Raw genomic sequence first — 226,585 nt, 5'->3', positions numbered from 1 at the left:
TTGTTCTCGCCCGCCGCCGTTTTAAGCGCATTGAGCGAGCGTGCATCCACGGCCAGCGCGTTGTTGGCCGCCAAAGAGGCAGTACTTGGCAAGGACAGGCTCATATCACCTCCAGCTCCGCATCCAGCGCGCCTGCAGCCTTGATGGCCTGCAAGATTGCCAGCAAATCCTGGGGCGTGGCGCCCAGAGAGTTCAGCGCCCGTACCACGTCCGTCAACTGGGGCGAATTGGGCATGTGAATCACCTGTCCCGGCTCGTTCTTGACCGAAATATCGGACCGCTGCGCCACCACTGTCTGGCCTTGCGAGAACGGCCCCGGCTGGCTGATCACCGGCGTGGTGCTGATGGTGATGGACAGATTTCCGTGGGCAATGGCGCAAGCTCCCAGCGTGACGGCCTGGTTGAGCACGATGGAACCGGTGCGCGCATTGATGACCACCTTGGCCGCGGGCTTGGCGGTCTCGATCGGCATCTCCTGAATCTCGGCAATCATGCGCACGCGCGAGCCTGGGTCCGTGGGCGCATTCACCTGCACCGTACGCCCATCCATGGCCGTGGCCGTACCACTGCCCATGCGCTGATTGATGGCGCGAACCATCTTGTCGGCGGTCTGGAAATCCGTGGTGTTCAAGCCCAGCGTGATGGTGTTGCCTTCGTTGATGGGCGTGGGCACAGCCCGCTCCACCTGCGCACCCTGGGGCACGCGGCCCGCGCTCAAGTGGTTGACCTGCACCTTGGAGCCGCCGGCGGACGCACCTGCACCGGCGACCACCACATTGCCCTGGGCCAGGGCATAAATTTCACCATCTGCGCCGCGCAGCGGCGTGGCCACCAGGGTGCCACCCCTGAGGGACTTGGCATTGCCCATGGAGGACACATTGATGTCTATGCCCTGCCCCGGTTGGGCAAAGGCCGGCAGCTCGGCCGTCACAATGACGGCGGCCACATTCTTGAGCTGCAGCTGCGCCGCATTGCCCGTGGCCGGCAGCGAGATGCCCATTTGTTCCAGGTAATTGGCCAGCGCCTGCTTGGTGTAAGGCATTTGCGTGGTCTGATCGCCCGTGCCGTCCAGGCCCACCACCAGGCCATAGCCCGTCAGCTGATTGCTGCGCACGCCCTGAATGGCCGCAACCTCTTTGATGCGTGTGGCCTCGACGGGCAAGGCCAGCAGCGTTGCGCCGGCGGCTACGACGGCCCACAGGCCGGTGCGTGCTGCGGGGCGCAGTGTCAGGAGCGTGGACAGTACTTTCATACTGCCCATTCTCGGAAGAATCAGAACGGCGTAACGTTCAAAAAGAACCGTGACAACCAGCCAATTGACTGGGCTTCTCCGGCCTGGCCGCGGCTGCGCGATTCCACGCGCAAATTGGCCACTTGCGTGGACGCAATCGTGCTGCCGGGGCGCAGCGAACGCGGATCGACCGAGCCGGTAAAGCGCAGCACATCCACGTTCTGGTTCACACCAATCTGCTTTTCGCCGGCAATCACCAGATGGCCGTTGGGCAGCACATCGACCACCGTGGTGGCAATGGAGCCGGTAAAGGTATTGCTGCTGGAGGTGGAGCCCGAGCCTTTGAAGTCGTTTTTGCTTCCGACACCGAGCGTCAAAGCTTCCGCGAGCACTTTCTCGGCTCCGCCTTTGAGCAACGGCAAGCTGTTGATGCCGGTACTCATATCATTGTTGCGCCCCACTTTGGAGTCGGTACTCTGGCTGGCAGAAACACGCTCCACAATGGTCACCGTCACCGTGTCGCCCACCATGCGCGCGCGCTGATCCTCGAAGGCCGGGCGGTAGCGGCTGGCATTGAACAGACTGCCCGACGGCGCCTGCGCTACAGACTCGCGCGGCTGCAAAACCGGCGGTGCGGTAGCAGGCATGTCCACCGGCGGCGGCGGGTTGAGCGAGACGCAGCCGGAAACCATCAAGGCCGCAGCAATGGCGGCCGCTGTGGCACAAGGAGAAACAATGGTTTTGAACATAGCGTCAAGTCCTTGGCAGACCAACCGCAGCGGGCTGCGGCATTCTCTGCCTCTGGCGTGCGCAATGCACGCTATCAAAAACAAAGCATCTAGCGCTCACCCAATATTGAACTCAATGAAAAACTCATCGACATTTCAATGAAATAGAGCGCTTGCAGCTTCTCAATACCTAGTGAAAATCAGAGCTGCGCCAGCTTGGCCAGCATCTGATCGGAAGTCTGTATGGCCTTGGAATTCATTTCGTAGGCACGCTGGGTCTGGATCATGGTCACCAGCTCCTGCACCACATTCACATTCGAGGCCTCCAGATAGCCTTGCTGAATGGCGCCCAACCCGTTGGTGCCTGGCGTGCCCTGCTGGGGCTGGCCCGAGGCCGCCGTCTCGACGTAGAGATTCTGGCCGCGCGGCTCCAGGCCGGCGGCGTTGATGAACTGGCTCATCGCAATATTGCCCACCTGCTGCGGCGCAGTCTGGCCGGGCATGGTGGCGCTGACCACGCCGTCGGCGCTGATAGACACGGCGGTCGCGCCATTGGGGATGGTGATGCCATTGGCCACGGGCAGACCGCTGGAGGTCACCAGCTGGCCTTGCGCATTGACCTGAAACGAGCCGTCACGGGTATAGGCCATGGTGCCGTCGGGCATGTTGACTTCGAAAAAGCCGTTGCCGTTGATGGCCACATCCAGCGCATTGTTGGACTGCTGCAGACTGCCCTGCAGAAAATTGCGCGTGGTAGCCACGGTACGCACGCCCAGACCCAGGTGCAGACCGGTAGGCAGTTGGTTTTGTTCGGTGGTCTGCGATCCCACCTGGCGCAGGTTCTGGTAGATCAGATCCTCAAACACCGCATTGGCGCGCTTGTAGCCGGTGGTGGAGACGTTGGCCAGATTGTGCGAGATGACGTCCAGCTGGGTTTGCTGGGCTTCCATGCCGGTCTTGGCAATGAACAGCGAATTGATCATGACGTATTCCTTGGGCTATCAGCCATTCAAGCTCAGCAGCTGGCTGGCAGATTTATCGTTGGTTTCGGCGGTCTGCAGCAGCTTCATCTGCTGCTCAAACTGGCGCGAGGCGGCAATCATTCCCACCATGGTCTCCACGCTGTTGACGTTCGAACCTTCAATCGAGCCCGACAGCAGGCGCGCCGTCTCGTCATTGGGCAGAGCATCGCCTTGCGCCGCACGGAACAGGCCGTCGTCGCCGCGCACCAAAGGCGCATCCTCGGGCGGCGTGGCCAGCTTGACTCTGGCCACGGCCACGGGCAGCTGATTGCCGGTCTTGGCCGTCAGCGTGCCGTCGGAGCCCAGCGTGATGGAGGACTCGGGTGGAATATCGATGGGGGCTCCGCCGTCCGACAGAACGGCCATGCCATTGCTGTTGACCAACTGGCCCTGGGGCGAGACTTCAAACACGCCGTTGCGGGTATAGGCTTCCTGCCCGTCCGTTCCCTGCACGGCAAACCAGGCACGGCCCATGGCCATGGCATCCAGCGCGCGGCCGGTGCGCTGGGCGGGGCCCGCAGCCTCCACATAGCCCGAAGTCGCTTCCAGCGCAAACACGCGCGTGCCCGAGCCGCCACCTTGCACCGGCACGGAGCGAAACGCCGACATCTCGGCGCGAAAGCCATTGGTACTCGCATTGGCCAGGTTATGCGCCAGCACGGCCTGGCGCTGTGCAGCGGCATTAGCCCCCGTCATCGAGGTGTAAATCATGCGATCCATGCTGGCTTCCTTTGCTCGAATCAATCATTCGTGTGGTGCTCTGCCACTCGAAACCCACGCGCCCCAAAGCAGGGCTGCCCCCGCAGCGAGGACGTCGCCCCCTTTCAGGGGAAAGGCGCAAAGCGCCTTAGAGGCTTACTTCAGATTCACCAAGGTGGAGAACACCTGGTCCTGCGTCTTGATGGCCTGGGCACTGGACTGGTAGGCGCGCTGCGCAGTCATCATGTTGACCAGCTCGGCCGTCAGATCCACGTTCGAGTCTTCCAGCGCACCGGACTGCAGCGTACCCATCGTGCCCGTCTTGGGCAGGCCGTTGATGGCCAGACCCGAGTCGGCAGTCTCCACCCACTTGTTGCCTCCCGTGGCGGCCAGGCCCTGGGGATTGCTGAACGAGGCCAGGGTGAGCATGCCTTCCGCACGCGACACGCCGTTCGAGTAGGAGGCCACAATGGAGCCGTCACCGCTGATATTGATGCCCGTCATGACACCGGCCGTATAGCCATCCTGCGTGAGGTCGGAGACAGCGAACTTGGTACCGAACTGGGTAACCCCCGAGAAATCGATGTTCACGCCGGTGATGGAACCGGGCGTGGGCGAATTGGGGTTGTTGGTCGGGATGGAAGCGTTGGCGACCGGGCTGCCGCTGAGCAGCTTGCCCGAGGCATCGAACACCAGGGTGGTGAGTTTGTTGGCGACCACAGGAGGGGTGGCGGTCGGATCATCCAGACCGTCATACACATCCCAGCTATTGGAACCGTTTTTCTCGAAATACATGGACATGGGCGCGCCTATGCCCTGGCTGTCGTAGACGGTCAGCGAGGTGCCGTAGGTGGCTCGCGGCGTGGCGGGAACCGGCGGCGTCGCGTTCGGGTCGCCGACGGCGTCATGGGCGCGGGCGTCAAGGTTCAGATCAATCTCCACCTTGGCGGTGGCCCGGGCGGGAATCGACTGACCCGAAGGGAAGTTCATGGGAACCGCTTGTATGCCGGTCTGCACCTTGCCGGTGGCCGGGTCCACCGGGTAGCCCATGACCTGGTCGCGGCCAACGGTGACCAGATTGCCGAGTTTGTCGAGATGGAAGTTGCCGGCACGGCTATAGGCCGCGCTGCCATCGGGCTGTCGCAGCACGAAAAAGCCGTCGCCATTGATGGCCACATCCAGATTGTTGCCGGTGACGTTGATATTGCCTTGCTGGAACTGCTGGCTCACCGAGCCGACGTTCACGCCGATGCCTACGGTCTGACCGCTGGCCGAACCGGCGGCACTGGCCATGGCTTCGGCGAACTCCGTGCGCGAGCTCTTGAAACCGGCGGTTCCAGAGTTGGCGATGTTGTGGCCGATCACGTCCAGATTCTTGGCTGCGGCGTTCAGGCCCGACAGGGCTTGTTGGAAGCTCATGGTGTTCTCCTGCGGAACGTTGATATCGAAAACTCAGTACACGGCCTTGACGGCGGAGTGGGCCAGGCTGCTGCCGTCATCCAGCTCCAGCATCAGCTGGCCGTTGCTGGAACTGGCCGCAATCACGGCGTGGGGTGACAGCGAGGTGGCAGCCACGGCGCTCGCGCCGTTGGTGGCCTGCACCACATAGCGCAGCTGCGAAGCATCGCCGGTGTATTTGTCCTTGCCGTCCCAGGTGAAGTAGTTGCGCCCGGCCGTGCCCTGGCCCAGCTCAATCGTGTCCACCAGCTCGCCGCTGGCCGTGGTGATCTGCACCTTGACGTTGGCCGCAGAGCCGGCGAGGTCAAACGCAGCGGTATGCGTGCCGTCAGCAGCCACGCCCAGGGTGTTGCCCTCGGTCAGCACCGTGCGGCCAATCATGGACGTGCCCTGCAGCACCTGCATGGCCATGAACTGGCTGGACATGGAGGCCATGGTCTGGTTGAGCTGCTGAATCCCCGTCACCGTGTTGATCTGCGCCATCTGCGAAGTCATCTGGGCGTTGTCCATGGGGTTCATGGGATCCTGATTGTTCAGCTGCGCCACCAGCAGCTTGAGAAAGCGGTCCTGCGCCTCATTGGGATCGGTGCCTGCGGTCTTGCTGTTGCTGCCGGTTTTTGCCGTGGCGGCGTCCACGTTGCCTGCGCCGTAAATCATGTGTTGGCTCCCGGGCTTACTGGCCCATCTGCAGGGTCTTGAGCAGCAGCGTCTTGGCCGTGTTCATGACTTCCACATTGTTCTGATAAGAGCGCGAGGCCGAGATCATGTTGACCATCTCGTCCACGGCGCTCACGTTGGAATGGGTCACATAGCCGTCGGCGCCGGCCATGGGGTTGGCCGGGTCGTGGATGCGACGGCCCGGCGTGTTGTCTTCATTGATGGCATTCACGCGCACGCCGGCACTGCCGTCGGCGCCCATGGGCACGGTCTGAAACACCACCTGACGCGCCTTGTAGGCACTGCCATCGGGACCGGCCACGGCATCGACGTTGGCCAGATTGGAGGCCACCACGTTCAGGCGCTGCGACTGGGCGCTGACCGCGCTGCCCGAGATATTGAAGATGGAGAACATGGACATATGACGATTCCTTTGGGCGCAGCGCTTACTGGCCCTGAATGGCGCTGAGCATGGTCTTGGCCTGGCCGTTGATGAAGCGCAGCGTGGCCTCGTAGCGCACGGAGTTATCCACAAAGTTGGCGCGCTCGCGGTCCAGATCCACGGTGTTGTTGTCTATGGCAGGCTGGGTCTGCACGGCATAGCCCATGCCTTGAGCGGCATCAGCACCGGGCAAGGGCATGTGGCCGGCTGCCCTGGCACCGGCCATGGCCAGGGTCGAGGGACCGCCGGTGGCCGTCAGCAAGGCCTGGCGAAAATTGAAATCGCGGGCCACATAACCAGGCGTATCGGCATTGGCGATATTGCTGGCAATGGTGCGCTGGCGTTCGGCCCGCAGCAGCAGCGCCTGGCTCTGGAAGTCCAGCCGTTCGGTCAGTTTGTTCAGCATCGCAGCCTCGCTTGGGTGAATTCGGGTGGCGCACTCCATGGCACGGACTGCGGCATGCGCTGATTATGAAAATCACACCCAAAAGCTAAAGCGCGAAGAAAGCGGGATTGGCTGCGTACTTCGGTGCATTGCAGACCGGCGTACCGCCCTATATTTGCAACCACGATCTGCCGCAGAGTGCGTGCAGATCACCCACTTCACACCATGCTTGTGCCACCTTCCTTGATTGCTTCATCTGCTCTTGCCCTACGGCGCTGCGCCGTGGTCGGCGTGGCCGCCCTGCTGGCACAGAGCGCATGGGCACAGCAAGACGGCACCAGCCAGCTGCTGCAGATCGGTCAGCGTTTTCTGGACCAGGCCCTGCAGCAGGACACGGACAAGCCCGCCGGCAATATGCCGCTGCGCATGCAGGTGCAGACCGGCCAGCTGGATTCCCGCCTGCGTCTGGCTGCCTGCTCCCGGGTGGAACCCTATCTGCCTGCTGGCAGCCGCCTGTGGGGTCGCACCCGCCTGGGACTGCGCTGCCTGGAAGGCGCTGTGCACTGGAATGTGTTTCTCCCCATCACCGTACACGCCTACGGCCCGGCCTGGGTGGTGCAAACCGGCATTCCCGCCGGCAAGATGCTGACGGCAGAGGACGCGGTTCAGGCCGAAGTGGACTGGGCCGAAGACAGCGCTCCCGTCTATGCCAATGCCCAGGACTGGGTTGGCCAGGTCGCAGCCCGCACATTGAACGCCGGCCAGGCCCTGCGCCAGAACATGTTGCGCCCGCCCAACCTGTTCACCGCAGGCTCGCCGGTGCAGGTCATGGTCAACGGCGGCGGTTTCACGATTTCCTCCTCGGGCAAGGCCATGTCGGCCGCAGGCCAGGGGCAGCAAGTCAGGGTTCGCATGGATAATGGCCGCCTGGTGACTGGCACCGTCAATGCCAACGGCGTCGTTGTCGTCCAATAGCGCAAACCCGGCCCCATACCCCGAGTCCATGCAAAAAATATCTCAAGTTCTGCGCACATTGGTCGAAACCACGGCTACAACGCCCTACGCCGCCAGGGCGATTGGAGAACCACTATGAAAATAGGAAACAAGCCGGAGCTGCCCCAGACAGGTGCTGCAGCCCAGGCCGCCAAGCAGGCCCCAAAGTCTGCGACCACTGTTGCTGCCGAAGAATCCACCCGGGGTTTGCCAGAGCGCGCCGCCGGTGTGCCCGTGTCTTTCTCCTCCTCGGCCCGCGCCCTGGATACTCAAAGCCGCGCCAATACCGACTTTGACGCCGACCGCGTCAAGGCCATGCGCGAAGCCATTGCCAACGGCAGCTTCCGCGTCAACGCCGAAGCCGTGGCCAACAAGCTGCTGGCCAATACCGAAGAATTCCTGGTTCACGCCCGCGGCTGAACCTCTGACAAGCAGGCCCTCCCATGACTTTGCAAGAAATGCTCGATTCGCTGGACGCGGTGGTTCAGATGGTGTCGGCGTCCATGCAAGCCCAGGACCCTGCGGCACTGGAGCAATCGAGCACCCGCATGCGCGATGCCATGGTGGCTTTCTCCCAGCTGGTGCGCCGCTTTGGCCCCGACGACTGGACACCCGAGCTGCGCGAACGCGCCGCCCGCCTGGGTGAAGCCCTGAATCTGCTGCGCGATCAGACCGCCCGCATGAACGTGCTCGCCCAGCGCCGTGCCCAGGCCCTCGTGCCCATGGGCGACGATGCCACCTATGAGCGCAGCCTAGGCAACAAGCCCTCCTCCGGCCAGGGCCGGGCGCGGATTTATCACGCGGCCAGCTGATTTTTTCTTTATTGCTTTGAAGCCTCGCTTTGCGGGGTTTTGTTTTTTATAGCTATCGGCGCTTGCCCATTAATGGGCGGAGCCGGATTTCATACATTTTTTCATCTTTGAGGCCGGGTCTCGCCCCGGCAGGCGACCTACTTTCTAGCGCGCTAGAAAGTAGGCAAAGAGCGCTTTCCCTGATGTCTGCGTCCCTGCGCTTCGCTACGGGCAAACCTGTGTCACGCAATCCAGCCTGCGGGGCCGTCCAACTCGCTTTGCGTTGCGCGCGCCGCTCGAACAAACGGCGGCCAATCAGAGCACAAGGCATTGGCACTCTGCGGTGCCAATGCCCGCAGCCTGGACCGCGTGCCGCAGGCGCAGCCAAAAGGGAAGGGACGGCCGGCGAGATTTATGACGTAATCGGCCTATAGCCCAATTACCAAAAGCGTTGGCAGCTATCAAAAGCACAAAAAAGCCAGCCCGCTATTTGCCCCCTTGTGCCCACGCCTGCGGCGGCAGCCTCTTGTTGCGCGCGGCTGCACCGTAGAGTGCAGCCGCTTCGTGCTCTGACTTGCGGCCGTTTGTCTGAACGGAGTGCCGCAGGCACGCAGTGAGTTGGGCCGCACAGCCACAAGAGGTTGACGGCGCAGGTTGCTCCGTAGCGCAGCGAAGGGGTCGTGGGCAGTAGGGTCGCCTTTTCTTTGGTTCCTTTCTTTTGGAGAAGCAAAAGAAAGGAGCTGCGCTGCCGGGCGCATATCCCGGCCCCTGCCCTTCAAGCGGAACCCCCCATAAACAAGGCCAGCCCCCCTCTTATCCACGCATTGAAAACTCCGGTCCTGCGCAAAATCACGGCACCCTATCCGTCATTGCGCCATGGAATCGAGTCAAGACAAAAACCTGCCGGCTACCGAACGCAAGCTGCAAAAAACGCGTGCGGACGGCCAGGGTGCGCGTTCGCGGGATTTGTCGCATCTGGCCATTCTGGGCATGGGCGCACTGCTGATGTTCATGGGTACCCGGCCGCTGATGCAGCATATGCAAGAGGCCATGGCCCGGCAGCTGGTCTTCAATGCGGCCAGCGCCAAGACGCCGGCACTGATGCTGGAGCGCTTTCAATCCATGCTGGGCCTGGGTTTGACGATTTCCGTGATTTTTGCTGCCGTCACCACCGGTGCTTCGGTGCTGGCCGGTGTGGCTGCAGGCGGCTGGATCTTCAGTCTCAAGCCGATTCAACCCCAGTTCAACCGCCTCAACCCGCTGTCCGGCCTCAAGAACCTGTTTTCCAAGCAACAGCTGACCAACGTGGTCAAGATGGTGTTCATGACGGCCGTGCTGAGCTTTGTGGCCTGGAAGTTCATGAGCGGCCGCATTGCCGAGATTGTGGCCGTCTCCTCCCAGCCCTCGCCCATGGCGCTGTCCATGGTGGGTTCCTGGCTGACTTCGGGCACGGCCTTGCTGCTGGTGGTGGTGCTGCTGGTGGCCGTGATCGACGTGCCGCTGCAGGCCGTGCTGTTCAAGTCGCGCCTGAAGATGAGCCACGAGGAAGTCAAGCAGGAGCACAAGGAATCCGAAGGCAATCCTCAGATCAAGAGCAAGCTGCGCCAGAAACAGCGCGAGATTGCCGACCGGGCCAGCGTCTCCGCCGTGCCGCGTGCCGATTTTGTGGTGACCAACCCCACCCATTATGCCGTGGCCCTGCGCTATGACGATGCCAGCATGGCCGCGCCCCAGGTGATTGCCAAGGGCACGGACCTGGTGGCTCTGAAGATCCGCGAAGTGGCGGGCGCACACCAGATTCCGGTGCTCGAATCGCCCATGCTGGCGCGGGCGCTGTATGCCCATGCCGATCTGGATCGGGCCATTCCTGCCGCGCTCTATACCGCCGTGGCCCAGGTGCTGGCCTATGTGTATCGCCTGAAAGCCGCGCTGCGCGGCGAAGGCCCGGCGCCCGGCGAACTGGGCGAGCCCGTGGTGCCGGTGGAGCTGGACCCGCTACACGGCCGCAACACCCCCGAGACAGCGGCCCAGGAACCGACAGCCGCTCAGGCGCCAGAAGGTAAATCCCGATGAATTCCAACCCGCTACAAGCCCTGCCGCAGTGGCTGGGCAGCAATGCAAAGACCTTGCAAGGCCTGACCACGCCGCTGCTGGTGGTGGCCATTCTCGGCCTGATGGTGCTGCCCGTGCCGCCGTGGATGCTGGACACCTTCTTCACCCTGAACATCGCCGTAGCGCTGATGGTGATGATGGTAGCGGCCTACATGATCCGGCCACTGGACTTTGCTGCCTTTCCTTCGGTGCTGCTGCTGACCACGCTGATGCGCCTGTCGCTGAACGTGGCCTCCACCCGCGTGGTGCTGCTGGAAGGCCATACCGGCCCCGGTGCGGCCGGCGCCGTGATCGAGGCCTTCGGCCACTTTCTGATTGGCGGCAACTTTGCCGTGGGTCTGATCGTGTTTGCGATTCTGGTGGTCATCAACTTTGTGGTGATCACCAAGGGTGCCGAGCGCATTGCCGAAGTCTCGGCCCGCTTCACGCTGGACGCCATGCCCGGCAAGCAGATGGCCGTGGATGCCGACCTGAACGCCGGCCTGATCGACGAAAAAGAAGCCAAGCGTCGCCGCGCCGAAGTCAGTGAGGAAGCGAACTTCTTCGGCTCCATGGACGGTGCCAGCAAGTTTGTGCGCGGCGATGCGATTGCCGGCATCTTGATTCTGGTCATCAACATCATCGGCGGCTTTGCCATCGGCATGGCCCAGCACGGCCTGTCGGCCAGCCAGGCGGCCGACAGCTACATTCTGCTGGCCGTGGGCGATGCGCTGGTGGCGCAGATTCCGGGTCTGCTGATTTCCGTGGCTTCCGCCATGGTGATCTCGCGTGTGGGCAAGGACGCCGACATGGGCCGCCAGATCGTGCAGCAGCTGTTCCTGTCGCCCAAGGTGCTGGGCATCACGGCCGGCATTTTGCTGCTGATCGGCGTGATTCCCGGCATGCCGCATCTGGTGTTTCTGAGCATGGGCGGCCTGATGGCCTGGGGTGCCTGGGCGCTGCACAAAAAGCAGCTGGCCCAGCAAGCCGCTGCCACAGCAGCCCCTACCCCGGCACCGCAGAGCGCACAAAACGACGGCGAAGCCAGCTGGGATGATTTGCAGCCGGTGGACCTGCTGGGGCTGGAGCTGGGCTATCGCCTGATCTCTCTGGTGGACAAGAACCGTCAGGGCGATCTGCTGACCCGTATCAAAGGCGTGCGCCGCAAGTTTGCCCAGGAAGTGGGCTTTCTGCCCCCTGCCGTCCATGTGCGCGACAACCTGGAACTCAAGCCCAGCGCCTACCGCATCACCTTGCGCGGCGTGATGGTGGGCGAGGGCGAAGCCTTCCCCGGCATGTTTCTGGCCATCAACCCCGGCGGCATCACCACGCCGCTGATTGGCACGGCCACCACCGACCCGGCCTTCGGTCTGCCCGCCCACTGGATAGACGAGAGGCAGAAGGAAGCCGCACAAATGGCTGGTTTTACCGTCGTTGATTCGGAAACCGTGATGGCCACCCATTTGTCACACTTGATGCAAGTGCAGGCGGCCAAGCTGCTCTCGCGTACCGAGACCCAGCAACTGGTCGAGCATGTGGCCAAGCAGGCTCCCAAACTCATAGAAGAAGTCATCCCGAAAATGGTGCCCATCACAACGTTCCAGAAAGTGCTCCAGCTGCTGCTGGAGGACTCTGTGCACATTCGTGATATCCGCACCATCATCGAAAGCCTGGCCGAAAACGCCAGCACCACCGCCGATCCTGCCGAGCTGGCCCGCCGCGTGCGCATTGCGCTGGCACCGGCCATCGTGCAGCAGATCTACGGCCCCACCCGCGAGCTCAATGTGATTGCCATCGAGCCCGGTCTGGAGCGCCTGCTGGTGCAAGCGCTATCGAACCCGGCTTCGCCCTCGCTGGACCCGGGCGTGGCCGAGATCCTCACCCAAAAAGCCGTGGACGTGGTCAATCAGCAGGAAGAGCTGGGCCTGCCCGCCTGCCTGCTGGTGCCCGACGCCATTCGCAACTCCATCGCCAAGCTGCTGCGCCGTGTGGCGCCACGTCTGCAGGTGCTCTCGCACAGCGAGATTCCCGAGACGCACACCATACGCATAGGCCCGATTCTTAAAGGTGCATCCGCATGAACATCAAACGCTTCTACGCCCCCACCTCGCGCGAGGCCCTGGCCAAGGCGCGCATGGCTTTTGGCGAAGGCACCCTCATCCTGTCCAACCGTCAGACCCCCGAGGGCGTGGAAGTCATGGCCACGGCCGAGGACGATGTGCAGCCCACGGATGCCGGCTCGCCACTGCGCGCGGCCATCGAGCGCCGCGCCATCGACGAGCCTAGAGATTTTCGTAGCAAGCAGCGCTTTACCGATCAGGACTTCGCTCCTGTTTCATCGCAAAAGTCGGCGCTTGCAGCTACTGCTTCATCTGCCTCACCATCCTCCAGCGCAACCACGGCCGCCCCTGCCAAGCCGGCCATGAGCACGCTGGAGCATGTGCTGGCCCGCCAGGCGGCCAAGGAGGCCGCGCCGGAGCAGGCCTCAACACAGGCTTCCGTGCAGGACGACGTGGAACAGCTGTCCATGAGCACGCTGTCGTTTCAGGACTATGTGCGCGAGCGCATGCTGCGCCGCCGCCACGAAGCCTCGCTGAGCGCCGACGAGCCTTTGCCCACGTTTGCCCAGCGCACCCGGGCCCAGAACGAGGCCGCGCGCCCCGCGCAATTTTCCGCCTCCCGGCCCGCCCAGCCCAGCGCTGCCGCCCCGATTGCACGCCACAATCCGCTGCGATCCGAGCCCATCGTGGTCAAGCCAAGCACAGCGACAGCTGCCGTGGCCGCCTCGGCCAGCCCGCAGGGTTTGATGCAAGAGATGCAGTCCATGAAGGACTTGCTCGAAGAACGCTTCAACACCCTGACCTGGCTGGGCCAGACCCGCCAGAACCCGATTCAGTCCAGCCTGATGCACAAGCTCATCTGCGCCGGCTACTCGCCCGTGCTGTCGCGCGCGCTAATCGAAAAACTGCCCGAGACCCTCTCGGCTGGCGATGCCCTGCGCTGGCTGATGCAGGTGCTGGAACGCAATCTGCGCACCGATGCCGCCCAGGACGCTCTGTATGACAGAGGCGGCGTCTACGCGCTGGTGGGTGCTACCGGCGTGGGCAAGACCACGACCACGGCCAAGCTGGCCGCCCTGTGCGCCGCGCGCCACGGCGCCGCCTCCGTGGGCCTGATCACGCTGGACACTTACCGCATCGGCGGCCACGAACAGCTGCGCAGCTATGCACGCATGCTGGGCATGGTGGCCCACCAGGCCCATGACAAGGCCGCCCTGCAAGACCTGCTGGGTCTGCTGCAGAACAAGAAAATCGTGCTGATCGACACCACGGGCGTGGCCCCGCGCGATCCGCGCAAGGACGAGATCATCGATGTGCTGGACATTGAAGGCGTGCAGCAGCTGCTGGCTGTCAATGCCGCCGCCCAGGGCGATGCCCAGGATGATGTGATTCGCGCCTTCAAGGCCCGCGGCTCGCAGCATGCCATCCTGACCAAGGTCGACGAAGCCGTGAAGATCGGCCCTTCGGTGGACTCGCTGATCCGCCACCAGATGCAGCTGTGCGGCGTGACCAACGGCCAGCGCGTGCCTGAAGACTGGGAGCGCGCCAATTCACAGGCTTTGGCTTCGGCCTCCATGCGTGCCACCGCGCCATCGGCCTTCGACCCCGAGGCCCTCGATCTGGACTTCTTCTTTACCCCCGCCGCTCCCCAGACAGCCGAGGCGGCTCCATCTGCCGAGCCCACGGAAACAGACCAAGCGGCCCAAGCAGCCCCAGTGGCGCAATCCACCGAGCTGGCCGAGACCGCCCATGCTTGAGTCTTACTCCCCTCCTCACCAGGGCATGGGTCTACATCTGCATGGCAGCCCCGGCGACTCGGGCCTGCGCATCATGGCCATGCTGCACCATGCGGCCGCCAGCCAGGCCGAACATTCCCTGCTCTGGCCGCTGTGCGCCCAGCTGCAGCGCCTGGGCCAGTCCGTGCTGGTCATCGACGGCAGCCAGAGCGAATCGGCACGCACGCCTGGCCTGGCCCAGTTGCTGAGCCAGACCGCCTGGCAAGCCGCCACCGAGCTGCGCAGCCTGGCCGAACGCAATACCGAAAGCCGCCGCGTGGCAACCCTGCCCGCCAGACTGGGCTTGGCCAGACTGCGCCAGTCGGCGCAGGACAGCGGCCTGGCACCGCTGTCCGCCTTGCAGCGCTATGTGCGCGGCTACTCCACCGTGCTGATCTACGCCAGTGCCGAGGCCTTGACCCCGCTGCTGGGCGAGCAAAGCCTGCAGCCGCTGCTGGTGCTGCCCCCCGATACCGAGCACCTGATCGAAAGCTACCGACAGATCAAGCATCTGGCCGTGTTTGCCGATACCCATTGCACCCTGGCCGCGCTGGAAGGCTCGGCCCCGCCCGAAGGCCCGCAGCGCTATGACTGGAGCCGCAAGCAAAGCAGCCACCAAAGCGCCGCACAGGATTCGCAAACTCGCTTGCAGCGACTGGATGCGCTGCTACAGTGTTCGCAGCGCCATCTGGGCGATGCACCAGTGCTGCTGCGCATGCGCTGGCGCCAGGTCAGCGATTTGCATCAGCTGACCCTGCATATGCTCAAAACCGCCTGCATATTGCCCATGCATGAGCATGGCCTGCAAGCCGTACCGGGTGCAGATGCCGCTGCGCTGCCCTCGTTAGCCTGGAGTCACTGAAAGCCATGTACACCGCCAAAGGCCAACTCGACCGCGACGCGCTGATTCGTCAGCATGCGCCGCTCGTGCGTCGGATTGCCCTGCACATGATCGCCAAACTGCCGCCCAATGTGGAGCTGGATGATTTGATCCAGGTCGGCATGATCGGGCTGGCTGAAGCGCTGTCGCGCTTCGAGAGCGAGCAAGGCGTGCAATTCGAGACTTTTGCCAGTCAGCGCATCCGCGGCTCCATGCTGGACGAGCTGCGCGAAGGCGACTGGATGAGCCGCAGCTCGCGCAAAAGCCAGAAGGATATAGAGCAGGCCATGAACCGGCTGGAGCAGCGCCTGGGCCGCTCGCCGCTGGAGTCCGAAATTGCCGGCGAGCTGGGCATGGACCTGGACGATTACCAGTCCCTGCTGGGCAAGGTGCGCGGCACGCAGCTGGTGTATCTGGAAGACATAGGCGGCGGCGATGATGCGGGCGACGATTACCTCGACCGCCATGTGGCCGATGCCGGTGCCGATCCGTTTTCGCTGCTGCGCGACCAGCGCCTGCGCCTGGCCCTGGTCGATGCCATCAAGGCCCTGCCCGAGCGCGAGCAACATGTAATGGGCATGTATTACGAGCACGACATGAACCTCAAGGAAATCGCTGCCGTGCTGGGCGTGACCGAGTCCCGCGTCTGCCAGCTGCACAGCCAGGCGATTGCGCGCTTGCGGACCAAGATGCGGGCTCACTGAGGGTTCACCCCCTGAGCGGCTTTGCCGCTTCCCCCTCTCTCGCTGCGCGGGAAGGGGACGACGCCGGTGCGGCGGGGCGGCCCTTGCACGGCGTCTCTGGCTTGGCTCGTGCCAGTTTTGGCAAAGCTCTCATTCTTCGATCTCAGCCCTTTTATCTATTGCGCAAGTAGCTATCAGTTTTGATAGCTCAAGCAGCGTCCTGCATTTGCTTTACCGCTGTTTCAAACACGCGCCAGAAGGCGGCATCCTGGGTAGTGGCAAAGTTGATGCGCATGCAGGTATTGGCGCCCCGGCTGGCGTGGAACATGGCGCCGGGGGCGATGAGATAGCCTTCGTCCAGCAGGCGCTGGGCCAGGGTTTCGGTGTCCACGCCGGTGTCCACCCAGCCGAACATGCCTGCGGGCTCGGCCACAAAGCGGCAACCGGCTTGCTGGGCCAGGGCCACGCTGCGGCTGCGGGCCTGGCCCAGATGCTGGCGCAGGCGCTCGGCATGGCGGCGCAGCTGGCCTTGCTCCATGCACAAGGCCATGGCCTGCTCCATCAGCGTGGGGGTGGAGAGCGTGGACAGCAGCTTGGTATCCAGCAGCCGCTCCACCAGCTCGGGCGGAGCCGCCAGATAACCTATGCGCCAGTTGGGCACCAGCACCTTGGCAAAACCGCTGATATAGATGCTGCGCTGCAAACGGTCTAGCGCCGTCACGCGCGGCGCGTGGTCGGGGGCGATGTGGCAGTAAGTGTCGTCCTCCACCACATAAAAGCCGTGGCGCTGCGCCATCTGCAGCACCTCATGGGCGCTGGCCGCACTGAGGCTGTAGCCCGTGGGGTTGTGCAGCACGCTGACGCTGACATAGAGCTTGGGGGCCATGGTCTCGCAATAGCGCTGCATCACGGCCAGATCCGGCCCTTCCGGCCCGCGCGGCACGGGCAGCACGCGCATGCCCATGGCGGCCAGACGCGCGTATTCCACGGCCCAGCCCGGCTCTTCCACCATCACCGGATCGCCGGGCTGCAGCAGAGCACGGCTGACAATGTCCAGAGCCTGGGTCGCCCCCATGGTGGTGATGATTTGCGCCGGTGATGCCGCAATGCCCAGCCGCTGCATGCGCCGGGCCAGCGCCTCGCGCAAGCTGCTGTCGCCCATGGGTTCGCCATAGCGCACCATGGATTCACGCAGCCCCTGGCCGCTGCTGACCTTGCGCACGGCAGCGGCCAGAAAGCCCACATCCAGCCATTCGGCGGGCAGCACGCCCGCGCCGGGCTGGGGCTTGCCGGCCACGCTTTCCACAAACATGCCGCGTATCAGCATGGAGGCATTGATGCGTGCACCGGGCGTCAGGCCCGCAGGCATTTGCGTCGCTGCGGATTTCATAGCTATCTGCGCTTGACCGTCCTGCAGCAGGGGCAGATTCTGCACAAAATCCCGCACAAAAAAACCGCGCTGCGGCCGCGCTTCCACCAGGCCCTGGGCCTGGAGCAAGTCATAGGCGGCGACCACGGTATAGGCGCTCACATTCTGCTGGCGCGCGCATTCGCGCACCGAAGGCAGACGGGTGCCGGCAGGCAGGAGCCGCATGCGTATGCGCTCGGCCAGACGCTCGGCCAGCTGCTGGGTCAGGGTCAGCGAGCCTTGGCGGGACAGGGAGGTGGACATAGGAAAAGCAGAAACCGAAACTGTGCCGATTCAAACACCAATACAGCTGGCATCATTGTGAGACTGTCTGTATAGGAACTGTAATGGTCTCAAGCGTATATTGAAGCCATCAACCCTTCTTGGCCGTCCTGTACACAGGGCTTCGGCCACGCGCACCGGCTGCACCGGCCGATGTGCACAAAAAAGTCGCAATGGCCCACCCGCCCACACAGGCAAACCGGGCGCGACAAAATAAGCCTTATATTGCTGGCGCACAGAGGCCGCAGCCACCGCTGCAGTCCCTGTGGCAAAAGAGCCTGTGGCTCCCGCCAACACATGCCTTACCCGGGCATGAGACCGCACACCAGCCGGCCCCCGCAGGGCTGGCAATCAAAAGATCGAGTACTGTTATGACGACATGGACGCTGGCAGAACGTGCTGCCAAAATGAATTCCTCCGCGATCCGCGAGATCCTGAAGCTGACGGATCGCCCCGGCATCATCAGCATGGCAGGCGGTCTGCCCTCCCCCAAGGCCTTCCCGCTGGACGCGTTCACCGCAGCCTGCCAGTCCGTCATGGAGCGCGATGGCGCCGCAGCCCTGCAATACTCCACCACCGAAGGCTTTGCGCCTTTGCGCCAGGCGATTGCCGACTTTCTGCCCTGGGAAGTGAACCCCGAGCAAATTCTGATCACCACCGGCAGCCAGCAGGCGCTGGATCTGATCGGCAAGGTGTTTCTGGACAAGGGCAGCCGTCTGCTGGTGGAAAAGCCCACCTACCTGGGCGCGCTGCAGGCCTTCACCCCCATGGAGCCTGTGGCCGTGGGCGTGGACAGCGATGACGAAGGCATGCTGATCGAAGACTTTGCCCGTCAGGTGGGTAACGGCGCCGACAAGGCCCGTGTTGCCTATGTGCTGCCCAACTTCCAGAACCCCACCGGCCGCACCATGAGCGAAGCGCGCCGCCAGGCACTGGTGGAAAAGGCCAAGGAATTAAACATCCCCCTGGTGGAAGACAACCCCTACGGCGACCTCTGGTACGAGCAGGAACCGGCCCTGCCGCTGGCTGCGCGCAACCCCGAGGGCGTGATCTACATGGGTTCCTTCTCCAAGGTGCTGGCCCCCGGTCTGCGCATTGGCTTCATCGTGGCTCCGGCCTCGGTCTACGGCAAGCTGACACAGGCCAAGCAGGCCGCCGATCTGCACACCCCCAGCTTCAACCAGCGCGTGGTGGCCGAGGTGATCAAGGACGGCTTCCTGGACCGCCATGTACCCACCATCCGCGCCATGTACAAGGTGCAGCGCGATGCCATGTTGAACGCTCTGGAGCGTGAAATGGCCGGCCTGGGCGTGAGCTGGACTCGTCCCGTGGGCGGCATGTTCCTGTGGCTGCAACTGCCTGAAGGCATGGACGCCCAGCAGCTGCTGGGCGGCGCCGTGGAGCGCGGCATGGCCTTTGTGCCCGGCGCGCCTTTCTATGCGGGCGAGCCACAGAACAACACGCTGCGCCTGTCCTATGTGACGGTGACCGCCGAGCAGATCGACAAGGGCATTGCGGCTCTGGCCGAAGCCATTAAAGCTTATGCATAACACCCCCTGAGCCGCTACGCGGCTTCCCCCTCTCTGCTTCGCGGAGGGGGACGATGCCCTCGCTGCGGGGCGGCCCTTGCTTGGCATCTCTGACATGCGATGGCAGGCAAGTGAGCTATCCAAAACCGGCGCGCAGGCAATTGCATCCTGCTGCGCCGGTTTTGCTTTTTGCCGACAATCCCTGCCCATGCCTGCCTCAGCCCCTCTCTCTCGCCCCTATATGACCGTGGATGTGTTCACGCAAACCGCCTTGCGTGGCAATCCCGTCGCCGTGGTGCTGGGGGCCGATGGTCTGAGCGATGCGCAAATGCAGGCTTTTGCCTGCTGGACCAATCTGTCCGAAACCACGTTTGTGCTGCAGCCCACAGCCGAAGGTCTGGCCGCCGGGGCCGACTACCAGTTGCGCATCTTCACGCCTGCGGGCGAGCTGGCCTTTGCCGGCCACCCCACGCTGGGCAGCTGCCATGCCTGGCTGGCTCTGGGCGGCGTGCCGCGCAATGCCGATCAGGTGCTGCAGCAATGCAAAAAAGGGCTGGTAGCCATTACCGCCAATATGCAAGGCGCTCTGTTTTTTGAGGCGCCAAGCCTGGACTCGCACGAGGTGAGCGAAGCCGAACTCGGCCCGGTGCTGAAGGCCCTGGGGCTGGAGCGCGAGCAGTTGCTGGCGGCCCGCCATCTGTACAACGGCTCGCCCTGGCTGGGCTTGCTGCTGGATCATCCGGACACGGTGCTGGGCGTGGAGCCCGACTTTGCGGCACTGCAACAGCTGGGCGCCAAGGCCGGTCTGGCCGCGCTGTGCGAACCCGAGGAGCAAGCGCCGCTGATTGGCCGCTCCAGCCGCGAGGCCCGAGCCTTTGCCAAGCAGCAGGCCGAGGCAGAGAAAGCACCTGCATCCACACTGCAACCACGCCTGGAAGTCAGGGCCCTGATCGGCGAGACCGCCAGCGAAGACCCGGTCACCGGCAGCCTGAACGCCGCGTTGGCCCAATGGCTGACAGGCGAGGGCTTGCTGCAGACGCCTTACATCGCCGCCCAGGGCGTTTGCGTGGGCCGCGACGGCCAAGTCCATGTGCAGACCGGCGCCAACAGCCAGCTCTGGGTGGGCGGCCACACCCTGACCCTGGTCAGCGGTCAGGTCTTGCTGTAATCCAACGCAAACCGGCTCAAGCGTGGGGCGTCATGGCGCAGATCTGATCGGCCATGGTTTCGGCCTCCTGCGCGTTGTGGGTGACCAGCACCGCCGTCTGCCCTGCTGCACGCAGGATTTCGCGTACCTCGCGGGTCAGGCGCTCGCGCGTGGTGGCATCCAGATTGGAAAACGGCTCGTCGAGCAGCAACAGGGCCGGCGACGGTGCCAGCGCTCTGGCCAGCGCAATGCGCTGCTGCTGACCGCCCGACAACTCATGCGGGAACTTTCTGCCTGTAGCGGCCAGGCCCACCATGTCCAGCATCTGCTGTACACGCTGCCCGCGCTCGGCCGCCCCCATGCGGCGCAGGCCAAAGCCCACGTTCTGCGCGGCCGTCAGATGCGGAAACAGGCCGTACTCCTGAAACATCATGCCCACATGGCGCTGCTCGGGCGACAGATGCACCTGGGGGCCTGAGAGCAACACCTCGCCCAGATGCACGCTGCCGGCGCGCACCGGTTCGAACCCGGCAATGGCGCGCAGCACCGAGGTCTTGCCGCAGCCCGAGGGCCCCAGCAGGCTGGCGATATGACCGGCGGGCACCTGCAGATCAAAGCCCTGCACCACGGTGTGCAGCCCTTTTGGCGTTTCATAGGCCAGATGCAGTTGCGCGATGCGAAGAGAGGCAGTCATTCAAATACTTCAAAATCAATAGCTTAAAGCGCATGCAAATCATGGGCTTCAGGCATTTTTAATCCAATTCCTGGCGCAGGCTAGAAAGCTGGCTGCGGGCCAGCAGGATCACCGGCACCAGACCGGCCAGCACAATGCCCAGGGCCGCAATCGCACCTTCTTCATAGGTACCGCGCGCGGCCTCGGCATACAGCCAGGTGGCCAGGGTGTCAAAGTCTGCCGGGCGCAGCAAGAGGGTGGCGGGCAGCTCCTTCATCGCATCGACAAACACCAGCATGGCGCTGGTGGCAATCGCAGGGCGCAGCAGCGGCAGATGTACACGGCGCAGCGTGCCCAGGCTGCTTTCGCCCAGCAGGCGCGAGGCCTGCTCCAGCGTGGGCGGAATGCGGGACAGTCCGGCCTCAATCCCCCCCACAGGCATGACCAGAAAGCGGATCACGCAAGCGGCGACCAGCACCGTGCCCAACCCCATCAGCGGCAGGCCGGCCATGCCGAACAGCTGGGCAAAACCGGCATCCAGCGCCAGCGCGGGCGTCAGCAGACCAATGGCCAGCACCGTGCCCGGCACGGCATAGCCGAGAGCCGCCAGTTGCGCCGGCCAGCGCCTGGGCGCGCGGGTGCTGATGCCGCTGCGGGTAGCCCAGGCAACGACCAAGCCGGCAGCCACGGCCAGCGCCGTCACGCCCAATGCCAGCCCCAATGTGTTGTACAGACTGGCCCAGAGCCCGGCCGAAATGCCTGTGCCTTGCGACAGGCGCTTGAAGCTTTCCCATCCCAGATAGGCCGCCGGCGCGGCAAAGCCGATCAACACCGGCAGACCGGTCGCCAGCGTGGCCAGCCAGGCCCAGCCGCCCCGCAGGCGGCGCGGAGCAATCGCGCGCATGCGCTGGGCCGAGCCAAAGCGCTGGCGGCTGCGGCCTCTGCGCTCCAGCCAGACCAAGGCCACCACCATCACCAGCATGGAGCAGGCAATCTGGGCCGCCCCCGCCAGATCCGAGCGCGTGATCCAGGTGGTGTAGACCGATACGGTCAGCGTGTGCACGCCCAGAAATTCGGAGGCCCCGATGTCGTTGAGCGCCTCCAGCAGCGCCAGGCTCAGGCCCACGGCCAGCGCGGGCCGCGCCATGGGCAGGGCCACGCGCCAGAAGGCGCCAAAGCGCGTCTCTCCCAGGGTGCGCGCCGCTTCCATCAGATGGGCCGGCTGGGTCATGAACATGGCCCGCGCCGTCATATACACATAGGGATAGAGCGTGAAGCCCAGCACAAAGATCGCGCCGCCCATGGAGCGCAGATCGGGCAGGCGCCACTGGCGCGGACTGTCATAGCCCAGCAGCCAGCGCAGCGCGCCCTGCACCGGGCCTATGGGGTGCAGCAAATCCAGATAGGCAAAGGCCACGATATAGGCCGGCATGGCCAGCGGCAGCAGCAGTGCCCACAGCAGAAAACGCCGCCCGGGAAAATCGCAGGCCGTCACCAGCCAAGCACAACCCGTACCCACCACCAGCACCACCAGACCCACGCCCGCCAGCAACAAACCCGTGTTCAACGCCGCATCGGGCAGCACATAGCGCAGCAGATGCTGCCAGTGGGCGAAATCCGCCCCCAGCGCCAGCCAGGCCAGCGATGCAATGGGCGCAAGCACCCCCAGCGCAATCAACCAGCTTGCACCCTGCCACACCGGCCCCACGGGCCGCAGCCCTGAACGAAGAAAAGAAAACATCAACAACTAAATCACGCCAAGACCAACGACCCAGAAACAGGTATGCCCCATCGAAGGGGCAGCGCAAGGGACACAACGCTTGATCAAGCATGCCCCCAATCAGGGATGCCAAGCAAGGGCCGCCCCGCAGCGATGGCATCGTCCCCCTCCCCTAGCGCAAAGCGCGTAGAGAGAGGGGGAAGCGGCACAGCCGCTCAGGGGGTGTATTTACTTGTCGAACCCGACTTTATCCACCAGCGCACTGGCCTGCTTGCGGTGTTTGGCAATCTCGGTCAGCGGCAGCGGGTCGATCTTGATCTCGCCAATGCTCTGGGCCACCACGGGGTCCAGTGCCACGCCCTTGCGCACAGGGTGTTCGTAATTGGCCTGGGCATAGAGGTTTTGTGCAGGCTCGGAGACCAGAAACTCCAGCAGCTTCACGGCGCTGGCGCGGTGGGGCGCATGCTTGGCCACGGAGGCGCCGCTGATATTGACGTGGGTGCCGCTCTTGGGGTCGGTAAACGTGGGCTTGACAACCTTGATGGCATCGCCCCACTTGCGGGCGTCCGTGCCTTCCTTGGCGGCCTTCATATGGCCCACGTAATAGGTGTTGGCCAGGCCCACATCGCAGATGCCGCCCAGAATATCGCGTGCCACATCGCGGTCGCCGCCGGTGGCCTTGCGTGCCAGATTGGCCTTGACGCCCTTGAGCCATTGCTCGGTCTTGGCTTCCCCGTCATGGGCAATCATGGCCGCGATCAAGGCCGTGTTGTAAGGGTGCTGACCGGCGCGCGAGCAGACCTTGCCCTTGAACTTGGGGCTGGCCAGGTCTTCATAGCGAAAAGCACCGATCTTCAGGTCTTTTTCCGCATACAGCACACGGGCACGCATGGACAGCGAGAACCACTGGCCGCCGGCATCGCGCAGCTGGGCGGGAATGGCCGATTCCAGTGCCGCAGACTTGACCGGCTGGGTCACGCCGCCATCGACCAGATCCAGCAGATTGCCGATGTCCACCGTCATCAGCAGGTCGGCGGGAGAGCGCTCGCCCTCGGCCTTGACGCGTTCCAGCAGACCGTCCTTCACAAACACGGTTTTCACGCCGATCTGGGTCTGGGCCGTGAAAGCGGCCAGCAGCGGCTGAATCAAAGCCGGTTCACGCGTGGTGTAGAGCGTGAGCTCTTCCTGCGCAGCATGGGCATACAGGGCTGGGGCGCACAGGCTGGCAACGGCGGCCAGTGCGGTCAAGGGGCGTCGGAACATTCAGGTCTCCCAGAAAAATGAATCGTCGGTGGGCAAAAAAAAACACGCCCGCCCCGGAACCTGCACACGACGCCTTCCGCGAGGAAGGGCGTGCGCAGGCTCTCAAGATGGAGCGTGTTGTTATGTTTTTTGCGAATAGCTCTCAATCATCTTAACCTGCCGCCGTCAGGCGGCTGCGCGCAATCCGGAAAAGCCGTGCGGCAATACCCCTAAGCCCGCTGTCGCCCAAGCGCCAGCTGGTCGCCCGCATGACAGCGCGGCCCGGCGGCGGCACAACACAATCCGCCCCATGGGAACCCTCTATCTTGTGCGCCACGGCCAGGCCTCGTTTGGTGCGGATGACTACGATCAGCTCAGTGAGCGCGGGCACGCCCAATCCGTGCGCCTGGGCCAATACTGGCGCGAACGAGGACAGAAATTCGATGCGGTCTACACCGGAACGCTCAAACGCCACCAGCAAACGCTGCAAGGCATTGTTCAGGGCCTGGGCGGGCTGGATCTGCCCGTGCAGGCAGCCCCGGGGCTCAACGAATACGACAGCGAAGCCCTGTTGCGCGCCATTCACCCCGCCCCTTTGCCCAAGGCCGATACGCCCGAGCTGTACCGCCAGCACTTTCGCCTGCTCTGCGATGCGCTGGCCCAGTGGATGGGCGGCACCATCAGCCCGCAAGGCATGCCGGACTGGAATGGGTTCGCCGACGGCGTACACGCCGTTCTGGAGCAAATCCGCCACCAGCATGCCGGGCGCAATGTGCTGCTGGTCAGCAGCGGCGGCCCCATCTCCACGGCCGTGGGCCAGGTGCTGGGCACCTCGCCCGAGGTGACGATTGCACTCAATATGCGGCTGCGCAATAGCGCGGTGACGGAGTTCAGCATCAGCCCCAAGCGCCTGATGCTGCAGACCTTCAACACGCTCAACCACCTAGACACCGACGAACACCGTAGCTGGATCACCAGCGCCTGAGCCGCCAGCCTTAGATGCCGCGCATGCAGGTCTAAGTGCGCTTTGACTCAGCTATTACCGGCGGGCATAGCTGACAGAACAGCGACGCACTATGGGAGAAGAGCGACTCCAGCGACACTGTGGCGTATCAAATTTTGAGACTGCCGAGACCAGCATGCAAAGACGCACTTTTACCCAGACCCTGATCAGTACCGCTGCGGGGGCCGCTTTGCTGGCAGGTTTTGCCGCCCACGCCCAGGGACTGTCCAACCGCCCCATACGCATCGTCGTGCCTTTTGGCGCCGGTGGCGTGGCCGATGTGACGGCCCGCGTGGTGGCGCAGCAGCTGTCCACCCAGCTGGGCCAGCCCGTGGTGATAGACAACAAGCCCAGCGCCGGCGGCATTGTGGCGGCCGATACCGTGGCCAAATCCGCCCCGGACGGCCACACGCTGTTTCTCATGTCCAACGGCAGCGCCGTAACGGTCAATCTGTTCAGCAATCTGCCCTTCGACATGGTCAAGGACCTGACCCCGATTTCCACCTTGGGCTACTTTGATATTGGTGTGATCACCGACGCCCAATCGCCGTTCAAGAACCTGGGCGAGCTGGTCAGCTACGCCAAGACCCATCCCGGCAAGCTCAATCTGGGCAGCATCAATGTGGGCAGTACCCAGCATCTGGCGGCCGAGCTGTTCAAGACCACGGCCGGTATCGACGTGCAGATCGTGCCCTTCAACGGCACGCCGGCCGTGGTGACGGCTCTGCGCGGCAAGCAGATCGATGCGGCCGTGGAAATTCTCACGCCCATCATGGGCCAGATCAATGCCAAGGCCGTGAACCTGCTGGCCGTGACGGGCGATAAGCGCTCGCCCCTGCTGCCCAAGGTGCCCACGGCCCAGGAGTCCGGCGTGAAAGGCTTTGTGGCCTCCTCCTGGAATGCTCTGGCAGCCCCCAGCAAGACTCCGGCCGAGGTGATTGCCCGCCTGAACAAGGAAATCAACGCCGCCGTCAACCACCCCGAGGTCACCAAGAAGCTGCGCGATCTGAACGTGCAAGCCCAGGCCAGCACGCCCGAGCAGACCGCAAAGCTGCTGCAGTCGGAAATCAAGCGCTGGGGCGATGTGATCACGGCGGCCAAAATTCCGAAGCAGTAAGCGCCCCCTGAGGCGCTACGCGCCTTCCCCCTCTCTCGCTTTGCTTCGCAATGCGGGAGGAGGACAACGCCTTCGCCGCGAGGCGGCGGGGCCGCCTAGGCTCTTGCTCAGCGTCTCTGAGTTAGATTGCGCCAGTTTTAGAGCGGTTTGGGTTGATTCTCTACGGTACTCAAGGGCAAGTCATGAATTTCGCCCAGCAGCCTGACCAGGCCCTCGGCCGATGAAGCGACCATGGCCGCGCCGCGCTCTGCCGTTGCGGCAGCGGAGTTGCCTACGGCTCCGGCGGGGTTGTAGTCCTCGATCGCCCAGCCCAGCTTGGCGCTGCGCCCATTGCCGATGAAGTGATATTTTCCGGCACGCACTTCCGACGTGGAAGCAAAGTTCTGCGCCCGCTCCATATGCACGGTCTCGGGTGCCAGATGCAGCATCATCGATGTTTCCACCTCGCCGCCATGGATGCCGAAGCGGTGTTCATGGGCGCAAAACTGCTGATTGGCCGCATCGTCCACCAGACCGAACCAGCTGGCGCTATAGACCAGCAGCCCATGCTGCATCCGCAGCTCGCGGGCCACGATATCCATCACGCTGACCTGGCCGCCATGGCCGTTGAGCAGCAGCAGCTTTTTGATGCCGGAGCGCGCCACGCAGGCGCCCAGCTCGGTCCACAACGCAATCAGCGTGGCGGGCGAGAGCGTCAGCGTGCCGGCATAGCTTGTGTGCTCCACCGACAGGCCTATGTTTTGCGGCGGCAGAAACAGCACCGGCAGATCGGCGGGCAGCAGCGGCAGGGCCTCGGCCATCACGCCTTCGATCAGCCTGGCATCCACATTGAGCGGCAGATGCGGCCCATGCTGCTCCACCGCGCCCACGGGCAGCACGGCCACGGTGCTGGCAGCCAGGCCGCTGGTCTGGGCCTGGGCAAAGTCATGGGCCGAGACCTCGGCCAAGAAGCGTGAAGGCCAAAAGGACTGGGGCGTACTAGAAGAAGCGGCAGATGCATTCATGCCGCCATCGTAGCGGCCCCCGGCTCAGGTGTCGGCACAGGCGTTGCCGTCCGTACCGCCTGGCCCCAGAATCAGCCCATGCCAGCACCCGCCAAACCTTCCACCAAATCACCCACCCGAGACCTGACCCAGGGCCCCATCGCCAGCACGCTGATGGTGTTCTCCCTGCCGATTCTGGCGGGCAATGTGCTGCAGTCGCTCAATGGATCGGTCAATGCCGTCTGGGTGGGCGGCCATCTGGGAGAAGCCGCCCTGACCGCCACGGCCAATGCCAACAATGTGATGTTTGCGCTGATTGGCGCGGTATTCGGCATCAGCATGGCCAGCAATATTCTGGTGGCCCAGGCCATGGGGGCCAAGAAGCTCGGCCAGGCCAAGCGCGTGCTGGGCAGCAGTGCCACGTTTTTCGGCTTTGTCTCGCTGCTGATCGCCCTGCTGGGCGTGCCGCTATCGCGCAAGCTCATGCAGTGGATGGGCACGCCCGAGGAGGCTCTGCATCTGGCCGAGGCCTATCTGCAGATCATTTTCATGGCCATTCCTCTGCTGTTCATGTTCACCTTCGTCACCGCCGTGCTGCGTGGGGCGGGGGACACCAAAACCCCGTTCTGGTTCTTGCTGATCGTGGTGGCGCTGGACATGGCACTCAACCCGCTGTTCATCTTCGGCTGGGGGCCGGTGCCGGCCCTGGGCATCAAGGGCTCTGCCGTGGCCACGCTGATTGCCAACGGCCTGAGTTTTGCGGCCCTGCTGATCTGGCTGCGCACCCGCCGCCACCCGCTGTGGATTGGGCGGCGCCAGCTAGGCCTGTTCAAGCCGGATCTGGCCATCATCCGCACCCTCATCACCAAGGGCCTGCCCATGGGTGTGCAGCTGGTGATGATTTCCATGGCCATGATCGCCATGATTTCCATGGTCAACGCCTATGGCGTCACCACCGCCTCGGCCTATAGCGCCGCCCTGCAGCTGTGGACCTATGTGCAAATGCCGGCCATGGCCATTGGCGCGGCCTGTTCCACCATGGCCGCCCAGAACGTGGGCGCAGGCCTGTGGAAGCGGGTGGACGCAACAGCCCGCGCCGGCATGCTGGTCAATGTGCTGCTGACCGGCGGCCTGATCGCCCTCATCGTGCTGCTGGACCGCTTTGTGCTGGGCTGGTTTCTGCCCCTGGGCAGCCCTTCGCTGGAGGTGGCCCGCCATCTCAACCATATCGCCATAGGCTCGTTCCTGTTCTTTGGCGTCACCTTTGTGCTCTCGGGCGTGGTGCGTTCCACAGGGGCGGTCATGCCGCCGCTGATCATTCTGGCCATCGCCATGTGGGGCATACGCGTGCCGGTGGCCAAGGGCCTGCAAGGTGCACTGGGCGCGGATGCCATCTGGTGGAGCTTTCCCATCAGCTCGCTGGCTTCGGTGCTGATGATCCTGGCCTATTACCGCTGGGGCAACTGGCGCAAGGCACGCATGCTGCCGGCTGCTGTCGCCAAAGCCGAGGAGCAAACCCCGGAGCAGGAAGATGCCGAGGCCGCCACCCCGGTGGACAGCAATGCCTTGCTGGCGCAATCGGGGCCTTGCGAGCGCATTGCAATGCCCGCCGAAGTGGCCGGCCTGCCCCCCTGCCCCGTGGCCACCCAGGCAGCCGCTGCAGAGGCAACGGCAAGCGACAGGAGCCAATAGCCAATAGCCAATAGCCAATAGCCAATAGCCAATAGCCACGACGATCGCCGCTTTGGCCACCGCCGCAGGCCCGGCCCGGCCTAATCACCTGCGGGCACGGCGCGACGACTAAGGAACCAAAATGCAGGCCTGCGCTCCTATATAACGCCATGCACTCCCTCTTCCCTCATCGCCGCCTAGCGGACTCTGCGCTGCTCCTGTGGCTGTCAGTCTTTTTTTTGATAGCTGCCAGCGCTTTATCCACAAGCGCCAGAGCTGAAATTGTTCTTAAAAACAGCCATCTCTCCGCCGCTGTCGCCGGCGCCGCATCGCCCGTGGTGCAGACGCCGCGCGTGCGCGCCGAGCTGGTGGCCCAGGTGCCGGATGGAATTACCGCCGGCCAGACCTTCTGGCTGGGACTGAAGATAGAGCACCAGCCCGACTGGCACACCTACTGGAAGAACGCTGGCGATTCCGGCCTGCCTACGGAGCTGCAGTGGCAGCTGCCCGCAGGCCTTACGGCCGGCGCCATTGACTGGCCCACACCCCATGCGCTGCGTGTAGGCCCTCTGGTCAACTACGGCTATGAAGACATGGTGCTGCTGCCCGTGCCGGTCAAGGTTGCCGATGACTTCAAGGCCCCGGCCTCGGGCATGGTGGAGGTGCAACTCAATGCCAGCTGGCTGGTATGCCGCGTGGAGTGCATTCCGGAGAGCGGCAGTTTTCAGCTGCCCATCGCCGTGCAAGGCAGTACCGCCACCCACGGCGATGCGTTTGTCAAAGCCCAGCTGGCCCAGCCCCGGCTGCTGAAGCCGGCCGGCCAGGCCCAGGTCCAGCCCGACGCGAAAAGCCCGGATTCCGGCAATGCGCTGCGTGATGACCGCATCAAGCTGCGCGTTCCCGGCCTGCCTGCCAACCTGCAAGGCCAGACACTGGAGTTCTACCCCGAAAGCAGCGACACCTTCAAACATGCGGCCGAGTCCGGTAAGGACTGGACGCAGCGCTGGGACGGCGATGTCTGGGTGGCCGAGAATCTGCCTCTGTCCGATATGCGTGGCGACACGCCCCAGCAGCTGGCGGTGGTGCTGGCCCTGGCGCCCGAAAAGCGCGCCGCAGCTCAAAATCAAGGCCAGCCTGTGGCCTGGCGCAGCGAGCTGGCCGTCGCAGGCCAATGGACGCCAGCCACGCTGGCAACCGTCTCTCCGGCGCTGGCCGCCGCTCTGGAAGCCAACAAGAGCGCGGCCCAACCGGCCACCACAGCCGGTAGTTCGACCAGCAGCTCGTCCGGGCTGTGGGCCGCCCTGCTCGGCGGCCTGATTGGCGGGCTGATCCTCAACCTCATGCCTTGCGTGTTCCCGGTACTGGCCATCAAGGTACTTGGCTTTGCAGGCCACGGCCAAAATCGCCGCGCACAGCGCCTGGGCGGCATGGCCTATGCCCTGGGCGTGGTTCTGTCCTTTATGGCGCTGGGCGCCCTGCTACTGGGCCTGCGCGCTGCCGGCCAGCAACTGGGCTGGGGCTTTCAGCTGCAGTCACCGGTGGTCGTGGCGCTGCTGGCAAGCCTGTTTACCCTGCTGGGCCTGAATCTGGCGGGCCTGTTCGAGTTTGGTCGCATGCTGCCCAGCAGCTGGGCCAGCGCCCAGGCGCGCAACCCCGTGGTGGATTCCTTTTTGTCCGGCGTGCTGGCCGTGGCCATTGCATCGCCCTGCACCGCCCCCTTCATGGGCGCCTCGCTGGGCTTTGCGATTGATATGCCGCCCACCCAGGCCTTGATGGTGTTTGCCGCCCTGGGTGTGGGCATGGCCCTGCCCTATGTGCTGGCCAGTTTTGTGCCCGCCGTCGTGGGCTGGCTGCCCCGCCCCGGCGCTTGGATGGAGACCTTCCGCCGGGCCATGGCCTTTCCCATGTTTGCCACGGTGATCTGGCTGGTCTGGGTGCTGGGGCATCAAAGCGGCATGGACGCGGCCGCAGCCTTGCTGGCCCTGCTGCTGGCGCTGGCCGCGCTGATCTGGGCTCTCAACCTCAGCGGCCAAAGCCGCGTCGCACTGGGCATCGCCGCCCTGCTGTTGAGCGCTGTCATTGCCTACCAGGCCGTGCCGCTGATCACCACGCAAGCACCGGCAGCCAGCGAGCAGGCTCAGGCGGGCGAACGCTGGCAGCCCTGGTCTGCCGACAAGCTGCAAGCCTTGCAAGCCGCCGGCCAGCCGGTGTTTGTGGATTTCACCGCCGCATGGTGCGTAACCTGCCAGGTCAACAAGCGCACCACGCTGAACAATGCTGAAGTGCTGGCCGCTTTCGATGCCCGCAAGGTGCAATTGCTGCGCGCCGACTGGACGCGGCAGGACCCGGCCATCACCCAGGCTTTGCAAGCTCTGGGCCGCAGCGGCGTGCCGGTCTATGTGCTGTACGCCCCTGGAAAAACGCCCCTGGTGATGACCGAGCTGCTGAGCAAGAGCGAGGTGCTGGATGCGCTGAAAAGCCTGTAGTCCGCCGCAACCACCCAGCCCCAGGGAGCGATTCATCGCTCCCTTTTTTCATGCAGGCCGCGCCCCACCCTATGGCGCAGCCACGGCAAAAGTCCTAGACTGAAACGGCTCCAGGGGCCTTTCCACGGAGCAGAGTTGTGCAGCTGCCGCATCCTGTGCAAAGAGCGCAGCTGTACACCTCCATCCCAGCCAGGAGGTGAATCATGCATGCGCTTCATCTACATCCCTCGCCACGCAACCGCAGTCTGCTGATGGCACTGGTTCTGGCCAGTCTGGCGGTGGCCGGTCTGGTTCTGCCCTTTGTCTGGGATGCGCTGGCGGCCATCAACGAGCTGCCCAAAATGCTTTGGCTACAACATGCGCTGGCGCAAGTGCCTATTGCCAGCTGGCTGATGATGTTTGTCTGGGGAGCGGCCGTTCCGGCTGTGCTTCTGCTGGGCATGCACAAGGCACCGGCCTTCAGACTGAGCTGCGCGCTGACCATTGCCGCACTGATGCTGATTGCTGTCACCTGGTATGTGCACATGCCGGCATCCAGCCAATGCATGGCCATGTACAGCAAAGCCGAATGGGCCTGCACGCTGCTGCGCTGGGGCTATAGCCTGAGTCTGGGCTTGGCCACAGCCGCCTATGTGTTCACCATGCTGGCCATGGGCTTCTCGGCCCTGGGTCTGCTGGCCGAAAACCTGGAAGAGCCCAAGGCCCACACCTGACACAACAAGCCCATCTTGCGCGCATGCGCATGGGCTAGTCCAAACGCTCAATGCAAAGAGCGGGTGTTTTGCACCCGCTCTTTTTTGTTCACTGACTACATTCGCCCGTGGCTGGGACAGCGCTTATTTCTTGAACGATTTTTCTGCGGCGTTGGCCAGGTCGGCCACCTTGGCTTCGGCCTTACCCGTGGCTTTTTCCAGCTTGCCTTCCACTTCCAGCTTGGTGTTGCCGGTCAGCTTGCCTGCAGCCTCTTTGATCGCTCCCTTGGCCTGATCCACACGACCGGTGATCTGTTCCTTCTTCATAAGCCACTCCTTTGCTTCGATAAACAAGCCGTCAGATCCGCATCTGAGCCGGCCAGTCACCTCACTGTGCCCTGCTTTGGGCCAGCCTCTCGTCGGAGCCCAAGGCCCAGGCCGGTCATCAGCTGCGACCTGGTCGGGTAGGAGAACAGAGCTTGAAAATCATCAAAATCAATAGCTTAAAGTCATTGAATTCAAAGGCAGGAGCAGCATTTTTTGCATGAATCAAAATGCAAGCACCAGCGGTATGCGGCGGGAAAGCAGCAGGAAATGCGCCTTAACTACGGCGGCCAAACAGGCGCCGGTAGCGCGATGGCAGATCCTGCATGCGCATCATGATGGGCAGATCGGCGGTGTTGAAATCGCTATCCCAGGCCGGAGCCCCCAGCACCTTGGCGCCCGTGCGCAAATAGCCCTGAATCAGCGCCGGAGGTTCTACCTTGAGGGCGCTGGCAGAGACATCGCTGGCATGGGCCAGCTGCTCCGGCAAGGCCACGCGCGGCTGCACCTGAAACTGCGCTTCGGCCAGATGCGTCTGGCGCAGCTGCTGCCAGATGCGTGCCGGCCCTTCGCCGTGGGCCAGACCCGGGTACTGCATGGGAATGCTGGCGCAGCCCACCATGGTTTCCAGCTGATTGCCCTGCATGAATTCGGCCAGAGCACCCCACAGGGCCAGAATGACGCCGCCCTGGCGATGCTCGGCATGAACACAGCTGCGACCCAGCTCCACCATATTCGGGCGCAGGGCATCGATGGCTGCAAGCTCAAACTCCTGATCGCTGTACAAGCCGCCGGCTCGAATCGCCTGGGTGGGAGTGAGTAAACGATAAGTGCCTATCACCTTGCCCTGCACTTCGTCGCAGACCATCAGGTGTTCGCAGAAATCATCAAAGACATCGATGTCGTGACCGGCCAGCGGTGTCTGCAGCAGCGCGCCCATTTCTTCGGCAAACACCTGGTAGCGCAGACGCTGGACCTGGCGCACTTCATCCTGGTGTCTGGCCCAGCGCACATTCAGTCGCAAGGGCGCTGCTGGCGGCGCGGTTTGAGAGGAAAGCGGAGCAAGTGGCGACTGGGGCGCTCTGATGACCTGAGGGTTCAGCGCTTCAAATACGTCAGGATGCCTCATATCTGCTTTCCTCTCTGTGTTGGACGCAGTTGGCGGCCTGCCTGTGCCACACGGTATGCCTGCGTGTCGCTATTGTGGAAAACACAGATGAAGCGCTTGCGACAATTGCATGACGATTGCATGACAGACATGAAAAAAGCAGCTGCGAACAGCTGCTTTCGAGGCGGCCTGCAAGCCCGGACTCAGGCGACAGCCTGCGCCTTGTTGCCCATACCCAGATAGGTATCGATGATGCGTCTATCGTTGAGCAAGTCCCGTGCAGAGCCCGTGAGCGCCACCGCCCCCATCTCCAGCACATAGGCGCGATCGGCCACCTTGAGTGCCGCTCTGGCGTTTTGCTCCACCAGCAGCACGGAGACACCATGGTTGCGCAGGCTGGCCACCACTTGCAACACCTCACGCACGATCAAGGGTGCCAGGCCCAGAGAAGGCTCATCAAGCATGAGCAGACGCGGCTTGGCCATCAGCGCCCGGCCTATGGCCAGCATCTGCCGCTCGCCGCCCGAGAGCGTGGAAGCCATTTGCACCCGCCTTTCCTTGAGGCGCGGGAAGATGGCAAACACCTCTTCCATGCGCTGGCTCTGATCGCGCTGGCCTTTGCGCCAAAGCGAAAAGCCGCCCAGCAGCAGATTGTCTTCCACCGACATTTCGCCAAACAGCTCGCGCTTTTCCGGCACCAGACTGACACCGCGCGCCACCATGGCCTCCACCGATGGGCGTGCAATGCGCGCCTCGTCAAAGCAGACTTCCCCCTTGGAGGGCAGCAAACCCATGGCCGCAGACAGCAGCGTGGTCTTTCCCGCTCCATTGGGGCCGATGACGGTGACGATTTCCCCGGCGCGCACGTCCAGATCCACCTGATGGATCGCCTCCACCGGGCCGTAGGAGACGCTGAGGCCGCGCAGCTGCAACAGATTCTTTTCACTCATGCGGCACTCTCCTCATCATCGCCACCACCCAGATAGGCATCGAGCACCCGCTGATTGGACTGAATCTCGGCAGGCGATCCGGCAGCGATCACGGTACCGAACTCCAGCACGGTGATGCGGTCGGCCAGATTCATCACAAACTCCATATCGTGCTCCACCACCAGAATGCCTAGCCCCTGGGCCCGCAGCTGACGCAGCAAATCGGCCAGCGCCTGCTTTTCCAGGTGGCGCAAGCCGGCGGCCGGCTCATCGAGCAGCAGCGCGGCCGGCTGGCCGGCCAGGGCACGGGCAATTTCCACAATCCGCTGCTGACCCAGAGCCAGAGACGCCGCAGGCAGATGGGCAAACGCCGCCAGGCCGCAGCGCTCTATCTGCTGGCGGGCTTCGTCCAGCAGAGCGGCTTCTTCGGCCCTGTCCATGCGCAGCATGGAGGCCAGCCAGCCTTTGTGTGCGCGCTGATGCGCGCCCAGGGCCACGTTCTCCAGCACGCTGCGCTGCCCCTGCAGGCGCACATGCTGGAAGGTACGTCCCAGGCCCAGCGCCGCAAAAGCACGCGATGGCGCATGGCCCATGGTCTTGCCCATGAGCTGCACCTGGCCTTCGGTGGCCGAATCCACGCCCGAGATCATGTTGAAGAAGGTGCTCTTGCCCGCACCGTTAGGGCCGATCAAGGCATGGACTTCACCGGCCTTGAGCGTCATGGACACGTCGTTGTTCGCCACCAGACCGCCAAAGCGCTTGGTCACATGCTCTGCAGCCAGCAGCACCGTACCGGCAGGCGGCAACGCATGCTGATCCAGCGGCTTGACGGCAGCGGGCAGCGCCGCTTGCGGCTGGTAGACCCAGCGCGAGGCCATGCGCTGCAGCGTAGGCCACAGCCCTTCGGCAAAGCGCTGCAGCACCAGCACCATCAACAGGCCGAAAACAATGACTTCAAAGTTGCCGTTGGTGCCCAGCAGCGCGGGCAGTATGTCCTGCAGCTTTTCCTTGAGCAAGGTGATGACCGTTGCACCCAGCACCGCGCCCCAGAGATGGCCGGCACCACCGACCACGGCCATGAACAGGTATTCAATGCCGATATTGAGGTTGAAGGGCGCGGGACTCACAAAGCGCTGCATGTGCGCATAAAGCCAGCCCGACAGCGTGGCCAGCAAAGCCGCCAGCACAAACAGTTTGACCCGGTGGCGCGCGGTGTGGATGCCCATGGATTCCGCCATGATCTGCCCGCCCTTGAGCGAGCGGATGGCGCGGCCCTCACGCGAATCGAGCAGGTTGTGCAGCAGCCACAAGGCCAGCAGCAGCACGATCCAGATCACCACGCCCATGGCGCGCGGCGACTCCAGCGACAGGCTGCCGAACTTGATGGCCGGAACGCTGGTGATGCCCGTCTGGCCGCCCAGAAATTCCATATTGCCGAACAGGTAGTACAGACTCAGGCCCCAGGCAATCGTGCACAGCGGCAGGTAATGCCCTTGCAGCTTGACCGTGACCGCGCCCAGAAACCAGGCCACCACAAACGTGATGAGCAAACCCAGCAGCAAGCCCACCCAGGGCAGACCGTTGGTTCCGACCAGAGCACCCAGCGCCTGGGTGGCCACGGGCGAGGTGCCCACCCAGGCCGTGGCATAAGCGCCTATGCCCACAAAAGCGGCCTGACCAAACGAGGTCATGCCGCCCACGCCGGTGAGCATGACCAGACCAGCTGCCACGATGGAATACAAGCCGATATAGCTCAGTATCACCACCGTGAAATCAGGCAAAAAGCCCCAGGACACGGCCAGCAGAGCGACGGCCATCAGCGTCAGCGCACGGGTGCTGACGAAGCCACGGCGCGCGGGCGCTGCCGCAGGCTCGGCCGGTTTGGCCTGCGCTGTTTGAGAGGTGAGGGGCGCGCTCATTCTTCTTCCTCCACATGGTGACTGCTGCGTGAACGCCACCACAGCACGGGAATGATCAGAGTGAACACCAGAACTTCCTTGTATGCGCTGGCCCAGAATGAAGAGAAAGCTTCCAGCAGCCCCACCAGCAAAGCCCCGGCCAGGGCCAGCGGGTAGCTGGCCAGGCCCGCCACAATGGCGGCCACAAAGCCTTTGAGGCCCATGAGAAAGCCGGTGTCGTAATACACGGTGGTGATGGGGGCGATCAGCAGACCGGAGACCGCACCAATCAAGGCGGCCAGCGCAAAACTGACATCACCCGCCAGACCGGCGGGAATGCCCATCAGACGCGCGCCCACGCGGTTGATGGCTGTGGCGCGCAAGGCCTTGCCCACCATGGAGCGGCCAAAGAACACAAACAGCGCCAGCACCAGGCAGATGGCCGTGCCGACCACCACCAGCGACTGGCCGGAGATACCTATATCGCCGAGCTGAAACTGCGCCTCGGAAAACGCCGGAGTGCGAGAACCTTCAGCACCAAAGAAAACCAGGCCCAGCCCCACCAGAACGCCGTGCATTGCTACGGAAACAATGAGCAGGCTCAGCACCGTGGCGTTGGCCAGAGGGCGGTAGACCAGGCGATACATCAGCGGCCCCATGGGCGTGATGATGGCCAGCGTGGTGATGGCTTGCAAAATCAGCGACGAAGGGCGCAGTCCCCAGGCCAGGGCCAAGGCCACACAGGGCGCAACCACCGTCCAGAAAATCGAGGCCGACCAGCTCACTTCGCGACCTGCACGGGCCCGCAGGATATCCAGCACCAGCACCATGGCAGCCAGCGCCACCAGCAGCCACAAGGTGGTCGGCAAACGCCCGGTCTGCATCATGGCCAGGGTCAGCGCGCCAAATGACACGAACTCTCCCTGGGGAATGAAGATGACGCGGGTTACGGAGAAAACAAGCACCAGAGCCACAGCCAGCAGCCCATAGATGGCGCCGTTGACTATACCGTCCTGCCCGAGCAGCAAGGCAATCTGCAAATCCATATTCGACACTTTCGCGAAAGCAGCCTGCAGCCGGCCCTGCCCCGACGCGCCGGCCATGCGCCAGCGACTTCAGGACAGTGCCGGTGTTTCAGGCGGAATCAAGCTCAGGGCTGGTATTTCCAGCTGCCGTTTTCGATCTTCACCATGACCACGCCATGCTGTATGCCCAGGTGATCGGTAGGTGACATGCTGAAAACGCCATGGGCGCCGGCCACATCCTTGGTGCTCTCCAGCGCATCACGCAAAGCGGTACGGAACTCCACGGTTCCCGGTTGCGCCTTCTTCAGCGCGGCAGGGACGGCGGCTTCCAGCACCTTGCCGGCATCCCAGGCATGGGCGCCAAAGGTGGCTGCCGAGCCCTTGCCGTACTTGGCCTCGTAAGCATCCACATAGGCAACGGCAGACTTCTTCACCGGATGGGTATCGGGCAGCTGATGGGCTACCAGCACCGGGCCGGCGGGCAGCAGCGTGTTCTCCACATCCTTGCCGCCTACACGCAGAAAGTCGGCATTCGCCACGCCATGGGTCTGGTAGTACTTGCCTTTGTAACCACGCTCCTTGAGCGTTTTCTCTGGCAGAGCTGCAGGTGTGCCCGAGCCCGCAACCAGCACCGCATCGGGCTTGGCGGCCATGATCTTCAAGGCCTGGCCGGTGACCGAGGTGTCGCTGCGCGAAAACGCCTCGGTGGCCACCAGCTTCATGCCCTTGGCTTCGGCAGCTTTCTTGAATTCCTGCAGCCAGCCTTCACCATAGGCATCGTTGAAGCCTATGAAGCCAATGGTCTTGATGCCGCTCTTGCCCATGTGATCGGCAATGGCGCCGGCCATCATGCTGTCGTTTTGCGGCGTCTTGAAGACCCATTTCTTCTTGTCGTCCATGGGCGAGATGATGCGGGCCGAAGCGCCCAGCGTCACCATGGGCGTCTTGCCTTCGGCCACCACGTCGATCATGGCCAGGGAGTTGGGCGTGGTGCTGGAGCCGATGATGATGTCGGCCTTGCTTTCGCTGATCAGCTTGCGCGTATTGGCCACGGCCGCCGTGGTGTCCGAGGCGTCATCCAGAATGATGTAGTTGACCTTCTGCCCGCCCATGGTCTGGGGCATGAGAGCCACGCTGTTTTTCTCCGGAATGCCCAGCGATGCCGCAGGGCCGGTCGCCGAAACCACCACCCCCACGGTGATGTCGGCCTGAGCCGTGCCCCATACGGTTGCCAATGCCGCCGCCAGCAGGCCCAGTTTGGTAAAGCGCTTCATGTCTGTCTCCTCGATTAGTTGTTCACACAAAAATCACTCTCGCCACTCCATCGGGAATCAGACCGCGTCCTATCAACTGGCCGTTCCCGCTTTTAAAGTGTTTGCATCTGGCGCACTCAAGGCGATGAAATTTACCTTGACAACTACTTTTGCACCAGCTTTTTTTCGACCTCCGTGGCTGGGGTTTGTACGGCATGGATTCCCCCCATGAACAAGTCCGCAACGACGGGGGCGATGCCGGTATGGTCCAGCGCTCCACCGGGTTTGAGCCAGGTGAACATCCAGTTCATCATGCCAAACAGCAGCATGGTCAAGGCCTTGGAAATCCCGGCCTGATCGGCATCGGGCCGTATCTGGGCCACGGTCTCGCTAAAGCCCGCCACCACAGCGCGCTCCTTGTCCAGCACCCGCTGCTGATCTTCGCTTTCAAGAAACCGCACATCCTCGGTCAGCACCCGGTGCGCCTCCTTGGCATGGGCGTACTCCTGCACAAAGCGCTCGATCAGCGTGCGCAAGCGCAGCTCGGCGGGCAAATCCTGCTGCTGCACCTCCTGCACCAGGGCATGCAGACGCGAAACATGGCCGTCGCAGATCTCCAGCAGCAGCGCATATTTATCCTGGAAGTAGTGGTAGATGCTGGGCTTGGACATGCCGCAGGCCTGGGCCACCTCATTCATGCTGGTGGCCGGGTAGCCGCGCTGGGCAAACAGCTCGGCTGCGCGCTGCAAAATCATGGTGCGCTGATCGTCGTATCCGGGGGCGCGGCCTCTAGCCATGGACTGCCCCGTGTTTGTTGTTTTTCATTGATTCTGCGCTGTACTGCTTGATTGACAAGCGCCTACCGCTCATCAAACGATAGCGTAACCGATGCACTGAGAGGGCGGCACTGGCAGGTCAGCACAAAGCCCGCCGCCACCTCGGCAGCGTTGAGGGCGAAATTGCGTTCCATGCGTACCTCGCCTTGCGTGCACTTGGCGCGGCAGGTGCCGCACACGCCCGAGGTGCAGGAAAAAGGCACTTCCAGACCTGCCGCTTCGGCCGCCTGCAGCAGGCTGGCATGCTGCTCCTTGAAGGGGAAATTGCGCGTCAAACCATCGCGAATCAAGGTGATCTGCGCGCTGTGCGCATCCAGGCTGCGGCCGGCCTGTTGGGCGGCAGCAGAGCCCGCCGCCGGCAGCACGCCAAAGCGCTCGATATGGATATGCGCCTGCTCCACGCCAGCCGCCAGCAAGGCGGATTCGGCTTCGTCATTCATCTGATACGGACCGCAGACAAAGGCTTCGCTGACTTGCTGCGCCGGCACCACAGTGGCCAGAAATTGCGCAATCTTGTCGCGGTTCATCAGCCCCATGTTCAGCGGCGCATCGGTGTCCTCGGCCGAGAACACATGGTGCAGCACCAGCCGCGTCAGATAGCGGTTCTTCAGGTCTTCCAGCTCCTCCTTGAACATGGTGGACTGCACGCTGCGATTGCCGTAGATCAGCGTGAAGCGGCTGCCGGGCTCGCGCGCCAGCACCGTCTTCATGATGGACAAAATCGGCGTGATGCCGCTGCCGCCGGCAATGCCCAGGTAATGACGCTGCGCAGCCGCATCAATCGGCACAAAAAACCGGCCTTTCGGCGGCATGACCTGAATCTGGTCGCCGGCCTTGAGGTGTTCGTTGACCCAGTTGGAGAACACGCCGCCGCCCACGCGCCGCACGCCCACACGCAGCTCCTGGTCGTCCACGCCGGCGCAGATCGAATACGAGCGCCGCAGATCCTGCCCCTCGATTTCGGTGCGCAGCGTGAGGTACTGGCCTTGCGTGAAGACAAACTGCGTGCGCAAGGCATCCGGCACCTCGAAACAAACGATGGCGGCTTCGGCCGTATCGGCCTGCACGGAGCGCACGGTCAGCGGGTAGAACAAGGTGCTCATGGCGGACTCAGATCGGTTTGAAATATTCGAAAGGCTCGCTGCAGCTCAGGCAGCGGTACAGTGCCTTGCAGGCCGTGGAGCCATAGGCGGAAAGCCGCTCGGTCTGCGCACTGCCGCAGCGCGGGCAGGCCACACCGGCTTGAGCCTGGCCACGCTGCTGCTGGTATTGCGCACGCGGCACAAAGCGCAAGGTGATGGATTCATGGGGCTGCACCTGGCCCGGCGGCGCAATACCGTAGGCGCGCAGCTTGGCGCGGCCTTCGGGCGTGATCCAGTCCGTAGTCCAGGCCGGTGCGCGCTGCAGCCTTGTCTGCACCGGGCCCAGACCGGCACAGCGCAGGCCGTCGATCACGCTCTGCTCTATCATTTCCGTAGCCGGGCACCCCGAATAGGTGGGCGTCAACGCCACTTCCAGCACCTCACCCACCTCCTCTACCGAGCGCACCATGCCCAGGTCGCAGAGCGTGACCGCCGGCACCTCCGGATCGGGAATCTGCGCCAGCACGGCCCAGGCCCGGGCCACGCGCGTCAGGTCTGCGGGATGAGCAAGAGTCGCGTTCATCACCACACCCCGCCCGGATAGGCGCGCTGCAGATGCTGCATCTGCGCCAGCATGAAGCCCATGTGCTCGCTGTGACTGCCATGCTTGCCGCTGCTGACGAAGGCGCTGTCCTTGGGCACTACGAGCATTGCCGCATCCAGCACCGCCTGCATCTGCGCCAGCCACGGTTTTTGCAAAGCGCTCCAACGGGGGCCCAGACCGGTTTTTTCGGCATGCAGATCCACGGCATCGCCGCTGAACAGTTCGGGCGTGTAAAGCCATAGCGTATCCACCGCCTGCTGGGCACGGCGATGCGATTCCTCGGTGCCATCACCCAGGCGCACCAGCCAGTCGGCCGCATGCTCCTGGTGATAGCGTGCCTCTTTGACGGCCTGACCTGCAATGGCTGCCAGCTCGCCATCGCCGGACTGCAGCAGCTCGCTCCACAGCAGCAGCAGCCAGGTGGAAACCATGGTGTTGCGCACCACGGTATAGGCAAAGTCGCCGCGCGGCAGCTCCACCAGCGTGGGGTTGTAGTAGTGGCGCTCCTCGCGCAAAAAAGCCAGCTGGTCTTCGTCATGACCCGAAGCCTTGCCCGCCAGCGTCAGCACGGCGCGGGCCTGGCCGACCAGGTCCAGCGCCATGTTGGACAGCGCTATGTCCTCCTCCAGAACCGGCGCGTGACCGCACCACTCGGCCAGGCGCTGCGCCAGGATGAGGCAGGTATCGCCCAGGCGCAGCAGGTATTGCTGCGCCAGATCCTCCTGCAATGCGATGCTGTGTTGCATGGCTGCGCCCTCTTACATGTGGTTGACCGCCTGGGGCAGCTGGTAGAACGATGGGTGGCGGTACACCTTGTCCTGCGCGGGATCGAAATACATCTCCTTGTCGCCGGGATCGCTGGCCACAATCTGTTCGGACTTCACCACCCAGATGCTGGTGCCTTCCTGGCGACGGGTGTAGACATCGCGCGCCATCTGTATGGCCATGGCGGCATCGCAGGCGTGCAGACTGCCGCAGTGCTTGTGATCCAGCCCGGCCTTGCTGCGGATAAAGACCTCCCACAGCGGCCATTCCTTTTTGTCTTGAACGGTGTTCATCACGGACCTCGATTCTCTGGCTTCAAATAGCGTGTTTGCGCGGCATCTGCGCCTGCTTTTCGGCATGGGCCAGGGCGGCTTCGCGCACCCAGGCACCGTCGTCCCAGGCCTTGACGCGGGCGGTCAGGCGCTCGCGGTTGCAGGGGCCATCGCCTCCCACCACACGCCAGAACTCGCTCCAGTCAATCGTGCCAAAGTCGTAGTGCTGGCGCTCTGCGTTCCAGCGCAGCTCGGGGTCGGGAAAGCTCACACCCAGCACGGCGGCCTGCTCTTGCGAGGCATCGACAAACTTCTGGCGCAAATCGTCATTGCTGATGCGCTTGATGCCCCAACGCATGGACTGGGCCGAATTGGGCGACTGGTCATCGGGCGGGCCGAACATCATCAGCGTGGGCCACCACCAGCGGTTGACCGCGTCCTGCACCATGTCGCGCTGGGCCTGCGTGCCCTGCTTCATCATGGTCAGCAGGCTGTCAAAGCCCTGGCGCTGGTGAAAACTTTCCTCGCGGCAGATTCGCACCATGGCACGTGCATAAGGCGCATAGGAGCAGCGGCAGATGGGCACCTGGTTCATGATGGCCGCGCCATCGACCAGCCACCCGATCACGCCCACATCGGCCCAGCTCAGCGTGGGGTAGTTGAAGATGGAGCTGTACTTGGCCTTGCCGGTGTGCAGCGCATCCACCATCTGGTCACGGCTGGTGCCCAGGGTTTCGGCGGCGGCATAGAGGTAGAGGCCGTGGCCGCCTTCATCCTGCACCTTGGCCAGCAAAATGGCTTTGCGCTTGAGCGTGGGCGCACGCGTGATCCAGTTGCCTTCGGGCAGCATGCCGACAATCTCCGAATGCGCGTGCTGGCTGATCTGGCGCAGCAGCGTCTTGCGGTAATGCTCGGGCATCCAGTCCTTGGCTTCTATGAAGTCGCCGGCGTCAATGCGGGCATCAAAGCGCTCCTGCAGCTGCAGCTCCTCGGCGCTGCGCAGCACGGGCTTGTCGGCCTGGCCTTCCTTGGCCATCAAATCCAGGGCTTGGGTGTACATGGCGTACTCCTTTGATTAGCGCGGGCGCTTGTCGATCACGCGGCGGGCCTTGCCCACCAGAGTGCGTTCTATGGAATCGGCGCCCAGCACCTCCACCGCCGTGCTGATGCCGATCAAGGTCTTGATGCGCTGCTGCACCCAGTCGGCCAGTTGCTGCGCCTGAGCTTGCGTGCCGGGCTGCAGCTCGCAGCGCACGGCCATCTGGTCTAGATTGCCGTCGCGCGTCACCACGATCTGGTACTGGCCCGAGAGCTGCTGGTTTTGCAGCACGATCTCTTCGATCTGCGTGGGAAAGACGTTCACGCCGCGGATGATGAGCATGTCGTCCGAACGGCCCACGATCTTGCCCATGCGCTTGAACGAACGGGCCGTGGGCGGCAGCAAACGCGTCAGGTCCCGCGTGCGGTAACGGATGATGGGCATGGCCTCTTTGGACAAGGAGGTAAACACCAGCTCGCCTTCGCTGCCGTCGGGCAGCACTTGGCCGGTGTCGGGGTCTATGACCTCAGCGTAGAAATGATCCTCCCAGATCACCGGGCCGTCCTTGGTTTCTACACACTCGCTGGCCACGCCCGGGCCCATCACCTCCGACAGGCCGTAGATGTCGACCGCGTCCAGCCCGCCCTTGCTTTCCAGTTCGTGGCGCATGGCTTCTGTCCAGGGCTCGGCGCCAAAGATGCCGGTGCGCAAGGAGCTGGCGCGCGGGTCCTTGCCCTGGCGCTGCATCTCCTCGAGGATGACCTGCATATAGGAGGGCGTGACCATGATGATGTCGGGCTTGAAGTCCTCAATCAGCTGCACCTGCTTTTCGGTCTGCCCACCCGACATGGGAATCGCCGTGCAACCGGCACGCTCCACGCCGTAGTGCGCGCCCAGACCGCCCGTGAACAGCCCGTAGCCGTAGGCGATATGCACCATGTCCCCGGGCCGGCCGCCGGCCGCGCGAATGGAACGGGCCACCAGATCGGCCCAGACATTGATGTCGTTCTGGGTATAACCCACCACCGTGGGCTTGCCCGTGGTGCCGCTGGAGGCATGGACCCGCGCCACCTGCTTACGCGGCACGGCAAACATGCCGAAGGGGTAGTTGTCGCGCAAGTCCTTCTTGGTGGTGAAGGGAAACCTGGCAATGTCCTGCAGGCTTTTCAGATCGGCCGGGTGCACGCCTGCCGCATCAAAGGCCTGGCGGTAATGCGGCACATGGTCGTAAGCGTGTTGCAGCGACCAGCGCAGACGCTGCAGCTGCAGCGCCTCAATTTCATCGCGGCTGGCGGTTTCTATGGCTTCGCGTGCATTCATGCTGCTCACCTCTTCAAGCTTGAACAGGCACGGTAGGCCTGCCCTTCATGCAGTAGGAGCGACCACGAAACAACGCAATCGCCTCGCCCTTCTGGTTGCGAATCGTCACGTCATACACGCCGGTACGCCCGGCCTGCGAGACCTCGGTCGCCTGCGCCACCAGCACATCGCCGGGCCGGCCCGGAGCCACAAAATCCACGGCCAGTCCCGAGGCCACCGTCATCTCGTTGTAGGAGTTGCAGGCATAGGCAAACGCCGTATCTCCCAGCGTGGTGATAAAGCCGCCGTGGCAGATATCGAAGCCGTTGAGCATGTCGTCCCGCACGGCCATTTCAATCGTGGCCTGACCCGGGGCGATATGGGTGATGCGCATGGCCAGCCCCTGCGCGGCGCGGTCGCGGGCCAACATGCCGTCGCGCACATGTTCTGCGGTTTGTTGAGGATTCATATCGTCCTGCTTTCAACGATCGCTGAACACCGGCGCGCGCTTGGCCATGAAGGCGGCCACGCCTTCGAGGTAGTCTGGGGCGCTGCCCAGGGCTTTTTGCTCGGCGGCCTCCAGCGCCAGCGAGGCACCAAAGTCCAGATGCTGCGCCGCATCAATCGCCTTGCGCGTCGCCACCAAGGCCTTGGTTGGCATGGCTGCCACCTTGTCGGCCATGGCCGCCACAGCCAGCTCGAAGCCGGCATCGGGCAGGCTGCGCCAGATCAGGCCCATTTGCTCGGCCTCACCGGCCGAGAGCTTGTCGCCCAGCAACGCCAGCCCCAGAGCGCGTTGACGTCCCACCAGACGCGGCAGCAGCCAGGTGCCGCCGCTATCGGGCAACAGGCCGATACGGGTGAAGGCCTGGATAAAGCTGGCCGACTCCGCCGCCACTACCAGATCGCAGCACAGCGCAATATTCGCTCCCGCCCCGGCCGCCACGCCGTTGACGGCCGCAATCACCGGCACGGGCATGCTGCGCAGCAGCTCACACAAGGGGCGGTAATGGCGCTCGATCAAGACGCTCAAGTCCGTGGGCGGCTGGCCTGGGGCAGCAGGTGCGGCATCCGCATCGGCCAGATCCTGACCGGCACAAAAACCGCGTCCAGCACCCGTCAGCACTACGCAACGCACTCCTGAATCTGCAGCAGCCTGTTGCAGCGCCGCCAGCAGTTCCTCATGCATGGCTCCGGTAAAGCTATTGAGAGCCTGGGGTCGGTTGAGCCACAAGGTGCGCACGGCACCACGGTTCAGCACCAGGACAAGAGGTTCCGACATGCTCACTCCTCTGCTAGCAAGACTGGCTTGCGGCAGATCAGAAACAAAATCTACCGCTTGGTCGGCAAATAGTAATTTGAGCTAGCGCAAGCAGTGCCCGAACAAACCCGTACTACGCCAAGCAGCAGCGACTGAGGCAGCCAAGGGCAAACCCCGGCAAAGCCTTGTGCGGCCTGAAGCCTTGGCGTCTCTTGCGGCTTTTGGTAGTCCTTTGCAACCTATTGGTTCCATCACCTGCTCGGGAATGCATGCACCTGGCGGGCCGGAGTGGGCGACAATCCCCCCATGAGTTTCGCTCCCCTGACCAATGACACCTTCCTGCGCGCCTGCCGTCGCCAGGCCACTGACTACACGCCGCTGTGGCTGATGCGCCAGGCGGGCCGTTACCTGCCCGAGTACAAAGCCACCCGCGCCCAGGCCGGCAGCTTCATGGGTCTGGCCACCAATGTGGACTACGCCACCGAGGTCACGCTGCAGCCGCTGGAACGCTTCCCGCTCGATGCCGCCATCCTGTTCTCCGACATCCTGACCGTGCCCGACGCCATGGGCCTGGGCCTGTCGTTTGCCGAAGGCGAAGGCCCGCGTTTCGCCAAGAATGTGCGCGACGAAGCGGCAGTCGCCGCGCTGGCCGTGCCGGATATGGACAAGCTGCGCTATGTGTTCGATGCCGTCACCAGCATCCGCAAGGCGCTGAACGGCCGTGTGCCCTTGATCGGTTTCTCCGGCAGCCCCTGGACGCTGGCCTGCTACATGGTGGAAGGCAAGGGCAGCGACGACTACCGCCAGGTCAAGAGCCTGATGTACAGCCGCCCCGACCTGATGCACCGCATTCTGGAAATCAATGCCGACAGCGTGGCCGCCTACCTGAATGCCCAGATCGATGCCGGTGCCCAGGCCGTGATGATTTTTGACAGCTGGGGCGGCGTGCTGGCCGACGGCATGTTCCAGCAGTTCAGCCTGGCCTACACCAAGCGCGTGCTGGCCCAGCTCAAGCGCACCGGTGTGGACGGCACAGACGTGCCCCGCATCGTCTTCACCAAGGGCGGCGGCATCTGGCTGCAGGACATGAACACGCTGGACTGCGAAGTCCTGGGTCTGGACTGGACGGCCAACCTGGGCAAGGCCCGCGCCATCGTGGGCGGTGAAGTCGGCGGCCCCGGCAAGGCCTTGCAGGGCAATATCGACCCCAATGTGCTGTTTGCTCCCCCCGAGCAGGTGGCCGCCCAGGCCCGTGCCGTGCTGGACAGCTTTGGCAAGCCCCACACCGACAAGACCACCACCGGCCCCACCCACATCTTCAACCTGGGTCACGGCATCAGCCAGTTCACCCCACCCGAACATGTGGCGGCCCTGGTCGAAGCCGTGCACAGCCATTCGCGCGCCATGCGTGCTGCGGGCTAAGCTCTCGGTGCTCAACAAAAAGGACCTTCGGGTCCTTTTTGCTTATGGGCCATGTCGGAGCCTTGCCACATGCTCTTGAAGCTCGGACGGCTGTGGCGCAGATTGAGTTCAGCAGCAACCAAAGGGTAAACCCTTGAAAACAGCAGAGTTATCCACAGATTGGGCTTTTGATGCGCCACCGCCTTGCCGCTGTGCGCCATGACGCTATGTTTTTAGCGAAATATGGCGCGTATTGACGCATTTATCGACATTTAGGTCCTGGGAGCTACGCGCTTGACAGCGACCGCCATGCTGATTTATGCACAAGCGCGCTCAGGCAGCAATCTAGCGGCTTCCGGCGGATTTTATGGAAACCCATCACACACAATAAAACGCAAGTCATTGATTTTCATAGAGTAAATCTAAATAACGTTTCAAGAATGTGAGCACAAAAATCAATCGCCAGCAGCCGATGACGGCGATCCGGCGCAGTTTCCCCACAAAGTTATCCACACAAATCCCGTGAACCGCCACCGGCGCCACCAACCAGCGCCTCGCGTATGCTTGGGCCGCCCTCGGATCGTTTCGCCTGCCCATGCCCCATATCTCCCATGTCGCCGTTCAGACCCCCGCCCATAGCGCGGTGGGCGAGCTGCTCAGCTACACCTGTGACGAGGTGCTGCCACCAGGCACGTTGGTGCGCGTACCTCTGGGCAGGCGGGAGCTGCTGGGCGTGGTCTGGGATACGCCGACCGCGCCGGCAGACATTCCCCCTGGCGTGGAGTTGCGCAGCATTGCCTGCGTGCTGCCCGGCATTGCCCCCCTGAGCCGGGGCTGGCGGCGGCTGGTAGGCTTTGCCGCTCACTACTATCAACGCAGCGTGGGCGAGATTGCCGTGACGGCTCTGCCGCCCCAGCTGCGCGATATGACGGCCGAGCAGCTGACCCGGCGCCTGGCGCCGCCCAAGCCCGCCAAGACCAAGCGCAGCAAAAGCAAGAAGGCCCAGGCCGAGGAAAACTTCGAGGACGCAGCAGCCGCCATCGCCGTAGCGGCGCCGCCCCCCACTACGCCTTTGGTAGCACTGAGCGCAGAACAGGCCTCGGTATTTGCGCAAATCGAGCAAAATCCCGGCCCATTTCTGCTTTACGGCAGCACCGGCAGCGGCAAGACCGAGGTCTATCTGCGTGCCGTGCAGGCCGTGCTGGATGCCAACCCCGACGCACAGGCCCTGGTGATGGTGCCTGAGATCAATCTGACGCCCCAGTTGCAAGAGCGCTTTGTTGCGCGCTTCACGCCGCAGTACGGCCAGGAGGCGGTGGTCAGCATGCACAGCGGCATGACCAATCCTCAGCGTCTGAAAAGCTGGCTGGCCGCCCACACCGGCCGCGCCCGCATTGTGCTGGGCACGCGTATGTCTATCTTTGCCAGCCTGCCGGGCCTGAAACTGATCGTGGTCGACGAGGAGCATGACGCCAGCTACAAGCAGCAGGAAGGCGCCCGCTACTCGGCCCGCGATCTGGCCCTATGGCGCGGGCGCGATACCGGCTCCAAAGTCATTCTGGGCAGCGCCACGCCCTCGCTGGAGAGCTGGTATGCCAGCGAGGCCGAGGTGGGCCGCTACCAGCGGCTGGAGATGCCCAGCCGCATTGGCGCAGCGGCTCTGCCTCGGGTGCGGGTGGTGGATATGACCCAGCAGCCCAAACGCATCGTGTTCTCGCCGCCGCTGATAGACGCCATCACCGACCGCGTCAAGCGCGGCGAGCAAAGCCTGATCCTGCTCAACCGGCGCGGCTTTGCCCCCGTGCTGTTTTGCGCCGATTGCAACTGGAAAAGCGACTGCCCCCATTGCAGCGCCCACCAGGTGTTCCACAAGGGCGATCGCACGCTGCGCTGCCACCACTGCGGCTTTACCCAGCGCGTGCCTTTTGCCTGCCCCAGCTGCGGCAATCCCGACATCCTGCCGTTGGGCAAGGGCACGGAGCAGCTGCAGGAGGAGCTGGAGCGGCTGCTGCGCAATGTGCAGCGCCCCGACGGCGACCCGGCCCGTGTGGCCCGCATCGATGCCGACACCACCAAGGCCAAGGGCAGTCTGGAAGAGCAACTGGCCGCCATGCATGCCGGAGACATCGACGTGCTGGTGGGCACGCAGATGGTGGCCAAGGGCCACGACTTTAGACGCATCACCCTGGTGGCTGCCGTGCAGCCCGACAGCGCTTTGTATTCGAGTGACTACCGTGCGCCGGAGCGCCTGTTCTGCCTGCTGATGCAGGCCGCAGGCCGGGCCGGGCGCGACGCCCTGTATGTGAAGGCCCAGGGCAGCGCGCCGGAGATGTGGATTCAGACCCATGACGCGCAACACGCCGTCTATGCAGCCCTCAAGCGGCACGACTACCCGGCCTTTGCCAAGCAGCAGTTGCAGGAGCGGCTGGACGCGGGCATGCCACCCTATGCCTTCCAGGCCATAGTCCGCGCCGATGCGCGGACCCAGGAAGCCGCCCAGGCCTTTTTGAGTGCGGCAACCCAGGTCGCCAAAGACGCCGGTCTGCCCTATCTGGACGAAGTCTTCATCTACCCGCCCATCCCCATGGCGGTGCAGCGCGTGGCCAATGTGGAGCGCGCCCAGATGCTGCTGGAAGCCACGAACCGCAGCGCCCTGCTGCGCTTTTTGAACAGCTGGCAGCAGTATCTGCACTGGTTGCGCGGCCTGCCCGATCACAAAGGCCTTGTTCGCTGGCTGGTCGATGTGGATCCGCTGAGCATCTGAAGCTGTGTGCCAGCTCAGAAATTTGAGTCTTTTAGGCCTCAAGCCTTTATGTATCAAGCACATGCAGCTATCAAATAAACCCTAATTTCTTTTCATGCCCGGCGCCATCGGGATTTGCGCGATTGTGCATCCCGGCATGGCTATTGCATGGTGCGAGGGGCTGCTCCACGAGAGCAGGCACTTTCAACCCTCGGAGCACTCTTACATGCACAAGCGTATTCTTCGTCGCACCCTGCTGGCCGCCAGCCTGGCCGTTTCCGGCTTGCTTTCCCTGCCCGGCGCCGCACTGGCCCAGGATGCATCGGCCACTGCCGCCAAGAGCGCCACGGCCCAGACGGCCAAGCCCAATGTGGTGGTGCTGGCCACCGGCGGCACCATTGCGGGTGCGGGCGCCTCCACCGTCAACAGCGCCACCTACACGGCCGCCAAAGTACCGGTGGACAAGCTGCTGGCCGGCCTGCCCGAGCTGGCCCAGGTGGCCAATGTGCGCGGCGAGCAAGTGTTCCAGATCGCTTCCGAGAGCTTCACCAATGACAATCTGCTGACCCTGGCCAAGCGCGTCTCGCAGCTGTCCAAGCAGGCCGATGTGGACGGCATCGTCGTCACCCACGGCACGGACACGCTGGCCGAGACCGCCTACTTTCTGAGCCTGACCGTGCACACCGACAAGCCCATCGCCGTGGTCGGCAGCATGCGCCCCGGCACGGCCTTGTCGGCCGACGGTGCGCTGAACCTGGTCAACGCCGTCAGCGTTGCCGGCTCCAAGGATGCCAAGGGCAAGGGCGTGCTCGTCACCATGAATGACGAGATCAACACCGCCCGCGATGTGAACAAGGACATCAACATCCAAACCGGCGCCTTCAAGAGCCAGTGGGGCCCGCTGGGCATGGTGGTGGAAGGCAAGAACTACTGGTTCCGCGCCCCCGTCAAACGCCACACCAACCAGTCCGAATTCAATATCGACAGCATTGACAAGCTGCCCCAGGTGGACATCGTCTACGCCTACGGCAGCGTGCAGCCCACGGCCGTGAATGCGCTGGTGGATGCCGGCGCCAAGGCCATCGTCCATGCCGGAACCGGCAATGGCTCGGTGGCCGACCGCATGGTCAAGCCGCTGCAGGACGCCCGCGCTAAGGGCACGCTCATCGTGCGTGCTTCACGCGTGCCTTACGGCTTTGTTCTGCGCAATGCCGAGCAGCCCGATGACAAGTACGACTGGGTCGTAGCCCACGATATGCGCCCCGAAAAAGCCCGCATTCTGACCATGCTGGCGCTGACCAAGGGTGCTAGCACGGCCGAACTGCAGCGGATGTTCTGGGAGTATTGATCCACCCCTGAGCCGCTAGCGCGGCTTCCCCTCAAGGGGACGGCAGCCTTTGCCGCGAGGCGGCGGGGCCGCCTAGGCTCTTGCTGGCTGCCTCTTTGCTGGGACATGCTTGGTTTCAAGTTGATGATCAAAACAGCGGCTTGCGCAGGTGGTACTTGCGCAAGCCGCTATTGTTTTTGCTAGGCCATCAAGGCCACGGCTGCCGAGAAGGTCAGAAAGGCCAGGCTGGTCGAGACCAGAATGATTCTGGCCACGCGGCCGCTGTGGGCGCCGTAACGCTCGGTGAGCAGCGAGACATTGCTGGCCGATGGCAGCGCCGCCAGCAGCACCAGCACTACCAGGGCGTTTTGCGTCAACGGCAGGCCCAGGGCCATGGCAGCCTTGCCCACGGCAAACACCAGCAGCGGATGAACCATGAGCTTGGCCAGGGCTATGGGCATATAGTCGCGCGCGGCCACGCGTTCGTGGCTGTTGCGCTGCGAGCGGGCCAGCACGGCACCGATGGTGAACAGCGCCACCGGAGAGGCCGCTCCCGCCAGCATGGCCACGGTTTGATCGACCGGGCCCGGCAGGACCCAGCCCATGGCCGAGGCCATGCCTCCCAGCGCAATCGACCAGGGCATGGGATTGGCCAGCATGCCTTTGAACGCATTGCGCAGCGCCGGCCACAGCCCGCCCGCCAGATCCAGCCGCGACAGCCCTATGCACAGCGAGGTGGTGAGAATCATGTCTATGGCCATGGTCACAATCACCGGGCCGGCGCTCTGGGCACCCAGCAGCGCCACCAGCATGGGCACGCCCATGAAACCGGTATTGGGGAAAGCAGCCACCAGCGCGCCAAAGGCCGCATCGTTCCAGCCCATGCGTCGGCGGGTCAGCATCACCGTAGCTCCCACCATGAGCAGGCCGCACAGCAGATAGACCACCGTCACGTTCACATCCAGCAGCTGCGCTATCGGCGTCTGTGCGCCAAAGCGGTACAGCATGCAGGGCAGCGCAAAGTACAGCACAAAAGCATTCAGCCCCGGAATCGCCGCCAGCGGCAGAACACCGCGCCAGGTGGCGATAAAGCCGCAGGCCACCAGGGCAAAGAAGGGGAAGGTGATGAGTAGAACGGACAGCACCCGCAAATTCTGACAGGGCTGCCGCCATGCAAGCGCAGCCATGGCTGTGAAATTTTTGAAACCGGAAAGCATCGCCCCCAGACGCAAACCAAAGGTTCTTTTCGCAACAGCAAGTCAGGCCCGCTTGACTGCCGCCTGAAAATGTTTCCGTTTGATAGTGTCCGGATATCACCGCCCCGGGCGGTCATCCGCTGTCATTGGCAGTCATCAGGCCTCGGCCCTGACACAGTTTGTCAAAACCACCCCGCCGAGCATGAACAGACCAAGGCTGTATGCTCCCAGCTCCCCTATTTTTATGAGTTCCTCTGCTACATGTCCGCAGGTCTAAACCTCGCTCAGCTTCAAGCCGTGCATTACACAGAAGGCCCATGCCTGGTGCTGGCCGGTGCCGGCTCGGGCAAAACGCGGGTGATCACGCAAAAGATTGCGCGTCTGATTGAAACAGGCATGGCTCCCAAACGTATTGCAGCCATCACCTTTACCAACAAGGCGGCAGCAGAAATGCGCGAACGTGCGACCGGGCTGATAGGCCGCAAGGCCAAGGAAGTGCTGATCTGCACCTTCCACGCCCTGGGCGTGCGCATGGTGCGTGAAGACGGCCATGCGCTAGGCCTCAAGCCCCAGTTCAGCATTCTGGACACCGATGACGTGACCGGCATCTTGAAGGATTGCGCCGGCGGCACCACCGATGCGGCCACGGCCCGCCAATGGCAGTGGACCATCAGCGGCTGGAAGAACGCCGGCTGGGACAGCCGCAAGGCCTTGGCCATGGCCCAGGACGACAACGAGCGCACGATTGCCCTCATCATGCAGCGCTATGAAGAACGGCTCACGGCCTACCAGAGCGTGGACTTCGACGACCTTATCGGCATGCCCATGCGACTGCTGCGCGGCCACCCCGAGGTGCGCGAGAAATGGCAGCGTCTGCTGGGCCATGTGCTGGTCGACGAATATCAGGACACCAATGCCACGCAGTACGAGCTGCTCAAGATGCTGGTCGGCGAGCGCGGCCACTTCACTGCCGTGGGCGATGACGACCAGTCCATCTACGGCTGGCGCGGGGCCACGCTGGACAACCTCAAAAAACTGCCCCTCGACTACCCCGAGCTCAAGCTCATCAAGCTGGAGCAAAACTACCGCTCCACCAGCGCTATTTTGCGGGCGGCCAACAATGTGATCGGCCCCAACCCCAAGCTGTTTCCCAAGACCTTGTTCTCCGAGCTGGGCGAAGGCGAACCGGTGCGCATCGTGGATTGCGACACCGAAGAGCATGAAGCCGAGCGCGCCGTGGCCCGCATTCAAGGCCTGCGTGCCGGCAGCAACCCCCAGCCGGCCTGGAAAGACATGGCGATTCTTTACCGCGCCAACCACCAGGCCAAGCCCTTCGAGAAGGCGCTGCGCAAGGCCAATATCCCCTACAAGGTTTCGGGCGGCACCTCGTTTTTCGACCGCGCCGAAATCAAGGATTTGTGCGCCTGGTTTCGCCTGTGGATCAACAACGACGACGACCCGGCTTTTCTGCGCGCCATCGGCACGCCCAAGCGCGGCATAGGCCATACCACGCTGGGCAAGCTGGGCGAGTTCTCGGGCGCGCACAAGCTGTCCATGTTCGGCTCGCTGTTCAATTCCATGCTGGAAGATGCGCTTCCCAAGAAGGCCTTCGAAAGCCTGCTGGAGTTTGGCCGCTACATCAATGACCTGGAATACCGCGCCCGCCATACGCTGGGCGCGCAGGATTCGCGCAGCTTTCTCGTGGACTGGCTTAAGGAGATCGGCTACGAGCAGTATCTGTACGACAGCGAGGACAGCGAAACCGTGGCTGCCGCGCGCTGGAGCAATGTGCTGGAGTTCTGCGACTGGATGGCCCAGCGCGCCGGCGGCGCCATCGAAGATGCGGCCGGCACCACCACGCAGACCGAGGTGAAAAGCCTGCTCGAGGTTTCGCAGAATATTGCCCTGCTCTCCACCATCAGCGAGCGCGAAAAAGAGCAGGACATGGTGGTGCTCTCCACGCTTCACGCCTCCAAGGGTCTGGAATGGCCGCATGTCATCCTGGTCGGCGTGACCGAGGGCATGCTGCCCTTCAAGCTCGATGATGACAACGGCCGCCAGCTGCAGGTCAGCGACGAAACCGCCGCCCGTCTGCAGGAAGAGCGTCGCCTCATGTATGTGGGCATCACCCGTGCCCAGCGCACCCTGGCCGTGAGCTGGACCAAGCGCCGCAAGAAAGGGCGCGAAATGGTGGCCTGCCAGCCCAGCCGCTTCATCAAGGAGATGGGGCTGGACTCCTCCACCGCCAAGGAAGACCCGCGCGAGAAACTGCGCAAGCTGCGTGAGGAATTTGCCGCGCGCAAAGCCCCCACCGCCACCGGCCCGACAACCGGGCCGGCCCATTGATCCGATTGACATGACCCAGCACAAGCTCAAAAAAGCTCTGCTTTTCATAGCTGCAAGCGCTTTCCTATCAAGCACTTTCGCCCAAATCACTTCTGAACCCTCTGCCGCTTGCAACACCGACTCCGTCATGACGGACAAGCAGTTGCAAGGCCAATGGCAGGGCACGATCTCCGGCCGCGATGAGGCCGTTCGTATCGTGCTGGACCCCCATCCTGAATGGAAGGGCAATGTCAAAGGCACGATAGAACGCCCCGGCAGCCGCTATCCCATGGTGGGCGATGTGAATCAGGGCAGCATCACACTGGAGGAAAGCGCGGACGGCGTGCACATCACCGGCACCTGGCTGGGCCAGGCGGTGAGCGACAGCTGTGCCCACGAAATCCAGGGTGAATTCCAGGCCGGAGAAGACGGACCCCGCCAGACTTTTGTCCTGCGCAAAAGCCAGCCATAACGCCAGCCACAACTCCAACTCTGAACCACCGCAAAACCACCCACATTCTTTTCACTTTTTTGCAGCCATCTTGACCATGTACCCCTTTGTTCCAAACGCGCGCCTGAAACCACTGCCACAAGCAGGCACAGCCGCCGCCATTGCGAGCGCATTGGCGGCCTGTGGCTGGATGCTACCGGCCCAAGCGGCCGAGACCGCACCTCTGCCGCCCGAAGCCTGGCGCCAATGTGCGGCCGCCACCGACAACCAGGCCCGCCTGGCCTGTTTCGATGCCTGGGCCCAAGCCCAGCAGCCGCTGAGCGCACCACCGGCCAGCAAGCGGTCGGCACCGACGCCCGCAGCTTCCGCAACTGCGGCTGACACAAGCGCTTCTGCCACCGCAGCGGCTGCCGCAGCAACGACCGATGCAGCAGCGGCTGCCTCAGCAACGGCTGCCGTAGCGCCGATGGCCTTAGCCACAGCCGGCGACGGCCAGGGTCTGACGCTTCCCGTCACGCCGACCAATGGCGGCTGCCGCGATCCCCGCTACAGCGAACTCTCGCGCTACTACGAGCTGGAGCCTGGCTCGGACTGCGGCACTTTCAGCTTCCGCGGCTACCGCCCCATGAGCGTCTCGGTGGTCGTAGGCGATAACGTCAACCAGCAGCCTTATTCACCCTCTCGCGGCTCGCCCAGCAGCTCCCAGCCCTATCAGGAGCATGAGATGCGGCTGCAGCTGTCGGCACGCACCAAGATTGCGTCGGGCCTGCTGACCGGCCCCACCTCCAGCGGCAAGGATTCGCTGTGGTTTGGCTATACGCAGCAGTCCTACTGGCAGCTGTTCAACGGCGATATCTCGCGCCCCTTCCGCACCACCGACCATGAACCCGAGATGTTCTACGTCTACCCCAGCGACGCGCAGCTGCCCTTCGGCTGGCGCTGGCGCTACTCGGGCGTGGGTATTGCTCACCAATCCAACGGCCAGAGCAATCCGATTTCGCGCAGCTGGAACCGCTGGTATCTGATGACCGGTGCCGAACTGGGTAACCGCTGGCAGCTGCATCTGAAGGCCTGGCAGCGCCTGAGCGAGAGCGCTCTGGAAGACGACAACCCCCATATCCAGGACTACATAGGTCGCGGTGAAATCAAGCTGGGCTGGAACGTCAACGAGCAGAACTATCTGGGCTTTACCGCACGTGGTTCGGTGGGCAAAGGCAAGGGCTCGGGCCGCGTCGAATGGCTGCGCACCCTGGGCGAAGGCTGGAATGGCGGCAAGAGCAATCTGCGCCTGCATGTCCAGCTGTTCAGCGGCTATGGCGACAGCCTGATCGACTACAACAACAAGCGCACCACGTTCAGTGTGGGCCTGAGTCTGCTGGATTTCTGAGACCGCAGACCCGCAACACAAAAGGCGCCACTGGCGCCTTTTGTGTTTTGCATGCGGCTCGCGTTTTTCGGAGCTTTCTCAGGCATTTTCTGCCTTGAGCCCAGATCCATCAAACGCTACAAGCTACACAATCAATAGCAATCTCATTCAGGCACCACGGCCGTCACCTCGATCTCCACCTTGGCCCGGTCTTCAATCAGCGCCGCCACCTGCACTGCCGTCATCGCCACGCTGAACGAGCCGATCAGATCGCGGTAAGCCCGGCCGATCTCGGCCTGCTGGGCCAGATAGTCTTGCTTGTCGGTGATGTACCAGGTCATGCGCACAATGTGCTCGGGCTTGGCGCCGCCGGCGGCCAGCACCGCCACAATGTTTTGCAGCGCCTGGCGTACCTGGCCGGCCAGTTCGTCGGTGTGGAACACGCCATCACCATCCCAGCCAATCATTCCGGCCACAAAAATCTGGCGGCCTTGCACCGAGACGCCGTTGGCATAACCCTTGGGCCGGGGCCAGCCCGGTGGCAGCAGTACTTGCATGTTTGCTTCCTTTTCAATGTGAAGACGATTGCATCCACTGCTCCATGGCAGTGCGGATATGAGAGGGAACGCTGAGCGCCTGATGGGTTTGCAGATCGGTGAACACCAGCACCTTCTGCGCCGAGACGCGTAGCTGGCCGTCGGGCCCCAGGCAGTCGAGCGCCAAAGTCAGCGAGCGCGTTCCCAGCTTGGCCACAGACAGCCCCAGGCTCACCACCTCGCCCATGCGGGTGATGGCACGAAAATCACACTCCAGATGCACGATGGGCAGACCAATACGATCCGTCGCCAGCATCTGCGCATAAGGCACTTGCAGCGCCTGGTTGAACCAGTCTTCCACCAGGCCGTTGAACAGCACCAGATACTGCGGAAAGAAAATGATGCCGGCCGGATCGCAGTGCGCAAAGCGAATCGGCACTTGCGTCACAAAGCGCGGCAAGGCGGCGACAGACTCAGACATGCAGGGCTCCAGAAATCAGACAAATATCGCGTTGAGCGCACACTGTATATTCGCAACCAGCTATTACAAGCATAGCAATCACGGCTGATGCAATCTGAAGCGCTGCAGCTTGCCCGTGGGCGTGCGCGGCAGCTGGGAGACGAACTGCACGGCGCGCGGATATTTGTAGGGTGCCACCGTGTTTTTCACAAAATCCTGCAGCGTCTTGGCCATGGCCTCGTCGCCCACATGGCCGGCACGCAGCACCACAAAAGCCTTGACGATCTGGCCGCGCTCGGCATCGGCGACGCCGATCACCGCGCATTCGGCCACGGCCGCATGCGCCATCAACGCTTCTTCCACCTCGGGCGCGGCGATGTTGTAGCCGGCCGAGATGATCATGTCGTCGGTGCGCGCCTGATAGACAAAATAGCCGTCGGCATCCATCAGATAGGCATCGCCGGTCAGGTTCCAGCCATGGCTGACATACTTGGTCTGGCGGCTGTCGTTCAGATAGCGGCAGCCCGTAGGGCCTTGCACGGCCAGCTTGCCCACCGTCCCCGGCGGCACCTCCTGGCCCGCGTCATCCACCACCTTGGCTTGGTAGCCGGGCACGGCCTTGCCGGTAGCTCCGGGCCTGGCCTCTTCCTCGCGGTGCGAGATGAAGATGTGCAGCATCTCGGTAGAGCCTATGCCATCAATGATCTCGATGCCGGTGGCATCTTTCCATAGCGCACGCGTGGAGGCAGTCAAGGCCTCGCCGGCCGAGACGCATTTGCGCAGCCGGGTCTGGCGCATGCGCTCGCCTTGCTGGGCCATGACGCGGTAAGAGGTGGGCGCGGTGAACACCACGGTCGCGCCAAACTGCTCTATGCCGTCGACCAGCTGCGGCGGCCCGGCTTTCTCCAGCAACGCCATGCTGGCACCGATGGCCATGGGAAACAGCACCTGTCCGCCCAGCCCGAAGGTGAATGCCATCGGCGGGCTGCCTATGAACACATCGTCGGCATTGGCACGCAAGGTGTGCTGCGGCCAGCAGGCACAGACGGCCATCACATCGCGGTGGAAATGCATGGTGGCCTTGGGAACGCCGGTGGTGCCCGAAGTAAAGCCCAGCAGACAGGTATCGGTTGCTGCCGTATCCACGGTCTCGAACTGGCCGGATGCTCCATCCATCAGAGCTTCCAGCCCCTGCAGGCCATCGCCGCTCTTGGCATTGAAGAACTGCACCACCTTCAGGGTCTGGCATTGCTGCTGGGCGCCCAGCACTTCGGCGCGCAATGCCTCGTCGCACAGCGCATGGCTGACCTGCGCAATATCGACGATGGTAGACAGCTCCTTGGCACGCAGCAGCGGCATGGCCGCCACGGCAATACCGCCGGCCTTGATGACGCCAAACCAGCAAGCCACCATCATGGGATTGTTGGGCGCACACAGCAGCACGCGGTTGCCCGCCACCAAGCCCAGCTGCTGCGTGAGCACATTCGCAATCCGGTTGGCCTTGTCCTGCAGATCGGCATAGGTCCAGCGAACACCTGCGGCCTGAATGCACAGGCGCTCGCCCCGCCCTTCGGCCACATGTCTGTCCAGCAGCTGCGCCGCACAGTTCAGCCGCTCGGGGAACTGCAGCTCGGGCAGCTCAAAAATAAAGTCCGGCTGCAGCTGCGGCGGCGGCAGATTGTCGGCAGCAAAAGTGTCGATATGCGCGGTGTACGACATGGTTCCAAACCTCTTGAACAAAAACCCGGTCTTGCGTTGGATGGTCTTGCGCTTTTAGCTATGACTTTTGATAAGGTCGCGGCCGATGATGAGCTGCTGCACCTCGGTCGCGCCTTCATAGATGCGCAGGGCGCGGATCTCGCGGTACAGACGCTCCACGGGCTGATCGCTGACCACTCCCAGGCCACCCCAGATCTGCACGGCGGCATCGATGACTTGCTGCGCGTTTTCCGTTGCCGTCATCTTTGCCATGGCCGCCTCGCGCGTCACGTTCTGCCCCTGGTCGCGCTGCCAGGCTGCGCGGTAGGTCAGCAGGGCAGCGCTGTCTATCAAGGTGGCCATTTGCGCAAGCTTGGCCTGGGTGAGCTGAAAGTCGGCCAGCACGCCGCCAAACATCTTGCGCGTGGTGGCGCGCTGCAGTGCTTCGTCGAGTGCCCGGCGCGCAAAGCCCAGTGCGGCAGCGGCCACCGAGGTGCGGAACACGTCCAGCGTGCGCATGGCCACCTTGAAGCCCTCGGCCGCAGCGCCCACGCGCTGCGTGACCGGAATGCGGCAGTTGGTGAAGCGCAGCCGCGCCAGCGGGTGCGGAGCGATCACATTGATGCGCTCGGCAATCTCAAAACCCGGCGTGCCCGCGTCCACAATCAAGGCCGAGATGCCGCGCGAGCCCGGCGCCTCGCCGGTGCGCACAAAGACCACGTAGAAATCAGCAATACCCCCGTTGGAGATCCAGGTCTTCTCGCCGTTGAGCACATAGTGATCGCCGTCCAGCCGCGCCTCGCAGCTCATGGCCGCCACATCCGAGCCGGCGTCGGGCTCGGACAGGGCAAAAGCCGAGATCGCTTCACCGGCAGCCACCCGGCTCAGATAGCGCTGCTTTTGCGCGGGTGTGCCGGCCAGGCTGATCGCACCCGAGCCCAGGCCCTGCATGGCAAAGGCAAAGTCCGCCAGGCCGTTGTGTCGTGCCAGGGTTTCGCGAATCAGGCAGATGGCGCGGGTATCGATCTGCGCGCCGGAACCGCCGTTTTCCGCCCCGGCCACGGCATGGCGCAGCCAGCCGCCCTGGCCCAGGGCCTTCACCAAGTGGCGGCAATCGCCATCGTTGTCATCGCTGTGGATATGCGCCACGTTCTGCGCGGCCCAGGCATCGAGCTCGGTGGCCAGCTGGGCGTGTTTTTTGTCAAAGAAAGGCCATTGCAGATAGCTGGTGTCCGCCATATCAGTTCCCCTTGAATTGAGGTTTTTGCTTGGCGACGAAGGCATGGTAGGCACGCGAGAAGTCTTCGGTCAGCATGCAGATGGCCTGCGCCTGCGCCTCGGCTTCAATCGCCTGCTCTATCGTCATCGCCCATTCCTGGTGCAGCATGGTCTTGGTGATGCCGTTGGCAAAGCTGGGACCGGCGGCCAGATCGGCGGCCAGCTTCTGCGCCTCGGCCAGCACCGCCTCGGGCTCGCACAGGCGGTTGAAAAAGCCCCAACGCTCGCCCTCCTCGCCTCCCAGGCTGCGGCCGGTGTAGAGCAGCTCGCTGGCCCGACCCTGACCGATGATGCGCGGCAGGAAAGCGCAAGCGCCCATGTCGCAGCCGGCCAGGCCCACGCGGTTGAACAGAAATGCCGTCTTGCTGCGCGCCGTGCCCAGGCGCATGTCGGAGGCCATGGCCATGATGGCACCGGCACCGGCGCAGACACCGTCCACCGCCGCGATGATGGGCTGGGGGCAGGCGCGCATGGTCTTGACCAGCTCGCCCGTCATGCGGGTGAACATCAGCAGCTCAGGAGCCTTGAGCGCTACCAGCGGCCCAATGATTTCATGCACGTCGCCGCCCGAGCAGAAGTTGCCGCCATCGCCCACGATGACCACGGCCTTCACGTCCTGCGCCCATTTGAGTTGATGGAACAGATCACGCAGCTCGGCATAGGATTCGAAGGTCAGCGGGTTCTTGCGCTCCGGCCGGTTCAAGGTGATGGTGGCCACCTGGTCTTTGACCTGCCACAGAAAATGCCTGGCCTGGTAATCGGCCAGATGCAGCTGATTGCCGGCGCACAGCGCGGGATCAATGGAGTAGTCGCTCATAGTCATTCCTTGTGTTCACATCACTTCGCCACCGGCAACGGCAACGGCCTGCCCGGTCACCGCACCCGCGCCCTGGCCGCACAGCCACAGCACGGCGTCGGCCACTTGCTGCGGCTGCACCAGACGGCCCTGGGGATTGTTTTTGACAAACTCGGCCATGGCCTGCTCCGGCGTGCGGCCGGTCTTGGCCACCACGCGCTCAATGCTGGTGGTGACGATTTCGGTCTCTGTGTAGCCGGGGCAGACGGCGTTGACGGTGATGCCCTTCTGGGCAAATTCCAGTGCCAGCGATCGCGTCAGTCCGATCACGCCATGCTTGGCCGCGCAGTAGGCAGCCACATAGGCATAGCCGGTCAGCCCCGCCGTGCTGGCCACGTTGACGATGCGGCCGTAACCGGCCTGGGCCATGGCGGGCAACACCTGCTGAATGCATAGCATGGTTCCCGTCAGGTTGACGGCCAGCATCTGCTGCCAATGCTGGTCATCCATTTTCAGAAATGGACTGCTCAAAGCCTGGCCGGCGTTGTTCACCAAAATATGGATAGCACCCTGCGCAGCAACAGCCTGCGCAAAAGCGGTTTGCACCTCATCGGCCTTGGCAATATCGGCCAGCACCATGTGGCAACGGCCTGGGTGTTCATCCACCAGTTGCTGCAAGGGCTGGGGCCGCCGACCCAGCACCGTCACCTTGGCACCGCGTGCCAACAGCTGGCGTGCAATCGCCTCGCCAATGCCCTGGCCCGCACCGGTCACCAGCGCATGTTGATCATTCAGATCACCTGTCATTCAGTTCTCCATAGCAATACGCGCTACCCATGCCGCATGAAACTTGCGCAACCCAAGCCATGACAGCCGAGCAAGGGCAGAGTCCCCCTCCCTCGCAAAGCGAGTAGAGAGGGGGAAGGCGCGAAGCGACTCAGGGGGTGCTTCATTTCAAGGCTTTTTCGCGCTCGAACAGGCTTTCCATCTGGCGCTTGCCCTGGTAGATCTGCTTGGGCCATTCAATCGGCGTGTAGCCAATCTTGGCGGCTTCGGTCAAGGTCCAGTTCGGGTTGGCCAAATGGGGACGGGCCACGGCGCACAGGTCGGCACGGCCGGCGGCAATGATGGAATTGGCGTGATCGGCCTCGCTGATCGCACCCACGGCAATGGTCGCGATGCCCGCCTCCTGACGCACGCGGTCGGCAAACGGAGTCTGGAACATGCGGCCGAAGGTGGGCTTTTCCCGCTTGCTGACCTGGCCCGAAGACACGTCGATCAAATCGGCGCCGGCCGCCTTGAAGGCCTTGGCAATCTCCACCGCGTCATCGGCCGTGGTGCCGCCTGCCACCCAGTCGGTGGCCGAGATGCGCACCGACATGGGCTTGTCCTCGGGCCAGACGGCGCGCATGGCCGTGAAAACTTCGAGCGGATAGCGCAACCGGTTCTGCAGACTGCCGCCATACTCGTCATCACGCTGATTGGTCAGCGGCGAGATGAAGCCCGACAACAGGTAGCCGTGCGCGCAGTGCAGCTCCAGCCAGTCCACACCGATCTCGACCGCCATACGTGCCGCCTGCACAAACTGGGCCTTCACCTCATCCATGTCGGCACGCGTCATGGCTTTGGAAATCTGGCTCACGCCCTCCAGGTACTGCTGCGGCGAGGCCGACATGATGGGCCAGTTGCCTTCGGGCAAAGGCAGGTCCGTGCCGTCCCAGGCCAGGCGGGTCGAAGCCTTGGCGCCGGCGTGGCCGATCTGCATGGCGAACTTGGCATCGGTGTATTGATGAATCCAGTCGCTGATGCGCTTCCAGGCCTGCTTTTGCGCCTGGTTATAGGTGCCGGGGCAGCCGGGGGTGATGCGGCCTTCGGGGCTTACACAAGCCATCTCGGCAAACACCAGACCGGCGCCCCCCATGGCACGGGCGCCCAGGTGCATCAGGTGGTAGTCGCCCGGCACGCCGTCCACGGCAGAGTACTGCGCCATGGGCGAGACCACGATGCGGTTCTTGAGCGTGAGCCCGCGCACGGTATAGGGCAGGAACATGGGAGGAGGCGCTTTGCCTGCCACCGTCACGCCGTTTTTCTCGGCAAGCCATTGCTCGTAACCGCCCAGCCACTGGGCATCGCGCAGGCGCAGATTTTCATGGCTGATGCGCTGGCTGCGGGTGAGCATGGAATACATGAACTGCTCGGGCTCCAGCTGGTCGCAATAGCGCTTGCCGCAGACCTCAAACCATTCCATGGCGTTCCAGGCCGCGTTCTGTATGCGCAGCGTCTCCACGCGGCGCACTTCCTGGTAGGCGGCCAGGACCTCGGGGAGGTGCTCCTTGCCATCGCCCGCCAGCTTGAACTGGCGCGCCAGCTCGATCGCATCCTCGATGGCCAGCTTGGTGCCCGAGCCAATCGCAAAGTGCGCCGTGTGCACGGCATCGCCCATCAGCACCACATGGCTGCCCTGGGTGTTTTGCAGCCACCACTGGTCGCAGACCACGCGGTTGAAGTTGATCCAGGCCGAGCCGCGCAAATGGCGCGCGTTGGTCATGAGCTTTTCGCCCTGCAGATTGTCGGCAAAGATCTTTTCGCAAAAATCAATCGACTGCTGCTGATCGGCAGTGTCCAGACCGCTGGCCTTCCAGGTCTCTTCGGTGGTCTCGACGATGAAGGTCGATGTCTGGTCGTCAAACTTGTAGATATGGGCCTGAAACCAGCCGTGCTCGGTGCGCACGAAGTCAAAGGTGAAAGCCTCGTATACCTTGTGGGTGCCCAGCCAGATGAAGCGGTTGGGCCGCACCACGATGTCGGGTTTGAACACTTCCTGGTACTGGGTGCGGATACGCGAATTCACGCCGTCGCAGGCCACGATGAGATCGGCATCGGGGTAATCGGCATCCGATTGCACATCGGTCTCGAACACCAGCTTTACGTCCAGCTCTTCGCAACGCGCCTGCAGAATATTGAGCAAGTGCTTGCGGCCTATGCCCACAAAGCCATGACCGCCAGAGCGCAGGGTGCGACCCTTGAACAACAGCTCGATGTCGTCCCAGTGGTTGAAGGCCTTTTCCACCTGCGTGGCGGTGACGGGGTCCCACTCGCGCATATTGTCCATGGTGGCATCCGAGAACACCACGCCCCAGCCAAAGGTGTCGTAAGGCTTGTTGCGCTCGACCACGGTGATGTCGTGCGCGGGGTTCATCTGCTTCATCAGCAGTGCGAAGTACAAGCCGGCGGGACCGCCACCGACGCAGACGATTTTCATGGCTGATTTCCGGGTGAAGAAAAATTACTTTATATCTAAATTATTCACCCATGAATATTTCACTAAAATCCGAGATAACCCTGAACACCTAAACGCCGTGCAGCGGCACGATGTGAAACCATGGCCACCAAGAAAACTCTGCCCACTGTTGCCACACCGGATGTACCGGGCCGCGAAGCGGGTCTGTCGCATGACGACCACCAGGCCGTGCGCCTGTGGCTGCGCCTGCTCACCTGCAGCACGCAGATTGAACAGGTGATACGCAGCAATCTGCGCACCCAGTTCGCCACCACGCTGCCGCGCTTTGATTACCTGGCCCAGCTCAGCCGCTTTCCCCAGGGGCTGCGCATGAAGACGCTGTCGGAGTATCTGATGGTGACCGGCGGCAATGTGACGGGGTTGACGGATCAGCTGGTCGCCGAAGGCTGGGTGGAACGCGTGGCCGACGACGAAGACCGTCGTTCCATGATCGTGCGACTGACGCGCCGTGGCAAAAAGCAGTTCGCCGCCATGGCCACTGCCCATGAGCAGTGGCTGGAGCAGCTGCTGGCGCCGCTGGGCCTGAAAAGCTCGCGCGAGCTTTATGAGCAACTGGGAAAACTGAGGCTGATACTGGCGGGAAACCAGGCGTCTTGAGCCACAGCGGGGCGAGAAAAAGCACTCTCGCGGTTTTCGTGGAGAATGACTTGCACGACGCTTCAAGGGGCACCGCTCATGGATTTGCAACATCTGCAATATCGGCTCAAGGCTGGGTACTACTACCTCTACGACATGCGCGAGGTGCCCAATGCCGTCACGGGCGAGCGGCGTTTCAAGCTCAAAACCGAGCTGGTAGCGATTGCTTTTGACCTGATCACCGGCCAGGTACACCAGCACGGCCACCCCACACGCATACACAGCTGGGCCCTGGGGATTCGCCGCAAGCTGCGCGCCGCCGGCCACTGGGAGATGGCAGACAGACTGATCGTGGTCTCCGGCCCCTTGCCCGAGCACGAGATCAATCAATGCCTGCGTGTGCGGGGCTATTGCCGCTGGATGTTTAGACGCCTGGCCAACCTGCCCCACGGCAAGTTTGGCAACCAGGCACGTCACAGCCGTCAGCAGCGCGACGCAGGCCGCCAGCGGCAGGCGGCCTGATTTCCATCAAAAAGGCCTAAACCCCTTTATCAAAAAGCGCTGAAAGCTATCAAATCAGGAGCATCAGGAGTCGTCATCCGCACTGTCCATGGTTTCAGGCGCGTCCGGTAGTTTCACAATCGTCACCGGCAGACGGCTGTGGCGCGCCACCTCTCTGGAGACCGAGCCGATCAGAATGCTGGAGAGCCCGCCCTGCCCCGTGGCACCGACGATGATCTGATCGCACTCGTTGCTATCGGCGATGTCGATCAAGGTATTGCCTGCTTCGCCCAGACTGATCTCCACTTCATAGGATGCACCGGCTGCCTTGAGCAGATCCTGTGCCGAGGCAATCAAGTCCATGCCCGCATCGATGCTGGCGTTGGCGATAAGGTCGGAGTCCGTGGTTGCCAGCTCCAGCAGCGATGCCTCTTTTTGCACATGGGCAATCACGAAATGGGCTTTCAGCCCCTGCTCATACAGCTTGATGCCGTGGCGTACGGCCTCCAGCGAAGCATCCGATCCATCGACGGCAATCATGATCTTGTGCATATCAACCTCCGTGTGTGAGCATGAGAGCAGTGTAGGCGTTCGAGGAAAAAACAGGCAGTGGATACAGGGCAAGCCCGGGCCTTTGCAGCAACGCTTTCTCGCATCTGGGAAAATGGCGGGCTATGCTGCAGTTTGACCTCCTCAAGACCGACCCGACCAGCCACGCCCGCCGTGGTGCGCTCACGCTCAACCACGGCGTGGTGCAGACCCCCATCTTCATGCCCGTGGGCACCTATGGCACCGTCAAGGGGGTGATGCCGCGCAGCCTGGAGGAAATGGGCGCGCAGATCATTCTGGGCAATACCTTCCACCTGTGGATGCGCCCCGGCCTGGACATCATGAAGTCCTTTGGCGGCCTGCACGGTTTCGAGAAGTGGAACAAGCCGATTCTCACGGACTCGGGCGGCTTCCAGGTCTGGTCGCTGGGTGCCATGCGCAAGATCACCGAGGAAGGCGTGCACTTCCAAAGCCCCGTCAACGGCGACAAGCTGTTCATGTCGCCCGAAGTCAGCATGCAGATCCAGACCGTGCTGAACTCCGACATCGTCATGCAGCTGGACGAATGCACGCCCTACGAGACCAACGGCAAGAAGACCACCGAAGCCGAGGCGCGTAAATCCATGGAGATGAGCCGCCGCTGGGCCAAGCGCTCCAAGGACGAGTTCGAGCGCCTGGAAAACCCCAACGCCCTGTTCGGCATCGTGCAAGGCGGCATGTTCCTCAATCTGCGCGAAGAATCGCTGCAGGGCCTGCTGGAGATGGACTTCCCCGGCTATGCGGTCGGCGGCGTTTCCGTGGGCGAGCCCAAGGACGAGATGCTGGAGATCATGGCCCACACGCCGCATCTGCTGCCCGCCCACAAGCCCCGCTACCTGATGGGCGTGGGCACGCCCGAAGATCTGGTGCAAGGCGTGGCCGACGGTGTGGACATGTTTGACTGCGTGATGCCCACCCGCAATGCGCGCAACGGCACCATCTTTACCCGCTACGGCGACCTGAAGCTGCGCAACGCCCGCCACAAGGTGGACCACCAGCCCATCGATACCACCTGCACCTGTCACGCCTGCGCGGGCAGCAGCGGCGTGAGCTGGGACGATGGCGGCCGCGACGGCTTCAGCCGCGCCTATCTGCACCATCTGGACCGCTGTGGCGAAATGTTGGGCCCCATGCTGACCACCATCCACAATCTGCACTACTACCTGAACCTGATGCAGGAAGTGCGCAACGCCCTGGATGCCGGCACGTTTGAGCAGTTCCGCGCCCAATTCAAGGCAGACAGAGCCCGCGGCGTCTGATCAAGACTGCTCTACCAAAAAGCCAGAACCCGGTTCTGGCTTTTTTTGCGCCTTGCAAGGCCTTGGCAATCGGAAAACAGCGGTCGATAGCACGCTCAGTGGTTCGAGCCAGCCACCACGATCTGGTCATAACCGCTGGCATGGCCGTGCTGCAACGCGGCCTCGGCGCGCTCGAACATCTGCTCGGCCGTCTCGCCGCTGCGGTACTCGGCCACGGCCATGGTCAGCGTCAGCCCCTGCTTGGCCGCCGCGTTGAGGCTGCGCGCCTCGCCCCACTGCCCATGGCGCATGCTGTCGCGAATACGATGCAGGACCGCAATCGCATGCATGGCGTTGGTGTCCTCCAGTACCAGCAAAAAAGCATTGTGGTGATAGCGCCCCACATGATCCAGGGCACGCAGCTGGGTGATGAGCAGGCCGCTGAGCATCAGCTGCAGCTTGTCGTTCAATGAGGGACGGTTGGGCTGTTCTGCCACAGGGGACTTGGCTATCCACGGGTCCAGTTCCAGCAGTACCACGCAAAACGGCTCCACCTTGCGAGCATGGCGTTCACGCAATAGGTTGATCGCGTCTAGCGAGCGGGCAAAGTTATCCACACCGGTCAGCGCATCGGTACCTGCCGCCGCCCCCTGCTCGCGCAACTGCTGCTGCAGGCGCAGCCGGTCTTCATCCAGCGAACGGCACTGCTGCTCAAGCGCCAGCATCTGCAGCTTCTGCAACCGCAACTGTCTATGAAGTTGCTGCACGGCCCCCATTGCCAGCACCGCGTGCAGCAGCACGGGCAACAACAGCGCCGCCAGTTGCAAACCGTCGTGCAAAAGCGCAGGCGCAGCCAGGAAAAACATCTGCAGTGCCGCCCCCACCACCAACAGCAAGCCGCTGATCAAGGCCAGCAGCGCGCCGGTGCGACTCAGTCTCAAGCCCTGGCCCCAGAGCATCAAGGCACCGCCAGACAGACCTATGGATAGCGCCAGCCAGACCAGCTCAGGTTGCAGTATCAGCAAGGCGGTGGCGGCCAGGGTCTGCAGTGCGCCCCAGCCCAGAAGCCGCCATCGGGGCGGTGAAAGCAAAATCCATCCCAGACCCATGGCCAGCCACAGCCCCATGAGCCAGCCCAAGTCGACCCAGCCCCAGTGCCCCGTCAAAACAGCTGCGACCAACAAAGCGCCTGAGCCGGCAAACCCGGCCAGCGCCAGCGCGTAAGCCCAATGGTCCACCAACAGCCGTCCAGGCTCATGCGGCCGTGCGGGCAGGGAGTTAGTCCGTAAGGGTTCTGTGGTGATCACCATGGTGGGCATGCTGGTCAAACGTTAAAGACGTCTGCCAATGATGTCACAGGCCCAGATTTGCGCACATCCGAATTTTTGCGCCCCCATAAAACCATAGCAGCCTGCGAAGGGCTGCTATGGGCTGGCGCTTAAGGGCTGCCGTGCTGCGGCGGCGGCTCTGGCGTTAGGGCCGCGCTTGCAGGCTCTTCATCCTGCCTGGGCAGCAGCTTGCGAGCCGGCACACCACAAGCATGGCAAAAACGGCTGAAGGCGCTCTTGCGGGTATTGCAGTGGCCGCAGTGATCGAACAGGCCAATGCCGCAATGCGGGCAGAAGTCGATCTCGGTGTTCTTGAGATCCACCGGCCGCTCGCAGCCCGCGCACACGCTTTTGGCCAGGCGCTCCAGCGCCACGTCATAGCTGAGTTCTTCGCGGCGCTTGTTCTCGGGCAGGGCTTCCTGCAGCTTCTGCTTTTCCAGATAGCGGTTGAGCGCCACGATGGCATAGCGCCCCAACAGCACCGTGACCACAATGCCCACGATGTAGCGCACATAGCCGCCATAGTCCGGCAGATAAGGCACCAGCTCCACAAAAAAGGCGAACAGGGCAAAGAAGATGAAGCCCCAGACAAACGGCCACCAGGTGCTCTTGCGCTTTTTGGCAAACAGCCAGCCCGCAGCCACCAGCAAAGGCAGGGTCAGAGCCAGGCGATAGAGGAAGACGCGCAGCTCGATGGCGCGCATGGCCGACTGCCACTGCGGATACGCGGCATCGCGCAGCTGGCTCATTTCGCTTTGCGCATTGGAGAGCGCTTGCGAGGCCTCCAGATGCGTCTGCTCCTGCTTTTCCAGCTCCTGGCGCGTCCGGTTCTCGGACTGTTTGAGCGCATCCAACGCCTTGGAACGGGCGATCAGTTCCGTATCCTGCTCGGGGCGCTCGGTGGCGCGGCGCGTGGCCACCCAGTTATCGAAGGTTTCGCGGGCCGATTGGTAGCGCGCGCGCTCGGCCTCAAACCGCAGCTGGGCCTTGTCCCGCGCCATGTCCGCCAGATTGGCCTGTGCCTGCGCCTGCTCGATCTGGGCACGCACGCGCTGGGCATCGGCCTCGGGGATGAAGGCCTCCACTTCCAGGGGGCGCTCCACCTGGGGCAAATTGCCCACGACCAGACTGCCCAGCCCGATCAGGAAGAACGCAAAAGCCGCCGCCACCAGCCACAGGCCACGGCGAAACCATTTTTCGGGCAATCGCAAGGATTTACTCATGACGTTTTACTCCTTGATTGATAGCTACAAACGTTAAACTCATATGGACTTCAAGCCCATTTTCTTAAAGATCATTGCACCGTGCGCACGGGAGCCGCCAGCTGGGCGCGCTGCAGCCACTGGGTGACGGAATCCACGGTCACCGTCTCGATGCGGCTGGCATAGCGCTTGTCATTGGGGTGATCGTCGAAAGCGATATTGGCCGCCGTCATGCGTCCGCCCAGACGCGAAAAAGCCCGGATGATGAGAGTGCTGGGCTCATAACCCCTGGCCTGCAGCCAGGTCTGCGCCTGGGCCCGGTTCTGGATGGCGGCAGGCTCCATGGCGGCGGCCAGCGTTTCCGTAGCCCACTGGTTGGACTGCTGGTACTTCAAACCCCAGGCATAGCTGATCATGCTGTAAGGCTCGCTTTGCAGGCGCAGCACCGTGGGCGCCGTCAGAAACTTCAGCAGCGCCTGCTGCACCGCCGGAGTGGGCACCTGGATCACGGCCTCATAGCGCCACAGATCGTCGAGGAAAAACTCGCCCAGGCCCTGGCGATAGACATGGCCGCCGGCCGTGCCGCATTCATTGAGCTTGTGGGCCACGCGCCACGGACCTTCGGCCGATTTGTAAGCCCAGCCGTAGTGGGAATATTGGAGCTCGTACTTGCTCAAATCCTGGCCCTGGCGCGCCAAGAGCACCACCTGGGTGCCGTTCTTCTTGAACTCGGCGTCCAGCGCCTGTGAGGTACGCAGGGCCAGATTCAGGCCCTTGGCCATGACATCGGCCGTCAGCGGCTTGTTCTCGCAGCTGCGGCCCGCCTGGGCCGAACCCGCCCAGGCAAGCAAAGCGGTGCCCAGCGCCAGCACCAGGGCTCGGGCAATGGGAGTGGATAAGGTACGCGCAGGCGCAACCGCCTGTACAACGCCGGTGTTTTGCATGAGTGGCTCCATGAGATTACAGACGTTCGTTGTGCATCAAGGCCTTGCCGATCTCGTTGGGTATGAAGGCCAGCACCTTGCCCGCAGCGGAAAGAATCACGCCTGCACCGATCACGCTGGTCTGCACCACCGTGCCCACACCGACCGACAAGGCGCCTGCGGCCTGGCCTGAGACCTTTACCACGGCCGAAGCGCCATCTGCCACATTTTTCAGCACATAGCTCACGCCATCTGCCGTGGACTCCACCGCTGCCACCACGACGGATGCACCGGCAACAGAAAGAAACAAGGGAATTGCCACAACGTCCTCCGATGCGCCTCCAGAAGCTGCACCAATCACCGAGGCCACGGGCAAGGCCGACAGCACCAGAGAGGCTTCGCTCTGGGCGTGGGCGACACCGCCGCCCAGCAAGGCACAGGCCATGCCCAGGGCACACAGACTGTTGCGAAGAGGACGGGTGATGGCTGAGGCGTTGATCACAAAATGCTCCTGGTTATAGAAATGAATGCCGCAACACTTTCGGCTGCGGTGAAATGAATCATCTGCGCGATGGACTCGCCAGAAGCCTGGTTTGTCACAATCGGCGTTATACAGGCCTTGGGGTATTGAATATCGATACTTTCAACCGCCTGCATGTCTCCGCTGGAGCACACAGGTGTGACCTGTCCGGCATCTTGCCCCGAACCCGCGCCCACAACCTTTAAAAATCATGAGGCACATCATTCGGACCATCCCTCGCCGCCGCACACCGTGGCGAACGCCGCTTGCCGCCGCACTGGCCGCCTTCACGCTGCAAGCCGGTCTGGCGCAAAGCCCCAGCCCCGCGCCCTTCTCGAAAATGGCTGCGGGTGCGCTGCCCGCGCCCTGGCACTTCGCTAGCCTGCCCAACAAGACGCCTACCGAGTTCGGCATCGTCCAGCTCAATGGCGAGAACGTGCTGCGCGTGAGCACCAAGGATGCCTACGGCAACATGGTTCATCCCCTGCACCAGCAGGGCAGCGCAGCCATGCAGCTGCAGTGGCGCTGGCGCGTGGACGAGCTTGTCGGCAAGGCCGATATCCGAAGCCGCTCGGGCGACGATGCGGCGCTCAAGCTCTGCGTGTCTTTCGACTTCGACCGCTCCCAGCTGGGTTTTGGTGAACGCACCAAGCTGCGCCTGGGCAAGATCAGCACCGGCGAAGACATTCCAGCCGAGACGCTGTGCTACCTCTGGGACAACAAGCAGCCCGTGGGCACGCAGCTGCACAACGCGTTTACCCACCGCATGCGCTTCATCGTGCTGCAAAGCGGTAGCGCCCATCAGGGCCAGTGGATGACGGAGCAGCGCAATCTGGCCGCCGACTACGCCCAGGCCTTTGGCGACGAATCCAGCGCCATGCCCGAGCTGATTGGTATCACCGTCTCTGCCGACTCGGACAACACCCACGGCAGCGGTCTGGCCTATATGGGTGATATCCGCCTGCAGCCCTGAATCAGTTCTGCATCAGCTGCGCCACGCGCTGCTGCAGCAGGCCTGGCGTGGCCTCGCCGGATGGCACGGCCGGGCCGGCCTGCAGGCTCACCCGGTTGAGCCAGCCCCGGCGCAGCGGCTTGACCATGGCCACGTTCTTGCCACCGCGCACTTCGATGCGGCTGAAATACGAGCCCCAGAGATTGCCCAGCGCCATGGGCACCACGGGCACTTGCAGCCCGTCAGCATGGGCCTGCTCCAGAATTTTCATGATGCCGGCCTTGAAAGGCTGGAGCTGACCATCGGAGGTGATGCCGCCTTCGGGGAAGATGGCCAGCAGATCGCCTTCACGCAGCACCTGGGCGGCGCTGGCAAATGCGGCCTGATACACGGCCGGATCTTCCTTTTGCGAGGCCACAGGAATCGCCTTGGCCAGGCGGAACAGCCAGCCCAGCACCGGCGTCTTGAAGATGCGGTGATCCATGACGAAGTGGATGGGACGCGGGCTGGCTGCCATCAGCAAAATGGCATCCACAAAGCTCACGTGATTGCAGACCAGCACCGCAGGGCCGTCGTGGGGGATGTTCTCCTCGCCACGCACCTTGAAGCGGTAGACAAAGTGGGTGATGATCCAGGCCACAAAGCGCAGCAGATACTCGGGCACCAGCAGGAACACATACAGCGCCACCAGCGCATTGGCGATGCCGGTGATCAGAAACACCTGCGGAATGCTGCAACCTGCCGCCAGCAAGGCGCCGGCCAGCACGGCCGAGGCAATCATGAACAGCGCATTCAGAATATTGTTGGCCGCAATGATGCGCGCCCGGTGTGTGGGCTGGCTGCGCATCTGGATCAGCGCATACATGGGCACGCTGTAGATGCCGGCAGACAGGGCCAGCATGCCCAGATCGAACATCACGCGCCAGTGCTGGTGCTGGGCAAAAAAGGCGCCCACACCCATCAGCTCGGAGGCCGGCAGGGAACGCGTGGCAAAGAACAGATCGATGGCAAACACGCTCATGCCTATGGCGCCCAGCGGCACCAGGCCGATTTCCACCTGGCGGCGGCTGAACACCTCGCACAACAGCGAGCCAATGCCAATGCCCACCGAGAAGATCACCAGCAGCAGCGAAGCCACATGTTCGTCGCCATGCAGCACTTCCTTGGCGAAACTGGGGAACTGGGACAGAAACACCGCGCCGAAGAACCACATCCAGCTGATGCCCAGCAGCGAGCGAAACACCACGGGCTGCTCATGCGCCAGCTTGAGGTTGCGCCAGGTTTCGGTGAAGGGATTCCAGTTGATGACCAGATCCGGATCGGTCGCCGGCGCATGGGGAATGAACTGCGCGCAGATGCGGCCCAGCACCGCGATAGACACGCAGGCAATCGCCACCTGGGTATGACCAACCTGGGGCACGGCAACCAGCAGACCGCCAGCCACCTGGCCCAGCAAAATGGCCACGAACGTGCCCATTTCCACCATGCCGTTGCCGCCGGTCAGCTCTCTGTCGTTGAGCACCTGGGGCAGATAGGCAAACTTGACGGGACCAAACAGCGTGGAATGCAGCCCCATCAGGAACACGCACAGCAGCAGCACCGGCACATGGGCGTTGATAAAGCCCCATGCGGCAATCAGCATGATGGCGATTTCCAGATTCTTGACCAGGCGGAACATGCGGGTCTTGTCCCACTTGTCCGTGAGCTGCCCCGAGGTGGCCGAGAACAGCAGATAGGGCAGTGTGAACAGTGCGCCAATCACCAGCCCGGCCAGCGAAGGCGGCAGCCAGGAGACGCTGAGCTGGTAAGTCACCATCACCGTGAAGGCGAACTTGAACAGATTGTCATTGCCGGCTCCGGCAAACTGCGTCCAGAAAAACGGCGCAAAGCGCCGCTGACCCAGCAGTGCAAACTGGTTGGGATGGGCGGCAGGCGCCGTCTGTTCGGTCTGCGTTGAATTCATGAATCTCTCCCGGAAGCAGTGCGGCTCATTGTGCCTTTTAAGCTTTCATCAGCCATGGATATTGCGCGAGCCGCTATGAATTTGATTGCCTGGCGTGGAGCGCTTGCAACACCGGCAAGGCCGCAGCCGCCGCCACCCAGTGCTTGAGGCTGTGGCCGGAAATCCAGCCGCCCGTGAGTTCGAACACATCCAGATCGGACAACTCCAGCAGCTTGGCCAGCCCATACCAGGCGATGACCCAGCCCAGACTCAGCGGCATGGCGTTTTTGCGCACAGCCACAAAAGCCAGCAACAGCACCAGCAACATGCCGCCGCCTTGCAGCAGCGCCCAGGGCAGCAGATTGCCCGAATGGCTCCATACGCCCATGCTGAGCCCCGCCGCCACCAGAGTGGCAATAGCGGTCAGCCAGGCACTGCCGTCATCCAGCCGGGTTTGCACCGCAAGCCCCAGCAGGCCGGCAAACGCCACGCCCATGGCCATGCGGTCCCAGAACAGGCCGGCATCCGTGGGTGCCAGGTGGTATGCGGCGGAGGCCAGGGCCGTGCAGGCCAGGCCGACAAAGAACAGCGCGCACATGGCCCGTGCCGTGCCGCTGATCTGCCAGCCGTGCTTGAGCAGCTGCCTGCCGCCCGCCAGTGTGGCCAGCGCAAAGCCCAGATTGCTCAGCACATCGCCGGCATACGCCAGGCCCAGCCAGCTGCGCTGATCGGCAAACGCGTGATAGTGCTCAGGCTGGGCCACGGCGGGTAGAAGCAGAGCCAAAACCAGCAACAGCAGCATGCCCCCGTAAAGCGCCAGCGCTCGCTCCCAGAATCCTTGGCGGCGAGGCTGCAAAACAGCCGTCAGCACCGGCAAGACAGGCTGCAGACGACGAAGCGGACTGGAAAAGTGCGTGCGCATGATGACTGCTCTTGGGCAATGAAGATGGGGCGAGTATCCAAAAGCAGCGCTCTAAAAGCATCGATCCACTACACTTGGCTAGCCAGATAACACCATTGGTACACGATTAAGATACCTATCACCATGAGCACGACTGCAGACCTCATCACCGCCCTCAAGAAGGAACTCAAGGCCGCGCAGATGACTTATGCCGATCTGGCCAAGTCCATAGGCATGGCGGAATCCAGCGTCAAGCGCATGCTGGCCAAGGGCGATATGCCCCTGACCCGCATCGATGAGATCTGCCGCGCCCTGCACCTGGACTTTGCCGATCTGGCACGCAGCGTGGCCGACAGCCGCCCGCTGCTGCAGCAGATCTCGCGCGAGCAGGAAGTCTCGGTGGTAGCCGACCGCAAGCTGCTGCTCACCGCCATCTGCGTGCTCAGCCAGTGGACGCTGGAGCAAATCGTCACCACCTACCGCATCTCGGAAACCGAGGGCATCGGCTATCTGGCCCAGCTGGACCGCATAGGCATCATCGAGCTGCGCCCCGGCAATCGCTACAAGCTGCGCCTGGCCAAGACTTTTCGCTGGCAGACCAATGGGCCGGTCATGGATTTCTTCCGCGAAAACGCAGTGCTGGATTATTTTGGCGGCCACTTTTCCGATGAGGACGAGACCATGCTGCTGGTCCATGGCTCGATTGCCCCGCATCTGGCACCCAGCTTTGTGGAGCGCATTCAGCGCATAGGCCAGGATTTCTCGCAGCAACATCTTCAGGACCAGCGCCTGGCACCCAGCAAGACCGAGGGCTACACCCTGGTGCTGGGCATGCGCAAATGGGAGCTGCCGGCCTTTGCCAGCTTGCGGCGCTGAACGAATACCGCAGAACTACCAAAAACATAGCTGCTTGCGCTTATCGGTGAAGGGCTTGAAGCCAATTGAGCCCCATTCTTTCGATTGGCAACCAATCTTCACCAAGCAGATACACAAGATTGCAAGACTTCGCGTCGCAGCAACCCCCGCTTGACGCAAGCCCATCAGCATGGAGTTCATGGGATGCCAAAGGCCGCAAGGCTGGCAACCCGCTCACTGAACAGGAGACCTCCATGCTGAACATTCGCTTCACATTGCAAACCGCCCTGAGCACCGCCGCACTGGCCATGCTGGGCTTTGGCGGCACCGCCCAGGCCCAGACGGGCTACGGCTACGGTCCCGGCTACCATCCCGCAGCTCAACAGGGTGCTTCGATCAATGTGCAGTTCAACGCACCTCCGGCGCCGCGCCGTGAAGCGGTTCCTTCACCGCGCCGCGGCTATGTCTGGGCACCGGGCTACTGGGAGCCACGTGGCCACCGCCATGTCTGGCGCACCGGTCACTGGGTCAAAGCCCGCCCCGGTTATGTGTATCGCCAACCGGGCTGGCAGCAAAACGGCAACCGCTGGAATTACAACGCCAGCCGCTGGGATCGCGACGGCGACGGCGTGCCCAACCGCTACGACCAGCGCCCCGGCAACCCCTACCGCCATTGACGCCAGCCGCTGAGCAGTATTCAATCGCTGCGTCCGCCGGCCATTTTTTCCGCCCTCAAACCAGCGGACCTTCAAGCCCTGCATTTGCAAAAATGCAGGGCTTTTTCTGAGCCATGCCAAAAGACCTTGCTGCGCCATATGCAATATAAGCATATAGAAAGCGGTTCTTAAGTTAGATACACAATTGGCAGATTCATTGTTCCATCGGACTGCGTCACTCCCATGCGCCTGCTCACCCGCTCTTTTTCCGGATCCCGCGCCCTCGCTGCTTCGGCCTCAGCGCTGACTCTGGCATTGCTGTCTCACACCAGCCATGCGGCCGAAACTGCGGCCCAGTACCCGCACCAGCCCATCACCCTGATCATGGGCTTTAACGCAGGTTCGGGCGTGGATGTGGTCGGCCGTCTGGTGCAGGAGCCCCTGAGCCAGAAGCTGGGCCAACCCATCATCATCGACTACAAGAGCGGCGCGGCAGGCAATATCGGCAGCGAGCATGTGGCCCGCGCCAAGCCCGATGGCTACACCCTGTACTTCGGCACCGCCGCCACGCACGGCAGCAATGCCGCCCTGTACAAAAAGCTGCCTTTCGATGTGGAAGCCGACTTTGTGCCGGTGGCACCGCTGATCGATGTCGCCAACGTGCTGACCATCAATCCCAATGTGATCAACGTCAAGAACCTCAAGGAGTTCGTGGACGAGGTCAAGGCCCATCCCGGCAAGTACAACTTTGCCTCCACCGGCAACGGCGCAGGCACCCATATGGCGTTTGCCGAGTTCAACTCGCGCCTGGGTCTGGACATGGTGCATGTGCCTTACAAGGGCGGCCCCGAAGCCATCACCTCCGTGGTGCGCGGCGAGACCTGCTGCATCATGAACCAGGTGCAGACCGTGCTGCCCCATTACAAAGCCAACAAGGTGCGCCTGCTGGGTGTGACCACCGCCAAGCCGGTGGAAGCCGTGAAGGAAGTGCCCACCATCGCCTCCAGCGGCCTGCCCGGCACCAAGGGCTTTGACAGCTCGATCTGGTTCGGCATTTTTGCACCCAAGGGCACGCCACCCGCCATCGTCAGCAAGCTCAACAAGGCAGTGCGCGAAGTGCAGCAGCAGCCCGAAATCCGCGAACGCTTTGTCTCGCAAGGCAATAGCCTGCGCGAAGAATCGCCCGAACAATTCAAGAAGACCGTGCACAGCGATCGCATCAAATGGGCCAAGGTGGTCAAGGATGCCAACATCAGCATTGATTAAGATCGGCATACTGAGTTAGTTTGCGCGCCTGCAGCCTCTCGGCTGTAGGCGCTTTTTTGGGTTTTTCTATGTCAATTTCTGCTTCTACGGCCTCCCAGCCTTTGGGCCTGGCCGCTCTGGAAGAACGCCTGCGTGACGATCTGCTCACCCTGGGCTGGCCTGCCAAGGCCTGGATTCCCTCCTTCACCCGCAACGACCAGCCCGTGCATGACGTCATCGTCATCGGTGCCGGTCAGGCAGGCCTTGCGCTGAGCATGGCACTCAAGCAGGTGGGTATCACGCCCGTGCTACTGGACAAATCCCCGCTGGACCTGGAAGGCCCCTGGGCCACCACGGCACGCATGGAGACCCTGCGCTCGCCCAAGGAGCTGACAGGTCCGGCCATGGGCATTGCTTCTCTGACCTTCCGCGCCTGGTTCATTGCCCAGTTCGGCCTGCAAGCCTGGACGGCGCTGGACAAGATCCCCCGTCTGCAGTGGATGGACTATCTGCGCTGGTACCGCCGCGTCACGCAAGCCGATGTGCGCAACAGCCATGAAGTGCTGGCCGTGCGCCCCCAGGCCGATGGCGTGGTGGAAGTCGATGTCAGGGCAGACGCTCAAATCCGCACCTGGCAGACCCGGCGCCTGGTGCTGGCCACGGGCCGCGACGGCCTGGGCGGGGCTCAGCTACCTGCCTTTGTGCAAGGCGTGGACCGGAGATTCTGGGCCCACTCCTCTGACGAAATGGACTACGCCACACTGGCCGGCAAGCATGTGGGCGTGGTGGGCGCCGGAGCCTCGGCCATGGACAGCGCGGCTACCGCGCTGGAAAACGCCGCCGCCAGCGTGGACATGCTGGTGCGTCGCAAAGAGCTGCCGCGCATCAACAAATCCAAGGGTTCGGGCGTTCCCGGCCTGACCCACGGCCAGTATCTGCTGGCAGACGAATGGAAATGGCGCATACGCCACTACATCAACGCCCAGCAGGTGCCGCCGCCCCATGGCAGCACGCTGCGGGTGTCGCGCCATGCCAATGCTTTTTTCAACTTTGGCTGTGCCGTGCAAAGCGTGGAACAGGCGGGCGACAAGCTGCATGTCAGCACGCCTGGCGGCGTGTTTGTGCTGGACTTTCTGATCATATCCACCGGCTTTGCCATTGACTGGAGCCTGCGACCGGAATTTTCCGACATCGCCCCCCACGTCAAGCTGTGGAATACGCGCTTCACACCCGAAGCGGGCGACGAAGATGCCGAGCTGTCGGCCTCGCCCGATCTGGGCCCGCTGTTCGAGTTTCAGGAAAACACTCCGGGCCAGCAGCCAGGGCTGGATCACATCCACTGCTTTTGCTACCCCGCAGCGCTTTCGCATGGAACCGTCTCCGGCGACATTCCCGCCATCAGCGACGGAGCACGCAAGCTGGCGCAAGGTCTGGCCTCGCTGTTTTACCGCGACGATATCGCCCAGCACTTTGCCCAGCTGCAGTCCTATGCCGAGCCCGAACTGGACGGCACGGAATGGACGCCAGCCAGCCCGGCCGAGCGCGTGCAGGCGCTGAGCCAATCCCAACGCATTTAAGCCACAAGATTCGAGAGACAAGACATGAGCGACACGATTGACCGCCTGGCAGGCCTTGGCAACAACTCCCCCACCTTCACCACCCGCCATGAGCGCGAAAAAGTGGCCGTGGCCACGCAGGCTTGCGAAGACCTGCTGCTGGGCAACACGCTGGCCGGCTCGCTGACCCAGGCCGAACGCCTGGTGCTGGCCGCCGAGCAAGCCCGTGTGAGCGGCGTGGCCGCACTGGAGGCCGAGTACCGCAGCCGCGCCCAGGCGCTGGACTGCGCCCTCGCACCCGAGCTGCAGGCCATTCTCGATACGGCAGGCGTGCAGACCGGCAATGCCCGCATGGATGCCATGCTGCACTTTGTCCGTGCGCTGGCGCTCAACCCTGCAGAGAGCGATCAGCAGGCGCTGCTGGCCATTCCCGCCGCCGGCCTCTCGGTGGACGACACCGTGCTGCTGGCCCAGCTGATTGGCTTTGTGGCCTATCAGGCCCGGCTGCTGGTGGGCGTAAAGGCCATGGCCGAGATGGGCGGCCAGGCCGATGCGCCGGCCGCAGAGCCTGCAGCCGCCGCCGCTTTTGTGCACCCGGCCAATCTGCCGGCCCCGGGCGAGCCGCTGCGCCGCAACGGCTTTACCAGCGAAACCCTGGACTGGAAGGCCTGGCTGCCGGTGCTCGACCCCGCAACGGCCACGCCCGAGCAGCAAAAAGTGCTGGAAGTCAGCCACCCCAAGGCCAAGAGCATGGACTTTTACCTGCTGCTGGGCCGCCAGCCCGAGGTGCTGATGGAGCGCTCGCAGGCCTTCAACGCCATCATGTATGCGCCCGGCGGCCTCTCGCGCGCCGAGCGTGAAGTGGCGGCCACGGCCGTATCGCGCTCCAACCACTGCGTGTACTGTGCCTCGGTCCATGCCCAGCGCTTTGAGCAACTGGCCAAACGCAACGATGTGATGGCCCAGATGTTCGACGACCCCGATACCGCCGGCACCAATGCCCGCGAACGCGCCATCATTCAGTCTTCCCTGGCCTTGACCCGCAGCCCTGGCAGCTTTGGCAAGCAGAACCTGCAGCCGCTGCGCGATGCAGGCCTGTCGGATCTGGAAATTCTGGACATGCTGCACTCCGCCGCCCTGTTTGGCTGGGCCAACCGCCTGATGCTGAATCTGGGCGTGGAAATCTATCCACAGGCCAGCTAAGGTTGGCAAGCATGAAAAAAGCGAGGCTGGCCCTCGCTTTTTTATTGCTATTTATTCAGAAGCAGCTGTCCATTGATGAAACAGGGCTTGGTCGCTATTCCACGGTATCAACTTCGGTAAACACCGTCAGCACCCCTGCCAGATGATGCAGCCGGCCATCCATGATTTCGGCATCGCCCATCAGCCCGATCAGCGGCACCGAGCCCAGCGCATGGCGCAGGATCTGGAGCTCGGCATCGGGCCCGCCAAACAGCTCGCTGCCGCGGCCTTTGCAGCTGACATAAATCGCGCCGCGAATCTTCTGCGCCGCCGCTTCCGGCACGGAGGGCGAGTCACCCTCGGCAAAATCCGGCTGCAAGGCATCCTTGAGCGCCGCCGCCATCTGCATCAGCTCCTGCCGCGCCGCACTGGGCTGACGCTGACAGAAGATCACCGCGCTGTCCGCCTCTACTGCCGCCGACAGGGCCACGCCATGGCGCATGGGGTCCAGCCCCACCAGGTTCAGCACCTGGGCTTCGTCGGTCAGCACGCCGCGCTCCAGACCATGGCCGGGCTGCGCAATCGCGGCCTGGGTCTGGCGCAAGGCCTTGAGCGCAAAATCCCAACCGCTGTGCCCGGCATCGCTGTCTTTTTCCTGCTGCAGATCCAGCAGGCGCAGCAGCTTGGGCAAAGCCGGCTCGCCATCGAGGCTCAGCAGCACGGGGCCTTGGGCGGCCGTGATTTCCATCTCCTCGCCCAGCGGCGTGCAGCCCTGGGCCAGACGGGAGAGGCAGGCCACCTCGGCAGAGAAAGCCACACCCGAGAAGCCACCTCGGAACACGCCCACCGCCGCACCGGTGCGCAGCGCCGGCAGATCGTCGCTGCGGCAGGCGAACTGCACGCCCTGGGCCTGCGCACCGCCCAGCGCACCAAAGAGATGGCCGGATGCCGTGCGCTCGGCCAGCTCCTGCAGCAGCTCGGCCAGTTCAGGCTGACCGGAATCGGTATGCACCAGGGCAGTCTGGGCCTCAAACCCGGCTTCGGTGCCGCCCAGGGCCAACGGCGCCACGCCGGAATACACGCGGTAATGGGCTGCAGGCACATCCAGCAGCATCACTGCCAGGCCGTTGTCGTCCAGGTATTCATGCTCCATGGCCAGCACGCCGGCGGCAGAGCAGCCCACCCAGTCCGTGACCTGTGGCAAAGACTGGGCCAGCAGCGCCAGCATCTCTTGCGCATGGCGGGCAAAGCCATGCGAGGCATAGATCAGCCCCAGCTGAGGCCGCTTGGCGCATTGCTTGCGCAGCATCTGGATGCGCAGCTGCTGCACCACCTCCTGTACCGCTTCACGCCATTGAGGGTGGCTGGCATGTCCTACAGGAAACAACGACATGGGGACCTCCTTTTCTGGACAGGTCTGGCGCTGTCGCGCTCAGGCCATGCCATCTACAGGCTGGCAGCGTTTAAGCGCGCGGGCTGCTTTTCTTGGCCGCTGCCTTTTTGGCTGCCGGTTTGGCCGTCGCCTTCACGGCGGGCTTGGCTGTGGATTTGGCTGCGGCTTTCTTGGCCGCGGCCGCGCGTGGTGTGCCGGCCTTGTCTTCAGCGGGCTGAGGCGGGGTCTTGTCGGCTGCAAACGCACCGGCTTGCTGCATGACCTTCTCCATGGAAGCCTTGGCGAAATCGCTGGCCATATCGGAGGCACGCTGTGCTGCGGCCACGGTCTGGGCCGGCACCGGTTCTGCCATGGCCTTGGCGGCAATCTGCTGAAACTGCTGGGTCAGCGCGCCCCACCATTGCATGGCCTGGCCCATGGCGGCCTGGGCCTGCTGTTGCGGGTTGGCTGCAGACTCGGATTCTGCCGCCTGGGGTTCCTGCTGCGGTTCGGGCTCGGGGGCAGGAGCCGGGGAAGGCGCTGCGGCTGGCTGCGGTGCAGGCTCAGCGGCCTTGCCCTCGCCCGTCATGGGCCAGGCACCAAAACCTTTCTGGGCGGCCTCGGCAGCGGCGGCCGTGGCCGAAGCCACGCCGGGGAACTGGAAAGACTTGGCCAGATCACCCATGCTCACGTTCATGCCCTGCAAGGTGGAGAGCGTCATGCGCTGCACCTCCAGCGCCTGAATCGTGGCCGACAGCGCCTTGCCGTTTTGCTCCAGCCAGAACTGCACGGTTTTGAGCTCGGCAATGCGCTTTTCCACTTCTTCCACACTGACCGTGGGTGCCACCCACTGCGATATGCGCCCCATGGGATTGTTGGCGGAACCAGCGTTTTGCGCCAGATTCTGCAAAAACTCGAAACCGGGAATGAACTTGCCGAAACCAAACGGGGATGTGTCGCTCATGGATGCCTCTCGCAGGAAAATTGCACGTTGAATAGAGCTTAACCCAGAGCTCCCACTCGCCGCACGCAGGCATTGCGGCCCAGCTCCGTGCTTTCCCCGAAAAACAGGTCCTGGAGGCTCAAGCCAAGACCTGTGCGCTTTCAATGCTGGTGGCCGCCGTGGCCCGCGTGATCCATGGCCGGCGCTGCGCCCTTGGGCGGCACCATGCTCACCGGCACTTGCAGCGTCAAGCGCGAAACAGCGCCCTTGCCGTCCTTGAACACCAGGGTGATGGGCACTTGCGAGTCCTTGACCAGCGGCGCCTTGAGCTGCTGCAGCATCAGGTGGTAGCCGCCGGGCTTGAGCTCCACCGTCTTGCCAGCAGGCAAAGGCAGAGCCTCGACGGCACGCATGCGCATCACATCGTTTTCCATCTTCATCTCATGCACCTCGGCCACGGCGGCGGCCGGAGTTTCCACGCCGATCAGCGTCAGCGGCTCTTTGGCCGTCAGGCGCATAAAAGCTCCCGAACCCTGCTGACCCGGCACGCTGGCGCGGGCCCAGGCACCTTCGGCCTTGACATGGGCCGCATCGGAGTGCGCCAGGGCCGCTGCGGAAAACATGGCAGAGCCAAGAGCGAGAGCAGCGCTGAATTTGCGCAGATTCATGTGATTTTCTCCATTCAAGACATTGAGCGTCAAAACCGGCTTGCTGCAGCAAAAATGCGTTCCGGCCCAAGATATTCAAGCGCAGAACGCTCTTGTTTCAAGAGCAACAAGCCGATGCAGCAGGCGATGGCGGCGCAGGCAAACCCAGGGCCGCATCTCGATTCATTGTAGAAGCCGCGCTATCCAATCGGTGACGCAGGGTTCTCGCAGCCTGCGACTAATATGCGGGCACGCGGCCACAACTCTCACCCCGGCGGCGGCAGATATTTCACAACCCTAGGAGACAACAGCATGATCACTTTGTGCGGATTCTCGGCCAGCAACTACTACAACAAAGTCAAACTGGCCCTGATGGAAAAGCGCATCGCTTTCGAAGAAGAAAATGCCTGGCTGGGCGAGACCAATCCGGCCGAATCGCCTCTGGGAAAAGTGCCTTATCTGCGCACCCGCCACGGAGCCATCAGCGAATCCGACGCCATCATCGAGTATGTGGAAACGCTGTCCAGCGAAGTGCCGCTGCTGCCCGCCGATGCCTTTGCCGCCGCCAAGGTGCGCGAGCTGTGCGTGTATCTGAATCTGCACCTGGAGCTGGTGGCGCGCAATCTCTACCCCCAGGCTTTCTTTGGCGGCAAGGTCAGCGACAGCACACGCGACCGCACGCTGGAGCAGCTGGAAAAAAACGTGGCCGCCTTTGCCAAGCTGGCCCGCTTTGATACGCCCTTCATCGCCGGTGAGCAGTTCACCCTGGCCGACTGCAGCGCCATCGTCCACCTGCCGCTGATCAGCGGCGCCAGCAAGATCGTCTGCGGCAAGGACGTGCTGGCCGATTTGCCGACACGCGACTACCTGGCCCGCATGGGCGAGCGCCCCACGGTGCAAAAGCTCAACGCCGACCGCAAGACCAATACCGCCGAGCTGATGGCACGCATCCAGGCCAAGGCCAGCCGCTAAAGCCCAGGTGACGGACTTTGGCCGGCAGCAGGCCTGGGTGGTGCTATCTTAGGCAGCACTATGCAAAGCCTGTTTCACCTTGCCTACCACGTGACCGATCTGGATGAGGCGCGCCGCTTTTATGGCGGCGTGCTCGGCTGCCGCGAGGGCCGCTCCACAGATTCCTGGGTTGATTTCGACTTCTTCGGCCACCAGATCTCTCTGCATCTAGGCCCGCCTTTTGCCGTGGCCAACACCGGCAAGGTGGGCAACCATATGGTGCCCATGCCCCACCTGGGCGTCATCCTGCTCAAGCCCGACTGGCTGGCCCTGGCCGAGCGCCTGAAAGCCGCCAACACCCAGTTCGTGCTGGAGCCCCAGGTGCGCTTTGAAGGCGAGCCCGGCGAGCAATGGACCATGTTTTTCTACGACCCCAGCGGCAACCCCATCGAGGTCAAAGGCTTTGCCAACTGGGAAGCCGTTTACGAGCATTAAACAAGCCTGTAGCGCTTGTCAATCAAGCGCTTTTTGCTCCAAAAATCGCAGCAGACCACTGGAGCGCTGCGTGGGGCTGGCAATGGCCGAGGCCAGCAGCCCCGGCACTTCGGCCCAGAGCGAGAACGCCTCGCGGGCCCGCGTGATGCCGGTGTAGACCAGCTCGCGATTGAGCACGCTGCCGCCCTGTGCGGACAGCACCAGCGCCGTGTGCTCGAACTCCGAGCCCTGGCTTTTGTGCACCGTCATGGCAAACGCGGTGTCCACATGGGCCAGCCGCGCGGTGCTCACATGGTGCAAAGTATCGCCTTGCAAGAAATACACGCGCAACCGCGCCGGATCGGCAAAGCTGGGCAAGGCCATGCCTATATCGCCGTTGAAAACGCCCAGCGCCGCATCATTGCGGCTGACCATCACCGGGCGGCCCATATACCACTCGCCCTCCTTGCGGATCACGCCCAGGGCCTGCAACTGGGCTTCCACGGCACGGTTGAGGCCGGCCACACCCCAGTCGCCTTCACGCACGGCGCACAACAGGCGAAAGCGGTCAAAAGACTGCAGCACCTCCATCACCCAGGCCTGATGTGCCGGCTCACTCTGTGGTCGGCTTTCGCGCCACAGACCCAGACTTTGCGCATAAGCGGCATAGCTGGCCTGGCTTCCACGGCCTTGCACGGCAGCGCTGGAGACTTCCGACACCTCGCCTCCTTGTCTGGCCCACAGCACGGCCGAGCGCCCCAGGCGCGTGTGCTCCTCGAGCAAGGCCAGGGCCTGGCGTGCCTCGCCCTGGTTCACAGCTTGCGCCAGCTGGCCTATGGGGCCGCCAAAGCGCCGGCTTTTGCGCAGCATCACGGTGTGCTGGGCCAACGGCAGTGCCGCCTGGGCGGCCACAAAACCGGCAGGAATCTCCAAGCCCGTCACGCGCCGGGCATAGGCCACGGTATCGGGCAGATAGCAACCAGCCGGCGCATCGCGGCACAGATCGCCAAGCACGGCACCGGCCTCCACCGAGGCCAGCTGGTCCTTGTCACCCAGCAGAATCAGGCGCGCCGTGGGCGGCAAGGCCTGGAGCAGCGCCGACATCATCTCCAGATGGATCATGGAAGCCTCATCCACGATCAGCACGTCCACATCCAGCGGCTTGCCGGCATGGTGGCCCCAATGGCGGGTATCGGGCCGCGCGCCCAGCAGCGAGTGCAGCGTGCGGGCGCCGCCCATGCGCTGCACCAAGGCCTGCAGATCCAGCTCGCCCTGCACCACGGGGTTCAGGTCCAGCAGTGCTGTATCAATCGACTGCTTGAGCCGCGCCGCCGCCTTGCCCGTGGGCGCGGCCAGCGCCACGCGCAGCTGCTGCGCATCGGGTGCGGTGGCAAACAGCAAGGCCAGCAGGCGCGCCGCGGTATAGGTCTTGCCCGTGCCCGGCCCGCCGGTGATGACGGACAGCTGGCCGCGCAAGGCCAGCGCACAGGCCAGCTTCTGCCAATCCAGATCGGCCGCCTCGGCAGAGCTGGTTGGGCTGGCAGGACTGGCAGAAGCGGCAAACAACCGGTCCAGCCAGAGGCGCACCTTGGCTTCATCCACGCCAGCCTCATCCACGGCCGTGCGGCTGACAATATGCGCAGCCACGCTGCGTTCATAGTCCCAGTAGCGGCGCAGATAAAGCAGCGGAGCTTCGCCGCCCAGCAGCACCAGGGGCTGACCTTGATCGGCATCGCGGCCCAGCACGCGCACCACGGGGCTGCGCTGCAAGGCGGCCAGCCAGTCGGTAAGGCTGGCGGGCAGCTGCGCCCATAGCACTTCCTGCGCGGCCAAGGCCTCCTTGGGCCAGGCCAGCACGTTATTGGGGCTGCGCACCAGCTCTGCCAGCGGCAGGCAGCTGTGACCGCGCCCCTCCATCTGCGCCAGCACGGCGGCGGCCATCAGCAAGGCTGGCTGCGCCGCCGCATCCTGGCTCCACAGAAAATGCGCCAGGGCGCTATCAATTCTGCGCAGCAAGCCCGCATCGCTCAAGCGCTGCAAGGCAGTCAGCATGTGCTGCACGCTCAGCTCAGGCGCGGCAAACAAATCCTGGGTGTGCACATCCAAGTGGCGTTTGCTTTTCATGCCTCGCCCTCCTTCTCCTGCAGCAAGGCGTCCAGCCCATCCAGCAGCGCCAGCATGTCGTCGCTGCAGCCCTGCACATGCATGCCTTGCGTCTCGCCATCGATACCGCGCAAAAAGTAGTACAGCGCCCCTCCCAACTGCTGTGCGGGCTCGTAAGCCTGGCCCAGGCGGCTGCGCAGCAGACGGTGCAAGGCCAGCAGGTACAAAGCGGCCTGCACGTCATAGCGGTGGGCCAGCATGGCATGGGCCAAGGCCTGGGGCGTGTAGGCGCCGGCATCCTGGCCCAGATGGTTGGTCTTGTAATCCAGCACCCAGTAGCGCCCCTGGTGGCTGAACACCAGATCGGCAAAACCCATCAGCATGCCGTGCAGCTCGCGCTGCGGCAGCGCCGGGCGCGACAGACCGGGCAGGATGTACTGGCGGCACAGCGCATCGATGCGCGGAGCCGAAAGCTGGTGGGCCGGCAGCCAGAACTCCATCTCGGCCAGCAAGGCCTGGCCCTGGGCCAGTTGCACCAGACTGGTCTGCAGCGGCGGCAGCGGCTGGTGCACCACGGCGCGCAACCAGCGCAGCACGTCCAGCGCCTGATCCTTGCGGCCCGCGCGCTCGCAGCGGCGCAGCAGGCGGCCCTCCAGCGCGCTGAACTCGCCCTCTTCACTAGCGGCCTGCGGCAGGTCAAAGCCCTCGCCCATCAGCCATTCCAGCTGGTCGTGCAGAAAATTGCCCACCACGGGGCCGCGCATGAAACGGTGCCAGACGGCAGCCACGGGCGCGACCTGCATGGGCAGGCCTGGCAGCAAAGCGTCCGGCAAGGTGTTGGCAGATGCGTTGTCGGCGGCGTCCAGCATTGCCGTCTGCACCTCATCGTCGGCCGGATGCAGGGACACCACGGGCAGCACCGGCACGCTGGGAGCGGCCATGGCCCGCGTCAGCGAGGTGAAGCTGCCAATGCCCCAGCGTCGGTCAAATTCCGCCGCGTACTGGGGCGCGGCCAGCAGCGCCGGCGCGGCCTCTGGCGACTGCCAAAGCTGCAGCTCGGGCAGCTGCGCCGGCAGATCCAGCACCGCAATCTGTGCGCAGCCATCGGCCAAGGCGCCCAGTTGCTGACGCCAGCCGGGCAGGGATTGCGCCTCATCGCCGGCCAGCAGATAGCCGGCCGAGCCTTTCTCATTCACGCAGGCCTTGCCATTGCCGCGCTTCATGGGCGCCATGCCCATCCACAGCGCGTGGCGCGGGCGAGTGAGTGCCACATAGAACAGCCGCAAATCCTCACGCAGCCGCTCGCGGTCGGCCTGCGCCAGCTGCTCGTCGTCATAGTCCAGCACCAGTTCGCGCGCCGGGCCGGCTTCGCCCTGCACGGGCAGCGACAGATAGGCCGTGCCGCGCCGCTCCATGAGCCTGAAGCTGCCGGCAAACGGCAGGCAGACCACGGGATACTCCAAGCCCTTGCTTTTGTGCACCGTCACCACCTTGACCAGATCGGCATCGGATTCCAGTCGCACGATCTGCGCCTCGCCGCCGCTGCCTGGCTGCTCGATCTGCGTGGCCAGCCAGCGGATCAAGGCTTGTTCGCCCTCCAGCTGGGCGCTGGCAGTTTGCAGCAACTCGGCCAGGTGCAGATAGTTGGTCAGCCGCCGCTCGCCCCCCAGCTCGGCCAGCCAGCGCGCAGGCAGCTGGAAGCGGTATAGCGTCTGGCGCAGCATGGCCAGCACGCCGTGGCGCAGCCACAGGCTGTGCAACTCGCGCAGTTGCTCGCTTTGGGCATCAAAGGCCTCTTCATCGGCGGCCAGCCAGGCCAGTTCGTCCAGCGTCAGGCTCATCAAACGGGTGGCCAGACCCGCGCGCGCTGCCATTGCATCCAGCGGCGCGGCCACGGCGCGCAGCCAGTACAGCAGGTCTTGCGCCTCGTCGCTGGCAAACACCGAATCCTGATCCGACAGATACACCGAAGCCACCGAACGCTGGGCCAAAGCACGGCGCACGGCGGCAGCCTCCTTGCCGGTACGCACCAGCACGGCAATATCGGCGGGCCGCAGGCGCTGCAGCGGCTTGCCCGGCTGCGCAAAACCCGTGGCCTCATCCATCAGCCACTGCACGATCCGGTCGGCACAATGCTCGGCAAACCGGCGACGAATCACCTCGTTGCTCAGCGGCTCATCGCTCACGGAGCCATCCCAGGCCACGGTCAGCGCGGCCATGGGCTGGGCCCCGGTCATCAGCACCTCGGCGCGGCCGTTGGCAACCACAGCTTCAAATGGCAGAGGATTCTCGGCGCGGCTCTGGCGGAACATGAAAGCGCCTTCGCCGGGCCGCTTTTCTGCCTCGGCAAACCAGTGATTGACGGCAGCCACCAGAGCCTGGGTGGAGCGGAAATTGGTGCCCAGCACATAGTGCCGGCCCTCGGTGGCTTGGCGCGCCTGCAGATAGCTGTAAATGTCGGCACCGCGAAACCCGTAAATCGACTGCTTGGGATCGCCGATCAGCAGCAAAGCACTTTCCGAGTCGTTGTCGGCCGTGCGGTAAATCTGCTCAAACAGACGGTATTGCAGCGGCGAAGTGTCCTGAAACTCGTCAATCAGCGCCACCGGGTACTGGGCCAGAATGCTAGCCCTGAGCGCCGCGCCGTTCTCGCCAGCCAGCGCGCCATCCAGCCGCTGCAGCATATCGGCAAAACCGAAGGTGCCGGCTTGGCGCTTGAGCCATTGCAGACGTTGTCGCACCTGGGCCGCCGCATGCAGGCGCAGCACCACGGCCATGCTGGGAATCCGGGCCAGCTGGCCCAACAGCTGCTGCAGCTGGGCAAATTCCGTGGGCAGCAGCAAATCCATGGTCGAGCCTTTGAAGGCCTCGGCCATGCCCTCGGGGCTCAGGCGCTTGCGCGCGGCATCCGTCAACTCCAAGGTGCTGTTCAAAGGGTCAGCGGCCCAGGCCGCAATCTGCGCCAGCCAGCCCGTGTAGCGCCCCGGCTGCAGCTTGCGCTTGTCCCATAGGGCACCGTTGCCGTCCAGCTGCGCATCCAGCCAGGTCTGCAAGCGCTGGGCCTTGTCCGCCCAACCCTCGGCCAGGGCTTGCAAGGCCTGGCACCGCTGTTGCCGGGCTTGCGCCACGCATTCGGCCAGCGAGCCGGCTCCGGCCTCGGCCGGCACCGCCTCGCGCTGCAGTGACTGCATATCGCCCACCAGCGCCCCCACATGGGGCCAGACCTCAAGCACCTGCTCCAGCAGTTCGCCAGACAGGGGGTAGCACTGCTGGCGCCAATAGTCCTGGGCCGCTTCGATCTGGCGCTGGCTTTCATCGGCTTCCAGCGTCTCGTCAAACAGGTTGCCGCTGTCGAAAGCATGCTCGCGCAGCATGCGCTGGCACCAGGCGTCTATGGTGTGAATGGCCGCGTCGTCCATGCATTGCGCGGCCATGTCCAGCCGCCATGCAGCGGCTGCGCGCAGCGGGCCTTCGGGATAGACCGCGCGCAGATCGCGCAGGAACACATCGTGCTCCTCAGGCTCTTGCTCGCCGCGAAAGCATTTGACGGCATTCACCAGGCGATCGCGAATCCGGTCCGACAGCTCGCGCGTGGCGGCCCGGGTAAAGGTCATGACCAGGATATCGGGCGGCATCAGCGGCCGGTTGAAGCCCTGCTCGCCGCCATGGCCCAACACCAGGCGCAGATACAGGGCGGCAATCGTCCAGGTCTTGCCCGTGCCCGCGCTGGCCTCGATCAGGCGCGAGCCCCAGAGCGGAAACTGAAACGCATCAAGAATATGGCTGGCCGCCTGGGTCATGGGATTCATCTCTTGTGGCCTGCTCATGCCTGCCCCTGGTTCAGTTCGGGCAAGGCCTCGGTACGCAGGTACTGGCTTTTCCATTCCAGCAGGGGGGTGTAAGCCGTCTTGGCCAGGTCTTGAAACTGGCCGCTGGCCAGCAAGTCGTCCCAGCTGGCATAGCAACGCGCCCAGCTGGCATCCATGCATTCACCGTCCAGCACATGGCTGCCCTCATAGGCCGCCGTGGCGGCGCGCAGATCGTCAGCGGCAGCGGCCATGGCCGTGCGCAACGGCAGGGGCAAGGGCGCGCTCTGGCCTTGCCGCCACAAAGCCATCAAGGACAGCAGCGCCGATTGCGCTTGGCGCTGCTCCATGGGCAAGGCCCAGAGCACGGTATCGCGCGCCACCACACAGCCCAGGGCCTGTGCGCCCGTGGCAGACAGGGCCAGGCTGCGCACATAGATGGACAGCAGCTTGTCCGCACGCGGCTGGCGCTCCTTGTCCAGCAGGCTGCGCGGGTCCATGGCAAACCAGCTCAGCTGAAATTCATGAGCACCATCGCCCTCACCCACCGTGTCGGCGTCGCTGCGCTGACGCAGGCCGTCCACCCAATCATCGAGCAGCAAGTCATTTTCTTGTAGCAACAAGCGCATTCTGGATGCCGGCTGCGGCCATTCTTTCATCAGATTTTGCCAAGCCACCAGCGAGGGTGTGACCTGGGCTTGCAAGACCTGGGCTTCGCGTGCGCCCAGACCCGCCAGCGGCAGCACGCCCGCGCGCGCCAGGCGTTGCACCTGTTGCTGCACCTGCCGCGAGACATCTGCATCCGCAAAATCTCCGGCATGTACCAGCTGCGTGACCACGTCTTGCTGCAGCTGCTGCACCAGGCTGTATGCGGTCAGGCCGTCGACCTGGAACAGCTCGTCGTCTTCTATGACCTCCTCATCCGGCTCGAAGCGCACCAGCAGTCGGTTGCGCAGAAAAGCTCGGGCGGGGTGGCGCAGAAAATCCGTCAACCGCGCCAGCGTGAGCGGGGTGCTGGCATCCAGCACAAAGGGCACAGCCTGGGAGGCGACGGCTGCAGCTTGCGCCGCGTGCGCCGCATGCCACTCGCGGGCATAGGTGCGCACAGCGGAATCGGCCTCGAAATAGCGGCGGCTAAAGGGTTGCAGCGGATGCTGATGCGTGCGCTGCGCCAGCAGCTTGCCGCCCTCCTCGCCCTGCCAGGCCTGCTCCAGATAGTCACGCAGCTGCGAAACCAGCACGGACGGCGGCTGCTCGCTGTTGTCGCGCACATGGCGCCCGGCCCAGCTGATGTAGAGCATGCGCCGCGCAGACAGCAGAGCATCGAGCATGAGCTGGCGGTCGTCATCACGCCGGGCCCGGTCGCCGGGACGCGATTGCTTTGGCAAAGCCATCAGATCGAAATCGGAACGGCTGGCACGACGCGGATAGTCGCCATCATTCATGCCCAGCAGGCACACCACCTCAAACGGAATCGCCCGCATGGGCATGAGGGTGCAGAAGGTGACGCCACCGGCGCGAAAGCGCTGGTTCAAGGCAGGTTCCGACAAGGCCTGCAGCCAGGCCTCCTGGGCGACTTCCAGCACCAGCTCGGCATGAAAATCGGCCTGCTCACAGGCTCTTTGCCAGTGGACCAGGGCCACATCCAGCGCGGCCAGCAAAGCCTGATCCTCATCGCTGCGGCTGACAAAAAAATCGTCCAGCAGGGCGCGAAAACGCTCTGCCCACTGCGCAGGCGCTGCAGGCACATTGGCGGTTTTCCACCATTGCAACAGGCGCTGCAGCAAGCTGGCCAGGCTGCCGGCCAGTTCGGCGCTGAGACCGCCGACCTCGTCGTAGGGCTCAATTCCGGCGAAAGCCTGGACCTGCGTCTCGGCGCTGCCGCCGCTGGCATAGCCCAGCAACATGCGCTGCAAACCAAACCAGGCGCTATTGGGGTCGCCGCAGGCCTGCAAGCCCAGCTGCGAACGCTGGGCTTCGTTGAGGCCCCAGCGTATGCCAGCCCCCGCCATCCAGCGGGTGAGCTGCGGCAGCTCATCGGCATCCAGCCCCACGCGGGCGGCCACGGCAGGCACATCCAGCAGATCGCATAGCTCGCTCAGCCGGCAGCGCTGCTGCGGTAGCTTGAGCAGCCATTGCAGCGCCGTGATCAGCGGGCTGCTGGCACGCGCACCCACGTCGGCAATATCGAAAGGGATGTAGCGCGCGTCATGGCGCCCATATTGGCCGAACACGGCACGGATGGAGGGCGCTGCCTCTTCGATCGCCGGCAGCATGACCACCACGTCGCGCGGTGCCAGTCTAGCCTGCTCACCCTGCGCGGGCTGAGCCAGCATGTGCAGCAATTCATCGTGCAACACTTCCAGCTCACGCACCAGGCCATGGGCCTTGTGGAAAACGATGGAGCGATCTGCTGCGGGAATCTGCAGGCGCGGATGCTCGGCCAGCGGCACCAGATCGCGTATGCGCTGCTGCACCTGGGTGAGCAAGGGCGCCTGCGCCAGATCATGGGCGTCGGCTTCGTCATACACATCCACACGCGGCCAGCTCCATTGCGCAGCCACCTCGTCCGTGGTGTCAAAGCTGTCGAGCTGGCGCACATAGTCGCGGCTTTGCCGACCCCAGGCTGCCAGCAGCGGATGGGCATGGGCGTGCATGGCCTCCAGCGGTATGCGCGCCAGATCCTGCCCCGCGCGGTGCGGGTGACGACGGCGCTCCTGGCGCAGCAGCTCACGCCCGTCAATCGCATCGGCCCAGTGAAAACGGCAGGGGTTGGGCACGGCAATCAGCACCTGGCTGTGCTGGGCAATACCGCTGAGAAACTGCATCAGAGACAGCGGCATCTGGCTCATGCCGAAAACCACCACCCGGCGGGCCAGCGGACTGACCGGCGGCTGACCGGACTGCAGCGCAGCCAGCACGCGCGCCAGCAAGGCCGGGCGTGTGGCTTCGCGCTCTAGCTCATCAAGCTCAGCCAGTACCGTGCGCCACAGGCTGGGCTGCCACAGCTGGCCTTCGGGGACAGGCACATCGGGGCGCCCGGGATTGCGCAGCACATCCTGCACCTGGGCCCAGGCATCCAGCCAATCGGCCCGGTAAATCTGGTATTGGTCAAACAGGTCGGCCAGGCGCTCGGCCAGCTGCAGCAGACGCTGAGGTTCCCCAGGTCGCAGAAAGCTGGCAATCGGTGCGAATTCAGGCTGCTCCAGGCATTGAGGCAGGATGCGCATCAGGCGCCAGATCATGGGCGTTTCATCCAGCGGCGATTCACGCGGCACCTTGTCCGCACCCAGAATCTGGCGATAGCTGCGCCAGACAAAACGCGCGGGCAGCTCGACCCGGGCGGCGGCGCACACGCCTTGGGCCGCGGCCATGCGCATCTTGAACCACTCGGCCATGCCGTTGCTCTGCACCAGCACGATCTCGGGCTCCAGCACCTCCAGCGGATGCGCGGCCAACCAGGCCAGCACCGTATCGGCCAGCGCTTCGGTCTGATTTCCATGCAGGGCAATCAGCCCCGGCTGCCATTGTGTCGTCACGTAAGCCCTCCCAGTGCCCTGCCTGCGCCTTGTACGCCGGCAGCATGGCCAACAGCGAGCTTACCGCGTCTTGCCTGCCCCGAAGACAGCACGCCGAGCGCCCACAAAAGCCCAGGGCCCGGGCCTCGAGGCAATGAGAAAAGCCCCAGTACTTTGCAGTACTGGGGCTTTGAATTTGGTGGCCTGGGACGGAATCGAACCGCCGACACAAGGATTTTCAATCCTCTGCTCTACCGACTGAGCTACCGGGCCTTTTTCATTCAGCGTTGATGTTTGCCGAAGCCATGATTATATGCATACTTTCGCCTTCGCATCTTGCCTGGTCATCCGGCGATGAAGTCGCCGTTAGAAATCAGGCCTGAATGCAAAAATCCCCAGTACTTTGCAGCACTGGGGATTTGAATTTGGTGGCCTGGGACGGAATCGAACCGCCGACACAAGGATTTTCAATCCTCTGCTCTACCGACTGAGCTACCGGGCCTTTTCTTTATGCTCTCGCATACCGAAGCCACGATTATATGCATACTTTTCGACCTCAAATCGAAATACGCAAATTTTCTGAAAATTATCCGCGGCGATTGCGTCCGAGGTCCACGCCCAGTTGTCGCAGCTTGCGGTACAAGTGGGTGCGCTCCAGTCCCGTCTTCTCGGCCACACGCGTCATGGAGCCGCCTTCGCGGGCCAGGTGAAATTCGAAATAGGCTTTTTCAAAGCCATCACGGGCTTCACGCAGCGGGCGATCCAGGTCAAAGCCCTGGTGGGCATGCGGCAGATTGTCTTCCGTTGCCTGAGCCGAGACGCTGGTGGCCAGCGCCGGCGCGATACCGTCATTGCTGGCCGCTGTGGATTCAGCCGCCTGGCTGGTCGAGCTGCGGGCCAGGCCCTGCTCCACCGCCTTGAGCAGCTTTTGCATGGTGATGGGTTTTTCCAGAAAGGACAGCGCACCGATGCGCGTGGCTTCCACAGCCGTCTCTATCGTGGCATGGCCGCTCATCATGATGACGGGCATGGTCAGCTGTCCGGCCGTTGCCCATTCCTTGAGCAGCGTGACGCCATCCGTATCCGGCATCCATATATCCAGCAACACGAGGTCATAGGCGTTAGAGGCACGCGCGATGCGCGCCTGATTGGCGTTCTCCGCCACGTCCACACTATGACCTTCGTCGTTGAGGATTTCCGACAACAAATCCCGGATCCCCAGTTCGTCGTCGACCACCAGTATGTTTGCCATGTGTCTAAAGCCTATTGCTATGCGGTGTGCGAGGCGGCATCAGGCCACGTCGCACGGTCATCAGGTGCAAATGATAGCGAGACTCGTGCACCTTGCACTATCCCGTCTTCCTCTCGATTACCCAGGTCAACCCGGGCATGGTGCTCGTCGGCAATTTTTTTAACCACAGCCAGACCCAGTCCCGTGCCACGCGATTTGGTTGTGACGTAGGGCTCAAACGCCCGCTGCAGTATGTTGGCAGCAAATCCCGTGCCACTGTCGCTGATGCTCAGCCTTACCCGTTGCGTTGAATCAAGCCAGCGAGTTTCAATGGTGACGGGGCCTGGAGTCTGCCCGGTTTCCTGAGCCTTTTGCATCGTCGCGTCCTGCGCATTTTGCAAAAGATTGTGGATGACCTGTCGCAACTGCTGGCTGTCACCACGAATGGGAGGGCATTGCTCGTCCAACATGGCGTCTACGCGCACCGTCGCATTTTCCTCGCCATAGAGCTGAAGCACCTCGGTCACCAGAGTGTTCAAGTCTAACGCCTGCAGATTGGCGGCCGGCAAACGCGCATATTCGCGGAACTCGTCCACCAGCCGCTTCATGGCGGCCACCTGATCCACAATGGTTTTGACAGATTTGGCCAGCAGGGCCTGCTCCGTTGGCTGCAGCTTGTCGGTCAGCTTCATCGCCATGCGCTCGGCAGACAGCTGAATCGGGGTCAGCGGATTCTTGATCTCATGCGCCACCCGTCGCGCCACCTCGCCCCAAGCCTGTGCACGCTGGGCAGACACAATCTCGGAGATATCGTCAAACACCAGCAGGCGCTGGGCATCCGGCAGCTCTGCACCACGCATGACCAGGCTCGTCGTGTTGTGCACCACGTCGCCGTCACCGCCATCGAGCTCGAACACCAGTTGCCAGCGGTCGCGCCCCTGGGCGGCGTTGGGATCGCCAAGGAACAGGGCAAACTGCTCCTGCACCACACGGGCAAAGTCCTGCAGCCCCGACACATCGCGCAAGCGCTTGCCCTGGAACACCGCCATGGGTGCACGCAAGATGCGGGTCGCACCCGGGTTGCTGAGCACGATGCGTCCCTGGTCATCAAGCACGATGACACCCGAGGTCAGATTATCCAGAATGGTTTGCAGATTGGCGCGGGCGGAATCGAGCTGCAGCAGATTGCGGTTGGCATCCGAGCGGGCATCGGCCAGTTGCTGGGTCATCACCGCAAACGAGCGGGTCAGCCCGCCGATTTCATCCTTGTTCTGCAAGGCAGGCTTGGGCCGCAGATCGCCTCTTGCCACATCGCGCATGCCCTGGGCCAGTAAAAGCAAGGGCTTGGCCAGCTGATTGCCCAGCACCACAGCCAGCACCACGGCACCAAACACGGCCAGGAACAAGGCCAGCGTGAGCGTGCCTATATACATGCGCTGCAGGCCGCCACGGGCCAGGGCGCGCTCCTGGTACTCCCGGTTCGCCTCCTGCACAGCCAGGGCATTGGTCACCAGACTGGACGGCAACGGGATGGTGGCTTGCAGATAGCGCGGCTCTTCCAGCAGATTGACGGAAGGATTGGGCACCAGCACCAGGGTTCGCACGCGGGCGTTGGCGGCGGCCTTTTCTGAAGGGCCTTCGGTTTCGTCATCCAGCCCTTCGATGCTGGCAATCGTTCGTTGCTCTCGCAGAGTGCGCAGCTCCTGCGTGCTGGGGCGCTCCGGCTGCAGATCGAATTGGGATTTACCGACGCTGGCAATGGCCCGGCCCGAGGCGTTCCAGAGCACGGCATCCGTGGCACCAATCTGATCCCGTATGCGCTCCAGCACCAGCGCCGCACCGGTATCGGACACCGTGGACAGCTGAGCTCCTGCCGTGCGGGTGTTATTGGCCATGTCGTTGGCCACCGTCTCCAGCGTGGCGCTGGCCAGGCTCACCCCGGCGGACAGCGCACCTTCCACCTTGACATCAAACCAGCTCTCGATGGAGCGGGAAACAAACTGATAGGACACCACATAAATCAGCAAGCCCGGCACCAGGCCCACTAGGGTGAAAATGCCTGCCAGCTTGAGCAGCAGCCGGCTGCCGAAACGACCACGGCGCAAGCGCAGGGCAAGACGTATGCCGCCCCACAGCAAAATGAACAGCAACAGGCCTGCGGCCACCACATTGGCGGCAAACAGCCAGTTGTAATTTCTCTCGTAAGCCAAGCGGTTATTCGTGGCCAAAGTGAGCAAAAACAGCAGCATCACACCGACAACAGCCATCAACGCCACGCCCGTACCCACGGCCAAGCGGGTGGCGCGGGACCAGCGCGTGGTGGACGGCAGCGAGCCTTCGGAATCCAGATGCTTGAAATCAGCCATCAGGGCTCCAGTATCTGTGTGCGCGAGAGTTGCAAATTCCAGCCCGAACGGCCCAGAGCACCAATTTGCAAAGGCCTTGGCAAGGCCGATAAATCTACTCTGAAGCGCAGTTGCACCGAGACACCGGAGGTGCCATTGAGCTGCCCCGGCTCCATGATTTTCCAGCGCGAAATGCGCTGAATGGCGGCCAGCGCATCTTCCAGCTGCTCATAGGTCTGGCCCAGAACCAGCCCACCGGAGGAACTGGTGAAAGAGTTATTGGAGATATGCAGACGCCAGCGGCGCGTCAGCGGCTGGTGAGTAAGACGGTAATAGCGCGTGGCCGTGCCCAGTTGCTGGTCGGACCAGTACCAGCGCTCGCGCTGCACCTGGGCTTCGGCGGCAAAGTAAATGGGGATGCCTTGACGCAAGGCATCATCGACCTGCATGGGCAAGTCAAACTGCAAATTGGCAGACAGAAACAGGCCTTCGTCACTGCGCTCGACCTTCATGGAGCTGATATCGGCCGGTACCGTGTCCGCCCAGCTTTTCATCAGCATGCCGGAAGCCACCAGACACAGCATGCAGGCCAGCAGCGTGCGCCACCAAGCCTGCGCGAAAGTGTCAGCGCGTTTTTTCCAGCAGTGCGTAATAAAAGCCGTCGTGGTCACCTAAAGCATTGTCAGTCAGCCTATCCGCTTTTTCCGGTTTGCCAGGAATTAAATGCCCTGCCGCAGGCAAGCTGAGCGCCGTAGTGTTGCGTGCAAGAAACGCTTGCACCTGGGCCTCACCCTCGGCCTTGAAGACCGAGCAGGTGCAGTAAACCATGCGCCCGCCGGGTTGCAGCAAGGGCCACAAGGTATCGAGAAGACGGGATTGAATCTCCCCCAGCTGGGCAATATCGGTTTCGCGGCGCAGCCAGCGTGCATCGGGCTGGCGCCGCACAATGCCCGAAGCCGAGCAAGGCGCATCCAGCAAAATGGCATCGAACAGCTCGCCATCGCACTGCGATTCAAACCATTGATCCGGTGCCGAGGCATCCGCCACCAATACCTGGGCCTTGAGGCCAAGGCGACCCAACGTATCGTCAATGCGATGCGCACGCTCGGCATCGATCTCCAGCGCCGTCACCTGCAGCGAGCCAGGTTGTGCATATTCCAGCAAATGCGCGGTCTTGCCGCCGGGTGCAGCGCAGGCATCGAGCACGCGCAGCGGGCGGCCTGCTACCGGTGCCAGGCCCTTGAGCAGCAAGGGAGCGGCCAGTTGCGCGGCAGCATCCTGCACGGAAGCCCAGCCTTCGGCGAAATGCGGCAGCTCGTTCACCGGCGCGGCATGCTCCAGCTGCAAACCCATATCCGCCACCCATGAAGCTCTCAAATCAATAGCTTCAAGCGCTTTCAGATACTGGGCTTGAGTGCATTTTTGCTGATTAACACGCAAGGTCATGGGCGGCTGCGCATTGTTGGCCGTCAAAATGGTTTGCCAATCCTGGGGGTGGTCTTTTTTCAGACGTTCTATCCACCAGGCAGGATGGTTCCAGACGGCCACCGGGCTCGCTTGCGTGGCCACCACCAGCGCATCGCGCTCGCGCAAGAAACGGCGCAAACAGGCGTTGATAAAACCCGACTGAGCACGTGCCGCACCGCGCTTGGCCGCTTCAACGGCCTGATTGACCAGGGTAAACGGAGGATACGGTGCCTGTTCATCCGTCCAGGCCAGGGCCAGGGCGGTACACAGCAAGGCACTGACCTTCGGGGCTGGAGCGCGCGGGGCCAGCTGCTTTTGCAGCGCTTGCGCACGACCCAGATTGCGCAGCACTTGGAACAACAAAGCCTGGACACCGGGGCGCAAGCGCTGCGGCACCTGTGCCAGCACCGTTTTGCTCGACTGCCCACCCAAGATGCCATGCAGGGCCTGGGCCACGGCATCCAGTTGCTGCCACAGCGCAGGCGCATGGTGCTGATCTGCTGTGGGCTGCTTTTTCTCGGGCTTTTGATTCATGGACGACAGGCCTTGGAGCCAAGGCAGATTTAAATAATTCTTCAAAAGAAAAACGCTCCCGTCTGCGGCAGGCAGAGCGGGAGCGCACAGCTGAGCTCAATCCAGGGCGGTTGCCCACCCTGGATCTGGCTGCAGCTTACTCGGCAGAAGCGTCGCTGGAAGCTTCGTCGGCGGTCACGCCAGCCAGTTCAGCCGCTTCGGCATCGGCGATGGCACGGCGCTCGGCGTCGTCCATTTCGTCCTTGGCCTTGCGTGCCTGGTGGTAGGCCAGACCGGTACCGGCAGGGATCAGACGACCCACGATCACGTTTTCCTTCAGGCCACGCAGCTCGTCGCGCTTGCCCATGATGGCAGCCTCGGTCAGCACGCGGGTTGTTTCCTGGAAGGAAGCAGCCGAGATGAAGGAGTCGGTCGACAGCGAAGCCTTGGTAATACCCAGCAGCACGTTGGAGTACGTTGCTGGAATCTTGCCTTGCTTTTGCATGTCCTCGTTGGTGTTGAGCACTTCCGAGCGTTCGACCTGCTCACCCTGGATGTAGGTGGTCTCGCCTGGGTTCTCGATCACAACGCGGCGCAGCATCTGGCGAACGATCACCTCGATGTGCTTGTCGTTGATCTTCACGCCTTGCAAGCGGTACACGTCCTGCACTTCGTCAACGATGTAACGCGCCAGTTCTTCGATACCCAGCAAACGCAGGATGTCTTGAGGATCGGCTGGGCCGTCCACAATCGATTCGCCCTTGTTCACCACCTGGCCTTCGTGGACCAGAATGTTGCGCTCCTTAGGTACCAGCTCTTCAGAGACCTTACCTTCCAGATCAGTGATCTGCAGGCGGATCTTGCCCTTGGTTTCCTTACCGAAGGACACGGTACCGGTCATCTCGGCCAGAGTACCCTTGTCCTTAGGCGTACGGGCTTCGAACAGCTCGGCCACACGTGGCAGACCACCGGTAATGTCTCGGGTCTTCTGACCTTCAACGGGGATACGGGCCAGCACTTCGCCGGGGCCCACTTCCTGGCCGTCACGCACCTGAATCAGCGCGCCAACCTGGAAGCCAATCGTCACCGAGTGATCGGTACCGGGGATCTTGACTTCCTGGTTGTTGGCATCAATCAGCTTGACCTGAGGACGAACCACCTTGGCAGAGCCGCGGCGCTTAGGATCGATCACCACCAGAGTGGACAGACCGGTCACTTCGTCGACCTGCTTGGCAACTGTCAAGCCTTCTTCCACATTCTCGAAATTCACCCGACCGGCGTATTCCGTAATGATGGGGCGAGTCAGCGGATCCCAGTTAGCCAGGATCTTGCCAGCCTTGATGGCTTCATCGGGCTTGACCGTCAGCACAGCACCGTAAGGCACTTTGTGACGCTCACGCTCGCGACCGTTTTCAGCAATCACGATTTCGCCGGAGCGCGAAATCACGACCAGCTCACCCTTGGTGTTGCTCACATAGCGCATCGTGCTATTGAAGCCGATGGAACCGTTGGACTTGGCTTCCACGCTAGACGCGATGGCTGCACGCGAAGCCGCACCACCGATGTGGAACGTACGCATGGTCAGCTGAGTACCGGGTTCACCGATGGACTGGGCTGCAATCACGCCCACGGCTTCGCCGAGGTTGATCATGCCGCCACGACCCAAGTCGCGGCCATAGCAGGTTGCGCACAGACCAAAGCGGGTTTCGCAGGTCAGGGCCGTACGGACCTTGATCTCGTCCACGCCTTGAGCTTCCAGCTCTTCGATGTTGTCTTCGTCCAGCAGCGTGCCTGCGGCCATCAACACTGCGCGTGTTTCGGGGTGCAGAACGTCTTCAGCGACGGAACGGCCCAGCACGCGGTCGCGCAGGGATTCGATCACTTCACCGCCTTCGACGATGGCGCGCATCAGGTAGCCATTGAACGTACCGCAGTCTTGTTCGTTCACGACCAAGTCTTGCGTCACGTCCACCAGACGACGAGTCAGGTAACCGGAGTTAGCTGTCTTCAACGCCGTGTCGGCCAGACCCTTACGGGCACCGTGGGTCGAGATGAAGTACTGCAACACATTGAGGCCTTCGCGGAAGTTCGCGGTAATAGGCGTCTCAATAATGGAACCGTCAGGCTTGGCCATCAGACCACGCATACCGGCCAGCTGACGAATCTGGGCTGCAGAGCCACGAGCGCCGGAGTCGGCCATCATGTAAATGGCGTTGAAAGACTCTTGCTCCACCACGTTGCCGTGGCGGTCGGTGGTCTTTTCAACCTTCAGCTGGTCCATCATCACCTTGGACACGTCGTCGCCGGCCTTGCCCCAGATGTCCACCACCTTGTTGTAGCGCTCACCGGAGGTCACCAGACCCGAGACGTACTGCTGTTCGATTTCCTTCACTTCGCCTTCGGCGCGGGCCAGGATCTCGGCCTTTTGCGGAGGCACCAGCATGTCGTCGATCGACACGGAGAAACCAGCGTGAGTCGACAGACGGAAGCCGTTTTGCAGCAACTTGTCGGCGAACACCACGGTAGCCTTCAGGCCGCAGCGACGGAAGGACGCGTTGATCAGCTTGGAGATTTCCTTCTTCTTCAGTGCCTTGTTCATGTTGGTGAACGCCAGGCCCTTGGGAAGAATCTCGGACAGCAGAGCACGACCCACGGTGGTTTCAACCAACGAAGTCACAGGCTCGAATTCGCCAGTTTCCTTGTTCTTGTTCCACTCGGTCAGGCGCACGCTGATCTTGGCATGCAGTTCGGTTTCGTTGGCATCGAGTGCGCGCTGCACTTCAGCCAGGTCGGCAAACACCATGCCTTCGCCCTTGCCGTTGATCATCTCACGCGTGGCGTGATACAGACCCAGCACCACGTCCTGAGAAGGAACGATGGAAGGCTCGCCCGAAGCAGGGAACAGCACGTTGTTGGAGGCCAGCATCAGCGTACGGGCTTCCATCTGCGCTTCCACAGACAGGGGCACGTGAACAGCCATCTGGTCACCGTCGAAGTCGGCGTTGAACGCAGCGCAAACCAGCGGGTGCAGTTGCAGTGCCTTGCCTTCGATCAAGATGGGCTCGAAAGCCTGGATACCCAAACGGTGCAGCGTAGGCGCACGGTTGAGCATGATGGGGTGTTCCTTGATGACTTCTTCAAGAATGTCCCACACCACGGGTGTGCCGGCTTCCACTTCCTTCTTGGCAGCCTTGATGGTCGTGGCAATGCCGCGCTGCTCGAGCTGCGCAAAGATGAAGGGCTTGAACAATTCCAGCGCCATCAGCTTGGGCAGACCGCACTGGTGCAGCTTGAGGTAAGGACCCACGGTAATCACGGAACGACCGGAGTAGTCCACGCGCTTGCCCAGCAAGTTCTGACGGAAACGACCGCTCTTACCCTTGATCATGTCGGCCAGGGACTTCAGGGCACGCTTGTTGGCGCCTGTCATGGCCTTGCCGCGACGACCGTTGTCCAGCAAGCTGTCCACGGCTTCTTGCAGCATGCGCTTTTCGTTGCGCGCAATGATTTCGGGAGCCTTCAGCTCCAGCAGACGACGCAGACGCGAGTTACGGTTGATAACGCGGCGGTACAGGTCGTTCAGGTCGGAGGTCGCAAAGCGGCCGCCGTCCAGAGGCACCAGAGGACGCAGATCCGGAGGCAGCACAGGCAGCACTTCCATCACCATCCAACCGGGACGAATGCCGGACTTCTTGAATGCTTCCAGCAGCTTCAGACGCTTGGCGTTCTTCTTGACCTTGACTTCGGAGCCGGTCAGATCGCCGCGCAGACGCTCGATCTCGACGTCGATATCAATGCCTTCCAGCAGGTCCTTGATACCTTCAGCACCCATCTTGGCGGTGAATTCGTCGTAGCCGTATTCGATGCACTTAGCGTCGTAATCGTCTTCGGTCATGATGCTGAACTTCTTCAGCGGAGTCATGCCGGGATCGGTCACCACATAGGCTTCAAAGTACAGCACGCGCTCGATGTCACGCAGCGTCATGTCCAGCACCAGGCCCAGACGCGATGGCAGGGACTTCAGGAACCAGATGTGGGCGCAAGGCGCAGCTAGGTCGATGTGACCCATGCGTTCACGACGCACCTTGGTCTGTGTGACTTCAACGCCGCACTTCTCGCAGATCACGCCGCGGTGCTTCAAACGCTTGTACTTGCCGCACAGGCATTCATAGTCCTTGATCGGGCCAAAGATCTTGGCGCAGAACAGACCATCACGCTCGGGCTTGAAGGTACGGTAGTTGATCGTCTCAGGCTTCTTCACTTCACCGAAAGACCACGAACGGATCTTTTCGGGCGAGGCCAGGCCGATCTTGATGGCATCGAAATGCTCATCAGGCGTAAATTGCTTGAACAGGTCGAGTAGCGATTTCATAGACTCTTTCCTTTTCAATTAAGAACGTTCGAGTTCAATGTCCAGGCCCAGGGAACGGATTTCCTTGACCAGCACGTTGAACGACTCGGGCATGCCTGCCTCGATGGAATGCTCACCCTTGACGATGGATTCGTACACCTTGGTACGGCCCACCACGTCATCGGACTTCACAGTCAACATTTCCTGCAGCACGTAGGCGGCGCCGTAAGCTTCCAGCGCCCACACTTCCATTTCACCGAAACGCTGACCACCGAACTGAGCCTTACCGCCCAGAGGTTGTTGCGTCACCAGCGAGTACGGACCGGTGGAACGGGCGTGCATCTTGTCGTCAACCAAGTGGTGCAGCTTCAGGTAGTGCATGTAGCCGATGGTGGTGGGACGCTCGAAGCGGTCACCGGTACGGCCGTCATACAGGTAAGCCTGTGTGCGGGTCTCGGTCAGGCCCTTACGTTCCTTCAGGTCATCGGGATATGCCAGCTTCAGCATGTCCTTGATTTCCTGCTCGGAAGCACCGTCGAACACGGGAGTGGCAAACGGCACGCCCGTGGTCAAGGTCTGGGCCATGGCCAGAACTTCGTTGTCGTCCAGCTGGGCCAGGTCTTCCTTGCGGCCGCGGCTGTTGTACACCTCTTCCAGGAAGGCGCGCACTTCAGCAGCACGGGCTTCTTCCTGGAGCATGTTGCCGATGCGCTGGCCCAGACCCTTGCCGGCCCAGCCCAAGTGCACTTCCAGCACCTGACCGATATTCATACGCGAAGGCACGCCCAACGGGTTCAGCACAATGTCGGCAGTGGAGCCATCAGCCATGTAAGGCATGTCTTCCACAGGCACGATCTTGGAGACCACACCCTTGTTACCGTGACGGCCGGCCATCTTGTCACCAGGCTGCAGACGACGCTTGACAGCCAGGTAGACCTTGACCATCTTCAGCACGCCAGCAGGCAACTCGTCGCCTTGCGTGAGCTTCTTGCGCTTTTCTTCAAAAGCCAGGTCGAAGTTGTGACGCTGCTGCTCGATGGAGTTTTTGATGGACTCCAGTTGGGCAGCCACATCGTCTTCCGCCGGACGAATGTCGAACCAGTGGAACTTCTCCACGCCGTCCAGATACGCCTTGTCGATCTTGGCGCCCTTGGACAGCTTTTGTGGACCGCCATTGGCCACGCGGCCGGTCAGCAGCTTCTCGATACGGTCGAACGCATCGGCTTCCACAATACGCAGCTGGTCGTTCAGATCCAGACGGAAGCGCTTGAGCTCATCATCAATAATCTGTTGAGCACGCTTGTCGCGCTGGATGCCTTCACGCGTGAACACTTGCACGTCGATCACGGTGCCTTGCGAGCCCTGATCCACACGCAGCGAGGTGTCCTTCACGTCCGAAGCCTTCTCACCGAAGATAGCGCGCAGCAGCTTTTCTTCAGGAGTCAGAGTCGTTTCACCCTTGGGGGTGACCTTGCCCACCAGCACATCGCCGGGTTGCACTTCAGCGCCCACGTAGATGATGCCGGACTCGTCCAGACGGTTCAGTTGCTGCTCCGACAGGTTCGGAATGTCGCGCGTGATTTCCTCTGGGCCAAGCTTGGTATCGCGAGCCATGACCACGAGTTCTTCGATGTGGATCGAGGTGTAGCGGTCTTCAGCCACCACGCGCTCGTTGATCAAGATCGAATCTTCGAAGTTGTAGCCGTTCCAGGGCATGAAAGCGATCAGCATGTTCTGACCGATGGCGATTTCGCCCAGATCGGTAGAAGCGCCGTCCGCCAGCACATCACCCTTGGCCAACTTGTCACCGCGCTTGACGATGGGGCGTTGGTGGATGTTGGTGTTCTGGTTGGAACGCTGATACTTGATGAGGTTGTAGATGTCCACACCCACTTCACCAGCCACGGCTTCGTCGTCGTTCACGCGGATCACGATGCGGGTTGCATCCACGTAATCCACGATACCGCCGCGAGTTGCCGTCACCACGGTGCCGGAGTCCACAGCGGCCACGCGCTCGATGCCGGTGCCGACCATGGGCTTTTCAGGACGCAGCACAGGCACGGCCTGACGCGACATGTTGGCACCCATCAATGCGCGGTTCGCGTCATCGTGTTCCAGGAACGGAATCAGGGAAGCAGCCACCGACACGATCTGCGCAGGCGACACGTCCATGTACTGCACGCGCTCAGCGGACAGCAGGGTCGATTCACCGTTTTCACGGGCCGACACCAGGTCACCCGTCAGACGGCCTTCGGCATCCAGCTCGGCATTGGCCTGAGCGATCACGTACTTGCCTTCTTCGATGGCAGACAGGTAATCGATCTGGTTGGTCACCTTGCCATCCACCACGCGGCGGTAAGGCGTTTCGATGAAGCCGTACTCATTCAGGCGGGCGTACAGGGCCAGCGAGTTGATCAGACCAATGTTTGGACCTTCAGGCGTTTCGATAGGGCAGACGCGACCGTAGTGGGTCACGTGCACGTCACGCACTTCAAAGCCGGCACGTTCGCGAGTCAAACCGCCCGGGCCAAGAGCCGAAACACGGCGCTTGTGGGTGATTTCGGCCAGAGGGTTGGTCTGGTCCATGAACTGCGACAGCTGCGATGCACCGAAGAACTCCTTCAGGGCCGCAGAGATGGGCTTGGAGTTGATCAGATCGTGAGGCATCAGAGGCTCTTGCTCAGCCTGACCCAGACGTTCCTTCACAGCCTTTTCGATACGTGCCAGACCGGTGCGGTACTGGTTTTCGGCCAGTTCACCCACGCAGCGCACGCGACGGTTGCCCAGGTGGTCGATATCGTCGACTTCACCCTTGCCATTGCGCAGATCCACCAAAATCTTGACCACGGCCAGGATGTCTTCGTTGGACAGCACCATGGGGCCGGTTGCGCCATCGCGACCGACCTTGGCATTGAACTTCATACGACCCACGCGCGACAGATCGTACGTATCGGGGTTGTAGAACAGGCGCTGGAACAGCGCTTGCACAGCGTCCTCGGTAGGAGGCTCGCCGGGACGCATCATGCGGTAGATGGCAACGCGGGCGGCAAATTCGTCCACGGTTTCATCGGTACGCAGGGTCTGCGAGATGTAAGCGCCTTGATCCAGCTCATTGGTGTACAGGCATTGCAGATCTTGCACGCCGGCACTGCGCAGCTTCTTGAGCAAAGCTTCGGTCAACTCTTCGTTGGCCTTGGCAATGATTTCACCGGTGTCGGGATCAACAATGTTCTTGGCGACAACGCGGCCGATCAGGAAGTCTTCAGGCACGCTGACGTACTTGGTACCCGATTGCTCCATCTCACGAGTATGACGGGCGGTGACGCGCTTGTCCTTGGCCACAACGACCTTGCCAGCCTTGTCGGTGATGTCGAAACGGGCAATTTCACCCTTCAGACGATCAGCCACGAACTCCATCTGGGCGCCACTGTCCATCAGACGGAAATTGTCGTTGACGAAGAAGTTGGCCAGGATGGTTTCAGGCGTCAGACCGATGGCCTTCAGCAGAATCGTCACAGGCATCTTGCGGCGACGGTCCACACGGAAGAACAGCAGGTCCTTGGGGTCGAACTCGAAGTCCAGCCAGGAACCGCGGTAAGGGATGATGCGTGCCGAGAACAGCAGCTTACCCGAGCTATGGGTCTTGCCCTTGTCGTGTTCAAAGAACACGCCAGGCGAACGGTGCAGCTGAGACACGATCACGCGCTCGGTACCGTTGACGATGAAAGAACCCTTTTCGGTCATCAGGGGCACTTCGCCCATGTAGACCTCTTGTTCCTTCACTTCCTTGACCACCTTGGACTGAGCCGTGGATGACTCACGGTCATAGATGATCAACTGCACCTTGGCACGCACGGCCGAGGCGAAGGTCAGACCACGGGTCTGACATTCACGAACGTCAAAAGCAGGTTTGGCGAGGTTGTACTCGACAAACTTCATTTCAACGAATCCGTTGTGGGAGACGATGGGGAATGCGGAATTGAAAGCCGCTTGCAGGCCATCAATGGTACGTTTTTTGGGGGCTACATCTGCCTGCAAGAATGCGGTATAGGCATCTTTTTGCATCTGCAGCAGATAAGGCACTTCGAGCACGCTTTCGCGGCTCCCGAAGCTTTTGCGAATTCGCTTGCGTTCGGTGTAAGAATAGGCCATGAGATCTCCGGGCAAAGACATGAGTCCTGGGTCTGCGACGACTGCCCCACAGAGGATTCACTCTGCGGGCTTGGCGGTTGGCCACTACCAACCATGGCTGACGGTGATGCGTTGCACATCACCCGAACCAAGGCATCTTCTGCTGTCGGATTGTCAGAAGACACTAAAAAGCAGACTCCCCGGGAAACCTGCTTTTTGGTGTGTTCTTTTCAGCGCATTTCACAAGCGCCAAAGGCTGGAGACCCTGAAAAGAGTCTCCAGCCCTTGATTTCACTGAATTACTTCAGTTCAGCCTTAGCACCGGCTTCGATCAGCTTCTTCACAGCAGCTTCAGCGTCAGCCTTGGCAACGGCTTCCTTGACGTTCTTAGGAGCGCCATCAACCAGGTCCTTAGCTTCCTTCAGACCCAGGCCAGTGATTTCACGCACAGCCTTAATCACGGAAACCTTGTTCGCGCCGGCTTCAGTCAGCACAACGTTGAACTCGGTCTTTTCTTCCACAGCGGCGGCAGCAGCGCCACCAGCAGCGGGAGCAGCCATAGCGGCAGCGGACACGCCAAACTTTTCTTCAATTGCCTTGACCAGGTCGTTCAGTTCCAGAACAGTCATGCTGTCCAGGGCGGTCAAGAATGCGTCTTTATCGAATGCCATGTTATTTCCTAACAAATTTGTTGGTTTGTGCCGCGCAATTAAGCGGCAGCTGCTTCAGCTTCAGCTTCAGCTGCAGGTTCTGCGCCTTCGCTCTTCTTTGCCGCCAGGGCGCCCAGCACAACGGCTGTACGCGACATTGGGGACATAAGCAAGCCACACACTTGTGCCAGCAAGATTTCCTTGGAGGGAATGCTAGCCAGTTGCTTCACGCCGTTAACGTCCAGGGCCTTGCCCGAAAACGCGCCACCGCGAATCACCAACTTATCGTTGGTCTTCGCGAAGTCGGCCACCACCTTAGCGGCAGCCACTGCGTCTTCAGAGAAGCCATAGATCAGCGGACCAGTCATCTGGTCAGCCACCACGTCAAACTGGCCGCCAGCCACAGCACGGCGGGCCAGGGTGTTCTTCAACACGCTCAAGCTCACGCCCTTGCTGCGTGCATCAGCGCGCAGTTTGGTCATGTCGGCGACCGTGATGCCACGGTATTCCGCGATCACAAGCGTTTGAGCTTTAGCGGCGAGGCTGGTCACTTCGTTGATGACCGCTTCTTTCTCACTGCGATTAAGACTCAAGGTCTACTCCTTAAATGCGCACTCAGGGCTAGCCCCTCATGCGCGCTCTTGTTGCAGCGACCAACTGTTTTGGAAAAAATCCATCTGCAGCGGGATCGCCATCTGCGTTGGCCATCACGATTAAGTGATCTGAATCACACCAACGGTCTTGGATGACCTGATAGAGCAACAACCCCATCAGCCCACCACACCAGATGAGCAGATGCTCATCTGACGATTTCTAGCAATTACGCCGAGATGGATTGCGTGTCGACGCGAACGCCCACACCCATAGTCGACGAAACAGCAACCTTGCGCAGGTACAGGCCCTTGCTGGAAGCAGGCTTGGCCTTGTTCAGTGCTTCGATCAGAGCAGCCAGGTTACCCTGCAGCTTTTCGGTGTCGAAGGAGCGACGGCCAATAGTGCCGTGAACAATACCGGCCTTGTCGACGCGGAACTGCACTTGACCAGCCTTGGCGTTCTTCACAGCCGTAGCGACGTCAGGAGTCACGGTGCCAACCTTGGGGTTAGGCATCAGACCACGTGGACCCAGGATCTGGCCCAACTGACCCACAACGCGCATAGCGTCAGGAGCAGCGATCACCACGTCGAAGGGCATGTCGCCAGCCTTCACCATGGCAGCCAGGTCGTCCATACCAACCACGTCAGCGCCGGCAGCCTTGGCTTCTTCAGCCTTGGCACCTTGTGCGAACACGGCCACGCGAGCAACCTTGCCAGTACCGTGAGGCAGAACCACGGCGCCACGCACCACTTGGTCCGACTTCTTGGCATCCACACCCAGCTGAACGGCCACGTCGATGGATTCATCGAACTTGGCGGTAGCTGCGTCCTTCACCAGGGCGATAGCATCGGTCAGAGCGTACAGCTTGTTGCTGTCAACTTTGCCTTGGAGAGCTTTTTGCTTCTTGGTCAACTTGGCCATTTACACACCCTCCACGATCACGCCCATCGAACGGGCAGAACCAGCCAGCGTACGCACAGCGGCGTCAACGTCAGCGGCGTTCATGTCCTTCAACTTGGTCTTGGCGATTTCTTCCAGCTGAGCGCGGGAAATCTTGCCGACCTTAGTCTTCAGGGGGTTCGAAGAGCCCTTGTCGAGCTTGATCGCCTTCTTGATCAGCACGGTTGCGGGAGGAGTCTTGATGACAAAAGTGAAGCTCTTGTCAGCAAATGCCGTGATAACCACGGGCAAAGGCAGGCCGGGCTCGACACCTTGGGTCTGGGCGTTGAACGCCTTGCAGAATTCCATGATGTTGAGGCCGCGCTGACCCAGCGCAGGACCGATTGGAGGGGAAGGATTGGCCTTACCAGCTGGCACTTGCAGCTTGATGAAGCCGACGATTTTCTTCGCCATTGAATGCTCCTAACGGGTATAACGCCACGCACATCCAAACTGGATGCAGGCAGCTCCCCGAAGTTAAGACTCTACAAAAAAGCTCCGCATCGAGTCAAAAAAATGCGAAGCCTTATATTCTAAGTTGGAACTTAAGTTTTCTCAACCTGAGCGAACTCTAATTCCACAGGCGTTGCACGGCCAAAAATAGTGACCGAGACGCGCAGACGATTCTTTTCGTAGTTGACTTCTTCAACGGAGCCGTTGAAATCGGTGAAAGGACCTTCCTTCACACGAACCAACTCACCCACCATGAATTCAACCTTGTGGCGGGGCTTCTCAGTACCCTCTTGCATCTGCTCGACGATCTTGCGCACCTCTTCTTCAGAAATGGGCGCAGGTCGATTCTTGGCACCACCCACAAAGCCAGTCACCTTGCTGGTGTGCTTGACCAAGTGCCAGGTGTCGTCTTCCATCACCATTTCGACGAACACATAGCCGGGAAACAGGCGACGCTCTGTCGTGCGTCGTTGTCCATTGCGCATCTCTACCACTTCCTCGGAAGGAACCAGAATGCGGCCAAATTTGGACTGCATGCCCGAACGTGCGATACGTTCTGCAATATTGCGCTCAACAGCTTTTTCCATGCCCGAATAAGCATGGACGATATACCAGCGCAGATCAGGATTGGCCGGTGCAGCTGCACCGCCGTTCACATCTGCTTCAACAGCGTCTGCCATTACTTCCTCCAGCCCAAAATCAGGTCATACAAGACCCATTCCAAGGTCTTGTCCGTGAACCACAAGAACAAAGCCATGACCACCACAAAGCCAAAGACGTAAAGCGTCATTTGGAAAGTTTCCTTGCGGGTCGGCCACACGACCTTCTTGACTTCACGCCAGGCATCTCGCGCAAAACCAGTAAACCGCTTGCCTGGCTCCGAGACCAGGAACACTCCAGCAGCGATGACCAAACCGAGGATCAGCGCTGCCCATTGTGCCACCGGGCCTTGCTTGCTCAACAGATAGAAGCCGGCAATAGAAGCAACAACTAAAGCCGCAACTGCGGCTAATTTTGCTTTGTCAGCAACGGAGCTGACTGTTTCAACCTGAGTAGTGGCCATATTTCATTTCAAATGCGCAAAACTTGCACAATTTCAAGACGGCAAAGCCCGCCAAAGGCGGGCTCTCGTTGATTCCACCATTATAAGGTGGCAGGGGCAGTAGGAATCGAACCTACAACCTTCGGTTTTGGAGACCGACGCTCTGCCAATTGAGCTATACCCCTAAAAACCAATCAATTAAGCAATAACCTTGGCAACCACGCCAGCACCCACGGTACGGCCACCTTCGCGGATAGCGAAGCGCAGACCTTCTTCCATGGCGATGGGGTTGATCAGCTTCACAGTGATCGACACGTTGTCACCAGGCATAACCATTTCCTTGCCTTCTGGCAGCTCGATGGAGCCGGTCACGTCAGTTGTACGGAAGTAGAACTGAGGACGGTAGTTGTTGAAGAAAGGAGTGTGGCGGCCGCCTTCGTCCTTGGACAACACATACACTTCAGCAGTGAAGTGAGTGTGGGGCTTGATCGAGCCGGGCTTGCACAGCACTTGGCCACGTTCCACGTCTTCACGCTTGGTGCCGCGCAGCAGCAGACCCACGTTGTCACCAGCTTGACCTTGGTCCAGCAGCTTGCGGAACATTTCCACGCCGGTCACGGTCGTCTTGACGGTGTCCTTGATACCGACGATTTCGATTTCTTCGCCGACCTTGACGATACCGCGTTCGATACGGCCAGTCACCACGGTGCCACGACCGGAGATCGAGAACACGTCTTCCACGGGCATCAGGAAAGCTCCATCGATAGCGCGATCAGGTGTAGGAATGTAAGTGTCCAGAGCTTCAGCCAGCTTCAGGATGGCGGGCTCGCCCTTGTCGGATTGGTCACCTTCCAGGGCCAGCTTAGCGGAGCCGCGGATGATGGGGGTGTCGTCGCCGGGGAAGTCGTACTTGGACAGCAGCTCGCGCACTTCCATTTCGACCAGTTCCAGCAGTTCTTCGTCGTCCACCATGTCAGCCTTGTTCAGGAAGACGATGATGTAAGGCACGCCAACTTGACGCGACAGCAGGATGTGTTCGCGAGTTTGGGGCATGGGGCCGTCAGCGGCCGAGCACACCAAGATAGCGCCGTCCATTTGAGCAGCGCCGGTAATCATGTTCTTCACATAGTCAGCGTGACCGGGGCAGTCAACGTGAGCGTAGTGGCGATTAGCGGTTTCGTACTCAACGTGCGAAGTGTTGATCGTGATACCACGGGCCTTTTCTTCAGGCGCGTTGTCGATCTGGGAGTAATCCTTGGCTTCGCCGCCGAAGTGCTTGGACAGCACAGTGGCGATAGCGGCCGTCAGAGTTGTCTTACCATGATCCACGTGACCAATGGTACCCACGTTGACGTGGGGCTTGGTGCGCGAAAATTTTTCTTTTGCCATTTTTCCGACTCCGAAAAAAATCTATATCACTGCAACAGGGATCTCGGCGCTACCCTATCAAAGCGAGCGCACCAGAAATGGTGCCCATGGCGGGAATCGGACCCGCGACCTCTCCCTTACCAAGGGAGTGCTCTACCACTGAGCCACATGGGCAACGAAGTCACAACCAGCAACTTCAAAAATCTTTGCTCACAAACTGGAGCGGGAGACGGGAATCGAACCCGCGTCATTAGCTTGGAAGGCTAGGGTTCTACCATTGAACTACTCCCGCACAGATTGACTGCACGCGACTGCTATCTCTAGCAATCTTCTCTTCCAAACCATTGCTGGTGGAGGGGACAGGATTCGAACCTGTGTACGCGTTAGCGGGCAGATTTACAGTCTGCTGCCTTTAACCACTCGGCCACCCCTCCGAAGAGACTTGAATTGTAGCACCGTTTTTTCAGCTCAAAAAAAATATGGAATTTTTTTTGATTTTTGCTGATCGACGATGTTGGCGCGGCTGGCGGGGATCGAACCCACGACCCTTGGCTTCGGAGGCCAATACTCTATCCACTGAGCTACAGCCGCGAATCCGTTATCACGCTTGCGCAGCCAACAACAATTCAACAGCCGCCATTATGCACGGCAAATACAGCACAAATTACAAACTCAGCTGAAATCCCAATCCAGTCAAGTACACATCCACCGACATGCGCCCAACAGGCGCCAGCGCAAAGTGACCTTCATTCAGAACCCAACCATGAATGAGCCCGACAAACAGCGAATGCAAACCCAATGCAGCATCCGCCGGCGAGATCGATAGCTTCACAGAATGCTCCTGTGCCGCAAGCGCAAGATCCTGGGCGAATTTCTCTTGCGAACAGCGGGCACTTTCTATGTGCTGCCCCCGCAGCTCGGCCAACTCCCCTACGTACTCCATCTTGAACAGCGCGGTGTCGAAGACCTTGCGCTTGCGCTCATCTTCATCCATGCTCTCAAAGACCATCTGAATGGAATGGCGGATACGCTGCAGAGGCTCCATCTCGCCATATTTGTCATCACAGATCTCATCAAACGGCATGCATATACGGCTGAGCATGGAACCAAAGACATCCATCTTGTCTTTGAAGTGCCAATACACCGCCCCACGCGTAGCCCCTGCGCGTTGCGCCACATCCCCTAGAGATGTGCGAGACACCCCTTTTTCGAAAAAAACCTCTTCCGCAGCATCCAACAACCTGGTGCGCGTTTCATCGGCCTCGGCCTTGGTTCTACGTGCCATTTCCAATCCTTATCGCCACTCATCCGTAGCAATTCTGCGCAAGAAGACCCCGCCAAAGAAGGCCTTTCACACGAATCTCTTAATTATACATTTATGGATGTATGTATAATTCATACACCATCATTAGTAGGGAAGTCCACTCGGATTCCCCCTTATTCGAGCGCGACGCTCTCACGTCGCGCTCTTTCACGTTTTCAAAGTCAACCGGAAGGACGTTCATGCATCACATGTATGAAACACACCAGGCCCCCGAGAAACAGTCCAAGCCTGCCGCGCAGTACAAGCGCTCGATGGTTATCGGCCTGAGCCTGATCGCAGCCTTGGGACTTGCTGCCTGCAGTGACAAGCAAGAAGATGCCCAAAAAGCACAGGCCGCAGCACAAGCGCAGCCACCGGAAGTGGGTGTTATCACGGTAGAGCTGCAGGCAGTTCCGCTGGTGTCCGATCTGCCTGGCCGCCTGGAAGCTTCGCGCGTGGCTCAGGTGCGAGCACGGGCTGCTGGTATTGTGCAAAAACGTCTGTTCCAGGAAGGCTCTGACGTCAAAGCGGGACAAGTCCTGTTCCAGATCGACAACACGCCTTATCGCGCCAATCTGCAAAGCGCTCAGGCCACTTTGGCTCAAGCCGAAGCCAACCTGGCTCAGGCCGCGGCTACTGCCCGCCGCTACAAGCCATTGGTAGAAGCGAATGCTATCAGCAAGCAGGAATACGACACGGCTATCGCCAATGAAAAGGCAGCGCGCGCGCAAGTGGCCGCAGGCAATGCTGCAGTGACCAACGCCAACGTCAATCTGGGCTATGCCAGCGTGACCGCCCCCATCTCCGGTCGCATCGGTCGCGCACTGGTCACGGAAGGTGCGCTGGTCGGTCAAGGCGAAGCCACGCAACTGGCCACCATCCAGCAGATCAATCCGCTGTATGTGAACCTCACGCAATCGTCGTCTGAAATCATGCGCATGCGCGAAGCGCTCAGTTCTGGCAAGTTAGCAAAGGTAGGCGAAAACGCGGCCAAGGCCATCGTCTATTTGGACGATGGTCAGCAATATGCGCATCCGGGCAAGCTGCTGTTTACCGATCTGACGGTGGACCCTACAACGGGCCAGGTCAGCATTCGCGCAGAACTGCCAAACCCCCAAGGTCTGCTGCTGCCCGGCACTTATGTGCGGGTACGTCTGGAGCAGGCCCAGGTGGACAACGCCGCCCTGATTCCTCAGCAAGCCGTGACGCGTAACGAGAAGGGCAATTTCGTGATGATCGTCGCTGACGACGGAACGGTGGCACCTCGCCCCGTGCAGATCAGCCAGTCCAAAGGCTCTGACTGGATCGTCACTTCGGGCCTGAAGGCCGGTGAAAAGGTGTTGGTGGACGGCATCATCAAGGTTGGCATGGGTGCCAAGAAGGTAACGCCTGTGCCATGGAAGGGCGATGCCAAAGCGCCAGCGGCACCGGCAGCCAATGGCGCCGAAAAACAGGCGGCACCTGCCGCTGGAGCTGAGGCGGCCGATAGCGCACCAGCCCAGAAGTAACCAGGGCGAACTGCTATGTCAAAGTTCTTTATTCATCGCCCTATTTTTGCCTGGGTGATCGCGATTTTCGTGATTCTTGCAGGTATCGTGGCCATCACCAAGCTGCCGATTTCGCAGTTCCCGACGGTCGCGCCGCCCACCATTTCGGTGACCGCGACCTATCCCGGTGCAACAGCGCAAACCATGACGGATTCGGTGCTGCAGCTCATCGAACGCGAGATGAACGGCGCCACCGGTCTGATGTACATGGAAACCAGCGCCTCGGCCACCGGCCAAGGCACGCTGACCGTGACATTCGAGCCCGGCACCAACCAGGATCTGGCCCAGGTGGACGTGCAAAACCGTCTGGCACGGGTGCAGTCCCGCCTGCCGCAAATTGTGCAGGCGCTGGGCGTTCGAGTCGAAAAGTCCATGAGCAACTTCCTGATGATTCTGGCTTTCCAGTCAGACACAGGGGAAACCTCGCGCGACGATATTGCCGACTACGTCAACCGCAACGTCCTGCCTGAAGTACAGCGCCTTGAAGGCGTAGGCAAGGCCCAGCTGTTTGCTTCCGGACGTGCCATGCGCATCTGGGTCGATCCGGCCAAGCTGCAGGGTTTCAATATGTCGATTGCGCAGATCAACTCTGCCATCGCAGCCCAGAACCAGCAGATCTCCGGCGGCTCGCTGGGCAACACGCCCAGCCTGCCCGGCACGACCATGAATGCCACCATCGTGGTGCCTGGTCAGCTGACAACACCCGAGGAGTTTTCCAATGTGGTGCTGCGCTCCAATCCCGACGGCTCCACCGTACGCATCAAGGATATTGGCCGTGTCGAACTGGGCACGGAAAGCTATGGCTTTGAGTCTCGCCTGAACGGCAAGCCCGCAGTCGCCATGGCGGTACAGTTGACGGCAACCGCCAACGCCATGGCAACCGCCAAGCTGGTGTACGCCAAGATGGCGGAAATTGAGCCTTTCCTGCCCGCCGGCGTGAAGTGGTCCTCGCCTTACGACACCTCAAAGTTCGTCAAGATCTCCATTGAAAAAGTGGTGCACACGCTGATCGAAGCCATCGTGCTGGTGTTCATCGTGATGCTGATCTTCCTGCAGAACATCCGCTACACGCTGATTCCAACCATCGTGGTGCCTATCGCGCTGCTGGGCACTTTTGCCGTGATGCTGGTGTCCGGTCTGACCATCAATATTCTGGCCATGTTCGCCATGGTGCTGGTGATCGGTATCGTGGTGGACGATGCCATCGTGGTGGTGGAAAACGTCGAACGCATCATGTCCGAAGAGGGGCTGCCGCCCAAGGAAGCCACGATCAAGGCCATGGGCCAGATCCAAGGCGCCGTGGTCGGTATCACCGTGATTCTGGTGACCGTGTTCCTGCCATTGGCGCTGTTTAGCGGCGCAACGGGCGCGATCTACCGCCAGTTCTCGCTGGTGATGGCAATTTCCATCTTCTTCTCCGGCTTCTTTGCGCTGACGCTGACGCCTGCACTGTGCGCCACCATGCTCAAGCCTATTCCCAAGGGCCATGCGCATGACAAGAAGACCGGTTTGCTGGGCCCGTTCTACAACTGGTTCAACCGCAAGTTTGAGGCTGGAACCCACCGCTACTCCGGCGCGCTGTCCTTCGTCGTCAAGCGCTCGGTGCAAGCCACCATCGTGTATGCGCTGGTGATTGCAGGCGCGGCCTTCATCTTCCTGAAGCTGCCTTCCTCCTTCCTGCCCACGGAAGACCAGGGCTATGTGATCTCCCTGACCCAGTTGCCTCCCGGCGCCACACTGGAGCGCACCAGCAAAACCATGGGTGAGCTGGAAAAGTTTGCGCTCGCGCAACCCGAAACTGCAGACATCGTGAGCATTCTGGGCTTCAGCTTTGCGGGCCAGGGCCAGAACGTCGGTCTGTCATTCACCACCTTCAAGGATTGGTCTGAACGCACCGCCAAGGGCTCGGATGCCAAATCTTTCGCGGGCCGCGCCATGGGAGCCATGATGCAGCTGCGAGACGGTTTCATCTTTACCCTGGTGCCTCCATCCATCCCCGAACTGGGCAATAGCGACGGCTTTACCTTCCGTCTGCAAGACCGCTCCGCCAAGGGACACGCAGCCTTGCTGGCCGCGCGCAACGACTTGGTGGCCAAGGCCAATCAGAGTGCTGTGCTGACCGGCGTGCGCTTTGACGGCGTGGACGATGCGCCTCAGTGGCAGGTGGATATCAACCGTGATGCCGTGTACGCCCAGAAGGTGAACATGTCGGACATCGCCACCACGCTGTCCACAGCGCTGGGTTCGGCCAACTCCACCGACTTCCCGAACCAGGGCTATATGCAGCGCGTGACCATCCAGGCCGAAGCCGCTCGCCGCATGCAGCCAGAGGACGTGATGCGCCTGACCGTACCCAACGCGGATGGCAAGCTGGTGGAGCTCTCTTCCCTGGTCACCACCAAGTGGGTCAGCGGCCCCATGCAGATGTCGCGCTACAACGGCTACCCGTCCATGAGCATTACCGGCCAGGCCAAGCCCGGCTATACCAGCGGTCAGGCCATGGAGGAAATGCAGAAACTGGCCACCCAGCTGCCTGAAGGCTTTGGCTATGAATGGACAGGCCAGTCTCTGGACGAAAAGAAGGCGGGCTCATCGGCAGCATTGCTGTACGTGTTCTCCCTGCTGGCCGTCTTCCTGTGTCTGGCTGCACTGTACGAAAGCTGGAGCATTCCGCTGTCCGTGATGCTAGTCGTGCCATTGGGCGTGTTCGGTGCCGTGGCCGGCGTGATGATGCGCAGCATGCCCAACGACATCTACTTCCAGGTGGCGCTGATCACGGTGATTGGTCTGTCGGCCAAGAATGCCATCTTGATTGTGGAGTTCGCCAAGGATCTGCATGCACAGGGCAAGAGCGTGCTGGAGTCGGCACTGGAGGCCGGTCACCTGCGCTTCCGCCCCATTTTGATGACCTCTTTGGCCTTCATTCTGGGCGTGGTGCCGCTGTATATCGCCTCCGGCGCCAGTGCTGCCAGCCAGCAAGCCATCGGTACCGGCGTGTTCTGGGGCATGGTGATCGGTACGCCTTTGTCCGTGTTCCTGGTGCCGGTGTTCTTTATCTCAGTGTTCAAGCTGTTCGGTAAGAAATCCAAGCCAGACAACCACACCACTTCCCCGGCAGCAACTTCTGCAGCACAGGGAGGCTCGCATGATGAATAAGACTTTGCTACCCGTGGCACTGGCTGGCGTACTGCTGGTCAGCGGCTGCTCCTTCATTCCCACGCTGGATAGACCCGCTGCGCCTGTGGCCGAGCACTTTCCTGCCGCCAACGAGCAAGCCGGTGCTGTGGCTGCTGCCGATACCCCCTGGCAGCAGTTCTTCACCGACCCTCGATTGCAGCAGGTCATCAACCTGGCGCTAGAGAACAACCGCGATCTGCGCGTGGCCGTGCTCAATATCGAGAAAGCCCGCGCCCAGTATCAGATTCAGCGTGCAGCCCAGTTTCCCGAATTCGGTGTCGCAGGTACCGGCAGCCGTCAGCCCAATACGGCAACCGGCAACTACGCGAACACCTACATGGCAGGCCTGTCCATGCCGAGCTGGGAGATCGATTTCTGGGGCCGCATCGGCAGTTTGAAAGAACAGGCTCTGGCGCAGTACCTGGCTACCGAGGAAGGCCGAAAAGCCGCTCAGATCAGCCTGATTGCCAATGTCGCCAACACCTGGCTGGGCTTGCAGGCCGACGAAGAGCTGATGACCATCTCGCGCCGCACCTTGGGCACGCGTGAGCAATCCATCAAGCTGACCAAGCTGCGCCTGGATGCAGGCGTGGCTTCCGAGCTGGACTTCCGCCAGGCCCAGTCGCTGACCGAGAATGCCCGCGCCACCCTGGCCCAGCAAACCCGCCAGCGCGCCCTGGATGTGAATGCGCTGACGCTGCTGGTGGGCCAGACCCTGCCCGCCGATCTGCTCAACGGCATGCAGGACAAGAAGCTGGCCGACCTGCCGGCGCTTGCCGATGTGCCCTCGGGTCTGCCTTCCGATCTGTTGTTGCGTCGCCCCGACGTGCGCCAGGCGGAACAGTCCATGATTGCGGCCAATGCCAATATTGGTGCAGCACGCGCAGCGTTCTTCCCCAATATCTCCTTGACTGCAGCCGCGGGCTTTGCCAGCAGCGATGTGTCTGACCTCTTCAAGTCCGACTCGGCAATGTTCAGCATTGCACCCTCGCTGTACCTGCCCATCTTCAACGCGGGCCGCAACCGCGCCAATCTCGAATCGGCGCAAGCCGGCCAGAAGATTGCTGTGGCCCAGTATGAAAAAGCCATTCAGTCGGCTTTCCGGGAAGTCTCCGATGCACTGGTAGGCCGCCAGACACTGCAGGACCAGCTTGACGCCCAGTCGCGCCAGTTGGATGCCGAGTCGGTACGCTACAAGCTGTCTGACCTGCGCTACACCAACGGCGTGGCCAGCTATCTGGATCTGCTCGATGCGCAGCGCTCGCTGTTCGCACTGGAGCAATCCGTGGTGCAGGTACGACTGGCACAGCTGCAAAACCAGGTCAATCTGTACAAGGTTCTGGGCGGCGGCTGGAGCGAGCCCTCCAGCGCAGCGCAGTAAACCCACGTTGCTGCAGCTCACCAAGGCGCCCTTGTGGCGCCTTTTTCACATCTGGCCGCTGCGGTTTGATCCAACGCAACTCCTTTATGCACCCGGCGTCAACCCGTATCGTCGTGCACTGACTTTCGATAACCCCACTCCTATAATGTTTTGCTAACACCTTCCCCACGACGACAGAGGACTTCATGAGCGAACAACCCCACGAAGAAGCCCATACCGGCCCCATCAAAAACCCCAAGCATCTGCTCCTGGCCGTCTTCTTCTCTTTTGTGGTTCCCGTGTTCGTGATCATCGGTCTGGTCAAGTTCGTCACCTCTGCCGAGACCACCGGAGCCGGCGTAGGCCACGCCGAACTGTCCAAGGCCCAGCGCCTGCAAAAAGTGGGCTCTGTGGAACTGCGCGATGCCAACCGCCCTCTGCGTGCCGGCGAAGAGGTTTACAAAGGCCAGTGCGCAGCCTGTCACGCCACCGGCGCTGCCGGTGCACCCAAGTTTGAAGATGCTGCCGCCTGGGGTCCGCGCCTCAAGCAAGGGCTTGAAGCGCTGGTCCACTCCGCCTTGGCCGGCAAAAGCGCCATGGCCGCCCAGGGTGGTGGCGAATTCAACGACATAGAAATTGCGCGCGGCGTGGTCTACATGGCCAATGCGGCGGGCGGCAAGTTTGCCGAACCTCAGGCGGCCGGCGAAGCCGCCCCTGCTGCCGAGGCAGCGCCGGTCACGGCAACCGCTCCTGCAGCCGCTCCGGTCGCTGCGGCCCCCGTCGCTGAAGCGGTAGCCGCCGCAGCCCCTCAAGCGGCCGGCAATGTGGGCAAGGATCTGTATGACAAGACTTGCGTCACCTGCCATAGCAGCGGCATTGCAGGCGCACCCAAGTTTGGCGACAAAGCCTCCTGGGCGCCGTTCATCGCCCAAGGCATGGACACCATGGTGGCCAAGGCCACCAAGGGTGTGAACGCCATGCCACCCAAAGGCGGCTCCACCGCCTCGGATGCCGATTTCAAGGCCGCCATTCAGTACATGGTGGACGCCGCCAAATAAGCAGCGCCTCCCAGACAAGACCAAGCCGGCAATCGCGCAGTGCCGGCTTTTTTATGGGAAATGACAGTCAAACAAGGCTGCAGCCCTTTCCCATCAAGCGCTAGCAGCTATCAAAACAGGGGTCTCAAGCTTGCGCCGGCTGCGGGCTGGGCACAAAGCCGAAGCGGGCCGGCAGTTGCGCCGCTTGCACAACCTGAGGTTCTGCCAGCCAGCCACGCTCCATGGCCGTGGCCGCATCCACCATGTCCTGGGTATGCACCAGACCCAGACCCTGGGGCAAGCCCAGGTACAGATGGCCTTGCTCATCCATCAGCACCTGCTCGATATCGGCGGCCTGCAGCACCTGGCCGGTATGGCTGCGCAGCTGCAGCCCCTGGTCGGTGCAGTGCAAACGCCAGATCCAGGGCGTGGCTTCCAGCTCCACATAAACGCGCTGCGGGCCATTCTGAAAAAACCAGCGGCCGTCGTCCTGCGCCAGATCGGCCATGTAGTTGCGGCCTATAAAGTCCATCAGCTTTTCATGCTGTACCAGCGAACCTCGGGCACCACTCACGCCGCTGGCAAATGCGCCACAGGCCTGGGCCTGCTCATCGCGCAGCCACCACTGGCCGCGCGCGTCCAGACCCAGCCAGCCATAGCAGGCGGGCACATTCGGCCATTTGGCCATGGCCTGCTTCACGATATCGTCCATGGGTGTCTCTACTCCTTGCCGGTTGTCTGATCTGTTAACTGCTGCTCCAGCCAGTCTGCCACGGCTTGGGGCATGGCCAGCACATGGCCCGGCCAGCGACCGCTGGCAAAACCCACATGGCCGCCATGCAAGGGCCGCCACAGATGTATGCATTCACTTACTTCGGACTCTGCGGGCAGACTGTTTTCGGGCACAAAAGGATCGTTGCGCGCATTGAGCAGCAGCATGGGCAGGCGCACCTGCTTGAGCAGTGGCTTGGCCGAAGCGCGGCACCAGTAATCCTCGGCATCCTTGAAGCCATGTACCGGGGCGGTGAACACATCATCAAAGGCCCGCAAATCCCTGGCGCGCAGCAAAGCACTTTTATCGAACAGGCCGGGCGACAGCTCCCACTTGCCCAGCGCCTTGGGCACCAGGGTACGCAAAAACATGCGGGTATAGAGCCAGCGATTTAAGCCCTTGCCCAGGCGGTTGCCACCGGCAGTCAGATCCAAGGGCGCACAGACCACGGCTGCAGCACGGACCCAGTCTTTGGCCCGCTCCTGCTGCAAGGCGGCCCAGCAAGCCAGCGCATTGCCGCCCAGCGAGACGCCCATGGCCAGCACCTCACCCGCAGCGCGCTGCTTCATGCCGGCCAGAATCCAGGCTATCTCGTCCGCATCCCCTGAGTGATAGGCACGCGGCAGGCGATTGGGCTCGCCGCTGCAGCCCCTGAAATGCGGCACGGCCAGCTGCCAGCCCTTGGCGGCGCACACCTGGGCCATGGCTTGCGGGTAGTGGCTGGAAGACGAGCCCTCCAGCCCATGAAACAGCACCAGCAAAGGCGCAGCGCGAGCTGCCGGCACGGCCAAAAAATCTACATCGACAAAATCGCCATCGGGCGTCTCCCAGCGCTCACGCCGCCAGGGCAAGACAGCTTGCGCGCCCAGGCTGCGCCGCGCCACCAGCGCCGACCAGATAGTTTGCAGGTGACCGCCGGGCAGCCACCAGGGAGCGCGAAAATTTTGCATCAGCCCCTGTCCAGCCAGGCCTTGAGCTCTGGCTGCAAGGCATTTTTCTGTGCCGAACGCCATACCAGCTCCGGTGGCGCCACATGAATGCCGGCGGGCGCCTGGTTCAGGGCGGCCTCTACCAGCCTGGCCACATGCACGGCGCGCACGGGCCGCTCATTGCTCGGCACCATATAGCTCCAGGCGGAGAACAGCATTTGCGCCACGCTCTGCAAGAAATCAGCGGGCGCGGGCCGGGCCGCTGCCATGGCCGAACGCACAAAGATCAGCCGCTCGAACCCCAGTGCCGCCACCTCATGCTCATCCAGATTGGCCAGCCCGTGCTTGACGGCCTCGGGCAAGCGCCCCATTTCATGGGGCAGCACCACGGCCAAGCTCTTGACGCCGCAGCCGTGCATCCACCGCGCCACGCCGCCCAGCTGTTGCGGCTGAGGCGTCCACAGCGCACGCTCGCGTTGGTAGAAGGCACGCGGCGGCTCAAACATGATCACCCCCACATCGGCCGCCACTTGTGGCCACCGACTCAGCTCATTGCCCAGCACCTGCAGCAGCTGCATGCCGCGCACCGCCTCTATATAGGGCGACTGGGCCAGCACCTGCACTTGCGCATAGCTTTGCCCGCCCACCAGGCGGTTGAGCACTTCATTGCCCAGCGAGCCCGTGGCGCCGGCCAGCAGCATGCGCGGCCCGGCAGGCATTGCAGCCGTGGGGCGTGAGGCGGCGCGCAAAGCATCCATGGGAGAGACAGCGGTCATGACGGCAATGCTAGCGTGTTCAAGGCCGGCCTTGGGCGCGCGGTCGGCCCAGCGCCTCATGCCAGGCCATATGCTATTGTTTACTCTCTTTTATCGTGAATGGATGAACCCATGAAACGCTGGCTGCTCTTGTTCGCAACAATGGTGTCGCTGCTCACCCTGCACGGTTGCGGCTACAACGATTTCCAGCGTCTGGATGAAAAATCCAAGGCCGCCTGGAGCGAGGTGCTCAACCAGTACCAGCGCCGCGCAGACCTGGTGCCCAACATCGTGGCCACGGTCAAGGGCGAAGCCAGCTTCGAACAGGACACGCTGACCAAGGTGATCGAGGCCCGCTCCAAAGCCACCTCCATCCAGGCCACGCCCGAGCTGATTAACAACCCCGAAGCTTTCAACAAATTCCAGCAGGCACAAGGCGAGCTGTCCAGCGCCCTCTCGCGCCTGATGGTGGTCTCCGAGCGCTATCCGCAGCTGCAGGCCAACCAGGGCTTCCGCGATTTGCGCGTGACGCTGGAAGGCACGGAAAACCGCATCACCGTGGCCCGCAACGAATACATAGGCACGGTGCAGGCCTATAACGTGCTGGCACGCAGCTTCCCGAGCAATCTGACCGCCAAGGTGTTCGGCTACGCCGTCAAGCCCAATTTCACGGTGCAAAACGAAGCCGAAATCTCCAGCCCGCCCAAGGTGGACTTCTCCGCACCTGCGGCACCGGCTGGCAGCAAGTAACTGCCCGTCCATAGGCAAACCCTGTGTCAAACATGCCTATGACGCGCTTGTGGCATACGCTGGCGGCTATTGTTTTTGCATGGCTGTGGCTGCTGCCCAGTCACGCACAAACCAGTCAGCCCCCCGGCACCCAGCTGCAGCCCGTACCCGCGCTTACGGCCCGGGTGCTGGATCAGACCCAGACACTGAGCGAAAGCGAGCAGCAATCGCTGAGCCAAAAGCTCAAGGCGCTGGAGGACAGCACGGGCGCACAGGTGGTGGTGCTCATGGTCCCCACCACGGCACCGGAAGACATTGCCGCCTACGCCTGGCGCGTGGCCAGTAGCTGGAAGATCGGCCGCATGGACATAGGTGACGGCGCCCTCATCCTGGTGGCCAAGAACGACAGACGCATGCGCATCGAGGTGGCGCGCAAGCTGGAAGGGGCAATTCCCGACCTGCAGGCCAGCCGCATCATCGACAACGCCATGAAGCCGAAATTCCGCGCCAACGACTACGCGGGCGGTCTCTCGGATGCGATTGACCAGATGGCCATGCTGATTCGCGGCGAGAAGCTGCCGGCTCCCGAGCCACGGCCCTCCTCCTCGTCGAGCACGCCGTTCAGCGACTATGCGGAATTCCTGCTGCCTTTGCTGTTCTTTGGCTTTCCCATAGGCATTGCCGTTGCGCGCGCCATCTTTGGGCGCTTTCTCGGATCGCTGGTGGTGGGTGGCGTGGCCGGTCTGGCCGCCTATTTTTTCACCACCAGCTTGCTGATTGCCGGTTTTGCCGCCTTTCTGGGCCTGATCTTCACCCTGCTCTCCAACCTCTCGCGCGGTGGAGGCGGTGGCGGGCCTTACATCAGCAGCGGCGGCGGTGGTGGCAGCTGGAGCTCAGGCAGCGGCGGCGGTGGCGGTTTCAGCTCGGGTGGCGGCGGCAGCTTTGGTGGCGGCGGCGCCTCGGGGGATTGGTGAGATGAGCACTATTTTTCATCGCCTGGCAAGACTGGTACGCCATCGCTGGGCCGAGCGGCAACTCAATCAGGCCCTGCCGGTTGCTGTGCTGGCAGAGCTGGAACAGCTGATTGCCCAAAGCGAGCTGCGCCACACCGGCCAGGTGCGCATCTGCGTGGAGGCGGGCCTGCCCTGGAGCTATATCTGGGGCCATGCCACGCCACGCCAGCGCGCCCTCTCGCTTTTCAGCAAGCTGCGCGTCTGGGATACGGAACACAACAACGGCGTGCTGATTTATTTGCTGATGGCCGACCATGCCATCGAAATCGTGGCCGACCGGGCTCTGCACCGCACCATGGGCCAGGAGCAGTGGCAAACGCTGATCAGCGATATGCGCTCGGCCTTCCAGGGCGGCCACTACGCCGTGGGCCTGCGAGGCGCGCTGGAGCGCGTGAGCCGCCAACTCGAAGAACGCTTTCCCCGCCTGCCGGGCAAGCGCGACACCACGCATGACGAGCTACCCGATATGCCGGTGGTCGAACGCCATTTACCTGGCCGCTGAACCATCAGTATCGATAGCATCTTGCGCTTGATTTATCAGCGCCTCAGCCTTATTCAGCTAGATTTTCCGGCGCAAATTCAGCCCAGCAGATGGCGTCCGTAAGGCGAGCACAGCCACAGCACGGCCGCCACATTGATCAGCACTACCAGCCAGAACAAGGCCTGAAAGCGGGCCTTGCTGGATTTGTGCCGCAGCCATTGTTGGGCCAGCACCGCGCCTGGCCAGCCACAGGCCAGGGCCAGGGTCTGCAAGGTTTTTTCCGGCGTGCGCCAGCGGCCTTGCTGCGCCGCCCATTTGTCCTGCCAGTAAGCCATGAAGGTCAGCAGACTCATGCCGCCATAGGCCAGCCAGATCAGGCGCGGAACACCCCATTGCACAGCGGCAAACAGCATCAGCCCCAGCCAGAGCAGCAAAGCACCATAGCTCCAGCGGCTGGGTATGCGCAAGGTGCCCGCAGCTGCGGCTTGGCGCGGGCTGTGGCGTTCCGCGGAGCGCTGTGCACGCTGACGAGACGGGGATGGGTTGGCGAAAGTGCTGCGACTGCCTGCGCGAGCGGCCGATGCATTCAAGCGCCAGACCACCTTTTGCGCCCGCTTTTTGCCAGCATCCATTCCCACGCCAAACTGCAGACGCTGGCCTGTTTGCGGGCGCTGGTCGGCCGGCGGACGCGGCTCAAAAGCGCTGATGTGCACAAAGACGCGCTCGCCGCCCTCATCGGCCTCTATCCAGCCAAAGCCGCGCTCGTCATTCCATTGCGCCAAGGTTCCGCTGTAGCGCATGCCACGCACTCCGTTTGTTCAAAGCGCCGGATTGTCGCAAATCAACGACCCGCTGCCAATCCAGCCACCGTCTTCGGCGGCTTGCGCCACAATTCGTGGTTTGCTCCGAACACCGGCCGACTGTGATAGCGTCGTGGCGGCAACGATTTACCGACGAAAGCACCAACATGAAGAAATCTCTGTTCTCTCTCGCCATCATCGGCTCGGCTCTGGCACTGAGCGCTTGCTCGTCCATCAGCCCCCGGGGCGCTGCAACGCCCGAGGAATACGACTACGCTTTGAGCTGCAAGCTCAAGGTCGATGATCCCAAGAAGTGCGAAGCCCAGATCCGCAATCTGTGCCCCGCTCCCGCCAAGGCCGTGACGCACAAGTCACGCACGGTCGACCCTATCGACAATTCCGTGGTCTATGTGTACCAGGCCAGCTGCAACTGAGCGGCCAAACCGCTAAAGCCAAGGGCTTGAAGGAAAAACACCTTCAAGCCCTTTTCTTTTATGCATCAGCGGCTATTTAATCAATAGCAGCACAGGCATAAAAAAAGCCACCAGAGCTGGTGGCTTTTTGGCGTCCGCACAAAGCCGGGCCTTGTGCGAAAGCAATCAACGCTTTTGGCGGAACTTGCGCAGAGCAGCGATCTGAGCCGCCATGACGGCCAGCTCGGACTGGGCCTTGGCCAGGTCCAGCTCGCTCTTGGCGTTCTTCAGGGCTTCCTCGGCAGCAGCCTTGGCCTTTTGCGCCTTTTCATCGTCCAGATCCTTGCCGCGGATGGCGGTGTCGGACAGCACGGTCACGCAGTTGGGTTGCACTTCCAGAATGCCGCCGGCAACGAAGACAAACTCTTCCTTGCCATCGGGCATCTCGATGCGAACCGAACCCGGCTTGATGCGGGTGATCAGCGGTGTGTGGCGGGGATAAATGCCCAACTCGCCCGCTTCACCGGGCAAAGCGACAAAGCGCGCTTCACCGGAGAAGATGGACTCTTCGGCACTGACCACATCAACGTGGATGGTGTTCATCTTGGCTCCTTGGAAAAGGTGGGAATCTGGGCTTCAGGTGTACAGGCAGGAGGCGCTTGCGCACCTCTTGCCCGTGGTTCACCTTAGGCGGCCAGCTTCTTGGCCTTCTCGAAGGCTTCGTCGATGGTACCAACCATGTAGAAGGCCTGCTCGGGCAGGTGGTCGGCTTCGCCGGCGCAGATCATCTTGAAACCACGGATGGTTTCGGCCAGAGCCACGTACTTGCCAGGAGCGCCAGTGAACACTTCGGCCACGTGGAAAGGCTGCGACAGGAAACGCTGGATCTTGCGAGCGCGGGACACGGTGAGCTTGTCTTCAGGAGCCAGCTCGTCCATACCCAGAATCGCGATGATGTCGCGCAGTTCCTTGTAGCGCTGCAGCGTGCCCTGCACTTGGCGGGCCACGGTGTAGTGCTCTTCGCCCACCACTTGGGGGTCCAGTTGGCGGCTGGTGGAGTCCAGAGGATCCACAGCGGGGTAGATACCCAGCGAAGCGATGTCACGGGACAGCACGACGGTGGAGTCCAAGTGAGCAAACGTCGTAGCAGGCGAAGGATCGGTCAAGTCATCGGCAGGCACGTAAACGGCTTGGATGGAAGTGATCGAACCGACCTTGGTGGACGTAATACGCTCTTGCAGCTTGCCCATTTCTTCAGCCAGAGTAGGCTGGTAGCCCACGGCGGAAGGCATACGGCCCAGCAGAGCGGACACTTCTGTACCGGCCAGTGTGTAGCGGTAGATGTTGTCCACGAAGAACAGAACGTCCTTGCCTTCGTCACGGAAAGCTTCGGCCATGGTCAGGCCGGTCAGCGCAACGCGCAGACGGTTTCCTGGGGGCTCGTTCATCTGACCGTACACCATGGCGACCTTGGAGTCGCCCAGCGACTCTTGGTTCACCACGCCGGCGTCCGACATTTCGTGATAGAAGTCGTTACCTTCACGGGTACGCTCGCCCACACCAGCAAACACCGACAGACCACCGTGGCCCTTGGCGATGTTGTTGATGAGTTCCATCATGTTCACGGTCTTGCCCACACCGGCGCCACCGAACAGACCCACCTTGCCGCCCTTGGCGAAAGGAGAGATCAAGTCGATCACCTTGATGCCGGTTTCCAGCAGTTCTTGCGAAGGCGACAGTTCGTCGTACGCAGGAGCCTTGCGGTGGATGGGGGCCGTCAGGGTCTGGTCCACGTCGCCACGTTCGTCGATGGGGTTACCCAGCACGTCCATGATACGACCCAGAGTCGCCTTGCCCACGGGCACGGTGATGGGGTTGCCGGTGTTAGTCACCATCAGACCGCGCTTGATGCCGTCCGAAGAACCCAGGGCAATGGTACGCACCACGCCGTCGCCCAGCTGTTGCTGAACTTCCAGGGTCAGGGCCGAACCTTCCAGCTTCAAGGCGTCATACACCTTGGGCACCTGGCCGTGAGCGAACTCCACGTCCACCACGGCGCCGATACATTGAACAATCTTGCCTTGTACTTGAGCCATTCTTTGCTCCAATCTGTTTGTTTGTTAAAGCCGTTTACACAGCGGCGGCGCCTGCCACGATTTCCGACAATTCGGTCGTAATCGCTGCCTGACGCGTCTTGTTGTAGATCAGCTTCAACTCACCAATGACACTGCCAGCGTTGTCGGTTGCGGCCTTCATGGCCACCATGCGCGCCGATTGCTCGGACGCCATGTTTTCCGCCACTGCCTGGTACACGAGGGATTCCACGTAACGAACCAGCAGTTCGTCAATGACGCTTTGAGCGTCAGGTTCGTAGATGTATTCCCAGGTTGCACCCGTCTTCTCGGCTTGCAATTTTTCGGACGACAGTGGAAGCAATTGCTCCACTACCGACTCTTGCTTCATGGTGTTGATGAACTTGGTGTACGAGAGGTACACCGCGTTCAGCTTGCCTTCAGCGTATTGATCCAGCAGCACCTTGACCGGCCCGATCAGCTTGTCGAGATGGGGCGTGTCACCCAGGCCTGTAGCGTGGGAGACCACCTTGGCACCGACGCGGTTCAGGAAACCCAGTCCCTTGCCGCCGATGGCCACTGCTTCTGTCGAAACACCCGCATCCTGCAGCTCGCGCAACTTGGTCGTGACGACACGCAACACGTTTGTGTTCATGCCGCCGCACAAGCCCTTGTCGGTCGTCACTACGATGACGCCGGCCTTCTTGGCATCGTTCACTTGCATGAACGGATGCACATATTCAGGGTTGGCTTGACCAAGGTTGGCTGCAATGTTGCGGATTTTTTCGCTGTATGGACGGGCAGCCAGCATCCGTTCCTGCGCCTTGCGCATTTTGGATGCAGCCACCATTTCCATGGCTTTGGTGATCTTCTTGGTGTTTTCCACCGATTTGATCTTGCCGCGTATTTCCTTACCTGCTGCCATGATGGCTCCTCGTCCGGATTAAGCGAACGACTTCTTGAACGCAGCAACAGCCGCGGTCAATTCAGCTTCGTCCTTGCCTTCCTTGTCGAAAGCACGTTTTTCGTTCAGGCGGTCCAGCAGAGCACCGTGGCTGGTCTTCAGGAACTGGTGCAGACCAGCTTCGAAAGCCAACACTTGCTTGACTTCGATGTCGTCCATGAAACCCTTGTTCACGGCAAACAGCGAGGTACCCATCAAGGCGGTAGACAGAGGGCTGTACTGAGCTTGCTTGAGCAATTCAGTCACGCGGGCGCCACGGTCCAGCTGCTTGCGGGTTGCTTCGTCCAGATCGGAAGCGAACTGCGCGAACGCAGCCAGTTCACGGTACTGTGCCAAGTCGGTACGGATACCGCCGGACAGGCCCTTGACCAGCTTGGTCTGAGCAGCACCACCCACGCGGGACACCGAGATACCGGCGTTGATAGCGGGACGGATACCGGCGTTGAACAGGCTGGTTTCCAGGAAGATCTGACCGTCGGTGATCGAAATCACGTTGGTAGGCACGAAGGCAGACACGTCACCGGCTTGGGTTTCGATGATAGGCAGAGCGGTCAGAGAACCGGTCTTGCCCTTCACGGCACCCTTGGTGAAGGCTTCCACGTAGTCGGCGTTCACGCGAGCGGCGCGTTCGAGCAGACGGCTGTGGAGATAGAACACGTCGCCAGGGAAAGCTTCGCGGCCTGGTGGGCGGCGCAGCAGCAGCGATACTTGACGGTAAGCCACGGCTTGCTTGGACAGATCGTCATAAACGATCAGAGCGTCTTCGCCACGGTCACGGAAGTATTCGCCCATCGTGCAGCCGGAGTAGGCGGACACGTACTGCATGGCAGCAGATTCGGAGGCGGTAGCAGCCACAACGATGGTGTATTCCATCGCGCCAGCTTGCTCCAGAGCGCGCACCACGTTCTTGACCGAAGAAGCCTTTTGGCCGATCGCAACGTAGATACAGGTAACGCCCTGACCCTTTTGGTTGATGATGGCGTCGATAGCCACGGCAGTCTTGCCGGTCTGACGGTCACCAATGATCAGTTCGCGCTGACCACGGCCCACGGGCACCATGGAGTCGATGGACTTGATACCGGTTTGCAGAGGCTGATCCACGGATTGACGTGCGATCACACCAGGCGCAACCTTTTCGATCACGTCGGTCATCTTGGCGTTGATGGGACCCTTGCCGTCGATAGGCTGACCCAGAGCATTCACCACACGGCCGACCAGTTCGGGGCCCACGGGCACTTCCAGAATACGGCCCGTGCACTTGACGGTAGCGCCTTCGGAGATGTGCTCGTAAGCACCCAGGATCACGGCGCCAACGGAGTCGCGTTCCAGGTTCAGAGCCAGACCATAGGAAGGTTGGCCATCGGCGCCTGCGGGGAATTCCAGCATTTCGCCAGCCATCACGTCGGACAGGCCGTGCACGCGCACGATACCGTCGGTAACCGACACCACAGTGCCTTGGTTACGGACGTCAGTGCTTGCAGCCAGCCCTTCGATGCGGCTCTTGATCAATTCAGAAATTTCTGCGGGATTGAGTTGCATGACTCTTTCCTTCTTTCTTGTGTTTAGCCGAGACCTCAAGCGCGCATTACGCGGTGAGGGCCGCTTTCATTTGTTCCAGACGGGCTTTGACGGAAGTGTCCAGCACTTCGTCGCCCACCACGACGCGAACGCCACCGATCAGCGATTCTTCCAGCTTCACAGTGAGGTTCAGCTTGCGGCCAAAGCGCTTTTCCAGCGAAGCGCCCAGCTCGGCCAGCGCTGCATCCTCAATGGGGAAAGCGCTGAACACCACGGCATCCGAAGAGCCGCTCTTGCTGTTCACGAGGCTGCGGAACTGAGCTGCCACTTCAGGCAGCACGTCCAGACGGCCGTTTTCGAGAACTACGCGCAGGAAATTGTGCGCAGTCTCGGGCAATGCCGACTTGGCGACACCCGCGATGACATCGAACACCTGAGTCTTCGACACATTGGGGCTGTCAGCCAGTTGGCGCAATTGCGGATTGGCGGCAATCGCCGCCAATTCCTCCACCCAGGCGACAGTGCTGCTCAAGTCTGCGCCCTTGTCGGCGCAGGCTTTGAACAATGCTTCGGCGTAAGGGCGGGCAATGGTGGCGAGTTCGGCCATTTTTGCGGTTCCTTACAGCTCTGTCTTCAGGCGGTTCAGCAGATCAGCGTGGATGCCGGCATTCACTTCCTTGCGGAGGATTTGCTCGGCGCCCTTCACAGCCAATGCAGCCACTTGCTCACGCAGGGCTTCACGGGCAGCAATGGCTTGCTGTTCAGCTTCGGCGCGGGCAGCGGCAACAATCTTGTTGCCTTCTTCTGACGCACGGGCCTTGGCCTCTTCGATGATGGCCTGGGCGCGGCGCTCGGCGTCCGCAAGCCGCGATGCTGTTTCGTTGCGCGTCTGGCTCAGTTCCTGCTCGACACGCTTGTTAACAGCGGTCAGCTCGGACTTAGCCTTGTCGGCAGCAGCGAGGCCATCGGCGATTTTCTGGGCTCGCTCATCCAGTGCCTTCGCAATCGGGGGCCACACGAACTTCATCGTGAACAGCACCAGGATCAGGAAAACAATGGCCTGAACGAACAGGGTCGCGTTGATACTCACGGCAACACCTTTCTATTTAGGGCGTTGAACGGAGCTTAGGCCACCAGCTGGAAGGGGTTGGCAAAAGCGAACAGCAGAGCGATAGCCACGCCGATCAGGAAGGCGGCGTCGATCAGACCAGCCAAGATGAACATCTTGGTTTGCAGTTCGTTGATCAGCTCAGGCTGACGTGCCGAGGATTCCAGGAACTTGCCACCCATCAGGGCGATACCGATAGAAGCGCCGATAGCGCCCAGACCAACAATCAGACCGCAAGCCAGAGCGACGAGACCGAGAACGTTTTCCATGATGACTCCTAGAGATGAAGGGAAAGTGAAAGTGAAAGGGAAAGGTCAGTGAGCTTCATGTGCTTGGCCGAGATAAATCAGCGTCAGCATCATGAAAATGAAGGCTTGCAGGGTAATCACCAAGATGTGGAAGATCGCCCAGATCGTGCCTGCAATGATGTGCCCCACGGGGAGCAACACACCAGAGAGCGACATAGCCGCCGCACCACCCATCAGGGCAATCAGCATGAACACCAGCTCACCAGCGTACATGTTGCCGAACAGTCGCATACCGTGCGAAACCGTCTTGGCAACGTATTCAATAATCTGCATCAGCAGATTGACCACGCCCAGGATCAGGGCGAAGACAGGATTCTTGGAGGTGCCGAACGGTGCGGACACCAGCTCGTGCGCCCAGCCGCCCAGGCCCTTGATCTTGACGCTGTAGTACAGGCACAGGATCAGCACGGCAGTCGACAGGCCCAGCGTGGTGGACAGATCGGCCGTAGGCACGACACGCAGATAAGCGTGAGAGTCAGCAGTAGCGCCTTGCCACAGCACAGGCAGCAGATCCACGGGCAGCATGTCCATGGCGTTCATCAGGAAAATCCAGACAAACACGGTCAGTGCCAGAGGAGCGATGAATTTGCGAGATTCGGCGTTGTGGATATTGGCCTTGGCCTGATTATCCACCATTTCAACCAGCATTTCCACGGCAGCCTGGAAGCGGCCTGGAACACCGGAAGTCGCCTTGCGGGCAGCCAGCCAGAGCACAAAGATGCCCAGCAGACCCAGAATGCCAGCTACTGCGATGGAGTCGTAGTTGATAACTGAGAAATCGATGACGGACTTCTGCTTGATGTTTTGCAGGTGTTGCAAGTGGTGAACGATGTATTCACTTGCAGTTGGGGCGTGCGCATCAGCGGCCATCGTCAACTCTTTTCTTAAGCTTCAGTTTTTCGAACACCGGATCGCACCAGCAGCGCAATCCAATACGTTTTCATTACAACAATCAAGCCGGCCAGCAAAGCCAACCAGCTCAGGTTGGGAACCAGCTTGGGCGCTGCCGCCAACATGGCAATGCAGAGCACCAACTTGACCAGTTCCCAGCCAAAAATTCTGACCATGGCGCTTCCGGCGTCTCCCGGACGCTGGCGGGCCATGCCTCTTGCAAACAATGCTGCCGGGATCACTACGGCCAGCGCACCATAAGCGGCCGACCAACCCACGGAAGCACGTCCTGTCACCAGCCACGCGATCAACGCTACCAAAGCGCCAACCACCGCCTGAACCCAGACGATGCGCCACACCGAGACCTGCGGGAAGCGCTGGCGCCATGCCGAGGCTTCTTGTGCAGTCAGGGGCTTGAAATCGTCGACTTCAACCTCATCCTGTAGTTCAGTGGCGCTATTTTTCATTGATTTCTCTGGTGCCACCAAGCTGCAAGAACCGGACTAGACTTTTTAACAAAGCCTCTGATTATAAGTAAAAACCCCTGCCGAGCGATAGGGGTTGTTACTGTCATGCATAAAAGCATACATACACCGCGTTTCGTGTCGCTGATGTCCAACAAATGTCGCCAGCGGCGTCTAAACGGGCGCAAGTGTGCACTGAAATGCATTACGGATTGCCCTGAAATTCCGGCAAATTTCAAGGGCTTTTGGCCGTTGACGACCGTCAATAGGCGCACACAGCGCAGGCTACAGGGGCAGCAAGCACAATGGACGCCAATATTTTTGTCCTGCGCAGCGCTTGCCTTGCGCCATACAGATAACAACTCACGGAATCCATCCTATGAGCGACACCACACCGAACACCCCGACTCCCGCTGCCGGCGAGAGCGTTGAAGACTCCCGCAAGGACTCGCTGATCGAGTACCCATCCCAGTTCCCCATCAAGGTCATGGGCCTCAAGGACGAGCACTACGTTGGCGAGATCACCAAGATTGCCGAGCAGTTCGATCCGGACTTCGATGCCAGCAGCATCGAGCTGCGCCCCAGCGCCGGCGGCAAATACCTGGGCGTGACCATTACCGTCACGGCCACCAGTCGCGAACAGCTGGACAACCTCTATCGTGCACTCACCTCTCACCCGCTGGTGAAGGTGGTGTTGTGATCGACGCGGCAGTCGCTCACAGCACGCCCGCCGACCTCAGCCCCCCCGAGCCCATGGATCTGCGCATCCTGGGCCGCACGGGCTATGAAAACACGGTCGCAGCCATGCAGGAATTCACGCGCACGCGCAATGCATCTACGCGTGATGAGCTATGGATTTGTGAGCACACACCGCATTTCACACAAGGGCTTGCAGGCAAAGTCGACCATTTGCTGCAGCCCGGAGACATTCCCGTGGTGGCCACCAATCGTGGCGGGCAGGTGACTTATCACGGCCCGGGCCAGGTGGTGGCCTATCCGTTGCTGGATCTGCAGCGCAGCGGCTATTTCGTCAAGGAATACGTGTACCGCCTGGAAGATGCCGTGATCCGCACCCTGGATCACTTTGGCGTGACCGGCCACCGCGTGGCGGGCGCTCCCGGCATCTATGTACGCCTGGATGACCCGCGCAGCCATGCCATGCTCGAGCAGCGCCCGCAGCACCGCGAGCCGGGCAGCCCTGTGCCCGAGCCACATTTCGAGGGTCTGGGCAAGATTGCGGCCCTGGGCATCAAAGTGAGCCGCCACAGCACCTACCACGGAGTGGCCTTCAATGTCGACATGGATTTGGAACCTTATTTGCGAATCAACCCTTGCGGATATGCAGGACTGAAGACAGTGGACCTTTCTACAATCGGCATCAAGACAACCTGGGATGAGGCCGCGCACGTGCTTGGCCACCAGCTGCAAAAACGGCTATCCCCGTAGAGGCAAGATCATGAGCACCAACGAAGTCGTGCGCGAAGCGCAGTCCGCCGAAAACTACAACCCGCTGGCCAAGCAAAAGGCTGCCGCCAAGCTGGCGCGCATCCCCGTGAAGGTGGAGCAGGCTGAAGTTCTCAAGAAACCCGAGTGGATCCGCGTCAAGGCGGGCAGCCCCAGCACGCGTTTTTACGAAATCAAGGACATTCTGCGCAAGAACAATCTGCACACCGTGTGCGAGGAAGCCAGCTGCCCCAACATCGGCGAATGCTTCGGCAAGGGCACGGCCACCTTCATGATCATGGGTGACAAGTGCACGCGCCGCTGCCCGTTCTGCGACGTGGGCCACGGCCGCCCCGACCCGCTGGATGTGAACGAGCCGCTGAACCTGGCGCGCACGATTGCCGCACTCAAGCTCAAGTACGTGGTGATCACCAGCGTGGACCGCGACGACCTGCGCGACGGTGGCTCCGGCCACTTTGTGGAATGCATCAAGAACATCCGCGAGCTCTCACCCACCACGCAGATCGAGATTCTGGTGCCCGATTTCCGCGGCCGCGACGACCGCGCGCTGGAGATTCTCAAGTCGGCTCCACCCGATGTGATGAACCACAACCTGGAAACCGCGCCCCGCCTGTACAAGGAAGCGCGTCCCGGCTCGGACTACCAGTTCTCGCTGAACCTCTTGAAGAAGTTCAAGGAACTGCACCCCGATGTGCCCACCAAGAGCGGCATCATGGTCGGCCTGGGTGAAACCGACGAAGAAATCCTGCAAGTGATGCGCGATATGCGCGCCCACAACATCGACATGCTGACCATCGGCCAGTATCTGTCGCCCACCAACAGCCATCTGCCGGTGCGCCGCTATGTGCACCCGGACACCTTCAAGATGTTCGAAGAAGAGGCCTACAAAATGGGTTTTTCCCACGCGGCCGTGGGCGCCATGGTGCGCTCCAGCTACCACGCCGACCAGCAGGCCCATGCCGCTGGCGTGTGATTGCCGACGCTCCACAAAAAAGCAGCCCACGCGGCTGCTTTTTTATTGCTCAATCGGCTGTTATCGCCTGATACACAAGCGCAAGAAGCTATGGTTTTGATTACGCCAGCGCTTCCACCAGCGCCGGCGTCAAATAGTGCGGCCCGTCAAACACCAGCACCGGCCAGCCTGCATAAAACGAGAGCTGGGCACGCAGCTCCTGCGCCGTGGCACTGCGGAAATGCCCAGCGCCATCGGGCCTGAAGGCCTCTGCAATCACCTTCAGCCGCTGCCAGCCCACGGTATCAGCCAGCGCCAGCGCATAGCGCGCCGCCGTGGCGGCACTGCGGGTGTGCAGACCCACGCCATCCTGAAAGAACAGCCCCACATCCGGCGGCAGCCAACGCTTGACCCAGCGGGCAAAAGCCTTGGGCCCCAGATTGCTGTTGTCGTATGCGCTGACCCACAGCGGGCGCGGCAGGTTCTGCAGGCTCTCGGCCAGGCGATTCACCTCCTTCCAGCTGGGGTCAGACTCCACCGGAAAATACCAGCCCACGGGTTCGAAAGGCAGGGCTTCCTTGGCCAAGCGAGCCGAAGCCTGCGCAAGCAGCTCTACCCGGCGGCGAGCACGCGGCTCGTCGTAATCGCCCACCAGTCCGGCAATGATGCTTTGCGCCCAGGGCTGGACGGGCAGCCGCTCCAGCGAGGGCGCGCGCCATAGCTTGCCGCTGCCGTCGTCCGTGGCCAGCCACTGGATCAACAGGGTTTGGATACCCAGACGCTGCCACTCGCCCTGAGGCCTGGCCGTGGCGTTATCGGGCTGCCAGACCATGCCTGAGACCTTTACCGGCGGCATGGGCGGCATTCTCTGCGCCATGCCCATGCCAGGCAGCAGCAGGGCGGCAGATAGCGCGGTTCGACGTGTGTACACGTACAGGCCTTTCAGTAATACCAGGAGGCACGGGCAACCAGCCCGCTGGATCGGTCGTCGCCGCCCAGACGGGCACGATACTGCACGGTGAAATCCACCCAGGAGCGGCCCGCATGCGTGCGATCTTCGCGCAACCAGCGCCTTAGGCTCACGCCCACACCGGCACTGCCGGCCCCGGTGCGCCTGTAGCTGCTGTTGTACTCGGCAGCCACCACGCCATAGCCCCACAGGCCCCAGCCCCCCGAGTCCGAGCCGCGCAGCCGCCACTGCGGGCCGTAGCGCAGCTCGCCCGTGGCGTATTTTTCGCCCGATTGCAGATAGCGACCGGCCTCCAGATACAGATCGCCAGTCATCCAGCGCTCGCGGTTCACCGGGCCGTACATGTCCTTGGTGTAGGAGTACGCGGCGCGCAACAACCAGTCATTGCGGCTGGCAGCACCCAGTTTTTGCCAGCGTTCCGCCGCCACGATCAGGTTCTGGTTGCCAAAAGGCTTGACCCGAATCCCCAGCGCCAGCTGCGATGACTCCGGCCCCGTGGCCTCTTGCGGTGCAGCACGCAGATTGCCCATGTAACGGCCATACAGATCGACAAACGTGCCGTCGCCACGCAGTTGCTGCGGCCGCCAGAACAGCTCGCCCACGGTCTGCAGGCTGCGATAGCCGCTGGCTCCGCTTTGCCCGCCCGGCAAGGTGCTGCCGCGGCTGCTGAAAACCCCGGCCGAGCTCCCCCACTGCCGGTCCAGATCGCCCACGGCAAGGCGCACATCCTGGCGCTGCTGGGGCGTGAAGCGGATCTGCCCGGCATCGGTGCTGTCGAGAGCCGCCGCATGGCGGCGCACGGCAGCACGGCTGTCGCCCACATGCTCGGCGGCAAATGCCGCATCTTCAAGCTGAGCCGCCGGCAGCGCACGGCCCTGCTCAGCCGCAGTGTAGAAGTCGGCTTCGGCCTGCTTGTCGCCGGCAGTATGGGCAATCTGGGCCAGTTCGGCGGGCTTCAAGCCGGAGTCCTGGCCTGCCATAGCCTGCAAGGCCTGCTGCGCCTGGGCGCGAGCCGCACCGCCCTGCCCCTGGCCTTGCAGCGCCGCAATCGACAGCTGCCAGTAAGCGCCCTTGGCGGGCTGCAGCTTCAGCAATGGCTCAGACAAGCTCTGCACCTGCGGCCACTGCTGCAGCTGCGCCGCCGCATAAGCAGCATTGGCCAAGTCGTTTTCAATATCAAATGCATAGCTGGCTGTGCAGACTGTCTCTGCATTGCAGCTCAAATCGGGCACTGGCATAGGCAATTCGAAAGAGAGGCCAGATTGCAAGAGCTGCAAGCGCACTGCCGCGTCTTGGGCCGCATTCTCTGCAGACATAGTCTGCAATTGCCGGGCCCACTCTCGCCCTTGTGCCAGTTGCCCGGTCGCCAGTGCCGTATCTGCCCCCTGGCGCAACAGGCTGGCCCGCGCATCGGCACTCAAACCGGAAGCGCTGGTCAACGTCTGATCAAGCGCCTGCAGCGCCTGCGCGCCCTGGCCTTGCTGCAACAAAGCATAGGCCTTGGCTTGCCGCAGAGCGGGCTGATTCGGATGGATTTGCAAGCCTGCATCCACCTCGGCCACCACCTCGCTCCAGCGCTGAGCGCTCAACAGCAAGCGGGCCTGCAGCACATGCCATGGCAAGGGCTGGGGATTGAGCTGCAAAGCCTGACGGATGAAAGCAAGCGCCGCATCCAGTTGCTCAGGCTGCTGCGCCTTGGCATAAGCCTGCTGGGCCAGGGCCTGGGCGCGCCGGGCTTTCTCTTGAGCCGCGCTGGCCGCATTAGCCGCATTGGCGGCATCTACCGCCGCCCGCGCCTGGTCCTCCAGCGCCTGCAGACGCGGCACATCGGGGCGCAGGCGGCGTGCGGCCCGAGCCTCTTGCAAGGCATGGACATAGTCGCCCTTGGCATAGGCTTTATAGGCACGGTCGGTATGCTGCCATGCCGCGCCCGTGAGAGAGCGCTCCTGCGCCTGCACGCCGGCCGCGCTACCTAACAGAGCGACAAAAATGGCCGACATCAGCGCTGGCATACGTCCGCGAGTTCTGTCTGTCATTCCCCTTCCTCCTCAGACGGTTTGAGTCGTGCTTTTTGCTGCTCCAGCAAGGCCTTGTCGAGCTGCTCTGGCGTCACCAAGCCCTGGTGGACCAGATGGCCGCCCAGACGCCCATCTCGGGCTGCGTCATAAGAGTCCAGCACCTGGTCCAGTGCCTCGCGGCTGAGATCCCCCCGATAGATCAGGCAGTCGCCCAGCAAGGCAGCCGATGCACCGCCCTCTTCTTCGGCCATCCCACTCAACTGGCGCAAACCTGCGGCGATGTCGCTCTCACGCACCACCAGCTGACGCAAGGGTCGCTTCAAGCGCGCTTGCAGCTGCGCCTGCACCGCCTCGGGCAAGACCGAGGCCACCGCCACATGCAGAGCGCTTTCATCGCTGCTGGCCAACGGCAACATGCGCCAGCGGATCATGTCCCGCGCCGGCAGCAGACTCAGGTCGATACGCTCCTCGCCATCGGCCAGATGCAATCGCGGCAGATCGGCCTGATAAGCCCGGGCTTCCGCCAGCAGGTCTTCATCCACCCAGCCGTTCTGGAGCAGCACCTGGCCCAGCAGCGTACCGCCGGTCTGGGCTTGCTGCTCCAGAGCCGCATCCAGCGTTTCGCCATCAATCGCCTGCCAGCTTTTGAGCAGATCGCCCAGATGCTGCTTCTGCTCTGCCAGTTGCTCCACCGTGGGGAAGTCGTGCATGGTCTTGTCCCAGACCAGCTTGCTGCCAAAGAGCTTGTGGCTCAGATACTGCTTCCAGGCGCGGCCTGCGGCTGCGGCATTGATGAAGTTGCCCACCACCATGCGCGGAATGGACAGCAGCGCATGCACGCCGCCATAGATACGGCCCACAAAATAAGCGCGCTGCGCCATGCGCAACAGCAGGGCCATGAAGTTCAGCGCAATCACCACCTGCACCCAGTGCGCCAGCGACTGGATGGGAGGCAGGCTGTCACTCCACCAACCCATGACACCCAACAGCGCCAGCAGCATGTAATTGAAAAAGATCAGATATGCGGCAATCGCCACAAAGGCCGTGATCAGGCCTTTGCGGTCCCGGAACAACAGGTATTTGACGGCGGCATTGCCCTGCCAGCCCACCTGCTCCCAGCCTTGCAGACCTATGCCCAGCGTCCAGCGCGCCTTTTGCCGATAAGCCGTGCGGAAGGTGTTCGGGAAAAACTCGCGCACGCCCAGTGGCATGGTGATCTCGATCGGCTTTTCCTTGCCCGTCCAGCCCTTGCGCTTGACGCGGTACTGCACCGGGAACTTGCCGAAGATCTGCCGCATGCCCATGCGCGCCAGACGCGTGCCCACGTCGTAATCCTCGGTCAGCGTATCGGGGTTGAAGGGCTGGCCATCCGTCTCGGCCATCAGCGCCAACATGGCTTTGCGCGAGAAACAAGTGCCCACGCCGGCCGAAGGCACCATGCCACTCATGCTCTCGCGCACTACCAGATCCTTGGCGTGCCATTCCGCAAACTCATCCATGTAAACGCCTGCCACCCATTCATTCCAGTTGCGCTCCAGCGATGTCACGGGCAGCTGGATGAAGTCGATGCGCGGCAGCAGGTAGTTGAAGTATTTGAGCTCCAGCGGGTGCAGCACATCCTCGCTGTCATGCAACACCATGCCGGCAAACTCAATGCCGCGCTTTTGCGCCGTCTGCTCGATGCTTTGCACAATCGAGTTCAGGCAATCGGCCTTGCAGGTGGGGCCGTCATGCGGCACCTGCACCCGCACCAGTTGCTTGTAGCGGCGGCGCATGCGCTCCACCTCGTCAATCGTGCGCTGGTCGTTGGGGTAGGTGCCCACAAAGACCATGAACTCCCGATATTCGAGCGTGGCCACCATGTTCTCGATCATGGAGGCGATGACGTCGTGCTCCTGCCAGGCCGGCACCATGATGGCGATGGGTTTTTCGGGCACGGAGCGCAGCTGCGCAGGGGTAAGCGCCGTGTGCAAAGGCTTGACGCGCAGATGGCGCCAGATTTCACGAATCCAGTATCTGGCGTCAATGAACAGATCGTCGATGCTGGAGATCAGCACCACCACGGCGACAAAGGCCGTGGCTATCTCCAAAGCCCGGTAGTTGGCGCTGAAGAAGTCGGAAAACGGCTGCATATCCACCATCACGCGGCCTTCGCCTTCAGCAGGATCTGCACGATCTTCTCGCTGGCGTCGCCGTGGCCATAGGGATGGGCGGCACGGGTCATGCGCTCATAGGCAGCACTGTCGTGCAGCAACTCACGGACGGCCGCCACAATGCGCGGCCTGTCGGTACCCACCAGCTTGACCACTCCGGCCTCCACCACCGAAGGACGCTCGGTCACATCGCGCAGCAGCAGCACGGGCTTGCCCAATGCCGGCGCTTCTTCCTGCACGCCGCCAGAATCGGTCAGCACCAGGAAAGCGCGCTGCATCAGGCGCACAAAACCCAGATAGTCCTGCGGCTCGATCAGGTGCACGCCGGCCACTTGGCCCAGGCGCTGCTGCACCACATCCAGCACCAGCGGATTGAGGTGGACGGGGTAAACCACCTCCACTTCGCCACCGGCTACCAGCTCGGTCACGGCATCGCAGATCTGGGCCAGACCTTCACCATGGTTTTCGCGGCGGTGGCTGGTCAGCAACACCATGCGCTTGCCCGCCGCCAGCTGCGGCAGGCGTGCATCCACGCTGTCGCGCAGCGACACATCATTTTCAAAACGCCTAGCCACCCACTTCAGGGCATCAATCACGGTGTTGCCCACCACATGGATCTGGCCGTGCAGGTTTTCGGCTAGCAGATTGGCCTTGGCTTTTTCGGTGGGCGCCAGCAACACTTCGGCCATCACATCGATCACGCTGCGGTTCATTTCCTCGGGCCAGGGCTCGGTCAACGAGCCGGTGCGCAGTCCGGCCTCCACATGCACCACGGGGATATGACGGTGAAACGCTGCCATGGCGGCGGCCATGGCCGTGGTGGTATCGCCGTGCACCAGCACCCGATCCGGCCTGACCTGCTCCAGCAGCTCATCCATGCCTTGCAGGATGCGGGCCGAGAGGCTGTTGAGCGTCTGGCCTTGTGCCATCACCGACAAATCATGCTGGGGCTTGATATCGAACAGCTCCAGCACCTGCTCGAGCATGTGGCGGTGCTGGCCGGTCACGCAGACCACGGAGTCCATACCGGGGGTGGCGGCGAGCAAACGCACCACGGGGGCCATCTTGATGGCTTCGGGCCGGGTCCCGATCACAGAAAGAAGCTTCATGCATGCCTTTCAGGCCTGCCGGTGAGTCGCAGCACCGGTACGGCCATCTAGCGCTTGCGTGTGAGCTGGTAGACGCGTGTTGGCGACTGTTTGCGCTACCAGAAATCCAAGGGTCTGAGCTTTTGGCAGGTGCGCATCACACGCAAGTTTGCGCACACTTCACAGACCCAATGAATATAAAAAAGTTCGGCGACGTGAGCAGTTGTTACGACCAAGTCCATGTAATTACTGCATCAACTGGACATCCAAGGCGATTGAGGTTATCTATTCGTCGTCGATTCTGAAATGCAAAAAAGCGGAGCAGCTACCGCTATCTCCGCTTGAATTTCAATCAATTTTTAATCGAGAAGCTTGAACCAACATACGCTGGCAGCTATCAATATTGAATACTCAGAGACATCGCAAAAAAAGCCTGGCTAACCGGCAAACCGCTGGCTGGCAAAAACGACTGCAGGCTGAACTGGCCTGGCGAGTCGCCCCACGATGAAACTGAGCTGTGTAGCGCATGAACCCCACCAGAGTGATTCGCTACAAGCTGGATGCAACTATAACAGCAAATGAGAATCAATCGCAATTAAATTTGTAAATGCGCGTTTCTACCGCAGATGGCCTGAACTCGGGCTGTCATGTTGCCGCAGGGCAACGCAACATCGTCAAGCATTGCAAACAATTCCAGGCCATGACTTGGGATCAAGGCGCGGCCTCCGAAGAACAAAGGCCGCCAGCCGCCCTGCGCGCTTGGCGGCGGCTTGCAAGCCATTGCGGTCAGGGTGCCAGCAGCCCCGAAGGGTCCTCGCTATTCATCACCTGCTGCGCCCAGGGAGCCAGCTTTTGCGTATCGGCCCGCAGGATTTCCTGCTTGACGGCCAGGATCTGGGCAGGATGCATGGAGAAACTGCGCAGACCCAGACCCAGGAGCAGCCGGGTCATGCTCACGTCGCCGGCCATTTCGCCACATACACAGACTTGCTTGCCGGCTGCATCGGCTGCAGCGATCACCTCGGACACCAGACGCAGCACCGCCGGGTGCATGGGGTCGTAGAGATGGGCCACGGTTTCATCCGCACGGTCAATGGCCAGCGTGTATTGAATCAGGTCATTGGTGCCTATGGAGAGGAAGTCGAAGTACTTGAGGAAGGTACGTACCACCAGCGCGGCCGCCGGTATCTCGATCATCGCTCCCAGCTTGACCGGACCATAAGGCAGGCCACGCACATCCAGCTCGCTTTGCGCCTGGCGCAGCTGGGCCAGGGTCTGCTCGATCTCGCTGCGGTGGGCCAGCATGGGAAACAGCAGGTGAATCTGCCCGTGTGCCGCCGCACGCAAAATGGCGCGCAGCTGGGTGCGAAACATGGCGGTATCCGCCAGGCTCCAGCGAATGGCGCGCAGACCCAGAGCGGGGTTCAGGTAATAGTCCTTGGGCTGGGCTTTGTCCAGCGGCTTGTCGGCTCCCACATCCAGCGTGCGTATGGTGACCGGCATGCCTTGCATGCCGTCAATGGCTTCGCGGTAGGCGCGGTATTGCTCTTCCTCGCCGGGCAGATTGCCACCCCGGCCCATGAACAGGAACTCGGTGCGAAACAGTCCCACGCCCACGGCTCCGGCATGCACGGCAGCCGGGCCGTCGCCAGGCTGCTCGATATTGGCCAGCAACTCCACTTTTTGCCCGTCCATGGTGAGCGAGGGCGTGAAGCGCAGGCGTGACAAACGCTCGCGCTCCAGCTCGTTCTGGCGTTGCCTGAAGCCATACTCGGCCAGGATGATGGGCGAGGGATCGACGATGACCACGCCTTCGTTGCCGTCGATGATGACCCAGTCGTCCTGGCGGATCAGCTGGCTGGCCGCACGCGCGCCCACCACCGCAGGAATGTCCATGCTGCGCGCCACGATGGCGGTATGGCTGGTCTTGCCGCCCACGGCGGTAATGAAGCCGGCAAACACCTTGCTCTTGAACTGCAGCATGTCGGCAGGCGAAAGATCCTGCGCCACCAGCACCAGCGGCGATTCATGGGCGCCATCCTGGGGGGCTACCTGGGGCGCACTGACCGGGTTGGGTACGCCTTTCATGTGGCGCAAAATCCTGTCCACCACCTGTTCCAGGTCGGCCTTGCGCTCACGCAGGTACTCGTCATCCATCTCGTCGAACTGGCGCGAGACAATCTCCAGCTGCGTTGTCAACGCCCATTCGGCGTTGTACAGGCGGTCCGATATCCAGTGACGTATGGCTTCTGCCAGTGCATCGTCCTGCAGCAGCATCAGGTGCACGTCCAGCAAAGCATCCAGCTCGCCGGGCGCATCCTTGGGCATTTCTTCCTGCAGACGCCTCAATTCGTCGATGACCGAGTTGCGCGCACTGCGTGCCCGCGCGATTTCAGACTCGATCTGCTCCGGGTGAATGAAGTAGTGCACCACCTCCATGCGGCTGGAGGCCACCACCACCGCACGCCCAATCGCAATACCCCGTGACACGGCCAAGCCGTGGATTGCAAATGTCATAGCGACTGCCCTTTCGCGAATGACGCGATTGTTTTTGCTTGCTCCGGATCGCCAGGCGGCCGTCTGCCTGCTGCATCGCAATGCAACAGGTGTCCTGCCCTGCGCCCAGAAGCTCCTCCCGTCACATCGTGGCGGGCAAAGCGATCTTGCTACTTACTGGCCTTCGCCAAATTTGTCATTGATCAAGGCGACCAAGGCATCCAGGGCTTCCTGCTCGCGCTCGCCATCGGTCTCCAGCTCCAGCTCGGAGCCAATGCCTGCCGCCAACATCATCACGCCCATGATACTTTTGGCGTTGATGCGGCGCTCGCCCTTTGTCAGCCAGACTTCGCAAGGAAAACTGCCGGCGAGTTTGGTGAGCTTGGCCGAGGCGCGGGCGTGCAGGCCCAGCTTATTGCTGATGGTGATATGAGTCTTGATCATGAGAAGGTCGTGCGCTTTGATTTTGCAATGAACTGCTGGCCACTTGCATGACGCCCTGGCTGCCGCCCACCATGGCACGCGACACCAGCGCATCCAGCGCTTCCTGCCTATAGCCTATGGAGCGCAACAGCATGGGCAGGTTCACCCCGGCCACCAGCCGCGCGGGCAGCTGAGCCACCAGGCGCTGAGCCACATTGCAAGGCGTGGCGCCGAAGAGATCGGTCAGCACCAGTGTAGGCAGAGACATACCGCCATGCGCCTCCAGCATCTCCCTAGCCCGCTGCAGCGTGCTTTCCGGCGGCTCCTGAGCCGGCACATCCAGTGCCAGCACGTCGTCGGCGCTGTCGGCAAACACGTGCAGCGCACATTCGCGCAGCGCGGAGGCCAGCGGGGCGTGGGTGAGCAAAAGAATGCGCGTGGTCATGTAGTCACAGTTCTTGATGGCAAATTATGGCGCGCCGGCGGGAGATCTTGCACATTGGCGCATACGGCATGGTGAATATGGAGGCGATGACGGCCGCTATTGCAGCTGCAGACCGGCAAAAAATGCCTGTGCAGCTTCCGGCCTGGGTTTGTCGGCATAGATCACAGCATGGTAGATGCGCACCCCTTTGTCACCCTCCAGCCGCGCAAACCATGCGCCGTAGCCTATGAGTTTTTGGCCCTGCGGCCCCACGCCCTCCAGCGTGCTGCGTATGGATTGCGGCAAATTCAGCGCGCCCTTGGGCACAAATACAGCATCACCGCTGGCCTGCAACGGCTTTGTTGCATGCAACTGGGCCAAGACGGCCGCCTGCCAGCGCGCCAAGGTCGCGGCAGCCTGCGCGGGCTCCTTGAGCAGAAAGTGAGACACGGCATAAGTGGCATGATCCGCCTCGCAGCCCACCATGGCCATGGATACCTGCTCGCTCCCCATGGGCACATCGCGGCTGGCAGTTTGCGCATCGCAAGGCAGCAGAATTTGCAGCGGCGCATTCTTGAGCTGCACGGTGCGCCAGTTGAGCGCCGGGCTGCAGCCGGCCAGCACCATGCTCAGCCCAAGCCAGCGCGCAGCAATGCCCGCCCTGGTCTTCAACATATGCCCGCCCATGCCTGCTGTGTCATATCTGCATTATCTGGAGCCGCCATGCCCGCCCCGGCCGCCAGCGCCTAGGGATGACCCGTAGAGAAAAGTCTTTCTCCCATTCGCAGGCTGAACTTTTGCGACAGCGCAGGCTCCAATGACCTAGAACAGCAATGTGCTTAATTTCTAGGCACAATCAAGATCTTATGGCAAGCAAAACTTGGATCGCAGGCCTGGCGGCCGCAGCCGTCATCGGCGTCGGGGCATGGGTGTATACCGGGGCCGGTCAATCTGCGGCACCTCAGTCCACCTTTGTGCTGCTCGACGGCAGCCAGAAGACGACATCCGACCTCAAAGGCCAGGTCACGCTGGTGAACTTCTGGGCCACCAGCTGCACGACCTGCGTGGCAGAAATGCCCGAGATCATCAGCACCTACAACAAGTACAAGGGCAAGGGTTTCAACACCCTGGCCGTAGCCATGAGCTACGACCCGCCCAGCTATGTGGTGAACTTTGTCGAGTCGCGCAAGATTCCTTTCCAGGTGGCGCTGGACAACACGGGCAACGTGGCCAAGGCCTGGGGCGACGTCAAGCTCACGCCCTCCACCTTCATCGTCAACAAGCGCGGCGAGATTGTGAAGAGCTATATCGGTGCGCCTGATTTTGCCGAGCTGCACAAGCTGATCGAAAAACTGCTGGCGGAACCTGCAAGCGCCTAAAGCCTTATCAAATCAATAGCTGCCAGCGCTTTATCTTCCTTGAGTTCAAGGCAAAGCGGCTTGAAACCCAAGTCCAGCAAGCGCAGGCACTGCAAAAAATAAAAACCGGCAAGTTGCCGGTTTTTTTCATGCCTGAACCCCGTCAGAGATCATTTGTTTCTGAAGCTGTCGTGGCAGCTCTTGCAGCTGTTGGCCGCAGGGCCGAAGGCGGCTTTGAGGTTGTCCAGATTGCCGGTCTTGGCCGCCGCATTGAGCTTGACGGTTTCCGCCTCCATCTTGCCGCTCAGATCATGAAACTTGGCCTGCTCCTTCCAGATCTCGGGCTTGGCCTTTCCGCCATCGGTTCCAGTACCAAAACCCGACCAGGGCAGCTTGGCCATGAAAGCCACGATCTCGGCGCTTTCCTGCGCGCTCTTGGCATCAAAAGGGATCTTGCCATTGGCCATGGCACCCAGACGGCCAAAGTGCGTGCCCATGACACTCAGAGCACTTTGGCGATACTTGATGGCATCTTCGGGTTTGGAAAATTGCGCCGAAGCCGGCAGGGCCACGGTGGCGATCACGGCAACCAGAGCCAGGGTGGAGAAAGCTTTCATCGGGGTATCCTTTCTTTTGAAACAACAATCTACCGTCGGTAGCGGCCAGCGCAGTATCGCAGAGGAGACTCGCAAGCTTGGCGCTCCAAATCCAGGCCTGGGCGCGCCAGCCAAGCCCCTGGACGCACCTCACGGCACAATGCAGGCAGTCGCAATCCGCATTTCTCAATCCACCCGGATGGAGCACCTTCATGAATGAGCCTGTCAAGCACACTCTCAGCCACAGCTCTCACACCGTTCGAATCTGGGATTTGCCCACGCGCCTGTTCCACTGGCTGCTGGCCTTGTGCATCGTGGCCCTGGTGGTGACGGCCAAGCTGGGCGGCAATGCGATGAACTGGCATTTGAGCCTGGGGCATGCCGTGCTGGCCTTGCTGATTTTTCGCCTGCTCTGGGGCCTGGTCGGCGGTTACTGGTCGCGCTTTGGCAATTTTTTCCATTCACCCGCCGCGCTGCTGCGCCATGTGCGCGGCAAAGGCCGTGTGCAGGACAGTGCCGGCCACAGTCCGCTGGGCGCCTTGTCGGTTTTTGCCATGCTGCTGGTCTTGATGGCTCAGGTTGGCAGCGGCTTGCTCAGCGATGACGAAATTGCCTTCAGCGGCTCGCTGACCCGCTTTGTCTCAGGCGACACGGTTTCTCTGGCCACCAACTACCACGTCCACTGGGGCCAGTATCTGATTTACGCACTGCTGGGCCTGCATCTGGTGGCCGTGGCTTACTACAGCCACAAGAAACGCGGTCTGGTCACTGCCATGGTGACCGGCGACAAAACCCTGGAATTGCCTGTCCCCAGCACCCGCGATACAGCGGCCAGACGCTTGCTGGCAGCGGCACTGGCAGTGCTGGCATCCGGCCTCGCCTGGTGGGTGAACCAGCTGGGTCACAGCGCAGGATTTTGAATCCGGTCAGGGCAGAGTTGTCAGCCAAGCTTTAACCATGCAAAGCGCTTGCCGCTACACTGACTCTTCTTTCATCATTGCCAAGTTGCTGTGGACAAGCCTGCCGTGGACTTGCTGAACCCCACTCAACCGGAAGAAATGCACCAGGTGCGCCAGATCTTCCGAGAGTATGCGGACAGCCTGAGTATCGACCTGGAATTTCAAGGATTCGAGTCGGAAATCGCCGATCTGCCCGGTGAATATGCCAGCCCCCGTGGCCAGCTGCTGCTGGCATGTGTGGACGGAGCCCTTGCGGGCTGCTGTGGTCTGCGGCCGCTTGACGACTGCGACTACCCGAATGCGGCAGAAATGAAGCGCCTTTTTGTGCGCAAGCCCTTCAGAGGTTTTGGCCTGGGCCGTCAGCTGGCAGAGGCCATGCTGGATGCCGCCAGACAAGCGGGGTACGACCATGTGCTGCTCGACACGCTGGACGAGATGGAGTCCGCGCGAGCCCTCTATGTGGATCTGGGCTTCGAGCCCATCGAGCCTTACTATCACAACCCCTTGCAGGGTGCGCACTACCTCAAGGTCGCTTTGTACTGAACGCCTCCATAGATCCACAAAAAACCTGCACCAGCAAAAACGCCCAGACCATAGGTCCGGGCGTTCTGCATTTCGGCACCAGCCCCGCGGCATGGCAGCAGGGCTTTGTGGCAACCGGAGCCGGCCTCAGAGGGACGCGAACTCCGGCAAGCCGTGTGTTAAGCCTTGACTTGTTGCAGCAGTGTGTCGGCGTCGCTGACTTCGAACTTGCCAGGACCTTCCACGTTCAGCGAAACCAGCTTGCCATCCTTGACCAGCATGGAGAAGCGGTTGGCGCGCAGGCCCAGGCCCTTGCCGTTCAGATCCAGCGTCAGGCCCACGGCCTTGGCGAAAGCGGCATCGCCGTCGGCGATCATGCGCACCTTGCCGGCCACCTTCTGGTCACGACCCCAAGCGCCCATCACGAAAGCGTCGTTCACGGACAGGCACCAGATCTCGTCCACGCCTGCAGCCTTGAATTCCTCGGCCTTGGCCACGTAGCCAGGCAGATGCTGTGCGGAGCAGGTGGGAGTGAAAGCACCGGGCAATGCGAACAATGCAATGGTCTTGCCGGCCAGCGCTTCAGGCAGCTTGACGGGGTTGGGGCCAATGCTGCAGCCATTGCCTTCCACTTCCACATACTCCATCAAGGTCACTGCGGGCAGGGAGTCTCCAACTTTGATCATTACTATCTCCTTTTGGGGTGCAAAACAGGCCCACCGAAATGGCGGGTCCGGAAACGAAAAAACGACCCACATTGTGGGTCGTTTTCTAGGGCTTTGCAGCCGGTGTGCCTAGTTAGGCTTACACCAGAGCAGCCTTTTGCACCAAGCGGGTAGCAACCCAGTTCTTGGTCTTGGAGAGAGGACGGCTCTCGGTGATTTCAACCACGTCACCCAGCTTGTACTCACCTTGCTCGTCGTGAGCGTGGTACTTGCTCGACTTGATCATGATCTTGTCGTAGATAGGGTGCTTGACGCGGCGTTCAACCAGAACGGTCACAGTCTTGGCACGCTTGTCGCTGACCACCTTGCCAATCAAGGTGCGCTTGAGGGATGTTTTAGCTTCCGTCATGTCGGCTCCTTACTTAGCGGCTTGCTTTTCAGCAAGGATGGTCTTGGCACGAGCGATGTCACGGCGTGTAGCCTTGATAGTCGCAGTGTTGCCCAGTTGTTGCGTGGCTTTTTGCATGCGCAGACCAAAGTGAGCCTTTTGCAAGGACTTCACTTCAGCTTCCAGACCGGCCACGTCTTTTTGGCGGAGTTCAGCAGATTTTGTCATGTTGATCTCCTTAAGCACCAATGTGACGAGACACGAAGGTCGTACGCAGAGGCAGCTTTGCAGCAGCCAGGCGGAACGCTTCACGAGCCAGCTCTTCAGGCACACCCACGATTTCGTAGATCACCTTGCCGGGCTGAATTTCGGCCACGTAGTACTCGGGGTTGCCCTTACCGTTACCCATACGCACTTCGGCGGGCTTGGTAGAGATTGGCTTATCCGGGAACACGCGGATCCAGATACGACCACCACGCTTGACGTGACGGGAAATTGCACGACGTGCAGCTTCGATCTGGCGGGCCGTCAGACGGCCGCGGTCAGTGGACTTCAGGCCGAAGTCACCGAAAGCAACGGAGTTACCACGCGTTGCGATACCGGTGTTGCGACCCTTTTGCTCCTTGCGGTATTTGCGGCGAGCAGGTTGCAGCATCTTTATTCTCCTTTACCGTCCGCTGCAGCTGCAGCGGGCGCGTCAGTCTTGCGAACGCGCTTAACGGAATCAGCACCAGCGCCGGCAGGCTTATCGCTGCCATCGGCAGGAGCCGCATTGGTGCCAGCGGGACGACGACCACCACGGCCAGCGCCGTCGCGGCTATCACGACGACCATCGCGACGGGGGCCGCGAGGACGGCGTTCGTCGTCAGGACGAGGCGTTTCCACAGCGGGCAGGTCGTTACGGCCCAAGGTATCACCCTTGTAGACCCAGACCTTCACACCGATGATGCCGTATGTCGTCTTGGCTTCGGAGAAGCCGTAGTCGATGTCGGCACGCAGTGTGTGCAGTGGCACGCGGCCTTCACGGTACCACTCAGTACGAGCGATTTCGATACCGTTCAGACGGCCAGAAGACATGATCTTGATGCCTTGAGCACCCAGACGCATGGCGTTCTGCATGGCGCGCTTCATGGCGCGACGGAACATGATGCGCTTTTCCAGCTGCTGAGTGATCGAGTCAGCGATCAGCTTGGCATCGATTTCGGGCTTGCGCACTTCTTCGATGTTCACAGCAACAGGCACGCCCAGGCGAGTAGCGAGTTCCTTCTTCAGGGCCTCGATGTCTTCACCCTTCTTGCCGATCACCACGCCCGGACGAGCCGAGAAAATGGTGATGCGGGCGTTCTTGGCAGGACGCTCGATCAGAATGCGCGAAACGGCAGCATTCTTCAGCTTGGCCTTCAGGTACTCACGAACCTTGATGTCTTCGGCCAGCATGCCGGCGAAATCACGGTTGCTTGCGTACCAACGGCTTGCCCAGTTGCGGCTCACCGCCAGACGGAAGCCGGTAGGATGGATTTTCTGTCCCATATTCTTCCTTTAGGCCTCAGTTACCCACTGTCACATAGATGTGGCAGGTAGGCTTGCTGATGCGGTTGCCACGGCCTTTGGCGCGAGCAGTAAAACGCTTGAGCGTGGTGCCTTGCTCGACGTAGATGGTCGTAACCTTCAGTTCGTCGATGTCAGCGCCGTCATTGTGCTCAGCGTTAGCGATAGCGGATTCCAGAACCTTCTTCAGGATCACAGCAGCTTTTTTCTGTGTGAATTGGAGAATGTTCAAGGCTTGATCCACCTTCTTGCCACGGATCAGATCCGCGACGAGGCGACCCTTGTCAACCGACAAGCGGACGCCACGGAGAACAGCACGTGTTTCAGACATGTTCTATTCCTTACTTCTTGGCTTTCTTGTCCGCTGGGTGTCCCTTGAAGGTACGAGTCAGCGCGAATTCACCCAGCTTGTGGCCAACCATCTGGTCAGTCACATAAACCGGCACGTGTTGCTTGCCGTTGTGCACGGCAATGGTCAGACCGATGAAATCGGGCAGAACCATGGAACGACGCGACCAGGTCTTCACTGGCCTTTTGTCCTTGGTGGCAACGGCCTTTTCGACCTTGGCCAGCAAGTGATGGTCAACAAACGGGCCCTTTTTGAGAGAACGAGTCATTTGCTACCCCTTACTTCTTACGACGCGAAACAATCATCGATTGAGTGCGCTTGTTGTTACGGGTGCGGTAGCCCTTCGTCAGGTTACCCCATGGGTCAACTGCGTGACGGCCTTCACCGGTCTTGCCTTCACCACCACCGTGCGGGTGATCCACAGGGTTCATCACCACACCGCGAACGGTAGGACGAATACCCATCCAACGCTTCACACCGGCCTTGCCCAAACGGCGCAGGCTGTGTTCTTCGTTGGCAACTTCACCGATCGTGGCGCGGCACTCGATGTGCACCTTGCGGACTTCGCCCGAACGCATACGCACTTGAGCGTAGATGCCTTCGCGAGCCAGCAGAGTGGCAGAAGTACCAGCCGAACGTGCGATCTGAGCACCAGCACCGATCTTCAGTTCGATACAGTGAATGGTCGAACCCACGGGGATGTTGCGGATAGGCAGAGTGTTGCCCACGCGGATAGGAGCTTCGGAGCCGCTAACGATAGTGGCGCCCACTTCCAGGTTGCGAGGAGCAATGATGTAGCGACGCTCGCCGTCTGCGTAGCACACCAGAGCGATGTGAGCAGTACGGTTTGGATCGTATTCAATGCGCTCGACCTTGGCGGGAATACCGTCCTTGTCGCGCTTGAAGTCCACCACGCGGTAGTGGTGCTTGTGACCACCGCCCTTATGGCGAACCGTGATGTGACCGTTGTTGTTACGACCGGCCTTTTGGAACTGAGGTTCCAGCAGAGCGGCGAAACCTGCACCCTTGTGCAGATGGTCACGTGTAACCTTTACCGCGCCACGTTGGCCGGGGGTCGTAGGTTTGAGCTTGATAACAGCCATGATTACGCTGCCTCCCCAGACAGGTTCAGCTCTTGACCGGGCTTGAGCATCACGTAAGCCTTGCGCACATTGTCGCGGCGGCCAACGGTCTTGCCGAAGCGCTTGGTCTTGCCCTTGGTGTTCACCACGGAAACGCCAGCCACTTCAACCTTGAACATCAATTCCACAGCGGCCTTGATTTCGGGCTTGGTAGCGTTCTGCAGCACCTTGAATGTCACAGCATTGGACTTTTCAGCAACCAGAGTGGCCTTTTCGGACACGATGGGAGCGACCAGCACTTGCATCAGACGACCTTCGTCAAACTTGAGTGTGCTCATGCGAACATCTCCTTGAGTTTGTCGATCGCACCCTTGGTGATGAGCACTTTCTTGTAGTGCACCAGCGACACGGGGTCTGCATAGCGCGGCTCAACCACGAACACGTTCTTCAGATTGCGGGATGCCAGGTACAGGTTTTCGTCGATTTCGTCGGCGATCACCATGACCGAAGAGTCCAGGTTCATGGCCTTGAACTTGTCGGCCAGCACCTTGGTCTTGGGTGTATCCAGCGTCAGCGATTCCACGACTGCCAGACGGCCTTCACGGGCCAGCTGCGACAGAATGGCTGTCATACCAGCGCGGTACATCTTCTTGTTGATCTTCTGCGTGAAGTTTTCTTCAGGCAGATTCGGGAAGATGCGACCGCCGCCACGCCACAGAGGCGAGGACGACATACCAGCACGTGCACGGCCAGTACCCTTTTGTTTGAAAGGCTTGGCAGTGGTGTGACGGACTTGTTCACGATCCTTCTGGGCGCGAGTGCCTTGACGTGCGTTGGCACGGTAGGCGATCACCAGCTGGTGGACCAGGTCTTCGTTGAATTCACGACCGAACACGGTCTCGGGTGCATCGAACTTCGATGCAGCCTGGCCTTGTTCATTCAGGAGTTCGAGCTGCATTAGTTCGCTCCTTTAGAAGCTGTAGCCTTGATGGCGGGACGCACTGTCACAAAGCCACCCTTGGAGCCAGGAACAGCGCCCTTGATCAAGAGCAGTTGGCGTGCTTCGTCGATACGAACCACGTCGAGGTTTTGTGTAGTAACGGTTTCGTCGCCCATGTGGCCGGTCATACGCTTACCGGGGAACACGCGACCTGGGTCTTGTGCCATACCGATCGAGCCGGGGACATTGTGCGAACGGCTGTTACCGTGCGAAGCGCGCTGCGAACTGAAGTTGTGACGCTTGATGGTACCGGCGTAGCCCTTACCAATGGAAGTGCCTTGCACGTCCACCTTTTGGCCAACGCTGAACAGTTCTGCCACGGGCAGAACAGCACCAGCGGCGTACTTGCCAGCAGTTTCTGCAGTCACTTGGAATTCGCGGGTCACTTCACCGGCTTCCACACCTGCCTTAGCAAGGTGGCCGGCTTGAGGCTTGGTCACGCGAGAGGCCTTGCGTGTACCGAATGTGACCTGCAGGGCCACATAGCCATCGTTCTCTTGGGTTTTGACCTGAGTCACGCGGTTGTTAGATACATCCACCACTGTGACAGGCACTGCGTCCCCATCATCAGTGAACAGACGCATCATGCCCACCTTGCGACCCAGCAACCCCAGGGAGTTGCTCAGACTCATTTGTTTGCTCCAAAACTTCCGCCGCTGAAACTGCAATTGGCCCAGCGTTGCGCTCCGCTGCTCAGAGCAACTTGCGCACGAAAGAAGGTTAATAAAACTTCGCATCAAAGGCGAAGCCCTAAAGTTTAACGCGAACTGCTTTTTCAAGCAAGTTCGCGTTAAATAAAGACCCTTAAAAGCCCCCTAGAGGGCCTTCAAAACTCTTATTGCAGTTTGATCTCGACGTCCACACCTGCGGGCAGGTCCAGCTTCATCAGAGCGTCAACCGTCTTGTCAGTCGGATCAACGATATCCATCAGACGCTGGTGCGTACGGATTTCGAACTGGTCGCGGCTGGTCTTGTTGACGTGAGGCGAACGCAGGATGTCGAAACGCTTCATGCGTGTCGGCAGGGGCACGGGACCCTTGACGATAGCGCCGGTACGCTTGGCGGTGTCAACGATTTCAGCTGCAGACTGGTCGATCAACTTGTAATCGAAAGCCTTCAGGCGGATGCGGATTTTTTGCTTGGACATTATTAATTCCCAGTGTTTCTAAGAATTACGCAATGACCTTGGCAACCACGCCAGCGCCCACGGTACGGCCACCTTCGCGGATAGCGAAGCGCAGACCTTCTTCCATGGCGATGGGGTTGATCAGCTTCACAGTGATCGACACGTTGTCACCAGGCATAACCATTTCCTTGCCTTCTGGCAGCTCGATGGAGCCGGTCACGTCAGTTGTACGGAAGTAGAACTGAGGACGGTAGTTGTTGAAGAAAGGAGTGTGGCGACCGCCTTCGTCCTTGGACAACACATACACTTCAGCAGTGAAGTGAGTGTGGGGCTTGATCGAGCCGGGCTTGCACAGCACTTGGCCACGTTCCACGTCTTCACGCTTGGTGCCGCGCAGCAGCAGACCCACGTTGTCACCAGCTTGACCTTGGTCCAGCAGCTTGCGGAACATTTCCACGCCGGTCACGGTCGTCTTGACGGTGTCCTTGATACCGACGATTTCGATTTCTTCGCCGACCTTGACGATACCGCGTTCGATACGGCCAGTCACCACGGTGCCACGACCGGAGATCGAGAACACGTCTTCCACGGGCATCAGGAAAGCGCCATCGATAGCGCGATCAGGTGTAGGAATGTAAGTGTCCAGAGCTTCAGCCAGCTTCAGGATGGCGGGCTCGCCCTTGTCGGATTGGTCACCTTCCAGGGCCAGCTTAGCGGAGCCGCGGATGATGGGGGTGTCGTCGCCGGGGAAGTCGTACTTGGACAGCAGCTCGCGCACTTCCATTTCGACCAGTTCCAGCAGTTCTTCGTCGTCCACCATGTCAGCCTTGTTCAGGAAGACGATGATGTAAGGCACGCCAACTTGACGCGACAGCAGGATGTGTTCGCGAGTTTGGGGCATGGGGCCGTCAGCGGCCGAGCACACCAAGATAGCGCCGTCCATTTGAGCAGCGCCGGTAATCATGTTCTTCACATAGTCAGCGTGACCGGGGCAGTCAACGTGAGCGTAGTGGCGATTAGCGGTTTCGTACTCAACGTGCGAAGTGTTGATCGTGATACCACGGGCCTTTTCTTCAGGCGCGTTGTCGATCTGGGAGTAATCCTTGGCTTCGCCGCCGAAGTGCTTGGACAGCACAGTGGCGATAGCGGCCGTCAGAGTGGTCTTACCATGGTCCACGTGACCGATGGTGCCCACGTTGACGTGGGGCTTGGTGCGCGAAAATTTTTCTTTTGCCATTGCAATTTCTCCAGATAAAAGAGCGTACCTGTGTAATGTTTAAGGTCTGCACCGCATTGCTGATTCGCCCCGCACAGGTGACAGGACGGCATGCAATCGCAGACCGGCAACTAAAACCCGAAAACCGACATGCGGTTTTCGGGTGAACTTCGGATTATGACCGAAATGCTTACTTAGCGCGAGCGGCCACAATGGCTTCCGCCACGTTACGAGGAGCTTCAGCGTAGTGCTTGAACTCCATCGTGTAGCTGGCGCGGCCTTGTGTCATCGAACGCAGCGTAGTGGCGTAGCCGAACATTTCCGACAAAGGCACTTCTGCCTTGATGGCCTTGCCGCCACCAACCATGTCGTCCATGCCCTGCACCATGCCGCGACGGGAAGACAAGTCACCCATCACGGTACCGGCGTAGTCTTCAGGCGTTTCCACTTCCACAGCCATCATGGGCTCGAGGATGACGGGGCTGGCCTTGCGAGCAGCTTCCTTGAAACCGAAGATAGCGGCCATCTTGAACGCCATTTCGTTCGAGTCCACATCGTGGTACGAACCGAAAGTCAGCGTGACCTTCACGTCCACCACGGGGTAGCCAGCCAGCACGCCGGAAGTCAGGGCTTCGATCACGCCCTTTTCCACCGCAGGGATGTATTCGCGAGGAACCACACCGCCCTTGATGGCGTCCACGAACTCAAAGCCCTTACCGGCTTCTTGAGGTTCGACAGTGAACACCACGTGGCCGTATTGACCCTTACCGCCGGACTGACGAACGAACTTGCCGTCGATGTCCACAACCTTCTGGCGAATGGTTTCGCGGTAGGCAACCTGGGGCTTGCCCACGTTAGCTTCCACGTTGAATTCGCGCTTCATGCGGTCAACAATAATTTCCAGGTGCAGCTCGCCCATACCGGCGATGATGGTCTGACCGGATTCTTCGTCGGTACGCACGCGGAAGGAAGGATCTTCAGCAGCCAGGCGCGACAGGGCGATACCCATCTTTTCCTGGTCAGTCTTGGTCTTGGGTTCCACAGCCTGTGCAATCACGGGCTCGGGGAAGACCATGCGTTCCAGCACGATAGGAGCATCCAGAGCGCACAGCGTTTCGCCGGTGGTCACGTCCTTCAAGCCCACGCAGGCAGCGATGTCGCCGGCGCGAATTTCTTCGACTTCCACGCGGTCATTCGCCATCATCTGCACGATACGGCCGATACGCTCCTTCTTGCCCTTGACCGAGTTCAGCACGGTTTCACCCTTGCTCAGAACGCCGGAGTACACGCGCACGAAAGTCAGCTGGCCCACGAAGGGGTCGGTCATCAGCTTGAATGCCAGTGCCGAGAACTTCTCTGCATCGTCAGCCTTGCGCGACAGCTTCTTCTCTTCGTCATCGGGATCGGTACCGGTAACGTCAGGAATGTCCACAGGAGCGGGCAGATAGTCGATCACGGCGTCCAGCATGCGCTGAACACCCTTGTTCTTGAACGCGGTGCCGCACAGCATGGGCTGAATTTCGGTGGCCAGGGTGCGGGTACGCACGCCGAGCTTCACTTCTTCTTCAGTCAGAGTACCTTCTTCCAGGTACTTGTTCATCAGCTCTTCGCTGGCTTCAGCAGCGGCTTCGACCAGGTTTTCGCGCCACTTGTTGGCGGATTCCACCAGCTCAGCGGGAATCTCTTGGTATTCGAACTTCATGCCCTGGGAAGCTTCGTCCCAGATGATGGCCTTCATCTTGACCAGGTCGATCACGCCCTTGAAGTTGTCTTCAGCGCCGATTGGGATCACCACGGGCACGGGGTTGGCGTTCAGACGAGTCTTCATGCCTTCATAGACCTTGAAGAAGTTGGCACCGGTACGGTCCATCTTGTTCACGAAGGCCAGACGAGGCACCTTGTACTTGTTGGCCTGACGCCACACAGTTTCGGATTGGGGCTGCACGCCACCCACGGCGCAGTACACCATGCAAGCACCGTCCAGCACGCGCATGGAACGTTCCACTTCAATAGTGAAGTCCACGTGGCCGGGGGTGTCGATGATGTTGAAGCGGTGCTCGGGGTAGGACAGGTCCATGCCCTTCCAGAAGCAGGTCACTGCAGCGGAAGTGATGGTGATACCACGCTCTTGCTCTTGCTCCATCCAGTCGGTGGTAGCAGCGCCGTCGTGCACTTCACCCAGCTTGTGGGTCACGCCGGTATAGAACAGGATACGTTCGGTGGTAGTTGTCTTACCTGCGTCAATGTGAGCAGAAATACCGATGTTGCGGTAGCGCTCAATGGGAGTCTTGCGAGCCATGATGATCCTTGATTGATCGAGGAGAAAGTTTGCTACCGCCAGCCTCTTGGGCATGCAGCGCAGCAACTTAAATGGGGATGCTCTTAATCGAGACAAGGCCGCAAGCAAACATTGCGTGCGGCCTGTCAGCTTATCGAGCGAAGGTCGATTAGAAGCGGAAGTGGCTGAATGCCTTGTTGGCTTCGGCCATACGGTGCACTTCGTCACGCTTCTTCATGGCGCCGCCACGGCCTTCGGTTGCTTCCAGCAACTCGTTGGCCAGACGTTGAGCCATGGACTTTTCACCGCGCTTGCGGGAGGCTTCCTTGATCCAGCGCATGGACAGAGCCAGGCGACGGACGGGACGCACTTCAACGGGCACTTGGTAGTTAGCACCACCAACGCGGCGGGACTTCACTTCGACCATGGGCTTGACGTTGTTGATAGCAACCACGAAGGCTTCCAGAGGATCCTTATCGGGGTGCTTCTTGGCGATCAGGTCCAGAGCACCGTAAATGATGCGCTCTGCAACAGCCTTCTTGCCGCCTTCCATGATCACGTTCATGAATTTGGACAGCTCGACATTGCCGAACTTTGGATCCGGCAGAATTTCACGTTTGGGGACTTCGCGACGACGTGGCATTTTTTACCTCTATCTTTGCTTCAGTTGGCGTTGTTTCCAACACCGCGAGAGCCAATCAAGGACTCCCACTTACTCGACCCACGCAAAACACTTGCGTTTGGGGTCACTTCGCTGAATCTCGCGCCACGCGGGATACAGCACCTGTTTTTTTGTTCAAAGGAACAGTGCTTACTTAGCCTTAGGCTTCTTGGCACCGTACTTCGAACGGGATTGCTTACGGTCCTTGACGCCTTGCAGGTCAAGCGAACCGCGCACGATGTGGTAACGCACACCGGGCAAATCCTTCACACGGCCGCCGCGCACGAGCACAACGCTGTGTTCTTGCAGGTTGTGGCCTTCACCGCCGATGTACGAAATAACTTCGAAACCGTTGGTCAGACGAACCTTGGCCACCTTACGCAGAGCCGAGTTAGGCTTCTTAGGCGTGGTGGTGTACACACGGGTGCACACGCCACGGCGTTGGGGGCAGTTTTCCATAGCAGGGCTCTTGGATTTAACAACTTCTACCGTGCGGCCCTGACGCACGAGTTGGTTAATGGTTGGCATTAAATAACGTCCCTAAACGTGAATTTGCTTCGTGAAAAGCGAAAACGTGAATCCCTTCGGAAATTCCGAAAAGCCCTCGAATGTACCAGCTTGCGAAACCTAGCACAAGCACTAGCTTGCGATAGCCTCAGCTTGCGCAAGCTTTAAAGCCTGTCTTCGAGGCAAGCCCGCCGACTCGGAGGTCGCACGGGCGCAGGCTCTGTGAATTACTTGATCCAGAGGCGGATGGTGTCCCACAGGCGGCCGAAGAAACCGGCCTGCTCCACCGCCTCCAGCGCCACCAGTGGCACTTCCGCCACAGTGTCGGTACCGATCTTCACCTTGAGCGTCCCCATGGACTGGCCCTTGGCAATGGGCGCGATCAGCGGGTCCTGGCGCACCACTTCGGTGCTCAGCTTGCCGCCACTGCCCGAAGGCACGGTGACGACAATCGGGCCGCCGGCACGGCCGATCTTGACCGTATTCGCGGCGCCCTTCCAGACGGCAGGCGTTGCCACGGGCTGATCGCCATCGAACAGCTTGACGGCGTCATAGGCGGTATAGCCCCAATTCAACAGCTTCTGGCTTTCGTTGGCGCGCGCCTTCTCGCTGGCCGTGCCCAGCACGATGGACAGTAGACGGCGCTGACCCACATTGGGCAGATCGCGCTTGGCCGTGGCCACCAGGCAGTAGCCGGCCGCATTGGTGTGACCGGTCTTCAGGCCGTCCACAGTCGGATCGCGGAACAGCAGCGAGTTGCGATTGTTGCCGTTGGAGGCCGGCGTGCCCGGATAGGCATAGTGCTTGGTCGCGTAGTAATGCATGTACTCGGGAAAGTCATGCATCAGGCGCTGCGCCAGGATGGACAGGTCGCGTGCCGTGGTCAGGTGACCGGGCTCCGTCAGACCTTCGGGGTTCTTGTAGCTGGTGTTCTTCATGCCCAGGGCTTTGGCCTGGTCATTCATCATCTTGACGAAGTTTTCCGCCGTGCCGCCCACGGCTTCGGCCAGGGCCATGGTCGCGTCATTGCCCGACTGGATGATCATGCCGCTGACCAGATCGTTCACCGGCACCTGCATCTTGGGGTCGATGAACATGCGCGAGCCAGGCATCTTCCAGGCGCGCTCGCTCACGGGCATGGTCTGCTCCAGCGTGATCTTCTTGGCACGCAGGGCGTCAAACACCACATAGGCACTCATGAGCTTGGTCAGCGAGGCTTGCTCGACAGGCGCGTCAATGTCCTTAGCGCCCAACACCTGACCGGCGGTCACGTCCACCAGCAGATAGTTGCGGGCGGCAATTTCGGGAGGGATGGGAGCGGCCACCTGGGCCATGGCGAACACGGGAGCGACTGCGGCAGCAACCGCCAGCACGCGCAGTGTGGAATAGATGGGCTTCATAAAGAAAACTCTCGCTAAAGCAAAGGTATACGCGGTCAATCACCGGCAAAAATGGCTGAAGCTCAATTGGTAATTGGGCTCAGCGCTATGAAAATACAGGGGTTGAATACCGGAGGCGTTTCACGGACTCAGCCCCTGCTTGGGCGCCTGCAACGCGGGCGACCAGGGCAATTGCTGGTTACGAGTTCAGGTGGCGCACCACCAGATTCTTGAGCAGCGGCAATTGTCCGTGAAAGAAATGGCCCACCTGCGGGATGACGGTAACAGGCAGTATCTGCGGGCCCGCCCAGCCCATGACGGCAGACAGGGCCACCGTGTCATCGGCCTCGCCGTGGATGACCAGGGTGCGATCGTGGGCCTCGGGCGGCACCGGCGCCACATCGAAGCGGCTGGCGGCCGTGCCGACAAACACGGCTTTTTCCACCCGGCCCTCGGCCCAGAGGGCGGCCAGGGTGTGACTCATGACAAAGGCGCCAAACGAGAAACCGGCCAGAGCGATCGGGCCTTCAGGCGCAACCTGGCGCACCACGGCCAGCATGTCCTCGAACTCGCCACGCCCGGCATCATGCTCGCCGGCACTGGCGCCAACCCCACGGAAGTTGAAGCGCACCGCCGTATAGCCGCATTGCACAAAAGCACGCGCCAGGGTCTGCACCACCTTGTTGTCCATGGTGCCGCCAAACAGCGGATGGGGGTGGGCAATGATGGCCACGCCGCGCGAGCTCTGACCGGGGGCCAGTGCAGGCGCATCGCGCAGGGCTTCGATGGCTCCGGCGGCGCCGGTCAGCGTGAGTCGTTCGGTTTGCGAATTCAATTTGCTATCCTAGTTGTAGCACTTAGCGTCTGCATTTATTGGATAGAGGCATTAAACAGCCTCAAGTTCCTTGAGAATTCAGCGCCCCACGCTATCAGGAAGTTGAAGGCGCTCCACCACCTTGCCGTTCTTGAGGTGGGATTCGACGATCTCGTCGATGTCGCTGTTGTCGATGAAGGTGTACCAGACGCCCTCGGGGTAGACCACGGCCACCGGGCCGCCGGCGCAGCGATCGAGACAGCCGGCCTTGTTCACCCGCACCTGGCCCTTGCCCGCCAGGCCTTCTTGCTTGACGCGCTGCTTGCAGTGGTCAAAACCCTCTTTGGCGCCGTGCAGGGCGCAGCAATCCTCGCCGTTGAGGCGCTCATTGAGGCAAAAGAAGATGTGGCGCTGATAGTAGCCAGGGTTTGGGGTGTCGCTCAAGGTGTCGCTCATAGTGCGGCCATTCTAGGCAGAGCGTTCGGGCCTTGACACGTTCACCACCACATATGCAAGCGTCACGTAAGGCCAGAGCCAGCCCAGCCACTGGCCCAGCCCGTAAAAGCGGATGAAGCGGCCCTGCTCCCAGGCCTGCAGGGTTTGCGAGAAATACGCATTGGTGGGCGCCTGATTGAGGATGCTCAAATGCAGCACCAACACCAGCAGCAGCAGCACGCCGCAGATGCGCCGCGGCAGCGGCAGCGCCACCAGCGCCAGCCCCAGCCCGCCCCAGGTACCCAGGCGCACGGGCAGATCCACCCACTCCCAGGCATGGGCCGGCCCCCAGCTGAGTGCGGCAGACAAGGCCGTGGCCGCAACGCCGGCACTCATCAATACAGCGGCAGCCAGTGCGCGCCGCCCCATATGGCGCATGGCGCAATAGGCCAGCAGACAGGGAATCCACAGCCCCAGCGTGACGCAAAGCATCTCGGTCACCAGGGACAGCGGCATCACCGGCGTCATGTTCAGCGGTAGCCAGACTTCGAAGGGCGTACCCAGCAGCAAATCCTGCACCCAGTCATCGAGCCGCTCCAGCACCTGGCCCAGACTGAAAGGCACGGCAGCCGGAAACAGCAGGGCAAACGGCCACAGCGCCAGCAGCACCAGCACGCCGGCCCCGCCCTCGCCCACCCAGCGGGCACGAAACGCGCTCCAGCGCGAAAGCGCCCCCAGCTTCTCCAGCAGCATGGCCACCAAGGCGCCGATCAGCGTGCCGGCCGCGTTGAGCAGCAAATCCATGTTCGAGGGCACACGCCTGGGCAGGTAGATCTGCAAAAACTCCATGCACAGCGACAGCAGCGTGCCCGCGACAAAGGCCAGCGGCACCGCCGCCCTCGGCTTGCCCGAGCGCATCAGCGCCAGCGCCAGGAAAAAGCCCAGCGGCGCGTAGCCTACGATGTTGGTATTGACGTCAAACCAGGTCCAGTACGGCGGGGGTACCTTGGCCAGCAAGAACACCTGCGGCTCAATCCCCTGGGCGCGCCAGCCCTCGAACGGGAACAGGCTGGCAAACACGATCAGCATGGCATACACCGCCGCCAGCGGCCAGGCCGTGGTGTTGCGAATGGAGATAACCGGCAGCGACGATACGGACTGTGCGCTCTCAGACACGATAAGCCCCAGCTTTCAGCAAGCCATCAAAACGGTTTGACCACCACCAAAATCACGGCCGCCACCAGCAGCAGCACCGGCACCTCGTTGTAGAAGCGGAACCAGCGATGGCTTTTGTGACAGGTATTGGCCTGCAACTTGCGCAGCAGCACAAAGCAGCTGTGGTGATAGCCAATGACCAGCAGCACCACGGCCAGCTTGGCATGCAGCCAGCCGCCGGCAAAGCCCCAGCCCAGCCACAACCACAGCCCCAGGCCCAGAGCGGGCACGGCCAGCATGGTGGTAAAGCGCAGCAGCTTGCGCGCCATCAACAGCAGGCGCTCGCGCTCGGCAACCGACTGCGGCGCCACCATGGCCAGATTGACGAAGATGCGTGGCAGATAGAACAAGCCGGCGAACCAGCTGGCGACAAATACGATGTGAAAGGCTTTGACCCAGAGCATGAGGCCCAGTGTAAGCCGCTGCCAGCGCCTGTGCGAACCTTAGTCCAAACAGCCGTCGCCAACGTCATTGCCGACCGGGTTACGCGGCAGGCAAAAAGTCGCGGGGCCGTGAATGGGGCACAATTTTCGCCATGCATCTGTCTAGCCCCACTCCTTTTCCCCAGAATCGTCCGCGCCGCCTGCGCCGCGATGCTTTCACCCGCAATCTGGTTCGCGAGAACGTGCTGACGCCCCACGACTTCATCTACCCGGTATTTGTGCACGAAGGCACGAACCGCCGCGAAGCCGTGCCGTCCATGCCTGGCGTGGACCGCCTGAGCCTGGATCTGCTGCTGCCCGTGGCCGAGGAATGCGTGAAGCTGGAGATTCCCTACCTGGCCCTGTTCCCCGCCATTGACACCAGCCTGAAGACACCCGACGGCCGGGAAGCGCTGAACCCCGACGGCCTGATCCCCCGCGTGGTGCGCGCCCTGAAAAAGGAATTCCCCCAGCTGGGCGTGATGACCGATGTGGCGCTGGACCCCTATACCAGCCACGGCCAGGACGGCATCCTGGACGAGACCGGCTACATACTCAACGACGAAACCACCGAAGTGCTGGTGGGCCAGGCGCTGAACCACGCCGAAGCCGGCGTGGACATGGTCGCCCCCAGCGACATGATGGACGGCCGCATTGGCGCCATTCGCGAAGCGCTGGAGCTGCAAGGCCATATTCACACCCGCATCATGGCCTACAGCGCCAAGTACGCCAGCGCCTTCTACGGCCCCTTCCGCGATGCCGTGGGCACGCGTGGCGCCCTGGGCAAGGCCGACAAGAACGTCTACCAGATGGACCCCGCCAACACCGACGAAGCCCTGCGCGAAGTGGCGCTGGACATCGCCGAAGGCGCCGACATGGTGATGGTCAAACCCGGCATGCCGTATCTGGACGTGGTGCGCCGCGTCAAGGACGAGTTCAAGGTCCCCACCTTCGCCTACCAGGTGTCGGGCGAGTACGCCATGATCAAGGCCGCTGCGGCCAACGGCTGGCTGGATCACGACGCCGTGATGATGGAAGCCCTGCTGGCCTTCAAGCGCGCCGGCGCCGACGGCATCCTGACCTATTTCGCCATAGCCGCCGCCAAGAAGCTGCGCGGCGGCAAATGAAATTGATAGCTGCCTGCGCATATCGCGCTTGCGCCTGAAGCCCATTCAGGCATGATTTCACGGCCCGGGAACGCCTTCCGGGCCGTTTTGTTTTGAATTCACGTTGACATCAAGGTCGCTTTCCATGCGCGTGCTGCACATCACTCCCCAACAAGCCCGGCCTCTGGATGCGCTGCCGCAAGCGGCGCCCGAGACCGGCTTTTACTGGGTCTCCTGCACACGCGCCCAGTTGGAGGCACAGCTGCCCCAGGTTCAAGCCATGCTCGGCCGCGTGGGCGGCGCGGCGCTGGTGGATTTGCATGTCTCGGACTTGCTCAACCCCCAGCTGCCGTCGAATTACGACTACACCTCGGCCTACGACATCCTGGTGTTCCGCCGCCTGGCCACGGCCCATCTGCCGCCGCTGACGGCCATAGGCAAGGCCGCCCCTGCTGCTGCTCCGACTGCTGCGGCACCGGCTGCCGCAGTATCGACTGCCGCAGCCCCCGTCATCCCGCCCATTTCCGTGCAGCCTGCGGCAGCGGACGGCAAGCCGGCCCAAGCTGCACCTGCCTCGCACCGCCCTGCCCATCACAGTACGGGTAGCGCCGGCAGCCGCGACACCGCCGTGCTGCAGCGCGTGGAAACCCAGCCCGTGGGCTTTGCGCTGTACGACAAGGTCTTGCTGTCCGTGCACCCGGACGAATGCTTTTTGCGCGAAAGCTTCTGGCAGCGGCTGGAGTCGGGCACCGTCAAGAGCGACGGGCGCACCAGCAATACCAAGATGCCGGTGGAGCCTGCAGATCTGATGCTGCGCATGGTCAACACCATGGTCGACGGCTATCTGGATCTGCGCCGCAGCCTGACCCGCCAGATCGATCACTGGCAGCTGGCCCTGCTGCGCCCCAACAAGCGCTTCACCAGCTGGAACAGCGTGCTCGACGTGCGCCTGGCCCTGCACCAACTCGATGAAATCTGCGAAGACCAGCGCGCCAGCGTGCAGGACTGGACCGAGGCACTGGAAGGCTGGCCGCCCGAAAGCACACCCGCCCGCCAGCACGAGCGCGAACTGCTGCGCGTGCGCTCACGCGACGTGCTCGAGCACATAGAACGCGTGACCCACCACATTCACCGCATGGAGCAAAGCGCCGAGACCGCCGTGCAGATGCACTTCTCGGCCCAGAGCAACCGCGCCAACGACATCATGCGCACGCTGACCACGGTGACGGCCATTTTCCTGCCGCTGAACCTGATTGCCGGCATCTTCGGCATGAACTTCGAGTTCATCCCGCTGGTGCACAAAAAAGACGGCTTCATCTGGGCCCTGATTTCCATGCTCTTGATCTCGGTGCTCCTGATTGCCTACTTCTGGCGCCGCCGCTACCTGGAAAGCGAAGAAAAAGAGTAAAAAAATAGCGCCAAGCCCATATTCATCATGGGCAAGGCGCTATGGTTTTTACCGGCTATGGCCGGCTGACATCAACCCAGATGCTGGGCGAAGAAGGCCAGCGTGCGCTCCTTGGCCTGGGCAGCAGCGGTGGCGTTGTAGGAACCGCGCAGATCGCAGTTGAAGCCGTGATCGGCCTCGTAGATATGGACCTCTACCTTGGGCTGGGCTTGCTTGAAGGCTTGCACCGACTCCAGCGAGATGTAGTGATCCAGCGTACCGAAGTGGGCTAGCACCGGGCACAGCGCCTGGCGGCTGGCTTCCAGCTCGCTCGTCATGCCCCCGCCGTAATAGCAGACCGCCGCCGAGATGCTGGCCAGCTCGCAGGCCGAGCGCCAGGTCATCAGTCCGCCCCAGCAAAAACCCACCACGCCAATCTTGCCGCCGGGCACCAGCGTGGCCGCATGGGCCACGGCCGCTTCCACATCGCGCAGCACGCCGGGAGCGGGCAAGGCCTCCACCGCACCCTTGAGGGCAAAGCCCTGCTGCATATCGTCTTCGGTGTAGCCCAGGTCCACATCGGCTTGCACGCGGGCAAACATGGCGGGAGCCACGGCTACATAGCCCTCGGCGGCATAGCGGTCGGCCACCGAACGGATATGGCTGTTCACGCCAAAAATCTCTTGCAGCACCACGATGGCGCCACGCGGCTTGCCTTCTGGCAGAGCCACATAAGCCGGCGTTTTTGCGCCATCCACGGCTGTCAATTCCACAAAACTACCCATATCAAGCTCCTCTTTTCGTTGCACAAGTCGCACGTCCGGCGTGCGTTCGCAGCCTGTTTCACCCATGTCGGCAAGCTGGGTGCTGTAATGGCTGCTGCGCGCCGGCGATCCGGCCATTTTTTCACAGGAGTGTTCATGGAGAGCAAAGCCTCCCGACGAAAAGTTGCCCTCATCACCGGCGGCAGCCGCGGCATAGGAGCGGCCACCGCCTTGCTAGCCGCAGCACAAGGCTGGGATGTGCTGACCCTGGGCCTGGCCCAGGAGGTGGCCGATGCAATCGTGTGGCTGATGGGCGATGGCTCACACTACACCACAGGCAGTCTGATCGAAATTTCCGGAGGCAATCTCTAATGGATCTCAAGCCGCTGATTACGCTGGTCGCCATCATCAACCCGCTGGCCATTGTTCCGTTCTTCATCCACTACACCGAGGGCCTGAGCCCGCAACAGCGCCGGCAGACCATTCGCACCGCCGCCTTTGCCGCGTTTTGCGTGATTGCCGTCTGCGCCCTGCTGGGCCTGCAAATCCTGCAGTTCTTCAATATCTCGCTGCAAAGCTTTCAGGTGGGCGGCGGCCTGCTGCTGCTGCTCAGCGCCATGAACATGCTCAATGCACGCCCGGCCGAAGAGCGGCCGAACAACTCCACGCTGGAGGCCGGCGTGGAAAAAGCCGCCATGGGCAACAGCATTGCCGTCGTGCCGCTGACCATTCCGCTGTTGACCGGACCGGCCGCCATGTCCACGGTGGTGATCTATGCCGACCAGGCCCGCACCGTCTGGCAGCACATCTCGCTGGTGGGCTATGGCGTGGTGGTGGCGCTGGCCGTGGTGATCTGCTTTTCGCTGGCCGATCCGATTGCCCGCGTGCTGGGCAAGACCGGCATCAACGTGATGACCCGGCTGATGGGCCTGATTCTGGCCGCCCTGGCAATCGAGGTGATGGCCGGCGGTCTGATCAAGATCTTCCCCATCCTGGCCTCACCTGCGATCTACCCCTGAGCTACTAAGGGGGCGCGCTTGTTTATGCGGTATGCGCTACCTGGCGTTCTGCGCTACCGCAGGCTCCGCCACAGCCGGTGATCAGCTCCGCAGGCAGGGCTTCGGGCGTCAGCAACTGTCCCGTGACGGGATCAAAGCCCGTGCTGCGCATATGCAGGGCCAGGGCCGCATCCATGTTTTGCGCATGGTGGCTGAACCAGGGGCCCAGCTCGGCCGCCATGTGGCGGATGCTTGCCAGATCGCCTTGCGCGCCCTTGACAGCGCCTTCGCGCATGACGGCCAGCACCACCTTGTGCTGCTGGCTATGGCAGTTGCCCGTAGCAAAGCCGGTGGTCTGCATCCAGCGATCTTCCTGATCGAAGTGATGCTGGGTATGCGCGATCAACGCCTCCCACAGCGCCGGCAGCTGCGCATCGTCGGCAGCTTCCACCTGCGCCAGCAAGGCCACGAACTCCTCATGCACGGCATCCATGACAGGCAGATCCAAAACGAGAGCGGGCGTCCATTCCAGGCTGGCCATAGCGATTCCTTTGCGTTGCGGTTGGCAGGTCATCGCAGCTTAGGAAATACCGACCCGGCGGCCATTGACCCACATCAGCAAAGCCGCGCGCCATGCCCGAAACGGATCAAAAAAGCCCTGCATGGCAGGGCTTGATCGAGAAGTGCAACGACGCTCAGCGCCCGTAGCCCTGCAACCAGCGGCTGACCTGGGCGGTGACATCGTCCACGCTGCGGGCCATGGCCTGGGCGCCGCCCGCTGCATCATTGGAGGCGGCCGGCGTCTGGGCCGTAAAAACCTTCTGGCTCAGCAAGGCATTTCCTGCGCCGCCGCTGGCTCGGCCTATCAGGCTGGCACGCAAGCGCACCACGGCCTGGCTGGTCTGCGCACTGTCGAACACCTGGCTGAACTCATCGATCTCCACGCGCAGCACGCCAATCGTGCGCTTGTCGCTCACCGTGGCGCTGACATTGTCTTTTTCGGTGAGGATGGGGCGCTCCTGACCCAAACGGATGCGCAGGCGCTGCTCCATCATCTGGGCCGGTGGCAGGCCCCAACGCGCATTCTGATAGGCGCGCAGCTGCTGGCTGTCCGCATAGTTCAGACGGTAGAACATGGCCGTCGTGCCGTCGGGCAAGCCCGGAGTCTGGACCTCGGCCAGCACCAGCGGCGTCAGCGCCGTAGCGGGTGCCGCCGCACTGGCAGGCTGCGCACCCAGATCGGCCAGCCCCAGGTCGTAACGCACGGGCTGGATGGGAGCCGTGGGCAGGCCGGAGCAGGCGGCCAGCGCCAGCACCAGACCGGCCGCGCCGAAAGCGCCCAGCAGCCGGCGGCCGAAGATTGAAGTGTTTTGCAATGCCATCACGATTCCTTGTTCCTGATTCAGCGGCTGGCGGCAGGTGCGGCAAAGCCGGGCTCGCCGGGTCCGGGCATGCCAGCGCCGGCACCGTAGATCACGGCTTGCGGGTTGTCGCTGAAGCGGCTGGCCACATTGCTCATGGTGCGTGCAGCACGGGAGACTTCGTCTGCCGCATTGTTCACCCGTGGCAGCGTGCCCCGGCCCATGCTCTCGGCGGCCTGGGTCAGCGCCTGCGTGCCCTGGGCAATCTGCTGCAGCGGTCCGTCAGGCGCGTTGACCCTGCGCACCGTCTGCTGCAGCTCGGTGGCCACGCCGGTGGCCGCATCGCTGGCCTTGCTCAGGGATTGCAGCGTCTGGTGCGCGTCGGCGGTGATTTGCGGAAAGCCTGCGGCCGCCTTGTTCAGGGTGGCCGACAGCTCGGTGACACCGCCCGCCGCCGTGGCAATATTCTCCAGCGCCGCGCTCACGCGCTGCTGGTTGCCCTCGCCCAGCATGGCGTTCAGACGGCGCGAGATTTCATCCACCCGTTCGAGCAGCACCGGCCCCTGGTCGGCCAGCATATTGAGTGGCGAGGAACGCATGACCAGGCGCGGCAGGCCGCTGGGGCCGGGCTTGAGCGCCTGCTCGGCGGACTTGCCGTCGTCAAGCTGGATATGGGCCAGCCCCGTCACGCCTTGGTAGCCCAGCTGGGCAAAGGTATTGGGAGTGACCGGAGTGTTCTCGCCCACCGCAATGCGGATCAGCACATTGCCGGGAATCTGCGGGTCAAAGCCGATGCGCACCACCTTGCCCACGGGCACGCCTTTGTAGCGCACCGTGGCCTGGGGCTGCAGACCGCTGACGCCGTCCTTGGTCGTCAGCTCGTAGAGCTGGTATTCGCGGTTGTCGCGTGTGAGCCAGACCGCCAGTCCGGCCAGCAAAGCGGCGACCAGCAGCACAAAAATGCCGGCCGCCATGGCATGAGACTTGTTTTCCATCAGCTTTCCTCTGCGGCCAGGCCGCCTTGCACCGGGGCCATGGCGCGTCGGCCGCGATCGCCCTGGAAGAAGTGTTCGATAAACGGGTGTTCGACTTCGGCCACATCGCGTGGCGCACCGGTGAACAGCACTTTTTTCTCGGCCAGCACCGCCACACGGCTGGACAGGGCAAACAGCGTGTCCAGATCGTGGGTGACCATGATTACCGTCAGGCCCAGCTCGCGGTGAATGTCGAGCAGCAGCTCGCAGAATTCGTCTGAGCCGTTCGGGTCCAGCCCGGCCGTGGGTTCGTCCAGCAGCAGCAGCGGCGGATCCATCATCAGCGCCCGCGCCAGGGCCACGCGCTTGATCATGCCGCCGGACAAATCCGAGGGCATGCGTGCGGCGTGCTCGGGCTTCAAGCCCACCATCTGCAGCTTGACCAGGGCGGCATCGCGCACCACTTCGTCGGGCAGCGTGCCCCGCTCGCGCAGCGCAAACGCAATATTGTCCAGCACGTTGAATGCCGAATACAGCGCACCCTGCTGGAACAGCATGCCCACATGGCTGGCAGCCAGCTCGCCGCTGATGACTTCGCGCGAAGGCCGACCATCAATGGTCACCGTGCCCCGGGAAGGCGTGAGTAGACCCAGGATCTGACGCAGCAGCACGGTCTTGCCCGTGCCCGAGCCGCCCACCAGGGTCAGGATTTCGCCGGGGTAGACGTTCAGATTCAGGTCCTGGTGAACGGCAAAGCGCGACTCGCCAGAGCCGAACTCGGTCCACAAATCCCTGGCCTGCACCAGCGGCTGTTGGTCTTCCGGGGGGCTGTAGTCGCCCACAGCGCCAGCTATCGATGGCTTTTGACTAGAGGAGGTCATGTCGCTCATGGCTCAGAACCCCACGTTGCGGAACAGGATGGCAAAGATCGCGTCCACGATGATGACCATGGTGATGGACGACACCACCGAGGCCGTGGTGCCGCGCCCCAGACTCTGGGTGTTGGGCTCCACCTGCAGCCCCCAGTGGCAACCTATCAGCGCAATCATCACGCCGAACACTACCGACTTGCCCATGGCCAGCACCAGATTGCCGATCTTGACGGCCGAAGGCAGGCTCTCGAAGAAATAGGAGGGCGTGATGCCCATGGTCAGATCTGCGGCCACCATGCCGCCGGCCAGCGCGGCAAGAATAGTCCACAGCGCCACCAGCGGCATGGACACGGCCAGGGCCAGCGCCCGCGGCATGACCAGTCGGTAGCCCTGGGAAATTCCCATGACCTGCATGGCATCGAGCTCCTCCGTCACCCGCATCACGCCGATCTGCGCGGTGATGGCCGAGCCGCTGCGGCCTGCCACCAGAATGGCTGCCAACAGCGGCCCCAGTTCGCGGATCAGCGAAATACCCAGAATATTGACGATGAAAGACTCGGCGCCGAACTGGCGCAGCTGCAAAGCCATCAGATAGGCCAGCACCACGCCGATCAGAAAGCCCACCAGCGCCGTAATGGGCAAGGCCGTGGCTCCCGTGGCATAGAGGTGACCTGAAATATCACGCCAGGGGCCGCGCAACGGGCTGCGCAGCAGGCGCAACACATCGAGCAGCAACTGGCCGATCAAGCGGACCAGGCTGACAAAGTGGTCGCATGCGTGCATGACCAGCCGGCCCAGACAGTCCACCTGCGTCATCAGTCCGCCAGGCTGGGGTTTGGGCGCAGGCACATCGCTGAAACGCGCCACCCGCTCCAGCATAGTGCGCTGCTTGTCCGTGGTCTGCAGCTTCTCGGGCCAGCGCTTGCCCCATTGCTCCCACAGCAGCTGCGCGCCCACATGGTCCAGCCATTGCAGCTGGCGCAAATCCCAGCCGACCTGGGGCGGCACAGTCTTGATCTGCGCCTGCAAACGCTGCCAATGCTTGCGGTCGCCCAGCTCAGCGGCGCTCCAGCGGCCCTGCGGCGTGGCCCAGGACGCGTTGTCAAGCGTCTGTACAAGGCATTGGGGTGATGAGTCGGAGCTGGGCAAAGAGTGAAATCCTCGGTCAATAACACAACCCACAGCGGGGCTTGAGACCCGCAGGATAACGCGGGCCGGTGACAGGCGCCAGTTTCGCGCCCAGGTGCGGCGCCCGTCACCCTCGCACTGTGGCCGTGGCGAGAAACGCTTCAATGCGTGTAATTTTTATCAACAAAGGCTGGAGCGGCTTATGTGGATTACGGATCAAGCTTCCAAATAGATAGCGCATCACGCTTTCCCTATCGACAGATGGATGCTGCTTTGCACAATCGATCCGCACCAAGGCAATGTTTATTCCAGGCCGGGCCAGCGGCAAGCCTGCATTTGTTTCATGAGCGACACCACGTTTGACTACATCGTCATTGGCGGCGGCACGGCAGGTGCCCTGCTTTGCAACCGCCTGACCCGCGAATCCCGCTGCCGTGTGCTGCTGATCGAAGCAGGCCGCAAGGACGACTACCACTGGATCCACATCCCCGTGGGCTATCTGTACTGCATAGGCAATCCGCGCACGGACTGGCTCTACCAGACCGAGCCCGACCCCGGCCTCAACGGCCGCAGCCTGCGCTATCCGCGCGGCAAGACACTGGGCGGCTGCTCCAGCATCAACGGCATGATCTATATGCGCGGCCAGGCTCGCGACTACGAGCAGTGGGCCGAACTGACGGGCGATGAGGGCTGGCGCTGGGATCAGGTGCTGCCGGCCTTCAAGCAGCATGAAAGCCATTGGCGACTGGACCCGGAGCAACTCAAAAACGAGCCGGTCAGCGAGGAGTTCCGACAGCTGCACGGCAATCCGAGCACGGGCAGCAGCGGCGAGTGGCGGGTGGAAAAGCAGCGCCTGCGCTGGGATATTCTGGATGCCTTCTCCGAAGCCGCCCAACAAGCCGGCATCCCCGCCACCGATGACTTCAACCGCGGCAGCAACGAAGGCGTGGGTTACTTCGAGGTCAACCAGAAAGCCGGCTGGCGCTGGAATACGGCCAAGGCCTTCTTGCGCCCCACCTGTTATGGCCGCCCCAATTTCGAGATGTGGACCACGGCCCAGGTCAGCCGCCTGCTGCTGGAAGATTTACCCGACGGCAGCCAGCGCTGCACCGGCGCCCAGGTCTGGACCGGCAATGAAATGGTCACCGTGCATGCCGAACGCGAAGTGCTGCTCTGCGCCGGAGCCGTCAACTCGCCGCAAATCCTGCAGCTCTCGGGCATAGGCCCGGGCGCGCTGTTGCAGCAGCAAGGCATTACCGTACGCCGCGATCTGCCAGGCGTGGGCGCCAATCTGCAAGACCATCTGCAGATTCGCTCGGTGTACAAGATCCAGGGTGCCAAAACGCTGAACACCATGGCCAGCAGCATGGTGGGCAAGGCCGGTATCGGCCTCGAATACCTGCTGCACCGCAGCGGCCCCATGAGCATGGCCCCCTCCCAGCTGGGCGCGTTCACGCGCAGCAGCCCCGGCCTGCTCTACCCCAACCTCGAATACCACGTTCAGCCTCTGTCGCTCAACGCCTTTGGCGAGCCGCTGCACGACTTTCCCGCCTTCACGGCCAGCGTCTGCAATCTCAACCCCAGCAGCCGGGGCACGGTGCGCATCCAGAGTGCCGACTTTCACCAGGCACCGGCTATCGCGCCCAATTACCTCTCCACTCCCGAAGACCGGCAGGTCGCAGCCGACAGCCTGCGCGTCACCCGCCGCATCGTGGCCCAGCCCGCCCTGGCCCGCTACGCACCCGAGGAATGGAAGCCAGGCCTGCAATACCAAAGCGATGAGGAGTTGGCGCGGCTGGCCGGCGACATTGCCACCACCATCTTCCACCCCGTGGGCACCACCAAGATGGGCCGCATCGACGACCCCATGGCCGTGCTGGACAGCCGCTTCAAAGTGCGCGGCGTGCAAGGCCTGCGTGTGGTGGATGCCGGCGCCATGCCGCGCATCACCAGCGGCAACACCAACAGCCCCACGCTGATGATGGCCGAGAAAGCCGCCACCTGGATCCGGGAAGAGTGGCGCAGCAAGACCGTTGTGCACCAGGAAGAAGTCCCGGCCCTCTGACGCTTCGAATTTATGAGAAAAACAAGGTCAAGCCTTTATTTAAAAGCAGACTACGCTATTGATTTGATTGCAAAAACAAAACGAAAAGCACTGCCCACTTTCAGTTCAGCGAGCTGTCGAAATTTATTCCATTAACCCAAGGGAATTCCCCGATGCACCAGCGCGGTGCAGCCCTTACATTCTTGTCACTCTCGCTGCTCCATGAAGTAGCAAGGAGGGGCCGAGGAGACAACTCGACTCAGAACAGATCAATATATATAAAAGCATCAAAGATGCATTCAAAAGCGCCTGAAAAGGCGCTTTTTTTATATCTCTGCAGAGTGTGCACGGCGGTGCGACAATCGCCGCTTTCCCGTAACCCGGATACCGGCGCTGCCCGGCCGACTCCGTATTCACGGGCTTTTGTTTGCGCAATTTTGGTGCAGCGGCTTGCTCCCCTGTCATTTGCGCAAGCCCTGCATCACTGGCGAGCGCACACTCATGGACTGGATCATTGTTTCACTGGCATCCGCTTTGGCGGGTTTTATTGATGCCATCGTCGGCGGCGGCGGCCTGATCCTGCTGCCGGCCCTGTTTGCCACCTTCCCCTCGGCTCCGCCGGCCACGCTGCTGGGCACCAACAAGAGCGCCTCCGTCTGGGGCACGGCCATGTCCACCTGGCAATACGGCCGCAAGGTGCAGCTGCCCTGGCGCGCCATGATGCCTGCGGCCATCGTAGGTGCCGTGGGTTCCTTTGTCGGCGCCTGGGCCGTCACCCAGATCTCGCCCGACTTTCTGCGCAAATTCCTGCCTGTGGTGCTGATCGGCGTGCTGGCCTATACGCTGGCGCGCAAGGACATGGGCCGCGTCCATGCACCGCAATTCAGCGGCCGTACCGAAACCCTGGTGGCCTGCGCCATCGGTCTGGTGATCGGCGTGTACGACGGCTTCTTCGGCCCCGGCACCGGCAGCTTCTTTGTGTTCCTGTTCGTGCGCCTCATGGGCTACGACTTCCTGAACGCCTCGGCCAGTGCCAAGCTGCTCAATCTGGCCACCAATCTGGCCGCTCTCAGCCTGTTTGCCATGAAGGGCCACATCTGGTGGCATCTGGCCGTGCCCATGGCCGTGGCCAATGTGCTGGGCGCCATGCTGGGCACCCATATGGCCCTGCGCCACGGCACGGGCTTTGTGCGCGGCATCTTCATCTTTGTGGTGAGCGTGCTGATTCTAAAAACCGGCTACGACGCCTTCCTGCGTTAAGCCCTGGCCGCCCTGATCATCAAGGCGTAGGCACTTCGTCGGGCAGCACCGAGATATCGCTGGCCCGGCGCGGCGTACCGATAGGCGGGCCGGCCTTGCCCACGCGCATGGCCGCCATATCGGCCTCGCTGGGGTAGTCGCCCATCAACCAGTAATCGATGATGCGGCGCGCAATCGGGGCCGCAGACGCGGCACCGAAGCCGGCATTCTCCACAATCACCGCCACAGCAATCTTGGGATCGTCTGCGGGAGCAAAGGCGATATAGAGGGCGTGGTCGCGCTGGCGCTCGGCCAGACGGGCTGCGTTGTACTTCTCTTTCTGGCCCACGGAAACCGCCTGGGCCGTACCCGTCTTGCCGCCCGAGAGGTATTTGGCGCTGCCGAACACACCGCGCCCCGTGCCACCCGTCACCACCGACACCATGCCGCGCTTGACGGCATCGATATTGGCCTGCTTGTAGCCCAGGTTGACGGGAGGGGGCAGCGCCACCTGGGTGCGCTTTCCCGTCACCGCGTCGATCAGCTCCTTACCCACATGCGGCGTATTGCTCACGCCGTTGTTCACCAGGGTGGCGAGGGCATGGCCCAGCTGCAAGATGGTGAAGTTGTTATAGCCCTGGCCGATGCCCAGGGAAATCGTCTCGCCGCCAAACCACTGCTGCTGGGCGGCGCGCTTGTAGGTGTTGCGCTTCCATTCCTTGCTGGGCAGCACGCCGCGCACTTCGCCAGGCAGGTCGATGCCGGTGATCTGGCCAAAGCCCAGCGGCTTCATGAAATCGTGAATCGCATCCACGCCCATCTCGTTGGCCAGGGTGTAGAAGTACACATTGCTGGAGTGCTGAATGGCGCGGTTCAGATCGACCGGGCCCAGAGCGTGACCCGAGCGGAAGGTGTGACCGCCAAACGTCCAGGAGCCGCCGTCCTGAATGATGGTGCTAGGCGTGCGCTTGCCGGTTTCCAGCCCTGCCAGCCCCATGAAAGGCTTGTAGGTGGAGCCTGTGGGATAGGTGCCGCGCAGCGACCGGTTCAGCAAGGGCCGGTCTATGGATTCGTTGAGCGCCTTCCAGCTTTCCTGGTCGATACCGTCCACAAACAGATTGGGATCAAAGGTGGGCTTGCTCACCATGGCCAGCAGCTCGCCGCTGCGCGGGTCCATGGCAATGGCCACGCCACGGCGATCGCCGTAGAGGTCTTCCACCATCTTCTGCAGCTTGATGTCGATGGACAGCTGCAAGTTGTTGCCCGGCGTGGCGGCGCGGCTGCCCAGCCTGCGCACGGCATGGCCGCCGGCCGAGGTTTCCATCTCCTCCCAACCGGTCTGGCCGTGCAGCTGCTGCTCGTAGCTTTTCTCGGCTCCCAGCTTGCCGATCACTTCGGTGCCGCGGTAGTTGGCCGCGTCTTCCCCGTCCTCGATGTCTTCCTTTTCCTTGACATTGATACGGCCGATATAGCCGATGACGTGGCTGGCCGTCTCCTTCAGCGGATAGGAGCGAAACAGTCTGGCCTTGATGTCCACGCCCGGAAAGCGGTAGCGCTGGGCGGCAAACCGGGCCACTTCCTCATCCGTCAGGCGCGAGCGCAGGGGAATGGATTCAAAGCTCTTGGAGTCTTCCATCAGCCGCTTGAACTTGCGGCGGTCGCGCGCGGTGATTTCCACGACCTCGGACAACTCGTCTATGGTCTCCTCCAGATCCGCCACCTTGGAGCGCGTGATCTCCAGCGTATAGGCCGAGTAGTTGGTGGCCAGCACCACGCCGTTGCGGTCCAGAATCTGGCCCCGGTTGGGCACGATGGGCACCACCGCCGTGCGGTTGTTCTCGGCGCGTTCGGCCAGCTCTTCGTGGCGCTCAATCTGCAACACCATCAGGCGCATGACCAGCAGGCCAAAGGCCAGCAGCACCACCACGCTCATCACCACGGTGCGCAGCTTAAAGCGTTGCAGCTCGGCTTCGGTGTTGCGGACTTCCATCATGGGCGTGCTCTTACCGTGTCAGACCATTACAGCGGGCGGTTCTCGTCGCTGTCGGGTGCGCGGCGCTGGGGCGCCAGCAGCAGGCCGCTGATCAGCGGCCACAGTGCGGCTTCAATCAGCGGAGCCACCAGAAACAGGGGACCGGGGAAGATGCCGCCGGCAATCACCCGCATCAGCACCTGAATGCCATGCACGACCAGAAACAGCGGCAGCAGATGCAGGGCCTGAATCCAGCTGGAAAACCAGGACATGCGCCGGCTGGACGCACCCACCACAAACATGAGCAAGGTATAGGCCAGCGCATGCTGGCCCAGCAGGGAACCGCGATCCACATCCATCAGCAGACCCAGCGCAAATCCCAGGCCCATGCCCACCCTCTGCGGCTGGTTCAGCCCCCAGAAAGCCAGCAACACCATCAGAAAATCAGGCAGCCAGACCACAGGGCCCAGCGGCAACATGTTGATGGCCAGCGCAATCAGCAGCGTGACGACGATGAACAGAGGATTGACCGGCAGCAACAGCTGCTGGCCGCGCGGCATGATCATGCGGGGTCCTTGGGAGTGGCTGCGGGCGGCTTGGCCGCATCGGCTTTGTCAGCGGCAGCCTTTTCGCGCTTGCCGCGCGCCCTGGCGGCCTTGTCCGCCTTCTCGGCATCGGCCTGAGCAGCCATATTGGCAGCCTCGGGATGGACCACACGGTCTTGCGGCTTAAGCACCATCACATGGCGCACGCCTTGCACCCGGCCCACGGGCTCGCAGTAAATACGGGTAAAGGCCGAATCGGCGCGGCGATCCACGGTCACCACCTTGGCCACGGGCAGACCCGGCGGGTACAGACCATCGACGCCGCTGGTGGTCAGCAAATCGCCCACCTGCACATCGGCATTGCTGGGCATGAAGCGCAACTCCATGCCGCCATTGCGGGCCGGCGACGGATCGCCATAGGCCACGCTGCGCGCACCGGTACGGGGGTTGAAGACGGGAATCGCCTGGTCGCGGTCTATCAGCAAAGTGACTTCGGAACGCGTGGCGTACAGGCGCGTGACCTGACCGATGATGCCGTTTTCATCCAGCACGGGCGAGCCGGCGGCAATGCCATCCACCTGGCCTTTGTCTATCACCACCCGGCGGGTATAGGGATCGGGGCTGTCGAACACCACCTCGGCGGCCTGGCCTTGTGTGGTCTGGCGCGCGCTCAGATCCAGCAGAGCCCGCAGATGTGCGTTTTCCTGCAGCAGCTCCTCGGCCAGCTCGGCCCTCAGGGCCATGGCCACCAGTTCCTTGCGGGCCGCGTCTTCCTTGGCCACGGCATGCTGCTGCACTTCGGCATAGCGGCTGGCATTTTGGTAAGCCAACACCGGCTGAGCCACCAGCCATTGCACCGGAGACAAAGCCATGGCCACGGCCGTGCGCACCGGGGCCGTGATCTTGAAGCGTGCATCCGCCACCATTAAAAACAGCGCCAAGGCGCTGTAGAGGGCGAGCCGGGAGGTACGTGAAGCCTGCTGCTTGAACAGCGAAGGGGCTCGGCGATCCAGTGTTTCCAGCGTCATGCGCAGCCTCGAATCGGCCGTGCGGCAGAGCGCTCACAGGCAGCAGCCGTGCGCAAGCCTCTCTGCACCTGCAGAGAACTGAAAAAAGAGAGCGCGGTATGCAGTCGTATCACGGACTCAAGCCCTGTTTGTTCACATGGTGGTATCTTGCAGCAGTCGCCGGAAGGCCACTGGCTGCAAAACACCGCAGTCAGCCAGCGATCAATCGCTGGTGAAGATGCTGCCCTGGCGACGATCCATGGTCTCCAGCGCCATGCCGCAGCCGCGCACCACGCAGGTCAGCGGTTCTTCGGCCACCAGCACGGGCAGACCGGTTTCTTCGGCCAGCAGACGGTCCAGGTCGCGCAGCAAAGCGCCACCGCCGGTCAGCATCATGCCGCGCTCGGCAATGTCGGCGCCCAGCTCGGGAGGCGTTTGTTCCAGCGCGTTCTTCACGGCCGAGACGATCTGGTTCAGCGGATCGGTCAGCGCTTCCAGCACTTCGTTGGAAGAGATGGTGAAGCTGCGGGGCACGCCTTCCGACAGATTGCGGCCCTTGACTTCGATTTCCTTGACTTCGGAGCCAGGGAAAGCGGAGCCGATCTGCTTCTTGATCATTTCAGCCGTGGGCTCACCGATCAGCATGCCGTAGTTGCGACGGATGTAGCTGATGATGGACTCGTCGAACTTGTCGCCGCCCACACGCACGCTGCCCTTGTAGACCATGCCGCCCAGCGAGATCACGCCCACTTCGGTCGTGCCGCCGCCGATGTCCACCACCATGGAGCCCGAAGCTTCGGACACGGGCAGGCCCGCGCCGATGCCGGCAGCCATGGGTTCTTCGATCAGGTAGACCGCTGTGGCGCCCGCTGCTTCGGCTGCATCCTTGATGGCGCGGCGTTCGACCTGGGTGGAACCGCAGGGCACGCAGATGATGATGCGGGGGCTGGGAGTCAGCACCGAGCGTGGATGCACCATCTTGATGAACTGCTTGATCATCTGTTCGGTGATCACGAAGTCGGCAATCACGCCATCCTTCATGGGGCGGATGGCTTCGATATTCCCGGGCACCTTGCCCAACATGGCCTTGGCTTCGCGGCCAACGGCCTGGATCACCTTCTTGCCGTGCGGGCCGCCTTCGTGGCGAATGGCCACAACGGAGGGTTCGTCCAGAACAATGCCCTTGTCTCGGGCGAAAATCAGGGTGTTTGCAGTGCCAAGGTCAATGGCAAGGTCGGTGGAGAAGTACCGACGAAAAGCTCCGAACATTCAAGGTCCTCTCAGGCACGGCAAGCGCATCGGCGGGCCGTCGCCGGAATGTAAGTAGGGGAGTCTGGGTGGGTGGGCTTTTTTGCACAATGACCAGTTCGATAGGGTATTGTGGCAAAGCCGAGATAATACCGTATCCCCTGTGAATAACTTCTACTGTCAGGGTCAGAAACACTGCTTTACATACGGCTGCTCTGTAAATAATTCCTATGGCATTGAACGATCAAGATATTGCGCGCATCGCCAACCTGGCACGTCTCGAACTGTCACCAGGCGAAAGTGAGCGCATGCTAGCGCAACTAAACAACTTTTTCGGCATCGTCGAAAAAATGCAGGCTGTGGATACCTCGGGCGTCAGCCCGCTGTCACATCCGGTGGCCGCCATTCAGGACATCGCCTTACGGCTACGTGACGATTTGGTAAGTGAGCCAAATAACCGCGAAGCCAACATGCAAAACGCCCCGGCTGCCGACAAGGGCATGTTCCTGGTGCCCAAGGTCATCGAATAAACGCGCAAAGCCCAAGAACCATGAGCAACACCGAATTGCACAACCTCGGCGTGGCCGAGCTGGCCGCACAGCTGCGCGCCAAGCAAGTCTCCGCCACCGAAGCGGCCCAGCACTTTCTGGCCCGCGCCAAGCAGCACCAGAACCTGGGCGCTTTTGTCTCCATCAACGAAGACGTCACCCTGGCCCAGGCCAAGGCAGCTGATGCGCTGATTGCCTCCGGCCAAGGCGGCAAGCTGGCCGGCGTGCCGATTGCGCACAAGGACATCTTCGTCACCAAGGACTTCCCCACCACCGCCGCCAGCAAGATGCTGGAAGGCTACCAATCGCCGTTTGACGCCACCGTGGTGAAAAAGCTGGCCGATGCCGGCGTGGTCACCCTGGGCAAGCTCAACTGCGACGAATTCGCCATGGGCGGCGCCAACGAGAACTCGGCCATCGCCCCCGTGGGCTTTGACTCGGCCCAGCCCGTGCGCAACCCCTGGAACCATGACCGCGTGCCCGGCGGCTCCTCGGGCGGCTCTGCCGCTGCCGTGGCCGCCCGTCTGGCCCCGGCCGTGACCGGCACCGACACCGGCGGCTCGATTCGCCAGCCAGCGTCTTTTTGCGGCATCACCGGCATCAAGCCCACCTACGGCCGCGCCAGCCGCTACGGCATGATCGCCTTCGCCTCTTCGCTGGACCAAGCCGGCCCCATGGGCCGCAGCGCCGAAGACTGCGCCTTGCTGCTCTCCGAGATGTGCGGCCCCGACCTGGATCGTGACTCCACCAGCCTGGACTATCCTGCCGAAGACTTCAGCGCGAAGCTGAACGACTCCATCGAAGGCCTGCGCATCGGCATTCCCGCCGAATTTTTTGGCGAAGGCCTGAGCAGCGACGTGCGCACTGCCGTCGATGCCGCGCTCAAGGAATATGAAAAGCTGGGCGCCAAGCTGGTGCCCATCAGCCTGCCGCGCACCGAGCTGTCCGTGCCCGTGTACTACATCCTGGCTCCAGCCGAGGCATCGTCCAACCTCTCGCGCTTTGACGGCGTGAAGTTCGGCCACCGCGCCAAGGACTATGTCGATCTCAACGACATGTACAAAAAGACCCGCGCCGAAGGCTTTGGCGACGAGGTCAAGCGTCGCATCATGATCGGCGCCTATGTCCTGTCCGAAGGCTATTACGACGCCTACTATCTGCAGGCGCAGAAGATCCGCCGCATGATTGCCGACGACTTCCAGGCCGCCTTCAAGGACTGCGACGTCATCGCCGGTGCCGCAGCACCCACCACGGCCTGGGCCATTGGCGGCAAGGCCGACCCGGTGACCAACTACCTGGCCGACATCTTCACCCTGCCCGCATCGCTGGCCGGCCTGCCCGGCCTCTCCCTGCCCGCAGGCTTTGGTGACGGCGGCATGCCCGTAGGCCTGCAGCTGATCGGCAACTACTTTGGCGAAGCCAAGCTGCTCAACGCCGCCCACCGCTTCCAGCAAGCCACCGACTTCCACCTGCGCACGCCCGCCGGTATCTGAGAACGCAGGAAGGACACCCTCAATGACAGTCAAACTGATCAATGGCTACGAAGTCGTCATCGGCTTCGAGACCCACACCCAGCTGGCCACCAACAGCAAAATCTTCAGCCGCGCCAGCACCGCCTTCGGTGCCGAGCCCAACACCCAAGCCTGCCCCGTCGATCTGGCCCTGCCCGGCACCCTGCCGGTCATGAACAAGAAGGCGGTGGAATGCGCTATCAAATTGGGACTTTCTCTGGGCTCCACGATTGCGCCGCGCAGCATTTTTGCGCGCAAGAACTACTTCTACCCTGACCTGCCCAAGGGCTATCAGATCTCCCAGTTCGAGATTCCCGTGGTGCAAGGCGGTGAAGTCAGCTTCTATCTGGAAGAAGGTAAGAACAACGTCTTGAAGACCGTGCGCCTGGTGCGCGCCCACCTTGAGGAAGACGCCGGCAAGTCCGTGCACGACGAGTTCATCGGCCAGTCCGGCATCGATTTGAACCGCGCCGGCACGCCGCTGCTGGAAATCGTGACCGAACCCGACATGCGCTCGACTGCCGAAGCCGTGGCTTATGCCAAGGAATTGCACAAGATCGTCACCTGGATCGGCATCTGCGACGGCAACATGCAGGAAGGCAGCTTTCGCTGCGACGCCAACGTGTCGGTGCGCAAGCCCGGCCAGCCCCTGGGCACGCGCCGCGAGATCAAGAACCTGAACTCGTTCAGGAATATGCAGATCGCCATCGATTACGAAATCCTCTGGCAGATCGAACAGATCGAAGACGGCCTGAAGATCCAGCAGGCCACCGTGCTGTTCAACCCCGACACGGGCGAGACCCGCGCCATGCGCACCAAGGAAGACGCGGCCGACTACCGCTACTTCCCCGATCCCGACCTGCCCCCGCTGGTCGTGGCCCCCGAATGGGTGGAGCGCGTCAAGGCCGAAATGCCCGAGCTGCCCCGCGCCATGGCCGCCCGCTTTATCGAACAATACGGCCTGCCCGAGTACGACGCCACCACCCTGACCCAGAGCCAGGCCATGGCCGCCTACTTTGAAGACGCCGCCAAGGCCTGCAACCAGCCCAAGCTGACCAGCAACTGGATCATGGGCGAAATCTCGCGCCGCCTGAATACCGAAGAAATCGGCATGGACGCGGTCAAGGTCACCAGCGCCCAGCTCGGCGCCATGATTGCCCGCATATCCGACGGCACCATCAGCAACAACGCGGCCCGTACCGTGTTTGAAGCCCTGTGGAACGGCGAAGGTTCCGATGTGGATGCCGTCATCGAAGCCAAGGGCCTCAAGCAGATGAACGACAGCGGCGCGCTGGAAGCCATCATCGACGAGGTGATCGCCGCCAACCCCGGCAATGTGGAGCAATACCGCGCCGGCAAGGACAAGGCCTTCAACGCCCTGGTCGGCCAGGTGATGAAGGCTTCCAAGGGCAAGGCCAACCCTGGGCAGGTAAACGAGCTGCTCAAGGCCAAGCTGGCCTAAGGCACCAACGCACCCACTCGCCACACCGGCGAGTCCCCACAAAGCCGCAGGCAGCACCGCCTGCGGCTTTGTTGCACCGGCCAGCCGCACGGACGAGCCCCTGCACCTCCTGCTCAGGAAAATTTCAGTGATCTTCGCGAACGCCTCACTCATCGAATCCGAAAAAGAGCGCAATCTCTGCACCAAGTTCTTTGCCGGCTACTTTTTCAATGAATTCACGGCCGGCTATGCCAAGCGCATCGTCCAGTTCAACCGCTACATCCAGGAAGTCTCTGGCCGCGAAGACCTGGGCCTGCAAAGCCCCAACGTCTCGTTCGACACGCACGCCTACCTGTGCCACGAGCGCTTGCGCAGCAAGCTGTCCGACGTACTCATCTCCGACCCCGCCCGCCAGGTTTTTCTGTTCATCGAAACCAAATACCTGAGCAACTGGACCTACGCCGCCGATGTGGCCAAGGGCATGGAGCGACTGGACAAGGTCTTCGACACCGATAAAAAACCGCATCTGGCTCAAGCGACGCAGCATTACTTTCTGCTGACTTCTCGCCGCAAGGAAGAAGCTGCGGGCCGACCTGTGCAGCAATACGCCCCGGTGACTGGGCCCATCTTTGTACCCACCCCTGCGCGCCCTGCAGAAGTGACCGAGGGCGATACGGCAGAATCTGCGAAGTCTTCATTCACCAGCTTGCTCTACTGGGAAGACTTGGCGCAGATGTGCGACCGCTCGGAAGTGCGGCAATACATGGAAGCGCGGTTGAAGCTGTGTGTCAGCAGTTCACGGAATCAGCATAAGTCGGAGTATTTTTTGCCTGGGGCGTGAAACTTGAGAAGCGTCTGCTCAGCTACAGATTCACCTTCTAAAAACTATTAGAAATAGCTCAGCTCAAACAATACTTTTACGCTTTTGCTGCATAGGCCGAGTCTCGCCCCGGCAGGCGAGTTACCTTTCTTGCTCGCACAAGAAACGTAACCCAAAGAATGCGCCCCTGCTGTCTGCGCCCCTGCGCTTCGCTCCGGGCAAACCTGCGTCACGCAATTCAGTCTGCGGTGCCGCCCAACTCGCTACGCGGCATGGCCGCTTCGCTCAAACAGACGGCGGCAAGCTTGAGCAGGAAGCAACGCTGTCCTTCGGCAGCGTTGCCCGCAGCCTGAACCGCGTGCCGCAGGCGCAGCCAAAAGGGATGGAACCGGACGGCCTGCGAGATTTATGACGAAATTCGTCTCTGGTGCTTATTCCAATTGCGCCAGCAGCTATCAATTGCATAAAGAAGCTATCCCGTTCCCGGTATTCGCCCCTTGTGCCCACGCCTGCGACGGCAGCCTCTTGTGGCGCGCGGCTGCACCGCAGAGTGCAGACGCATCGTCATCCAATCTGCGGCAACCTGTTTGAACGCAGCGCCAAAGGCGCGAAGTGAGTTTTGCCGCACAGCCACAAGAGGTTGGCGGCGCAGGTTGCCCGCAGGCGCAGCCGGAGGGACGGGGGCAGTAGGGTCGCCTTTCTTTTGGGTACTTTTCTTTGGCGAAGCAAAGAAAAGTACCTCGGCTGGCGGGCCGAGACCCGCCCTCTACGTGCAAATCAGGCACAAAGCAAAACAAGCCTTCAGCCCAGTCACATCAAGCGCCACCCGCTATCAATTCCTCAAACTACCGCTTACATAAAGCCGAGGTAAAGCGCACACCAAAGTCACACAAATCTGCGCACAATCAGGCGCAAACCCAACACTTTGTGCTCCCATGTTCTCCAAGCTGCTCAAGCCCCTGCTCTGGCTGCTCGCCCTGTGCGTGGCGGTTTATGTCTGTATCTGCAGCTATATGTTTGCGCAGCAGCGCAGCATGATTTTTCTGGGCGGCGATACGCGGGTGGCAGCGGAGAGCACGAATTTCTCGCTGCAGCGTGGAGATGTGCTGCTGCGTGGCTGGCAGCAGCACCCCAAAAGCGGCAAAGCCAGCAATGCGGTGATCTACTTTGGCGGCAATGCCGAGAATATTGCGCACCGACGGGAGCAGCTGGCGCGCAGTCTGCCGCACAGCGATATCTATATGCTGGCCTACCGGGGCTATGGTGCCAGCGAGGGCCAGCCCACGCAGGAGCTGATGGAGCTGGATGCCGCCGCCCTGTTTGACGAGGTCAGGCGGCTGCACCCGCAAGAACCCATCACCGTCATAGGTCGCAGTCTGGGCACAGGCGTGGCGGCGGCCGTGGCCGATCTGCGCCAGCCCGACAAGCTGGTGCTGGTCACGCCCTTCGACAGCATTTTGAACACGGTGCGCGGCATGTATGGCTGGCTGCCGGTGGAGCTGCTGCTCAGAGACCCGTTCGACTCCGCCGCGCATCTGAAAAACTACCAAGGCCCGATTCTGGTACTGCGTGCCGGACGCGATCAGGTGGTGGAGCCCGCGCGTACCGACGCCTTGCTGCAACAGCTGAAGGGCAAGGCGGTGCAGGTGCAGGCCTTTGCACAGGCCAACCACTCCACCATCTTCCGCTCGGCAGGCTTCTGGACGGCCATTGAGAATTTTGTCGGCGGTGCGAGCTGAAATAGCCGAAAAGCGCTTCACCGTAAAACGCTTTTAGCTATCCATACCGAAGTTCACTCGGCGTCCTGATCCAGCCCCAGGCTCTCGGTCAGGTTCTCCGCATAGCCCAGCACCAACGTGCGCCTCGCTTGCAACTGCTGCGCCAGCCTGGCCCAGGCCGCATGGCCCAGCACCTCGCTCCGCCCCTTGCCGTAGAGTTCGCGCAAATCCTGTACCAGCCGCTCAGCCAGAACGGCATCCGGCGGCGTGCCGCGCTCAAAGCCCATCCAGGCTGCCCCCATGGCAAAGAAGCGATAGCCATAGTGCGCGGCCAGATGGCAAATGATGGCGTGGTTCTGAAACGTATCCCAGTCCGCGCTGAAGTAGCCGTTAGGGGCAGCGGCAATCAGCGCGTCATCGCCGGGCAGCAGGGCGGCGGGTACGCGCTGCACATAGATCACCTCGTCCAGCAGCCTATCGGGCTCGCGGTTGGCGGCCAGCAAAGCATCCACGTCATCGCAGGCCACGGCCAAGCTGCCGCAGACCTGGCCCCAGGATTGCACCAGCCCGGGCTGGGCCAGCTGGCGCACACGGTGCTGCAGCGTGGCCAGCGCTCTGGCTTGCATCTGCGCCGCGTCATCCCAGTCCTCATCCTCGGGGGCGTCAAGGTATAGGCGCTCGTCTTGCCCGGCGTGGCCGCAGGTGTAGCTGCACTGGCTGATATCGTCCAGCGTGCACAGATAGCGGTGAGCGTCGTCTGCGCCGCGCAAGGCATCCAAGCGCGCCAGCAGCCCGTCCAGCGTGCCGACCTGCTCCAGCCATTCATGGGCAAAGCTGAAATTGCCCTGGCGAAACGGCGGCGCCTCAAGCCCACCCTGGAACAGCCCGCTCTTCATTTGCGCAACACCCGACGATAGAAGAAGCTGCACAGGCCCGCAAAAAACGCCAGGCCCAGCCACATGGCCGGAGCGAAATGCTCACCCACCAGCGCCAGCGGTGCGTCCTTGCCGCTGAAACCTATCAGTGCGGCAATCACAATGCCCATCAGGCTTTCGCCCACGATCAGCCCGGAGGCCAGCAGCAGGCCGCGTTCTTCGGCGGCGGCCGCCCAGGCCTTAGCGGCACGTTGGCCATGGGCCTTGATGGCCCGCTGAATGAAAAAGCCCAGCAGCGCGCCAATGGTCAGCGTCAGCCCTATGGTGGGCGGCAGGTAAATGCCCAGGCCCACGGCCAGGGGCGGCAGCGCGCCCTTGCCGCTTTTGCGCAGGCTCACATCGGCCACGATGACGACCAGCCCCACCAGCACGCCCAGGCCCAGCATGGCCCAGTCCAGCGAACCTTCGAAAATGCCGGAGGCAATCTTGAGCATCAGCGTGGCCTGGGGTGCCGCCAGGGCCTGATTGGGGTCCATGCCGGCGCGCGGCAGGCTGCCGGCAAAGCCGTAGGCGTTGTAGAGCAGATCCAGCACCGGCGGAATCACCAGCGCTCCGACCAGGCAGCCGATGATGAGCACGACCTGCTGGCGCCAGGGTGTGGCACCGACCAGATAGCCGGTCTTGAGGTCTTGTAGGTTGTCATTGGAGATAGAGGCCATGGCCAGCACCACCGAGACCATGAACAGCACCAGCGCCACGCCCAGCTGACCCGAGACAAAGCTGGCGAACGCGGGCACCAGCACATGCAGGCCCAGCAAGGTGCTGGCCATCAAGATGGTGGCAATGATGCCTATGCCGGAGATGGGGCTGGCCGAAGAGCCCACCAAGCCCGCCATATAGCCGCAGGCCGCAGCGACCAGAAAGCCGAACACGGCGGCAAACAGCACGCAAAGCAGGCTGAGCCAGAAACGCGGCTGGCCGCCCAGCTCCGGCATATGTTCCTGCAGAAAATGGCTGACCACAAAGTACAGCACGGCCAACGCCGCCAGGCCTATGACCAGCATCCAGCTGCGAGGCATGTCCCGGTCGGTTTCTCCGCCCTCGGGCTGCGCGCCCTTGGCGCCGCGCGCGGGCTGCTTGCGAATGGCCTGGATGATGGGACCGGCCAGCGTGCCCACCGTCCACAGCGCCGAGATACCGATCACGCCTGCGCCCAGAAAGCGGGCCTTGGCACTCCAGAGCTGGCTGGCCAGTTCGCTGACCGCCTGGCCTGCGCCAGGCGTTGCCTGCGCCGTCAGCCAGGGCACGACCAGGCCCCAGCACAGCACCAGCCCCATCAGCACGGCAATCCCGGCCGCAGCCCCCATCAGATAGCCGGCGGCCAGCAGCGCGGGCGAGAAGCCCGCCGCCACGCGAAAAGCCACGCTGCCAGCGGGAATCCAGAAGTTGAAGGCATCGCCCAGCAGGCGCAGACCGCCGCTCAGAAAACCGAACAGGGCCGCCAGGCCCGTGCCCCAGCCCAGCTCGCGCAGACCCGAGGAGCGCGCAGCATCACCTGCCGCCGCATCTTCACCCTTGTGGCGCTGTGCATCGCCCACGCGCAGTACCTCGGCGGCGGCCACGCCTTCGGGATAAGGCAGGTCGGACTGCACCACCATCACCCGACGCAGCGGTATGGTGTAGAGCACGCCCAGCGTGCCGCCAGCCGCACAGATCAAGGCCGTCTGCCAGAAGGGAAAGCCCGTCCACAAACCCAGCATGAGCAACGAGGGCAGAACAAAGATCACCGACGACAAAGTGCCGGCTGCCGAGGCCTGGGTCTGCACCAGGTTGTTCTCCAGAATATTGGAGTCCTTGAAGCGATAGAGCAGCGCCATGGAGATCACCGCCGCAGGAATGGCGGAGGCAAAGGTCAGCCCCACCTTGAGACCCAGGTACACATTGGCAGCAGTAAACGCCAGGGTGATCAACGCGCCCAGAATGACGCCGCGCAGGGTAAATTCACGCATAGAGATCGAATTTTTCATGAAAACAAAGGCCGCAGCAGACAGCGAGTTCTGCTGCGGCACAACCCATCTTCGCTCAGGCACAGACCCGTCTGACGCTTCTAACGCCCAATGGCTTGTTTTTCAAGCCAACTCGGCACCAAAACAGGCATCTTTTAACCGTTAAGCCTTTGATGGGAAAGCGCAATCCGCTATGAAAAAAGGAAGCCTAAGCTTCCTTTCTTGAGAACAGCGCAAGCCGTTCAGAACAGCACGCGGCAGCGGATGGTGCCGGCGATCTGCGACAGCTTTTGCACTGCCAGCGCCGAGGAATCCACATCGATGTCGATCACCACATAGCCCACCTTCTCGTCGGTGCGCAGGTACTGGCCGGCAATGTTGATGCCGTTGTCGGCAAACACCTGGTTGATGGCCGAGAGAATGCCGGGGCGGTTCTCGTGCACGTGCAGGATGCGGTTCTGGCCTGGATGCTCGGGCAGGGCCACTTCAGGGAAGTTCACGGCCGAGGTGGTCGTGCCGTTGTCGCTGTACTTGACCAGCTTTTCCGCCACTTCCAGGCCGATATTGGCCTGCGCCTCCATGGTGGAGCCGCCGATATGGGGCGTGAGGATGACGTTGTCCATGCCGCGCAACGGCGACAGGAACTCGTCCTTGTTGCTCTTGGGCTCGACCGGGAACACGTCGATGGCCGCACCCAGCAGCTTGCCGCTTTTCAGGGACTCGGCCAGGGCCTCGATATCAACCACGGTGCCGCGCGAGGCATTGATCAGAATGCTGCCCTGCTTCATGGCAGCAATCTCGGCCGCACCCAGCATGCCGTTGGTCGAGGCCAGCTCGGGCACGTGCAGGGTGACGATATCGCTGCGCGAGAGCAGATCCTTGAGCGAAGCAGCTTGGCTGCTATTGCCCAGCGGCAGCTTGGTTACCACGTCGTGGAAGATGACGCGCATGCCCAGGCCTTCGGCCAGCACCGAGAGCTGGGTGCCGATGGAGCCATAGCCCACGATGCCCAGGGTCTTGCCACGGATCTCGAAGGAGTTGTCAGCGCTTTTCTTCCAGCCACCACGGTGAGCCACGGCGTTCTTTTCGGGGATGCCGCGCAGCAACAGAATGGCTTCGGCCAGCACCAGCTCGGCCACCGAACGCGTATTGGAGTAAGGCGCATTGAACACCACCACGCCGCGCTCGCGCGCCGCGTTCAGGTTGACCTGGTTGGTGCCTATGCAAAAGCAGCCCACAGCCACCAGCTTGTGCGCGGCGGCAAACACCTCTTCGGTCAGCTGGGTGCGCGAGCGAATGCCCACAAAATGGGCATCGGCAATCTTGGCCTTCAGCTCCTCGCCCTCCAGCGCACCGGTCAAGGCTTCCACATTGGTGTAGCCCGCGTCATGCAGCACTTTCAAGGCGGAAGGATGAATGCCTTCCAACAGCAAAAACTTGATCTTCGATTTGTCGAGCGATGTTTTGGTCATGGTTTGCGCCGATCCGTGAAAACCCTATTAAAACGAATACGCTATATCGCCACGAATCGTGGGTGCAAAGCATGGCGGCGGCAATACCGCAGCGCGATACAGGGGCAAATTCTGCCTCAGATGGCAGCGCCCCATGCGGTACAGCGCCCGCTGGCAAAGCAAGCGCCCACCCAGCTGGGAAGCAGGTGTAAAAGACTGCGACATTCACTTTCATTTTTTAGAATGCCGCCCCATGGAACGCTTTCAAATCAATAGCAGAAAGCGCTTTAACGACAAGACGTTCTGAGGAATTTCCGCCTATGTTGAATCTATTTAGCCGTATCGAGGACGTGCTCGTGCAAATCGTGCGCGTGGTCCTGCTGGTGTTCTCGGTGTTTGTGCTGCTGGGCATGGGCCTGTGGCTCTGGGATCACTACCAGCCCAAGAAGCCGCCGGCGGTAGCGGCCTCGGCCTCCACGGCGCTGGACTGGAAGGACGCCCCCTATGACCTCAAGTACATGGTGGACGAAACCGAGCGCGACCTGAGCAGCCTGGGCAATGCGCTGCCGGTGGAAAAACGCCTGGCCGACCCGGCGCTGCGCCCCAGTTTTCAGAAGGCCGACGGCCTGCTGCGCGGCTTTGTCTACAAGAACCCCGCCGAACGCAAGCGTGTGGAGCAGGAAAACAGCGGCCAGGGCCTGACTCCGCTGCACCCGCTGCTGCAAGGTGATGTCCTGCCCTCGCCTGCCGAAGTGAACCGCCAGATCAAGCTGCGCGAGGCCCGTGAGAACGCCTGCTGCGACTCCGAAGCCGCCGACGCTGCGGCCGCCGCCGTGGATGCCGAAATCTCGGCCCACCGAATCTCTCTGACGCGCGAAGACCTGACGATAGCCAGAGCTGCCGCCGCCGCAGCCGATGCCGCAGTTGCAGCTGCTGCCGAAGCCGATTCGGAGCTGATGCTCAGCGAGCCCGTCAATCTGGTGGCCGAGATCAATGACCGCGCCTCGGCGGCCGAGATGGAGCACGGCAGCGGAGCCTACGAGGCCTATGTCAAAGGCCTGCCCGCCGCACTGCAGCAGGTGCTGGGCAACGAGAGCCTGGCCGCCAAGCTGCAGCAGCAACCGGCACAGCAGATCGTGAACACGCTGCTGATCAACTACACGCTGGCCTTCGACCGCACGGCCCAGGTGCTCAAGGGCGAGAACCCCGACCAGGAAAAATGGCAGTTCAGCAGCGTGGAGACCGCCTTCACCACCATGCTGATTGCCTGCTTGGTGATGGTGATCATGGTGCTGGTGCTGATCCGCATGGAGCGCCATATGCGCGTGATGAGCCAGCAAGACAAGACAAAACCCTAAGAACGTGCTGACGATCTCCTCGGCGCCGCGCCAGTACCTTGGCGGGATGGGATGCTAGGCGCGGGTGCGCAGCAAGGCTGCGGCCTTGCAAGCGACCGCAACACCGCAGAGCGCCCCTGGCCGGGCGCCCGCAAAGGCACTGGCCCGAAGGGTTGAGGCGAAATCGGGCGATTTCTTCGCGCTGCGGCTTGCTTGCACCCCGGTGCAAGCAAGCCACATCGCTTCGAACTCATTCCGATTGCGCCTCAACGCGGCTGCGTAGAGATCGTCAACACGTTCTAACCGGCCCCGGGCAAGAAACCGGGGCTTGCGCTAAGGTATCGGCCCGGCTTCCCTATGGAGCCGGGCTGTTTTGTTTTTGGACCTGTCGATGACCCTCTCCCGCCAAACCACCACACCGATCCAGCCCCAGTTTCTGGAGCGCATGTCGCCCCGTGCCTTTGTGCCAGAAGCGCTGACCACCGCCCAACTCGAGCAATTGGTGGATGCCGCCCGCTGGGCGCCCTCGGCCAGCAACAAGCAGCCCTGGCACTTTGCCTATGCGCTGCGCGGTGATGCGCACTGGGAGGCTTTCTCCCACATCCCCAACGAATTCAACCGCCGCTGGTGCCTGAATGCCGGCGCCCTGATCGTGTTGCTGTCGGACAAGCAGGCCTCGGCCGCCAAGCACAGCTTTGACGCGGGCTGCGCCTGGGGCTATCTGGCACTGGAAGCCCATGCCATGGGCCTGGCCACGCACGCCATGGGCGGTTTCTCGGCCGATGAAGCCGGCGCCGTGCTGGGCCTGCCCGAACACCTGGTGCCCGAGGTGGTGATCGCCGTGGGCCGCCGTGCCGATGCCTCCACCCTGCCCGAGGATTTGCGCGAGCGCGAAGTCGCCTCGCCCCGCAAGCCGCTGGCTGAAGTGCTGAGCGCAGGCGCCGTGGCCGCTCAGGTCTGAAGCCGGACTGCACTCAAGCCCGGCCGCGTTGTCACCCGTGCGGTCGGGTAGAAAACATCAAAAACTGGCTGTACCCATTACAGGGATGTCGCCAGCCGCTATCAAATCCATTAACTCATCATGACTGCTGAACGCACACTGTGGCAACGCCTGGGCCCCGTGACCACCCGCCCTTCATGGCGGGATCTGCTGCGGGCCGGCATTGGCGCAGGTCTGGGCCTGGCGCTGGCCGGTCTGCTGGTGGGGCTGGTGGATCACTTTTTCCCGCACACGCTGTTCCTGTTCGCCCCGCTGGGTGCCACGGCGGTGCTGGTGTTTGCCGTGCCCAGCAGTCCACTGGCCCAGCCCTGGAACTGCGTGATGGGCAACACGGTATCGGCGCTGTACACGTTGCTGCTGCTGTGGGCCTTTCCCCAGCTGTCGCAAACCGCGCTGGCGGCACTGGCCGTGTCCGGCGCCATCGCCCTGATGCTGGCCTGTCGCGCCCTGCACCCGCCAGGCGGCGCCGTGGCCTTGCTGACGGTGCTAGCCTCGGCCCAGATGCTGCCTCTGGGCTGGCATCTGCTGATTCCCATGGCCGTGCTTTCGGGCGCGCTTGTGGCCGTGGGCGTGCTCTACCACCGGGCCTGCGGCCGCGCCTATCTGCACCCCGCCCATGTACCGGCACCGGCTCCCGAACTGCAGACCCGCTCCTCTCTGGCGCTGAGCAGCGAAGACCTGCAGCAGCTGCTGGAACGTTTTGACCAGACCTACAACCTGGGCCCCGACGATCTGGGCGAGCTGCTGGCCGCCGCCGAAGAGCAGGCCATCAAGCGCCGCTTTGCCTCCATCAGCTGCGGCCAGGTCATGTCGACCCAGTTGCTGAGCGTGCAGCGCGAGACGTCGCTGGAAGAGGTGGCCGATCTGTTTCACACCCATCTGATCAAAAGCCTGCCCGTGGTCAACGCCCAGGGCGAGCTCATAGGGCGGGTGCTGCGCGCCGACCTGTTCGACTGGCTCTGGGAAGGCCACCGCAGCCAGCAAAAGCAGTCGCTGTGGCGGCGCATACGCCCTCAGCGCCCCCACCTGGAGCCGGTGGCCGCAAGCCTGATGCGCGAGCCCGAGATGTGCGTGCAGGAATCCACGCCCATGGGCGATCTGCTGCAGGAGCTGGCCTCGCACAGCGTGCAGTTCATCGCCGTGCTGCGCGGCGCCGTGCTGGTGGGCGTGATCACCCGCAGCGATGTGATCCGCACCTTGCTGGCACTCAAATAGCGGTTGGGGCCAGGGCTTCCCTCTTGCTGCGCTGGCGCGGCGGACTACACTGCTTGCATGCTGTTTTGAATGCTGTGAAGGAGTCGCCATGCACACCGAGTTCACGCCCAACCTCGACAAGCTGCGCAACATCGTGCAGCGCTTCGCCCCCCATTCCTTCACCACCGAGCAGGTGGTTGCCGAGTACCAGGACAGCCCCGCCAACAGCGAGAGCCGCCAGCTGTTTGACGAGCTGCTGGCCCGCCACGCCGTGGTGCTGGGCATACAGGCCGTACCCGGTGCGGCGCAAGGCCAGGCCGTCTGGAAACCCGCTTAGCAGCGCTGAGGGCCCTGCATAATCAAACCCACTTCGGTGGGTTATTTTTTTGCCCGCGCCCCGTTTGCTCTAAAGTGCCGCGCCATGTCCTTGCTTCCCCTGTCCCTGTGGCTGCCGCTGTCGCTTGCCGCCTGCGTGCTCCTGGTTTTGATAGCTGCAGGCCTGGTGCTGCGCCAGGCGCTGCGCATTCCTGCCGCCAGCAAGGACGGACGCAATGTGCGCACGATTGCCGCCCTCAGCTGCGCGGGGCTGCTGCTGTGGCTGGCTTACGGGGTGTTCAAGGGTTATGCCAGCCTGTGGCAGGCCGATGCGCTCATGATCCTGGCCCAGGGCAGTCTGCTGCTACAGCTGCCGCTGCTGATCGGCGGCATGGCCTGGGTGGCCGCCCTGCTGATTGCGCGGCTGATCAAGATGCACGGAAAGCTCGATTAGGAGCGAAGGTGTTGAGGTTCTAGGACGCGGCCCAGAGCTTGCGCAGCTGGACCAGCTCCGCATCAAAACGCTGATGTATGCGTTGTTGCTCCTGCTCCTGCTGCTGCAGAAAGCGCTGCTGTTCGAGCTGCAGCTCGTTGTTTTCGCTCAGCTGGCGGCGCAGATTGGCCGGAGCTTTCTTGGGGTTCTGCTGATAGAACTCCATCTCGGTGTCGATTTTCTTGCGCCGCTCCTTGAGCTCGGCTTGCCGCTGCTGCCCCAGCTCCATCTGACTGGTGACCTGCGCAATCGCCTGGGCGCGTGCGGCATCGTGCGCTGCCTGATTCGGGTAGCGCAGCAGCATGGCGCGCTCGCGTGAGCGCTCTTCCCGCTGGCGCTGCTGCTCGGCCTCTTGCTGGCGGTTCTTCGCCTCCTGTGTGGCGCGTTCCTGGTCGGTCGGCGTAGGACCCACCCGGCGCAATTCCACGCCGGTGGCGCCCAGCACGCGCTGATCGCGGTCCACACAGTCGGCAATCGGGCGGTCGGCGGTGATGCGTCGGCCCTTGGCGTCCGTGCAGGCGTAGATGGTGCCGCTGCCGGCAGGCGCCGTTTGGGCCAGCGCATTCCCGGCCCACACCATGCCTGCCAAACACCAACCCAGCTTCGCACGCAACGCCTGCTTCATGAAGAGCTTATCCCTTGTCGTTCACACCGTAACGCTGGCGGTAGGCCAGCACGCGTTCATGGTGGGCGCTGCCTGCGTCGCCACCCTGGTTTTCAAGATAAAGCAACAAATCGGCCAGTTTGGCAATAGTGCTGACCTTCATGCCCAGCTGATTGCGCACATATTGCACGGCACTATGCGGCACATCCTGACCGTTTTCGGTCGCCATTTCCTGGCGGTCCAGTGCAATCGCCACGGCATAGGGCTCGGCACCTGCGGCCTTGATGATGGCAATCGACTCGCGTGCCGCCGTGCCGGCCGACATCACATCGTCGATGATGAGCACGCGGCCCTTGAGCGGCGCGCCCACCAGGGTGCCGCCTTCGCCATGGTCCTTGGCTTCCTTGCGGTTGTAAGCGAAAGGCACGTTCTTGCCGTTGCGGGCCAGCTCCACGGCCACGGTGGCGGCCAGCGGAATGCCCTTGTAGGCCGGGCCGAACACCATGTCAAACTCCATGCCGCTGGCCAAAATGGCTTTTGCATAGAATTCGGCCAGGCGCGCCATCTTGGCGCCATCGTCAAACAGGCCAGCGTTGAAGAAGTACGGGCTCAGGCGCCCGGCCTTGGTCTTGAATTCGCCAAAACGCAGCACGCCAGAATCAACGGCAAACTGCACAAATTCCTGCGCCAGACGGTCAGCACCGTCCATTGGCTTCTCACTCACCACCATGGATTCATCCTTGTTCAAATTAACCAGCCTCAACCTCAATGGCATCCGCTCCGCCACAACCAAAGGCGTGGAAGCCTGGATTGCAGCCACTGCGCCGGATTGTATTTGCGTGCAGGAAATCAAGGCCCAGGCACCCGATATGGCCGGCCGCTTTGAGGTGTTAGCCGAGATGCAAGGCCATTTTCACTTTGCCGAGAAAAAAGGGTATTCCGGCGTCGGCGTCTACTCGCGCCACGAGCCTTCGGACGTGGTCATCGGCTTTGGCTCCCACGAGTTCGACGCCGAAGGCCGCTATGTAGAGACGCGTTTTGACACGCCCTCGCGCAAGCTGTCCATCATCAGCTCCTACTTTCCCAGCGGCAGCTCGGGCGAGTTGCGCCAGGCTGCCAAATTCCGTTTTCTGGCCGAGATGCACGCCCATCTGATGCAGATGAAGGGCGAGCGCGAGTTCATTTTGTGCGGCGACATCAACATCGCCCACCAGCAAATCGATCTGAAGAACTGGCGCGGCAACCAGAAAAACAGCGGCTTCACGCCCGAAGAACGCGCCTGGATGACAAATTTGTTGCACAAGACTGAAACAACGGGCGGCCTGATGGACGTTTATCGTCTGCTGCAGCCCGACACCACGGATGCCTGCTACACATGGTGGAGCAACCGCGGCCAGGCCTATGCGAACAACGTGGGCTGGCGTCTGGACTACCACCTGGCCACGCCGGCCACCGCCGCCCTGGCCCGCACCGAGCACATCTACAAGGATGTGAAGTTCTCCGACCATGCGCCCATCACCGTGGGCTACGACTTCACGCTTTGAGCCTACGCCTGGCCCCGTGGCATGCATGCCGTGCCACGGGAGCCGTGACAACAGGGCTTCAGAACTGGTAGCGCATGGTCAGCGTTGCATTGCGCGGTGCGCCGTAAAAGCCGGTCTCGAACAAGCCCAGACCCGAGTAGTACTTCTGGTCAAACAGGTTGTGCACATTGAGCGTGGCCGACAACGACTTGTTGATTTGGTAGCGCGCCATCAGGCCGACCAGCGCATAGCCTTTCTGCTTGATCTGCGCATAGTCCTGCGCCACCGGATGCCAGACCTTGCCGTAGAACGCGCTCTGCCAGCTCACGCCGCCGCCTATGGTCAGGGCCTGCCAGGCACCGGGCAGGCGGTAGCTGGTGGACAGACGCAGCACATGCTCGGGCTGGCTGGCCATCAGCGTTGCGCCGAAGACGCGCTCGCCCTTGGCATCGCGTACATGGTTGTAGGCATAGCCGGCCTGCAGATTCCAGCCGGAGGCAATCTCGCCGTTGAGCTCGGCCTCTATGCCCTTGCTGCTCACACCTTTGACAGCGCGATAGACGGAGGCGCCGTCAACGAAGTCCACATACTCCGCCACATTGTCCTGCTGGATCTGGAAAGCGGCCAGACTGGCGTTGAGCCGGCCGTCCAGGTACTCGCCCTTGACGCCCAGCTCCAGGCTGCGGCCTTCGATGGCGGGCAGAAACTGCCGGTTCACATCCTTGGCCGACTGCGGCGAGAAGATGCTGGTGTAGCTGCCGTATACCGAGTAGGTCTCGTTGAGGTCGTAGACCACGCCGGCATAGGGCGTGACCACGCCGGTCTCGCGCATATCGCTGGTCAGCGCGGGCGTGATGCCATCGTTGTAGACCCGCTGGTCGTTAGCCACCACGCGGCTCACGCGTGCGCCCAGAATCACCGATAGCGCATCGGTAGGGCGAAGCCGCGTGGCAGCGTAGAAACCGCTTTGACGACGCTTATCTTCGTAAGAGGCAATCGGGGGATAAGCCGGCTGCGCGAACTCGCCATTCCAGTTGAAGATGCTGCCGCTGAGCATGGGGTAGAGCGACTCGGACCAGGGGCCGTCGGTGCGGGTATCCGACCACATCGTGCCCAACATCAGCTCGTGCTTGCGCCCGCCCAGCGTGTAGCTGCCGTTGAGGCTGGCGTTGACGGTGTTCTGCGTACGGTCGCCACGAAAATCGCCGGAGAACAGGTACATGCCTTCACCCGTCACCGCATCGGGATTGCCGCCGCTGGCCGAGCCCAGCAGCGAGCGGTGCCGGCTCTTTTGATGGTTCACATCGAGCTTGAAGCGCCAGTCGCCTGCCAGGCGCTGCTCCAGCGTGGCAAACAGATTGCGCGTCTGGGTCTCGCGCCGGCTCCAGCTAGTCGCCGGATTGAAGGAACGGCTGAAGTCGGTGCGGCTGCCGTCGCTGTTGAAAATCGGAAAGCCGGTCCAGGTCGCGCCGCGCGGGTCGGTTTTCTGCGCGTCCAGACCCAGGGTTAGCAAGGTATCGCGCGTGAGGTCGGCTTCGATCACGCCATAGGCCACGCTTTTCTTCTGGCGATAGCGGTCCTGGAACGACTCCTGATCCTGGTAGGCGCCCACGAAGCGTCCGCGCACGCTGCCACTGTGGTTGAGCGGGCCGGAGACATCGATTTCGCCACGGCCTTTGTTCCACGAACCCACGGTGCCCGAGAGCGATCCGGCAAAGGTCTCGGTGGGGCGTTTGCGCACAAAGTTCACGGTAGCCGAGGGGTCGCCCGTGCCGCTCATCAGGCCGGTCGCGCCCTTGAGTATCTCGACACGGTCGTAAATCGTCAGGTCGCCGTTGGTCGCGCCCCAGTCGTAGACGCCGTCATAGTCCTTGGAAACCCCGTCGTACTGGAAGTTGGTGATGGAAAAGCCGCGCGCGCTGAAGCTCCAGCGGTCGCTGTCGTAGTTCTGCACGGTGATGCCCGCGCTCTGACTCATCACATCGGCCACGCTGGTGCTGCCCTGGTCGTCCATTTGCTGGCGTGTGACCACGGTCACGCTCTGCGGCGTGTCGCGCTGCGATAGCGAAAACCCGGCAGACATCGACGATGGCCCCGCCGTGTAGCGGCCCGTGCCGTCCGTGCGCGGGCTGCGCAGGGCATCGGCCGTGACCGTCACATCGGGCAACGACGGTGTCGCCCCGCCGCCCGACACCGACACCGATGCCGGCAGCACGCGCAGTGCATAGCCGTCGCCGGCCGAGCGAACGGCGCCCAGGCCCGAGCCCTCCAAGGCCTGGGCCAGTGCGCCCTCTATGCTCAGCTTGCCGCTGACGCCACGGCTGGCAATGCCTTGGGCGATCCTGGATTCAAAACTGATCAGCACGCCAGCATCGCGCCCGAGCCGGTTGAGCACGGTCTCCAGCGGGCCGGCAGGGATCTCGAAGCGCTGCAGCTGCGACGCGGGCGCAGACGCAGATGCGGCCTCGGTCTGGGCCAGCGATAGCTGGGGCATGACCGCGCCGGTCACGATCATTGTGGCCAGCGCCAGCGGACGCAGGCGGGCAGTGGACGGAACCATGGAGTAGCAAGAATGTGCAAGCATGAAGTTGTTTTCGAGGAGATAAGCTGTCAAAAGTGAGGAAACGCGGCGCGGCATGCGCGCCCTTCTCTTGCTTGACAGTCATCTGCGCAAATCAGCTCATATTTTTTTGCCATGCGCCCAGACACCGGTGCGGCGCGGCTTCACGCTGACCCAGAGGCGCGTGTAGGTGTGGACTTCAACCGGCAAGGCCGAGCTCAGCGCGGCCAGCACGCGGTCGGTATCCGCCAGCGGATAGGCGCCCGAGACCTGCAGGCCGGCAATGGCGGGATCGCAGCCCAGGCGGCCCCGGCGGTGCCGCGCCAACTCGGCCAGAAAGTCGTCCAGCCGCATCTGCGCAACCACAAGCATGCCGTCGACCCAGGCGCCGGCATTGACGTCCAGCGGCGTTGCCGCCTCGACCTGCGTGTGCGTGAAGCGCGCAGCCTCGCCGGCCTGCAGCACGCGCAGCTGCGCCGGCGCATCGATGGCGCGCAACTCTACCGCCCCCTGCAGCACGCCGACCTCGACCGACGCATCGCTGTGCTCGCGCACCGTGAAGCGCGTGCCGAGTGCGCGCACCGTACCGGCGCTGGTTTCCACCAAAAAAGGGCGCTGCAGCGCGTCCTTGGCGGTCTGTACCAGGATTTCGCCGCGCACCAGCTGCAGCACGCGGCGTTCGGCATCGAAACGCAGATTGATGGCGCTGCCGGAGTTGAGGCTCACCCGCCCGCCATCGGGCAGTACCCACGAGGGCCGCTCGCCTACGGCTGCCACATGGTCGGCATTCCAGGCCTGCCACGAGGCAGTCCGGCTTGCCAGCAGCACGCTGGCGTTGCCGATGACCAGCAGCGTCAGCAGCTGCAGGCTGCGGCGGCGCTGCCTGGATTGGGGTGCAGCACTCAAGGCCGCCTTGGCCAGAGGCGAAGGAATCGCCGCCAGCTGGCCTGCGACGCATTCGATGCGCTGCCAGGCCGCTTCATGCGCAGGTTCGGCGGCACGCCAGCGCTCCCAGGCGCTGCGCTGCGCGGCACTGGCTTGGCCGGAGCGCAACTCCATCCACCACTGCACCGCTTGCCGCGCAATGGCGGGTTCGACCTTGTCGGTACTGCCGGGGAAATGCATGTCTGTCATCGCGGCTATTGCGGAAAAAAGCAGCACATCGCCGCCTTGGTCAGATGGCGCTTGACCGTCGATACCGAAATGCCCAGCTCCGCTGCAATGGCGGCCTGGCCCAGCCCTTCTAGCTGTGCCAGCAGAAAGGCCTGCTTGGCCTGCACCGGCAGGCCGCTGAGCCGCCTATCGATCTCGACCAAGGTCTCCAGCAGCATCAGCCTGACCTCGGGTGGCGGTGCCACGGGCTCGGGCATCAGGGCCAGCGCATCGAGGTAGGCCTGCTCGATGGCGCGGCGGCGCACATGGTTGATCAGCAGATTGCGCGCCACGGTGGTCAGGTAGGCGCGCGGCTCTTGCACCCGCTCGAGTTCAGCCGAACCCAGCAAGCGCACAAACGTGTCCTGCGCCAGATCCGCCGCATCAAAGGCATTGCCCAGTTTTTTGCGCAGCCAGCCCTGCAGCCAACCATGGTGAGCGGCATAAAAGGCCTGGACTAGCGGGTGGCTGGCGGGTGGATGGTCGGACATGGGAAGGCGCTGAGGAAATAGCTCCCTCGCACACAATGCAAATGCAAACTATTCTCATTATAAAGAATTGTCTGACTTTGCATCTGCGGCCATGGTGAGTGCTTGAACCGATGGCACGCTCTCGGGCGCTGGCTACGATATGCAGCTTGATGCTTTTGGAGTGCACCCATGCCCGGTTTTCGACGCTTGCTGGTTTCAGGCCTGTTGTGTGCTGCCGCCTGGCTGCCCGCAGCCCATGCGCGCAACGCCTCGGACTACAGCACGCAGGAGCTGGTGGAAGCGCTGACCCAGCGCCTGGCCAAGGTCTTGCGCGATGCGCCAGGCGGCGATGCGGCCATCGTGCTGCTCGAAGGCAAGGCCTTGCCCCTCAAATCCAGGCTGCAATCCGTGGCCGGCATGCGCTTGCTGAGCCAGGAGCAGTTGGTGGCCGAGCAGCGCGCCAACTTCCTCATCATCTCCCAGCTGGGCATGCAGGGGCCGGACATACTCATCGATTACGAGACGCCCAACAACGCCTCGTTCGGCACGCTGCGGGTGCAGGAACAGGAGGGCAAACTGGTCTTCAAGGCCGAAGAAAGCTATCGCTCCAGCAGCGGCGCGCGCGCCACCTATGCGCGCTTGTACGGCGGTCTGCCCTGCCGCGATGGTTCGGAAATGGCCTACCGCTTTGATTACGCGAGCTCATCGCGCAGCGGCAAATGCCCGGTTCCCACTTTTCCCAGCAGCGATTCGCCCCTGGATTGGTAATTCAATACAGGAGCAGTTAGCGCTTTAGCTGTCTAAATTTCAGGGCATAAAAAATCCGAAACCAAGCCAATGAAAGCGCTAGCCGCTCTTTTTAAAAGAGCATAAAAAAAGCGCCTGTGACGCAAATCACAGGCGCTTTCAAGCCGGCAGATCAGCTCTTCAGTGCCACCAGCACCTCATCGAGCATCTTCTTGGCATCGCCAAACAGCATGCGGTTGTTTTCCTTGTAGAACAGCGGATTGTCCACACCGGCATAGCCCGAGGCCATGGAGCGCTTCATCACGATGGAGGTCTTGCCCTTCCACACCTCCAGCACCGGCATGCCGGCGATGGGGCTGGTCGGGTCGTCCTGGGCCGCAGGGTTCACGATGTCGTTGGCACCGATGACCATGGCCACATCGGCTTCGGGGAAGTCATCGTTGACCTCGTCCATCTCCATCACGATGTCGTAAGGCACTTTGGCCTCGGCCAGCAACACGTTCATGTGGCCGGGCATGCGACCCGCCACCGGGTGGATGGCAAAACGCACGTTCACGCCCTTGTCGCGCAAGGTCTTGGTGATTTCGTTGACCGTGTGCTGGGCCTGGGCCACCGCCATGCCATAGCCGGGCACGATGATGACGCTCTTGGCGTCGCGCAGCATCTCGGCCGTCTCGGCGGCGCTGACCGGCGTCACTTCGCCTTGGGGCTCGGCGGCAGCGCCGTCCGCAGGCTTCTTGGCCGGTGCGCCCGAACCAAAACCACCGGCAATCACGCTGATGAAGTTGCGGTTCATGGCCTGGCACATGATGTAGCTCAGAATCGCACCCGAAGAACCCACCAGGGCTCCGGTCACGATCAGCAAATCGTTGCCCAGCATGAAGCCCGTGGCCGCAGCGGCCCAGCCCGAGTAGCTGTTGAGCATGGAGACCACCACCGGCATGTCGGCACCGCCAATGGCCATCACCATGTGCACGCCAAACAGCAGGGCAATCGCCGTCATCACCATCAGCGGCAGCATGCCGTCGGCCACGGTTTCAGCACGCAGGAACTCGCGACCAAACCAGATCACCACCAGCAAGGCCACCAGATTGAGCCAATGGCGTGCCGGCAGCAGCAGCGGCTTGCCGCCGATCTTGCCGTTGAGCTTGCCAAAGGCAATCAGCGAGCCCGAGAAGGTGACGGCGCCAATCAGGATGCCGACATAGATTTCCACCTCGTGAATGGCTTTTTCGGCGCCGGCCAGTTCGATGGAGGTATCGACATAGCTGGCAAAGCCCACCAGACAGGCTGCCAGGCCCACCAGGCTGTGCATCAGGGCCACCAGCTCGGGCATCTGGGTCATCTTCACGACCTTGGCCGCATACAGGCCGATACCGCCGCCAACGACCAGTGCGCCCACGATCCAGGCCATGCCGTTGGGACCGACACGCGGACCGAACACCGTGGCCAGCACGGCCAGCGCCATGCCAATCATGCCGAACAGATTGCCACGGCGCGAGGTTTCAGGATTGGACAAGCCACCCAGACTGAGAATGAACAAAATGGCGGCACCCAGATAGGCCACCGTTGCGAGACTTTGGGACATGGTTTTTCTCTCTCGTTGTTCTTATTTCTGGAACATGGCCAGCATGCGGCGCGTGACGGCAAAGCCGCCAAACATGTTGACGGCCGTCAGCACCACGGCGGCAAACGCCAGCCAGCGGATCAGCTCATCAGGACGGCCTCCGGCAGCTCCATCGGGCGGAGCAATCTGCACCAGCGCGCCAATGGCGATGATGCTGGAGATGGCATTGGTCACGCTCATCAGCGGCGTGTGCAGGGCGGGCGTCACGTTCCACACCACCATATAGCCTATGAAGCAGGCCAGCACGAAGACCGTGAAGTGCCCCAGGAAGGCTGCAGGCGCGTAAGCGCCAATAAACCAGAAGGCCAGGGCCGCCACGGCAAAGATGATGGCCAGCGTCTTGGCCGGCAGCGGTCCGCTGGCACCATGACCGTGGCCGCTCTTCTTTTGCACCACGGGGGCTTCGGCAGGCTTGGCGGCCGGCTTGGCCACCTGCGCCAGCGGCGGGGCCGGCCAGGTGATTTCACCGTTCTTGACCACGGTCAGACCGCGAATCGCATCGTCTTCCATGTTCACCAGGGCCACGCCGTCCTTGGCCTTGCACAGTTCTTCGGTCAGGCGCAGCAGATTGGTGGCGTACAAGGTGGAGGACTGCTTGGCCAGGCGCGAAGCCAGGTCGGTGTAGCCCACAATGGTCACGTCATGGCGCACCACGGCCTCGCCGGGCACGGTCAGCTCGCAGTTGCCGCCTTGTTCGGCTGCCATGTCCACGATCACGCTGCCGGGCTTCATGCTCTGCACCATCTCGGCCGTGATCAGCTTGGGCGCGGGCTTGCCGGGAATCAGGGCCGTGGTGATGATGATGTCCACCTCCTTGGCCTGCTGGGCGTACATAGCGCGCTGCGCGGCCTGAAAGCCTTCGCTCATGACCTTGGCGTAGCCGCCGCCGCCCGAGCCTTCTTCCTCGTAATCGACCTTGACGAACTCGCCGCCCAGCGAAGTGACCTGATCGGCCACCTCGGCGCGCGTATCGTTGGCGCGCACGATGGCACCCAGGCTGGCTGCCGTGCCGATGGCCGACAGGCCGGCCACACCGGCACCGGCAATGAAGACCTTGGCTGGCTGCACCTTGCCTGCGGCCGTGATCTGGCCGTTGAAATAGCGGCCGAAAGCATTGGCCGCCTCGATCACGGCGCGGTAGCCGCTGACGCCGGCCATGGAGGTCAGCGCATCCATCTTCTGGGCGCGCGAGAGCGTGCGCGGCAGCGAGTCAATGGCCAGCACCGTCACCTTCTTGGCGGCCAGCTGCTGCATCAGCTCGGGGTTCTGGGCCGGCCAGATGAAGTCGATCAGCACCTGGCCTTCGCGCATCTGCGCTACTTCTTCTTGGGTTGGTGGACGCACCTTGAAGATGATGTCGCAGCTGGCCCAGATGGCCGCCGCATCGGGCAGCACTTCGGCACCCGCTGCACGGTAGGCCTCGTCGCTGCAGTTGGCGGCGTCGCCGGCACCGGCTTGGACCGACACGCTAAAGCCCAGCTTGATGAGCTTTTCCACCACATCGGGCACGGTGGCCACGCGCTTTTCCAGCGGGAAGGTTTCCCTTGGCACGCCGATGCGCTGGGTGCCAGCGCCGGACGACGTTTGGCTTGGGTTGGTAGACATGAGAGAAGTCTCCTGGAGGTTTGAAATCTTTTACTCCAGGCCAACGCCAGCGCCCCAGGTGGGTTGCGAATCTGCAGAGCTGCTTCGTACGGCCTGAAATCTTAAAACCGGGGGGTGGGCCGCTTCGATAGAGCGTCTGCCCACTGCCTTGCAGCACAGGTATTTTGTAGCAGCGTGCACCGAATTGGGGCACACACATCTGTACTAGCGCAAATGGAGGATGTCGTTAAAGTCCGGGCGGGCATTTTTGATGCCCATGGTCTGTCATGGCATGCTTGCGGGGTTCGCTTGGCGCGAAGCCTACTCACTTACGGAAAAATTACAAGTCACCCATGTTGCAATACCACACCGTACCCGTCACCGCCTTCCAGCAAAACTGCTCCCTAGTTTGGTGCGACCAGACCATGGACGCCGCTGTCATCGACCCCGGCGGCGATATCGAGCAGATCGAATGGGAGGCCGAGCACCTGGGCTTACAGATCAAGGCCATCTGGCTCACCCACGCCCACATAGACCACGCTGGCGGCACCAGCGAAATGGCGGCCAAGCACCAGCTGCCCATCATCGGCCCGCATGAAGGCGATCAGTTCTGGATTGACGGCCTGCCCCAGCAAAGTGCGATGTTTGGCTTTCCACATGCCGATCCCTTCCAGCCCACGCGCTGGCTGCAGGACGGCGATACGGTGACGATTGGCCAGGAAACCTTGAACGTGCGCCATTGCCCGGGCCACACGCCAGGCCATGTGGTGTTCCACGCCCCGCAGATCGACCGCTGTTTTGTAGGCGATGTGTTGTTTGCCGGCAGCATAGGCCGCACGGATTTCCCCCAGGGCAACCATCAGCAACTGATCGACTCCATCGTGCAGCGCCTGTGGCCCATGGGCGACCAGACGGTGTTCATTCCCGGCCACGGCCCCGAGAGCAGCTACGGCCGCGAGCGCAAGGTGAACCCCTATGTCAGCGGCACCTGAATAGCAAAGAAATACGGCTCAACCCCATATTCAAAAAGCGCTTCAAGCTATCAAATCGGGACCGTCGCCTGAAGCCACCGGTGCAGGCTAGCGAATAGGGGGAAAGCGCAGGGTGAAACGGGTGCCGCCACGCTCCGAGGTGTCGGCCTCCACCGTGCCGCCTTGTGAAGTGGTCAGCGCTTTGACTATGGACAAGCCCAGGCCCGAGCCCTCTTTGCGCCGCTTTCCAGGCGCTTGCGCAAAGCGCTGAAAAGGATGAGAGCGCAGCTCGGCGGGCAGGCCCGGCCCCGCGTCGCTGATGCGCAGCACTACCTGCGCCTCGCCCCGGGCATTGCTCTCGGTCGTCACGCTCACTCCCAGCCAGCGGCCGTCGCGGGCGTGGCGCAGCACATTGCCAATCAGGTTGTTGACGATCTGGCGCATACGATCGGCATCGGCATTGATATCGGCAGCCCCGTCGCCCAGCTCCACCGGCAGATCCAGGTTCAACGTCATGTCTTGCATCTGCAGCTGGGGATGTATGTGCTCAACCACTTCGCCGACCAGATCCGCCAGGTCCAGTCTTTGCCGGTTAAGGGACAGCTGACCGGCATCGGCCATGGACAGGGTATGCAGATCGTCGACCAGGCGCGCCAGATGCGCGGTCTGCGCCAGCAGCACCTGCAGCTCCGCCGAGTTCACCTCGATCACGCCATCGCACAGCGCGTGCAATCGCACCTGTAGCACGGTCAAGGGCGTGCGCAGCTCGTGCGATATGGAGGCCGCCGTGGCTTTGCGCTCGCTCTCCAGCGTCTCCAGCGCCTCCACCATGCCGTTGAACGTGTCTATCATCGCGGCCATTCGCCGTGGGCATCGCTTTTGACCGCACGCGCACCCAGATCGCCGGCTTCAATGCGCTTGGCAACCTCCACCATGGAGGCCAGCGGCCGCGTGATGCGCCTGGACACCCAGAAGCCGACGCCCAGCCCGAAAGGCAGGCTCACGGCCAGGCCGACCAGCAGCGACCACTTTTCGCCAAAGTGAAGATCGCCGCCCCAGTACTCGCTGTAGATCTGCAAGGCACGCGGACTGTCGTCCAGGTCCTGGGCAGTCAGCGTGTCCAGTTCGGTGCGCACAGCATCCGGCAAGTGCTTGTAAAACGCGCGGTACTGCAGCTCGGAAATCAGCAGCACGCCGGCCGTCAACGCGCCAATCGTCACCAGCACCGTGGCAGTAATCCACAGTCCGAAGCGTACCCAGATCCGGTTCAGTCCCAGGGCCATAGACGGTAACCGATGCCGCGCACCGTCTCTATCAGTCCGTCCTGGCCTGCCAGTTGCAGCTTTCTGCGCAGCTTGGAGAGGTGAGAGTCGATCACACGCTCCAGCGCATCGCTCTCGGGCAGGCAGTTCTCGATCAGATAAGCGCGGGAGAAGCAGCGCCGCGGCTGTGCTGCCAGGCAGGCCAGCAGACGGAATTCGGTCAGCGTCAGCGACAGCGGTATGGCAAGTCCGTCATCCCCGTAGATCAGAGCGCTGTGCGCCTCCTTATCAATCTCGATCGGCCCCACGCGCAGGGGCGCGGCCACGGCGGCGGCGGGAGTCTTGGTGCGGCGCAGCACGGCCCTCACCCTGGCCACAACCTCCGGCGGATTAAAGGGCTTGACCACATAGTCGTCGGCCCCCATGCGCAAGGCCAGCAGCTTGTCCACATCATCGGCCAGGGCCGTCACCATGATGACCGGCGCCTGCCCTTCGTTGCGAATCTCACGCAGCACATCCACGCCATCCACCTTGGGCAGATGAATGTCGAGCAGGACCAGGTCAGGCCGCAGCTGTCTGAATAGCTGCAAGGCTTGCTCGCCGTCCTGCGCCACTCTGGCGCGCAAGCCGTCGCGCTCCAGATAGGCGTTCAAAATGCTGGCAATGCTGGGCTCGTCCTCAACCACCAGTACCAGAGGCGTTGCCGCAGGCTGTGCAAAAGAGTTCATAGCTAAAGACCGGAAGATGCCCGGAAGCGGGCACTATCTTCGCGTCCATGCAGATGCATTGCCGCGTCCCGGATGTCGTGTTTTGTCACATTATGGGGTGACAAGCCGCCCGGGCTGGCGGCGACCAGCATCTCCATACTTTCTCCATAAAACTTGCAATGAGGCTCCAGCTTTGAGGGCTTCAATGGTGGCCTGGGGTCTCTGCATCCCTGTTCCAGATGGACGCACACCGTTGAAACCAGCCCCAACCCACACGCTTAGCCGCTTGAGCGCCTGCTGCCTTGGCACCCTCGTGCTGCTGGCAGGGTGCTCTGCCCCCGTGCCGGTCAGGCTGAACACCGACATGCCCGCACACTGGCAGCAAGCCCTGCCTGTCAGCCCCAAGCCGGGCGCCGACCTGGCGCACTGGTGGAAGTCATGGAACGACACTGAACTCAACGCCCTGGTTGACGAGGCTTTGGCCCAGAACCTGGATGTGGCCCAGGCCGTGTTGCGCCTGCAGCAGCAAAAGCGCCTGTCCGAGGTATCTGGCTCAGCCTTTCTACCCAATGTCTCCGCAGGTGTGCGCACGCTGCAGGATGTGGCAGCGCAGGACTCCTACTTTCACGCCAGCGTCGATGTGAGCTGGGATCTGGGCCTGTTCGGCGCCTCTGAGGCGGCGACACGCTCGGCTTCTGCCGACGTGCTGGACGCCCAGGCCCAATTGCATGCCGCCCGTGTGGCCCTGGTCGCCCAGGTTGTGCACCGCTACCTGGATATTCGCCAGGCCCAGCGCCAGCAAGCGCTGCTGCAGCAGCGGCAAGCCCTGGATCAGCGCCAGCTGCAATTGCTGCAGATACGCCAGACGCAGCGCCTGGGCAGCATGCAGGCCGTAGAGCAACAGCAGCTGCAAATCGCCGCCGCAGCCGGGCAGACCGCGATGCTGACGGAGGCGCAGGCACGCTCTGCCCACGGTCTGGCCGCGCTGCTGGGCCGCTCAGGCCCCGATCCGCGCTGGTTGCAAGCTGCAGATGCCACCACGGCCATGCCTGCCGCACCTGCCATATCGGGCATGCCTCTAGCGGCCATCCCCGCTGATCTGCTGCGTACCCGGCCCGACATACAGAGCGCAGAGGCGGCGGTAGAACATGCGGCGGCAGAGCTGGGCATCACACGCGCGGCGCTGTATCCACGTTTCACGCTGACAGGCTCCATCCTGTACTCGTACAACATCACGCAAAATCGCCGCAATGCGGCCTCGGACAAGCTTCCCGTCTTCGGCCCGCAGATTGATGTTCCGCTGTTTGACTGGAGCCGACGCCGCGCCCAGGCCGATGCCCGCGAACTGGCACTGCAGGCCAGCGTGAAAGCCTATCGCCAGAGCGTGCTCAACGGCATCGCCGACGTGGAATCCTCGCTGGCCGCCATAGGTGCACAAGAGCAGCGCCGGCAAAGCCTGCAAGCCACGCAGTCCATCTTGCAGCAGCGCCAGCAGGCACAGACCGTGCGCCAGAATCTGGGCCTGGAAAGCGAACTCTCCACTCTCGAGACCCGACGCTCCCTGCTTCAGCTGCAAAGCGAGACCGACACGGCTGGCTTTACGCAAGCGCTGGCCTTTGTGACGCTTTACAAGGCCCTGGGCGGAGCGCCGTTGGATACCGTGGCTCAAAGCCCTGCCAAGGGGCTGCAGCCATGATTGCCCTGGCCCGCAAAACACTGGTTTACGAATGGCGCCGCTTTGTTCCCTCGGTGTTTGCCGTGGGCTTCTCCGGCGTGCTGCTGGCCATGCAGGCCGCGCTGGTGCTGGGCATCTTCGGTTCGGCTGCCGTGTACGTCACCGCCTCGTCTGCGGATATCTGGGTGGGCTACCCCGGCACGCAAAGCGTGAACTTTGGTCGCAATATCAGCGCCGATGTGGAGATGCGCCTGCGCATGGAGCCGGACATCCAGGCCGTCGAGCCCTATCTCTGGATTGATGGCGACTGGCGTGCACACGACAGCGCCGCAGCCAGCGCGAACAAAGGCGGCGTCTCCATCTATCTTTCTGGCGTGAGCACGGCGGATGACGCCCTGATGTTCACCAAGATTCTGGCGCCCTGGCACAGGCAGCGCTTGCGCGAGCCCGGTACGGTCATCGTGGATCGCGCCGACCTGGGCACGCTGGGTACCCAGGAAGGCGGCACGGCCTGGATCAACAACCACCCGGTGCGCATAGTCGCCGCCGTGGATGGGCTGCGCGGTCTGGGCGGCGTGAATGTGATCACGTCGCTGGCCTCGGCCCGTGAAATCGCAGACGGCGAGGCCCGCCATGGCAGCACCTATTTTGTGGCCAGCGTGCGCAACGGCGTCTCGCCTGCAGCCGTACAAAAAAAATTGAGCGACAAGCGCAGCAGCTTTGGCGCCCATGAGGCCTGGACTGCCGAGAGCTTTGCCCGCCGCTCGCAGCGCTACTGGATGTTCGATACCGGCGCCGGCGCCGGCGTGCTGTTCATGGCCATCATCGTCTGCCTGGTCGGCTCCATCGTCACCAGCCAGTCACTCAAGGCCGTGGTCGCAGGCTCGGCCCGGGAATACGCGGTGCTCAACGCCCTGGGCGTCAGCCGTGGGGCGTTGGGACGCGTGGTGATAGAGCAGGCCTGCTGGATAGGCGGTCTGGGCTTTGTGCTGGCCGCTTTCGCCAGCGCCGTTCTCTTGAGCATTGCCTCCGCCTACCGAGTCCCGGTGGCCCTGTCCGTCTCGGCGGTGCTGGGCTGCGCTTTTCTGGTCGCCGTCCTGTCCCTGCTTTCCGGCCTCGGAGCCATGCGCAGCCTGCTGCGCGCCGATCCCGCCACCTTGCTGCGTTGAACGCCATGCCATCCATGACCGCAGAACGCAGCTCTTCACCGACAGCACCCACCGCCCAACCCAGCCTAGAGGCGGTTCAGCTGTGCAAGTCATTCATGTCTGGCGTGGTGCAGGTGCGCGTGCTGCAAGGCCTTTCGGTCAGCCTCTACCCGGGAGAGCTGAGCCTGATTTCCGGCCCCTCGGGCTGCGGCAAGAGCACCCTGCTGTCGCTGATGTCAGGCCTGCAGCAGCCCGACAGCGGCCAGGCCACAGCCCTGGGGCAAGACCTGTCCAAGCTCAAGCAACGGGCCCTGGAGAGATTTCGTCTGCGCCACACCGGCTTTGTGTTCCAGGGCTTCAATCTTTTTCCCGCGCTCACGGCGCTGGAGCAGATACAGCTGCCGCTGGGCTATATGGGGCTCAAGGACAAGCAAAGCCTGCAGCGTGCCAAACAGGCGCTGGATGAGGTCGGACTGTCGCACCGCAGCCATATGCGGCCGGCCGAACTCTCTGGCGGCGAGAAGCAGCGCGTCGCCATCGCCCGTGCCATGGCCAAGGAGCCTCAGCTTTTGTTTGCCGACGAACCGACCAGCGCGCTGGATGCGGAGAGCGGCCAACGCGTCATCGACATACTGCACCGCGCGGCCCGCAGTCACGGCACCACCGTGCTGTGCGTCAGCCACGATCCGCGTCTGGTGCGCCATGCAGACCGCGTGCTCGGCATGGAGGACGGCGCCATACGCAGCGACTGGCGCCAGTCCAGCCCCATCAAGGAATAAGCCCATGAATTTTTTGCCAACCCGCGGTTCTGCTTTGCTGGCAATGGCACTGACAGCTGTTGTCATCGCAGGCTGCGGCCCTTCGCAGAAAGCGGCATCCGTCACCCCTTCAGCCACGGGCCAGGCCAAGAGCAATGCCGCCGTGGCCATCGCCCGCGGCAAGATCGAAGTCGAAGGCGGCTTGCTGGACATTTCGCCCGAGACCGGCGGCGTGGTTGGGCAGCTGCTGATCAAGGAAGGCCAGGTGGTTGAAAAAAGCCAGGTGCTGCTGCGTCTGAAAGACGATGCCGCGCGCGCCGATCTGGCGGTCGCCGAGTCCGAATGGCAGCTGGCCCAGACCCGTCAAAAAAGCCGCGCCGCCCGTCTGCCTTCCCTCAAGCAAGCACTGACCCGCTGGCAGGCCGCCGCCAAGCAAGGCGCAGCGGATCTGCAAAGCGTGGATGAAGCCGCCCGGGCTCTGCAGGAGGCGCAGGCCGAACTGGATATTGCCACCGCCGAGGTCGCCGTCTCGCAGCGCAAGGTAGAGCAGCTGCGCGCACTGCAAAAACGCCATGAGTTGCGCACTCCCGAAGCCGCCACCGTGGTGCGCGTCACGACCCACGTGGGCAGCACGCTGCAGCCCGGCGTCAGTGTGATGAATCTGCTGCCCAACCGCCCCTTCATCGTGCGTGCCGAAGTCAATGAAAGCTTTGTCAGCGCCATCAAAGAAGGCATGCACGCCAGCGTGGTGGCCGACGGCGACGGCAGCAATCTGCAGTTCCCCAAAGCCACCGTACAGCGCATCAGCCCCATCTATGGCGCTGCGCGGTTGCAGGACGACACGCAAAAAGGACCTGTGCGCATCATCGAATGCGTGCTGGTATTTGATCAGCCCCCAGCCAATGCCAAAGTCGGCCAGAACGTGAGGGTCAGCTTCCATGAATAAGCGCATTCACCTATACCCCGCCAACCAGCCTTCCGGCTGGATGGTACAAAGCGATTTTGACGGCACCATCAGCGTGCTCGACGTGACCGACACCTTGCTCAATCGCTTCGGCCAGCCCGGCTGGCAGGAGCTGGAAGATACCTGGGAACGCGGTGAAATCGGTTCGCGCGAATGCATGAAGGGCCAGGTCGCTCTGCTGGACATGAGCGAAGCCCAATTGCAGACCCACCTGGACACGATTGAAATCGATCCGCACTTTGCCGGCTTTGTGGCCGAGGCCACCCAGCTGGGCATCAAGGTGCAGGTGGTCAGCGACGGTATCGACTACGCCATTCGCCATGTGCTGGCCAGACACGGACTGGCCCATCTGGAAGTCATTGCCAACCGGCTGGTACAGACGGATGCGCGCAGCTGGCGGCTGGAGTCGCCATTTGCCAGCGCGCATTGCGCACGTGCCAGCGGCAACTGCAAGTGCGAGCGCCTGGCCGAGCAACAGGCGGTGCACGGCCGCGTGCTCTACATCGGAGACAGCACCTCCGATTTCTGCGTTTCGGGCAAAGCCGATTTTGTGCTGGCCAAGTACAAGCTGATTGCCCATTGCCAGAGCCACGGCATTGCTTACGCCCCCTTTGAAAATTTTGGCCAGGCCACGGTGCTTCTGGGGCAGACGGTGCTGGGCATGGAGTTGCCAGCATGAATGCCGCCGACGGTTTCGCTCTGCTGCAAGACAAGACGCCCGAGGTGCAGGATTTGCAGAAGCTGTGCGTGACGCCCCATGAATTTGTCATGCCCGGCCACGGCACCAATGCGCGCACCGGCGTGCTGCTGATTCATGGCTTGACGGGCACGCCCGCCGAAATGCGCGTGCTGGGCAAGGGCTTGAACAAACAAGGCTTTACCGTGTACGCGGTACAGCTGGCCGGTCACTGCGCCGGCATGCAGGACCTGGTCGACACACGCTGGACGGATTGGCTTGCCAGCGTGGAATCAGGCCTGCAGCGGTTTTCCGCGCAGGTGGACCATGTGGTCGTGGGCGGCCTTTCCATGGGCGCACTGCTCTCGCTGGCCGTGGCGGAAAAACACCCCGACCAGGTGGCTGGCGTCTGCGCCTTGTCCACCACCTTCCGCTACGACGGCTGGAGCATTCCCGGCTACACCCGGCTGGCCTTTTTGCTGCCGCTGTTTCGCGCGCTGGGCATAGGACGGCACAGCGTTTTCATGGAAGCTCCGCCCTATGGCATCAAGGACGAAGCTTTGCGCGCCCGCATCGTCGAGCAAATGCATGGCGGCGACAGCGCGGCCGCCGGTCTGCCCGGTAACCCCTGGTGGTCCATCATCGAGCTGAGAGCGCTATCCGCCCATGTGCTCAAGCGTCTCGATCAGCTGCGCTCGCCCTGCCTGGTAGTGCATGCCAGGGAAGACGACATCTCCTCCATCAGCAATGCCTACGATATTGAGAGCGGCGCCCGCAACGCCCATGTGGAGCTGGTGCTGCTGGACAACTGCTATCACATGATCACCATCGATCGCGAACGCCGCACCGTGATCGCCAGGACCAACGAATTTGTGACGCGCATCGCCAGCGCCGCAGCCCCAGGCAAGGCACCAACGCATGGGCAGTGATCTCTCGCCTCTGGTAATTACGCTGTGGGTACTCAATGTGCTGGTGGACAGCGGCGGGCAGCTGGCCTTCAAGGCCGCGGCCAGCGAGCCGGGAACGCGCGATGGCATGGAACGCTGGCGCTTCATGCTGGCCCGCCCCTGGCTGTGGGTAGGCATCGCCTGTTATGTTGCGGAATTTCTGGTGTGGCTGGCGTTCCTGTCCCTGGTTCCGCTGTCGGAAGGCGTGCTGCTGGGCAGCATCAACATCGTGGCCATCATGGTGCTGGGGCGCGTGCTGTTCAAGGAAAAGCTGGCCCCCATGCGCGTAGCCGGCATCGTGCTGGTGTCCATCGGCGTCGCCATTGTCGGTCTGCATTGAAAGCCGCAAGCATGAAGCGTTTCTACATCGTCGGCTTTCTGGTGCTCGTGCTGTTTGACACGCTGGCACAGATCAGCTTCAAGCAAGCGGGCGACGCCGCTCTGCCGCTGGAATTTTCTACCGCCTGGCTGCTGCGGGTCTTCGGCCAGCCCTGGATTTACGGCGCCTTCGTCGGCTATATCGGTGCCTTCTTCACCTGGATGAGCCTGCTCAAGCACGCGCCCATAGGCCCGGCATTTGCCGCCTCCCATCTGGAGATCATCTCGGTGCTGGCCTTGTCTTACTGGCTGTTCAACGAGCCCATTGGCTGGCCGCAGATTCTGGGCTGCCTGTGCATTGTGGCCGGCATCATGTGCCTGGCCGTCAGCGAGAGCGGCGAGACGGACGCTGTTGCAGAGCCCCAGGATCTGAAAAAAGCCGCCTGAGATGCGCCTGCCCACGGTTCCGCCCACTGCCGGCCTGCCTTTGCGGGCCGCCGATCTCCGGCCCTGGGGTGGCGAAAACTTCGCCCAGGCGCTGGCGCGCTGGTTGGGCGTGACCGAGGTCCAGCTGGAATGCTCGGGCACCTCGGCTCTCATGGTGGCACTGCGCACGCTCAAAGCCCGGCAACCCCAGCGCAGCGAAGTGATTGCGCCCGCTTATACCTGCCCTCTGGTGGCTTTAGCCGTGGCCCAATGCGGCCTGCATTTGCGGCTATGCGATCTGCGTGCGGATGCACTGGACATGGACAGCACGTGCCTGCAAGCGCTTTGCTCCGAGCAAACCCTGGCCGTGCTGCCCACGCATCTGTGCGGGCGCGTGGCCGATGTGGCCGCCGCAGTTCTATGCGCCCGGGCGGTGGGAGCATACGTCATCGAAGACGCCGCTCAGGCCCTGGGCGCGCGCATCAACCACCAGTCCGTAGGCCTGCATGGCGACATCGGTTTTTTCAGCCTGGCCGTGGGCAAGGGCTTGAGCACGTTTGAAGGTGGCGTGCTGATCAGCCGCGATGCAGAACTGGCCCGCGCCCTGCAAGACCACAGCCGGCGCCACACCAGGCCCGAGCGCTGGTGGGAGCTGCGCCGCAGTGTGGAGCTGCTGGGCTATGCCGCTCTGTATCGCCCCCACGGGCTGCACCTGGCCTATGGCAAGCCCTTGCAGAAGTCCCTGGCACGCGGCGACTGGGTGGAAGCGGCCGGCGACGATTTTGACGACTTCATTCCACAGCACACGCTGGGCCGCTGGCGCCAACGCGTGGGCGCACGCGCCTTGCAGCGACTGAGGGATTTTCAGCAACAGACCCGGGCACAAGCCATGGCCCGTATAGAGCAGCTCGAATCTCTGGGCCTTGAAGTGCTGGGCGATGCGGCTTCAGATGCACAAGGCATTTGGCCGGTGATCCTGATCCGCATGCCCGACATGCAGTCGCGCAACGCCTTGCTCGAGGCGCAGTGGGCGAACGGCTGCGGCCTGTCGCTGCCGTTTGTACATGTGCTGCCGGACTATGGGCGCTACCAGCATGTGCTGGCCTTTGCGCAGCAGGACACGGTGACGCAGGCGCGCGACTGGGCTCAACGGCTGGTGGCCGTCAGCAACAGTCCATGGCTGGATTCGTCGCGCCTTGCGGGCTTGCTGCAGGATTTGCAACAGGTCATCTGCTCTCAAAATCATAGCGCATAGCGCTCAAAAGATAATGGGTTCAAGTACATAAAGCATTAAACCCAAGATTCAGGCAGCGACAGCCGCTCTGATTTTTGCATTACCCGCCATAGCCGGCTCATCCGCAGGCAGGCCGGACTCCTTGGTACGCAACTGTGTTTCACGCTGGGCAATATAGTCGCGCGTGAGGGGAACGGCCTCCTGCCTGCGCGCCAGCTGCACCTGGAAGATGGCGATGTCCTGGTAGCGAAACGCGGCCTCGGACATGGACAGATAAAACTCCCACATGCGGCAAAAGCGCTGGTCATACAAGGCCTCGGCCTCGACCCGCCGGGCCATGAAGCGGTCGCGCCACAGCCTCAGGGTCTGGGCATAGTGCAGGCGCAACACCTCGATATCGCAGATCACCAGACCCGAGCGCTCGATGGCCGGCGTGAACTCCGACATGGAGGGCAGATGACCGCCGGGAAAGATGTAGCGCTCGATCCAGGGATTGTTGAAATCGGGCACATCGCTATTGCCGATGAAATGCAGCAGCATCACGCCGTCGTCGCTGAGCAACTGATGGCACTGGCGAAAGAAAGCATCGTGAAACTGCGTGCCCACATGCTCGAACATGCCCACCGACACAATGCGATCGAAGCGCCCGTCCTTGGCCGGATCGATGTCGCGGTAATCCTCCAGCCGGTATTCCAGCCTCTCGGCACAGCCGGACTGCGCGGCCCTGGCCTGCGCACCGGCCAACTGCTCCGTCGAGAGCGTGACGCCGGTCACATGGCCGGCACCGGCCACTTCGGCCAGATAGCGCGACAAACCGCCCCAGCCGCAACCGATATCCAGCACCTTGTGCCCCGGCTCCAGCAGCAGCTTGGCCGCGATATGTCGCTTCTTGGCCAGCTGGGCGGTTTCCAGGTCTTCGTCACCGTTTTCAAAATAGGCGCAGGAATATTGGCGCTCGCTATCCAGGAACAGCTGATACAGCCTGTCGTCCAGATCGTAGTGATGCGCCACATTGGCACGCGATTTCCGGCGCAGATTGTTTTGCAGCAAAGGCCTGAGCCGCATGCGCCATGCATCCAGCATGTGCACCGTGGCACTTACCGGCACCTGTTTGGCACCGCGCAGCACCAGCTCCAGCACCTCATACACGCTGCCCTGCTCTACCCGCAGGCGCTCCTGCATGAACATTTCGCCAAAGTTCAGGTCGGGGTCGCGCAACAGGGCCAGCACGGCCCGCCGGTCGGTAAAGCGGATACGTGCCTGCGGTTGCCCCTCATCCCCAAAGACCAGAACCCGCCCCGAAGGCGCCACAATCTCCAGCTTGCCGGTTCTGACCAAGGGCGCAAATACACGTTGCAGCAATGATTCAGTCAACCGGTCCAGCATATGGTCGTCCTTCTAGCTTTTCAGATGGGCGGCGATGTGATTCACAAGCCGCTGATTCAGTCCATGTTGTCCTGCCTGCCAGGCAGCCAGCGTGATGGCGTCAATCTCTATGTCCTGGCCATCGCCTGCGCTCATCCAGCGCTTCCACCAGGTGGCATAGCGCCATGAGGACACATCGCCCGTGATGTCACTATCAACCAGATGGCCGCCGAGCGCATCCACGATATCCATGGCATCGTCTTCCAGCATGCGGCCCTGATCCCAGTTGGTGCGCACCAGTTCGGGCGCGAAAACATCCTTGTCTATGCTCAGATAAGTGGCCTGTGGCTGCTCATGCAACATGCGCGCCAGGGTCACGGCCAGCTCGGCAACGCTTTCAAAGCTGCGAAACGCGGCGCCCAGCCCCACAGGCCTGGCCCAGTCCGTCTTCACGCCGCTGCTCCAGTAGGTGAGCTTGCCCGCACGCAGCGGCGCCAGGTAGTTTTCCCAGGCATGGTTGCGGCCTATGTCTTGCGAGGTAATGCCCGCCACATGCACCTGAGAGACCGCCGGGTGCATGGCAACGCGCCGCACCCAGGAGCCGCAGTGCACGCCCCAGGGGAAACGCATATTGTCGGGATGGTTGTCCAGCACCACCACCCGCAACGGATGGGCCTTGGAAAAGCCGTGCCTGGCAATGCTGCGCTCTATCAAGGGCCAGCTCAGGTGATGAAAGTCACCGCTGCCCATCAGCACCGTGCCATGTTTCTCTGGCAGCTGCGCCTGCAGCGCGGCCGCAAAACGCTTGAATTTCGACAGGCCGCAACCAAAGCGCACGGCCTCCTGCCAGTGCTGCAAAGGCAGCCGCAACTCATCACCGAGCACTCCGACGGAGGCATCCACATCCAGCACCACCGGTCTGGTCGTCATGGCTTCGCGCCCCATTGGCTATCGCTTTCAAAGTGTCCGGCAAAGCGCCGCCCCAGTGCACGCAGAACGGGGTTGCGAACATAGACCATGTGCTGCGTCATGGTGAAGCTGGCGCCCAGCTGCGCCTTGACCTCAGGGTCGGTCCAGCCGGCCACATAGTGGGTCAGGCCGCGCTCCAGCGCGTATTCCAGATTCACCATCCAGCTTACAAAATAAAGATTGGCCTCGCGCGCGGCCGGGTAGGACAGGCCTATGTATTTGTCTATGAGCTTGCCCTGGTGCTCAAAGCACAGATTCCAGCCCAGCAAGGCATTGCTCGCCAGATCACGGTACTCGAAGACCAGACCGCCATTACCCGCATCACGCAGCAGATCGGCAAAAAAAGCGCGTCCGAGTTTGTCGAAGTGAATCTCGCTTTGCGCATACACGGCCTCGAACAAGGCGTAGTAGGCATCGACGCGCTCATCGCTGGCAAAGTCCGGCCCCGTGGGAATGCGCTGAATCTGCAGCTGGGCACGGCTTTTGAGCTTGCGCCTGAGATTGCTTCTGCGGCTTTTGGAAAGACCTGCCAGATAGCCGTCCAGACTCGAAAAATCCAGCGGCACATAGGCCAGGGCCTGACCTTCCACCGCAATAAAACCCTGGGCAGCCAATGCCTCGATCAGCTCTTTGGCAAACGCATTGTCCGCATCGTCCAGCAAGGGCGATGCCTGCGGCAGATCTTTGACGATGCTGAGCAGGGTTCGACCGGCACGGGCCCGCAGCTGCCCGGCCAGCGCAGCGGCATCGACGGCTTGCGGCAGCAAGGCATATTCGCTGACCGTGGTGCCCACAAAATCCGTGCTCAAGCGCAGCCTGGAGCCCAGCCATTTGCCGCCCGGGAAAGACAAAAGACGCGCCTTGAGCGCGTCGTCTGCCGTGGTGAGCAAATCAAACGGAGCCGTGAACGCCGGCACCGGCCCATCCTGCAGCAGTGCAAACCCCTCGGGAGGGTGTTTGGCAAACTGCTGCAGCAGGCCTGCGGGCTCCAACTGGTTTCTGTAGGACTGCTGCCTCATCTCACCTTTCGGGCCCGGTATCAGGCCGCCTTGGCGCGGGTCAGCAGCTGATCCAGCAGCACCATGGCTTCGTCGATCTCGCTGCGCGAAATCATCAGCGAAGGAGCGAAGGTGATCACGTTCTTGTAGTAGCCGCCCACGTCCAGCACCAGGCCGCGTTGCTGACCACGGTACTCCAGGCCGCCTTCGAGACCGATGTCCACCATCTTGTCCAGCAGCGCCTTGTTGGGCGTGAAGCCGTCCTCGGTGCAGATCTCGGCACGCAGCGCCAGGCCCATGCCGTCCACATCGCCGATTTCCTTGTGGCGCTTTTGCAGATCCTTGAGGCCTTCGAGGAAGTAAGCACCCGATTCGCACACCTGGCGGCCGAAGTCCATCTCGTGCGTCATCTTCATGACTTCCAGGCCCAGGGCCGTACCCAGCGGGTTGGAAGCAAAGGTGGAGTGGGTAGAGCCTGGCGGGAAGATGGTGGGGTTGATCAGCTCTTCGCGAGCCCACAGACCGGACAGTGCGTTCAGCCCATTGGTCAAAGCCTTGGCAAACACCAGCACGTCGGGCTTGATGCCGAAGTTTTCCACCGACCACAGCTTGCCGGTGCGCCAGAAACCCATTTGGATTTCGTCGACCACCAGCAGCACACCGTGATCGTCAAGCACCTTCTTCAAGCCGGTATAGAAATTGGCCGGAGGAATGACGTAGCCGCCCGTGCCTTGAATCGGCTCGATGTAGAAGGCCGCGTATTCGCACTGCTGGGTCTTGGGGTCCCAGACGGCGTGGTATTCGTTCTCGAACTTGCGCGCAAACTCGCGCACGATGGAGTCTGCGTACTCTTCCGACGTCATGCCCTTGGGGCGGCGGAAGGGGTAGGGAAAGGGAATGAACTGCGCACGGTCGCTGAAGTGGCCGAAGCGGCGACGGTAGCGGTAGCTGGAGGTGATGGACGAAGCACCCAGCGTACGGCCGTGGTAGCCGCCTTCAAAGGCAAACATCAGGCTCTTGCCGCCGCTGGCATTGCGCACCACCTTGAGCGAGTCTTCAATCGCCTGCGCACCGCCCACATTGAAGTGAACGCGACCGTCGCTGCCCCACTTCTGCTTGGCATCTTCGGCAATGAATTTGGCCAATTCGATCTTGGTAGGGTGCAGGTACTGGCTTGCCACCTGGGGCAATTCCTGCAGCTGCTCGATCATCTTCTGTTCAAGACGCTTGTTCTTGTAGCCGAAGTTGACGGCCGAATACCACATCTGCAGATCGAGGTAGGGCGTGCCTGCATCGTCGTACATATAGCTGCCTTCGCAGCCAGTGAAAATCTTGGGGGGGTTGACGTAGTGGACGGTGTCCCCGAACGAGCAGTACTTGGCCTCGTCGGCCAACAGTTGGGCAGTATTGATCACAGCTAAATGGCTCCAGATGCAGTATTCGCGGAGCAGTTTGTGACCGCAATCTTGCTGCGCCGTTGAGCCTTTGTGTGCGAATTGTGGAGACGCATCCAGCGGCCTGGCATGGATGCATTCCGGGGCCCATGAACGACCACCCGGCGGCCCTCATCGGACGATTGGCGCAACACCGAGAAGATCGTCAACAGGGTTTTAGCCCAGCGCCACCACCCGCAAGACCTCGCTGCCATAGGCGTCGAGTTTTTTGGTGCCCATGCCGCTGACCCCCTGCAGTTCCTGCAGCGTCTTGGGATTGAGCTCGGCAATGGCGGCCAGCGTGGCATCGTGAAAGATCACGTAGGCTGGCAGATTGTGTGACTTGGCCACCTCGGCACGCCAGGACTTGAGGTTGATGAAGCGCACCTGCGCATCCGGCCCCAGATTGGCCGCGGCCACATTGGGCTGGTTGCTGCGGCTGGCTTTCTTGCTGCGCGATGCGGCCACGGCCTCGCGCAGCTGCACCGTCACCTCGCCCTTGAGCACGGCACGCGAGCCCGGTGCCAGACACAGGGTGTCGAACACATGGCCGCTGTTCTCGCTCACCACCTTGTGCAGGCCCAGCGCCCCGGTGGCCAGCAACTGGCGCATCACGGCGCGCAGCTGCGGCTCGGCGTAATCCTTGCCAAGACCGAAGGTGGACACCTTGTCGTGCCCATACTGCGTGACCTTGTCGGTGACCTTGCCGCGCAGCACATCCATGATGTGACCTGCGCCATAGGTGAGATTGCTGGCTTCGTGCACCCGGAAGATGGTGGACAGCAGCTTGCGCGCCGCATCGGTGCCGTCCCAGAGCGCGGGCGGCTCCAGGCAGTTATCGCAGTTGCCGCACTGCAGCTTGGCCACGGCCTGCAAGGGTTTTCCGTCGGTAGCCGGCCCCTGCCCGTACTGCTCGCCAAAGTAGGCCAGCAGGCGCACGCGCCGGCAGTCCGTGGCTTCGGCCAGACCCAGCAGGGCATCGAGCTTGCCGCGCATGGCCTGCTTGAACTCTTCCCCGGCCGGGCTTTCATCGATCATGCGCCGCTGGTTGACCACATCCGAGAGTCCGTAAGCCATCCAGGCATCGGCGGGCAGGCCGTCGCGGCCGGCACGGCCCGTCTCCTGGTAATAGCCTTCGATGTTCTTGGGCATGTCCACATGGGCCACAAAGCGCACGTCGGGCTTGTCTATGCCCATGCCAAAGGCAATGGTGGCCACCATGACCACACCGTCTTCGCGCAGAAAGCGATCCTGGTGCTGCTGGCGCATCTCGGAAGGCAGGCCGGCGTGATAGGGCAAGGCGCGGATGCCGCTTTGCGCCAGGGTCTGGGCCAGCTCTTCCACCCGCTTGCGCGACTGGCAATAGACGACGCCGGCCTCACCTTCGTGCTCGCGTTCGATGAAGCGCAACAGCTGGTTGGTGACGTCCTTCTTCTCGGCAATCTTGTAGCGGATATTGGGCCGGTCAAAACTGCTGAGAAACAGGCGGGCGGTTTCCAGTTGCAGCCGCTCGATGATGTCGGCGCGCGTCAGCGCATCGGCCGTGGCGGTGAGCGCGATGCGCGGCACGCCGGCAAAGCGCTGATGCAGCACCGTCAACGCGCGGTATTCGGGGCGGAAATCGTGGCCCCACTGGCTTACGCAATGGGCTTCGTCAATGGCAAACAGCGACAGTTTGCCCTGGGCATGCAAGTCATCGAGCAGGCCCAGAAAACGCGGCGTGTTCAGGCGCTCCGGCGCCACATACAGCAAGGTGATGTCGCCGCTTTGCAGCCGCAGCTCCACATCCTGGGTTTCCTCGTAGCTCAGGGTGGAGTTCAGATAGGCCGCGCTGACACCTGCTTCATGCAGAGCGCCGACCTGATCGTGCATCAGCGCGATCAGCGGCGAGACCACCACGCTCACGCCATGCATCTGCTGCTGGCGCACGATGGCGGGAATCTGATAACACAGCGATTTGCCGCCGCCCGTGGGCATGAGCACCAGCGCATCGCCACCCTCGATCACATGCGAGACGATGGCCTGCTGCGGGCCACGAAACTGCTCGTAGCCAAAGACAGCCTGAAGAACGGATTGCGCGGGGGACAACGAAAGTAACTCTTGAAAATATAGCTATAAGCGCTCGAATCCATTGGGCCACATGCCAATTTCATCGCCAAAACAGCGCTCAAAAAGAAGCCCTATTGTGCGCTGCGCTGCCGCGCCCTGCCTGCGCCGGGGAATGGCTGCAGCCGCTCAAACGGCGCCTGCAATCGACGAGGGCGAGAAATGCGCCTCCAGCTCGTACAGGTCTGCCGGATAGATCAGGCGCACAAAGGTGATGGGCAGCGTCCCCGTCCAGGTGCGGCGATCAATCACCAGACAGGGCGAGGCTGGTTCAACCTGCAGCCGTGCGGCCGTCTCTTCGCTGGCCGCCTCGGCACGGATGCGGTGCTCGGCAGAACTCCAGGGCACATGGTTGACCATCCAGGAGCTGGGACTGTGCTCGGTGAACATTTCATGTTCGGCGTCCGGCACGGACTCCAGATTGATCAGACGATCCTCGATGCAGAAGGGGCGCGATCCTGCCATATGCAGACACAGGGCATGAACCACGGGCCCGGCCTTGTCCATGCGCATGGCCTCCATATCGTCGCGCGTGCTGCGCCGTTGCTTGCGGCTGAGCAACTGGCTGCTGTATTCCATGCCCATACCCAGCACCACCTGGCGCAGGTCCGGAATCTCCAGCACGGCCGAGCTGGTATGCGGCAGGGTTACAAAGCTGCCGGCCTTGCGCTTGCGCTGCAACAGCCCGGCGTGTGCCAGCTGCGTAAGCACCTTGTTGACCGTCATGCGCGAGCACTGGTAGTGCGCGGTCAGCTCCATCTCGGAAGGAATCCTGAAGCCGGGCGGCCAGCGGCCACTGAGAATGTTCTGTTCAATCTCGGTGAGAATTTTTCCGTGCAGCGAAATGGAGGCAGTTTTTTCCATGATGGCGGATTACACCAGCAAATCCACCATCTCCACCAGCATTTCGCCGACAGGAACTCAACGCCCCAGTACCGAGCGGGCAATGATGGTGCGCTGGATCTCGGAAGAACCCTCGTAAATGCGCAGAATGCGGGCATCGCGCACATAGCGCTCCAGCGGCATCTCGCGGGTATAGCCGTAGCCGCCGTGGATCTGCAGCGCTTCATCGGTCACGAAGCCCACCATCTCGGATGCATACAGCTTGGCCATGGCCGACTGCTGGCTGAACGGCTGCCTGGCTTGGCGCAGGGCCAAGGCCTGCATGGTCAGGCCCCAGGCCGCTTCCAGGCGCAGCTTCATATCGGCCAGCTTGAACTGAATCGCCTGCTTGGTCGCCAGGGGCTCGCCGCCGACCAGACGCTGATTGGCCCATTCCGCAGCCGCCTTCAATGCCGCCTCGGCAATCCCCAGCGAGGTGGCAGCCACATCCAGGCGACTGTTATCCAGCACTTGCATGGCGATCTTGAAGC

General features: G+C 62.1%; 212 protein-coding genes, 7 tRNA genes and 1 pseudogene (2 of these 220 running past the window's edge). 75 read left to right on the top strand and 145 right to left on the bottom strand.

The features are described from left to right. From flgJ to flgB, 9 genes are all read right to left on the bottom strand, one after another. Positions 1–104: the 5' portion of a flagellar assembly peptidoglycan hydrolase FlgJ gene (flgJ, locus tag EAO39_RS03110; protein WP_120966114.1), read on the bottom strand. It extends 886 nt beyond the left edge of the window; 104 of the gene's 990 nt are visible here — the first part of the coding sequence; it begins with the start codon at positions 102–104; its stop codon lies beyond the left edge, outside the window. Further along, the gene (locus EAO39_RS03105; RefSeq protein ID WP_120970620.1) at positions 101–1,252 is read right to left on the bottom strand and encodes a flagellar basal body P-ring protein FlgI; all 1,152 of its coding nucleotides are present in this window, start codon (positions 1,250–1,252) and stop codon (positions 101–103) included. The genes flgJ and EAO39_RS03105 overlap by 4 nt, the downstream gene beginning before the upstream one ends. A 20-nt stretch (positions 1,253–1,272) precedes the next feature. Continuing rightward, on the bottom strand, positions 1,273–1,980 hold the full coding sequence (locus EAO39_RS03100; RefSeq protein ID WP_120966113.1) for a flagellar basal body L-ring protein FlgH: 708 nt from the start codon (positions 1,978–1,980) through the stop codon (positions 1,273–1,275). A 179-nt stretch (positions 1,981–2,159) separates the two neighbouring features. Continuing rightward, a complete protein-coding gene (gene flgG / locus EAO39_RS03095; protein WP_120966112.1) occupies positions 2,160–2,942 on the bottom strand; it encodes a flagellar basal-body rod protein FlgG in 783 nt (260 codons plus the stop codon). Positions 2,943–2,960: 18 nt separating this feature from the next. Then, positions 2,961–3,701 (bottom strand): flagellar basal-body rod protein FlgF, encoded by a 741-nt coding sequence (gene flgF / locus EAO39_RS03090; protein WP_120966111.1) that lies wholly within the window; start codon positions 3,699–3,701, stop codon positions 2,961–2,963. 135 nt (positions 3,702–3,836) lie between these two features. Continuing rightward, on the bottom strand, positions 3,837–5,099 hold the full coding sequence (gene flgE / locus EAO39_RS03085) for a flagellar hook protein FlgE (RefSeq protein WP_120966110.1): 1,263 nt from the start codon (positions 5,097–5,099) through the stop codon (positions 3,837–3,839). A gap of 33 nt (positions 5,100–5,132) precedes the next feature. Next, complete coding sequence (locus tag EAO39_RS03080; protein WP_120966109.1) at positions 5,133–5,795, bottom strand: flagellar hook capping FlgD N-terminal domain-containing protein; 663 nt, start codon at positions 5,793–5,795, stop codon at positions 5,133–5,135. Positions 5,796–5,811: 16 nt separating this feature from the next. Beyond that, the gene (gene flgC / locus EAO39_RS03075) at positions 5,812–6,216 is read right to left on the bottom strand and encodes a flagellar basal body rod protein FlgC (protein ID WP_120966108.1); all 405 of its coding nucleotides are present in this window, start codon (positions 6,214–6,216) and stop codon (positions 5,812–5,814) included. 25 nt (positions 6,217–6,241) lie between these two features. Continuing rightward, positions 6,242–6,643 carry a flagellar basal body rod protein FlgB gene (flgB, locus tag EAO39_RS03070; RefSeq protein ID WP_120966107.1) on the bottom strand — a complete coding sequence of 134 codons (402 nt, stop codon included), beginning with the start codon at positions 6,641–6,643 and terminating at the stop codon, positions 6,242–6,244. Positions 6,644–6,847: 204 nt separating this feature from the next. Between flgB and flgA the strand changes: the two genes are divergently transcribed. The 8 genes from flgA to EAO39_RS03030 all read left to right on the top strand — a co-directional run bounded on the left by flgA (position 6,848) and on the right by EAO39_RS03030 (position 15,916). Further along, positions 6,848–7,597 (top strand): flagellar basal body P-ring formation chaperone FlgA, encoded by a 750-nt coding sequence (flgA, locus tag EAO39_RS03065; RefSeq protein WP_120966106.1) that lies wholly within the window; start codon positions 6,848–6,850, stop codon positions 7,595–7,597. A gap of 114 nt (positions 7,598–7,711) precedes the next feature. Further along, a complete protein-coding gene (gene flgM / locus EAO39_RS03060; protein WP_120966104.1) occupies positions 7,712–8,035 on the top strand; it encodes a flagellar biosynthesis anti-sigma factor FlgM in 324 nt (107 codons plus the stop codon). A gap of 23 nt (positions 8,036–8,058) precedes the next feature. Continuing rightward, a complete protein-coding gene (locus EAO39_RS03055; RefSeq protein ID WP_120966102.1) occupies positions 8,059–8,427 on the top strand; it encodes a hypothetical protein in 369 nt (122 codons plus the stop codon). An 855-nt stretch (positions 8,428–9,282) separates the two neighbouring features. Then, positions 9,283–10,479 carry an EscU/YscU/HrcU family type III secretion system export apparatus switch protein gene (locus tag EAO39_RS03050; RefSeq protein ID WP_120966100.1) on the top strand — a complete coding sequence of 399 codons (1,197 nt, stop codon included), beginning with the start codon at positions 9,283–9,285 and terminating at the stop codon, positions 10,477–10,479. Further along, positions 10,476–12,578, top strand: a complete 2,103-nt coding sequence (gene flhA, locus EAO39_RS03045; RefSeq protein WP_120966098.1) for a flagellar biosynthesis protein FlhA — start codon at positions 10,476–10,478, stop codon at positions 12,576–12,578. The genes EAO39_RS03050 and flhA overlap by 4 nt, the downstream gene beginning before the upstream one ends. After that, the gene (gene flhF / locus EAO39_RS03040; protein ID WP_120966096.1) at positions 12,575–14,314 is read left to right on the top strand and encodes a flagellar biosynthesis protein FlhF; all 1,740 of its coding nucleotides are present in this window, start codon (positions 12,575–12,577) and stop codon (positions 14,312–14,314) included. Before flhA ends, flhF begins: the two co-directional genes overlap by 4 nt. Then, positions 14,307–15,194 carry a hypothetical protein gene (locus tag EAO39_RS03035; protein WP_120966094.1) on the top strand — a complete coding sequence of 296 codons (888 nt, stop codon included), beginning with the start codon at positions 14,307–14,309 and terminating at the stop codon, positions 15,192–15,194. The genes flhF and EAO39_RS03035 overlap by 8 nt, the downstream gene beginning before the upstream one ends. A gap of 5 nt (positions 15,195–15,199) precedes the next feature. Then, positions 15,200–15,916, top strand: a complete 717-nt coding sequence (locus EAO39_RS03030) for an RNA polymerase sigma factor FliA (RefSeq protein ID WP_120966093.1) — start codon at positions 15,200–15,202, stop codon at positions 15,914–15,916. A 187-nt stretch (positions 15,917–16,103) separates the two neighbouring features. On the opposite strand, the gene EAO39_RS03025 is transcribed toward EAO39_RS03030, so the two are convergent. Next, positions 16,104–17,567, bottom strand: a complete 1,464-nt coding sequence (locus EAO39_RS03025) for a PLP-dependent aminotransferase family protein (RefSeq protein ID WP_120966091.1) — start codon at positions 17,565–17,567, stop codon at positions 16,104–16,106. 389 nt (positions 17,568–17,956) lie between these two features. Here EAO39_RS03025 and EAO39_RS03020 point away from each other — a divergent pair, with 389 nt between their 5' ends. Together EAO39_RS03020 and EAO39_RS03015 are read left to right on the top strand one after the other, a co-directional pair. Further along, positions 17,957–19,135, top strand: a complete 1,179-nt coding sequence (locus EAO39_RS03020) for a PLP-dependent aminotransferase family protein (RefSeq protein ID WP_120966089.1) — start codon at positions 17,957–17,959, stop codon at positions 19,133–19,135. Positions 19,136–19,355: 220 nt separating this feature from the next. Continuing rightward, positions 19,356–20,282 (top strand): PhzF family phenazine biosynthesis protein, encoded by a 927-nt coding sequence (locus tag EAO39_RS03015; protein WP_120966087.1) that lies wholly within the window; start codon positions 19,356–19,358, stop codon positions 20,280–20,282. Between the two features lie 16 nt (positions 20,283–20,298). On the opposite strand, the gene EAO39_RS03010 is transcribed toward EAO39_RS03015, so the two are convergent. The 3 genes from EAO39_RS03010 to EAO39_RS03000 form a co-directional block, all read right to left on the bottom strand. Beyond that, positions 20,299–20,955: an ATP-binding cassette domain-containing protein gene (locus EAO39_RS03010; protein WP_120966085.1), complete on the bottom strand. Its 657-nt coding sequence runs from the start codon at positions 20,953–20,955 to the stop codon at positions 20,299–20,301. Positions 20,956–21,013: 58 nt separating this feature from the next. Further along, positions 21,014–22,675, bottom strand: coding sequence for an iron ABC transporter permease (locus tag EAO39_RS03005; RefSeq protein WP_120966083.1), 1,662 nt, complete (start codon positions 22,673–22,675; stop codon positions 21,014–21,016). A gap of 207 nt (positions 22,676–22,882) precedes the next feature. Next, positions 22,883–23,917, bottom strand: coding sequence for an extracellular solute-binding protein (locus EAO39_RS03000; RefSeq protein WP_120966081.1), 1,035 nt, complete (start codon positions 23,915–23,917; stop codon positions 22,883–22,885). A gap of 289 nt (positions 23,918–24,206) precedes the next feature. Here EAO39_RS03000 and EAO39_RS02995 point away from each other — a divergent pair, with 289 nt between their 5' ends. Together EAO39_RS02995 and EAO39_RS02990 are read left to right on the top strand one after the other, a co-directional pair. Continuing rightward, positions 24,207–24,881: a histidine phosphatase family protein gene (locus EAO39_RS02995; protein WP_120966080.1), complete on the top strand. Its 675-nt coding sequence runs from the start codon at positions 24,207–24,209 to the stop codon at positions 24,879–24,881. A gap of 154 nt (positions 24,882–25,035) precedes the next feature. Further along, complete coding sequence (locus tag EAO39_RS02990) at positions 25,036–26,016, top strand: tripartite tricarboxylate transporter substrate binding protein (RefSeq protein WP_120966078.1); 981 nt, start codon at positions 25,036–25,038, stop codon at positions 26,014–26,016. A 137-nt stretch (positions 26,017–26,153) separates the two neighbouring features. Here the strand turns inward: EAO39_RS02990 and EAO39_RS02985 are convergent, their stop codons facing one another. After that, positions 26,154–27,020 carry a creatininase family protein gene (locus EAO39_RS02985; protein WP_120966075.1) on the bottom strand — a complete coding sequence of 289 codons (867 nt, stop codon included), beginning with the start codon at positions 27,018–27,020 and terminating at the stop codon, positions 26,154–26,156. A 78-nt stretch (positions 27,021–27,098) separates the two neighbouring features. On the opposite strand from EAO39_RS02985, the gene EAO39_RS02980 reads away from it, so the two are divergent. The 3 genes from EAO39_RS02980 to EAO39_RS02970 all read left to right on the top strand — a co-directional run bounded on the left by EAO39_RS02980 (position 27,099) and on the right by EAO39_RS02970 (position 31,869). Continuing rightward, positions 27,099–28,691 (top strand): MATE family efflux transporter, encoded by a 1,593-nt coding sequence (locus EAO39_RS02980; protein ID WP_120966073.1) that lies wholly within the window; start codon positions 27,099–27,101, stop codon positions 28,689–28,691. Between the two features lie 149 nt (positions 28,692–28,840). Continuing rightward, positions 28,841–31,156 (top strand): thioredoxin family protein, encoded by a 2,316-nt coding sequence (locus EAO39_RS02975; protein ID WP_120966071.1) that lies wholly within the window; start codon positions 28,841–28,843, stop codon positions 31,154–31,156. Between the two features lie 203 nt (positions 31,157–31,359). Next, the gene (locus tag EAO39_RS02970) at positions 31,360–31,869 is read left to right on the top strand and encodes a hypothetical protein (protein WP_120966069.1); all 510 of its coding nucleotides are present in this window, start codon (positions 31,360–31,362) and stop codon (positions 31,867–31,869) included. Positions 31,870–31,992: 123 nt separating this feature from the next. Here EAO39_RS02970 and EAO39_RS02965 read toward each other — a convergent pair whose 3' ends face one another. From EAO39_RS02965 to EAO39_RS02895, 15 genes are all read right to left on the bottom strand, one after another. After that, positions 31,993–32,175: a CsbD family protein gene (locus tag EAO39_RS02965; protein WP_120966066.1), complete on the bottom strand. Its 183-nt coding sequence runs from the start codon at positions 32,173–32,175 to the stop codon at positions 31,993–31,995. Between the two features lie 274 nt (positions 32,176–32,449). Beyond that, on the bottom strand, positions 32,450–33,301 hold the full coding sequence (locus tag EAO39_RS02960) for a GNAT family N-acyltransferase (protein ID WP_120966064.1): 852 nt from the start codon (positions 33,299–33,301) through the stop codon (positions 32,450–32,452). Positions 33,302–33,483: 182 nt separating this feature from the next. Beyond that, the gene (locus tag EAO39_RS02955) at positions 33,484–34,230 is read right to left on the bottom strand and encodes an ABC transporter ATP-binding protein (RefSeq protein ID WP_120966062.1); all 747 of its coding nucleotides are present in this window, start codon (positions 34,228–34,230) and stop codon (positions 33,484–33,486) included. Continuing rightward, positions 34,227–36,128 (bottom strand): branched-chain amino acid ABC transporter ATP-binding protein/permease, encoded by a 1,902-nt coding sequence (locus tag EAO39_RS02950; protein WP_120966060.1) that lies wholly within the window; start codon positions 36,126–36,128, stop codon positions 34,227–34,229. Before EAO39_RS02950 ends, EAO39_RS02955 begins: the two co-directional genes overlap by 4 nt. After that, entirely contained in the window at positions 36,125–37,153 is a 1,029-nt protein-coding gene (locus EAO39_RS02945; protein ID WP_120970618.1) for a branched-chain amino acid ABC transporter permease, read from the bottom strand. Before EAO39_RS02945 ends, EAO39_RS02950 begins: the two co-directional genes overlap by 4 nt. A 104-nt stretch (positions 37,154–37,257) precedes the next feature. Next, the gene (locus tag EAO39_RS02940) at positions 37,258–38,406 is read right to left on the bottom strand and encodes an ABC transporter substrate-binding protein (RefSeq protein WP_120966058.1); all 1,149 of its coding nucleotides are present in this window, start codon (positions 38,404–38,406) and stop codon (positions 37,258–37,260) included. 143 nt (positions 38,407–38,549) lie between these two features. Further along, positions 38,550–39,182 (bottom strand): TetR/AcrR family transcriptional regulator, encoded by a 633-nt coding sequence (locus EAO39_RS02935; protein ID WP_120966056.1) that lies wholly within the window; start codon positions 39,180–39,182, stop codon positions 38,550–38,552. 62 nt (positions 39,183–39,244) lie between these two features. Then, complete coding sequence (gene paaE, locus EAO39_RS02930) at positions 39,245–40,324, bottom strand: 1,2-phenylacetyl-CoA epoxidase subunit PaaE (protein ID WP_120966054.1); 1,080 nt, start codon at positions 40,322–40,324, stop codon at positions 39,245–39,247. Positions 40,325–40,331: 7 nt separating this feature from the next. Then, entirely contained in the window at positions 40,332–40,886 is a 555-nt protein-coding gene (gene paaD, locus EAO39_RS02925; RefSeq protein WP_120966052.1) for a 1,2-phenylacetyl-CoA epoxidase subunit PaaD, read from the bottom strand. Then, on the bottom strand, positions 40,886–41,653 hold the full coding sequence (paaC, locus tag EAO39_RS02920) for a 1,2-phenylacetyl-CoA epoxidase subunit PaaC (RefSeq protein WP_120966050.1): 768 nt from the start codon (positions 41,651–41,653) through the stop codon (positions 40,886–40,888). Before paaC ends, paaD begins: the two co-directional genes overlap by 1 nt. Before the next feature lie 12 nt (positions 41,654–41,665). Beyond that, positions 41,666–41,965 carry a 1,2-phenylacetyl-CoA epoxidase subunit PaaB gene (gene paaB, locus EAO39_RS02915; RefSeq protein WP_120966048.1) on the bottom strand — a complete coding sequence of 100 codons (300 nt, stop codon included), beginning with the start codon at positions 41,963–41,965 and terminating at the stop codon, positions 41,666–41,668. A 22-nt stretch (positions 41,966–41,987) separates the two neighbouring features. Next, a complete protein-coding gene (paaA, locus tag EAO39_RS02910) occupies positions 41,988–43,004 on the bottom strand; it encodes a 1,2-phenylacetyl-CoA epoxidase subunit PaaA (protein ID WP_120966046.1) in 1,017 nt (338 codons plus the stop codon). Positions 43,005–43,019: 15 nt separating this feature from the next. Next, positions 43,020–44,303 carry a phenylacetate--CoA ligase PaaK gene (gene paaK / locus EAO39_RS02905; protein ID WP_120966044.1) on the bottom strand — a complete coding sequence of 428 codons (1,284 nt, stop codon included), beginning with the start codon at positions 44,301–44,303 and terminating at the stop codon, positions 43,020–43,022. A gap of 13 nt (positions 44,304–44,316) precedes the next feature. Continuing rightward, positions 44,317–44,751, bottom strand: a complete 435-nt coding sequence (paaI, locus tag EAO39_RS02900) for a hydroxyphenylacetyl-CoA thioesterase PaaI (protein WP_120966042.1) — start codon at positions 44,749–44,751, stop codon at positions 44,317–44,319. Between the two features lie 12 nt (positions 44,752–44,763). Continuing rightward, entirely contained in the window at positions 44,764–45,564 is an 801-nt protein-coding gene (locus EAO39_RS02895; protein ID WP_120966040.1) for an enoyl-CoA hydratase-related protein, read from the bottom strand. 285 nt (positions 45,565–45,849) lie between these two features. On the opposite strand from EAO39_RS02895, the gene hemE reads away from it, so the two are divergent. Beyond that, positions 45,850–46,965 carry a uroporphyrinogen decarboxylase gene (hemE, locus tag EAO39_RS02890; RefSeq protein ID WP_120966038.1) on the top strand — a complete coding sequence of 372 codons (1,116 nt, stop codon included), beginning with the start codon at positions 45,850–45,852 and terminating at the stop codon, positions 46,963–46,965. Positions 46,966–46,976: 11 nt separating this feature from the next. On the opposite strand, the gene EAO39_RS02885 is transcribed toward hemE, so the two are convergent. Then, positions 46,977–47,165, bottom strand: a complete 189-nt coding sequence (locus tag EAO39_RS02885) for a hypothetical protein (protein ID WP_120966036.1) — start codon at positions 47,163–47,165, stop codon at positions 46,977–46,979. A 374-nt stretch (positions 47,166–47,539) separates the two neighbouring features. Here EAO39_RS02885 and priA point away from each other — a divergent pair, with 374 nt between their 5' ends. Both priA and EAO39_RS02875 read left to right on the top strand, forming a co-directional pair. Further along, positions 47,540–49,708 carry a primosomal protein N' gene (gene priA, locus EAO39_RS02880; protein ID WP_120966034.1) on the top strand — a complete coding sequence of 723 codons (2,169 nt, stop codon included), beginning with the start codon at positions 47,540–47,542 and terminating at the stop codon, positions 49,706–49,708. 205 nt (positions 49,709–49,913) lie between these two features. Continuing rightward, positions 49,914–51,035 (top strand): type II asparaginase, encoded by a 1,122-nt coding sequence (locus tag EAO39_RS02875; RefSeq protein ID WP_120970616.1) that lies wholly within the window; start codon positions 49,914–49,916, stop codon positions 51,033–51,035. A 179-nt stretch (positions 51,036–51,214) separates the two neighbouring features. On the opposite strand, the gene EAO39_RS02870 is transcribed toward EAO39_RS02875, so the two are convergent. Then, on the bottom strand, positions 51,215–52,159 hold the full coding sequence (locus EAO39_RS02870) for an AEC family transporter (protein ID WP_120970614.1): 945 nt from the start codon (positions 52,157–52,159) through the stop codon (positions 51,215–51,217). Between the two features lie 312 nt (positions 52,160–52,471). Between EAO39_RS02870 and EAO39_RS02865 the strand changes: the two genes are divergently transcribed. From EAO39_RS02865 to EAO39_RS02855, 3 genes are all read left to right on the top strand, one after another. Next, positions 52,472–54,556, top strand: coding sequence for a UvrD-helicase domain-containing protein (locus EAO39_RS02865; protein WP_120966032.1), 2,085 nt, complete (start codon positions 52,472–52,474; stop codon positions 54,554–54,556). Between the two features lie 127 nt (positions 54,557–54,683). Further along, positions 54,684–55,007: a hypothetical protein gene (locus EAO39_RS02860; protein WP_240466884.1), complete on the top strand. Its 324-nt coding sequence runs from the start codon at positions 54,684–54,686 to the stop codon at positions 55,005–55,007. A 76-nt stretch (positions 55,008–55,083) separates the two neighbouring features. Then, positions 55,084–56,373 carry a phospholipase A gene (locus EAO39_RS02855; RefSeq protein ID WP_120966028.1) on the top strand — a complete coding sequence of 430 codons (1,290 nt, stop codon included), beginning with the start codon at positions 55,084–55,086 and terminating at the stop codon, positions 56,371–56,373. A gap of 143 nt (positions 56,374–56,516) precedes the next feature. On the opposite strand, the gene EAO39_RS02850 is transcribed toward EAO39_RS02855, so the two are convergent. The 7 genes from EAO39_RS02850 to EAO39_RS02820 all read right to left on the bottom strand — a co-directional run bounded on the left by EAO39_RS02850 (position 56,517) and on the right by EAO39_RS02820 (position 64,382). Then, the gene (locus tag EAO39_RS02850; RefSeq protein ID WP_120966026.1) at positions 56,517–56,909 is read right to left on the bottom strand and encodes a RidA family protein; all 393 of its coding nucleotides are present in this window, start codon (positions 56,907–56,909) and stop codon (positions 56,517–56,519) included. A 13-nt stretch (positions 56,910–56,922) separates the two neighbouring features. Then, positions 56,923–57,369 carry a thioesterase family protein gene (locus EAO39_RS02845; protein WP_120966024.1) on the bottom strand — a complete coding sequence of 149 codons (447 nt, stop codon included), beginning with the start codon at positions 57,367–57,369 and terminating at the stop codon, positions 56,923–56,925. A 78-nt stretch (positions 57,370–57,447) separates the two neighbouring features. Beyond that, positions 57,448–59,067, bottom strand: coding sequence for a benzoate-CoA ligase family protein (locus EAO39_RS02840; protein ID WP_120966023.1), 1,620 nt, complete (start codon positions 59,065–59,067; stop codon positions 57,448–57,450). Positions 59,068–59,121: 54 nt separating this feature from the next. Beyond that, positions 59,122–60,285 carry an acyl-CoA dehydrogenase family protein gene (locus tag EAO39_RS02835; protein ID WP_120966021.1) on the bottom strand — a complete coding sequence of 388 codons (1,164 nt, stop codon included), beginning with the start codon at positions 60,283–60,285 and terminating at the stop codon, positions 59,122–59,124. Between the two features lies 1 nt (position 60,286). Beyond that, positions 60,287–61,141 (bottom strand): enoyl-CoA hydratase family protein, encoded by an 855-nt coding sequence (locus EAO39_RS02830; RefSeq protein ID WP_120966019.1) that lies wholly within the window; start codon positions 61,139–61,141, stop codon positions 60,287–60,289. A 15-nt stretch (positions 61,142–61,156) separates the two neighbouring features. Further along, entirely contained in the window at positions 61,157–61,927 is a 771-nt protein-coding gene (locus tag EAO39_RS02825) for an SDR family NAD(P)-dependent oxidoreductase (protein WP_120966017.1), read from the bottom strand. A gap of 142 nt (positions 61,928–62,069) precedes the next feature. Further along, on the bottom strand, positions 62,070–64,382 hold the full coding sequence (locus tag EAO39_RS02820) for a bifunctional salicylyl-CoA 5-hydroxylase/oxidoreductase (RefSeq protein WP_120966015.1): 2,313 nt from the start codon (positions 64,380–64,382) through the stop codon (positions 62,070–62,072). Positions 64,383–64,502: 120 nt separating this feature from the next. Between EAO39_RS02820 and EAO39_RS02815 the strand changes: the two genes are divergently transcribed. Together EAO39_RS02815 and EAO39_RS02810 are read left to right on the top strand one after the other, a co-directional pair. Further along, complete coding sequence (locus EAO39_RS02815) at positions 64,503–65,018, top strand: MarR family transcriptional regulator (RefSeq protein ID WP_120966013.1); 516 nt, start codon at positions 64,503–64,505, stop codon at positions 65,016–65,018. A 78-nt stretch (positions 65,019–65,096) separates the two neighbouring features. Beyond that, positions 65,097–65,519 carry a hypothetical protein gene (locus tag EAO39_RS02810; RefSeq protein WP_120966011.1) on the top strand — a complete coding sequence of 141 codons (423 nt, stop codon included), beginning with the start codon at positions 65,097–65,099 and terminating at the stop codon, positions 65,517–65,519. 63 nt (positions 65,520–65,582) lie between these two features. Here the strand turns inward: EAO39_RS02810 and EAO39_RS02805 are convergent, their stop codons facing one another. Next, positions 65,583–66,050, bottom strand: coding sequence for a universal stress protein (locus tag EAO39_RS02805; protein WP_120966009.1), 468 nt, complete (start codon positions 66,048–66,050; stop codon positions 65,583–65,585). Between the two features lie 122 nt (positions 66,051–66,172). Between EAO39_RS02805 and tgt the strand changes: the two genes are divergently transcribed. Further along, entirely contained in the window at positions 66,173–67,345 is a 1,173-nt protein-coding gene (gene tgt, locus EAO39_RS02800) for a tRNA guanosine(34) transglycosylase Tgt (protein WP_120966007.1), read from the top strand. A gap of 95 nt (positions 67,346–67,440) precedes the next feature. Here the strand turns inward: tgt and EAO39_RS02795 are convergent, their stop codons facing one another. The 4 genes from EAO39_RS02795 to EAO39_RS02780 all read right to left on the bottom strand — a co-directional run bounded on the left by EAO39_RS02795 (position 67,441) and on the right by EAO39_RS02780 (position 71,222). Continuing rightward, positions 67,441–68,634 carry a diguanylate cyclase gene (locus tag EAO39_RS02795; RefSeq protein ID WP_162989473.1) on the bottom strand — a complete coding sequence of 398 codons (1,194 nt, stop codon included), beginning with the start codon at positions 68,632–68,634 and terminating at the stop codon, positions 67,441–67,443. Positions 68,635–68,762: 128 nt separating this feature from the next. Then, positions 68,763–69,875: a zinc ribbon domain-containing protein gene (locus EAO39_RS02790; RefSeq protein WP_120966003.1), complete on the bottom strand. Its 1,113-nt coding sequence runs from the start codon at positions 69,873–69,875 to the stop codon at positions 68,763–68,765. A gap of 71 nt (positions 69,876–69,946) precedes the next feature. Next, complete coding sequence (locus tag EAO39_RS02785; RefSeq protein ID WP_240466883.1) at positions 69,947–70,798, bottom strand: DUF2145 domain-containing protein; 852 nt, start codon at positions 70,796–70,798, stop codon at positions 69,947–69,949. Between the two features lie 16 nt (positions 70,799–70,814). Further along, entirely contained in the window at positions 70,815–71,222 is a 408-nt protein-coding gene (locus tag EAO39_RS02780; protein WP_240467065.1) for a hypothetical protein, read from the bottom strand. A 286-nt stretch (positions 71,223–71,508) separates the two neighbouring features. Here EAO39_RS02780 and EAO39_RS02775 point away from each other — a divergent pair, with 286 nt between their 5' ends. Beyond that, on the top strand, positions 71,509–72,270 hold the full coding sequence (locus EAO39_RS02775; protein ID WP_120965997.1) for a DUF3047 domain-containing protein: 762 nt from the start codon (positions 71,509–71,511) through the stop codon (positions 72,268–72,270). A gap of 1 nt (position 72,271) precedes the next feature. On the opposite strand, the gene EAO39_RS02770 is transcribed toward EAO39_RS02775, so the two are convergent. Beyond that, positions 72,272–74,212: an MFS transporter gene (locus EAO39_RS02770; protein WP_120965996.1), complete on the bottom strand. Its 1,941-nt coding sequence runs from the start codon at positions 74,210–74,212 to the stop codon at positions 72,272–72,274. Between the two features lie 73 nt (positions 74,213–74,285). Further along, complete coding sequence (locus EAO39_RS02765) at positions 74,286–75,113, bottom strand: hypothetical protein (RefSeq protein WP_120965994.1); 828 nt, start codon at positions 75,111–75,113, stop codon at positions 74,286–74,288. A 123-nt stretch (positions 75,114–75,236) separates the two neighbouring features. Here EAO39_RS02765 and EAO39_RS02760 point away from each other — a divergent pair, with 123 nt between their 5' ends. The 5 genes from EAO39_RS02760 to EAO39_RS02740 all read left to right on the top strand — a co-directional run bounded on the left by EAO39_RS02760 (position 75,237) and on the right by EAO39_RS02740 (position 80,607). Continuing rightward, positions 75,237–75,968, top strand: a complete 732-nt coding sequence (locus tag EAO39_RS02760; protein ID WP_120965992.1) for a helix-turn-helix transcriptional regulator — start codon at positions 75,237–75,239, stop codon at positions 75,966–75,968. Between the two features lie 233 nt (positions 75,969–76,201). Then, positions 76,202–76,624, top strand: a complete 423-nt coding sequence (locus EAO39_RS02755; RefSeq protein WP_120965990.1) for a YXWGXW repeat-containing protein — start codon at positions 76,202–76,204, stop codon at positions 76,622–76,624. A 222-nt stretch (positions 76,625–76,846) separates the two neighbouring features. Continuing rightward, positions 76,847–77,869, top strand: coding sequence for a tripartite tricarboxylate transporter substrate binding protein (locus EAO39_RS02750; protein ID WP_120965988.1), 1,023 nt, complete (start codon positions 76,847–76,849; stop codon positions 77,867–77,869). Between the two features lie 68 nt (positions 77,870–77,937). Then, positions 77,938–79,425, top strand: a complete 1,488-nt coding sequence (locus EAO39_RS02745; RefSeq protein WP_120965986.1) for an NAD(P)/FAD-dependent oxidoreductase — start codon at positions 77,938–77,940, stop codon at positions 79,423–79,425. A gap of 24 nt (positions 79,426–79,449) precedes the next feature. After that, positions 79,450–80,607 carry a peroxidase-related enzyme gene (locus EAO39_RS02740; protein WP_120965984.1) on the top strand — a complete coding sequence of 386 codons (1,158 nt, stop codon included), beginning with the start codon at positions 79,450–79,452 and terminating at the stop codon, positions 80,605–80,607. Between the two features lie 94 nt (positions 80,608–80,701). On the opposite strand, the gene EAO39_RS02735 is transcribed toward EAO39_RS02740, so the two are convergent. The 3 genes from EAO39_RS02735 to EAO39_RS02725 all read right to left on the bottom strand — a co-directional run bounded on the left by EAO39_RS02735 (position 80,702) and on the right by EAO39_RS02725 (position 83,569). Next, positions 80,702–81,979 carry an FIST N-terminal domain-containing protein gene (locus EAO39_RS02735; RefSeq protein ID WP_120965982.1) on the bottom strand — a complete coding sequence of 426 codons (1,278 nt, stop codon included), beginning with the start codon at positions 81,977–81,979 and terminating at the stop codon, positions 80,702–80,704. Between the two features lie 70 nt (positions 81,980–82,049). Then, positions 82,050–82,922 (bottom strand): PhaM family polyhydroxyalkanoate granule multifunctional regulatory protein, encoded by an 873-nt coding sequence (locus EAO39_RS02730; RefSeq protein WP_120965980.1) that lies wholly within the window; start codon positions 82,920–82,922, stop codon positions 82,050–82,052. A gap of 140 nt (positions 82,923–83,062) precedes the next feature. Then, positions 83,063–83,569, bottom strand: a complete 507-nt coding sequence (locus tag EAO39_RS02725; protein WP_120965977.1) for a copper chaperone PCu(A)C — start codon at positions 83,567–83,569, stop codon at positions 83,063–83,065. Between EAO39_RS02725 and EAO39_RS22430 the strand changes: the two genes are divergently transcribed. The 3 genes from EAO39_RS22430 to EAO39_RS02715 all read left to right on the top strand — a co-directional run bounded on the left by EAO39_RS22430 (position 83,570) and on the right by EAO39_RS02715 (position 84,994). Then, positions 83,570–83,740 (top strand): hypothetical protein, encoded by a 171-nt coding sequence (locus EAO39_RS22430; protein WP_162989472.1) that lies wholly within the window; start codon positions 83,570–83,572, stop codon positions 83,738–83,740. It abuts the gene before it with no gap. Positions 83,741–83,860: 120 nt separating this feature from the next. Next, the gene (locus EAO39_RS02720) at positions 83,861–84,520 is read left to right on the top strand and encodes a glutathione S-transferase (protein WP_120965975.1); all 660 of its coding nucleotides are present in this window, start codon (positions 83,861–83,863) and stop codon (positions 84,518–84,520) included. Positions 84,521–84,580: 60 nt separating this feature from the next. Continuing rightward, positions 84,581–84,994 (top strand): VOC family protein, encoded by a 414-nt coding sequence (locus EAO39_RS02715; RefSeq protein ID WP_120965973.1) that lies wholly within the window; start codon positions 84,581–84,583, stop codon positions 84,992–84,994. A gap of 18 nt (positions 84,995–85,012) precedes the next feature. Here the strand turns inward: EAO39_RS02715 and recD are convergent, their stop codons facing one another. The 24 genes from recD to EAO39_RS02595 all read right to left on the bottom strand — a co-directional run bounded on the left by recD (position 85,013) and on the right by EAO39_RS02595 (position 114,770). After that, on the bottom strand, positions 85,013–87,097 hold the full coding sequence (gene recD, locus EAO39_RS02710) for an exodeoxyribonuclease V subunit alpha (RefSeq protein ID WP_120965971.1): 2,085 nt from the start codon (positions 87,095–87,097) through the stop codon (positions 85,013–85,015). Continuing rightward, positions 87,094–90,903, bottom strand: a complete 3,810-nt coding sequence (gene recB, locus EAO39_RS02705; protein WP_120965969.1) for an exodeoxyribonuclease V subunit beta — start codon at positions 90,901–90,903, stop codon at positions 87,094–87,096. The genes recD and recB overlap by 4 nt, the downstream gene beginning before the upstream one ends. Beyond that, on the bottom strand, positions 90,900–94,421 hold the full coding sequence (gene recC / locus EAO39_RS02700; protein ID WP_120965967.1) for an exodeoxyribonuclease V subunit gamma: 3,522 nt from the start codon (positions 94,419–94,421) through the stop codon (positions 90,900–90,902). Before recC ends, recB begins: the two co-directional genes overlap by 4 nt. A 176-nt stretch (positions 94,422–94,597) precedes the next feature. Next, positions 94,598–94,673, bottom strand: a tRNA-Phe gene (locus EAO39_RS02695). 153 nt (positions 94,674–94,826) lie between these two features. Continuing rightward, positions 94,827–94,902: transfer RNA gene (locus EAO39_RS02690), tRNA-Phe, on the bottom strand. Between the two features lie 84 nt (positions 94,903–94,986). Continuing rightward, positions 94,987–95,652 carry a response regulator gene (locus EAO39_RS02685; protein ID WP_120965965.1) on the bottom strand — a complete coding sequence of 222 codons (666 nt, stop codon included), beginning with the start codon at positions 95,650–95,652 and terminating at the stop codon, positions 94,987–94,989. A 17-nt stretch (positions 95,653–95,669) separates the two neighbouring features. Then, entirely contained in the window at positions 95,670–97,997 is a 2,328-nt protein-coding gene (locus EAO39_RS02680; RefSeq protein WP_120965963.1) for an ATP-binding protein, read from the bottom strand. Next, entirely contained in the window at positions 97,997–98,536 is a 540-nt protein-coding gene (locus tag EAO39_RS02675; RefSeq protein WP_240466882.1) for a DUF4390 domain-containing protein, read from the bottom strand. Before EAO39_RS02675 ends, EAO39_RS02680 begins: the two co-directional genes overlap by 1 nt. Positions 98,537–98,600: 64 nt before the next feature. Further along, the gene (gene rsmB / locus EAO39_RS02670; protein WP_120965959.1) at positions 98,601–99,977 is read right to left on the bottom strand and encodes a 16S rRNA (cytosine(967)-C(5))-methyltransferase RsmB; all 1,377 of its coding nucleotides are present in this window, start codon (positions 99,975–99,977) and stop codon (positions 98,601–98,603) included. 136 nt (positions 99,978–100,113) lie between these two features. After that, entirely contained in the window at positions 100,114–104,328 is a 4,215-nt protein-coding gene (gene rpoC, locus EAO39_RS02665) for a DNA-directed RNA polymerase subunit beta' (protein WP_120965958.1), read from the bottom strand. A gap of 18 nt (positions 104,329–104,346) precedes the next feature. After that, positions 104,347–108,459 carry a DNA-directed RNA polymerase subunit beta gene (gene rpoB, locus EAO39_RS02660; RefSeq protein ID WP_120965956.1) on the bottom strand — a complete coding sequence of 1,371 codons (4,113 nt, stop codon included), beginning with the start codon at positions 108,457–108,459 and terminating at the stop codon, positions 104,347–104,349. Positions 108,460–108,737: 278 nt separating this feature from the next. Continuing rightward, complete coding sequence (gene rplL, locus EAO39_RS02655; protein WP_120965954.1) at positions 108,738–109,109, bottom strand: 50S ribosomal protein L7/L12; 372 nt, start codon at positions 109,107–109,109, stop codon at positions 108,738–108,740. Between the two features lie 38 nt (positions 109,110–109,147). Beyond that, complete coding sequence (gene rplJ / locus EAO39_RS02650; protein ID WP_120965952.1) at positions 109,148–109,681, bottom strand: 50S ribosomal protein L10; 534 nt, start codon at positions 109,679–109,681, stop codon at positions 109,148–109,150. 227 nt (positions 109,682–109,908) lie between these two features. After that, positions 109,909–110,604, bottom strand: a complete 696-nt coding sequence (rplA, locus tag EAO39_RS02645) for a 50S ribosomal protein L1 (RefSeq protein ID WP_120965950.1) — start codon at positions 110,602–110,604, stop codon at positions 109,909–109,911. Beyond that, positions 110,605–111,036 (bottom strand): 50S ribosomal protein L11, encoded by a 432-nt coding sequence (rplK, locus tag EAO39_RS02640; RefSeq protein WP_120965948.1) that lies wholly within the window; start codon positions 111,034–111,036, stop codon positions 110,605–110,607. It lies immediately after the preceding gene. Positions 111,037–111,167: 131 nt separating this feature from the next. After that, complete coding sequence (gene nusG, locus EAO39_RS02635; protein ID WP_120965946.1) at positions 111,168–111,755, bottom strand: transcription termination/antitermination protein NusG; 588 nt, start codon at positions 111,753–111,755, stop codon at positions 111,168–111,170. Beyond that, positions 111,755–112,138: a preprotein translocase subunit SecE gene (gene secE, locus EAO39_RS02630; protein ID WP_120965944.1), complete on the bottom strand. Its 384-nt coding sequence runs from the start codon at positions 112,136–112,138 to the stop codon at positions 111,755–111,757. The genes nusG and secE overlap by 1 nt, the downstream gene beginning before the upstream one ends. Before the next feature lie 88 nt (positions 112,139–112,226). Continuing rightward, positions 112,227–112,302 (bottom strand) — tRNA-Trp (locus EAO39_RS02625). 13 nt (positions 112,303–112,315) lie between these two features. Continuing rightward, the gene (gene tuf / locus EAO39_RS02620; RefSeq protein WP_120965863.1) at positions 112,316–113,506 is read right to left on the bottom strand and encodes an elongation factor Tu; all 1,191 of its coding nucleotides are present in this window, start codon (positions 113,504–113,506) and stop codon (positions 112,316–112,318) included. Between the two features lie 78 nt (positions 113,507–113,584). Then, positions 113,585–113,659: transfer RNA gene (locus EAO39_RS02615), tRNA-Thr, on the bottom strand. 44 nt (positions 113,660–113,703) lie between these two features. Then, positions 113,704–113,777: transfer RNA gene (locus EAO39_RS02610), tRNA-Gly, on the bottom strand. Positions 113,778–113,833: 56 nt separating this feature from the next. After that, a tRNA-Tyr gene (locus tag EAO39_RS02605) sits at positions 113,834–113,919 on the bottom strand. A gap of 81 nt (positions 113,920–114,000) precedes the next feature. After that, positions 114,001–114,076: transfer RNA gene (locus EAO39_RS02600), tRNA-Arg, on the bottom strand. A gap of 73 nt (positions 114,077–114,149) precedes the next feature. Beyond that, a complete protein-coding gene (locus EAO39_RS02595; RefSeq protein WP_120965942.1) occupies positions 114,150–114,770 on the bottom strand; it encodes a TetR family transcriptional regulator in 621 nt (206 codons plus the stop codon). 227 nt (positions 114,771–114,997) lie between these two features. Between EAO39_RS02595 and EAO39_RS02590 the strand changes: the two genes are divergently transcribed. The 4 genes from EAO39_RS02590 to EAO39_RS02575 all read left to right on the top strand — a co-directional run bounded on the left by EAO39_RS02590 (position 114,998) and on the right by EAO39_RS02575 (position 121,930). Further along, positions 114,998–116,296: an efflux RND transporter periplasmic adaptor subunit gene (locus EAO39_RS02590; RefSeq protein ID WP_240466881.1), complete on the top strand. Its 1,299-nt coding sequence runs from the start codon at positions 114,998–115,000 to the stop codon at positions 116,294–116,296. 15 nt (positions 116,297–116,311) lie between these two features. Continuing rightward, positions 116,312–119,491, top strand: coding sequence for an efflux RND transporter permease subunit (locus EAO39_RS02585; protein WP_120965938.1), 3,180 nt, complete (start codon positions 116,312–116,314; stop codon positions 119,489–119,491). Continuing rightward, entirely contained in the window at positions 119,484–120,893 is a 1,410-nt protein-coding gene (locus EAO39_RS02580; protein WP_120965936.1) for an efflux transporter outer membrane subunit, read from the top strand. The genes EAO39_RS02585 and EAO39_RS02580 overlap by 8 nt, the downstream gene beginning before the upstream one ends. 185 nt (positions 120,894–121,078) lie before the next feature. Continuing rightward, positions 121,079–121,930 (top strand): c-type cytochrome, encoded by an 852-nt coding sequence (locus tag EAO39_RS02575; RefSeq protein WP_120965934.1) that lies wholly within the window; start codon positions 121,079–121,081, stop codon positions 121,928–121,930. A 124-nt stretch (positions 121,931–122,054) separates the two neighbouring features. Here the strand turns inward: EAO39_RS02575 and EAO39_RS02570 are convergent, their stop codons facing one another. From EAO39_RS02570 to EAO39_RS02560, 3 genes are read right to left on the bottom strand one after another with little or no spacing between them, the layout of a single operon-like run. After that, entirely contained in the window at positions 122,055–122,621 is a 567-nt protein-coding gene (locus tag EAO39_RS02570; RefSeq protein WP_120965932.1) for a DUF2946 family protein, read from the bottom strand. A gap of 8 nt (positions 122,622–122,629) precedes the next feature. After that, positions 122,630–123,631 carry an alpha/beta fold hydrolase gene (locus EAO39_RS02565; protein ID WP_120965930.1) on the bottom strand — a complete coding sequence of 334 codons (1,002 nt, stop codon included), beginning with the start codon at positions 123,629–123,631 and terminating at the stop codon, positions 122,630–122,632. Further along, entirely contained in the window at positions 123,631–124,386 is a 756-nt protein-coding gene (locus EAO39_RS02560; RefSeq protein WP_120970612.1) for a hypothetical protein, read from the bottom strand. Before EAO39_RS02560 ends, EAO39_RS02565 begins: the two co-directional genes overlap by 1 nt. 111 nt (positions 124,387–124,497) lie before the next feature. Between EAO39_RS02560 and EAO39_RS02555 the strand changes: the two genes are divergently transcribed. Genes EAO39_RS02555 through EAO39_RS02545 form a run of 3 tightly spaced genes read left to right on the top strand, consistent with a single transcriptional unit; the run spans position 124,498 to position 126,609 of the window. Further along, positions 124,498–125,115: a LemA family protein gene (locus EAO39_RS02555; protein WP_120970610.1), complete on the top strand. Its 618-nt coding sequence runs from the start codon at positions 124,498–124,500 to the stop codon at positions 125,113–125,115. Positions 125,116–125,147: 32 nt separating this feature from the next. After that, positions 125,148–126,068, top strand: coding sequence for a TPM domain-containing protein (locus EAO39_RS02550; protein WP_120965928.1), 921 nt, complete (start codon positions 125,148–125,150; stop codon positions 126,066–126,068). Position 126,069: 1 nt separating this feature from the next. Further along, positions 126,070–126,609: a TPM domain-containing protein gene (locus EAO39_RS02545; protein ID WP_120965926.1), complete on the top strand. Its 540-nt coding sequence runs from the start codon at positions 126,070–126,072 to the stop codon at positions 126,607–126,609. Between the two features lie 77 nt (positions 126,610–126,686). On the opposite strand, the gene EAO39_RS02540 is transcribed toward EAO39_RS02545, so the two are convergent. Further along, positions 126,687–127,388 (bottom strand): cold shock and DUF1294 domain-containing protein, encoded by a 702-nt coding sequence (locus EAO39_RS02540; RefSeq protein ID WP_120965924.1) that lies wholly within the window; start codon positions 127,386–127,388, stop codon positions 126,687–126,689. 167 nt (positions 127,389–127,555) lie between these two features. On the opposite strand from EAO39_RS02540, the gene EAO39_RS02535 reads away from it, so the two are divergent. Continuing rightward, positions 127,556–127,822, top strand: coding sequence for a hypothetical protein (locus tag EAO39_RS02535; protein ID WP_120965922.1), 267 nt, complete (start codon positions 127,556–127,558; stop codon positions 127,820–127,822). A gap of 165 nt (positions 127,823–127,987) precedes the next feature. On the opposite strand, the gene EAO39_RS02530 is transcribed toward EAO39_RS02535, so the two are convergent. The 9 genes from EAO39_RS02530 to EAO39_RS02490 all read right to left on the bottom strand — a co-directional run bounded on the left by EAO39_RS02530 (position 127,988) and on the right by EAO39_RS02490 (position 135,129). After that, on the bottom strand, positions 127,988–128,404 hold the full coding sequence (locus EAO39_RS02530; RefSeq protein WP_120965920.1) for a F0F1 ATP synthase subunit epsilon: 417 nt from the start codon (positions 128,402–128,404) through the stop codon (positions 127,988–127,990). A gap of 83 nt (positions 128,405–128,487) precedes the next feature. Then, positions 128,488–129,897 (bottom strand): F0F1 ATP synthase subunit beta, encoded by a 1,410-nt coding sequence (atpD, locus tag EAO39_RS02525; protein WP_120965918.1) that lies wholly within the window; start codon positions 129,895–129,897, stop codon positions 128,488–128,490. A gap of 34 nt (positions 129,898–129,931) precedes the next feature. Continuing rightward, complete coding sequence (gene atpG, locus EAO39_RS02520) at positions 129,932–130,798, bottom strand: F0F1 ATP synthase subunit gamma (protein WP_120965916.1); 867 nt, start codon at positions 130,796–130,798, stop codon at positions 129,932–129,934. An 18-nt stretch (positions 130,799–130,816) separates the two neighbouring features. Beyond that, positions 130,817–132,376, bottom strand: a complete 1,560-nt coding sequence (gene atpA, locus EAO39_RS02515; protein WP_120965914.1) for a F0F1 ATP synthase subunit alpha — start codon at positions 132,374–132,376, stop codon at positions 130,817–130,819. Positions 132,377–132,422: 46 nt separating this feature from the next. Further along, on the bottom strand, positions 132,423–132,962 hold the full coding sequence (locus EAO39_RS02510; RefSeq protein ID WP_120965912.1) for a F0F1 ATP synthase subunit delta: 540 nt from the start codon (positions 132,960–132,962) through the stop codon (positions 132,423–132,425). A gap of 12 nt (positions 132,963–132,974) precedes the next feature. Next, complete coding sequence (locus EAO39_RS02505) at positions 132,975–133,445, bottom strand: F0F1 ATP synthase subunit B (RefSeq protein ID WP_120965910.1); 471 nt, start codon at positions 133,443–133,445, stop codon at positions 132,975–132,977. A gap of 35 nt (positions 133,446–133,480) precedes the next feature. After that, positions 133,481–133,732 (bottom strand): F0F1 ATP synthase subunit C, encoded by a 252-nt coding sequence (gene atpE / locus EAO39_RS02500; RefSeq protein WP_003059376.1) that lies wholly within the window; start codon positions 133,730–133,732, stop codon positions 133,481–133,483. 45 nt (positions 133,733–133,777) lie between these two features. Then, positions 133,778–134,641, bottom strand: a complete 864-nt coding sequence (atpB, locus tag EAO39_RS02495; RefSeq protein WP_120965908.1) for a F0F1 ATP synthase subunit A — start codon at positions 134,639–134,641, stop codon at positions 133,778–133,780. 14 nt (positions 134,642–134,655) lie between these two features. Continuing rightward, complete coding sequence (locus EAO39_RS02490; RefSeq protein ID WP_120965906.1) at positions 134,656–135,129, bottom strand: ATP synthase subunit I; 474 nt, start codon at positions 135,127–135,129, stop codon at positions 134,656–134,658. Positions 135,130–135,505: 376 nt separating this feature from the next. On the opposite strand from EAO39_RS02490, the gene EAO39_RS02485 reads away from it, so the two are divergent. From EAO39_RS02485 to lipA, 3 genes are read left to right on the top strand one after another with little or no spacing between them, the layout of a single operon-like run. Beyond that, positions 135,506–135,826 (top strand): DUF493 family protein, encoded by a 321-nt coding sequence (locus tag EAO39_RS02485; RefSeq protein ID WP_120965905.1) that lies wholly within the window; start codon positions 135,506–135,508, stop codon positions 135,824–135,826. Between the two features lie 53 nt (positions 135,827–135,879). Then, on the top strand, positions 135,880–136,572 hold the full coding sequence (gene lipB / locus EAO39_RS02480; protein WP_120965903.1) for a lipoyl(octanoyl) transferase LipB: 693 nt from the start codon (positions 135,880–135,882) through the stop codon (positions 136,570–136,572). 10 nt (positions 136,573–136,582) lie between these two features. After that, a complete protein-coding gene (gene lipA, locus EAO39_RS02475) occupies positions 136,583–137,563 on the top strand; it encodes a lipoyl synthase (protein ID WP_120965901.1) in 981 nt (326 codons plus the stop codon). A gap of 100 nt (positions 137,564–137,663) precedes the next feature. Here lipA and EAO39_RS02470 read toward each other — a convergent pair whose 3' ends face one another. The 8 genes from EAO39_RS02470 to EAO39_RS02435 form a co-directional block, all read right to left on the bottom strand. Beyond that, a complete protein-coding gene (locus EAO39_RS02470) occupies positions 137,664–138,473 on the bottom strand; it encodes a hypothetical protein (RefSeq protein WP_162989471.1) in 810 nt (269 codons plus the stop codon). 11 nt (positions 138,474–138,484) lie between these two features. Further along, positions 138,485–140,548: a hypothetical protein gene (locus tag EAO39_RS02465; RefSeq protein ID WP_120965897.1), complete on the bottom strand. Its 2,064-nt coding sequence runs from the start codon at positions 140,546–140,548 to the stop codon at positions 138,485–138,487. Further along, positions 140,545–142,671 (bottom strand): glycosyl transferase family protein, encoded by a 2,127-nt coding sequence (locus tag EAO39_RS02460; RefSeq protein WP_240466880.1) that lies wholly within the window; start codon positions 142,669–142,671, stop codon positions 140,545–140,547. The genes EAO39_RS02465 and EAO39_RS02460 overlap by 4 nt, the downstream gene beginning before the upstream one ends. Then, entirely contained in the window at positions 142,671–143,792 is a 1,122-nt protein-coding gene (gene wecB, locus EAO39_RS02455) for a UDP-N-acetylglucosamine 2-epimerase (non-hydrolyzing) (protein WP_120965895.1), read from the bottom strand. Before wecB ends, EAO39_RS02460 begins: the two co-directional genes overlap by 1 nt. Before the next feature lie 765 nt (positions 143,793–144,557). Continuing rightward, on the bottom strand, positions 144,558–146,288 hold the full coding sequence (gene ptsP, locus EAO39_RS02450; protein ID WP_120965893.1) for a phosphoenolpyruvate--protein phosphotransferase: 1,731 nt from the start codon (positions 146,286–146,288) through the stop codon (positions 144,558–144,560). A gap of 153 nt (positions 146,289–146,441) precedes the next feature. Then, positions 146,442–146,711 carry an HPr family phosphocarrier protein gene (locus tag EAO39_RS02445; protein WP_120965891.1) on the bottom strand — a complete coding sequence of 90 codons (270 nt, stop codon included), beginning with the start codon at positions 146,709–146,711 and terminating at the stop codon, positions 146,442–146,444. After that, entirely contained in the window at positions 146,680–147,135 is a 456-nt protein-coding gene (locus EAO39_RS02440; RefSeq protein ID WP_120965889.1) for a PTS fructose transporter subunit IIA, read from the bottom strand. The genes EAO39_RS02445 and EAO39_RS02440 overlap by 32 nt, the downstream gene beginning before the upstream one ends. A gap of 96 nt (positions 147,136–147,231) precedes the next feature. Continuing rightward, a complete protein-coding gene (locus EAO39_RS02435) occupies positions 147,232–147,789 on the bottom strand; it encodes a hypothetical protein (RefSeq protein WP_120965887.1) in 558 nt (185 codons plus the stop codon). Between the two features lie 191 nt (positions 147,790–147,980). On the opposite strand from EAO39_RS02435, the gene EAO39_RS02430 reads away from it, so the two are divergent. Beyond that, positions 147,981–148,493 carry a TlpA disulfide reductase family protein gene (locus EAO39_RS02430; protein WP_120965885.1) on the top strand — a complete coding sequence of 171 codons (513 nt, stop codon included), beginning with the start codon at positions 147,981–147,983 and terminating at the stop codon, positions 148,491–148,493. Positions 148,494–148,642: 149 nt separating this feature from the next. On the opposite strand, the gene EAO39_RS02425 is transcribed toward EAO39_RS02430, so the two are convergent. Next, positions 148,643–149,089, bottom strand: coding sequence for a cytochrome c (locus EAO39_RS02425; protein WP_120965883.1), 447 nt, complete (start codon positions 149,087–149,089; stop codon positions 148,643–148,645). Between the two features lie 191 nt (positions 149,090–149,280). Between EAO39_RS02425 and EAO39_RS02420 the strand changes: the two genes are divergently transcribed. Together EAO39_RS02420 and EAO39_RS02415 are read left to right on the top strand one after the other, a co-directional pair. Continuing rightward, a complete protein-coding gene (locus tag EAO39_RS02420; protein WP_120965881.1) occupies positions 149,281–149,988 on the top strand; it encodes a cytochrome b/b6 domain-containing protein in 708 nt (235 codons plus the stop codon). A 90-nt stretch (positions 149,989–150,078) separates the two neighbouring features. Then, positions 150,079–150,570: a GNAT family N-acetyltransferase gene (locus tag EAO39_RS02415; RefSeq protein ID WP_120965879.1), complete on the top strand. Its 492-nt coding sequence runs from the start codon at positions 150,079–150,081 to the stop codon at positions 150,568–150,570. A gap of 158 nt (positions 150,571–150,728) precedes the next feature. Here EAO39_RS02415 and EAO39_RS02410 read toward each other — a convergent pair whose 3' ends face one another. The 21 genes from EAO39_RS02410 to EAO39_RS02310 all read right to left on the bottom strand — a co-directional run bounded on the left by EAO39_RS02410 (position 150,729) and on the right by EAO39_RS02310 (position 165,616). Next, positions 150,729–151,235, bottom strand: coding sequence for a peroxiredoxin (locus tag EAO39_RS02410; protein ID WP_120965877.1), 507 nt, complete (start codon positions 151,233–151,235; stop codon positions 150,729–150,731). Between the two features lie 118 nt (positions 151,236–151,353). Continuing rightward, on the bottom strand, positions 151,354–151,623 hold the full coding sequence (gene rpsQ / locus EAO39_RS02405) for a 30S ribosomal protein S17 (protein WP_003059401.1): 270 nt from the start codon (positions 151,621–151,623) through the stop codon (positions 151,354–151,356). Positions 151,624–151,632: 9 nt separating this feature from the next. After that, on the bottom strand, positions 151,633–151,830 hold the full coding sequence (rpmC, locus tag EAO39_RS02400) for a 50S ribosomal protein L29 (protein ID WP_003059403.1): 198 nt from the start codon (positions 151,828–151,830) through the stop codon (positions 151,633–151,635). 10 nt (positions 151,831–151,840) lie between these two features. Further along, positions 151,841–152,257, bottom strand: a complete 417-nt coding sequence (rplP, locus tag EAO39_RS02395; RefSeq protein ID WP_099739885.1) for a 50S ribosomal protein L16 — start codon at positions 152,255–152,257, stop codon at positions 151,841–151,843. A 2-nt stretch (positions 152,258–152,259) separates the two neighbouring features. After that, complete coding sequence (rpsC, locus tag EAO39_RS02390; RefSeq protein WP_120965875.1) at positions 152,260–153,132, bottom strand: 30S ribosomal protein S3; 873 nt, start codon at positions 153,130–153,132, stop codon at positions 152,260–152,262. A 16-nt stretch (positions 153,133–153,148) separates the two neighbouring features. Beyond that, positions 153,149–153,481 (bottom strand): 50S ribosomal protein L22, encoded by a 333-nt coding sequence (rplV, locus tag EAO39_RS02385; protein ID WP_120965873.1) that lies wholly within the window; start codon positions 153,479–153,481, stop codon positions 153,149–153,151. A 10-nt stretch (positions 153,482–153,491) separates the two neighbouring features. Then, positions 153,492–153,767: a 30S ribosomal protein S19 gene (gene rpsS / locus EAO39_RS02380; protein ID WP_120965871.1), complete on the bottom strand. Its 276-nt coding sequence runs from the start codon at positions 153,765–153,767 to the stop codon at positions 153,492–153,494. 10 nt (positions 153,768–153,777) lie between these two features. Continuing rightward, positions 153,778–154,602, bottom strand: coding sequence for a 50S ribosomal protein L2 (gene rplB, locus EAO39_RS02375; RefSeq protein WP_120965869.1), 825 nt, complete (start codon positions 154,600–154,602; stop codon positions 153,778–153,780). A gap of 2 nt (positions 154,603–154,604) precedes the next feature. Then, positions 154,605–154,919, bottom strand: coding sequence for a 50S ribosomal protein L23 (gene rplW / locus EAO39_RS02370; RefSeq protein WP_066483824.1), 315 nt, complete (start codon positions 154,917–154,919; stop codon positions 154,605–154,607). Beyond that, on the bottom strand, positions 154,916–155,539 hold the full coding sequence (rplD, locus tag EAO39_RS02365; RefSeq protein WP_120965867.1) for a 50S ribosomal protein L4: 624 nt from the start codon (positions 155,537–155,539) through the stop codon (positions 154,916–154,918). The genes rplW and rplD overlap by 4 nt, the downstream gene beginning before the upstream one ends. Next, positions 155,539–156,213: a 50S ribosomal protein L3 gene (gene rplC, locus EAO39_RS02360; RefSeq protein ID WP_120965865.1), complete on the bottom strand. Its 675-nt coding sequence runs from the start codon at positions 156,211–156,213 to the stop codon at positions 155,539–155,541. Before rplC ends, rplD begins: the two co-directional genes overlap by 1 nt. A 203-nt stretch (positions 156,214–156,416) precedes the next feature. Next, positions 156,417–156,728 carry a 30S ribosomal protein S10 gene (rpsJ, locus tag EAO39_RS02355; RefSeq protein WP_003059431.1) on the bottom strand — a complete coding sequence of 104 codons (312 nt, stop codon included), beginning with the start codon at positions 156,726–156,728 and terminating at the stop codon, positions 156,417–156,419. A 25-nt stretch (positions 156,729–156,753) separates the two neighbouring features. After that, positions 156,754–157,944, bottom strand: coding sequence for an elongation factor Tu (gene tuf, locus EAO39_RS02350; RefSeq protein WP_120965863.1), 1,191 nt, complete (start codon positions 157,942–157,944; stop codon positions 156,754–156,756). A 169-nt stretch (positions 157,945–158,113) separates the two neighbouring features. Next, the gene (fusA, locus tag EAO39_RS02345) at positions 158,114–160,222 is read right to left on the bottom strand and encodes an elongation factor G (protein ID WP_120965861.1); all 2,109 of its coding nucleotides are present in this window, start codon (positions 160,220–160,222) and stop codon (positions 158,114–158,116) included. 148 nt (positions 160,223–160,370) lie between these two features. Next, the gene (gene rpsG, locus EAO39_RS02340) at positions 160,371–160,844 is read right to left on the bottom strand and encodes a 30S ribosomal protein S7 (RefSeq protein WP_120965859.1); all 474 of its coding nucleotides are present in this window, start codon (positions 160,842–160,844) and stop codon (positions 160,371–160,373) included. 168 nt (positions 160,845–161,012) lie between these two features. Continuing rightward, entirely contained in the window at positions 161,013–161,390 is a 378-nt protein-coding gene (rpsL, locus tag EAO39_RS02335; protein WP_012202325.1) for a 30S ribosomal protein S12, read from the bottom strand. A gap of 206 nt (positions 161,391–161,596) precedes the next feature. Next, positions 161,597–162,769, bottom strand: a complete 1,173-nt coding sequence (locus EAO39_RS02330) for a D-alanyl-D-alanine carboxypeptidase family protein (RefSeq protein WP_120965857.1) — start codon at positions 162,767–162,769, stop codon at positions 161,597–161,599. 178 nt (positions 162,770–162,947) lie between these two features. Beyond that, positions 162,948–163,583, bottom strand: coding sequence for an alpha/beta fold hydrolase (locus EAO39_RS02325; RefSeq protein ID WP_120965855.1), 636 nt, complete (start codon positions 163,581–163,583; stop codon positions 162,948–162,950). Between the two features lie 78 nt (positions 163,584–163,661). Further along, a complete protein-coding gene (locus EAO39_RS02320; protein WP_120965853.1) occupies positions 163,662–164,018 on the bottom strand; it encodes an NAD(P)H-dependent oxidoreductase subunit E in 357 nt (118 codons plus the stop codon). A gap of 12 nt (positions 164,019–164,030) precedes the next feature. Then, the gene (locus EAO39_RS02315) at positions 164,031–165,128 is read right to left on the bottom strand and encodes a VanZ family protein (protein WP_162989630.1); all 1,098 of its coding nucleotides are present in this window, start codon (positions 165,126–165,128) and stop codon (positions 164,031–164,033) included. Between the two features lie 71 nt (positions 165,129–165,199). Continuing rightward, positions 165,200–165,616 carry a CopD family protein gene (locus EAO39_RS02310; protein WP_120965851.1) on the bottom strand — a complete coding sequence of 139 codons (417 nt, stop codon included), beginning with the start codon at positions 165,614–165,616 and terminating at the stop codon, positions 165,200–165,202. A gap of 131 nt (positions 165,617–165,747) precedes the next feature. Between EAO39_RS02310 and hemB the strand changes: the two genes are divergently transcribed. Both hemB and EAO39_RS02300 read left to right on the top strand, forming a co-directional pair. Then, the gene (gene hemB, locus EAO39_RS02305) at positions 165,748–166,761 is read left to right on the top strand and encodes a porphobilinogen synthase (RefSeq protein ID WP_120965849.1); all 1,014 of its coding nucleotides are present in this window, start codon (positions 165,748–165,750) and stop codon (positions 166,759–166,761) included. Positions 166,762–166,885: 124 nt separating this feature from the next. Further along, the gene (locus EAO39_RS02300; RefSeq protein WP_120965847.1) at positions 166,886–168,148 is read left to right on the top strand and encodes a magnesium transporter CorA family protein; all 1,263 of its coding nucleotides are present in this window, start codon (positions 166,886–166,888) and stop codon (positions 168,146–168,148) included. 71 nt (positions 168,149–168,219) lie between these two features. On the opposite strand, the gene EAO39_RS02295 is transcribed toward EAO39_RS02300, so the two are convergent. Continuing rightward, a complete protein-coding gene (locus EAO39_RS02295) occupies positions 168,220–168,912 on the bottom strand; it encodes a dienelactone hydrolase family protein (protein WP_120970604.1) in 693 nt (230 codons plus the stop codon). A gap of 249 nt (positions 168,913–169,161) precedes the next feature. Here EAO39_RS02295 and EAO39_RS22815 point away from each other — a divergent pair. Both EAO39_RS22815 and EAO39_RS02285 read left to right on the top strand, forming a co-directional pair. Next, positions 169,162–169,263 (top strand): annotated as a pseudogene (locus EAO39_RS22815) (NAD(P)-dependent oxidoreductase); the annotation flags it as partial. Beyond that, the gene (locus EAO39_RS02285; RefSeq protein ID WP_120965843.1) at positions 169,263–169,910 is read left to right on the top strand and encodes a MarC family protein; all 648 of its coding nucleotides are present in this window, start codon (positions 169,263–169,265) and stop codon (positions 169,908–169,910) included. The pseudogene EAO39_RS22815 and the gene EAO39_RS02285, both read left to right, overlap by 1 nt. A 22-nt stretch (positions 169,911–169,932) precedes the next feature. Here EAO39_RS02285 and EAO39_RS02280 read toward each other — a convergent pair whose 3' ends face one another. The 5 genes from EAO39_RS02280 to EAO39_RS02260 all read right to left on the bottom strand — a co-directional run bounded on the left by EAO39_RS02280 (position 169,933) and on the right by EAO39_RS02260 (position 174,245). Next, positions 169,933–170,430: a hemerythrin domain-containing protein gene (locus EAO39_RS02280; protein WP_120965841.1), complete on the bottom strand. Its 498-nt coding sequence runs from the start codon at positions 170,428–170,430 to the stop codon at positions 169,933–169,935. A 154-nt stretch (positions 170,431–170,584) separates the two neighbouring features. Continuing rightward, on the bottom strand, positions 170,585–171,271 hold the full coding sequence (locus tag EAO39_RS02275; RefSeq protein ID WP_120965839.1) for an ABC-type transport auxiliary lipoprotein family protein: 687 nt from the start codon (positions 171,269–171,271) through the stop codon (positions 170,585–170,587). A gap of 20 nt (positions 171,272–171,291) precedes the next feature. Then, positions 171,292–172,245 (bottom strand): MlaD family protein, encoded by a 954-nt coding sequence (locus tag EAO39_RS02270; protein WP_120965837.1) that lies wholly within the window; start codon positions 172,243–172,245, stop codon positions 171,292–171,294. Continuing rightward, positions 172,245–173,105, bottom strand: coding sequence for an ATP-binding cassette domain-containing protein (locus EAO39_RS02265; protein ID WP_205589339.1), 861 nt, complete (start codon positions 173,103–173,105; stop codon positions 172,245–172,247). The genes EAO39_RS02270 and EAO39_RS02265 overlap by 1 nt, the downstream gene beginning before the upstream one ends. Positions 173,106–173,117: 12 nt before the next feature. Further along, the gene (locus EAO39_RS02260) at positions 173,118–174,245 is read right to left on the bottom strand and encodes an ABC transporter permease (protein ID WP_120965835.1); all 1,128 of its coding nucleotides are present in this window, start codon (positions 174,243–174,245) and stop codon (positions 173,118–173,120) included. Between the two features lie 322 nt (positions 174,246–174,567). On the opposite strand from EAO39_RS02260, the gene EAO39_RS02255 reads away from it, so the two are divergent. Beyond that, the gene (locus tag EAO39_RS02255; protein ID WP_120965833.1) at positions 174,568–176,289 is read left to right on the top strand and encodes a GMC family oxidoreductase N-terminal domain-containing protein; all 1,722 of its coding nucleotides are present in this window, start codon (positions 174,568–174,570) and stop codon (positions 176,287–176,289) included. 480 nt (positions 176,290–176,769) lie between these two features. Then, a complete protein-coding gene (locus EAO39_RS02250; protein ID WP_120970600.1) occupies positions 176,770–177,528 on the top strand; it encodes a TSUP family transporter in 759 nt (252 codons plus the stop codon). Between the two features lie 19 nt (positions 177,529–177,547). Here EAO39_RS02250 and mrdA read toward each other — a convergent pair whose 3' ends face one another. From mrdA to EAO39_RS02230, 4 genes are all read right to left on the bottom strand, one after another. Beyond that, a complete protein-coding gene (mrdA, locus tag EAO39_RS02245; RefSeq protein WP_120965831.1) occupies positions 177,548–179,500 on the bottom strand; it encodes a penicillin-binding protein 2 in 1,953 nt (650 codons plus the stop codon). Positions 179,501–179,526: 26 nt separating this feature from the next. Next, positions 179,527–180,045, bottom strand: a complete 519-nt coding sequence (mreD, locus tag EAO39_RS02240) for a rod shape-determining protein MreD (protein WP_120965829.1) — start codon at positions 180,043–180,045, stop codon at positions 179,527–179,529. Next, complete coding sequence (mreC, locus tag EAO39_RS02235) at positions 180,042–181,052, bottom strand: rod shape-determining protein MreC (RefSeq protein WP_120965827.1); 1,011 nt, start codon at positions 181,050–181,052, stop codon at positions 180,042–180,044. Before mreC ends, mreD begins: the two co-directional genes overlap by 4 nt. A 201-nt stretch (positions 181,053–181,253) precedes the next feature. Then, entirely contained in the window at positions 181,254–182,300 is a 1,047-nt protein-coding gene (locus EAO39_RS02230; protein WP_099739859.1) for a rod shape-determining protein, read from the bottom strand. A gap of 209 nt (positions 182,301–182,509) precedes the next feature. Between EAO39_RS02230 and gatC the strand changes: the two genes are divergently transcribed. The 5 genes from gatC to EAO39_RS02200 all read left to right on the top strand — a co-directional run bounded on the left by gatC (position 182,510) and on the right by EAO39_RS02200 (position 188,338). After that, positions 182,510–182,809: an Asp-tRNA(Asn)/Glu-tRNA(Gln) amidotransferase subunit GatC gene (gatC, locus tag EAO39_RS02225; RefSeq protein WP_120965825.1), complete on the top strand. Its 300-nt coding sequence runs from the start codon at positions 182,510–182,512 to the stop codon at positions 182,807–182,809. Between the two features lie 20 nt (positions 182,810–182,829). Then, positions 182,830–184,320 (top strand): Asp-tRNA(Asn)/Glu-tRNA(Gln) amidotransferase subunit GatA, encoded by a 1,491-nt coding sequence (gene gatA, locus EAO39_RS02220; protein ID WP_120965823.1) that lies wholly within the window; start codon positions 182,830–182,832, stop codon positions 184,318–184,320. Positions 184,321–184,342: 22 nt separating this feature from the next. Beyond that, on the top strand, positions 184,343–185,800 hold the full coding sequence (gatB, locus tag EAO39_RS02215; protein ID WP_120965821.1) for an Asp-tRNA(Asn)/Glu-tRNA(Gln) amidotransferase subunit GatB: 1,458 nt from the start codon (positions 184,343–184,345) through the stop codon (positions 185,798–185,800). A gap of 127 nt (positions 185,801–185,927) precedes the next feature. Then, complete coding sequence (locus EAO39_RS02210; protein WP_120965819.1) at positions 185,928–186,620, top strand: excinuclease ABC subunit A; 693 nt, start codon at positions 185,928–185,930, stop codon at positions 186,618–186,620. A 914-nt stretch (positions 186,621–187,534) separates the two neighbouring features. Beyond that, complete coding sequence (locus EAO39_RS02200) at positions 187,535–188,338, top strand: alpha/beta fold hydrolase (protein WP_120965815.1); 804 nt, start codon at positions 187,535–187,537, stop codon at positions 188,336–188,338. A gap of 53 nt (positions 188,339–188,391) precedes the next feature. On the opposite strand, the gene EAO39_RS02195 is transcribed toward EAO39_RS02200, so the two are convergent. The 3 genes from EAO39_RS02195 to serA all read right to left on the bottom strand — a co-directional run bounded on the left by EAO39_RS02195 (position 188,392) and on the right by serA (position 192,670). Continuing rightward, the gene (locus EAO39_RS02195) at positions 188,392–189,213 is read right to left on the bottom strand and encodes a hypothetical protein (protein ID WP_120965813.1); all 822 of its coding nucleotides are present in this window, start codon (positions 189,211–189,213) and stop codon (positions 188,392–188,394) included. Then, the gene (locus tag EAO39_RS02190; protein ID WP_120970598.1) at positions 189,210–191,219 is read right to left on the bottom strand and encodes an oligopeptide transporter, OPT family; all 2,010 of its coding nucleotides are present in this window, start codon (positions 191,217–191,219) and stop codon (positions 189,210–189,212) included. The genes EAO39_RS02195 and EAO39_RS02190 overlap by 4 nt, the downstream gene beginning before the upstream one ends. A gap of 221 nt (positions 191,220–191,440) precedes the next feature. Continuing rightward, positions 191,441–192,670 carry a phosphoglycerate dehydrogenase gene (gene serA, locus EAO39_RS02185; protein WP_120965811.1) on the bottom strand — a complete coding sequence of 410 codons (1,230 nt, stop codon included), beginning with the start codon at positions 192,668–192,670 and terminating at the stop codon, positions 191,441–191,443. 299 nt (positions 192,671–192,969) lie between these two features. Here serA and EAO39_RS02180 point away from each other — a divergent pair, with 299 nt between their 5' ends. The 5 genes from EAO39_RS02180 (at position 192,970) to EAO39_RS02160 (ending at position 196,949) form a co-directional block, all read left to right on the top strand. After that, on the top strand, positions 192,970–194,007 hold the full coding sequence (locus EAO39_RS02180; protein ID WP_120965809.1) for a hypothetical protein: 1,038 nt from the start codon (positions 192,970–192,972) through the stop codon (positions 194,005–194,007). A gap of 370 nt (positions 194,008–194,377) precedes the next feature. Further along, entirely contained in the window at positions 194,378–194,947 is a 570-nt protein-coding gene (locus tag EAO39_RS02175; protein WP_120965807.1) for a nitroreductase family protein, read from the top strand. 120 nt (positions 194,948–195,067) lie between these two features. Beyond that, positions 195,068–196,201 carry an HPP family protein gene (locus EAO39_RS02170; protein WP_240466878.1) on the top strand — a complete coding sequence of 378 codons (1,134 nt, stop codon included), beginning with the start codon at positions 195,068–195,070 and terminating at the stop codon, positions 196,199–196,201. 88 nt (positions 196,202–196,289) lie between these two features. Next, complete coding sequence (locus EAO39_RS02165) at positions 196,290–196,517, top strand: hypothetical protein (RefSeq protein ID WP_120965805.1); 228 nt, start codon at positions 196,290–196,292, stop codon at positions 196,515–196,517. An 84-nt stretch (positions 196,518–196,601) separates the two neighbouring features. Then, positions 196,602–196,949 carry a hypothetical protein gene (locus EAO39_RS02160; RefSeq protein ID WP_120970594.1) on the top strand — a complete coding sequence of 116 codons (348 nt, stop codon included), beginning with the start codon at positions 196,602–196,604 and terminating at the stop codon, positions 196,947–196,949. Between the two features lie 19 nt (positions 196,950–196,968). Here the strand turns inward: EAO39_RS02160 and EAO39_RS02155 are convergent, their stop codons facing one another. Together EAO39_RS02155 and pyrE are read right to left on the bottom strand one after the other, a co-directional pair. Continuing rightward, positions 196,969–197,613 carry a DUF4124 domain-containing protein gene (locus tag EAO39_RS02155; protein WP_120965803.1) on the bottom strand — a complete coding sequence of 215 codons (645 nt, stop codon included), beginning with the start codon at positions 197,611–197,613 and terminating at the stop codon, positions 196,969–196,971. 7 nt (positions 197,614–197,620) lie between these two features. Further along, entirely contained in the window at positions 197,621–198,322 is a 702-nt protein-coding gene (gene pyrE / locus EAO39_RS02150) for an orotate phosphoribosyltransferase (RefSeq protein ID WP_120970592.1), read from the bottom strand. Between the two features lie 10 nt (positions 198,323–198,332). Between pyrE and EAO39_RS02145 the strand changes: the two genes are divergently transcribed. Beyond that, complete coding sequence (locus EAO39_RS02145) at positions 198,333–199,136, top strand: exodeoxyribonuclease III (RefSeq protein ID WP_120965801.1); 804 nt, start codon at positions 198,333–198,335, stop codon at positions 199,134–199,136. Between the two features lie 58 nt (positions 199,137–199,194). Here the strand turns inward: EAO39_RS02145 and EAO39_RS02140 are convergent, their stop codons facing one another. The 3 genes from EAO39_RS02140 to EAO39_RS02130 form a co-directional block, all read right to left on the bottom strand. Further along, on the bottom strand, positions 199,195–201,699 hold the full coding sequence (locus EAO39_RS02140) for a TonB-dependent receptor (RefSeq protein WP_205589338.1): 2,505 nt from the start codon (positions 201,697–201,699) through the stop codon (positions 199,195–199,197). A 96-nt stretch (positions 201,700–201,795) separates the two neighbouring features. After that, a complete protein-coding gene (locus EAO39_RS02135) occupies positions 201,796–202,809 on the bottom strand; it encodes a FecR domain-containing protein (protein WP_240466877.1) in 1,014 nt (337 codons plus the stop codon). Between the two features lie 5 nt (positions 202,810–202,814). After that, positions 202,815–203,318 (bottom strand): sigma-70 family RNA polymerase sigma factor, encoded by a 504-nt coding sequence (locus EAO39_RS02130; RefSeq protein WP_120965798.1) that lies wholly within the window; start codon positions 203,316–203,318, stop codon positions 202,815–202,817. Positions 203,319–203,486: 168 nt separating this feature from the next. Between EAO39_RS02130 and EAO39_RS02125 the strand changes: the two genes are divergently transcribed. Further along, positions 203,487–204,065, top strand: a complete 579-nt coding sequence (locus EAO39_RS02125) for a hypothetical protein (RefSeq protein WP_120965796.1) — start codon at positions 203,487–203,489, stop codon at positions 204,063–204,065. Between the two features lie 151 nt (positions 204,066–204,216). Here EAO39_RS02125 and pntB read toward each other — a convergent pair whose 3' ends face one another. Continuing rightward, positions 204,217–205,632, bottom strand: coding sequence for a Re/Si-specific NAD(P)(+) transhydrogenase subunit beta (gene pntB, locus EAO39_RS02120; protein WP_120965794.1), 1,416 nt, complete (start codon positions 205,630–205,632; stop codon positions 204,217–204,219). Positions 205,633–205,653: 21 nt separating this feature from the next. After that, positions 205,654–207,276 carry a Re/Si-specific NAD(P)(+) transhydrogenase subunit alpha gene (locus EAO39_RS02115; RefSeq protein ID WP_120965792.1) on the bottom strand — a complete coding sequence of 541 codons (1,623 nt, stop codon included), beginning with the start codon at positions 207,274–207,276 and terminating at the stop codon, positions 205,654–205,656. Between the two features lie 332 nt (positions 207,277–207,608). On the opposite strand from EAO39_RS02115, the gene EAO39_RS02110 reads away from it, so the two are divergent. Beyond that, positions 207,609–208,247 carry an MBL fold metallo-hydrolase gene (locus tag EAO39_RS02110; protein ID WP_120965790.1) on the top strand — a complete coding sequence of 213 codons (639 nt, stop codon included), beginning with the start codon at positions 207,609–207,611 and terminating at the stop codon, positions 208,245–208,247. A gap of 87 nt (positions 208,248–208,334) precedes the next feature. Here the strand turns inward: EAO39_RS02110 and EAO39_RS22865 are convergent, their stop codons facing one another. From EAO39_RS22865 to EAO39_RS02100, 3 genes are read right to left on the bottom strand one after another with little or no spacing between them, the layout of a single operon-like run. Then, entirely contained in the window at positions 208,335–209,087 is a 753-nt protein-coding gene (locus EAO39_RS22865) for an ATP-binding protein (protein ID WP_240466876.1), read from the bottom strand. After that, positions 209,075–209,509, bottom strand: a complete 435-nt coding sequence (locus EAO39_RS22860; RefSeq protein WP_240466875.1) for a HAMP domain-containing protein — start codon at positions 209,507–209,509, stop codon at positions 209,075–209,077. The genes EAO39_RS22865 and EAO39_RS22860 overlap by 13 nt, the downstream gene beginning before the upstream one ends. Beyond that, a complete protein-coding gene (locus EAO39_RS02100) occupies positions 209,494–210,216 on the bottom strand; it encodes a response regulator (protein WP_120965788.1) in 723 nt (240 codons plus the stop codon). The genes EAO39_RS22860 and EAO39_RS02100 overlap by 16 nt, the downstream gene beginning before the upstream one ends. A gap of 184 nt (positions 210,217–210,400) precedes the next feature. Here EAO39_RS02100 and EAO39_RS02095 point away from each other — a divergent pair, with 184 nt between their 5' ends. The 9 genes from EAO39_RS02095 to EAO39_RS02055 are packed head-to-tail and all read left to right on the top strand — an operon-like array spanning position 210,401 to position 218,362. Beyond that, entirely contained in the window at positions 210,401–211,891 is a 1,491-nt protein-coding gene (locus tag EAO39_RS02095) for an efflux transporter outer membrane subunit (protein ID WP_120965786.1), read from the top strand. Further along, positions 211,888–213,039 (top strand): ABC transporter permease, encoded by a 1,152-nt coding sequence (locus EAO39_RS02090; RefSeq protein ID WP_120965784.1) that lies wholly within the window; start codon positions 211,888–211,890, stop codon positions 213,037–213,039. Before EAO39_RS02095 ends, EAO39_RS02090 begins: the two co-directional genes overlap by 4 nt. 5 nt (positions 213,040–213,044) lie before the next feature. Next, on the top strand, positions 213,045–213,797 hold the full coding sequence (locus EAO39_RS02085; protein WP_205589337.1) for an ABC transporter ATP-binding protein: 753 nt from the start codon (positions 213,045–213,047) through the stop codon (positions 213,795–213,797). Positions 213,798–213,801: 4 nt separating this feature from the next. Then, on the top strand, positions 213,802–214,722 hold the full coding sequence (locus EAO39_RS02080) for an HlyD family efflux transporter periplasmic adaptor subunit (protein WP_120965780.1): 921 nt from the start codon (positions 213,802–213,804) through the stop codon (positions 214,720–214,722). Continuing rightward, positions 214,715–215,419: an MtnX-like HAD-IB family phosphatase gene (locus tag EAO39_RS02075; protein WP_120965778.1), complete on the top strand. Its 705-nt coding sequence runs from the start codon at positions 214,715–214,717 to the stop codon at positions 215,417–215,419. The genes EAO39_RS02080 and EAO39_RS02075 overlap by 8 nt, the downstream gene beginning before the upstream one ends. After that, positions 215,416–216,345, top strand: a complete 930-nt coding sequence (locus tag EAO39_RS02070; protein ID WP_120965776.1) for an alpha/beta fold hydrolase — start codon at positions 215,416–215,418, stop codon at positions 216,343–216,345. The genes EAO39_RS02075 and EAO39_RS02070 overlap by 4 nt, the downstream gene beginning before the upstream one ends. Next, a complete protein-coding gene (locus tag EAO39_RS02065; protein ID WP_120965774.1) occupies positions 216,335–216,703 on the top strand; it encodes an EamA family transporter in 369 nt (122 codons plus the stop codon). The genes EAO39_RS02070 and EAO39_RS02065 overlap by 11 nt, the downstream gene beginning before the upstream one ends. Positions 216,704–216,714: 11 nt before the next feature. Then, positions 216,715–217,128, top strand: coding sequence for an EamA family transporter (locus tag EAO39_RS02060; RefSeq protein ID WP_120965772.1), 414 nt, complete (start codon positions 216,715–216,717; stop codon positions 217,126–217,128). 1 nt (position 217,129) lies between these two features. Further along, entirely contained in the window at positions 217,130–218,362 is a 1,233-nt protein-coding gene (locus tag EAO39_RS02055; RefSeq protein ID WP_120965770.1) for a DegT/DnrJ/EryC1/StrS family aminotransferase, read from the top strand. A gap of 48 nt (positions 218,363–218,410) precedes the next feature. Here EAO39_RS02055 and EAO39_RS02050 read toward each other — a convergent pair whose 3' ends face one another. The 7 genes from EAO39_RS02050 to EAO39_RS02020 all read right to left on the bottom strand — a co-directional run. Then, positions 218,411–219,727 carry a cyclopropane-fatty-acyl-phospholipid synthase family protein gene (locus tag EAO39_RS02050; RefSeq protein ID WP_120965768.1) on the bottom strand — a complete coding sequence of 439 codons (1,317 nt, stop codon included), beginning with the start codon at positions 219,725–219,727 and terminating at the stop codon, positions 218,411–218,413. 12 nt (positions 219,728–219,739) lie between these two features. Next, the gene (locus tag EAO39_RS02045) at positions 219,740–220,636 is read right to left on the bottom strand and encodes a hypothetical protein (RefSeq protein WP_205589336.1); all 897 of its coding nucleotides are present in this window, start codon (positions 220,634–220,636) and stop codon (positions 219,740–219,742) included. Further along, complete coding sequence (locus EAO39_RS02040; RefSeq protein ID WP_120965764.1) at positions 220,633–221,694, bottom strand: GNAT family N-acetyltransferase; 1,062 nt, start codon at positions 221,692–221,694, stop codon at positions 220,633–220,635. Before EAO39_RS02040 ends, EAO39_RS02045 begins: the two co-directional genes overlap by 4 nt. Before the next feature lie 20 nt (positions 221,695–221,714). Then, a complete protein-coding gene (locus tag EAO39_RS02035; protein WP_120965762.1) occupies positions 221,715–223,088 on the bottom strand; it encodes an aminotransferase class III-fold pyridoxal phosphate-dependent enzyme in 1,374 nt (457 codons plus the stop codon). 195 nt (positions 223,089–223,283) lie between these two features. Then, complete coding sequence (recQ, locus tag EAO39_RS02030; RefSeq protein ID WP_120965761.1) at positions 223,284–225,194, bottom strand: DNA helicase RecQ; 1,911 nt, start codon at positions 225,192–225,194, stop codon at positions 223,284–223,286. A gap of 147 nt (positions 225,195–225,341) precedes the next feature. Continuing rightward, the gene (gene hutC, locus EAO39_RS02025) at positions 225,342–226,076 is read right to left on the bottom strand and encodes a histidine utilization repressor (protein ID WP_240466873.1); all 735 of its coding nucleotides are present in this window, start codon (positions 226,074–226,076) and stop codon (positions 225,342–225,344) included. Between the two features lie 57 nt (positions 226,077–226,133). Beyond that, positions 226,134–226,585, bottom strand: partial view of an acyl-CoA dehydrogenase family protein gene (locus EAO39_RS02020; RefSeq protein ID WP_120965759.1) — the 3' portion only. It continues 697 nt past the right edge of the window; only the last 452 of its 1,149 coding nucleotides appear in the window; the start codon falls outside the window, past its right edge; it ends in the stop codon at positions 226,134–226,136.

Source organism: Comamonas sp. lk, from assembly GCF_900564145.1.
In the GTDB taxonomy this organism is placed as follows: Bacteria; Pseudomonadota; Gammaproteobacteria; order Burkholderiales; family Burkholderiaceae_C; genus Comamonas.
This window is presented reverse-complemented; position numbering and strand designations above follow the sequence as displayed.

Excerpts from the sequence above, each read along its gene's own strand:
- EAO39_RS03105 (WP_120970620.1), bottom strand. The coding sequence starts at position 1,252 with ATGAAAGTACTGTCCACGCTCCTGACACTGCGCCCCGCAGCACGCACC.
- EAO39_RS03100 (WP_120966113.1), bottom strand. The coding sequence starts at position 1,980 with ATGTTCAAAACCATTGTTTCTCCTTGTGCCACAGCGGCCGCCATTGCT.
- flgG (WP_120966112.1), bottom strand. The coding sequence starts at position 2,942 with ATGATCAATTCGCTGTTCATTGCCAAGACCGGCATGGAAGCCCAGCAA.
- flgF (WP_120966111.1), bottom strand. The coding sequence starts at position 3,701 with ATGGATCGCATGATTTACACCTCGATGACGGGGGCTAATGCCGCTGCA.
- flgE (WP_120966110.1), bottom strand. The coding sequence starts at position 5,099 with ATGAGCTTCCAACAAGCCCTGTCGGGCCTGAACGCCGCAGCCAAGAAT.
- EAO39_RS03080 (WP_120966109.1), bottom strand. The coding sequence starts at position 5,795 with ATGATTTACGGCGCAGGCAACGTGGACGCCGCCACGGCAAAAACCGGC.
- flgC (WP_120966108.1), bottom strand. The coding sequence starts at position 6,216 with ATGTCCATGTTCTCCATCTTCAATATCTCGGGCAGCGCGGTCAGCGCC.
- flgB (WP_120966107.1), bottom strand. The coding sequence starts at position 6,643 with ATGCTGAACAAACTGACCGAACGGCTGGACTTCCAGAGCCAGGCGCTG.
- flgA (WP_120966106.1), top strand. The coding sequence starts at position 6,848 with ATGCTTGTGCCACCTTCCTTGATTGCTTCATCTGCTCTTGCCCTACGG.
- flgM (WP_120966104.1), top strand. The coding sequence starts at position 7,712 with ATGAAAATAGGAAACAAGCCGGAGCTGCCCCAGACAGGTGCTGCAGCC.
- EAO39_RS03055 (WP_120966102.1), top strand. The coding sequence starts at position 8,059 with ATGACTTTGCAAGAAATGCTCGATTCGCTGGACGCGGTGGTTCAGATG.
- EAO39_RS03050 (WP_120966100.1), top strand. The coding sequence starts at position 9,283 with ATGGAATCGAGTCAAGACAAAAACCTGCCGGCTACCGAACGCAAGCTG.
- flhA (WP_120966098.1), top strand. The coding sequence starts at position 10,476 with ATGAATTCCAACCCGCTACAAGCCCTGCCGCAGTGGCTGGGCAGCAAT.
- flhF (WP_120966096.1), top strand. The coding sequence starts at position 12,575 with ATGAACATCAAACGCTTCTACGCCCCCACCTCGCGCGAGGCCCTGGCC.
- EAO39_RS03035 (WP_120966094.1), top strand. The coding sequence starts at position 14,307 with ATGCTTGAGTCTTACTCCCCTCCTCACCAGGGCATGGGTCTACATCTG.
- EAO39_RS03030 (WP_120966093.1), top strand. The coding sequence starts at position 15,200 with ATGTACACCGCCAAAGGCCAACTCGACCGCGACGCGCTGATTCGTCAG.
- EAO39_RS03025 (WP_120966091.1), bottom strand. The coding sequence starts at position 17,567 with ATGTCCACCTCCCTGTCCCGCCAAGGCTCGCTGACCCTGACCCAGCAG.
- EAO39_RS03020 (WP_120966089.1), top strand. The coding sequence starts at position 17,957 with ATGACGACATGGACGCTGGCAGAACGTGCTGCCAAAATGAATTCCTCC.
- EAO39_RS03015 (WP_120966087.1), top strand. The coding sequence starts at position 19,356 with ATGACCGTGGATGTGTTCACGCAAACCGCCTTGCGTGGCAATCCCGTC.
- EAO39_RS03010 (WP_120966085.1), bottom strand. The coding sequence starts at position 20,955 with ATGACTGCCTCTCTTCGCATCGCGCAACTGCATCTGGCCTATGAAACG.
- EAO39_RS03005 (WP_120966083.1), bottom strand. The coding sequence starts at position 22,675 with ATGTTTTCTTTTCTTCGTTCAGGGCTGCGGCCCGTGGGGCCGGTGTGG.
- EAO39_RS03000 (WP_120966081.1), bottom strand. The coding sequence starts at position 23,917 with ATGTTCCGACGCCCCTTGACCGCACTGGCCGCCGTTGCCAGCCTGTGC.
- EAO39_RS02995 (WP_120966080.1), top strand. The coding sequence starts at position 24,207 with ATGGGAACCCTCTATCTTGTGCGCCACGGCCAGGCCTCGTTTGGTGCG.
- EAO39_RS02990 (WP_120966078.1), top strand. The coding sequence starts at position 25,036 with ATGCAAAGACGCACTTTTACCCAGACCCTGATCAGTACCGCTGCGGGG.
- EAO39_RS02985 (WP_120966075.1), bottom strand. The coding sequence starts at position 27,020 with ATGAATGCATCTGCCGCTTCTTCTAGTACGCCCCAGTCCTTTTGGCCT.
- EAO39_RS02980 (WP_120966073.1), top strand. The coding sequence starts at position 27,099 with ATGCCAGCACCCGCCAAACCTTCCACCAAATCACCCACCCGAGACCTG.
- EAO39_RS02975 (WP_120966071.1), top strand. The coding sequence starts at position 28,841 with ATGCACTCCCTCTTCCCTCATCGCCGCCTAGCGGACTCTGCGCTGCTC.
- EAO39_RS02970 (WP_120966069.1), top strand. The coding sequence starts at position 31,360 with ATGCATGCGCTTCATCTACATCCCTCGCCACGCAACCGCAGTCTGCTG.
- EAO39_RS02965 (WP_120966066.1), bottom strand. The coding sequence starts at position 32,175 with ATGAAGAAGGAACAGATCACCGGTCGTGTGGATCAGGCCAAGGGAGCG.
- EAO39_RS02960 (WP_120966064.1), bottom strand. The coding sequence starts at position 33,301 with ATGAGGCATCCTGACGTATTTGAAGCGCTGAACCCTCAGGTCATCAGA.
- EAO39_RS02955 (WP_120966062.1), bottom strand. The coding sequence starts at position 34,230 with ATGAGTGAAAAGAATCTGTTGCAGCTGCGCGGCCTCAGCGTCTCCTAC.
- EAO39_RS02950 (WP_120966060.1), bottom strand. The coding sequence starts at position 36,128 with ATGAGCGCGCCCCTCACCTCTCAAACAGCGCAGGCCAAACCGGCCGAG.
- EAO39_RS02945 (WP_120970618.1), bottom strand. The coding sequence starts at position 37,153 with ATGGATTTGCAGATTGCCTTGCTGCTCGGGCAGGACGGTATAGTCAAC.
- EAO39_RS02940 (WP_120966058.1), bottom strand. The coding sequence starts at position 38,406 with ATGAAGCGCTTTACCAAACTGGGCCTGCTGGCGGCGGCATTGGCAACC.
- EAO39_RS02935 (WP_120966056.1), bottom strand. The coding sequence starts at position 39,182 with ATGGCTAGAGGCCGCGCCCCCGGATACGACGATCAGCGCACCATGATT.
- paaE (WP_120966054.1), bottom strand. The coding sequence starts at position 40,324 with ATGAGCACCTTGTTCTACCCGCTGACCGTGCGCTCCGTGCAGGCCGAT.
- paaD (WP_120966052.1), bottom strand. The coding sequence starts at position 40,886 with ATGAACGCGACTCTTGCTCATCCCGCAGACCTGACGCGCGTGGCCCGG.
- paaC (WP_120966050.1), bottom strand. The coding sequence starts at position 41,653 with ATGCAACACAGCATCGCATTGCAGGAGGATCTGGCGCAGCAATACCTG.
- paaB (WP_120966048.1), bottom strand. The coding sequence starts at position 41,965 with ATGAACACCGTTCAAGACAAAAAGGAATGGCCGCTGTGGGAGGTCTTT.
- paaA (WP_120966046.1), bottom strand. The coding sequence starts at position 43,004 with ATGTACACCCAAGCCCTGGATTTGATGGCCAAGGAAGGCCAGGCCGAC.
- paaK (WP_120966044.1), bottom strand. The coding sequence starts at position 44,303 with ATGAATGCACGCGAAGCCATAGAAACCGCCAGCCGCGATGAAATTGAG.
- paaI (WP_120966042.1), bottom strand. The coding sequence starts at position 44,751 with ATGAATCCTCAACAAACCGCAGAACATGTGCGCGACGGCATGTTGGCC.
- EAO39_RS02895 (WP_120966040.1), bottom strand. The coding sequence starts at position 45,564 with ATGTCGGAACCTCTTGTCCTGGTGCTGAACCGTGGTGCCGTGCGCACC.
- hemE (WP_120966038.1), top strand. The coding sequence starts at position 45,850 with ATGAGTTTCGCTCCCCTGACCAATGACACCTTCCTGCGCGCCTGCCGT.
- EAO39_RS02885 (WP_120966036.1), bottom strand. The coding sequence starts at position 47,165 with ATGGCGCACAGCGGCAAGGCGGTGGCGCATCAAAAGCCCAATCTGTGG.
- priA (WP_120966034.1), top strand. The coding sequence starts at position 47,540 with ATGCCCCATATCTCCCATGTCGCCGTTCAGACCCCCGCCCATAGCGCG.
- EAO39_RS02875 (WP_120970616.1), top strand. The coding sequence starts at position 49,914 with ATGCACAAGCGTATTCTTCGTCGCACCCTGCTGGCCGCCAGCCTGGCC.
- EAO39_RS02865 (WP_120966032.1), top strand. The coding sequence starts at position 52,472 with ATGTCCGCAGGTCTAAACCTCGCTCAGCTTCAAGCCGTGCATTACACA.
- EAO39_RS02860 (WP_240466884.1), top strand. The coding sequence starts at position 54,684 with ATGACGGACAAGCAGTTGCAAGGCCAATGGCAGGGCACGATCTCCGGC.
- EAO39_RS02855 (WP_120966028.1), top strand. The coding sequence starts at position 55,084 with ATGTACCCCTTTGTTCCAAACGCGCGCCTGAAACCACTGCCACAAGCA.
- EAO39_RS02850 (WP_120966026.1), bottom strand. The coding sequence starts at position 56,909 with ATGCAAGTACTGCTGCCACCGGGCTGGCCCCGGCCCAAGGGTTATGCC.
- EAO39_RS02845 (WP_120966024.1), bottom strand. The coding sequence starts at position 57,369 with ATGTCTGAGTCTGTCGCCGCCTTGCCGCGCTTTGTGACGCAAGTGCCG.
- EAO39_RS02840 (WP_120966023.1), bottom strand. The coding sequence starts at position 59,067 with ATGTCGTACACCGCGCATATCGACACTTTTGCTGCCGACAATCTGCCG.
- EAO39_RS02835 (WP_120966021.1), bottom strand. The coding sequence starts at position 60,285 with ATGGCGGACACCAGCTATCTGCAATGGCCTTTCTTTGACAAAAAACAC.
- EAO39_RS02830 (WP_120966019.1), bottom strand. The coding sequence starts at position 61,141 with ATGAGCGACTACTCCATTGATCCCGCGCTGTGCGCCGGCAATCAGCTG.
- EAO39_RS02825 (WP_120966017.1), bottom strand. The coding sequence starts at position 61,927 with ATGACAGGTGATCTGAATGATCAACATGCGCTGGTGACCGGTGCGGGC.
- EAO39_RS02820 (WP_120966015.1), bottom strand. The coding sequence starts at position 64,382 with ATGAAAATCGTCTGCGTCGGTGGCGGTCCCGCCGGCTTGTACTTCGCA.
- EAO39_RS02815 (WP_120966013.1), top strand. The coding sequence starts at position 64,503 with ATGGCCACCAAGAAAACTCTGCCCACTGTTGCCACACCGGATGTACCG.
- EAO39_RS02810 (WP_120966011.1), top strand. The coding sequence starts at position 65,097 with ATGGATTTGCAACATCTGCAATATCGGCTCAAGGCTGGGTACTACTAC.
- EAO39_RS02805 (WP_120966009.1), bottom strand. The coding sequence starts at position 66,050 with ATGCACAAGATCATGATTGCCGTCGATGGATCGGATGCTTCGCTGGAG.
- tgt (WP_120966007.1), top strand. The coding sequence starts at position 66,173 with ATGCTGCAGTTTGACCTCCTCAAGACCGACCCGACCAGCCACGCCCGC.
- EAO39_RS02795 (WP_162989473.1), bottom strand. The coding sequence starts at position 68,634 with ATGGTGATCACCACAGAACCCTTACGGACTAACTCCCTGCCCGCACGG.
- EAO39_RS02790 (WP_120966003.1), bottom strand. The coding sequence starts at position 69,875 with ATGAGTAAATCCTTGCGATTGCCCGAAAAATGGTTTCGCCGTGGCCTG.
- EAO39_RS02785 (WP_240466883.1), bottom strand. The coding sequence starts at position 70,798 with ATGCAAAACACCGGCGTTGTACAGGCGGTTGCGCCTGCGCGTACCTTA.
- EAO39_RS02780 (WP_240467065.1), bottom strand. The coding sequence starts at position 71,222 with ATGGCCTGTGCCTTGCTGGGCGGCGGTGTCGCCCACGCCCAGAGCGAA.
- EAO39_RS02775 (WP_120965997.1), top strand. The coding sequence starts at position 71,509 with ATGAGGCACATCATTCGGACCATCCCTCGCCGCCGCACACCGTGGCGA.
- EAO39_RS02770 (WP_120965996.1), bottom strand. The coding sequence starts at position 74,212 with ATGAATTCAACGCAGACCGAACAGACGGCGCCTGCCGCCCATCCCAAC.
- EAO39_RS02765 (WP_120965994.1), bottom strand. The coding sequence starts at position 75,113 with ATGCGCACGCACTTTTCCAGTCCGCTTCGTCGTCTGCAGCCTGTCTTG.
- EAO39_RS02760 (WP_120965992.1), top strand. The coding sequence starts at position 75,237 with ATGAGCACGACTGCAGACCTCATCACCGCCCTCAAGAAGGAACTCAAG.
- EAO39_RS02755 (WP_120965990.1), top strand. The coding sequence starts at position 76,202 with ATGCTGAACATTCGCTTCACATTGCAAACCGCCCTGAGCACCGCCGCA.
- EAO39_RS02750 (WP_120965988.1), top strand. The coding sequence starts at position 76,847 with ATGCGCCTGCTCACCCGCTCTTTTTCCGGATCCCGCGCCCTCGCTGCT.
- EAO39_RS02745 (WP_120965986.1), top strand. The coding sequence starts at position 77,938 with ATGTCAATTTCTGCTTCTACGGCCTCCCAGCCTTTGGGCCTGGCCGCT.
- EAO39_RS02740 (WP_120965984.1), top strand. The coding sequence starts at position 79,450 with ATGAGCGACACGATTGACCGCCTGGCAGGCCTTGGCAACAACTCCCCC.
- EAO39_RS02735 (WP_120965982.1), bottom strand. The coding sequence starts at position 81,979 with ATGTCGTTGTTTCCTGTAGGACATGCCAGCCACCCTCAATGGCGTGAA.
- EAO39_RS02730 (WP_120965980.1), bottom strand. The coding sequence starts at position 82,922 with ATGAGCGACACATCCCCGTTTGGTTTCGGCAAGTTCATTCCCGGTTTC.
- EAO39_RS02725 (WP_120965977.1), bottom strand. The coding sequence starts at position 83,569 with ATGAATCTGCGCAAATTCAGCGCTGCTCTCGCTCTTGGCTCTGCCATG.
- EAO39_RS02720 (WP_120965975.1), top strand. The coding sequence starts at position 83,861 with ATGATCACTTTGTGCGGATTCTCGGCCAGCAACTACTACAACAAAGTC.
- EAO39_RS02715 (WP_120965973.1), top strand. The coding sequence starts at position 84,581 with ATGCAAAGCCTGTTTCACCTTGCCTACCACGTGACCGATCTGGATGAG.
- recD (WP_120965971.1), bottom strand. The coding sequence starts at position 87,097 with ATGAAAAGCAAACGCCACTTGGATGTGCACACCCAGGATTTGTTTGCC.
- recB (WP_120965969.1), bottom strand. The coding sequence starts at position 90,903 with ATGAGCAGGCCACAAGAGATGAATCCCATGACCCAGGCGGCCAGCCAT.
- EAO39_RS02685 (WP_120965965.1), bottom strand. The coding sequence starts at position 95,652 with ATGGCAAACATACTGGTGGTCGACGACGAACTGGGGATCCGGGATTTG.
- EAO39_RS02680 (WP_120965963.1), bottom strand. The coding sequence starts at position 97,997 with ATGGCTGATTTCAAGCATCTGGATTCCGAAGGCTCGCTGCCGTCCACC.
- EAO39_RS02675 (WP_240466882.1), bottom strand. The coding sequence starts at position 98,536 with ATGCTGATGAAAAGCTGGGCGGACACGGTACCGGCCGATATCAGCTCC.
- rsmB (WP_120965959.1), bottom strand. The coding sequence starts at position 99,977 with ATGAATCAAAAGCCCGAGAAAAAGCAGCCCACAGCAGATCAGCACCAT.
- rpoC (WP_120965958.1), bottom strand. The coding sequence starts at position 104,328 with ATGAAATCGCTACTCGACCTGTTCAAGCAATTTACGCCTGATGAGCAT.
- rpoB (WP_120965956.1), bottom strand. The coding sequence starts at position 108,459 with ATGGCCTATTCTTACACCGAACGCAAGCGAATTCGCAAAAGCTTCGGG.
- rplL (WP_120965954.1), bottom strand. The coding sequence starts at position 109,109 with ATGGCATTCGATAAAGACGCATTCTTGACCGCCCTGGACAGCATGACT.
- rplA (WP_120965950.1), bottom strand. The coding sequence starts at position 110,604 with ATGGCCAAGTTGACCAAGAAGCAAAAAGCTCTCCAAGGCAAAGTTGAC.
- rplK (WP_120965948.1), bottom strand. The coding sequence starts at position 111,036 with ATGGCGAAGAAAATCGTCGGCTTCATCAAGCTGCAAGTGCCAGCTGGT.
- nusG (WP_120965946.1), bottom strand. The coding sequence starts at position 111,755 with ATGGCAGACGCTGTTGAAGCAGATGTGAACGGCGGTGCAGCTGCACCG.
- secE (WP_120965944.1), bottom strand. The coding sequence starts at position 112,138 with ATGGCCACTACTCAGGTTGAAACAGTCAGCTCCGTTGCTGACAAAGCA.
- tuf (WP_120965863.1), bottom strand. The coding sequence starts at position 113,506 with ATGGCAAAAGAAAAATTTTCGCGCACCAAGCCCCACGTCAACGTGGGT.
- EAO39_RS02595 (WP_120965942.1), bottom strand. The coding sequence starts at position 114,770 with ATGGCACGTAGAACCAAGGCCGAGGCCGATGAAACGCGCACCAGGTTG.
- EAO39_RS02590 (WP_240466881.1), top strand. The coding sequence starts at position 114,998 with ATGTATGAAACACACCAGGCCCCCGAGAAACAGTCCAAGCCTGCCGCG.
- EAO39_RS02585 (WP_120965938.1), top strand. The coding sequence starts at position 116,312 with ATGTCAAAGTTCTTTATTCATCGCCCTATTTTTGCCTGGGTGATCGCG.
- EAO39_RS02580 (WP_120965936.1), top strand. The coding sequence starts at position 119,484 with ATGAATAAGACTTTGCTACCCGTGGCACTGGCTGGCGTACTGCTGGTC.
- EAO39_RS02575 (WP_120965934.1), top strand. The coding sequence starts at position 121,079 with ATGAGCGAACAACCCCACGAAGAAGCCCATACCGGCCCCATCAAAAAC.
- EAO39_RS02570 (WP_120965932.1), bottom strand. The coding sequence starts at position 122,621 with ATGGACGATATCGTGAAGCAGGCCATGGCCAAATGGCCGAATGTGCCC.
- EAO39_RS02565 (WP_120965930.1), bottom strand. The coding sequence starts at position 123,631 with ATGCAAAATTTTCGCGCTCCCTGGTGGCTGCCCGGCGGTCACCTGCAA.
- EAO39_RS02560 (WP_120970612.1), bottom strand. The coding sequence starts at position 124,386 with ATGACCGCTGTCTCTCCCATGGATGCTTTGCGCGCCGCCTCACGCCCC.
- EAO39_RS02555 (WP_120970610.1), top strand. The coding sequence starts at position 124,498 with ATGAAACGCTGGCTGCTCTTGTTCGCAACAATGGTGTCGCTGCTCACC.
- EAO39_RS02550 (WP_120965928.1), top strand. The coding sequence starts at position 125,148 with ATGCCTATGACGCGCTTGTGGCATACGCTGGCGGCTATTGTTTTTGCA.
- EAO39_RS02545 (WP_120965926.1), top strand. The coding sequence starts at position 126,070 with ATGAGCACTATTTTTCATCGCCTGGCAAGACTGGTACGCCATCGCTGG.
- EAO39_RS02540 (WP_120965924.1), bottom strand. The coding sequence starts at position 127,388 with ATGCGCTACAGCGGAACCTTGGCGCAATGGAATGACGAGCGCGGCTTT.
- EAO39_RS02535 (WP_120965922.1), top strand. The coding sequence starts at position 127,556 with ATGAAGAAATCTCTGTTCTCTCTCGCCATCATCGGCTCGGCTCTGGCA.
- EAO39_RS02530 (WP_120965920.1), bottom strand. The coding sequence starts at position 128,404 with ATGAACACCATCCACGTTGATGTGGTCAGTGCCGAAGAGTCCATCTTC.
- atpD (WP_120965918.1), bottom strand. The coding sequence starts at position 129,897 with ATGGCTCAAGTACAAGGCAAGATTGTTCAATGTATCGGCGCCGTGGTG.
- atpG (WP_120965916.1), bottom strand. The coding sequence starts at position 130,798 with ATGGCAGCAGGTAAGGAAATACGCGGCAAGATCAAATCGGTGGAAAAC.
- atpA (WP_120965914.1), bottom strand. The coding sequence starts at position 132,376 with ATGCAACTCAATCCCGCAGAAATTTCTGAATTGATCAAGAGCCGCATC.
- EAO39_RS02510 (WP_120965912.1), bottom strand. The coding sequence starts at position 132,962 with ATGGCCGAACTCGCCACCATTGCCCGCCCTTACGCCGAAGCATTGTTC.
- atpE (WP_003059376.1), bottom strand. The coding sequence starts at position 133,732 with ATGGAAAACGTTCTCGGTCTCGTCGCTCTGGCTTGCGGTCTGATTGTT.
- atpB (WP_120965908.1), bottom strand. The coding sequence starts at position 134,641 with ATGGCCGCTGATGCGCACGCCCCAACTGCAAGTGAATACATCGTTCAC.
- EAO39_RS02490 (WP_120965906.1), bottom strand. The coding sequence starts at position 135,129 with ATGAAAAATAGCGCCACTGAACTACAGGATGAGGTTGAAGTCGACGAT.
- EAO39_RS02485 (WP_120965905.1), top strand. The coding sequence starts at position 135,506 with ATGAGCGACACCACACCGAACACCCCGACTCCCGCTGCCGGCGAGAGC.
- lipB (WP_120965903.1), top strand. The coding sequence starts at position 135,880 with ATGGATCTGCGCATCCTGGGCCGCACGGGCTATGAAAACACGGTCGCA.
- lipA (WP_120965901.1), top strand. The coding sequence starts at position 136,583 with ATGAGCACCAACGAAGTCGTGCGCGAAGCGCAGTCCGCCGAAAACTAC.
- EAO39_RS02465 (WP_120965897.1), bottom strand. The coding sequence starts at position 140,548 with ATGACAGACAGAACTCGCGGACGTATGCCAGCGCTGATGTCGGCCATT.
- EAO39_RS02460 (WP_240466880.1), bottom strand. The coding sequence starts at position 142,671 with ATGGTGGATATGCAGCCGTTTTCCGACTTCTTCAGCGCCAACTACCGG.
- wecB (WP_120965895.1), bottom strand. The coding sequence starts at position 143,792 with ATGAAGCTTCTTTCTGTGATCGGGACCCGGCCCGAAGCCATCAAGATG.
- ptsP (WP_120965893.1), bottom strand. The coding sequence starts at position 146,288 with ATGACATTTGCAATCCACGGCTTGGCCGTGTCACGGGGTATTGCGATT.
- EAO39_RS02445 (WP_120965891.1), bottom strand. The coding sequence starts at position 146,711 with ATGATCAAGACTCATATCACCATCAGCAATAAGCTGGGCCTGCACGCC.
- EAO39_RS02440 (WP_120965889.1), bottom strand. The coding sequence starts at position 147,135 with ATGACCACGCGCATTCTTTTGCTCACCCACGCCCCGCTGGCCTCCGCG.
- EAO39_RS02435 (WP_120965887.1), bottom strand. The coding sequence starts at position 147,789 with ATGTTGAAGACCAGGGCGGGCATTGCTGCGCGCTGGCTTGGGCTGAGC.
- EAO39_RS02430 (WP_120965885.1), top strand. The coding sequence starts at position 147,981 with ATGGCAAGCAAAACTTGGATCGCAGGCCTGGCGGCCGCAGCCGTCATC.
- EAO39_RS02425 (WP_120965883.1), bottom strand. The coding sequence starts at position 149,089 with ATGAAAGCTTTCTCCACCCTGGCTCTGGTTGCCGTGATCGCCACCGTG.
- EAO39_RS02420 (WP_120965881.1), top strand. The coding sequence starts at position 149,281 with ATGAATGAGCCTGTCAAGCACACTCTCAGCCACAGCTCTCACACCGTT.
- EAO39_RS02410 (WP_120965877.1), bottom strand. The coding sequence starts at position 151,235 with ATGATCAAAGTTGGAGACTCCCTGCCCGCAGTGACCTTGATGGAGTAT.
- rpsQ (WP_003059401.1), bottom strand. The coding sequence starts at position 151,623 with ATGACGGAAGCTAAAACATCCCTCAAGCGCACCTTGATTGGCAAGGTG.
- rpmC (WP_003059403.1), bottom strand. The coding sequence starts at position 151,830 with ATGACAAAATCTGCTGAACTCCGCCAAAAAGACGTGGCCGGTCTGGAA.
- rplP (WP_099739885.1), bottom strand. The coding sequence starts at position 152,257 with ATGCTGCAACCTGCTCGCCGCAAATACCGCAAGGAGCAAAAGGGTCGC.
- rpsC (WP_120965875.1), bottom strand. The coding sequence starts at position 153,132 with ATGGGACAGAAAATCCATCCTACCGGCTTCCGTCTGGCGGTGAGCCGC.
- rplV (WP_120965873.1), bottom strand. The coding sequence starts at position 153,481 with ATGTCTGAAACACGTGCTGTTCTCCGTGGCGTCCGCTTGTCGGTTGAC.
- rpsS (WP_120965871.1), bottom strand. The coding sequence starts at position 153,767 with ATGACTCGTTCTCTCAAAAAGGGCCCGTTTGTTGACCATCACTTGCTG.
- rplB (WP_120965869.1), bottom strand. The coding sequence starts at position 154,602 with ATGGCTGTTATCAAGCTCAAACCTACGACCCCCGGCCAACGTGGCGCG.
- rplW (WP_066483824.1), bottom strand. The coding sequence starts at position 154,919 with ATGAGCACACTCAAGTTTGACGAAGGTCGTCTGATGCAAGTGCTGGTC.
- rplD (WP_120965867.1), bottom strand. The coding sequence starts at position 155,539 with ATGCAGCTCGAACTCCTGAATGAACAAGGCCAGGCTGCATCGAAGTTC.
- rplC (WP_120965865.1), bottom strand. The coding sequence starts at position 156,213 with ATGAGTCTGAGCAACTCCCTGGGGTTGCTGGGTCGCAAGGTGGGCATG.
- rpsJ (WP_003059431.1), bottom strand. The coding sequence starts at position 156,728 with ATGTCCAAGCAAAAAATCCGCATCCGCCTGAAGGCTTTCGATTACAAG.
- tuf (WP_120965863.1), bottom strand. The coding sequence starts at position 157,944 with ATGGCAAAAGAAAAATTTTCGCGCACCAAGCCCCACGTCAACGTGGGC.
- fusA (WP_120965861.1), bottom strand. The coding sequence starts at position 160,222 with ATGGCTCGCAAGACTCCCATTGAGCGCTACCGCAACATCGGTATTTCT.
- rpsG (WP_120965859.1), bottom strand. The coding sequence starts at position 160,844 with ATGCCACGTCGTCGCGAAGTCCCCAAACGTGAAATTCTGCCGGATCCA.
- rpsL (WP_012202325.1), bottom strand. The coding sequence starts at position 161,390 with ATGCCAACCATTAACCAACTCGTGCGTCAGGGCCGCACGGTAGAAGTT.
- EAO39_RS02330 (WP_120965857.1), bottom strand. The coding sequence starts at position 162,769 with ATGAAGCCCATCTATTCCACACTGCGCGTGCTGGCGGTTGCTGCCGCA.
- EAO39_RS02320 (WP_120965853.1), bottom strand. The coding sequence starts at position 164,018 with ATGAGCGACACCTTGAGCGACACCCCAAACCCTGGCTACTATCAGCGC.
- EAO39_RS02310 (WP_120965851.1), bottom strand. The coding sequence starts at position 165,616 with ATGCTCTGGGTCAAAGCCTTTCACATCGTATTTGTCGCCAGCTGGTTC.
- hemB (WP_120965849.1), top strand. The coding sequence starts at position 165,748 with ATGCATCTGTCTAGCCCCACTCCTTTTCCCCAGAATCGTCCGCGCCGC.
- EAO39_RS02300 (WP_120965847.1), top strand. The coding sequence starts at position 166,886 with ATGCGCGTGCTGCACATCACTCCCCAACAAGCCCGGCCTCTGGATGCG.
- EAO39_RS02295 (WP_120970604.1), bottom strand. The coding sequence starts at position 168,912 with ATGGGTAGTTTTGTGGAATTGACAGCCGTGGATGGCGCAAAAACGCCG.
- EAO39_RS02285 (WP_120965843.1), top strand. The coding sequence starts at position 169,263 with ATGGATCTCAAGCCGCTGATTACGCTGGTCGCCATCATCAACCCGCTG.
- EAO39_RS02280 (WP_120965841.1), bottom strand. The coding sequence starts at position 170,430 with ATGGCCAGCCTGGAATGGACGCCCGCTCTCGTTTTGGATCTGCCTGTC.
- EAO39_RS02275 (WP_120965839.1), bottom strand. The coding sequence starts at position 171,271 with ATGGCATTGCAAAACACTTCAATCTTCGGCCGCCGGCTGCTGGGCGCT.
- EAO39_RS02270 (WP_120965837.1), bottom strand. The coding sequence starts at position 172,245 with ATGGAAAACAAGTCTCATGCCATGGCGGCCGGCATTTTTGTGCTGCTG.
- EAO39_RS02265 (WP_205589339.1), bottom strand. The coding sequence starts at position 173,105 with ATGACCTCCTCTAGTCAAAAGCCATCGATAGCTGGCGCTGTGGGCGAC.
- EAO39_RS02255 (WP_120965833.1), top strand. The coding sequence starts at position 174,568 with ATGAGCGACACCACGTTTGACTACATCGTCATTGGCGGCGGCACGGCA.
- EAO39_RS02250 (WP_120970600.1), top strand. The coding sequence starts at position 176,770 with ATGGACTGGATCATTGTTTCACTGGCATCCGCTTTGGCGGGTTTTATT.
- mrdA (WP_120965831.1), bottom strand. The coding sequence starts at position 179,500 with ATGATGGAAGTCCGCAACACCGAAGCCGAGCTGCAACGCTTTAAGCTG.
- mreD (WP_120965829.1), bottom strand. The coding sequence starts at position 180,045 with ATGATCATGCCGCGCGGCCAGCAGCTGTTGCTGCCGGTCAATCCTCTG.
- mreC (WP_120965827.1), bottom strand. The coding sequence starts at position 181,052 with ATGACGCTGGAAACACTGGATCGCCGAGCCCCTTCGCTGTTCAAGCAG.
- EAO39_RS02230 (WP_099739859.1), bottom strand. The coding sequence starts at position 182,300 with ATGTTCGGAGCTTTTCGTCGGTACTTCTCCACCGACCTTGCCATTGAC.
- gatC (WP_120965825.1), top strand. The coding sequence starts at position 182,510 with ATGGCATTGAACGATCAAGATATTGCGCGCATCGCCAACCTGGCACGT.
- gatA (WP_120965823.1), top strand. The coding sequence starts at position 182,830 with ATGAGCAACACCGAATTGCACAACCTCGGCGTGGCCGAGCTGGCCGCA.
- gatB (WP_120965821.1), top strand. The coding sequence starts at position 184,343 with ATGACAGTCAAACTGATCAATGGCTACGAAGTCGTCATCGGCTTCGAG.
- EAO39_RS02200 (WP_120965815.1), top strand. The coding sequence starts at position 187,535 with ATGTTCTCCAAGCTGCTCAAGCCCCTGCTCTGGCTGCTCGCCCTGTGC.
- EAO39_RS02195 (WP_120965813.1), bottom strand. The coding sequence starts at position 189,213 with ATGAAGAGCGGGCTGTTCCAGGGTGGGCTTGAGGCGCCGCCGTTTCGC.
- EAO39_RS02190 (WP_120970598.1), bottom strand. The coding sequence starts at position 191,219 with ATGAAAAATTCGATCTCTATGCGTGAATTTACCCTGCGCGGCGTCATT.
- serA (WP_120965811.1), bottom strand. The coding sequence starts at position 192,670 with ATGACCAAAACATCGCTCGACAAATCGAAGATCAAGTTTTTGCTGTTG.
- EAO39_RS02180 (WP_120965809.1), top strand. The coding sequence starts at position 192,970 with ATGTTGAATCTATTTAGCCGTATCGAGGACGTGCTCGTGCAAATCGTG.
- EAO39_RS02175 (WP_120965807.1), top strand. The coding sequence starts at position 194,378 with ATGACCCTCTCCCGCCAAACCACCACACCGATCCAGCCCCAGTTTCTG.
- EAO39_RS02170 (WP_240466878.1), top strand. The coding sequence starts at position 195,068 with ATGACTGCTGAACGCACACTGTGGCAACGCCTGGGCCCCGTGACCACC.
- EAO39_RS02165 (WP_120965805.1), top strand. The coding sequence starts at position 196,290 with ATGCACACCGAGTTCACGCCCAACCTCGACAAGCTGCGCAACATCGTG.
- EAO39_RS02160 (WP_120970594.1), top strand. The coding sequence starts at position 196,602 with ATGTCCTTGCTTCCCCTGTCCCTGTGGCTGCCGCTGTCGCTTGCCGCC.
- EAO39_RS02155 (WP_120965803.1), bottom strand. The coding sequence starts at position 197,613 with ATGAAGCAGGCGTTGCGTGCGAAGCTGGGTTGGTGTTTGGCAGGCATG.
- pyrE (WP_120970592.1), bottom strand. The coding sequence starts at position 198,322 with ATGGTGGTGAGTGAGAAGCCAATGGACGGTGCTGACCGTCTGGCGCAG.
- EAO39_RS02140 (WP_205589338.1), bottom strand. The coding sequence starts at position 201,699 with ATGCTTGCACATTCTTGCTACTCCATGGTTCCGTCCACTGCCCGCCTG.
- EAO39_RS02135 (WP_240466877.1), bottom strand. The coding sequence starts at position 202,809 with ATGACAGACATGCATTTCCCCGGCAGTACCGACAAGGTCGAACCCGCC.
- EAO39_RS02130 (WP_120965798.1), bottom strand. The coding sequence starts at position 203,318 with ATGTCCGACCATCCACCCGCCAGCCACCCGCTAGTCCAGGCCTTTTAT.
- EAO39_RS02125 (WP_120965796.1), top strand. The coding sequence starts at position 203,487 with ATGCCCGGTTTTCGACGCTTGCTGGTTTCAGGCCTGTTGTGTGCTGCC.
- pntB (WP_120965794.1), bottom strand. The coding sequence starts at position 205,632 with ATGTCCCAAAGTCTCGCAACGGTGGCCTATCTGGGTGCCGCCATTTTG.
- EAO39_RS02115 (WP_120965792.1), bottom strand. The coding sequence starts at position 207,276 with ATGTCTACCAACCCAAGCCAAACGTCGTCCGGCGCTGGCACCCAGCGC.
- EAO39_RS02110 (WP_120965790.1), top strand. The coding sequence starts at position 207,609 with ATGTTGCAATACCACACCGTACCCGTCACCGCCTTCCAGCAAAACTGC.
- EAO39_RS22865 (WP_240466876.1), bottom strand. The coding sequence starts at position 209,087 with ATGGCCGCGATGATAGACACGTTCAACGGCATGGTGGAGGCGCTGGAG.
- EAO39_RS22860 (WP_240466875.1), bottom strand. The coding sequence starts at position 209,509 with ATGGCCCTGGGACTGAACCGGATCTGGGTACGCTTCGGACTGTGGATT.
- EAO39_RS02100 (WP_120965788.1), bottom strand. The coding sequence starts at position 210,216 with ATGAACTCTTTTGCACAGCCTGCGGCAACGCCTCTGGTACTGGTGGTT.
- EAO39_RS02095 (WP_120965786.1), top strand. The coding sequence starts at position 210,401 with ATGGTGGCCTGGGGTCTCTGCATCCCTGTTCCAGATGGACGCACACCG.
- EAO39_RS02090 (WP_120965784.1), top strand. The coding sequence starts at position 211,888 with ATGATTGCCCTGGCCCGCAAAACACTGGTTTACGAATGGCGCCGCTTT.
- EAO39_RS02085 (WP_205589337.1), top strand. The coding sequence starts at position 213,045 with ATGCCATCCATGACCGCAGAACGCAGCTCTTCACCGACAGCACCCACC.
- EAO39_RS02080 (WP_120965780.1), top strand. The coding sequence starts at position 213,802 with ATGAATTTTTTGCCAACCCGCGGTTCTGCTTTGCTGGCAATGGCACTG.
- EAO39_RS02075 (WP_120965778.1), top strand. The coding sequence starts at position 214,715 with ATGAATAAGCGCATTCACCTATACCCCGCCAACCAGCCTTCCGGCTGG.
- EAO39_RS02070 (WP_120965776.1), top strand. The coding sequence starts at position 215,416 with ATGAATGCCGCCGACGGTTTCGCTCTGCTGCAAGACAAGACGCCCGAG.
- EAO39_RS02065 (WP_120965774.1), top strand. The coding sequence starts at position 216,335 with ATGGGCAGTGATCTCTCGCCTCTGGTAATTACGCTGTGGGTACTCAAT.
- EAO39_RS02060 (WP_120965772.1), top strand. The coding sequence starts at position 216,715 with ATGAAGCGTTTCTACATCGTCGGCTTTCTGGTGCTCGTGCTGTTTGAC.
- EAO39_RS02055 (WP_120965770.1), top strand. The coding sequence starts at position 217,130 with ATGCGCCTGCCCACGGTTCCGCCCACTGCCGGCCTGCCTTTGCGGGCC.
- EAO39_RS02050 (WP_120965768.1), bottom strand. The coding sequence starts at position 219,727 with ATGCTGGACCGGTTGACTGAATCATTGCTGCAACGTGTATTTGCGCCC.
- EAO39_RS02045 (WP_205589336.1), bottom strand. The coding sequence starts at position 220,636 with ATGACGACCAGACCGGTGGTGCTGGATGTGGATGCCTCCGTCGGAGTG.
- EAO39_RS02040 (WP_120965764.1), bottom strand. The coding sequence starts at position 221,694 with ATGAGGCAGCAGTCCTACAGAAACCAGTTGGAGCCCGCAGGCCTGCTG.
- hutC (WP_240466873.1), bottom strand. The coding sequence starts at position 226,076 with ATGGAAAAAACTGCCTCCATTTCGCTGCACGGAAAAATTCTCACCGAG.